At 46.3% G+C, this 230,686-nt stretch carries 210 protein-coding genes and 5 pseudogenes; 111 read left to right on the top strand and 104 right to left on the bottom strand.

All coding sequences use genetic code 11. From position 1 onward, the window contains the following. Window positions 1-131 precede the first annotated feature (131 nt). The 5 genes from QUA80_RS01065 to urtE all read left to right on the top strand — a co-directional run bounded on the left by QUA80_RS01065 (window position 132) and on the right by urtE (window position 5,051). A complete protein-coding gene (locus tag QUA80_RS01065) occupies window positions 132-1,286 on the top strand; it encodes an ABC transporter permease subunit (protein WP_333420658.1) in 1,155 nt (384 codons plus the stop codon). 27 nt (window positions 1,287-1,313) lie between these two features. Continuing rightward, the gene (urtC, locus tag QUA80_RS01060) at window positions 1,314-2,456 is read left to right on the top strand and encodes an urea ABC transporter permease subunit UrtC (RefSeq protein ID WP_333420555.1); all 1,143 of its coding nucleotides are present in this window, start codon (window positions 1,314-1,316) and stop codon (window positions 2,454-2,456) included. 185 nt (window positions 2,457-2,641) lie between these two features. Continuing rightward, the gene (locus tag QUA80_RS01055; RefSeq protein ID WP_333420553.1) at window positions 2,642-3,364 is read left to right on the top strand and encodes a TIGR00266 family protein; all 723 of its coding nucleotides are present in this window, start codon (window positions 2,642-2,644) and stop codon (window positions 3,362-3,364) included. Window positions 3,365-3,499: 135 nt separating this feature from the next. Next, window positions 3,500-4,246: an urea ABC transporter ATP-binding protein UrtD gene (gene urtD, locus QUA80_RS01050; protein ID WP_333420551.1), complete on the top strand. Its 747-nt coding sequence runs from the start codon at window positions 3,500-3,502 to the stop codon at window positions 4,244-4,246. Window positions 4,247-4,352: 106 nt separating this feature from the next. After that, on the top strand, window positions 4,353-5,051 hold the full coding sequence (urtE, locus tag QUA80_RS01045) for an urea ABC transporter ATP-binding subunit UrtE (protein ID WP_333420549.1): 699 nt from the start codon (window positions 4,353-4,355) through the stop codon (window positions 5,049-5,051). A 93-nt stretch (window positions 5,052-5,144) separates the two neighbouring features. Here urtE and QUA80_RS01040 read toward each other — a convergent pair whose 3' ends face one another. The 12 genes from QUA80_RS01040 to QUA80_RS00985 form a co-directional block, all read right to left on the bottom strand. Next, complete coding sequence (locus tag QUA80_RS01040) at window positions 5,145-5,276, bottom strand: hypothetical protein (RefSeq protein WP_333420547.1); 132 nt, start codon at window positions 5,274-5,276, stop codon at window positions 5,145-5,147. An 89-nt stretch (window positions 5,277-5,365) separates the two neighbouring features. Next, the gene (locus QUA80_RS01035; protein WP_333420545.1) at window positions 5,366-5,500 is read right to left on the bottom strand and encodes a hypothetical protein; all 135 of its coding nucleotides are present in this window, start codon (window positions 5,498-5,500) and stop codon (window positions 5,366-5,368) included. Continuing rightward, window positions 5,493-5,747: a hypothetical protein gene (locus QUA80_RS01030; protein ID WP_333420543.1), complete on the bottom strand. Its 255-nt coding sequence runs from the start codon at window positions 5,745-5,747 to the stop codon at window positions 5,493-5,495. Before QUA80_RS01030 ends, QUA80_RS01035 begins: the two co-directional genes overlap by 8 nt. A 16-nt stretch (window positions 5,748-5,763) precedes the next feature. Then, complete coding sequence (locus tag QUA80_RS01025; RefSeq protein ID WP_333420541.1) at window positions 5,764-6,486, bottom strand: pentapeptide repeat-containing protein; 723 nt, start codon at window positions 6,484-6,486, stop codon at window positions 5,764-5,766. Window positions 6,487-6,548: 62 nt separating this feature from the next. Then, the gene (locus QUA80_RS01020) at window positions 6,549-7,046 is read right to left on the bottom strand and encodes a chemotaxis protein CheW (RefSeq protein ID WP_333420539.1); all 498 of its coding nucleotides are present in this window, start codon (window positions 7,044-7,046) and stop codon (window positions 6,549-6,551) included. 240 nt (window positions 7,047-7,286) lie between these two features. Continuing rightward, on the bottom strand, window positions 7,287-10,115 hold the full coding sequence (locus QUA80_RS01015; RefSeq protein WP_333420537.1) for a hybrid sensor histidine kinase/response regulator: 2,829 nt from the start codon (window positions 10,113-10,115) through the stop codon (window positions 7,287-7,289). Window positions 10,116-10,402: 287 nt separating this feature from the next. Then, window positions 10,403-16,195 carry a PAS domain S-box protein gene (locus QUA80_RS01010; protein ID WP_333420535.1) on the bottom strand — a complete coding sequence of 1,931 codons (5,793 nt, stop codon included), beginning with the start codon at window positions 16,193-16,195 and terminating at the stop codon, window positions 10,403-10,405. A gap of 89 nt (window positions 16,196-16,284) precedes the next feature. Continuing rightward, complete coding sequence (locus tag QUA80_RS01005) at window positions 16,285-16,785, bottom strand: chemotaxis protein CheW (protein ID WP_333420533.1); 501 nt, start codon at window positions 16,783-16,785, stop codon at window positions 16,285-16,287. A 258-nt stretch (window positions 16,786-17,043) separates the two neighbouring features. Next, entirely contained in the window at window positions 17,044-17,409 is a 366-nt protein-coding gene (locus tag QUA80_RS01000) for a response regulator (RefSeq protein ID WP_333420531.1), read from the bottom strand. A 337-nt stretch (window positions 17,410-17,746) separates the two neighbouring features. Further along, the gene (locus QUA80_RS00995) at window positions 17,747-18,025 is read right to left on the bottom strand and encodes a hypothetical protein (protein ID WP_333420529.1); all 279 of its coding nucleotides are present in this window, start codon (window positions 18,023-18,025) and stop codon (window positions 17,747-17,749) included. 23 nt (window positions 18,026-18,048) lie between these two features. After that, complete coding sequence (locus QUA80_RS00990) at window positions 18,049-18,198, bottom strand: hypothetical protein (protein WP_333420527.1); 150 nt, start codon at window positions 18,196-18,198, stop codon at window positions 18,049-18,051. 330 nt (window positions 18,199-18,528) lie between these two features. Further along, window positions 18,529-18,771 (bottom strand): hypothetical protein, encoded by a 243-nt coding sequence (locus QUA80_RS00985; RefSeq protein ID WP_333420525.1) that lies wholly within the window; start codon window positions 18,769-18,771, stop codon window positions 18,529-18,531. Between the two features lie 1,022 nt (window positions 18,772-19,793). Between QUA80_RS00985 and QUA80_RS00980 the strand changes: the two genes are divergently transcribed. Both QUA80_RS00980 and QUA80_RS00975 read left to right on the top strand, forming a co-directional pair. Next, window positions 19,794-20,528, top strand: a complete 735-nt coding sequence (locus QUA80_RS00980) for a phosphoadenylyl-sulfate reductase (RefSeq protein ID WP_333420523.1) — start codon at window positions 19,794-19,796, stop codon at window positions 20,526-20,528. A gap of 204 nt (window positions 20,529-20,732) precedes the next feature. Further along, on the top strand, window positions 20,733-21,683 hold the full coding sequence (locus QUA80_RS00975) for a class II fructose-bisphosphate aldolase (protein ID WP_333420521.1): 951 nt from the start codon (window positions 20,733-20,735) through the stop codon (window positions 21,681-21,683). Between the two features lie 82 nt (window positions 21,684-21,765). On the opposite strand, the gene QUA80_RS00970 is transcribed toward QUA80_RS00975, so the two are convergent. Beyond that, complete coding sequence (locus tag QUA80_RS00970) at window positions 21,766-22,605, bottom strand: Uma2 family endonuclease (RefSeq protein ID WP_333420656.1); 840 nt, start codon at window positions 22,603-22,605, stop codon at window positions 21,766-21,768. 25 nt (window positions 22,606-22,630) lie between these two features. Between QUA80_RS00970 and QUA80_RS00965 the strand changes: the two genes are divergently transcribed. Both QUA80_RS00965 and QUA80_RS00960 read left to right on the top strand, forming a co-directional pair. Further along, window positions 22,631-22,789: a hypothetical protein gene (locus tag QUA80_RS00965; RefSeq protein ID WP_333420519.1), complete on the top strand. Its 159-nt coding sequence runs from the start codon at window positions 22,631-22,633 to the stop codon at window positions 22,787-22,789. A 65-nt stretch (window positions 22,790-22,854) separates the two neighbouring features. Beyond that, on the top strand, window positions 22,855-25,065 hold the full coding sequence (locus QUA80_RS00960) for a Tex family protein (protein ID WP_333420654.1): 2,211 nt from the start codon (window positions 22,855-22,857) through the stop codon (window positions 25,063-25,065). A 163-nt stretch (window positions 25,066-25,228) separates the two neighbouring features. Here QUA80_RS00960 and QUA80_RS00955 read toward each other — a convergent pair whose 3' ends face one another. Further along, a complete protein-coding gene (locus QUA80_RS00955) occupies window positions 25,229-26,371 on the bottom strand; it encodes an IS4 family transposase (RefSeq protein ID WP_333420518.1) in 1,143 nt (380 codons plus the stop codon). A 375-nt stretch (window positions 26,372-26,746) separates the two neighbouring features. Further along, window positions 26,747-27,196 carry a nucleoside-diphosphate kinase gene (ndk, locus tag QUA80_RS00950; RefSeq protein WP_333420516.1) on the bottom strand — a complete coding sequence of 150 codons (450 nt, stop codon included), beginning with the start codon at window positions 27,194-27,196 and terminating at the stop codon, window positions 26,747-26,749. A gap of 303 nt (window positions 27,197-27,499) precedes the next feature. On the opposite strand from ndk, the gene QUA80_RS00945 reads away from it, so the two are divergent. Next, entirely contained in the window at window positions 27,500-28,255 is a 756-nt protein-coding gene (locus QUA80_RS00945; RefSeq protein ID WP_333420514.1) for a hypothetical protein, read from the top strand. Window positions 28,256-28,259: 4 nt separating this feature from the next. On the opposite strand, the gene proB is transcribed toward QUA80_RS00945, so the two are convergent. From proB to QUA80_RS00900, 9 genes are all read right to left on the bottom strand, one after another. Then, a complete protein-coding gene (gene proB / locus QUA80_RS00940; RefSeq protein ID WP_333420513.1) occupies window positions 28,260-29,369 on the bottom strand; it encodes a glutamate 5-kinase in 1,110 nt (369 codons plus the stop codon). 266 nt (window positions 29,370-29,635) lie between these two features. Beyond that, a complete protein-coding gene (locus tag QUA80_RS00935) occupies window positions 29,636-30,157 on the bottom strand; it encodes a YqeG family HAD IIIA-type phosphatase (RefSeq protein ID WP_333420511.1) in 522 nt (173 codons plus the stop codon). A gap of 149 nt (window positions 30,158-30,306) precedes the next feature. Next, window positions 30,307-31,431 (bottom strand): endolytic transglycosylase MltG, encoded by a 1,125-nt coding sequence (gene mltG, locus QUA80_RS00930; RefSeq protein WP_333420509.1) that lies wholly within the window; start codon window positions 31,429-31,431, stop codon window positions 30,307-30,309. Between the two features lie 248 nt (window positions 31,432-31,679). Continuing rightward, window positions 31,680-32,261 carry a DUF3727 domain-containing protein gene (locus QUA80_RS00925; protein ID WP_333420507.1) on the bottom strand — a complete coding sequence of 194 codons (582 nt, stop codon included), beginning with the start codon at window positions 32,259-32,261 and terminating at the stop codon, window positions 31,680-31,682. A gap of 312 nt (window positions 32,262-32,573) precedes the next feature. Further along, window positions 32,574-33,032, bottom strand: coding sequence for a Holliday junction resolvase RuvX (gene ruvX / locus QUA80_RS00920; RefSeq protein WP_333420505.1), 459 nt, complete (start codon window positions 33,030-33,032; stop codon window positions 32,574-32,576). Window positions 33,033-33,302: 270 nt separating this feature from the next. Continuing rightward, window positions 33,303-34,628, bottom strand: a complete 1,326-nt coding sequence (locus QUA80_RS00915) for a GNAT family N-acetyltransferase (RefSeq protein ID WP_333420503.1) — start codon at window positions 34,626-34,628, stop codon at window positions 33,303-33,305. A gap of 192 nt (window positions 34,629-34,820) precedes the next feature. Continuing rightward, on the bottom strand, window positions 34,821-36,002 hold the full coding sequence (locus QUA80_RS00910) for a F420-0:Gamma-glutamyl ligase (protein WP_333420501.1): 1,182 nt from the start codon (window positions 36,000-36,002) through the stop codon (window positions 34,821-34,823). Between the two features lie 197 nt (window positions 36,003-36,199). Next, window positions 36,200-36,718 carry a GNAT family N-acetyltransferase gene (locus QUA80_RS00905; protein WP_333420499.1) on the bottom strand — a complete coding sequence of 173 codons (519 nt, stop codon included), beginning with the start codon at window positions 36,716-36,718 and terminating at the stop codon, window positions 36,200-36,202. Beyond that, the gene (locus QUA80_RS00900; protein ID WP_333051545.1) at window positions 36,702-37,001 is read right to left on the bottom strand and encodes a DUF1778 domain-containing protein; all 300 of its coding nucleotides are present in this window, start codon (window positions 36,999-37,001) and stop codon (window positions 36,702-36,704) included. The genes QUA80_RS00905 and QUA80_RS00900 overlap by 17 nt, the downstream gene beginning before the upstream one ends. Window positions 37,002-37,167: 166 nt before the next feature. On the opposite strand from QUA80_RS00900, the gene QUA80_RS00895 reads away from it, so the two are divergent. Next, entirely contained in the window at window positions 37,168-37,818 is a 651-nt protein-coding gene (locus QUA80_RS00895) for a hypothetical protein (RefSeq protein WP_333420497.1), read from the top strand. A gap of 104 nt (window positions 37,819-37,922) precedes the next feature. Here QUA80_RS00895 and QUA80_RS00890 read toward each other — a convergent pair whose 3' ends face one another. Both QUA80_RS00890 and QUA80_RS00885 read right to left on the bottom strand, forming a co-directional pair. Next, window positions 37,923-39,002, bottom strand: coding sequence for a flagellar assembly protein H (locus QUA80_RS00890; protein ID WP_333420495.1), 1,080 nt, complete (start codon window positions 39,000-39,002; stop codon window positions 37,923-37,925). 183 nt (window positions 39,003-39,185) lie between these two features. Then, a complete protein-coding gene (locus QUA80_RS00885) occupies window positions 39,186-39,926 on the bottom strand; it encodes an SIMPL domain-containing protein (RefSeq protein ID WP_333420493.1) in 741 nt (246 codons plus the stop codon). Window positions 39,927-40,064: 138 nt separating this feature from the next. Here QUA80_RS00885 and QUA80_RS00880 point away from each other — a divergent pair, with 138 nt between their 5' ends. The 3 genes from QUA80_RS00880 to QUA80_RS00870 all read left to right on the top strand — a co-directional run bounded on the left by QUA80_RS00880 (window position 40,065) and on the right by QUA80_RS00870 (window position 43,664). Further along, window positions 40,065-40,448, top strand: a complete 384-nt coding sequence (locus QUA80_RS00880; protein ID WP_333420491.1) for a YkvA family protein — start codon at window positions 40,065-40,067, stop codon at window positions 40,446-40,448. A gap of 209 nt (window positions 40,449-40,657) precedes the next feature. After that, window positions 40,658-43,024 carry a DNA helicase PcrA gene (pcrA, locus tag QUA80_RS00875; protein ID WP_333420489.1) on the top strand — a complete coding sequence of 789 codons (2,367 nt, stop codon included), beginning with the start codon at window positions 40,658-40,660 and terminating at the stop codon, window positions 43,022-43,024. A gap of 34 nt (window positions 43,025-43,058) precedes the next feature. After that, the gene (locus QUA80_RS00870) at window positions 43,059-43,664 is read left to right on the top strand and encodes a hypothetical protein (RefSeq protein ID WP_333420487.1); all 606 of its coding nucleotides are present in this window, start codon (window positions 43,059-43,061) and stop codon (window positions 43,662-43,664) included. Window positions 43,665-43,890: 226 nt separating this feature from the next. Here QUA80_RS00870 and QUA80_RS00865 read toward each other — a convergent pair whose 3' ends face one another. The 9 genes from QUA80_RS00865 to QUA80_RS00825 form a co-directional block, all read right to left on the bottom strand. After that, complete coding sequence (locus QUA80_RS00865) at window positions 43,891-44,091, bottom strand: hypothetical protein (RefSeq protein ID WP_015174854.1); 201 nt, start codon at window positions 44,089-44,091, stop codon at window positions 43,891-43,893. Continuing rightward, window positions 44,088-44,432 carry a hypothetical protein gene (locus QUA80_RS00860; RefSeq protein WP_015174853.1) on the bottom strand — a complete coding sequence of 115 codons (345 nt, stop codon included), beginning with the start codon at window positions 44,430-44,432 and terminating at the stop codon, window positions 44,088-44,090. Before QUA80_RS00860 ends, QUA80_RS00865 begins: the two co-directional genes overlap by 4 nt. A 95-nt stretch (window positions 44,433-44,527) precedes the next feature. Then, a complete protein-coding gene (locus QUA80_RS00855) occupies window positions 44,528-45,811 on the bottom strand; it encodes an FGGY-family carbohydrate kinase (protein ID WP_333420485.1) in 1,284 nt (427 codons plus the stop codon). Window positions 45,812-46,102: 291 nt separating this feature from the next. Then, window positions 46,103-46,327: a type II toxin-antitoxin system HicB family antitoxin gene (locus tag QUA80_RS00850; RefSeq protein WP_333420483.1), complete on the bottom strand. Its 225-nt coding sequence runs from the start codon at window positions 46,325-46,327 to the stop codon at window positions 46,103-46,105. Window positions 46,328-46,339: 12 nt separating this feature from the next. After that, complete coding sequence (locus tag QUA80_RS00845) at window positions 46,340-46,609, bottom strand: hypothetical protein (protein ID WP_333420481.1); 270 nt, start codon at window positions 46,607-46,609, stop codon at window positions 46,340-46,342. Between the two features lie 3 nt (window positions 46,610-46,612). Further along, entirely contained in the window at window positions 46,613-46,921 is a 309-nt protein-coding gene (locus tag QUA80_RS00840) for a type II toxin-antitoxin system RelE/ParE family toxin (RefSeq protein WP_333420480.1), read from the bottom strand. Between the two features lie 122 nt (window positions 46,922-47,043). Beyond that, entirely contained in the window at window positions 47,044-48,471 is a 1,428-nt protein-coding gene (locus QUA80_RS00835) for a serine/threonine-protein kinase (RefSeq protein ID WP_333420478.1), read from the bottom strand. Between the two features lie 195 nt (window positions 48,472-48,666). Continuing rightward, window positions 48,667-50,502, bottom strand: a complete 1,836-nt coding sequence (gene ilvB / locus QUA80_RS00830) for a biosynthetic-type acetolactate synthase large subunit (protein ID WP_333420476.1) — start codon at window positions 50,500-50,502, stop codon at window positions 48,667-48,669. Between the two features lie 745 nt (window positions 50,503-51,247). After that, window positions 51,248-52,546 carry an MFS transporter gene (locus QUA80_RS00825; RefSeq protein ID WP_333420474.1) on the bottom strand — a complete coding sequence of 433 codons (1,299 nt, stop codon included), beginning with the start codon at window positions 52,544-52,546 and terminating at the stop codon, window positions 51,248-51,250. Window positions 52,547-52,909: 363 nt separating this feature from the next. Between QUA80_RS00825 and QUA80_RS00820 the strand changes: the two genes are divergently transcribed. Then, window positions 52,910-53,248, top strand: coding sequence for a P-II family nitrogen regulator (locus QUA80_RS00820; protein WP_265234570.1), 339 nt, complete (start codon window positions 52,910-52,912; stop codon window positions 53,246-53,248). Window positions 53,249-53,388: 140 nt separating this feature from the next. Here QUA80_RS00820 and rdgB read toward each other — a convergent pair whose 3' ends face one another. The 6 genes from rdgB to accA form a co-directional block, all read right to left on the bottom strand. Continuing rightward, window positions 53,389-53,976 (bottom strand): RdgB/HAM1 family non-canonical purine NTP pyrophosphatase, encoded by a 588-nt coding sequence (gene rdgB / locus QUA80_RS00815; RefSeq protein ID WP_333420472.1) that lies wholly within the window; start codon window positions 53,974-53,976, stop codon window positions 53,389-53,391. Between the two features lie 171 nt (window positions 53,977-54,147). Further along, entirely contained in the window at window positions 54,148-54,756 is a 609-nt protein-coding gene (locus tag QUA80_RS00810; RefSeq protein WP_333420470.1) for a hypothetical protein, read from the bottom strand. Window positions 54,757-55,032: 276 nt separating this feature from the next. Beyond that, the gene (locus tag QUA80_RS00805; protein ID WP_333420468.1) at window positions 55,033-56,457 is read right to left on the bottom strand and encodes a phosphoglucomutase/phosphomannomutase family protein; all 1,425 of its coding nucleotides are present in this window, start codon (window positions 56,455-56,457) and stop codon (window positions 55,033-55,035) included. A 253-nt stretch (window positions 56,458-56,710) separates the two neighbouring features. Beyond that, window positions 56,711-57,445 carry a GTP cyclohydrolase I FolE gene (folE, locus tag QUA80_RS00800; RefSeq protein ID WP_333420466.1) on the bottom strand — a complete coding sequence of 245 codons (735 nt, stop codon included), beginning with the start codon at window positions 57,443-57,445 and terminating at the stop codon, window positions 56,711-56,713. Window positions 57,446-57,562: 117 nt separating this feature from the next. Continuing rightward, window positions 57,563-58,288, bottom strand: coding sequence for an SDR family oxidoreductase (locus tag QUA80_RS00795; protein WP_333420463.1), 726 nt, complete (start codon window positions 58,286-58,288; stop codon window positions 57,563-57,565). A gap of 249 nt (window positions 58,289-58,537) precedes the next feature. Continuing rightward, window positions 58,538-59,518 (bottom strand): acetyl-CoA carboxylase carboxyl transferase subunit alpha, encoded by a 981-nt coding sequence (accA, locus tag QUA80_RS00790; RefSeq protein WP_333236755.1) that lies wholly within the window; start codon window positions 59,516-59,518, stop codon window positions 58,538-58,540. 256 nt (window positions 59,519-59,774) lie between these two features. Between accA and QUA80_RS00785 the strand changes: the two genes are divergently transcribed. Continuing rightward, window positions 59,775-59,975 carry a hypothetical protein gene (locus QUA80_RS00785; protein WP_333420461.1) on the top strand — a complete coding sequence of 67 codons (201 nt, stop codon included), beginning with the start codon at window positions 59,775-59,777 and terminating at the stop codon, window positions 59,973-59,975. Between the two features lie 78 nt (window positions 59,976-60,053). Here QUA80_RS00785 and QUA80_RS00780 read toward each other — a convergent pair whose 3' ends face one another. Together QUA80_RS00780 and QUA80_RS00775 are read right to left on the bottom strand one after the other, a co-directional pair. Further along, on the bottom strand, window positions 60,054-61,076 hold the full coding sequence (locus QUA80_RS00780; protein WP_333420460.1) for a long-chain acyl-[acyl-carrier-protein] reductase: 1,023 nt from the start codon (window positions 61,074-61,076) through the stop codon (window positions 60,054-60,056). A gap of 156 nt (window positions 61,077-61,232) precedes the next feature. Beyond that, on the bottom strand, window positions 61,233-61,925 hold the full coding sequence (locus tag QUA80_RS00775; RefSeq protein ID WP_015174838.1) for an aldehyde oxygenase (deformylating): 693 nt from the start codon (window positions 61,923-61,925) through the stop codon (window positions 61,233-61,235). Between the two features lie 70 nt (window positions 61,926-61,995). On the opposite strand from QUA80_RS00775, the gene QUA80_RS00770 reads away from it, so the two are divergent. The 4 genes from QUA80_RS00770 to QUA80_RS00755 all read left to right on the top strand — a co-directional run bounded on the left by QUA80_RS00770 (window position 61,996) and on the right by QUA80_RS00755 (window position 63,736). Beyond that, window positions 61,996-62,187 (top strand): hypothetical protein, encoded by a 192-nt coding sequence (locus tag QUA80_RS00770; protein ID WP_333420457.1) that lies wholly within the window; start codon window positions 61,996-61,998, stop codon window positions 62,185-62,187. Between the two features lie 239 nt (window positions 62,188-62,426). Beyond that, window positions 62,427-63,245 carry a carbohydrate ABC transporter permease gene (locus QUA80_RS00765; protein ID WP_333420456.1) on the top strand — a complete coding sequence of 273 codons (819 nt, stop codon included), beginning with the start codon at window positions 62,427-62,429 and terminating at the stop codon, window positions 63,243-63,245. 34 nt (window positions 63,246-63,279) lie between these two features. After that, a complete protein-coding gene (locus QUA80_RS00760; protein WP_333420454.1) occupies window positions 63,280-63,408 on the top strand; it encodes a hypothetical protein in 129 nt (42 codons plus the stop codon). 79 nt (window positions 63,409-63,487) lie between these two features. After that, entirely contained in the window at window positions 63,488-63,736 is a 249-nt protein-coding gene (locus QUA80_RS00755) for a transporter suffix domain-containing protein (protein WP_333420452.1), read from the top strand. A 60-nt stretch (window positions 63,737-63,796) separates the two neighbouring features. Here QUA80_RS00755 and QUA80_RS00750 read toward each other — a convergent pair whose 3' ends face one another. Beyond that, window positions 63,797-64,825: a hypothetical protein gene (locus QUA80_RS00750; protein WP_333420450.1), complete on the bottom strand. Its 1,029-nt coding sequence runs from the start codon at window positions 64,823-64,825 to the stop codon at window positions 63,797-63,799. 349 nt (window positions 64,826-65,174) lie between these two features. On the opposite strand from QUA80_RS00750, the gene QUA80_RS00745 reads away from it, so the two are divergent. From QUA80_RS00745 to QUA80_RS00715, 7 genes and pseudogenes are all read left to right on the top strand, one after another. Then, on the top strand, window positions 65,175-65,591 hold the full coding sequence (locus QUA80_RS00745; RefSeq protein ID WP_333420448.1) for a XisH family protein: 417 nt from the start codon (window positions 65,175-65,177) through the stop codon (window positions 65,589-65,591). After that, entirely contained in the window at window positions 65,579-65,932 is a 354-nt protein-coding gene (locus tag QUA80_RS00740) for a XisI protein (RefSeq protein ID WP_333420446.1), read from the top strand. Before QUA80_RS00745 ends, QUA80_RS00740 begins: the two co-directional genes overlap by 13 nt. Next, on the top strand, window positions 65,925-66,059 hold the full coding sequence (locus QUA80_RS00735; RefSeq protein ID WP_333420664.1) for a hypothetical protein: 135 nt from the start codon (window positions 65,925-65,927) through the stop codon (window positions 66,057-66,059). The genes QUA80_RS00740 and QUA80_RS00735 overlap by 8 nt, the downstream gene beginning before the upstream one ends. Continuing rightward, a pseudogene (locus QUA80_RS00730) lies at window positions 66,026-66,223 on the top strand (DUF433 domain-containing protein). Before QUA80_RS00735 ends, QUA80_RS00730 begins: the two are co-directional and overlap by 34 nt. A gap of 133 nt (window positions 66,224-66,356) precedes the next feature. Beyond that, complete coding sequence (locus QUA80_RS00725) at window positions 66,357-68,324, top strand: pentapeptide repeat-containing protein (RefSeq protein WP_333420443.1); 1,968 nt, start codon at window positions 66,357-66,359, stop codon at window positions 68,322-68,324. 57 nt (window positions 68,325-68,381) lie between these two features. Then, window positions 68,382-68,921 (top strand): hypothetical protein, encoded by a 540-nt coding sequence (locus QUA80_RS00720; protein ID WP_333420441.1) that lies wholly within the window; start codon window positions 68,382-68,384, stop codon window positions 68,919-68,921. Window positions 68,922-68,942: 21 nt separating this feature from the next. Then, window positions 68,943-69,584, top strand: a complete 642-nt coding sequence (locus QUA80_RS00715; protein WP_333420440.1) for a hypothetical protein — start codon at window positions 68,943-68,945, stop codon at window positions 69,582-69,584. 157 nt (window positions 69,585-69,741) lie between these two features. Here the strand turns inward: QUA80_RS00715 and QUA80_RS00710 are convergent, their stop codons facing one another. From QUA80_RS00710 to treZ, 8 genes are all read right to left on the bottom strand, one after another. Beyond that, window positions 69,742-70,014 carry a hypothetical protein gene (locus QUA80_RS00710; RefSeq protein ID WP_333420438.1) on the bottom strand — a complete coding sequence of 91 codons (273 nt, stop codon included), beginning with the start codon at window positions 70,012-70,014 and terminating at the stop codon, window positions 69,742-69,744. Between the two features lie 466 nt (window positions 70,015-70,480). Further along, complete coding sequence (locus QUA80_RS00705) at window positions 70,481-73,684, bottom strand: efflux RND transporter permease subunit (RefSeq protein ID WP_333420436.1); 3,204 nt, start codon at window positions 73,682-73,684, stop codon at window positions 70,481-70,483. 193 nt (window positions 73,685-73,877) lie between these two features. Then, window positions 73,878-75,665: an efflux RND transporter periplasmic adaptor subunit gene (locus QUA80_RS00700; protein ID WP_333420434.1), complete on the bottom strand. Its 1,788-nt coding sequence runs from the start codon at window positions 75,663-75,665 to the stop codon at window positions 73,878-73,880. Between the two features lie 269 nt (window positions 75,666-75,934). Further along, window positions 75,935-76,543: a PadR family transcriptional regulator gene (locus QUA80_RS00695; protein ID WP_333420432.1), complete on the bottom strand. Its 609-nt coding sequence runs from the start codon at window positions 76,541-76,543 to the stop codon at window positions 75,935-75,937. A 622-nt stretch (window positions 76,544-77,165) separates the two neighbouring features. Further along, window positions 77,166-77,678 (bottom strand): DUF4112 domain-containing protein, encoded by a 513-nt coding sequence (locus QUA80_RS00690; RefSeq protein WP_333420430.1) that lies wholly within the window; start codon window positions 77,676-77,678, stop codon window positions 77,166-77,168. 338 nt (window positions 77,679-78,016) lie between these two features. Then, complete coding sequence (dnaK, locus tag QUA80_RS00685) at window positions 78,017-79,924, bottom strand: molecular chaperone DnaK (RefSeq protein ID WP_333420428.1); 1,908 nt, start codon at window positions 79,922-79,924, stop codon at window positions 78,017-78,019. Window positions 79,925-80,465: 541 nt separating this feature from the next. Continuing rightward, complete coding sequence (treY, locus tag QUA80_RS00680; RefSeq protein WP_333420427.1) at window positions 80,466-83,261, bottom strand: malto-oligosyltrehalose synthase; 2,796 nt, start codon at window positions 83,259-83,261, stop codon at window positions 80,466-80,468. Between the two features lie 241 nt (window positions 83,262-83,502). Further along, window positions 83,503-85,332 (bottom strand): malto-oligosyltrehalose trehalohydrolase, encoded by a 1,830-nt coding sequence (gene treZ / locus QUA80_RS00675; protein WP_333420425.1) that lies wholly within the window; start codon window positions 85,330-85,332, stop codon window positions 83,503-83,505. Between the two features lie 317 nt (window positions 85,333-85,649). Between treZ and QUA80_RS00670 the strand changes: the two genes are divergently transcribed. Further along, the gene (locus QUA80_RS00670) at window positions 85,650-87,710 is read left to right on the top strand and encodes an amylo-alpha-1,6-glucosidase (protein WP_333420423.1); all 2,061 of its coding nucleotides are present in this window, start codon (window positions 85,650-85,652) and stop codon (window positions 87,708-87,710) included. A gap of 35 nt (window positions 87,711-87,745) precedes the next feature. Continuing rightward, a complete protein-coding gene (locus QUA80_RS00665) occupies window positions 87,746-88,786 on the top strand; it encodes a glucokinase (protein ID WP_333420421.1) in 1,041 nt (346 codons plus the stop codon). 353 nt (window positions 88,787-89,139) lie between these two features. On the opposite strand, the gene QUA80_RS00660 is transcribed toward QUA80_RS00665, so the two are convergent. The 7 genes from QUA80_RS00660 to QUA80_RS00630 all read right to left on the bottom strand — a co-directional run bounded on the left by QUA80_RS00660 (window position 89,140) and on the right by QUA80_RS00630 (window position 97,318). Beyond that, window positions 89,140-89,727, bottom strand: coding sequence for an REP-associated tyrosine transposase (locus QUA80_RS00660; protein ID WP_333420419.1), 588 nt, complete (start codon window positions 89,725-89,727; stop codon window positions 89,140-89,142). Window positions 89,728-89,875: 148 nt separating this feature from the next. Beyond that, on the bottom strand, window positions 89,876-90,325 hold the full coding sequence (locus QUA80_RS00655; RefSeq protein WP_333420417.1) for an EVE domain-containing protein: 450 nt from the start codon (window positions 90,323-90,325) through the stop codon (window positions 89,876-89,878). A gap of 5 nt (window positions 90,326-90,330) precedes the next feature. Next, complete coding sequence (locus QUA80_RS00650; RefSeq protein ID WP_333420416.1) at window positions 90,331-90,813, bottom strand: SRPBCC family protein; 483 nt, start codon at window positions 90,811-90,813, stop codon at window positions 90,331-90,333. Between the two features lie 59 nt (window positions 90,814-90,872). After that, on the bottom strand, window positions 90,873-93,233 hold the full coding sequence (locus QUA80_RS00645) for an ATP-binding cassette domain-containing protein (RefSeq protein WP_333420414.1): 2,361 nt from the start codon (window positions 93,231-93,233) through the stop codon (window positions 90,873-90,875). 75 nt (window positions 93,234-93,308) lie between these two features. Further along, window positions 93,309-95,087: an ABC-ATPase domain-containing protein gene (locus tag QUA80_RS00640; protein ID WP_333420412.1), complete on the bottom strand. Its 1,779-nt coding sequence runs from the start codon at window positions 95,085-95,087 to the stop codon at window positions 93,309-93,311. A 258-nt stretch (window positions 95,088-95,345) separates the two neighbouring features. Further along, entirely contained in the window at window positions 95,346-96,383 is a 1,038-nt protein-coding gene (locus tag QUA80_RS00635) for a M20/M25/M40 family metallo-hydrolase (RefSeq protein ID WP_333420410.1), read from the bottom strand. 356 nt (window positions 96,384-96,739) lie between these two features. After that, the gene (locus tag QUA80_RS00630; protein WP_333420408.1) at window positions 96,740-97,318 is read right to left on the bottom strand and encodes a hypothetical protein; all 579 of its coding nucleotides are present in this window, start codon (window positions 97,316-97,318) and stop codon (window positions 96,740-96,742) included. A 343-nt stretch (window positions 97,319-97,661) separates the two neighbouring features. On the opposite strand from QUA80_RS00630, the gene QUA80_RS00625 reads away from it, so the two are divergent. The 3 genes from QUA80_RS00625 (at window position 97,662) to QUA80_RS00620 (ending at window position 101,733) form a co-directional block, all read left to right on the top strand. Further along, window positions 97,662-100,664 carry a PAS domain S-box protein gene (locus tag QUA80_RS00625; protein ID WP_333420406.1) on the top strand — a complete coding sequence of 1,001 codons (3,003 nt, stop codon included), beginning with the start codon at window positions 97,662-97,664 and terminating at the stop codon, window positions 100,662-100,664. Between the two features lie 91 nt (window positions 100,665-100,755). Then, window positions 100,756-100,905: a ribbon-helix-helix domain-containing protein gene (locus tag QUA80_RS33670; RefSeq protein ID WP_445302193.1), complete on the top strand. Its 150-nt coding sequence runs from the start codon at window positions 100,756-100,758 to the stop codon at window positions 100,903-100,905. A 48-nt stretch (window positions 100,906-100,953) separates the two neighbouring features. Continuing rightward, window positions 100,954-101,733: a DUF429 domain-containing protein gene (locus QUA80_RS00620; protein ID WP_333420404.1), complete on the top strand. Its 780-nt coding sequence runs from the start codon at window positions 100,954-100,956 to the stop codon at window positions 101,731-101,733. An 80-nt stretch (window positions 101,734-101,813) separates the two neighbouring features. On the opposite strand, the gene glgP is transcribed toward QUA80_RS00620, so the two are convergent. Then, window positions 101,814-104,372 carry an alpha-glucan family phosphorylase gene (gene glgP, locus QUA80_RS00615; protein ID WP_333420402.1) on the bottom strand — a complete coding sequence of 853 codons (2,559 nt, stop codon included), beginning with the start codon at window positions 104,370-104,372 and terminating at the stop codon, window positions 101,814-101,816. A 388-nt stretch (window positions 104,373-104,760) separates the two neighbouring features. Here glgP and QUA80_RS00610 point away from each other — a divergent pair, with 388 nt between their 5' ends. From QUA80_RS00610 to QUA80_RS00600, 3 genes are all read left to right on the top strand, one after another. Further along, window positions 104,761-105,111, top strand: coding sequence for a hypothetical protein (locus QUA80_RS00610; protein ID WP_333420400.1), 351 nt, complete (start codon window positions 104,761-104,763; stop codon window positions 105,109-105,111). Window positions 105,112-105,197: 86 nt separating this feature from the next. Further along, on the top strand, window positions 105,198-105,410 hold the full coding sequence (locus tag QUA80_RS00605) for a hypothetical protein (protein ID WP_333420398.1): 213 nt from the start codon (window positions 105,198-105,200) through the stop codon (window positions 105,408-105,410). Window positions 105,411-105,771: 361 nt separating this feature from the next. After that, window positions 105,772-108,951, top strand: coding sequence for a tetratricopeptide repeat protein (locus QUA80_RS00600; RefSeq protein WP_333420396.1), 3,180 nt, complete (start codon window positions 105,772-105,774; stop codon window positions 108,949-108,951). A 105-nt stretch (window positions 108,952-109,056) separates the two neighbouring features. Here the strand turns inward: QUA80_RS00600 and QUA80_RS00595 are convergent, their stop codons facing one another. From QUA80_RS00595 to QUA80_RS00580, 4 genes are all read right to left on the bottom strand, one after another. Further along, window positions 109,057-112,038: a cation-transporting P-type ATPase gene (locus QUA80_RS00595; RefSeq protein WP_333420394.1), complete on the bottom strand. Its 2,982-nt coding sequence runs from the start codon at window positions 112,036-112,038 to the stop codon at window positions 109,057-109,059. A 331-nt stretch (window positions 112,039-112,369) separates the two neighbouring features. Continuing rightward, entirely contained in the window at window positions 112,370-112,804 is a 435-nt protein-coding gene (locus QUA80_RS00590) for a hypothetical protein (RefSeq protein WP_333420392.1), read from the bottom strand. Window positions 112,805-112,811: 7 nt separating this feature from the next. After that, on the bottom strand, window positions 112,812-114,101 hold the full coding sequence (locus QUA80_RS00585) for an AAA family ATPase (protein WP_333420391.1): 1,290 nt from the start codon (window positions 114,099-114,101) through the stop codon (window positions 112,812-112,814). A gap of 267 nt (window positions 114,102-114,368) precedes the next feature. Beyond that, a complete protein-coding gene (locus tag QUA80_RS00580; RefSeq protein ID WP_333420389.1) occupies window positions 114,369-114,956 on the bottom strand; it encodes a hypothetical protein in 588 nt (195 codons plus the stop codon). Between the two features lie 85 nt (window positions 114,957-115,041). Between QUA80_RS00580 and QUA80_RS00575 the strand changes: the two genes are divergently transcribed. The 3 genes from QUA80_RS00575 to QUA80_RS00565 all read left to right on the top strand — a co-directional run bounded on the left by QUA80_RS00575 (window position 115,042) and on the right by QUA80_RS00565 (window position 118,937). After that, a complete protein-coding gene (locus QUA80_RS00575; protein ID WP_333420387.1) occupies window positions 115,042-115,215 on the top strand; it encodes a hypothetical protein in 174 nt (57 codons plus the stop codon). 29 nt (window positions 115,216-115,244) lie between these two features. Beyond that, a complete protein-coding gene (locus QUA80_RS00570; protein WP_333420385.1) occupies window positions 115,245-116,804 on the top strand; it encodes an NAD(P)/FAD-dependent oxidoreductase in 1,560 nt (519 codons plus the stop codon). 369 nt (window positions 116,805-117,173) lie between these two features. Beyond that, window positions 117,174-118,937, top strand: a complete 1,764-nt coding sequence (locus QUA80_RS00565; RefSeq protein ID WP_333420384.1) for an NFACT RNA binding domain-containing protein — start codon at window positions 117,174-117,176, stop codon at window positions 118,935-118,937. A 564-nt stretch (window positions 118,938-119,501) separates the two neighbouring features. Here the strand turns inward: QUA80_RS00565 and QUA80_RS00560 are convergent. Next, the gene (locus tag QUA80_RS00560) at window positions 119,502-121,595 is read right to left on the bottom strand and encodes an iron uptake porin (RefSeq protein WP_333420652.1); all 2,094 of its coding nucleotides are present in this window, start codon (window positions 121,593-121,595) and stop codon (window positions 119,502-119,504) included. A 299-nt stretch (window positions 121,596-121,894) separates the two neighbouring features. Between QUA80_RS00560 and QUA80_RS00555 the strand changes: the two genes are divergently transcribed. From QUA80_RS00555 to QUA80_RS00525, 7 genes are all read left to right on the top strand, one after another. After that, window positions 121,895-123,061, top strand: coding sequence for a glycosyltransferase (locus tag QUA80_RS00555; RefSeq protein ID WP_333420382.1), 1,167 nt, complete (start codon window positions 121,895-121,897; stop codon window positions 123,059-123,061). Window positions 123,062-123,354: 293 nt separating this feature from the next. Further along, on the top strand, window positions 123,355-124,086 hold the full coding sequence (locus QUA80_RS00550) for a sugar transferase (protein ID WP_333420380.1): 732 nt from the start codon (window positions 123,355-123,357) through the stop codon (window positions 124,084-124,086). A gap of 226 nt (window positions 124,087-124,312) precedes the next feature. Then, complete coding sequence (gene gmd, locus QUA80_RS00545) at window positions 124,313-125,344, top strand: GDP-mannose 4,6-dehydratase (protein ID WP_333420378.1); 1,032 nt, start codon at window positions 124,313-124,315, stop codon at window positions 125,342-125,344. Between the two features lie 408 nt (window positions 125,345-125,752). Next, complete coding sequence (locus QUA80_RS00540) at window positions 125,753-126,697, top strand: GDP-L-fucose synthase (RefSeq protein WP_333420376.1); 945 nt, start codon at window positions 125,753-125,755, stop codon at window positions 126,695-126,697. A 309-nt stretch (window positions 126,698-127,006) separates the two neighbouring features. Beyond that, complete coding sequence (locus QUA80_RS00535; RefSeq protein ID WP_333420374.1) at window positions 127,007-127,237, top strand: hypothetical protein; 231 nt, start codon at window positions 127,007-127,009, stop codon at window positions 127,235-127,237. A 208-nt stretch (window positions 127,238-127,445) separates the two neighbouring features. Further along, on the top strand, window positions 127,446-128,027 hold the full coding sequence (locus QUA80_RS00530; RefSeq protein ID WP_333420372.1) for a 5-formyltetrahydrofolate cyclo-ligase: 582 nt from the start codon (window positions 127,446-127,448) through the stop codon (window positions 128,025-128,027). A gap of 95 nt (window positions 128,028-128,122) precedes the next feature. Beyond that, the gene (locus tag QUA80_RS00525) at window positions 128,123-128,902 is read left to right on the top strand and encodes a fumarylacetoacetate hydrolase family protein (protein ID WP_333420370.1); all 780 of its coding nucleotides are present in this window, start codon (window positions 128,123-128,125) and stop codon (window positions 128,900-128,902) included. Window positions 128,903-128,968: 66 nt separating this feature from the next. Here the strand turns inward: QUA80_RS00525 and QUA80_RS00520 are convergent, their stop codons facing one another. Together QUA80_RS00520 and QUA80_RS00515 are read right to left on the bottom strand one after the other, a co-directional pair. Then, a complete protein-coding gene (locus QUA80_RS00520) occupies window positions 128,969-129,442 on the bottom strand; it encodes a Tic20 family protein (protein ID WP_333420368.1) in 474 nt (157 codons plus the stop codon). A gap of 142 nt (window positions 129,443-129,584) precedes the next feature. Further along, window positions 129,585-129,782, bottom strand: a complete 198-nt coding sequence (locus tag QUA80_RS00515) for a hypothetical protein (protein ID WP_333068560.1) — start codon at window positions 129,780-129,782, stop codon at window positions 129,585-129,587. Between the two features lie 168 nt (window positions 129,783-129,950). On the opposite strand from QUA80_RS00515, the gene glyA reads away from it, so the two are divergent. From glyA to QUA80_RS00475, 8 genes are all read left to right on the top strand, one after another. Further along, window positions 129,951-131,234 carry a serine hydroxymethyltransferase gene (gene glyA / locus QUA80_RS00510; protein ID WP_333420366.1) on the top strand — a complete coding sequence of 428 codons (1,284 nt, stop codon included), beginning with the start codon at window positions 129,951-129,953 and terminating at the stop codon, window positions 131,232-131,234. A gap of 454 nt (window positions 131,235-131,688) precedes the next feature. Beyond that, a complete protein-coding gene (locus tag QUA80_RS00505) occupies window positions 131,689-132,744 on the top strand; it encodes an MraY family glycosyltransferase (protein ID WP_333420364.1) in 1,056 nt (351 codons plus the stop codon). Beyond that, complete coding sequence (locus QUA80_RS00500; protein WP_333420362.1) at window positions 132,741-132,869, top strand: hypothetical protein; 129 nt, start codon at window positions 132,741-132,743, stop codon at window positions 132,867-132,869. The genes QUA80_RS00505 and QUA80_RS00500 overlap by 4 nt, the downstream gene beginning before the upstream one ends. Window positions 132,870-132,882: 13 nt before the next feature. Then, window positions 132,883-134,181, top strand: coding sequence for a competence/damage-inducible protein A (locus QUA80_RS00495; protein ID WP_333420361.1), 1,299 nt, complete (start codon window positions 132,883-132,885; stop codon window positions 134,179-134,181). 257 nt (window positions 134,182-134,438) lie between these two features. Next, window positions 134,439-134,576 (top strand): hypothetical protein, encoded by a 138-nt coding sequence (locus QUA80_RS00490; protein ID WP_333054680.1) that lies wholly within the window; start codon window positions 134,439-134,441, stop codon window positions 134,574-134,576. A gap of 112 nt (window positions 134,577-134,688) precedes the next feature. Further along, entirely contained in the window at window positions 134,689-135,129 is a 441-nt protein-coding gene (gene aroQ, locus QUA80_RS00485) for a type II 3-dehydroquinate dehydratase (RefSeq protein ID WP_333420359.1), read from the top strand. 167 nt (window positions 135,130-135,296) lie between these two features. Beyond that, window positions 135,297-136,445, top strand: coding sequence for an ADP-ribosylglycohydrolase family protein (locus QUA80_RS00480; RefSeq protein WP_333420357.1), 1,149 nt, complete (start codon window positions 135,297-135,299; stop codon window positions 136,443-136,445). Between the two features lie 434 nt (window positions 136,446-136,879). Beyond that, entirely contained in the window at window positions 136,880-139,432 is a 2,553-nt protein-coding gene (locus tag QUA80_RS00475) for an HDIG domain-containing metalloprotein (protein WP_333420355.1), read from the top strand. Between the two features lie 156 nt (window positions 139,433-139,588). Here QUA80_RS00475 and QUA80_RS00470 read toward each other — a convergent pair whose 3' ends face one another. Together QUA80_RS00470 and QUA80_RS00465 are read right to left on the bottom strand one after the other, a co-directional pair. Beyond that, on the bottom strand, window positions 139,589-139,714 hold the full coding sequence (locus tag QUA80_RS00470) for a hypothetical protein (protein WP_333420353.1): 126 nt from the start codon (window positions 139,712-139,714) through the stop codon (window positions 139,589-139,591). A 91-nt stretch (window positions 139,715-139,805) separates the two neighbouring features. Next, on the bottom strand, window positions 139,806-140,723 hold the full coding sequence (locus QUA80_RS00465) for a carbohydrate ABC transporter permease (protein ID WP_445302191.1): 918 nt from the start codon (window positions 140,721-140,723) through the stop codon (window positions 139,806-139,808). Between the two features lie 15 nt (window positions 140,724-140,738). On the opposite strand from QUA80_RS00465, the gene rpsF reads away from it, so the two are divergent. Continuing rightward, a complete protein-coding gene (gene rpsF / locus QUA80_RS00460; RefSeq protein ID WP_333335123.1) occupies window positions 140,739-141,074 on the top strand; it encodes a 30S ribosomal protein S6 in 336 nt (111 codons plus the stop codon). 159 nt (window positions 141,075-141,233) lie between these two features. Here the strand turns inward: rpsF and QUA80_RS00455 are convergent, their stop codons facing one another. Further along, window positions 141,234-141,980 carry a creatininase family protein gene (locus QUA80_RS00455; RefSeq protein WP_333420349.1) on the bottom strand — a complete coding sequence of 249 codons (747 nt, stop codon included), beginning with the start codon at window positions 141,978-141,980 and terminating at the stop codon, window positions 141,234-141,236. Window positions 141,981-142,244: 264 nt separating this feature from the next. On the opposite strand from QUA80_RS00455, the gene QUA80_RS00450 reads away from it, so the two are divergent. Further along, window positions 142,245-142,403 (top strand): hypothetical protein, encoded by a 159-nt coding sequence (locus tag QUA80_RS00450; protein WP_333236863.1) that lies wholly within the window; start codon window positions 142,245-142,247, stop codon window positions 142,401-142,403. A gap of 110 nt (window positions 142,404-142,513) precedes the next feature. Further along, on the top strand, window positions 142,514-143,254 hold the full coding sequence (locus tag QUA80_RS00445) for a response regulator transcription factor (protein ID WP_333420347.1): 741 nt from the start codon (window positions 142,514-142,516) through the stop codon (window positions 143,252-143,254). Between the two features lie 124 nt (window positions 143,255-143,378). Here the strand turns inward: QUA80_RS00445 and QUA80_RS00440 are convergent, their stop codons facing one another. The 4 genes from QUA80_RS00440 to QUA80_RS00425 all read right to left on the bottom strand — a co-directional run bounded on the left by QUA80_RS00440 (window position 143,379) and on the right by QUA80_RS00425 (window position 147,690). Next, window positions 143,379-143,564: a hypothetical protein gene (locus QUA80_RS00440; RefSeq protein ID WP_333420345.1), complete on the bottom strand. Its 186-nt coding sequence runs from the start codon at window positions 143,562-143,564 to the stop codon at window positions 143,379-143,381. After that, on the bottom strand, window positions 143,561-144,316 hold the full coding sequence (locus tag QUA80_RS00435) for a 4'-phosphopantetheinyl transferase superfamily protein (protein WP_333420343.1): 756 nt from the start codon (window positions 144,314-144,316) through the stop codon (window positions 143,561-143,563). The genes QUA80_RS00440 and QUA80_RS00435 overlap by 4 nt, the downstream gene beginning before the upstream one ends. A 247-nt stretch (window positions 144,317-144,563) precedes the next feature. Continuing rightward, window positions 144,564-145,877 carry a dihydroorotase gene (locus tag QUA80_RS00430; RefSeq protein ID WP_333420341.1) on the bottom strand — a complete coding sequence of 438 codons (1,314 nt, stop codon included), beginning with the start codon at window positions 145,875-145,877 and terminating at the stop codon, window positions 144,564-144,566. 451 nt (window positions 145,878-146,328) lie between these two features. After that, on the bottom strand, window positions 146,329-147,690 hold the full coding sequence (locus tag QUA80_RS00425; protein ID WP_333420339.1) for a histidine phosphatase family protein: 1,362 nt from the start codon (window positions 147,688-147,690) through the stop codon (window positions 146,329-146,331). Window positions 147,691-147,914: 224 nt separating this feature from the next. On the opposite strand from QUA80_RS00425, the gene QUA80_RS00420 reads away from it, so the two are divergent. The 7 genes from QUA80_RS00420 to QUA80_RS00390 all read left to right on the top strand — a co-directional run bounded on the left by QUA80_RS00420 (window position 147,915) and on the right by QUA80_RS00390 (window position 155,973). Next, window positions 147,915-149,504, top strand: a complete 1,590-nt coding sequence (locus QUA80_RS00420; RefSeq protein ID WP_333420337.1) for a CPBP family intramembrane glutamic endopeptidase — start codon at window positions 147,915-147,917, stop codon at window positions 149,502-149,504. Window positions 149,505-149,856: 352 nt separating this feature from the next. After that, window positions 149,857-150,069 (top strand): hypothetical protein, encoded by a 213-nt coding sequence (locus tag QUA80_RS00415; protein ID WP_333420335.1) that lies wholly within the window; start codon window positions 149,857-149,859, stop codon window positions 150,067-150,069. Between the two features lie 81 nt (window positions 150,070-150,150). Next, a complete protein-coding gene (locus tag QUA80_RS00410; protein WP_333420333.1) occupies window positions 150,151-150,498 on the top strand; it encodes an NINE protein in 348 nt (115 codons plus the stop codon). 144 nt (window positions 150,499-150,642) lie between these two features. Then, a complete protein-coding gene (locus QUA80_RS00405; protein ID WP_333420332.1) occupies window positions 150,643-151,347 on the top strand; it encodes a helix-hairpin-helix domain-containing protein in 705 nt (234 codons plus the stop codon). A gap of 7 nt (window positions 151,348-151,354) precedes the next feature. Then, a complete protein-coding gene (locus QUA80_RS00400; protein ID WP_333420330.1) occupies window positions 151,355-151,489 on the top strand; it encodes a hypothetical protein in 135 nt (44 codons plus the stop codon). A gap of 637 nt (window positions 151,490-152,126) precedes the next feature. After that, the gene (gene chlG / locus QUA80_RS00395; protein ID WP_333420328.1) at window positions 152,127-153,137 is read left to right on the top strand and encodes a chlorophyll synthase ChlG; all 1,011 of its coding nucleotides are present in this window, start codon (window positions 152,127-152,129) and stop codon (window positions 153,135-153,137) included. Between the two features lie 253 nt (window positions 153,138-153,390). After that, window positions 153,391-155,973, top strand: a complete 2,583-nt coding sequence (locus QUA80_RS00390; protein WP_333420326.1) for a penicillin-binding protein 1A — start codon at window positions 153,391-153,393, stop codon at window positions 155,971-155,973. 117 nt (window positions 155,974-156,090) lie between these two features. Here the strand turns inward: QUA80_RS00390 and QUA80_RS00385 are convergent, their stop codons facing one another. Next, window positions 156,091-157,431, bottom strand: coding sequence for a 16S rRNA (cytosine(967)-C(5))-methyltransferase (locus QUA80_RS00385; RefSeq protein ID WP_333420324.1), 1,341 nt, complete (start codon window positions 157,429-157,431; stop codon window positions 156,091-156,093). A gap of 150 nt (window positions 157,432-157,581) precedes the next feature. Here QUA80_RS00385 and QUA80_RS00380 point away from each other — a divergent pair, with 150 nt between their 5' ends. Beyond that, on the top strand, window positions 157,582-158,298 hold the full coding sequence (locus QUA80_RS00380) for a Uma2 family endonuclease (protein ID WP_333420322.1): 717 nt from the start codon (window positions 157,582-157,584) through the stop codon (window positions 158,296-158,298). Between the two features lie 131 nt (window positions 158,299-158,429). On the opposite strand, the gene QUA80_RS00375 is transcribed toward QUA80_RS00380, so the two are convergent. Then, a complete protein-coding gene (locus QUA80_RS00375; protein WP_333420320.1) occupies window positions 158,430-159,125 on the bottom strand; it encodes a Uma2 family endonuclease in 696 nt (231 codons plus the stop codon). Window positions 159,126-159,445: 320 nt separating this feature from the next. Then, window positions 159,446-159,613 (bottom strand): hypothetical protein, encoded by a 168-nt coding sequence (locus QUA80_RS00370; protein ID WP_333420318.1) that lies wholly within the window; start codon window positions 159,611-159,613, stop codon window positions 159,446-159,448. 55 nt (window positions 159,614-159,668) lie between these two features. Between QUA80_RS00370 and QUA80_RS00365 the strand changes: the two genes are divergently transcribed. Further along, window positions 159,669-160,025 (top strand): hypothetical protein, encoded by a 357-nt coding sequence (locus QUA80_RS00365; RefSeq protein WP_333420316.1) that lies wholly within the window; start codon window positions 159,669-159,671, stop codon window positions 160,023-160,025. Between the two features lie 205 nt (window positions 160,026-160,230). Continuing rightward, window positions 160,231-160,935, top strand: coding sequence for a hypothetical protein (locus QUA80_RS00360; RefSeq protein ID WP_333420314.1), 705 nt, complete (start codon window positions 160,231-160,233; stop codon window positions 160,933-160,935). A gap of 453 nt (window positions 160,936-161,388) precedes the next feature. Here QUA80_RS00360 and QUA80_RS00355 read toward each other — a convergent pair whose 3' ends face one another. After that, window positions 161,389-161,835 carry an NADAR family protein gene (locus QUA80_RS00355; protein ID WP_333420312.1) on the bottom strand — a complete coding sequence of 149 codons (447 nt, stop codon included), beginning with the start codon at window positions 161,833-161,835 and terminating at the stop codon, window positions 161,389-161,391. 42 nt (window positions 161,836-161,877) lie between these two features. Next, on the bottom strand, window positions 161,878-162,597 hold the full coding sequence (locus tag QUA80_RS00350; RefSeq protein ID WP_333420310.1) for a hypothetical protein: 720 nt from the start codon (window positions 162,595-162,597) through the stop codon (window positions 161,878-161,880). A gap of 120 nt (window positions 162,598-162,717) precedes the next feature. On the opposite strand from QUA80_RS00350, the gene QUA80_RS00345 reads away from it, so the two are divergent. From QUA80_RS00345 to QUA80_RS00310, 8 genes are all read left to right on the top strand, one after another. After that, complete coding sequence (locus QUA80_RS00345; RefSeq protein WP_333420308.1) at window positions 162,718-163,788, top strand: dipeptide epimerase; 1,071 nt, start codon at window positions 162,718-162,720, stop codon at window positions 163,786-163,788. A 31-nt stretch (window positions 163,789-163,819) separates the two neighbouring features. Next, the gene (locus tag QUA80_RS00340; protein ID WP_333420306.1) at window positions 163,820-164,581 is read left to right on the top strand and encodes a Uma2 family endonuclease; all 762 of its coding nucleotides are present in this window, start codon (window positions 163,820-163,822) and stop codon (window positions 164,579-164,581) included. Between the two features lie 88 nt (window positions 164,582-164,669). Beyond that, window positions 164,670-165,719, top strand: a complete 1,050-nt coding sequence (locus QUA80_RS00335; protein ID WP_333420304.1) for a DUF1611 domain-containing protein — start codon at window positions 164,670-164,672, stop codon at window positions 165,717-165,719. 43 nt (window positions 165,720-165,762) lie between these two features. Beyond that, a complete protein-coding gene (locus QUA80_RS00330; protein WP_333420302.1) occupies window positions 165,763-166,392 on the top strand; it encodes a restriction endonuclease subunit R in 630 nt (209 codons plus the stop codon). Continuing rightward, the gene (locus QUA80_RS00325; RefSeq protein WP_333420300.1) at window positions 166,392-166,862 is read left to right on the top strand and encodes a GNAT family N-acetyltransferase; all 471 of its coding nucleotides are present in this window, start codon (window positions 166,392-166,394) and stop codon (window positions 166,860-166,862) included. Before QUA80_RS00330 ends, QUA80_RS00325 begins: the two co-directional genes overlap by 1 nt. Before the next feature lie 915 nt (window positions 166,863-167,777). Then, window positions 167,778-167,975, top strand: coding sequence for a hypothetical protein (locus tag QUA80_RS00320; RefSeq protein ID WP_333420298.1), 198 nt, complete (start codon window positions 167,778-167,780; stop codon window positions 167,973-167,975). A 48-nt stretch (window positions 167,976-168,023) separates the two neighbouring features. After that, window positions 168,024-168,311, top strand: a complete 288-nt coding sequence (locus QUA80_RS00315) for an NfeD family protein (protein ID WP_333128351.1) — start codon at window positions 168,024-168,026, stop codon at window positions 168,309-168,311. Between the two features lie 94 nt (window positions 168,312-168,405). Continuing rightward, a complete protein-coding gene (locus tag QUA80_RS00310) occupies window positions 168,406-168,693 on the top strand; it encodes an NfeD family protein (protein ID WP_333420295.1) in 288 nt (95 codons plus the stop codon). A gap of 29 nt (window positions 168,694-168,722) precedes the next feature. Here QUA80_RS00310 and QUA80_RS00305 read toward each other — a convergent pair whose 3' ends face one another. Then, window positions 168,723-168,884, bottom strand: a complete 162-nt coding sequence (locus tag QUA80_RS00305) for a hypothetical protein (RefSeq protein ID WP_333420293.1) — start codon at window positions 168,882-168,884, stop codon at window positions 168,723-168,725. Then, window positions 168,868-169,566: pseudogene (locus QUA80_RS00300) on the bottom strand (Rpn family recombination-promoting nuclease/putative transposase); the annotation flags it as partial. The gene QUA80_RS00305 and the pseudogene QUA80_RS00300, both read right to left, overlap by 17 nt. A 111-nt stretch (window positions 169,567-169,677) precedes the next feature. On the opposite strand from QUA80_RS00300, the gene QUA80_RS00295 reads away from it, so the two are divergent. Beyond that, entirely contained in the window at window positions 169,678-169,947 is a 270-nt protein-coding gene (locus QUA80_RS00295; RefSeq protein WP_333420291.1) for an XRE family transcriptional regulator, read from the top strand. 50 nt (window positions 169,948-169,997) lie between these two features. Here the strand turns inward: QUA80_RS00295 and QUA80_RS00290 are convergent, their stop codons facing one another. Then, a complete protein-coding gene (locus tag QUA80_RS00290; RefSeq protein WP_333420648.1) occupies window positions 169,998-170,354 on the bottom strand; it encodes a response regulator in 357 nt (118 codons plus the stop codon). Window positions 170,355-170,463: 109 nt separating this feature from the next. Between QUA80_RS00290 and QUA80_RS00285 the strand changes: the two genes are divergently transcribed. The 5 genes from QUA80_RS00285 (at window position 170,464) to QUA80_RS00265 (ending at window position 174,943) form a co-directional block, all read left to right on the top strand. After that, window positions 170,464-171,996: a hypothetical protein gene (locus QUA80_RS00285; RefSeq protein ID WP_333420289.1), complete on the top strand. Its 1,533-nt coding sequence runs from the start codon at window positions 170,464-170,466 to the stop codon at window positions 171,994-171,996. A gap of 217 nt (window positions 171,997-172,213) precedes the next feature. Beyond that, entirely contained in the window at window positions 172,214-172,633 is a 420-nt protein-coding gene (locus QUA80_RS00280) for a XisH family protein (protein ID WP_333420287.1), read from the top strand. Further along, a complete protein-coding gene (locus tag QUA80_RS00275; RefSeq protein WP_333420285.1) occupies window positions 172,618-172,953 on the top strand; it encodes an element excision factor XisI family protein in 336 nt (111 codons plus the stop codon). Before QUA80_RS00280 ends, QUA80_RS00275 begins: the two co-directional genes overlap by 16 nt. Window positions 172,954-173,137: 184 nt before the next feature. Beyond that, window positions 173,138-174,016, top strand: a complete 879-nt coding sequence (gene glyQ, locus QUA80_RS00270; protein WP_333420283.1) for a glycine--tRNA ligase subunit alpha — start codon at window positions 173,138-173,140, stop codon at window positions 174,014-174,016. 159 nt (window positions 174,017-174,175) lie between these two features. Then, window positions 174,176-174,943, top strand: coding sequence for an ATP-binding cassette domain-containing protein (locus tag QUA80_RS00265; RefSeq protein ID WP_333420281.1), 768 nt, complete (start codon window positions 174,176-174,178; stop codon window positions 174,941-174,943). Window positions 174,944-175,158: 215 nt separating this feature from the next. On the opposite strand, the gene QUA80_RS00260 is transcribed toward QUA80_RS00265, so the two are convergent. From QUA80_RS00260 to QUA80_RS00250, 3 genes are all read right to left on the bottom strand, one after another. Continuing rightward, window positions 175,159-176,736, bottom strand: coding sequence for a DHA2 family efflux MFS transporter permease subunit (locus tag QUA80_RS00260; RefSeq protein ID WP_333420278.1), 1,578 nt, complete (start codon window positions 176,734-176,736; stop codon window positions 175,159-175,161). A gap of 347 nt (window positions 176,737-177,083) precedes the next feature. Beyond that, the gene (locus tag QUA80_RS00255; protein ID WP_333420276.1) at window positions 177,084-178,355 is read right to left on the bottom strand and encodes an MFS transporter; all 1,272 of its coding nucleotides are present in this window, start codon (window positions 178,353-178,355) and stop codon (window positions 177,084-177,086) included. A 301-nt stretch (window positions 178,356-178,656) separates the two neighbouring features. After that, the gene (locus QUA80_RS00250) at window positions 178,657-179,169 is read right to left on the bottom strand and encodes a DUF2808 domain-containing protein (protein ID WP_333420274.1); all 513 of its coding nucleotides are present in this window, start codon (window positions 179,167-179,169) and stop codon (window positions 178,657-178,659) included. A 623-nt stretch (window positions 179,170-179,792) separates the two neighbouring features. Between QUA80_RS00250 and QUA80_RS00245 the strand changes: the two genes are divergently transcribed. The 3 genes from QUA80_RS00245 (at window position 179,793) to QUA80_RS00235 (ending at window position 182,909) form a co-directional block, all read left to right on the top strand. Next, on the top strand, window positions 179,793-180,941 hold the full coding sequence (locus QUA80_RS00245; RefSeq protein WP_333420272.1) for a Re/Si-specific NAD(P)(+) transhydrogenase subunit alpha: 1,149 nt from the start codon (window positions 179,793-179,795) through the stop codon (window positions 180,939-180,941). Window positions 180,942-181,209: 268 nt separating this feature from the next. Further along, window positions 181,210-181,503 carry an NAD(P) transhydrogenase subunit alpha gene (locus QUA80_RS00240; protein ID WP_006633295.1) on the top strand — a complete coding sequence of 98 codons (294 nt, stop codon included), beginning with the start codon at window positions 181,210-181,212 and terminating at the stop codon, window positions 181,501-181,503. Continuing rightward, window positions 181,500-182,909: an NAD(P)(+) transhydrogenase (Re/Si-specific) subunit beta gene (locus QUA80_RS00235; RefSeq protein ID WP_333420270.1), complete on the top strand. Its 1,410-nt coding sequence runs from the start codon at window positions 181,500-181,502 to the stop codon at window positions 182,907-182,909. The genes QUA80_RS00240 and QUA80_RS00235 overlap by 4 nt, the downstream gene beginning before the upstream one ends. 153 nt (window positions 182,910-183,062) lie before the next feature. Here QUA80_RS00235 and QUA80_RS00230 read toward each other — a convergent pair whose 3' ends face one another. Then, entirely contained in the window at window positions 183,063-183,260 is a 198-nt protein-coding gene (locus QUA80_RS00230; RefSeq protein WP_333420268.1) for a type II toxin-antitoxin system HicB family antitoxin, read from the bottom strand. Window positions 183,261-183,521: 261 nt separating this feature from the next. Here QUA80_RS00230 and QUA80_RS00225 point away from each other — a divergent pair, with 261 nt between their 5' ends. After that, window positions 183,522-184,217 carry a hypothetical protein gene (locus QUA80_RS00225; RefSeq protein ID WP_333420266.1) on the top strand — a complete coding sequence of 232 codons (696 nt, stop codon included), beginning with the start codon at window positions 183,522-183,524 and terminating at the stop codon, window positions 184,215-184,217. Window positions 184,218-184,237: 20 nt separating this feature from the next. On the opposite strand, the gene QUA80_RS00220 is transcribed toward QUA80_RS00225, so the two are convergent. Beyond that, window positions 184,238-184,588 carry a hypothetical protein gene (locus QUA80_RS00220; RefSeq protein WP_333420264.1) on the bottom strand — a complete coding sequence of 117 codons (351 nt, stop codon included), beginning with the start codon at window positions 184,586-184,588 and terminating at the stop codon, window positions 184,238-184,240. Between the two features lie 463 nt (window positions 184,589-185,051). Between QUA80_RS00220 and QUA80_RS00215 the strand changes: the two genes are divergently transcribed. The 10 genes from QUA80_RS00215 (at window position 185,052) to QUA80_RS00170 (ending at window position 196,786) form a co-directional block, all read left to right on the top strand. After that, complete coding sequence (locus QUA80_RS00215; protein ID WP_333420262.1) at window positions 185,052-185,378, top strand: DUF433 domain-containing protein; 327 nt, start codon at window positions 185,052-185,054, stop codon at window positions 185,376-185,378. 56 nt (window positions 185,379-185,434) lie between these two features. After that, a complete protein-coding gene (locus QUA80_RS00210; protein WP_333420260.1) occupies window positions 185,435-185,755 on the top strand; it encodes a DUF433 domain-containing protein in 321 nt (106 codons plus the stop codon). A gap of 11 nt (window positions 185,756-185,766) precedes the next feature. Next, the gene (locus QUA80_RS00205; protein WP_333420258.1) at window positions 185,767-186,093 is read left to right on the top strand and encodes a DUF433 domain-containing protein; all 327 of its coding nucleotides are present in this window, start codon (window positions 185,767-185,769) and stop codon (window positions 186,091-186,093) included. Between the two features lie 3 nt (window positions 186,094-186,096). Next, a complete protein-coding gene (locus tag QUA80_RS00200; RefSeq protein WP_333128313.1) occupies window positions 186,097-186,438 on the top strand; it encodes a DUF5615 family PIN-like protein in 342 nt (113 codons plus the stop codon). Between the two features lie 101 nt (window positions 186,439-186,539). Then, the gene (locus tag QUA80_RS00195) at window positions 186,540-189,194 is read left to right on the top strand and encodes a protein-arginine deiminase family protein (RefSeq protein ID WP_333420256.1); all 2,655 of its coding nucleotides are present in this window, start codon (window positions 186,540-186,542) and stop codon (window positions 189,192-189,194) included. Window positions 189,195-189,207: 13 nt separating this feature from the next. Beyond that, complete coding sequence (locus QUA80_RS00190) at window positions 189,208-189,354, top strand: hypothetical protein (protein WP_333420254.1); 147 nt, start codon at window positions 189,208-189,210, stop codon at window positions 189,352-189,354. Between the two features lie 39 nt (window positions 189,355-189,393). After that, on the top strand, window positions 189,394-190,311 hold the full coding sequence (locus QUA80_RS00185; RefSeq protein WP_333420252.1) for a hypothetical protein: 918 nt from the start codon (window positions 189,394-189,396) through the stop codon (window positions 190,309-190,311). Between the two features lie 85 nt (window positions 190,312-190,396). Continuing rightward, a complete protein-coding gene (gene pruA, locus QUA80_RS00180) occupies window positions 190,397-193,372 on the top strand; it encodes an L-glutamate gamma-semialdehyde dehydrogenase (RefSeq protein WP_333420250.1) in 2,976 nt (991 codons plus the stop codon). Window positions 193,373-193,495: 123 nt separating this feature from the next. Further along, window positions 193,496-195,124: a glycosyltransferase family 39 protein gene (locus QUA80_RS00175; RefSeq protein ID WP_333420249.1), complete on the top strand. Its 1,629-nt coding sequence runs from the start codon at window positions 193,496-193,498 to the stop codon at window positions 195,122-195,124. 21 nt (window positions 195,125-195,145) lie between these two features. Further along, window positions 195,146-196,786 (top strand): glycosyltransferase family 39 protein, encoded by a 1,641-nt coding sequence (locus QUA80_RS00170; RefSeq protein ID WP_333420247.1) that lies wholly within the window; start codon window positions 195,146-195,148, stop codon window positions 196,784-196,786. An 886-nt stretch (window positions 196,787-197,672) separates the two neighbouring features. Here the strand turns inward: QUA80_RS00170 and QUA80_RS00165 are convergent. Beyond that, window positions 197,673-199,718, bottom strand: a complete 2,046-nt coding sequence (locus QUA80_RS00165; protein ID WP_333420244.1) for a S8 family serine peptidase — start codon at window positions 199,716-199,718, stop codon at window positions 197,673-197,675. A 383-nt stretch (window positions 199,719-200,101) separates the two neighbouring features. Between QUA80_RS00165 and QUA80_RS00160 the strand changes: the two genes are divergently transcribed. Then, the gene (locus tag QUA80_RS00160) at window positions 200,102-201,163 is read left to right on the top strand and encodes a UPF0104 family protein (protein ID WP_333420242.1); all 1,062 of its coding nucleotides are present in this window, start codon (window positions 200,102-200,104) and stop codon (window positions 201,161-201,163) included. Window positions 201,164-201,248: 85 nt separating this feature from the next. Here the strand turns inward: QUA80_RS00160 and QUA80_RS00155 are convergent, their stop codons facing one another. The 4 genes from QUA80_RS00155 to purM all read right to left on the bottom strand — a co-directional run bounded on the left by QUA80_RS00155 (window position 201,249) and on the right by purM (window position 205,649). Then, window positions 201,249-201,998, bottom strand: a complete 750-nt coding sequence (locus QUA80_RS00155; RefSeq protein ID WP_333420240.1) for an amino acid ABC transporter ATP-binding protein — start codon at window positions 201,996-201,998, stop codon at window positions 201,249-201,251. Then, window positions 201,964-203,433 (bottom strand): ABC transporter substrate-binding protein/permease, encoded by a 1,470-nt coding sequence (locus tag QUA80_RS00150; RefSeq protein WP_333420238.1) that lies wholly within the window; start codon window positions 203,431-203,433, stop codon window positions 201,964-201,966. Before QUA80_RS00150 ends, QUA80_RS00155 begins: the two co-directional genes overlap by 35 nt. Window positions 203,434-204,014: 581 nt before the next feature. After that, window positions 204,015-204,284, bottom strand: a complete 270-nt coding sequence (locus tag QUA80_RS00145) for a hypothetical protein (protein WP_333420236.1) — start codon at window positions 204,282-204,284, stop codon at window positions 204,015-204,017. Between the two features lie 336 nt (window positions 204,285-204,620). Then, window positions 204,621-205,649, bottom strand: a complete 1,029-nt coding sequence (purM, locus tag QUA80_RS00140; protein WP_333420234.1) for a phosphoribosylformylglycinamidine cyclo-ligase — start codon at window positions 205,647-205,649, stop codon at window positions 204,621-204,623. A 424-nt stretch (window positions 205,650-206,073) separates the two neighbouring features. Between purM and QUA80_RS00135 the strand changes: the two genes are divergently transcribed. The 4 genes and pseudogenes from QUA80_RS00135 to QUA80_RS00120 all read left to right on the top strand — a co-directional run bounded on the left by QUA80_RS00135 (window position 206,074) and on the right by QUA80_RS00120 (window position 211,487). Next, window positions 206,074-207,219: a septal ring lytic transglycosylase RlpA family protein gene (locus QUA80_RS00135; protein ID WP_333420232.1), complete on the top strand. Its 1,146-nt coding sequence runs from the start codon at window positions 206,074-206,076 to the stop codon at window positions 207,217-207,219. 196 nt (window positions 207,220-207,415) lie between these two features. Beyond that, entirely contained in the window at window positions 207,416-209,023 is a 1,608-nt protein-coding gene (locus tag QUA80_RS00130) for a bifunctional pantoate--beta-alanine ligase/(d)CMP kinase (protein WP_333420646.1), read from the top strand. Window positions 209,024-209,519: 496 nt separating this feature from the next. Continuing rightward, window positions 209,520-210,455: a polysaccharide deacetylase family protein gene (locus QUA80_RS00125; RefSeq protein WP_333420230.1), complete on the top strand. Its 936-nt coding sequence runs from the start codon at window positions 209,520-209,522 to the stop codon at window positions 210,453-210,455. Window positions 210,456-210,624: 169 nt separating this feature from the next. Beyond that, window positions 210,625-211,487, top strand: a pseudogene (locus QUA80_RS00120) (Uma2 family endonuclease). 21 nt (window positions 211,488-211,508) lie between these two features. On the opposite strand, the gene QUA80_RS00115 reads toward QUA80_RS00120, so the two are convergent. Beyond that, window positions 211,509-211,991 carry a GNAT family N-acetyltransferase gene (locus QUA80_RS00115; protein ID WP_333420228.1) on the bottom strand — a complete coding sequence of 161 codons (483 nt, stop codon included), beginning with the start codon at window positions 211,989-211,991 and terminating at the stop codon, window positions 211,509-211,511. A 187-nt stretch (window positions 211,992-212,178) separates the two neighbouring features. Next, complete coding sequence (locus QUA80_RS00110) at window positions 212,179-213,255, bottom strand: FAD-dependent oxidoreductase (RefSeq protein WP_333420226.1); 1,077 nt, start codon at window positions 213,253-213,255, stop codon at window positions 212,179-212,181. 352 nt (window positions 213,256-213,607) lie between these two features. Here QUA80_RS00110 and QUA80_RS00105 point away from each other — a divergent pair, with 352 nt between their 5' ends. Both QUA80_RS00105 and QUA80_RS00100 read left to right on the top strand, forming a co-directional pair. Next, window positions 213,608-214,453, top strand: coding sequence for a YaaW family protein (locus QUA80_RS00105; RefSeq protein ID WP_333420224.1), 846 nt, complete (start codon window positions 213,608-213,610; stop codon window positions 214,451-214,453). Between the two features lie 36 nt (window positions 214,454-214,489). Beyond that, window positions 214,490-216,034, top strand: a complete 1,545-nt coding sequence (locus tag QUA80_RS00100; RefSeq protein ID WP_333420222.1) for an O-antigen ligase family protein — start codon at window positions 214,490-214,492, stop codon at window positions 216,032-216,034. Window positions 216,035-216,233: 199 nt separating this feature from the next. On the opposite strand, the gene glmS is transcribed toward QUA80_RS00100, so the two are convergent. Next, window positions 216,234-218,156 carry a glutamine--fructose-6-phosphate transaminase (isomerizing) gene (gene glmS, locus QUA80_RS00095; RefSeq protein WP_333420220.1) on the bottom strand — a complete coding sequence of 641 codons (1,923 nt, stop codon included), beginning with the start codon at window positions 218,154-218,156 and terminating at the stop codon, window positions 216,234-216,236. A 159-nt stretch (window positions 218,157-218,315) separates the two neighbouring features. Further along, on the bottom strand, window positions 218,316-218,561 hold the full coding sequence (gene psaC / locus QUA80_RS00090; protein ID WP_015175986.1) for a photosystem I iron-sulfur center protein PsaC: 246 nt from the start codon (window positions 218,559-218,561) through the stop codon (window positions 218,316-218,318). A 525-nt stretch (window positions 218,562-219,086) separates the two neighbouring features. Between psaC and QUA80_RS00085 the strand changes: the two genes are divergently transcribed. Next, window positions 219,087-219,221 carry a hypothetical protein gene (locus tag QUA80_RS00085; RefSeq protein ID WP_333420219.1) on the top strand — a complete coding sequence of 45 codons (135 nt, stop codon included), beginning with the start codon at window positions 219,087-219,089 and terminating at the stop codon, window positions 219,219-219,221. A gap of 106 nt (window positions 219,222-219,327) precedes the next feature. Here the strand turns inward: QUA80_RS00085 and QUA80_RS00080 are convergent, their stop codons facing one another. From QUA80_RS00080 to QUA80_RS00055, 7 genes and pseudogenes are all read right to left on the bottom strand, one after another. Next, window positions 219,328-220,539: a chloride channel protein gene (locus QUA80_RS00080; protein ID WP_333420217.1), complete on the bottom strand. Its 1,212-nt coding sequence runs from the start codon at window positions 220,537-220,539 to the stop codon at window positions 219,328-219,330. 735 nt (window positions 220,540-221,274) lie between these two features. After that, window positions 221,275-222,180: a CoB--CoM heterodisulfide reductase iron-sulfur subunit B family protein gene (locus QUA80_RS00075; protein WP_333420215.1), complete on the bottom strand. Its 906-nt coding sequence runs from the start codon at window positions 222,178-222,180 to the stop codon at window positions 221,275-221,277. 293 nt (window positions 222,181-222,473) lie between these two features. Continuing rightward, window positions 222,474-222,803 carry a transposase gene (locus tag QUA80_RS00070; RefSeq protein WP_333420213.1) on the bottom strand — a complete coding sequence of 110 codons (330 nt, stop codon included), beginning with the start codon at window positions 222,801-222,803 and terminating at the stop codon, window positions 222,474-222,476. An 8-nt stretch (window positions 222,804-222,811) separates the two neighbouring features. Further along, the gene (locus QUA80_RS00065) at window positions 222,812-222,997 is read right to left on the bottom strand and encodes a hypothetical protein (protein WP_333420212.1); all 186 of its coding nucleotides are present in this window, start codon (window positions 222,995-222,997) and stop codon (window positions 222,812-222,814) included. Window positions 222,998-223,066: 69 nt separating this feature from the next. After that, window positions 223,067-223,285: a hypothetical protein gene (locus QUA80_RS33665; protein WP_445302190.1), complete on the bottom strand. Its 219-nt coding sequence runs from the start codon at window positions 223,283-223,285 to the stop codon at window positions 223,067-223,069. Next, a pseudogene (locus QUA80_RS33660) lies at window positions 223,286-223,411 on the bottom strand (helix-turn-helix domain-containing protein); the annotation flags it as partial. Between the two features lie 156 nt (window positions 223,412-223,567). Next, window positions 223,568-223,693 (bottom strand): hypothetical protein, encoded by a 126-nt coding sequence (locus QUA80_RS00055; protein WP_333420210.1) that lies wholly within the window; start codon window positions 223,691-223,693, stop codon window positions 223,568-223,570. Window positions 223,694-223,890: 197 nt separating this feature from the next. Between QUA80_RS00055 and QUA80_RS00050 the strand changes: the two genes are divergently transcribed. The 9 genes from QUA80_RS00050 (at window position 223,891) to QUA80_RS00010 (ending at window position 230,138) form a co-directional block, all read left to right on the top strand. Beyond that, window positions 223,891-224,109 (top strand): hypothetical protein, encoded by a 219-nt coding sequence (locus tag QUA80_RS00050; RefSeq protein ID WP_333420209.1) that lies wholly within the window; start codon window positions 223,891-223,893, stop codon window positions 224,107-224,109. A gap of 138 nt (window positions 224,110-224,247) precedes the next feature. Continuing rightward, window positions 224,248-224,826, top strand: coding sequence for a hypothetical protein (locus tag QUA80_RS00045; protein WP_333420207.1), 579 nt, complete (start codon window positions 224,248-224,250; stop codon window positions 224,824-224,826). Window positions 224,827-225,135: 309 nt separating this feature from the next. Beyond that, window positions 225,136-225,297, top strand: a complete 162-nt coding sequence (locus tag QUA80_RS00040) for a hypothetical protein (RefSeq protein WP_333420205.1) — start codon at window positions 225,136-225,138, stop codon at window positions 225,295-225,297. Window positions 225,298-225,428: 131 nt separating this feature from the next. Continuing rightward, a complete protein-coding gene (locus QUA80_RS00035; RefSeq protein WP_333420204.1) occupies window positions 225,429-225,758 on the top strand; it encodes a hypothetical protein in 330 nt (109 codons plus the stop codon). A 162-nt stretch (window positions 225,759-225,920) separates the two neighbouring features. Continuing rightward, window positions 225,921-226,094, top strand: a complete 174-nt coding sequence (locus tag QUA80_RS00030) for a hypothetical protein (RefSeq protein WP_333420202.1) — start codon at window positions 225,921-225,923, stop codon at window positions 226,092-226,094. A gap of 315 nt (window positions 226,095-226,409) precedes the next feature. Next, window positions 226,410-226,667 carry an acyl carrier protein gene (gene acpP / locus QUA80_RS00025; protein WP_333420201.1) on the top strand — a complete coding sequence of 86 codons (258 nt, stop codon included), beginning with the start codon at window positions 226,410-226,412 and terminating at the stop codon, window positions 226,665-226,667. A gap of 97 nt (window positions 226,668-226,764) precedes the next feature. Continuing rightward, the gene (fabF, locus tag QUA80_RS00020; protein WP_333420199.1) at window positions 226,765-228,018 is read left to right on the top strand and encodes a beta-ketoacyl-ACP synthase II; all 1,254 of its coding nucleotides are present in this window, start codon (window positions 226,765-226,767) and stop codon (window positions 228,016-228,018) included. Between the two features lie 108 nt (window positions 228,019-228,126). Beyond that, on the top strand, window positions 228,127-229,431 hold the full coding sequence (locus QUA80_RS00015; protein WP_333420197.1) for an AAA family ATPase: 1,305 nt from the start codon (window positions 228,127-228,129) through the stop codon (window positions 229,429-229,431). Continuing rightward, window positions 229,419-230,138 carry a DUF4276 family protein gene (locus tag QUA80_RS00010; protein ID WP_333420195.1) on the top strand — a complete coding sequence of 240 codons (720 nt, stop codon included), beginning with the start codon at window positions 229,419-229,421 and terminating at the stop codon, window positions 230,136-230,138. The genes QUA80_RS00015 and QUA80_RS00010 overlap by 13 nt, the downstream gene beginning before the upstream one ends. Window positions 230,139-230,272: 134 nt before the next feature. Here the strand turns inward: QUA80_RS00010 and QUA80_RS00005 are convergent. Next, window positions 230,273-230,686: pseudogene (locus tag QUA80_RS00005) on the bottom strand (photosystem II q(b) protein); the annotation flags it as partial.

The raw sequence follows: 230,686 nt of genomic DNA, 5'->3' as shown, positions 1-230,686 counted from the left end.
ATCGCTCCGTGCGCTGATGTCGCACCTTCCCCTCATACAAAAAATCGCGTCTTTAGGGTGTGCATTTCTCACATTACTTGTTACATAATTGCACCAAATATTATAGAAAAATAGGAGGATAAAAAGTGGCGATCGGCTTATTGGACGGTTTATTTAACGGCATTAGCATCGGCGCTGTTTTACTAATTGCCGCCCTGGGACTAGCGATTATTTTCGGGCTGATGGGCGTAATTAATATGGCTCACGGCGAGTTGATGATGCTGGGGGCTTATACAACTTTCGTGGTGCAAAATGTCTTCAAAGGTATGGGAGGATTTGCTTTTGAAACCTATATTTTATTTGCGATTCCCCTAGCTTTTTTAGTAGCTGCATTGGTAGGATTAATTCTCGAACGCGGAGTAATTCGCTATCTTTACGGGCGGCCCCTAGAAACTCTGCTGGCAACTTGGGGCGTAAGTTTAATTTTGCAGCAGTTTGTCCGCAGCGTGAGTTGGGTGTTGGTAATTGGGATTGCGGTGTTTTGTTTGCTGTTTTTTGGCGGTTTGCGAGTGCTGAAGCAGCGATCGGATTTCGATCGCATTCGCAGCAAAATTATCGCCATAATTTTGCCTTTATCTTTGGGTATTTCCTGGGCGGCGAGCGCGTTTTTAGGGCAAACTTACAAACTGGCAGTAACTCAACCTTGGTTTGGCGCTCAAAATGTGGACGTAACTGCACCTGCATGGTTGCGGGGCGGCATCCCGCTGGGCACTTTTCAGTTGCCCTACGCCCGAGTTTTTATTATTGTGCTGACAGGAATTTGTTTGGCGGGAATTTACCTATTTTTGCAAAAGTCTGTGTGGGGATTGCGGATTAGATCCGTGACACAAAATCGCAGCATGAGTGCGTGTTTGGGAATTCCTACCGAACAAGTAGACGCGCTGACTTTTGCTTTGGGTTCGGGGCTGGCAGGTGTCGCCGGGTGCGCGATTAGTTTGATCGGTTCCGTAGGGTCAAATACCGGACAAAATTATATAGTCGATACCTTTATGGTGGTGGTTGTGGGCGGTGTCGGCAAGATTGTGGGGAGTGTAGTTGCTGCGATCGCGATCGGCACTGCAAATTACCTGATCGGTTCTGGAACCCTAGCATTAATGTTCGCTCCTGTCAAGCCTTTAGCCGACTTCTTCACATTTTTCGCCACAACCAGCATGGCAAAAGTAATGGTATTCGCCTTAATTATGGCTTTTCTGCAAGTGAAGCCGGGAGGGATTTTCCCGCAAAAAGGGCGGACGGTAGAAAATTAAAAATTACAACTGCGAGTGTAGCGAAAAATGCAGAAAACAAATCAAAAACCCTGGCTAAAAGAAGCGGTAATTGTCAGCGCGATCGCCCTCACATTCATCTTACTCATCCCAGGAATACTCCCCGACGTTCGGCTCAATCAATTGGGGCGATTTTTAGCACTAGCAATTGTCGCCCTCGGCATAGACTTGATTTGGGGATACACGGGTTTGCTGAGTCTCGGACACGGTGTATTTTTTGCGATCGGCGGCTACGCCTTAGCCATGCACCTAAAACTGCAAATTCCCCCAACCGCCAGCAGTCAATTGCCAGAATTTATGAACCTCTACGGTGTTACCGAACTCCCCTGGTTTTGGCAACCATTTTATTCATTTCCTTTCTCAGTATTCGCAGTAGTTCTCATCCCCGCTATATTGGGCGCACTTTTGGGTTATTTAGTATTCCGAAATCGGATTCGAGGCGTTTACTTTTCAATTCTCACCCAAGCAGCAACCATTGTATTTTTCAACTTCTTTAACGGTCAGCAAAAACTGATTAACGGAACCAACGGACTCACCGACTTTAAAACCCTGTTCGGAGCCACAGTAAATGACCGAGATACTCAATATATTTTCTACATTCTCACCGTACTATTTCTAGCAGCAACGTATGCCCTCTGCCGGTGGCTCACCAGCGGGCGTTTCGGCCGCCTGCTAGTAGCAATTCGCGACGACGAAGTGCGCCTGCGTTTCTCAGGTTACAATCCCACAGGCTACAAAGTTTTAGTCTTTGCAATTTCCGCCGGTTTAGCCGGGATTGCAGGCGCATTATTTACCGTACAAACCGGAATTATTTCGCCAAAAGCAATGGATATTGCTTTTTCAATTGAAATGGTAATCTGGGTCGCGGTGGGAGGTCGCGCCACATTATCGGGAGCAATATTAGGAGCGCTGCTAGTCAACTTTGGCAAGAGTTTCTTGAGCGAACAATTCCCCGAAGTGTGGCTATTTTTCCAAGGCGCGCTATTCCTAATAGTAGTCACAGTGCTGCCCGACGGCTTAGTCGGATGGCTGCAACATCAAGGTTTCGGCCAAATCCGCAGGTTGTTCAGAAGACCGAAGTACGCATCTACTTACCCCAGCCTGGAACAAGACCCCCAAGTGCAGCGCGAAAAAGAAGAACTTGAACATTGAGTGCAAAAGGATCGTGTATATATAAGTAGGCGGACATAAATAAATGCCACCAGGCAGCCAGGAACGAAGCAATCGCAATAGACTGGGGAAAATCTGGGTTTCTCTATAAGGAGGCGCAATATATATGTCCACCTACTTATATATCTTTAGCAAACAGTTTCGTTTTTTAACTTGAGGGTAAACATATGGCAGATATTATTGACTACAAAATTTACGGCGACGATTTGCAACTCATCGAAATTGAATTAGACCCCAAAGAAGGCGTGAGGGCTGAAGCTGGAACCATGACATACATGGAAGGCGACATCCAAATGCAAACATCCACAGGCGGCGGCTTATTTCAAGGTTTCAAACGGATGCTGACAGGAGCGGGTTTTTTCATTACCACCTTTGTCAACGCCGGAAATCGCAAAGCCCGCGTCGCTTTTGCCGCCCCTTATCCGGGTAAAGTAATTCCCCTTGATTTAGGTCAACTTGGCGGTAAATTTTTGTGTCAAAAAGACTCATTTCTCTGTGCGGCCAACGGCATTGAAATTGAGGTAGCTTTCACCAAGCGGCTAGGTGCCGGTTTCTTTGGCGGAGAAGGTTTTATTCTGCAAAAATTGCAGGGTGACGGGCTAGCTTTTGTTCATGCGGGAGGAACAATAGTTGAGAAAAATTTGGGAGTTGGCGAAGTGTTGCGAGTAGATACCGGTTGTTTGGTAGCTTTTGCTCCCACAGTAGACTACGACATTCAATTTGTTGGCGGGTTTAAAAATGCTTTATTTGGAGGTGAAGGCTTGTTTTTGGCAAAGATGACGGGGCCTGGAAAAGTATACGTGCAAAGTTTGCCACTCTCGAAGTTAGCTGAACGAATTTTAGCTGCCACTCCACCTCCAATTTCGAGCAGTTCTAGCAGTTTTAGTTGAGAGTAAACGGCCAGCAACAAGTAGAAAATCCGGTGCCACGGCAGGGTAGAAAATCTGCTTAATCAGGGAGAAGCTTTGCGCTCCGCACCTACAAAAGATATGGGTTGTTGTCCATTAGTGAGTGAATTGTTAATTATGAATGGAAAAGTATTAGAAATAGAAAACTTGACTGTTAGTTTTGATGGTTTTAAAGCTATCAACGGTTTAAATTTCAGCATGGATGCGGGCGAACTGCGAGTTATCATTGGCCCCAACGGTGCGGGGAAAACAACTTTTCTGGATTCGATTACGGGGAAGGTGCAGCCGACAGAGGGCCGGGTGTTATTTAAGGGACAAAATTTACGCAAGTTGTCGGAAGATAGGATTTCGCGCTTGGGAATTGGCCGCAAGTTTCAGACGCCGCGAGTTTACTTGAATTTAACGCCGCGCGAAAATTTGGAATTGTCTTGCAGCCGCCATAAAAATGTTTTTTCGACTTTGTTCAAGCCTGCTTCTGCTGCTGAAAAACGCACGGTTTCCGGTTTGTTAGAAACAATTGGTTTAGTTGCTAAAGCTGATGTTTTGGCTGGTTTGCTTTCTCACGGGGAAAAGCAATGGTTGGAAATAGGAATGTTGGTGGCTCAATCTCCTGATTTGTTGTTGGTAGATGAACCTGTGGCGGGTTTGACGGATGAGGAAACGATGTTAACTGGAGAGTTGTTGATTTCGCTGGCCGAAAGTCATTCGGTGTTGGTAATTGAACACGATATGGAGTTTGTGCGGCAAATTGCGCGGCAGGTGACGGTGTTGCATCAGGGTTCGGTTTTGTGCGAGGGGACTATGGATGAGGTGCAAAATGACGAGCGAGTAATTGAGGTATATTTGGGCAAACCGGAAGAGTAAGAGGAAGGAAGACGGAAGACGGAAGATGGAAGACGGAAGACGGAAGACGGAAGACGTTATTTGTTAGTTGCTACCAATTTCTAGGCCCAATTACCAATTAAAAACTATGCTGCAAGTCTCTAATTTGAATGTTTATTACGGCGAAAGTCACATTTTGCGGGATGTCGATTTAAGCGTCATGGCGGGGCAAATGGTTTGCTTGATCGGCCGCAATGGTGTGGGCAAAACTACTATGCTAAAAACGATTATGGGGTTGCTGCAACCGCGCAGTGGCACTATTGCTTTTGGTGGAGAATCTATTGCTTCTAAGTTGACTCACCAGCGGGCTAGATTGGGAATTGGTTACGTACCTCAAGGGCGCGAAATTATTCCCCGTTTGACGGTGAAGGAAAATTTATTGTTAGGTTTGGAAGCGAAACCAACCAAAACCAAAAATCCTGAAGTTCCCGATGAAATTTTTGAGTTGTTTCCGGTTTTGAAAACTATGCTCGATCGCCTGGGAGGTGATTTGAGCGGGGGACAGCAGCAGCAGTTAGCTATTGCTAGGGCTTTGATGGGTGAGCCGCAGTTGCTGGTTTTGGATGAACCTACGGAAGGAATTCAACCGTCGATTATTTTAGATATTGAAGCTGCTGTGCGCCGCGTAGTTGCGACTAGGGGAATTTCTGTTTTGTTGGTGGAGCAACATTTGCATTTTGTGCGGCAAGCTGACTGGTATTATGCTATGCAAAAAGGCGGGATTGTGGCTTCTGGAAGCACTAGCGAGTTGAGCGATGAGGTGATTCAGAGGTTTTTGGCTGTTTGAATAGAATTGAAGGAAGGCACGACACTGATTTTGACGGTGACAGCGAGCGCCTCAAAGAGCAAGAAGGGCAAACGTTTAGATTTGAAAAATGGCTTATTCGTCTGGGTTCGCTTGGTATTTTGCGATCGCAGTTTGGATTTCCTCGGCGGAGACATTTGCTTGTTCTGATTTCGAGTAAATCAGGTGTAAAACAACTTGAGTCGGTGATTCAACTTGATAAATCAAGCGATAACCGCCGCTCTTACCAACTCGGGCATCACTGTTTTTAGCCCGGACTTTGTAAACGGTGTATTGAGTCCCTGTAATCTGGTTTCCTATGAAGTTTCCTTGGATAAGCTCATCAAGGACTGGCTGAATATCGGTTTGATTTGGCGATACTTTTTAGCGAGTCCTTTGAGGCGACGTTTGAACAGTACCGTGAATGTGACTTGGACTGACATATCAGACATTGATACCGTCCCAGAGTTCCGATACGGGAAAGGTTTGTCCCGCTTTGGCTTGGTGGAGGGAGGCTTTGAGATCGGCGAGGATTCGATCGTTGGAGTCGGTATCTGAGTCAAAATCTGAGTCGAAGTCTGGGGCGATCGCGGATTGTGTCCGACTGGTCAAAAATTCCAGAAATGCCAGCGTTTTCTCTAAAAGTGGCTCAGGAGTCCGTTCGATCGCTTCGAGAAGGCGTTGTTTAATCGGCGACATCAGACTACCTCTATTATTAATTATTTTTTCTGCCGTCGGGCATTGTGGTGCCGGCCATACTTGCTCGATCGATACTAGCGCCATCTATATTAGCATTGCGGAGGTTGGCATCGGAAAGATTGGCATCTCTCAAGTCGGAAAATCGCAAGTCTGCACCGTCTAAATTTGTCTTTGTCAAGTTAGCTTTTCTGAGGTTAGCATTGCTGATTCTCGCTCCTACTAATTCGGCTCCGCTTAAGTTTGTGCGAGCTAGATTGGTGTTGACAAAATCTGAGATCTCGAACCGACTACCGCTGAGGTTGGCATCTGATAAATCGGCTCCTGTAAGGATGGGGTTTTTTAAGTTAATGTTAACTAATTTTACGGCTCGGAGGTCGCAGCGGGAGCAGCTTTGAGTTAGCAGCAGCGTTTCGACGTTGGCGTTGATTTGGTCGATTTGTTGCTGGGAGAAATTTTCGGCAAATTCTGGGGAGACGTAGCCGAGGTTTTTGGGGTCGGCTGCTTTTGGTTGGGGTGTTTGTATTGGGGGTGTTTGGATTTGTTGGGGTGTTGGGATTGGTTGGGGTGTTTGTGGTTGGGGTGTTGGGATTGGTTGGGGTGTTGGGATTGGTTGGGGTGTTGGGATTGGTTGGGGTGTTTCTATTTGCCCGATCGCACTTAGTTGCAGCCCCACCTTCGGCAGTTCGAGAGTTGCTGCAAAAATTAGTAGGGCGATCGACATTATTGTGAGTTTTTTCATAAATAACTTTTTGTTTGCGAAAATACCATTTATATAGTATAATATATCGAAAACTACACACCCTACATTTCGCTAAATAAGTCAAAATTTAAATAAAAAAGATCGAAATTTAGATAAAAAACTTCGGAACCGTCAGGTGCGCGAATTAACTTTTCTATTACCGGAGGCAGTTGCTGTTGACGGTACAATTCGGGAATCTCGCAGAAGCTTTCTTCGGCAATTTCCAAAATTTTGGGCATATTAGGAATGGGAATCCCCAACCGATCGCTCTTATTTAAGCTGCAAATAATCAGGTATTTGCAGTCACCAATGCTCGGACTGCTGGGAAATATTTTAGATAAATTAATCAAGGTAATCAGTTCTTCTTGGTGTCGCACTAAACTTTGACCGTTATTTAAAAAACCGTAGGCATGAAAGTCTTTAATAACGCACTGCACCCTTTCAATAGGAACTGAATAGTAAATATTCCCCAGTTCAAAAGAAACAAGTTTTCTAGGAGGCGTTCTGGGAGTGCCTTGTTTCTTGCTGCGAAAGCGGCGATTGTAATTGGCGTGAGTCATTCTATTTTAGATTTTAGATTTTAGATTTTAGATTGAAGATTTTAATTTTTAGATTGAAGGATTTTAATTTTTAGATTGAAGATTGAAGATTGAAGATTTTAGGTTGAAGATTTTAAATTTTAGATTTTAGGTTGAAGATTGAAGATTGAAGATTTTAAATTTTAGGTTGAAGGTTGAAGGTTGAAAAATATTTGATTTGAGTAGGTTGGCATTCGGCACGTTACCGTTATTGGGGATTATTTAATTTTTGATTAATTTGGGGATGGCTTCTAAAAGTTGGGCTTCGCTGTAAGGTTTGGTGAAATATTGATTAGCACCTAATTCCATTGCCATTTGCCTGTGTTTTTCGCCGCTGCGGGAGGTCAGCATGGCTACGGCAATATTAGCAAACCGGTGGGTCGATCGTATCGATTGCAGTAACTCAAATCCATCCATCCGGGGCATTTCTATATCCACAATCGCCAAACTGCAATCGAGACCGTTTTGCAACTTTTCGAGGGCCTCCATGCCGTCTTTCGCCTGCACCACCCGGTAGCGAGCCCGAGTCAGCGTCATAGAAAGCAATTGACGAATAGTATAAGAATCGTCCACCACCAAAATCAGGGGTGATTGACTCGAACTCGGTGGTAAATGGGACCCTTTACCGGAAACAGGCGCTATCGAAGTATTTGCTGAAGATTGACCCACCAAATCGTCCACATCCAAAATTGTTACGACTCGGCCGTCCCCCAAAATCGTACTCCCCAAAACCCCGCGAGGCTTAGACAGAGGAGGTGGCAAGGGTTTTACCACAATTTCCTGCTGGCCGATCAACCGTTCCACGGCCACCGCCAGCATTCCTTCGCTAGAAGCCAAAACCAGCACCGGAATGTGGTCTTGGGTCAAAGGGTCAGGAGAGGGCGCATCCGGCCCCAAAATGCTGTATTCGAGTAAATCTTGGAGTCGCACCAAACGAATAAATTCCTCCCGCCACCACAGCATGGGCTGATTCCCAGCGGTGTGAACTTCCGAAGCTTTAATGTGGAGAATTTCTTCAACTGCATCCAGTGGCACCGCTATTTTATTGCGATCGGTCTTCACCATCAAGGCCTCAGTAATCGACAGCAGCAGCGGCAGTTTGAGGATAAAACTCGTACCCTTTCCCACGCGAGAGTCAACCTTTACAGTTCCGCGCACCGTCCGCAAATTAGCCCGTACCACGTCCAGGCCGACCCCCCGGCCTGAAAGGTTGCTCACTTCTTCAACTGTGCTGAAACCCGGCCAAAATAGAAAATCGTAGAGTTCGGCAATGGAAAATTCTTGAGCTTGTTCCTCCGTCGCCAGACCCTTATTCACAATTTTGCGGCGAATCATTTCCGGGTCAATGCCTTTCCCGTCATCGGCGACAGTAATAATAGTTTGGCCGCCTTGGTGGCGCGCTTCAATTTCAATTTGACCGCTTGGCGGCTTGCCTATTTCCTGCCGAACTTCGGGCATTTCGATGCCGTGGTCGAAAGCATTTCGCACTAGATGTACTAAGGGGTCGCGCAAGGCGTCGAGCAAACTTTCATCAATTTTTGTATCGCGTCCCAGCAGCAGCAGGTTGACATCTTTATCGTATGTGAGACACATATCCCTGAGCGCTCGTGGCAAGTGATCGACGGCTCGGCTGAAGCTAACTACTCGCAACTGCATGACGCGGCTGCGGAGTTGGTCGGTGATGCGGCGCAGTTGGTCGGTACTGCGCTCGAATTTCATCGCTAAGATGTCTAATTTGGTGGCGGATTGAGAAATTGCTTCGGCAGTTTCGATGACTTCTGCGGCTGTAGAGTGGAACTCTGTATAACGATCCATCTCTAAGAGATCGAAGTGAGAATTTGCCTGAGAGGATTTGCTGTTAGCAATAACTGGGAATTCTGTTTCTGGTGCTGAAAGTTTCCCGATTTCTGGGTGGGGGTTTGCCAGCTTCCAGTCTCCAAAACTCAGTCTGTCGTATTCTTCTCGCAACTGACCGCCGAATTGGTTTAAATCTACGATACTGCGGCGGATGCGCTTGACTTCGCCGCGCAGTTCGGATTCTTGAAGTTCCAAATTTGTACGGTTGATGACTAATTCTCCGACTAGATTCACTAATTCTGTCAAGCGTTCCAAGTCTACTCGGATTGTTGGCCTTTGCGGGTTGGGGAGTGGGGGACTGGAGGAGGGGGAAAAGGGTGGAGTGGGGGACTGGAGGAGTGGGGGAGTGGAAGAAAAAGGGGTTTCTGATGTTTCCGATTCTTCTGATTCCTGTTGGGGGGCGGGGGAGTTTTGGGCGATTTCGATCGCCTTTCCTTCGAGTAGCTGCTGGCGTGCGGTTTGCAAGTTTTGGGCGATCGTCCAACCCTCGGACTGCAACCGTTCTACAGTCAAGTCTGCAGAGTCGATCAAATCTCTGAGGGGTTCGGCAACTTTCCCAAAATCCGGCAATTGCAGCATTCCAGCCAAACCGGAGATTTGATAGTAAACCTGGTTGAGGGCGGTCACGCTTTTTGCCAAATCTGCCTCAGAAGCTTGGGAAAGCTCGGTTTCCAGGCGATCGAACACTGGCGGCAATTCATGTTCAAAAATCAATTTTAGGGTTTCCGGGGCCGCCGACTTGCTCATTACCGGAACTGGCGGTGGTGCTGGCGGGCCGTACTGACGCTCGAAATGAGCTTGGATTTGGGCGATCGTCTCCAAGTTTTCCTTTTGATCTGGAGTGCTGACATCCGAGTGGTGAATTGATTCGGCTGCAATCCTTTTGAGGGCATCCACCCCTTGCAGTAAAACCGTCACAGTTGTAGGTTCCAGGGCCGACAAGTCTGTGCGATCGCGCAAAATGACAAAACAGTCCTCCAGCCTGTGAGCCGCCGCTGACAGGTTGTGACAGCCCAACATCGAACCCGCACCTTTAATCGAGTGAGCCGCCCGAAACATTTCTTTAACTGCCGCTTCTCGCTCTTTCAACCCGGCAGCTTCCATCGCCAATAAGTTCGTCTCCATCGACTGGAGAAACTCTTGGGTTTCTGCGGTGAAAGCATCTATTAATTCGTTTAAGTCGTCATCATTCATATATATGAGTCTGTTGTCTGTTGGGAGTTTTTACACATAGCCTTTCTCAGCAATCATGAGGTGCACGCTCGATAAACGGGCATAGGGGATAGGGCATAGGGCATAGGGCATAGGGCATACCTCACCAAGATTGAGAACTGCTATATATGATGTCCGGTTAATTGACTGTAATTGTTGTAGGGGTCGGTACAGGATTATCTATAACTTCAGATTGAGGATAATCGTGAAACCTCCCAAACCCCAATGATAGTTCTTAGTGATTCGTATAACAGTTAACTGTCAACTGACTAACTGCGGAAATTCGCCACTGACTTTTGTAATTTACCAACTGAACCGGAGAGATCGTCCAAAGATGCTTTTACATCCGAACCCTTTTGTGCAGTTGTATTCGCAATCTCATTCACTTGCTGCATACTGTTAGAAATTTCCTCAGCCGAAACAGTTTGCTTCGCCGCCGCGCGGGTAATATTTTGCACCAAAGAATTCATTTCCCGGCTCACTTCAATGATAGCATTCAGGTGAGTCTTAGCTTCGCTGGCGAGCTTTGTACCTTCCACAACTTCTTGCGTTCCAGATTCCATTGCCTTCATGACACGGCTGATTTCTTCTTGAATTGTACCGACAATTTCAGATATTTCCTCAGTAGCGCCCGCCGATCTTTCTGCTAATTTCCGCACTTCTTCGGCAACAACTGCAAAACCTAAACCTTGTTCGCCGGCTCTGGCAGCCTCAATAGTAGCATTCAGAGCTAATAAATTAGTTTGCGAAGCAAGTTGAGAAATCGAAGTCACAATTTTCCCAATTTGTTGAGAAGACTCGCCCAAACGCTTCATCATTTTCGAGGTAGAGGCGATCGTCAACCTGAGCCCGTTAATGCCTTCGACAGCTCGATCGACAGCCATACCGCCGACTTCAGCCGTGTGAGAAGACTGCTGGGCAACTGCTTCGGCGCGCACCGAAACATCTCGCACGTCGCGGATCGAATTCACAATCAGCTCAATTTCCCGCATGATGGCAGATATTTTTGCTGCTTGAATTTCCGCCTGTTGGGTGAGTTGACTGGTGTTGTTCATCGACTCGCCGGTGGCAGATGTTACCTGTTCGGCTAAAGTTTGAATTCCCGTTACCACCTTCCGCAGAGAACTGATTAAGAAATTGAAAGAGTCGGCGACAGCACCTAAAACGTCGTTAGTAACTTCCGCCCTGACGGTCAAGTCGCCTTGAGCCGCGCCTTTAATTTCTTCCAACAATTTGAGGACTTGCTGCGTCAGAGAATCGGCTTCAGCTTTGCGTTCTGCGGCCAATTTTTCCAATCGTTCTTCTGCCTCTTTGCGCTCGGTAATGTCAAAGCGGATGGCGATATATTTGACTATGGTGCCGCTGGTATCAAAAATGGGGGATATTGTGGAATCTACCCAGTAAAACGAGCCATCTTTGCGCCGATTTTTGATTTCCCCTTTCCACGCCAAGCCGCGAGAAATTGTCACCCACATTTCTTGAAAAAATGATTTGGGATGGTAGCCGGAATTGACGATGCGGTGGTCGCGGTGCAGGAGTTCTCCCATGCTGTAACCAGATATTTGACTGAATCTGTCGTTGGCGTAGGTAATCAGGCCTTTGGGGTCAGTTTCGCTGACGATCGCAGATTCGTCGAGAGCATTTTGCCGCGTTTTGAGTTCTTGCAGCAACCGTTCCTGTGCCTCGGCCAACTGCTGCATTCGCTGCTGGGAAGCTCTTTCCTGGGTGACGTTGCGGCAAACTATTACGCCGCCTTTGAGTGCGCCCGTTTCGTCTTTGAGCGGCCGGCCGTTAATTTTGATCCACAGGCCCTCCGGCTTGCCTGGATGGCGGGTGAAAACCTCTACGTCGTCAGGGGATTCTCCTCGAATTGCCTTCATTAAGGGGATGTCGGCTGCGGGATAAGGAGTGACTCCATCGGGCAAAAATAAACCGTATTTTGCCGACCACTCGTCGGGGAGAGTATCTGTAGAACCCGTGCCGAAGATTTCTTGGGCGGCGGGATTGAACAACACAAAATTGCCTTTTTCGTCGGCAGCAATTATGCCGTCGCCAATGCTGTCTATTAGCAGTTGCAAGAGATTGCTTTGCTGCCGGAATTGCTCTTCGGAACTGGCTAATTGGGCTGTTGTTTGTTGCAGTTGCACCATCGCCTGTTTGCTTTGGGTAATGTCGCGAGCGACTGCATACATCAGCTTTTGTTCGGTTTCAGGTCGCACTTTCCACGACAGCCACTTGTAGGAACCGTCTTTGCAGCGGTAGCGATTTTCAAAGAACTGTACTTCGGCGCCATCGTATACTTTTCCCGCTTCGGCTGTAGTTTTTTCGCGATCGTCTGAATGGACGAAATTGATAAAAGGTTGGTTTTCCACTTCTTCTAGGGTGTAGCCGAGGGTTGTTTCCCAAGCGGGATTGAGGCGCTTGAATTTCCCTTCAAAATCTATAATACAAACCAAGTCTAGGGAAAGGGTAAAAAATCGATCGCGCTCTACTTCTGCTTTTTTGCGATCGGTAATTTCGATCGCCACACCGCCGACACCGATGGGTTTGCCGTCAGATCCTGGTAAAGGAAAGTAAGAAGCCAACCAATCCCGCACGATACCGGGCTGTTTGGAAGTTGAACAGGATACTTCGATATTCAAAACTGGTTGGTTGGTGGCGAGAATCTGCTGCAACATCGGCTCTAGGGTATCGGCCCTTTCGGGTACAACTTCCCTCAAGGTCTTGCCGAGGTGTTCGGCAACTGAGGCACCGGTGGTTCCCGCTAATTTGTCGTTGACTTGCACGAAGCGCAAATGCTCGTCAACAATAAACATTGAAGCCGGGGCGGCTGTGAAAAATGCGTCAAAGTGGGTTTGACGCAAAACTAATTCTCGTTCTAAGGCTTTGCGATCGCTGATGTCGCGAGCTTCGGGAATCAGCAGCACGACTTTGCCGCTGTCGTCTACGATCGGCTTGAGGGAGAAGTCCACAGTGATCGAAGTTCCCCCAGCCACGAGCACGTCGGCTTCGTAGCGGACTACCTCGCCGGCGGCGGCTTTTGCGAGCGCAGCTTGCACTTTTTGCTTGGCTTCTGGGGAAATTTGCCACCACAGATTATCTGCAAAGTGCGTGCCTACGAATTCTTCGCGCCTGAGTCCGGCGACGGCGAGGGCTGTTTGGTTGGCTTCCAAAACGGTGCCGTCTGGTTTGAGCAGCCCCACTAATTGGAACGATTGATCGAAAATGGCTCGGAACAGTCTTTCGCGATCGCGCAGCATTTCTTCTGCCCGTTTGCGATCGCTGATGTCGCGAGTAACTGTAGCTAGGCCCACTGGCGAGCCGGTTTCTGGGTTTTTGACGGTAAATAGGGTGAAATCAACGGGACAGTTTTCGCCGGTTTCAAAGTTCCTCAAGCGGAATTCGCCCTGCCAAAAACCGTCTCGCACAGTAGCCGGCAGGATTTGTTCTTTTAAGCTTTTAGCATCTTCTGGTGTTAGGAAGTCATATATAGTTTTGTTTTTGACTTCTTCAATATTTTGCAATCCTGCTAGTTTAATACCAGCCGCATTCAGGTACGTTGTGTCTCCCTCCAGGGTAGCCGTGCCAATAAAATCAGAGCTGCTTTCTACGATCGAAATTAATCTTTGCTTTTCGATTTCGGCTTGTTTCCGCTCCGTAATGTCGTTGTTGGTTTCTAAAATTGCTTTGGGTTTTCCCTGTTCGTCTCGCTGCAAATTCCAGCGACTGAATACAGTGATTTTGGTGTTGTAATTGGTGTTGTGAATTAGTTCTCCTTCCCAATAATCCTGCGCTTCTAACTGTACCCAGATATCTGCTAAAGGCTGGGAAAAAATGGTCTGCCATAGAGTATTGGTGAGTTTTCCCAAGGCTTCTTTTTTTGTCCAGCCGTACATCCGTTCGGCTCCTTGATTCCAATAATTAATCGTGCCGTCAATATCCCGAACGATTAAAGCGTCGCTCGCCAGGTCGAGCATTTGTAAGTTCTGCTCCAAGGCTTGTTCTACGCGCTTGCGTTCTTGAATATTTCGGGCGATCGTTGAGATAAATTCAACTTCTGAATTCTCGGATTTGTGGGCAACAATTACTTGAGAAACTGGTAGTTCTTCGCCGTCTAAACTCTGCCAAATTGTCTCGCCACTCCACGCCCCGTCCCGGCAAGCTGCGGGGATGCCGACGTTGATAATAGTGTCGATACTTTTGGGGGATAGCATGACGGAAATGTTGATTCCGGCTACATCTGCGTTTTCGCCAACTTTCAACATTTCTCTGGCGGCACGGTTGAGATAAATGGTCCGCTGTTGGGAGTCGGCGATTCCTACCCAGTCTGTTGTGGTTTCTAAAATTGCTTTGAACCGCAATAGTTCTTGTTCGGATTGGCGTTGCTCTGTGATGTCGCGCGCCAAGCCGAGCATTCCTAAAATGTTGCCTTCTGCGTCTTTGAGGGGTAATTTCAGGGTGTCGAAGCTGTGTACTTTGCCGTCGGCTAAGGTGGCTGAGCCGTTGGAGTCCGGTGCGAGGTGGTTGCCGGCCCGGAAGTTTTGGATTTGGTTCTGGGAATCGGTTTGGGTCTGGAAGCTGCCAAAGATTCGATCGACCGATATGCCGATTTCTGCGTCGTCTTTGCCGATAATTTCTGCTTGAGTTTTGCCGAAGACGGCGGCGAAACTTGCATTGACTAGGGTGTAGCGCGAGTTTCGATCTTTGACGAAGATGCAGTCTGGCGTAGCGTCAATGACTGTGCGCAGCAAGTTTTGGGAGGTTTCTGCTTTTGCTAGTGTCTGCAGCAGTTGTTCTTCGACTTGCAGGCGCTTGGTGATGTCTCTAATGGCGCAGACGAGAATTTTGCTGCCGCAGGCATCTACAAAGGTAGATTTTTTGGCGCTGAAAAAGCGGGTGTTTCCTGCTGCGTCTGTGATGGTTTCTAGGATTGCATTGTTGGTATTTGTTAAGAAAACTAATTCGTCTTTTTCTCTATACGTGTCTGCTTGCTCTTTGGGCAATAATTCGTCGTAGGATTTGCCAATTAGTTCTTCTCTGCTGCGACCTATGTATTGACAAAAAGCATCGTTTAATGTTACGTAGCGGTGCTGTTCGTCTTTGACGTAAATCGGGTCGGCGATGGTGTTGAGGACGTTGTTTAAGAATTGTTCTGAGGCTTTTAATTGCTCTTCGACTGCGGTGCGATCGCGAATTTCTTCTTGCAATTGTGCGTTAGTTTGCAGGATCTGCTCGGTTCTTTCATTTACTCGCTGTTCTAGTTCTGCGGTGAGATGCTGCAATGCCACTTCTGTCTGTTTGCGCTGGGTAATCTCGCGGCCTTCGGCGAGGATTTGAAATACTTCTCCTGTTTTATCGAACAGCGGCTTAAACGATACGTCAATTACTGTTAGCTGGTTGTTGGGGTCGGTGATTTCGTATTCTTCCCGAACAAACTTGCCGGTCGAGACTTGTTTGATGTTCGTTGTTAGGCGCTGCTGGTTGGTTGGGGATGATGCCCACCAAGGTGCCAGCCAAAATTTCTGCCCCAGCACTTCTGATGCTTGGACATCTCCCAATTCTAGCGCTGTCTGATTTGCTTCGATCACAGTACCGTCTGGCTCCAATAATGCGATCAGTTGAAAAGCTTGGTCGAAGATTGCCTGAAATCGCTGGGTACTTTCGCTGAGGGCTTGTTCTGTTTCTTTTTTAGAGTTAAGGATTTGGGTGGAACCTACTAAGAAGTCGTAGCGGTTGGACAAACTCAAAAAAGCGATCGCCGGAATTACAGTTATCCAATCGGACACGGTTTGCACCTCTGGGGAGTGTGGCAGTCCCAGGTATTCGGCGGCGTGGCCGCTGTGACCGAAAGCGCAACTCCAAAAGATGCCGGCTGTGACTGTGGCGAAGATGTCGAACCCGAATTGACGGTTTCGCCACAAACCTAAGGTGATCAGCCAGGCGATGGCAAAGTAACAGAAACAAATGATGCAATTAGCAACTCCAGCTATCAGCGATTGGGAGAAGTCAGGCAATGTCAGGGTGAAAGTCGTGGCGATCCAAGTATAGAGAAGTTCGATCATAAAATTAAGAATGGGCAAATAAGCAGGGGGCGATCGTCGGTTAAAATTATTGATGAAAGCGGTTGCTGATTTATCTGTATTCTGGATTTTTACCAGCGTTCGGAATGGGCGATCGCTTCTACATCTACAATCATTAGCAAGCGTCCTTGAGAATTGTACAGACCTTTTAAGAAAGGAGCTAGGTCGGGACTGACATCTAGTGCTGAGACGATGCGATCGGGATTGAGAGCTAAAACTCCTTCGACGCGGGAGACGGCCAATCCCATCCGCATTTTCGACAATCTCACGTCTCGCGGATCGAGCGCTTCCACCACTAAGATGCGACTGCTTGAGTGGTCGGTGTCAACCGGATCGAGTCCTGTAAACCGTCCGAAGTCTGCTGCTGCTAAGATTTCGCCGCGCAAGTTGGTTAATCCCAGCAAAAATGGCAGGGTGTTGGGAACGGGGGAAATAGGTTGTTCTTTGAGGGAAAGCACTTCTCGCACTGCGTCTAACTCTACGCCGAACAGACTGCTACCTTGACCGAATAGGAGAAATTGCTTGGTTCCACTTGCCTGAGTCGCCGCAGCGGGGGGAGCCATTATTTTCATTGCTGATTTTTAGTTTCTAGTGTAGCTGACAAATGAGGATGTTGCTTTGGGCAGAAAGCGGAGCGATCGCGAAAGTTTTTCAGCATCACTTGTTGGGCATCAAATGCTTGGGTGAAATAAATCCCGGATTTGGCAACGGTAAATCGCTATCATTAAAGGTAAAACTTGTAGGGAATTGTGAAACCCAATTCCTTCAAAAAAAAGGGGTGCTCGCTATTATGTTTTTCGGTGAAAGCTGCCGATCGCTTTATATTCTGTTTACGCTGAAAGCAGGCGCTGCACGATTTTGACGAGTTGCTGAGGTTGAAAGGGTTTGCCGAGGTAAGCGTCAGCGCCTAAATCGGTTCCCCAAGCTTTATCGATCTCGGTGTTTTTATGAGTACAAAATACTACTGGCAAGTATGCCGTTGCGCGATCGCCCCGCAATTCTCTGATCACTTCAAATCCATTCATTCGCGGCATCACTACATCTAAAACGACCAAAGCCGGAGGGGTTTTGCGGATCATGGCGATCGCTTCTTCGCCATCGCCTGCCCGGAGCACTTCAATTCCCGCATCTATAAGAATCCGGCAGATGATTTCCTGTTCGCTGGGCACGTCGTCCACTACTAAAACTTTTGACATAATTCCACACTTCCTTGCTGTTGTTGACAGCGACAATCTTTGTTCAGAAGCAGGCGCGCTCGACTGTTTGACTGCACCGCGAACAAATTAATATACTTACAAATACAATATAGCCGATCGCCTGGTCCAAGGGAAGAAGGAAGAACGATTTGGTTATCTAAGAGAGAAGCAAGAGAAAAAACGGCGATCCCTGTATCCGCGACTTCCGTGTCGTGAATTTTACTAATTGAGAATTGGAAATTCCCAATTCCCAATTCTCAAAACTAAAACTTCGATAATCACCCGTAAATTACCGCCTTTATTAGTAACCCCACAAGCGCTTGAGTAACCAGACCGCTCAAAGTCTAAATCTAGCAAATTTGAGCCTATCATTAAGTTGTTTAGCGACAGTTGTTTTAATCGATTCTGGCAATACTGGCTCGATAATTAGCAATTGATTTTCTGGAGCGTCAGGAACTAAATTTAACATTATTTGCAAGAGTTGAAAAATACGGCCGCTTGCCCAAGCTTGTGGCGAGCAAGCTACAGGATACTGCACGGGACGATCGCTCTCGCTGTTGCGATCGCAGCCGCAAAAAAGTTCGGAGGGACGCTCGTAGGGTTGGAGCAATGTCATGTCAAATAAGCCTTGAGCTACTTCTAGGGCTTGTTCGACACGGCGCCGTGCGATCGCAGTCCAATAGCTGTCAAAGCGTTGTTGTGCGGCCAGACTGAGCCTGTGTGATAGCCGATGGGATTGTAGGCGGGAGATAAGGACGACAGGGCGCGAATTCCCCAACCGCTAAACATATTTGGAGCTTGCAATCTTTAGTATCGAGCATTGTTAGTAAAACTGGGTTCCCATCTTTTCAAAAGTTTAATTTTTGTGATTTTTTTACCTTTAAATTTGATGTGAAATTTTGATATCAAGCGCCTACATTTAATGCTTCATTTTTGGCATAAAATCATTTTTTTATCCTACTGCTTGCTAACAGCTATATTTATGAAAAAAACTTAAAACATTTTAAAAAAAGCAAAAAAAATTAAACGAGTTAGACAAAATCATAAGAATATCTCCTAACCTAATATAGCAACCGCACCCGAAGGTTAGGAGATTATTAATTGCTGAAACAAAAGCTGTTATATAGCAACTTCGGTCTTCCTTCTTCTGTCTTGCTTATTTTTACCGTGAGCGAAGCCTTTGCCCCTTATTTCTGCTGCTCTACCACAGCTAAAATGATAATAGGATGGGAGCATCTCATATTTATAAAAATACTTCTTCTGGTTCCTTCCTTCTGCCTCTTTACTTTTGCCTGCTGCCTCAAAAATTAGATTTATAGCTTGGATGCTTTCATTGAGATGTTTCCAATAGCACTCAGACATAAACGGGTATTTTCGTTGCAAACAACCCGGTTTCTTGAGTGTTGTGCGTAAGTTTTGGAGTAAATCAGGCGTGGGTTTAATCTGTATTGGCGCAGCTATCTACTTTAGAGTTCTAATTCTTTCAAATGATGCGGATGACCTTTTTGGGAAAAGCGCTCTTTTAACATTTGTCAGTAAACAGCTTCCTTCATCGCCATTGAGCATTTTTTTAACGCTGAAGCGATCGACTGCGTGTTGTCCGCAAGCGCTGCGATCTAGTTCCATAGCAGGCTCGATTGCGGCGATAAATTCTTCCACATTTTTTATTAGAACTCAGGCTAAAATCTAATTTTTATAGGAGTTACGTAAGAAATCATTTTTTACACGATATGTAGTTGTAAGGTGCGCCTAGCGCACCCTACAGGTAGAGTCTGCGCGTAAGTCCTAAAGATGTAAGTTTAAACGGGTATGGCGATTATATTCTCGCGACCTCGAACGATTTCTAGGAAATTCGCGCAGCGCTGTTACTCTTGGTACTGATTGGAAGTTTTTCCAGTTGATAGATAGCACGATATCTATGGATAAGCCTGATTGTTTTATTGATGAGGAGAGTCAAAAATTAGGAATTTTAACAATGCCATGTAAAAAAATTTATTGTCTCTAATTTATAATTTGGGCGCAAATTCAATTGAGCGCGCGACAGTCCAATTTTACTCAGTAGAGGAGTGTTGGGTTCACGAAAATTTGGACAAGGGGGCGATCGCCATCCTCGATCTCGATTCTGGCCCAGCCGAAAAGACTGCTGCAAGATCCAGTCAATCGATTTTAGATTTTAGATTTTAGATTTTAGATTTGAAGAAAGCGCTTCCACTGATAAATCAGGGGGCTGGTGATGAGCAGTCGGAGCTTTTTTCTCGCTTCACGGATGAATCCGGAGGCCCTGGACGACATTGCTTGATTGTCGTCAAATTAGTCGGTGAGTGAGAGACGGCGAGCTGCTATAATAAAGGGTTAGAGGAAAAGAACACCGATAACGCGAAAATATGGTAGCCATCCAGAACAATCTCAACATTGCCGCCCTAGAAGCAGAATACAGTCAAAAAACACCGCGAGAAATTCTCAAATTTGCCCTAGAAAACTTTGAAAATATCTCAATTTCTTTCAGCGGTGCCGAGGACGTAGTTCTGATCGATATTGCCTCAAAGATTACCAAAAACTTCCGCGTTTTCACCCTAGATACAGGCAGATTGCACTCAGAAACCTATCAGTTTTTGGAGCAAGTCAGAAAACATTACGGCATTAAATTAGAAGTAATGTTTCCCGATGCCGGAGAAGTACAAGCCCTAGTAGACGAAAAGGGATTGTTTAGTTTTTATCAAGACGGTCACAAGGAATGCTGCGGCGTGCGGAAAGTCAAGCCGCTGCGCCGCAAATTAAATACTCTCGATGCTTGGATTACCGGTCAGCGCAAAGACCAAAGTCCCAGTACCCGCAACGGTATTCCGGTCATTGAAGTTGACAGTGCATTCTCAACTCCCGACCATGAATTAATTAAATTCAACCCCTTAGCAAACTGGTCTTCGGCAGAGGTTTGGGAATATATTCGCGCTTTGGAAGTGCCTTACAACAAGTTGCACGAACGCGGTTTTGTAAGCATTGGTTGCGAACCTTGTACCAAGCCGGTATTGCCGAACCAACACGAACGCGAAGGTCGCTGGTGGTGGGAAGAAGCGACCGTAAAAGAGTGCGGTTTGCACGCTGGTAACGCACAAACATAGTAAATCACTTAAGAAGTAAGGTGCGCTAGACTCACCAAACAAATAGTAGGGTGAGTCTAGCGCACCTTACCCAAGAATAGATGCACTTCACATAAATCCTAGCCGAAAAATTCGCAATAAAAATCAACACTACTTAAGCTGAGCTTGCTCTTGAACTTTGATAGAATGATTGACATTCAGAAAAGTTTTTAAACTAGGTACTGTATGCTCGCATCAACTAGCGAATTGCTAAACACGGCCTTGAGAAATGGTTATGCGATCGGCGCTTTTAACGTCTACAACCTCGAAGGAGTAAAAGCAGTCATCAATGCGGCCGAAGCGCTGCACAGTCCTGCTATACTGCAACTTCACCCCAGCGTCCTCCTATACGGAAAATCGCCTTTAGTCGCGCTTTCTATGGAAGCCGCAGGCAAATCTTTAGTGCCGATCGCAGTACACTTAGATCACTGTACTTCAGAAAAAGACATTCACCTCGCCCTAGCCGCCGGTATCAAATCAATTATGGCAGACGGTTCTTTTTTGCCCTACGAACAAAACTTAATATTTAGCCGGGAAATGACTAAATTATCCAACGCTAACGGTGCGGTAGTTGAAGCAGAAATCGGCAGAATTAGTGGCAGGGAAGAAGGTTTGACAATCGATGAGAAAGCCGCCAAAATGACCGATCCCGTAGCAGCAGTAGAGTTTATCAAAGAAACTAATGTGGATTTTTTAGCCGTAACAATTGGTAACGTTCACGGCAAATATTTGAGCGAACCGAAACTCGATTTTCCGCGCCTGGAAAAAATTCAGGCTGCTGTTTCAGTGCCGTTAGTGATGCACGGTGCTAGCGGTTTGCCAGACTCAATGATTCATCAATCTATTAAATTCGGAGTATCGAAATTTAATGTGAATACGGAAGTTCGCGAAGCTTATATGAACGTGTTAAAAAGTAACATTTCTGAAGCACATCCGGATTTGTTGGAAATAATGGAAAAAGCTATCGATTCCATGCGATTGGTCATTGCTGACAAACTGCAACTTTTCGGTTCTGTCGGCAAAGCTTATTTGCATCAATCTCTAGACGCGGATCGACTTGACCGCAAAGAGTACCAGCAAGAAACAAACAAGCGGCAACCTATCAAGTTTCGATCAAATGTTAAAGCCTGTGTATAGTCAGGCCTTAAGTCTTATGTTGAAGTAAAAAAAACTAAAGTCCTGACTGCGAACCAGTTTTTAGTCAGGACTTCACTCGTCTCTAACCGTTTAAAAATCGATCGGGATCGATGCCAGATTCCCGCAGCCGCCGAATTAAAGACTGCAATTTAGCTTCTGCTGACTCTGCCCGCTGCCGTTGCTGTTCCGCTTCAGTCAGAATCCAATTGCCATCAACATCATACCAGCGCAACCACAGTCGATCGATTCCCTGAAACTCCCCTTGCCACAAACCCAAGCCCAAACTTAGGTCAGCAATCCACACTCGCGACTCGGGCAATTCTAATTCTTGATAGTGTCCGCCCTTCAATTCAAACACTCGCAATTTGTTAGTATAGCGGCTGAAAACCGCATAAATAGGAACCCGCAAAATTTGCTCGTAAACCTCCCATTTTCTAGGCGGTTCCTCCTTCCTCTCCGCCTCCAAAACTTGCCCGTTACCCGCAGCATTTCCCGACTGAGGTGGCAACTTTTCCTCATCGGTATTGTCGCCTAAATCTTCTTTTTCCGTTCCCGGCGAAAGCAGTTCTACAATTACAAAAGGATTCACGCCTTCCTGCCAAGTAACATAACTCATCCGCAGTTCGGATCGATCGTAAAGTCGGGGAACTCCCACAACTCCAAACCAATCCGGCCGCTTGTGCCGCAGAGTATGATGCACGTCATAATAAAGGTTCATGTCGGTGCCGCTAAATATCTCAGAAGCCGGATAATTCCGAGGTCGAAACGTCAGGCTCAACAACTGCGGCTGCAAATCGTGAAATTCGTCAGGCAAACCAGGTTCCTCCGGGTCTTCGCTGGGTAAATCGTACATCGTCGGCAGGGTTTCTCTGGGCGATCGCGGCGGATCGGTTTGCGGCACAGGATATTTAAAAGGCAACATATAATATTGAGAAATCATTGCATTTATGCTAACATTACGGGAGCATCCCAATCAGGCTTTCACTGGAGTGCAAACCGGAGAGCTAGAAGCGAGATATATCGGCTTTGCTGTGCGGGGCGATCGCACTCCTAGAAAACGATTTCAACAAAATTGGGATGATTCCTTTTCTTCCTATCTTTTGTGAAGTTAATCTAAAATCTAAAATCTAAAATCTAAAATCTAAAATTGACCGATCCGAAATTCTGCACTATGCTCGATATTCCTCAACTGATTGCTCGAGAACTTTCCCTTAATCTGTCTCAAGTCAATAATGCTCTGGAACTTTTTGCCGAGGGAGCAACTATTCCGTTTATTGCCCGCTACCGCAAAGAACGCACGGATTTGCTGAATGAAATTCAGTTGCGGGACATTTCCGATCGCTTCACCTATCTGACGGAAATTGAAGAGCGCAAAAAGTCGATTTTAGAGACGATTAGCTCTCAGGGGAAACTGACTGAAGAATTGCAAGCTAAAATCGAATCTTGTTTGCAAAAAAACGAACTCGAAGACCTTTATCTGCCTTACAAACCGAAGCGGCGGACGCGAGCGACAATTGCTAGGGAAAAAGGTTTGGAACCGCTGGCAAATTTTATCCAATGTCTGAATTTACCGACGGCTAAACCAGCAGATTTTGAGGCGGAGGCAGCTAAATACATTTCGGAAGAAAAGGGAGTTAAAACAGCAGAAGAAGCTCTAAAAGGTGCTGCGGATATTTTGGCGGAAGCGGTTTCGGAAAAAGCAGAATTGCGGGCTTATTTGCGAGAGTTTTTAATGAAAACAGGAGTTTTTGTCTCGAAAATTAAAGAGGATTTCCCGGAAGGAAGCACTAAATTTGAAATGTACCGCAATTACCAAGTTGCAGCGAGAAGCGTTCAATCGCACAATATGTTAGCGCTGTTTCGGGGGGAAACGGAAGGGGTTTTAGATTTGGAACTGGCTTTTGATGAATCTGCAGTGATGGCTTATTTGGAAGCTCAGGAAATTAGAACTAGGATACCGGAAGTTAAAGAGTTTTATCGATCGACTTTGAAGGATGCCTTCAACCGACTGATGAAGACTTCGTTAATTACAGAAGTACGATCGCACAACAAAGCCGTCGCTGATATCGAGTCGATCGCCACTTTTGAAACCAACCTCCGCGAGTTGCTGCTGTCAGCGCCGGCGGGAATGAAACCGACACTAGCGATCGATCCGGGATTTCGCACGGGGTGCAAAGTTGCCGCCCTCGATGAAACCGGGCAATTTTTAGAATATCAAGCAATTTTTCCCCACCAAGCTGCTGCTCAGCGCCAGCAAGCTGGTAAAATTGTCAAGCATTTAATTGAAAAATATAAAATTGAATTAATCGCGATCGGCAACGGTACAGCTTCCCGCGAAACAGACGAATTTGTTTCGGAAGTTTTGGCAGAAATGGAAAGAAAACCGATTAAAGTCATGGTGAATGAATCCGGTGCATCGATTTATTCAGCAAGCGAGGTGGCGATCGCCGAATTTCCCGACCTCGACATCACCGTTCGCGGCGCAGTCAGCATCGGACGGCGCTTGCAAGACCCCCTCGCCGAACTCGTGAAAATCGACCCGAAATCAATAGGAGTCGGCCAATACCAGCACGACGTTGACCAAAAACTGCTCAAAAAGAAACTCGACGAAACAGTCGAAAGCTGCGTCAACTACGTCGGAGTTGACTTAAACACAGCCTCTAAAGAACTGCTGACATTTGTATCGGGAATGACGGCAACAGTTGCCAAAAATATCGTTAATTACCGCAACGAAAACGGCGCATTTAAAAATCGCCGCCAACTCCTGAAAGTTCCCAAACTCGGGCCCAAAGCTTTTGAACAAGCAGCGGGATTTCTCCGCATTCGCGGCGGCGAAAATCCCCTAGACAATACAGCAGTTCATCCCGAAAGTTATCCTGTAGTGCAGGCGATCGCCAAGGATTTAGACTTGCCGCTGACTGATACAACACAAATATCGGAAAAAATCAAGACGGTAAACATCAAGAAATATGTCACAGAAAAAGTGGGTGAACCCACACTCCGAGATATTATTTCCGAACTAGAAAAACCGGGAAGAGACCCGCGCGCCGAGTTTAAATATGCCACTTTCCAAGCAGGAATCAAAGAAATCTCCGATTTGCAAGTTGGGATGGAATTAGAAGGCATAATCACAAATGTAGCTAACTTTGGAGCCTTTGTTGATGTGGGAGTGCACCAAGATGGTTTGGTTCACATTTCTCAATTAGCCGATCGATTCGTGGAAGATCCGAAACAGATTGTTAAAGTCGGACAAGTTGTGAAAGTGCGGGTTTTGGAGGTGAATGAGAAGTTAAAGCGGGTTAGTTTGACGATGAAGCTGCAAGAAAAACCGCAACCGCAAAATGGCAATAGCGCGAGGCTTCCGGCCCCGCGCCGACGCTGAAACTAGGGCTAAAAGCTCGATTTTTAGGCAATCTCAGCGGGTTTAGGGGCTAAGGGCGATCGGCTACAATATCGTTTCCGGTGGCATGGGAATGATACTGAGGACACGGCACTGCCCTGTCTAAAGCTGCTGTTAATAAACGTCTGTCGGGGCGACAAGTCGCCTATAACGCTGATAGAATAAGCCTCATAGCTCTTATGCCTTGTTGATAATTAGGTAGTTTATGTGGAAACAAAGAAATTAATTCAACAACAACCTGCCAATTACTAAACATCGAATCGACCCATGATTCACCCCAGAGTCCAATATAAAAAGTGCTATGCCTAGCATATTTTCTGTGGCTTTCTGTTTTTCTGCCTAGATATTCTTGAACTTGCTTTGATTTAATATCTATCCCTTGAATGATACTCTTTAAGTATGATAGCGATAGCAAAATTAATAATTTACTCAATCGGTCGCCCGTTAAATTAGTCTTCTCTAGGTTATAGCCTCCGCCTTTAAAATCTCTAAACATTTCTTCAATTCCAAATCTTTTTGCTCCATCATCAACTGCTGTTTGTATATCGACCAAGCTTGTCAGAATATACCAAGGTTCTTTTGTGGTAACATTTCGATATTTACCCAGCCATTTACCAGCTAAATTAAACCCCGTAATGGGGGCAGTTTTTCTCATCGTTACTTCTTGATTGAAAAAGCTATTTCCTGGCTCTAATCCTAGCAGTTTCAGTTCAGCCCATAACTCCTCTTCAATCTTGATACAAACATTCTTTTTTAGTCGCAAACAGAAACCTACTTTCTTCTCTCTAAGCCAGTTGGCGAGGGTAACATTACAAAATTCACGATCTCCTAACACTATCAAGTTATAATCTGATAAGGCGGCGAATACTGGCGTTAATACGAATTGTTGGTTTTCTAATGTGCTGTTCCCTTGTTTGTCAAGCATTTTCCAATAAATAGGAATAGCTCTCTTTCGCCAAATCATGCTGACCATCAAAATATTATTTGATTGCCATTTGGTTCGGTCTATTGCTAAATATACAACCTTATTCGGTTTGACAGTACCTTTAATCCAACCAATTACCAGTGACAGCCAAATATCATCTAGAATCCATTTATCCTCTGATAAAAATCTCTGAACTTTTTTTCTTCTACTTTCAAATTTAATGGGTATGGCTAGTTTTGTCGCTATGCTTTCCAATGTGACTTCTTTAATCGATTGCACTACTTGAATCAATAAAATTGTCAATAAGTAATTAGAACGTGTCAGCTTTTCTGACAAATGGGCATGATAAAATTCTGGTATCATTTAATTGTTTTTGGGTAAGAAGCTTTCTTACCCTATCTTTTTTGAGTCTATTTGTCTAGGATTGCCTCAGAGTCTGTTTTTCAGGCAACCTGTCACCCCGTCAGAATAAACGTGGGATACGCTGTAATTTCAGAGGTGGGAGAACTAGATGAATTATAAAAATTTATTGGCTGACAAACAACTTGCCTTTAGTTCTGGACAGCATCTGAGCAATTAGTTAATATAATTAAATCAGAAAACGACGATTTATTACCCGCTGATTGCCAAATTCTTAAACATAAAACACTAAAACAAATATTTTAACTTGACTGTCTTAGCCTCAAACAAGGCTAAGTAAGATAATCTCCCGATTAATCAATCGGGAGAATCTCAAAACTACTCCACAATCCAAGGAGTTAAACAAGGCGTCCAAGAAGTCAATTCTTCTTCCTTGAACCAGAGACGAATTTCCTCATTGGCAGTTTCCACAGCATCAGAACCATGAATAATATTGCGGCCGACATTAACGGCCAAATCGCCGCGAATTGTCCCCGGTTCTGAATTCAGAGGATTTGTTGCGCCAATGATTTTTCTCGCCGACGCCACAACGCCGTCGCCTTCCCACACCATCGCCACCAGGGGCCCGGAAGTGATGAAGTCTACCAGTCCCGCAAAAAAGGGTCTTTCTTTGTGTACGCCATAATGCTGTTCGGCAAGTTCGCGACTCGCCGTCATCAGCTTCATACCAACTAGCGTAAACCCTTTGGCTTCAAAACGACCGATAATTTCGCCAACGAGTCCGCGCTGTACACCATCGGGCTTAATCGCTAAAAAAGTGCGTTCCAAGATTAACTCCTACAATTTTCTTAACTGATACAAAAAATAGATTAACCCAGAACGCACCCAAAGGCAATTCGCCCTGGAAATTTGTCATCTATACTCATTACCACACAAGTAAATCTCACTAAGAGTACCCTGACTCTCAACCCCGATTTAGTTGTGGAACACAATATGATGCAAATCACAATCGATCCTGACTACAAACACAACTAAACATGATATCAAATACAAAGATATTCCCTAAAAATCCTCGATAATAAAGCAAGGTGTGAAACCCCAGTTTAAATAACTTAGTGAGGGTGCGATGCTATGAAAGAAGTTGTAGAATTTATTCAAACACAAAAGCAAGAATTTGCACGCTTACCCTTATTTGCATTTCTAGCCAATCAAAATATTTACCTGAAACAAAGACTGATTTTTGCACCTATTCTGGCTCCTTTGGCTGTAGGGTTGAGCGATTTAAATAAATATGTAATCCGAGACTCTTCTAGTAACAACAAAGTTCAGGAGTTAATTAATAAATATACTTACAACCAAAACTATTACTGGCACGATTATCTAGAATTCCTAGAGGAAGTTGGCTTTAACCAATCAATGACTTATGGTGATTTTAGACTGCTTTGGGGTGAAGAAACTAAAAAAACGCGATCGCTGTGTTCAGCGATCGAACGCTACGCTTGGAAAGCCTCTCCCATTCAGAAACTGGTGTTAGTGGAAGTCCTCGAAGGAACGGCGACAGTTTTTTTTGAGGCGGCGCTAGCAGTGGTAATGGAATTACAGCAAATTATCCAAAAAGAATATGTTTATTTTGGAGGAGGTGATGTCGTTTTAGACAATTATCACCTTTTAAACACGCCAGAGGTGTTGCAAGTTTTAGCAGAGATCAAACTTACTAATCCGGAACGCCAAGAAGCTTTAGAATTAGCACACAATGTATTTGAATTGTTTACAGAAGCGATGAACGAGCTGTTCCTACACAGTCAAACAAATTCTTGCAATACTGTGCTGCAAGTATCCTCAATTTCTGCGTTCGCTCATTGCACGATCGAGTGTCTCGATATGTAGTAGTTTAAACAATCACTAAATTATCTCGGTGTACCGCCGTTTCTACACCCGCATAGCCTAAAATCTCAGCAATTTTATCGGACTTGCAGCCCTGGATTTTTCTCAATTCTAAACTGCTATAATTCACAAGTCCTCTAGCAATTTGCTTGCCCGCTGCGTCGCACAACTCCACGGAATCATCAGCTTGAAATTGTCCTTCTACTCGAGCAATACCCGCAGCTAAAAGCGATTTTCCGCCGTGGGAAATTGCCTTGACAGCACCCGCATCTAAGTATAGTTTTCCTGCTGGAATTAGCACGTTAGCTATCCAGTGTTTGCGAGCGTTTACAGGGCGCGGTTGAGGCTCGAATTGAGTGCCGATCGACTCTCCGTTGAGTATTTTCTCGATATTACCAGGAAAGCAGCCGTCAGTGATGACTGTCCGCACTCCCGATGCAGTTGCTATTCTCGCGGCTTCAATTTTTGTCACCATTCCGCCGGTTCCCCAACCGCTGCGGGAATCTCCTGTTTGCACCTGAAATTCTGTGAGCTGTGCCATACTTTGGACTAGGGCGATCGGCTGTGCGTCTGGATTGCTGCGCGGATCTGCCGAATACAGCCGATCGACATCTGTGAGCACAAACAACCAATCTGCTTCTACCAAACTCGCCACCAGCGCCGAAAGCGTATCGTTATCGCCAAATTTGAGCTCGTCTACCGCCACAGTATCGTTTTCATTGACGATCGGAATCACGCCCAATCTGAGCAGTTGCCCAAAAGTATTGTAAGCGTTAACATAACCGTTACGCTGCACTAAATCGCCCCTAGTGAGCAATACTTGAGCGATCGGCTGTTGCAGAGTAGTAAACAAATCATCGTACACCCGCATCAGCCGCCCTTGGCCCACAGCCGCCACAGCCTGTTTCATAGCAATGTTTCGCGGGCGTTCCGTCAAACCCAAGCGCGCGCAGCCAACCCCAACCGCACCCGAAGAAACCAAAACTACTCGATGGCCTTGCTGTCGTAAATTAGCTAAAATTTCGACTAATGCAGCAATAGTTGAAAGAGCTAAGTTTCCCGTAGTCGATCGAGTCAGAGTCGAAGTTCCAATTTTAACAACTATAGTTTTAGTCATTAGTCAGTAGTCATTAGTTATTAGTTATTAGTCAGTAGTCAGTAGTCAGTAGTTATTAGTTATTAGTGATAATATCATTTCCAGTAGACATCTCCAATAATTATTGTGGGACAGGCATCCTGCCTGTTCAAAGCTGGCTTTTCTGGAGATGTCTATTTAATTGTAACCAATACTGTAGGGGCGGCTTCACCACAATCTATAATTCACGTCCTGGATCTTTATAAGCCCGCCCTCCGCATTAATGACTGATGACTGATGACTAATGACTAATCTTTAATTTTCAGAGAAGCCCCCAAAGCTTGAGAAACCCAAACTTCAAAAGAGCGCACCGGATACTTCCGAAGCGCATAGCCAGCATCAACCATTGGTTCTACTAAAATAGTGAACATACCCAAACGATTGCCGGCCAAAACATCAGTAAAAAGTCGATCGCCCACCATAGCCACCTGTTCCACCGGCAAATTCATCGCCGTCACAGCAGTTCGCAACTTGCGGCGCGACGGTTTAGCAGCACCCGTAATGTAAGGTAGATTCAAAGACTCAGCAATGCGACCGATCCGATTTTGACTTAAATTATTGCTTGCCAACCATAGCGATACCACGGGTTTAATTTCTTTCACCCACAAGCTGAGTTCAGGAGAAGCATTTATTGCCGTAATGGGAACGAGAGTTTCGTCCACATCCAAAACTAATCCTTTAATCTGATATTTTTGCAGAATATCCGGCGTTAAATTCACGATCGAATTGCCTAGAACTAAGTCAGGCTGTAGTAGTTTACCCCAAGTCATAATGATTTTAGGTTTTAGATTTTAGAGTTTAGATTGAGAAATAATAAATTGGGAGTTAAAGATTCAAAAAGTAAAAAATCAAAAGTGAATAATTATGATTTTTCCTTTGTGACTTTTGACTTTTTACTTTTGTATGAGTTATTACCAATCTATGGAGTCGATCGCAACTGCTGGTCAACTTTAGCAATCGCAGCATCGTGTTCCGCCTGCGTGCGGCTAAAAATGTGAGTGCCGTCGTATCGAGCCATAAAATACAGGTATTCTGTATTTTCCGGATTCAGAGTCGCTTCCAGACTTGCTATTCCCGGAGATGCGATCGGAGTTGGGGGCAGCCCTACATTGATATAAGTATTGTAAGGAGAAGGCGTTTCCACCTGCTTGAAAGTCAAAGGCTTCTCCTTAGTTTGCCTAATGCCGAGGGCGTATTCAACTGTCGGGTCAGAACCCAAGGGCATACCCTTATTCAGACGGTTGTTGAATACCCCAGAAATACGATTGCGCTCGTCCGCCACCACGGCCTCTTTTTCCACAATACTCGCCAGCGTCACCCACTCTTTCAAATCCAGCTTAGTTTTCTTCTGATTCTTTTGATATATCGGCAAAGCCAACTCCTCGAAGCGACCGAGCATTTGCTTGATGACAGCTTCCGGGCTAATTGCATCCCCGTCTAGCTGATAAGTATCCGGGTACAAAAAACCTTCCAAATGAGGCAATCCGCTCGGCAGCCAAGGGTATTGAGCGTAAGGAATTTGACTCGCGGCCGCCATAAAGTCCTTAGCCGGGAAAAAACCTTGCGCTTCAAAATAAGCGCTCATTTGTTGCAGCGACCACCCTTCTGGAATCGTGAAACTCTGCTGTACGACTTCGCCCTTCCAAATTTTATCCGCAACTGCACTCAGAGGCTGAGTAGGCGACAGTTGGTAAGTTCCAGCTTGAAAACCTCCCTCGCGGTTTTGCAGAGTCAGCCAGCGGGCCCACATATTCCATGCCGAGCTCGATCGAATCAACCCCGCAGCCTCTAAATCCCGGCCGATTTTTTGACTGGGAGTACCCTCCGGGATTTGAATCGAAACAGCAGCATCCTCTGCCGGATTCCCCGATGAGGATGCGATTTGAGGCGGCGCCGAAGCCCAGCTCCACCAAGCCCAGCCCTGCCAAGCGCAAACCCCCCAAATTGCCGGGAGCAATGCCAGATAAAACAACCATTTAGAGACTTGCGGAGTACCTTTTCGGCTCTCGCGCGCGCTGCCTTTTGTCATTTGTTCTTTATTCATAGTCCGTTGTCCTCGATAAGTGGCGGTTAACTAGCGACTAATGACTGATGACCTGCGATTGATGACCGAAAAGTTACGGATACAAGCCCTTTAAAAGACCCAATTCACGCGGCCTAATTCACGCGGCCCGATCGCGAAGGCAGAAGCGGCCATCTCGAAAAAGTTCGATCGGGCAAGCAGTTTACTTTTTTATAAAATAGTAAAACATTCTGCTTTTTGCCGTCAGGTCTTCTGCCTGCAATTAATATTTAATCAAGGTCGTCAAAGAACTGGTCTTCCAGCATAGGCAACATCGGTTCCAGCCTTTGGAACTCTTCTTCTGAGAGCAATTCTGGCTTGCCGTCATCATTCATTCGAGCCAAGATAAAGAACGGGTCTAGAGGCGTATAAATGGCATATTCCTGTTCTTCGTGGTAAAAGCTGGTCAGCCACATCAGCTCCTCAAACTCCGAATCCTCATCGGGATCGTCGGCATCGGACGCCAAATCTTCGTCGGGAAATTCCGGCAATTCGCCAACGACAGTCAGCGTCACCGCCGTGCGCCGGAGTGTCAAGTTCTGCTCTTGCAGGACCACTTTAGCTGTATCAAAAATTTTGTCAATTTCGGTCTCGTCTTCTACAGGAATTGCTGCTTCGTCGGTATCGTCTCCCTGCCAGGTAAAAATTTCTACTGGCGAGTCAATTGGAAGCAGCAAAGCGTATTCTTGACCTTCTAGGTTCATAGAATATTCTATGTTGCAAGTCAGCGATCGCCCAACTTCATCCGTCAAGGTGACGGACTCTTGGTTGGAATTGCCATTCTCTTTTTTGCGGTATGGGGATGAGGACATCGCGTGTATCTTATTTTCCGTCAATAATTCAGTAACGTTTGCTTGACAATTGGGAATTTTCGTGGCGATATTATAGCTAAGTGGGCGATCGCCAGTCCACAAGCTTAAACCGCGAGACTCGCGGCTTTTTCCACAGGTGAGGAGTGCAGCGTTTAAATCTCAGTCGAGTCAGCAAGCGACACTGAGGACAAATCACGATTTTGTGCTTCTTCAGTACCGAGGGTACAGCAGAATTTTCTCCAGTTTGTCAAGGGTTACAGGTGTGCGTAGCAAACTTGCACAACCAGGATATCACGCCTCTGTTACAAGCTATCAAGGATTGGGAAGGGCGGAGATATTTTGCCTCCGTTCGTCTAGCCACTGCTGCAAAATCAGGGCCGCTGCTTTGCGATCGATCGCACCCTTATTTTGCGACGGCGAAATCCCTTGTGTTTTCATCAATTCCTCTGCCTCAACCGAAGTCAGGCGCTCGTCCACGTATTCTAGGGGGATCTCTAAGGCTCTGGCGATGCGATTGGCATATTTCTGCACCTGTCGGGCTTGGGCGCCCAATTCTCCGTTCAGGGAGTAGGGCAAGCCTGCAACCAAAATTTGCACTCTCCGCTCTCGGACGAGCTCTCTGAGATAAGCTACGTCTCGATCGAAGGACGATCGTACCAGTGTTGTAATGCCCGTAGCTATTAAACCCGTGCCGTCACACCCGGCGATGCCCACTCGTTTGAGACCGATATCCAATCCCAGTGCTGAAATCCATAATTTATTGTTGGACATTATCAATCAAGCAATTTTAGATTTTAGATTTTAGATTTTAGATTTACTGTTTTTTTGCGGAAATAATCTTTTTTAACAAACCGCGAAGACGCTAATAACGCGAAGGAATAAGAGAAGAAAGTAAGCAAAAAATAGGTAATCTTAAGTTGATATCAATCAAAAGCAGAAGGGATAGTTTGGGATTGGGGAAGAAAAAAAGAATTTTTTGGATGATTAATTCTATTTTTTTCGCCCTTCTACCTTTTACCTTCTGCTTTTAACTATTAAGTATTAACTTTTCTCTTGGGAGCCTTCGTCTAGAGGCAATTCGGGCAATTTTAGAGGCAAAATGCTGCTGATATCTGTTGCCGATGATTCGGAATGCTGAAAGTTCAAGGGGTTAACTTGATTCGTTTGGCTGTTTCCTGAGTCAGTCAAGAAGGGTTTGATCTCGGAGGATGCCGGCCCTGCTGCTGCTTCGCCAGCCATCGGGCCGAGCCAGGACATCCGGCCCGGTACGGGTTTGCGAGTTGGCTGGAAGCTTTGCAGCATTTCTGATAGCTGGAGTCCTTCGAGAGAGACCAACTTGGACTCGCGCAATTTGTGCCACACCGATCGCGACATCAGCAAACTGTGTTCCACGCGCACTGCTCCAAATTGCTCTAAATAAGCTTCCCGTTCCGGCTGATAGTCAGCGGAAGCCAGTTGCAGGCTTTGAACCGGGAAATCTTGAACGAGGCGCGCCATCTGGGACAGCAGTTCTGGGTAAAGCCAAGTGTAGGCCGGGTGTACAGTCAACTGGGCGACGTGCGGTTGCTGGCCGTTGCGGGATAGCTGCACCTGAAAATAGCCGATCGCGGCTTTGCGCTGCGGTTCAAACACGTAGCCGCTGACTACCTCGGTTTTGCCCAGCCACTGTCTGACACCTTCGACTAAAGCGCCGAAAAAACTGGTTTTGAAATCTTGAATGTGCCGGTCGAATACTTGGCGCACCAGGGGCGGCATAGACGCGGTATCCAGTTGGTAGAGCAACTGAGCGTCTGCGTTGCTGACGGGCAGCAGGTTGGGCAAATCTGGGGTCGAGTTGGCCATTTCTTGCAGGCGTTCTGGGGCGATCGTCCAGTAAGTCATCTGGGCCAAAGGCTGAAACCCGTTCTGCCGGTACAAAGCCAAGGAAGTTTTGTCGCCGACATTCACTTCCAGCAGCCACGTCCGCGCCTCCCAGACTGCTTCAAAGCAGTACCGCAGCAGCATGGAACCAATTCCTTTGCTGCGGGCTTCCGGGTCTACTCCGATGCGATCGATCCGCCAAGTGCTGCGGGTGCGGTTGAAAGGAGAAATCTGAATTATGCCCTTAACGCTCCCCTCTTCTTCGGCAACGTGGGCCCGGAACAGGGACTGACAAGGGTTGGGAAACAAGCTAAAAATCTTTAGCAGTCCGTACCAGCGGCGAATCTGCTGCAACTTTCTACCTAGTACCGCGTCGCAGCTTCCGCCCTTGCGGTTTTCTGGATCTTCGGCTGTTTCCGCGCACAGTTGTTCCATCACCTCGATGTCGCGATACTGAAACGGGCGAATCACAACCTGGTTTTGGTTTTGGGAGGGAAATGAAGTCATAGCATAAAAGTGGAGAATGGAAATTTTAAAATAAAAATTCAGAAAGGGGAAGAGTTAGGGTAGTTTTGAGTTTTAAATGGGTAAATTTTTGAGTTCAAAACTTATAACTTTTGATTCTTCTCCCTTTCTTGCTCGATCGAAAATTAAAAATTTCAAATCATCTTTTTGAATTTTTAATTTTCAGTTTTCAACTCAAGATTTTTGTGGCAGAGGTCGAATTATAACGACCGGTGTTCTCTCGTCAGCATTCCCGGCGGGGTTGCTTCGCAAGGCTTGCTCTAAAAATGTTACCGATAAATCGGAGGTCGCTGCTAATATCTTAACTGCTTTCAAGTCATTAGCGTCTACGATCGCCGCTGCAAGTCCGGTTTCTCGTTGAATTTCTTCTACAACTTTCTGGGGATTGTCCGGGCCGAGGACAATAAATTGGTCGAAGGGAGGCAAAGTCCCGGTAACGTCGTCGATCAGCCTGGCTTGTTCCCCTGCTAGTTGGTAAAAGACTCCCGGTTTGCCAAATATTTTAGCCGCAGCGCCGATCGCAAATGCCGCTACTACGCGCCAAGGGCCGACTACATCAACTAACGTCTGCATTCCGCAAGCCGTGGCCAAACTCGAAGTGGGCAAGAAAAACAAGCACACTCGCTTTGCCGCCCATCCTGGTTTGACTTCGCTGGGATGGCGGTAGCGTCCCTGCATCAAAGCTAGGGGAGTTTCTGCCAGGGCGACAATATCGCCTTTCTGGGCGCGCGGTAGCACGTACCGCTTGACAATTTCGACTGGATTGTCCAATTCCGCCAGTATGTGAGTGCGAATCGGCAAGACTTCTGCAACTCCGACATTTCTGGCGGTGGGTACGGTGTCCGAGTTGGGAAATTGCAGGGGAACTACTACGTTACGAACTTTGGGGATGCGGCCGCCCGGGCCGTAGGTGACGAAGTGTACTTGCACCCAAGCTGACTGCAATTTGGTTAAATCTTGCCCTTGAATGTCTACAGAAACTTTAATTTTTGTGTTTTTTTGGGCTTTAACAATATAGCCGAACCAGTAATCGTCTGCTCTGGCTGCTGCGTCTTTGTGACAAGGAATCACCTTTGTCTGGGAAGTAACGCCATCTAAACTTCCGTCTGACAGCAGTTTCACCTGTGCCCGCACTTCCGGCAACATGATCTCAAAGCGCTGTGTCAGGTTGCGGAACTCCATTTCCCCGACTAAAAGATAGCGGTTGGGTTCCGAGATGGCTAAGTGCCATTCTCCGGCTGTCAGTTCTAGTTTATTTGGACTCCCAGTCCGGCGATAGTTCAACTCTAGGCCCAATCCGCCCAATGCTAGCAGCGAACCGGCTGCTGCGATTCCTGTTGCTAAAGTCTCAATCACTCAAATCACCGCCAATAATATTTTGTGTTTACTGTAGTCGATCTCGGGTACTTTGAGCGCCGATCCGGTAGTAATTGGATTGTGTTCAGTTTCTTGGGGGCGATCGAGCTTATGCAAAATTACAGATAAGTGCGATCGCGCGTCTGCGGTGGCGGGGTTGGAGAGTGGGATTGGCGATCGGTTTTTAACAAAATCAACTAAATGTTAGAATTTTGACAAAGTTCTTCAACCGATTTCATTGGTAGATAAAGCTTCATCGGGTTTTGTTTGAACTTTTGAAAACCATATTTTTGATAGAAATTGGCTGCTGGCTCATCCAGAGCTTCTGCAATGACAGCTAGAGATGCAACTTGTGCAGTTGCCAAGAGTGCTTTTGTCAAAGCATCTATCAGAATCAACTCGCCGAGATGTTGACCTTGGTAAGTACGATCGACTGCCAAACGACCGAGCAATGTAGCAGGTAGAAGGGGATAGCGGGGCAGCTTTTTTGCAAAATATTCATTCAAATCTGCGAGTTCAATGGTGTATGCAGAAAGCGTATAATAGGCAATCACATCAGTGTTTGGAGACTCCACTAAAACGAATACGATTGCGACTTTCTTTTTGAGATCCTGAGAAGCTTGTTTACGGATGTAGTTGTCCAAACTATCTTGTCCACAACAAAAAAGCTCTCTGTGATGTCTGCTGCTATCTAAGAGTTCAATTGTGAGTACCATCGCCCATCACTTGTTTGTAGCGCAAGGCTGCTGCTTTGAGAGCTTGATTCGGCTGGGTTGGATTCAGGAGGGCATTTACGAAAGCCTCGCTGTCGTCAAGGTCAAGTTTCAGTCTTTGGTGCTGTTCAATAACTTTGGAAGCGACTGCTTGAACGCTGGCGATGACGAAATCTGTTAAGGTACGTCCTTCTAAGTCAGCGGCTTTTTGCCAAAGGGCTTTAATCTCTGGACTGATACGAGCCTCCAATCGGGCTGACGGTTCCGATTTAGTAGTTTTAGTCATACAAAATACGGTTGATATAATTTATCTATTATATACGGCACTTTGCCGTATGTCACGCTAAAAGTTAGGGAGCGATCGAGCTTATGTAAAATTACAGGTAAGTGCGATCGATCGGGCGTTTGTTTGTATGCGGTAAAATATCCGACGAATACACATACAGTGTTTTATGTTTATGGCACTTGCTAAAAAAGGCACGAGGCTAATCAAGGTTAATGATGTTGAATACCGCTGGGTTGTCCACCCAGACGATGAACCTGGTATGGCAATGGTTGTAGAGTGTGCGGACAATCCAGGACAGAGAATGATTACCTGGGTCGAGTACGGTAACATCATTTCACCTTGGTTGGTAAGGAGAGCTATCTTACACGCCCTCGATCGAGGTTGGTATCCACAACAAAAAGGGGCAGAGATAGTTTTTCGGCTGGAAGGGATCGTCTCAAGGGAGGATAATTGGACTGGAGTACCATCTGAGCATGAAGCAGCTTGGCAAGAGGTGTTTCATGCCTCTCAAGAGTCGCTCCATCTATCAGCACCGTGTCCTGTTTGTAGAGTTGCTGCTTTGTGTCGCTGGTATCAAATAGGAAAACCCATTAGGAAAGAAATTAAAGGGGTAAGATTCGTTGCAAGTGGTGGTTTATGGGAATGGTGTAGTAACTGTCATATCTTTCAACACTATTCTTGTTTAGTTCCACGTTGGTGGTCATGTGACTTAGATGTCGATAAAAAGAAGCTTACTGCTACACCTAAAGCGATTGAAGAAGCCATAAAAGCCAGAGATATATTTTATTCAGAATCTAGTGAAATTGCTAGTTTTTGACCCTGGAGGGGAGGTAATTGAGCGGTGGATCAATTTTGATTGAGGAAAATTGGACAGAATCCCCGACTGCTTTAAGAAGTCGGGTGTCTAACAGATTCCGTATTTTATATTGCCAATCTTGTTCTCAATTCATCTTCCGATAACTGAGGCAATTGTTCTACAAACAATGTCAATTCATCGACAGGCAATGCTAGTAAATTGGCAAGGGCGGTAGGCAGAATATCGCCCAATTCATTTTGGCGAATTCTCAAAACATTTTCTGCTAATAATCTCACCGCTTGTTGTTTTCCTGCTTCATCGACAGTTAGCATGGATATTGCCAGCAACAGCATCGTAAATTCCGCAGCGGGTAACTTTGATATTGGAGATAAGAAAACAGTCATTTTTGAGTTGATTTCTCCAAAGCGTACTTGCAGAAAATTTTCTAAAATTAAGCGCTGTTGTGCTTGTCTTCCTTGTTCAATTCCTTGTTGTTGTGCGGCTTCTAACTGTTCTCTAAAAAGTGATGGGATCGCCATAATTAACTCCCGCTCTTCTGGCTGTAACTCTTGTTGGGGCTCGGTTACTAAGTTTGACTGTAACTGATACAATAATTCTAGCGCGATAATCCGTAACGGATCGTCGGTTGCTAAAGAGCTCAACTCGCCGATCGCCCTTTGCTGCACTTTCCCTTTCCCTAAAATCCTCAACCACATGGTTTCGGGAGTTTCGGGCAATTGGTGAATCACCACAATTGCCGATTTCAGATGCCTGGGCAAAAAATAAATGCCCTCCATCCAATTCTCAGGCTTGGGTATCGCGCCAAAACCCTCCAGCAGTGGTTTCGATGCTGTAGGTGTCAAAATCCACAGTGTCGGCAACTTAGCATCATCATAGCGAGTATTTTCTCTTCTGGCTTGCCGCTCCAATTCACCTCGCAAATCCCATAACTTACTCATACAGCTAATGACTTCGCCGACAGTTATTGGATTGCGAAACGGTTCAAAAATTGCCGCCGTCTCAGCCATTTTTCCCAACAACCCTAAAGTTGCTGAGTATTCAGGAATTACAGTCATTGGAATGAAATAAACATCGATTTCTCGGACTTCGGCAGTAACATCATGCCCGATATTCACCGTCCCGATGGGAGACAGCAGTTCTGTTAACAAGTCTTTGGCAAAGCGATCGTGAATAAATCGCGTCATAAAAATTGCCGGTCATATTTTATGATAAAATTTTATCATCTTATCGTCGGATATTTAAGATTTTTTATCTAACAACCAGCAGACAAACATAAAAAAATAAAACACTCAGATACCCGGCTTTTTTAAGAAGTCGGGTATCTAACAGATATCGCATTTTACGTTCAATTAGAATGCAGCCCGCCATCAATACGCAATTTGCAAAGTCACAGAAGCTTCAATCTCCTGTTCCCCTCCCACCACAGGCGTTGCAGCGTCAGCAGCAGCAGCGCGAGCACCAGCCAATTGCCGGTACATAGGAGGCGGGGCGATCGCACCGTTGACTTGAATGCCCAGAATGTCTCCCCGCTTGAGGTTGAGGGCGCTCAAGACTGCATCCGCTTGCGATTGAGCATCTTGAGTTGCTTTGCGGAGTGCTTGTTTTCGAGCTTGTTCGATCGCACTGTCGGCGGCCACAAAGCTCACACCTTGAATTCGCGTTGCTCCCGCTTGCACTGCATCGTCGAGCAAAGTGCCAGCAGATTGAGTATTAAGGCGAAAACTGACGGTATTCGTAGCAATATACCCTGTTAGGCGCTGCTGGTTGTTTTCGTAGCTGTAAGTCGGGTTCAGGGTGATGCCGGTCGTTTCGAGTTTTTCCACTTGGCGCGATCGCAGCAATGCTACCACAGCGGACGATCGCCTCGCCGCTTCCTGCTGCACCTCGGCCGCCGTTTTCCCCTGCACCTCAACCCCCAAAGCAACTTGAGTTTGGGTTGTCGGAATTGCTTCGACACCCCGCCCAGTGACACTCAGCGTTCTCATCCGCTGTTCTTGAGCAGCCGCCGGATCTAATCCCGCGAAACTGACGAGAGTTAAGGTTAAACACAACGCTGTTACCAGACTGCGGAAATTAATGCGATCGCCACGTTGCAAATTTGAATTCATAAACTTGATTCTCCTCACATACAACAGATGCTATACTTTACCTTCCCACTGAACTTGCTAAATATCCGGCTTGTTACATTTTTAGCAACTAAAAAAGTATTAGTCATCAGTCATTAGTCATCAGTCGTTAGTCATGATATGCAATCGTTAAAACAAGCTGCCCGCCGACTAAAAAAAGAGACTTACGCGGTTTATTTAGCCAGTACAGACCAGAGAGTACCTTGGTACGCCAGAATTTTAGCAGGTCTTACGGTTGCCTACGCTTTTAGCCCGATCGACTTAATTCCTGACTTCATACCGATTCTCGGTTATTTGGACGATTTAATAATTGTACCTGTGGGAATTTGGCTGGTACTGAAGATGATTCCGCCACAGGTTTTAGCCGAGTGTCGCCAAAAAGCAGCCGCCCAAATACAGCGAGGAAAACCGATAAATCGTGCTGCCGCTGCGGTGATTATTGCCGTCTGGATTGGCTTGGGAATATTAGCTGCAATGTGGCTGAAAAAAATATTTAAAACTTAAAAAAAATTATCTATCTAGTTATTGTGTCGGGTACGCAATTCGCAACTTACCTTAAACAACTCGCTTGACCCAAAAATATTTAAATTTTAAAAAATCACCATTCTAGTTATAATATAGGGTGCGCCTTGCGCGCCTTACCTTAAAAAAACTCGCGGTATTGCATACCAAGTATTATTTACCCCTTAAAAAATTAAACTAACTTTCTAGCTATGACTCAAACCACTGATTTCCTCAGCCACCTCAACCCATCTCAGCGCCAAGCAGTCGCCCATTATAACGGGCCGCTGTTAGTAGTAGCGGGCGCTGGTTCCGGCAAAACCAGAGCTCTAACTTACCGAGTTGCTAACTTAGTTCGCACCCATCGAGTCGATCCTGAAAATATTCTGGCGGTGACATTTACAAATAAAGCCGCCAGGGAGATGAAAGAAAGAATTGAGAAATTGCTGGCAACTCAGCAAGCTGAAGCGGAATATGGCAAACCTTTGGTAGACTTAGCCCCGGATGTGCAAACCAAATTGCGATCGCAAATTTACCAAAGAATTACCAAACACATTTGGATGGGGACTTTTCACTCTTTGTGCGGCCGCATTCTCCGCTACGATATTGAAAAATACCAAGACGAAAAAGGCCGCCAGTGGAAGAAAAACTTTTCGATTTTTGATGAGTCAGATGCTCAAAGTCTCGTCAAACAAATTGTCACAAAAACCCTGAACCTCGACGACAAGAAATTTGACCCGCGCAAAGTCCGCTATGTCATCAGCAACGCTAAAAATCAAGGCTTGTCGCCTCAAGAATACCAAGCAGCAGAACCGGATTATCGAGGTCGCGTGATTGCCGATGTTTACAGTCGCTACCAAGACGCTTTAGCAGCCAACAATGCCCTAGATTTTGACGATTTAATCCTCGTTCCCGTTAAACTTTTGAGCCAAAACGAGCAAGTATTAAGTTACTGGCATCAAAAGTTTTGCCATATTTTAGTTGACGAATACCAAGATACCAACCGCACTCAATACGATTTGATTCGGATGTTGGTGACAAATAACGCCGACCCGAAAAACTTCGATAAATGGCAAAACCGCTCGATTTTTGTCGTGGGCGATGTCGATCAGTCAATTTACAGCTTTCGGATGGCAGATTATACCATATTGCTGGAATTTCAAGAGGATTTTGGAGATGGTTTGTCCGACGAGAAAACTCGGACAATGGTAAAATTAGAGGAAAATTATCGATCGCGCGAAAACATCCTGCAAGTCGCGAACCACTTGATCGAACACAATACCGAACGGATCGAGAAAATTCTGCGCCCCACTCGCGAACCGGGAGCTCCGATTGTTGTCTGGCGCGCCGACAACGAATTAGAAGAAGCGGAATTTGTAGCAGGTCAAATTCATTCCTTGAAGCGCCAAAACTCCGAATACGAAAACGGCAGTAACTTTGCGATTCTCTACCGCACAAACGCTCAATCTCGATCCTTTGAAGAAGCGTTAATGCGTTTAGACATTCCTTACAATATTGTCGGCGGGCTGAAGTTTTACGATCGCAAAGAAATCAAAGATATCCTAGCATACCTGCGGGCGCTTGCCAATCCCGACGATAGCGTCAGCCTCAAACGCATCATCAATACTCCCCGGCGCGGCATTGGGGATACCACATTTTCCAAAATTGAAGACGCTGCAACTCAGTTAGGGATTCCGTTGTGGGAAATCCTCAGCGATGAATCTTCTGTCAATACTCTAGCAGGGCGATCGGCAAAAGCTATTATTAAGTTTGCCGAAATGATTGGTCGCTGGCAATCGCAAGTTGAAACCCTGCCGGCTTCGCAAATTGTCCAAGGAATTATCCAAGATTCAGGCTACATTGAAGATTTGAAAAATCAAGGAACCGAGGAAGCAGAAAATCGCATAGAAAACGTCATAGAATTGTACAATGCAGTGCTGCAATTTGAAGAACAAAACGAAGAACCGACGCTGACATCATTTTTAGCAAAAGCATCTTTAGCATCCGATTTAGATGACTTGCAGGAAGAAGATTCCCGCGTATCGCTGATGACGCTGCACTCCGCAAAAGGGCTAGAATTTCCCGTAGTATTTCTAGTCGGAATGGAACAGGGTTTATTTCCCAATTTCCGCAGTTTGGACGACCCGAAAGCGATTGAAGAAGAACGACGTTTGTGCTACGTCGGCATCACTCGCGCCCAGGAATTGCTATTTCTCACCCACACTCGCGAACGCCGCCTCTGGGGAGGTTTCCGGGAACACTGCACCCCTTCGCTATTCTTAGGGGAATTGCCGACACATTTGCTGGCTGGAAGTGGGAAGAAAACTAAAGCGGGGAAAACGGCTGCATCTCAAGGAAAAACTAATAATTCAGCAGCCAATTCCGGCAGTTCTCAAGCGGGAAACAACGTACAATCGGCGGATTGGCAAACCGGCGATAAAGTTTTTCATCATGCTTTTGGAGTTGGAGAAATTACCCACGTTTTAGGGGCGGGCGATAAAACTAATCTGGCAATTAAATTTTCGGGTTTGGGCAGAAAAATCATCGATCCGAGAACAGCTAAGTTGCAGCGAGTGTAATAGAAAAGCAGAAATAAAAACAACATCAGATTTTATGCCTTACAGTCAATTTACAACGATCGGCAAAGTTAAAGAAGCCTTCAATCTCACAGCAGTCGAAGGAATCAGATTTCTGCCGGAAATCGAGCCGATCGCACCCGCGACAGCCTTGCAGACCCTGCTAGAGACAAATTTGCCTTGGGCGATCGCTACTAGCACAGAAAAAGCCCGTTCTGAAGCTATTATCAACCCTGTATTGCTGGAAGTCCGCAATATTCTGAACCAACAAATCAGCGTGTTTTCGGGTGAAGAATTTAATGTCGATCCTGCTGTTGGACTTACAGGAGTTTGCGATTTTCTCATCAGCCGTTCCCCCGAACAATTAGACATTGAAGCCCCAGCAATTGTGATGGTAGAAGCTAAAAAAGGAGATTTGAAAGTAGGTTTGGGTCAATGTATTGCTGAAATGGTGGCGGCCCAGAGGTTTAATGAAGCGAAAGGGATCTCGATATCAGCCATCTACGGCAGCGTTTCCAGCGGCACAGCTTGGCGGTTTCTCAAGCTGGAAGGGCAAATAGTGACGATCGATCTTACCGATTATCCGCTACCTCCCGTAGATAAAATATTGGGATTTTTAGTCTGGATGGTGCGCCAAAATTAGCATATATCAAATCTGCATTCAAAATCCGCGATCGGAGTCGGCGGTTAAAACCCCTACTAAACAAACGAAGTCCCAGGAGAGGGGGACTCAAAAGAAATGATTCAAGGCTATCCCGCAGAGAATGGCCCCTCGATCGATCTTATCTCACATCTTGCACCATTCTCAAGAACAGGCCGGAAAGCCTGTTCATAAAAGACTTATTAACAATGATGCAACATCTCATATCTTATTCGACTACCTGAGATTCCACACGCCTGTATTTACCCGCCAAACGTTCTCGACGCTGGCGGCGGTTATCAGCTTCAAATATGGCGATTAATTCATCCAGGTTTAGAGTCAAAGCGTCAAGCTGTTGGCAGACTTCACGCATCTTTTCAACGTGTCGTTTTCTGGTTTCAGCGTCGGGGATTCTAGGTTGTTGATTCATGGCAAATTCCAATCCATTTTGATTTCTCGGATAGTTGCTTCTGAGGCCTCGACAGCCGCCTCTGTTTGTTCTATCGTTCTATACAGAAAGTTTAACGTATCTGCAGTCGCAGCGGGTTGAGATTCTGCCACCTGCTGCAAAAGCCTGTACAAACGATTGTAAGGGTTTCTCAACCTTTCCTTAACATTATCCAGGGATTCTAGTTCGGGGAGTGTCGCTTCTGTCTCGCCAAACTGCTGCATTAAAATGTATTCTGTGGCGGTTGTTTCGTTGAGGATTTCCACTAGCCGCCGCTGCAATGTGAAAATTGTGTTCAGTATGTCATCAGGTAGCTTTGCCATTGTCCTTAATTTTTAGGATAACAACTTAACACAATATATCAGAATGTTTGCTTCCTCTCATTTTAGTTTTAATCGACTGCGATATCAGTCCAAATTTACCCCCTTTCAATTTGCGTTCCATGCTTCGCCAATAACGCACTTCCATAAGCAGCCGCAGTATGAATTGGCGTTACTACAGGCACTTTTAAATAACGCTTTCTCATCGCACTCCAAACCGAATTTTTTGCCCCGCCGCCAGCAGTATAAACTTTTGTCAAAGCAGTTGCACCCAATTCTTGCAATAATTGATATCCCCGCGCTTCAATTCGCGCTATGCTTTCTAGCAAACCGTGCAGAAATTCCACTGAATCAGTGGGACGCGGTTCGAGTCGGGGCGGTAAATTCGGGTCATTAATCGGAAAGCGATCGCCCTTTTTCAACAATGGATAATAATCCAGCAAACTCTCTTGTTCTGGATCGATCTGTGTGCTATAATTCTCCAACTCAACATCAGTAAAAAAGTGTCGCAGCACCGCACCTCCGGTATTAGAAGCACCTCCAACTAACCACAAATCGCCTAATTTGTGACTGTAAATTCCGTATCTAGAATCATCTACGCGGGTATGACTTAACAGTTTGACTGCTAAAGTAGAACCGAGAGAAGTTACTGCTTCCCCTGGTAAATTGACACCGCTTGCTAAAAATGCTGCAATGCTATCGGTTGTGCCAGCACAAACAAGACAATCGCGGGGAAAACCGAAGCGATCGCCCACTTGAGCTCTCACTTCCCCCACAGGCGTGCCCGGTGCGACAACTTTAGGCAATTCAGGCGTTGCAGCGCCCGCAATTCCCTCTATCAGCCAATTCGGATAGCACAAAGTATCAACATCGAAACCGAGTTTCAAAGCATTGTGATAGTCGCTAATTCCCAATTTTCCGTGCAGCATCCATGCCAGCCAGTCAGCTTGATGCAGGAAAACCGTAGGGGCGGTGCCCCCGTGCCCGCCCTCCTGCCACCACAGGAGTTTGGCCAAACTGGATGTAGCGCTTAATACTGTGTGGTTATCCGGCGCGATCGCCCGCAACCTCTCTGTCACCGCTGCACCGCGCGCATCATTGTATAAAATGGGTTCGCATACTGGTATACCGTCGGTATTGCACAGCATGACAGTGGAGGATGTGCCGTCAAGGGCGATCGCCCTTACCTGATTGCGGATTGCTGGGGGAATTTGCTCGATCGAATCCCACAGCGCATTTTCCCACACCGAGGGCAATTCAGGCTGCTGTTGACCGTTGTTAGCAAAAGTATATTCTGTCTCACAATGTATTGTACCGTGGGAGTCTATGACAGTCGATCGGGCGCCAGTCGTGCCGAAATCTATTCCCAAATAAAGATTCATTTGCCACTCCCGCGAATTTTCCTATTTTCAGCTAAAAAGTTTATTGGCATCAAATACTTATGTTTGATTTTATGTCCGGTCAATTACTATTAATAAAAAACGTTTGTAGTGAGGAATGCAAGTCCTCGGATTTATTGCGCTGCTTGTTTTGCGCCTAAATCAGCTTCTATTTGTGCTTTATGAAATATTTTGCCCTACTACCGTGCTTCTACATATAGCGGTTCTCAGAAAGATGAGGTACGTAGTTGGGATGCGAGCCCTCTTATTTTAAGTGGTTATACAAGCTGTCAATCATACCTCATCTTTTTGAGAAAGGCTATAGTCACAAAGCGTAGTTGGTTGGGGAATCGGTAAACCTTCCTCTCGCAATCCTTCTAAGTGAAATTCGATTGCTTCTTTAATTTGCTGCTGCACTTCTGCAAGCGTAGCGCCTGTGGCTGCACATCCGGGTAAATCTGGTGGATATGCTGAATAGTTATTGGGTGTTTTTTCGATCGCAATGGCATAACGCATCATTTTATCTCGAATTTAGGGTAGATCCTCTTTGAGGAGTTGAGCTTTGACATCCTCTAGGCTAATGCCTTTTCCTTGTCGAAATTGCTGGCGAGATTTCCTGACTCTTTCTTTAAATAGGGGATGATTTTCTAAGTCGTAATCAAAGGCATCATCTTCATCGGAAAAACCTCGCAATACGCCAATTGGTTTTCCTTCTTTCAAGATGATGATGTCTTCTACTTCTGCCAGCTCGATGTATTTTGAGACATCTGTTTGTAAGTCGATCAAAGTAACTGTTTTCATTATCTATTCCTCCGTTGATTCTGTAGTTTTTCCTTCACGTAACAGCCATTGGGCCGCTTGTGATTTAGGAACAATTGCAATAATTTCTAGAACATTCTCCCGAACGTCATAGAAAATACGAATTTCATCAACCCGCAGCCGATATTGCGGTTTATCCATCTCCCGCAACCGTTTAATTCTGCTTTTACTTTCTTGGGTAGGGTTGTGTAGGAGATGGGTTTCAATGGCATCGATTACTTTGCTGCGATCGATAGGTCTGAGAATTTTTATGTCGGCTAAAGATTCAGTTGAAAATTCTATTTCATAGGGCATATCTAAGCTGTATATATTTTAATAGGATTGATGCCTTACTGTTCGCTAATTAACCCTATATTCGTAAAAAAGGTTCGAGAATAAATACTTGACAAATGGCTGAAATCGCTATAGGTTACAGCTTACAGCTCTTGATGCGAAAGAAGAGAGAACCAGACAACCAACCCCAACCACCCCAACACCCCAACAACCCAACCAAATCCTTCTCCCCCCCACGCAAACACACGCGCACACGACGGGAGGTGCCCCCGTGGTGCTTCCATATTAAAGGTTAAATCATCGTACTCCAACCAACCTTTCCTCCCCTTTCTCCTCTTTCTCCAACCGACACGATCGCCTAGCTTGCATTCAGTGTCATAATCAACTTTACCGCCTATTTCTAACCAGATTTTTTTCTGGACGCTAAAGCCAAAGTGACCCTGACTGTATTTTACCCACAATTTGTCGATCGTCCGCAAATCATCGCCAGGAAAATTCTCGATCGAGTTCGTATCGAACCAACCTTCCTTCTCCCGTCTAGCAGCTTTTAACATCACCTTGAATGTTTCCCTATCCGCCTCTTTCCACTCCCCTGTTGCCAATAAATCCCGGAGACGAGTATAGTCAACACCCTGCGCTGATTTAAGCGAGTCTGGTGGCGGTGCCGATGGAGGTGTTTGAGCTGATAATTGAGGCGATCGAGTACCAAGATCCTGCAAAACTTCAGTAGCAGATTGATAACGTTTCTTAATAGCAGGCTGTATCATTTTATCTAAAATCTGACCCAGTTCCGAACTGACAGATGTTTTTAAGTGTTCTCGCCACACCCACTCAAACTCGCTATCATCGCATAAATCAATCGGTTCAACCTGAGTTAACAGACACAGACAAGTCACACCCAGACTATAAATATCACTCGCATGAATAGCTTTGCCGTTGGCTTGTTCTGGTGCCGTATATCCAGCCGTCCCGATCCTCGTTCCCGTTACCGCTAGAGCCGTTTGTGTCGCATATTTCGCAGCTCCAAAGTCAACTAAAACCAGTTGCCTATCTTGCCTAAGAATAATATTTTCTGGCTTGATATCCCGGTGAATTACTTGGCGGGAATGAATGAACTCGAATACTGGCAATAAATTATTAAGCAAGTCGCGAATCTGCGTTTCGCTAAAATATCCCTTAGATTCTAGTGCTTCGGCTAAATTTTCACCGTCGATGAATTCTTGGACTAAATACTGCCGTCCATCTTGACTAAAATATGCTAATAAGTCGGGAATTTGAGAATGTTTACCCAACTGTTCTAGGCGTACTGCTTCAAGCTCAAATAACTCAGCAGCTTTCTGGATACTAGAAGTGCCTTGAACTTGGGGGTAGAATTGTTTAATAACGCAGGGAGGTTTAGATGGTTTATACTCGTCAACAGCTAGAAAAGTGCGCCCAAATCCCCCTTGTCCAATAATTTTTTGGGCTCCGTAGCGATCGCCCAATAGCAGTTTATTCCCACAATTTTGACATAACTTTGTATAGCCAGACGGGTTTTGGAATAGGCAATCAGGGTTTAGACACTGGCTCATAAAATATGCTTAGAGATTACAGATTAAAGCTCTCGATGCGATGCCAGCGGAGATGGTTTTAAATGTGAAACAGCAAAGCCGAGTAAGGACACGGCCTTGCCTTTCATCGTGTCAACTTAACCGGAAAAACCGCTTAACCCGAAGGATCGGCAGGGGTTTAAACCCCTGCCAGACAAGACCTTGCCGTGTCCCTAGTTAAACTTTTGTCCCGCACTCAGGACAAAACTTATTGGTCGAAACATTCTTCGCGCCGCAACTCGGACAATAAATCAACTCTGCTGATTGCAACTTGCTGCGTTCTGGCAAACCGACCATTTGAGCGTTGCTCTTACCTGGAACTACCATCGGATAGCAGTTTTCGTCCCTCGTCACCTTCACGTTCATCAGCACCGGGCCGTCGTGAGCGAGCATTTGCCCGATCGCATCTTTGAGTTCCTCCGGCCGCGAAACCTGCATCCCCTTCACCCCGTAAGCTTCAGCCAGCATCACAAAATCCGGCATCCCTACAGTCATGTTCGACGACGAATAACGCTCGCCGTAGAACGCCTGCTGCCACTGCCGCACCATGCCTTGCCAGCCGTTATTTACAATCACAATCTTGACATTAATGCCGTATTGTGCTAAAGTTCCGAGCTCTTGAATATTCATTTGCACGCTAGCATCGCCAGCAATACAAATCACTTGCTCGTTGGGTAGGGCCATTTTCGCGCCCATCGCCGCCGGCACCCCGTAACCCATCGTGCCCAAACCAGCGCTCGAAATCCAGCGGCGCGGCCCGTTGTTCAAGAATTGAGCCGACCACATTTGATGTTGACCGACATCGGTTGTGTAGTAAGCATCCGGCGCTTGAGTACCCAACTGAGAAATCACCTCTTGCGGAGACAAAATGTCTGGGTAATGAGGCACAACTAACGGATATTCCTGTTTCCACCGATCGATCCTGTGCAGCCATTCCGCAGTCTGTCCGGCCTTCCCCGAAACTCCAGTCTCCCGACAGCGGCGCAGCAAATCGATCAAAACTTGGCGGACATCTCCGACAATCGGCACGTCAGGGCCGCGAGTTTTGCCCACTTCGGCGGGGTCGATATCGATGTGAATCACCTTAGCGCGCGCGGCAAACTCGTCTAATTTGCCCGTCACGCGATCGTCAAACCTCGCCCCGACAGCAATCAGCAAATCGCACTCGGTAACGGCAAAATTAGCGTAAGCAGTGCCGTGCATCCCCAGCATTTTTACCGACAAAGGATGGTTTTCGTCAAAGGAACCTTTGCCCATCAGCGTTGTCGTGACCGGCAATTGGAAAAGTTCGGCGAGTTCCTTAATTTCCTCGTGGGCCCCCGCCGCGATCGCCCCGCCGCCCACATAAAGCAAAGGACGCTTTGCTTCCTTCACCAAATGAATCGCTTGATTAATTTGCCGGGGATTTCCCTTCACCGTCGGCCGATAGCCCGGAATTCTCACAGCTCCGGGTTCCACGGGCAGATAGTCAAATTCTTCTAAACCCACATCCTTGGGCACGTCAATCAACACCGGCCCGGGCCGCCCTGTACTGGCGATGTGGAAAGCTTCTGCCACAGTTCGCGCCATATCTCTCGGGTCGCGCACTACATAAGAATGCTTGACAATTGGCAGGGTAATGCCGTAAATATCTGTTTCCTGAAACGCATCAGTGCCGATCGCCGCACGGGGTACCTGCCCAGTAATAATTACCATCGGGATCGAATCCATGTGGGCCGTCGCAATCCCCGTCACTAAATTAGTTGCGCCGGGCCCGGAAGTTGCGAAACAAACCCCAACTTGTCCGGTAGCGCGGGCGTACCCGTCGGCCGCGTGAGCCGCCCCTTGCTCGTGGCGCACCAGAATGTGTTTGATAGCGCCGGTTTCTTCAGCGCGGTAGAGTTCGTCGTAAAGCGGCAGAATTGCGCCGCCGGGATAACCAAAAATATGCTTGACGCCGTGGCGGATCAAGCTGTCAATCAGAGCAAATCCACCAGTTGCACGCCTGATGGTCACTTTAGTTTTTAGTTGCACAGAATTTCCTTCCTTAAACTAATTATGATTTTTAATGAAAGCTTTGATACTACTTTAATCTCAATTAATGAAACTATGAAAATTTAAGCGGTAAGATTTTGCAAAAGATTTCGCGATCGCAGAGGGTTCGCCCGATCGAGAAATTGTGGAACAGCAGAGGAAGAAAAGAAACAGAGGAAATCGCGGCTTCTATGCCGGTTTACCGCTATATGACGCTTGTACAGCATTCGTCATGCGGCATTCGACAAGAAAAACAATCGTTTGAGCAATTAAGAACGTCCTCACCATCAGGGCGATTGCTATGTTAGAGATCGATCGCGAAAAGAAAGCCCTTTTCCTTCTTACCATTGGTGTCAACACTCGCCTAAAACCCTTGATAAATCTTGTTTGTACGCGAGCCTCGATCCCCCTCCCATTCCCGTTCTTAAGGGAAACTAAAGAGAATGCTTCGGTTCCCCCCCAACTCTCAGGGGATCTGGACAATCATCGTCAATCGATTTTAGATTTTAGATTTTAGATTTTAGCATTGACTTGCGCGAGATAAATTCGGGGACTCCTTTATCGGATACAGGTTTTTTCTTTCTGGGTCCTGAGTCTGCTTTCGGAATGAATCCGGCGGCTTGTATCCTCGATGCTTTCGGTCAAACAGTAGATCGGTACTACATTTGACGTTAAGTTGACACCCATCCCCTGTTCCTTCTTCCTTCTTCCCTGTTCCTTCTTCCCTGTTCCTTCTTTGCAAAGTTTACAGAACATCCTGCAAGACTTTGCGAGTATGTTTCCAAGCGGCCATGCCCATCACCGAGACCAAAAAGCCCAAACTCAGCAACACGATCCGCAAGCCGACATCATCCGAGCCGACTGCTTTGCTGACAGCATCAGTCAGCGGGCCAGTAATCGCTAAAGGCAGGCTCAGAGCAATATTAATCGCATTGTTTTCAAATCCAAAGACTTTGCCCCGCATAGATTCTGGAGTTTTTTCTTGAATCAGAGCCTGCATCGGGCCGTTAATTAAGGCAGCACCAAAACCGAACAGAGCACTCAATCCGAATCCCACCCACAACAGTCGAGTAAAAGCAAACATTGCTAATACAAAACCCATCATCAAGAAACCGATTAAAGGCAGAGGTTTGTGGTGGAAGCGACTGCCCCAGTGTCCCAAAAAGGCTGCGCCGAAGACCATTCCAACTCCCGCAGCAGCCAGCAAAAAGCCAAATTGAGTTTCTTTGAGACCTATTTTGCCTGAAAGCGCGATCGCCAGTACCTGAAGCGCGGCAAACACGGAATACAAAATCGTCAACTGCACCATCGCGTTGCTGACAAGATGATTGTGTTTCAAATAGCGCAAACCTTCTTTGAGGTCTTGCCAAGGATGGACGTTTTTGCCACTGCCGCCGGCATGACTTTCTTTGATCCGCATGGCATAGATCAAACTTGCTGATATCAGGTACAACCCGCCCAGCAAAAACTCTTGAGAAGCTGCTCCGAAGCTGTGTTTGACCCAACTAAACAGCGGTTCGCCGATCGTCATCCCGACAATAATCCCGCCCATTGTGGACGAGGCGAACAGCGCATTTGCCGACATCAGTCCCTCTCGTCCCACAGCCAGGGGGATTGCAGCCTGCTCTGCCGGAGCAAAAAATTGCGTTACGGTAGAGATCAAAAACGTCATCGCCAACAAAACGGCAAAAGCTTTGGGCAAAAACGGCAAAGCTATGATCAGCAAGGCTCGAATCGTGTTGCAGCCGATGAGCATTTGCTTTTTGGAAAAGCGGTCTACGACGATACCGGCGGCCGAACCAAATACGATTGCCGGCAGCGTGTAGGCAATCATCACCGCTGACAGCATAGAATTTTCCGAATGCTGCCAAGAAACAGGCCAGGGTCGGTAGTCGCCTGTTTTCAGCAGAATAATCAGCAAGACGTAAAAGATTTTATCCGCCACTTGGGCCAATAACTGACCCGTCCACAAGGCGAGGAAGGGGCGATTTCTCAGTAGGGCATCAAGCCCGCTGCGGTCAGGGGGAGGGCTGGCTGGGTGCATAGGAATAGTTTAACTGACCGCCTCTGGCAATTATAGTTTTCAGCAATACGTGCAAATCTCACATAGCAAAGCGGAACCTCGGACAACTGCTGTCTCCTGCGTTCTTTTTCTGTTGTAGCAGATGGCGGGGCAGGGCTGCTGCTGCTGCTGCTGCTGTCTTCTTAACTCTACCGCGATCTACCGGAGCCGAGAACCCCCACTCCGGGAAAATCCGAGAAGATTGTTAAAGGTTGGCGTGCATTTCATCGCGAGTACAACATAGGGTAATATATTTGACAAAATACTTGCTGTTGGCAGCGACATTAAAAGATGTCACGCCGATTAAGTAATATAACGAAAGTAGTAATGTTAGGAGTGAGAAAGTTGAAAAAGGTTGAAGCTATTATTCGCCCCTTTAAACTAGACGAAGTGAAAATCGCGCTCGTCAATGCTGGTATTGTGGGGATGACTGTTTCTGAAGTTAGAGGTTTTGGCCGTCAGAAGGGCATGACAGAACGCTATCGCGGTTCGGAGTACACCGTTGAGTTTTTGCAAAAGCTCAAGGTCGAGATTGTTGTCGAAAACGATCAGGTTGACATGGTGGTTGATAAAATTATCGCTGCTTCCCGCACGGGCGAGATTGGCGACGGCAAGATTTTCATCTCTCCTGTAGAACAAATTATTCGGATTCGGACTGGGGAAAAAAACCAGGAAGCAATCTAAGATACTGGGGCATTGGGCATTGGGCATTGGTCATTGGTAACTGGTCATTGCCAAGGAAAAACCTCTTTCCTGTTTAGTTCTGATACCTAAGTGTCAATATCCAATGCCACAGTTACCCCCGGTTTTAGCTTTTTTCCCGATTATGGGTTGACAAGGTTCGCCATTTGTGGTAAGAGAGCATGGAAGGCTCGACCGCGATGAGAGTGCGATCGCTTGATATCCGGTGTCATTTCGGCAAAAGTTTGTTGCTGTGCGGGTACGTAGAAAATGGGGTCATATCCGAAACCTCCGGTACCGCGAGGAGCGTGCAGAATTTCGCCGCGGCAAATTCCTTCTACTTGCAAGGCAATTGTACCGTCGGGACGGGCGATCGCGATCGCGCAAACAAATTGTGCTTCGCGGTTTTGTTCGCTTCCCAATTCTTTGAGGAGTCGAGAGATTCTGTCAGCATCAGTTTTCCCGTAGCGCGCGGAATAAATCCCAGGTTGACCGTCGAGTGCATCTACCATTAAACCAGAATCATCCGCGATCGACCATTGGCCGGTTGCTTGTGCCACTTCAGACGCCTTCAAGCAAGCATTAGCAATAAAAGTTTCGCCTGTTTCCTCGATTTCCAACTCTTCCGGTTTGAGTTGCAATTCCCATCCCAACTCCTGAAGATAAACTTGCATTTCCTTGAGTTTACCCGGATTGCCCGTAGCTACAACTAGCAATTTGCGATCGGTCATTCGATTTTAGATTTTAGATTTTAGATTTTAGATTGACTTGCGCGAGATAAATTCGGGGGATGCAAGGATTTTAGATTTTAGATTTTGGATTGATTCCACGGATAAATCACGTGGCGGGTACCACCTTTGAAATTCTTGGTCATTATTTCTCTTAAAACTTACGGCTCCATATTAACAAACATATTGGGAAAAGGGTTGCAACAAAATTCCCAAAATCTTATCAACATCTTGAATATAGTATTCAATCGGATCGATATAAACAGTAGTTTCCTCCAAAATCAAGAATTTCCAGTTAGTTCCCGTCGTCACCGCGCCGTAAATGCGATCGACCTCACTGCCTTGGTTTTGATTGAAACATTGAGCCGCTACCATTGCAGCCGCGCATTGACCCAAACCGCCAATAATATCTTCCTTTTTTGCCTCAAAAATTGTTATAACCGGAGCACTGATGAACAATTGTTCTGGAGAACCGCTAATAATATAATCGCAAAATCCTTGCAAACCTCTTTCTGGATCGACAGTAAAATCCTTACCGGAAAAAAGAGAAACTCGTTTGTTTAACAATCGCCGAACTTCGGCTAAAATCGGGGCAATCAAAAATTCTGAGCGAGCTTTTTCTGTGGAAATAAAAGTTGCTAGCGGTACATAATCAATCAGGATTGTTGTTAAAATTTCTGAGGGTGAAACTGGTTTTGTCTCGGCAAATAAATTGCGACTTTCATCTAAGGTTAATCCAAAATCTTTTTTGACTCTCGCAAGGCTGAAATCGCTGTATGCCATCTTGTTTTATCCTAATATATATATCTGATATAGCAATAGTATTTCCTTGGTGAGTAAATTTTTTTTTACGAACCGCGAAGACGCGAAGGAAGAGAAGAGAAGAGAAGAGAAGAGAAGAGAAAGAGTTCACAATTGATGGAGGATTGCTATGGCAATACGATTTTATTTATCAAGAAGATTTTTTTACCGCAGAGGACGCAGAGGGCACGGAGAAAGAGAGATTTGATATCAAGTCATCCGCGTTTATCTGCGTTTATCTGCGGTTGAAAACTCCAATCAATTATGCGCCCAATTTTTAGCCCAGTTTAAGTTTTGCATCACTTCTTTCAAAGTTGCCGCTTCGGAATACAGCCGCAACACGGGTTCGGTTCCGCTAAACCGAATTAACAACCAGCTTCCGTCGGCTAAACGGAATTTATATCCGTCAACTTTGTTGCAATCTACAACTGCTTTGCCGGCGATTTCTGTTAAGGGTTGATTTTGCAGCAGCGACAGCAAACGCGACCTTTCTTCCATGTTTGCTAAGTGCAAGTCGATTCTGTCATAAGCTGAAGTAAAGCTGGTTTCTTGTTGCAGCCGGCTGTAAATTTCGCTTAAGTCTTCCCCGGATTTGACAACTGCTTCTAACAAGTACAGCGCTGACAGCAAAGCATCTCGTTCGGGAATGTGCGTACCGTAACCAATTCCTCCCGATTCTTCGCCGCCGACTAAGACTTGGGTGGTTAACATTCGATCGGCTATATACTTGTAACCGATCGGCGTTTCAAATAACGGCAAGTTGTACAGCTTGGCAATTTTGGGAATTATGTCTGAACCGCTGACTGTTTTGATGACTTCCCCGGTCAAGCCGCGCCGTGAAGCTAAATGTTCGATTAATACGGGAATTAGGATTTGCGAACTGAGAAAGTTGCCGCTAGAGTCAACGGCTGCAATTCGATCGCTATCTCCGTCAAATACAAATCCGATCGACAAACCAGAACTTTTTCGCTGGTGAGTTCGCATCACGCGGAATAACTGCGACAGGTAGCGGGGCAAAGGTTCGGGTGCACCGCCTCCAAACAGCGGATCTCGATCGCTGTTGACTTCGTGTACTGTTTCTTCTAAAATTTGAGCTAATCCTCCTGCTGCGGCACCGTGCATTACATCTACAAATACTGTAATTTTGCCGCTGGCGATCGCTTCTTTAATCGCCTCAATATCTACCATTTCCCGCAAGGTTTTGCAGTAAGCCGGCCAAGGATTGAAATTCTCTAATTTGCCGGGAGTTGCTGAAAGTGCCGCCGGATTTTCTAGTTTTGCTTCTATCTGTTGAGTAACTTCGGGCGACACTGAACCGCCAAATCCGCCCTTGACTTTTAACCCTAAATATGCACCGGGATTGTGGCTGGCGGTCAGGACGATCGCACCCAAAGCATTTAATTGTTTGGCAGCTAAACTGAAAGCCGGAGTGGGGGCGTAAGATTCGCTCAGCAGCACGTCAAATCCTGCGTTTTGGATGGCAGCAGCCGCTGTTTTGGCAAATTCTTCAGCCAAAAATCGGCGGTCGTGACCGACAATTACGGTACCGCTGCTGCCATCGCTGCCGCCGGTTTGTGCGAGAACTTGTGCCGCTAAGGGAGCGACTAACGCTACGCGATCGAATGTAAAATCGTCAGCAATGATGCCGCGCCAGCCATCTGTTCCGAATTTAATGGGATTCATTAGTCACAAGCCATGAGTCACCCGTCTATTTTATGGGTTTATCAGTCGATCGTCATCTGATTTTAGATTTTAGATTTTAGATTTTAGATTATGGAATTGCTTGCACAGCTTTTACTCTGGCTGTTGACTGTTGAGAGTTGGCTGCCGTTAGCTTTGCTTGATAATAGATTGTGTTGGGTTGCGTCCCTCAACCCAACCTACTAATTACTGTTAACTACCAACTGCCAACTGCCAACTGCCAACTCTCAACTGACTAAAAGAATGCAGGTTGGTGGCGGATCAAATTCAGGAATTCTTCGCGAGTTTTCTGTTCTTCTTGAAACACGCCCAACATGGCACTCGTAACCGTCCAAGCACCGGGTTTTTGCACGCCCCGCATCGTCATGCACATATGGCTGGCTTCCATGACTACAGCTACGCCCTTCGGTTCCAATATTGTCTGAACTGCTTCGGCAATTTGACGTGTCAAACGTTCCTGCACCTGCAACCGACGGCTGTACATCTCGGCTATTCTGGCTAATTTGCTCAGTCCCACTACTTTTTGGTTGGGAATGTAAGCTACGTGAACTCTTCCCATAAACGGCAGCATATGGTGTTCGCACATACTGAATACGCTGATGTCTCGCACCAGTACCATTTCGTTGTGACCTTCGTCAAAGATAGCGCCGTTGAGGAGTTCTTCGAGGGATTGAGTGTACCCGCTGGTGAGAAACCGCATTGCTTCTGCTACCCGCTTTGGGGTTTTGAGCAATCCTTCGCGTTCGGGATCTTCTCCTACTCCCAGCAGCAGGGTGCGAACGGCGGCCATCATTTCTTCCTGGCCTACTTCTGAGGGTACGGGTACGCTGGATTCGTGACCGTTGGAGGAATTGCGATCCGGTCGAGTGGGGATGCGCGGGGAGTTGTTCTCTGCGGTTTCTGAAAGTTTCATGCTGTCAGTCGAGATTGAGTTCGAGCCATTGGAATTGGTGGAAGATGCAATTGTCATAAAAAGTTGGTGTGAGGGTGAATCGATTTTCGATTTTCGATTTTCGATAGGGGGATATAGCGAGAGATTCAAAGATTGTTGAATTCGATAAAAATCCAGCAGTCTCAAATCTCTTGTTCACAAAACTCCTGCGTTGGACATGAGGGTGATTTCTTCAATTACTGCACTTGCTGGCAACTGAACTGCGTGCAGAATTGATTGGGCGACGATTTCTGGGGTTAACATGGCGGTGCGATCGAAATCGGCGTCCACGGTGTCTGTGTCCCACATGGGAGTATTGACAGAACCCGGACAGATTGCTGTTACGCGAATTCCGCGAGCCCGTTCTTCGGCGGCTAAGGTTTTAGACAAAGCCATGAGACCGAATTTACTGACGCAGTAGGCTCCCCAGTTGGGGAAGGTTTGGCTGCCGGCGATCGAGGAAACGTTGATGATGATTCCCGATCCGCGATCGCGCATGGACGGCAAAACTCCTAGAATGCACTGCCAAACGCTAGTAAGATTGAGGTCTAGAACGCTCTGCCAGTCGGCTAGGGGGGTTTCCATCAATGAGCGGGTGTAGCCCATACCAGCGCTGTTGACCAGGATATCTATAGGGCCGAATTGAGCTGCGATCGCGCTGATGCTGCTTTGCACTTGCTCAATTTTTGCCAAGTCTGAGGGATAAGCTTCTGCTTTCACTCCGACTTCTCGGGCTGCTGCGGCAACGGCTTCTAAGTTTTCTGACTCTCGGCTAACTAAAGCCAAATTTATGCCCTCGGCGGCGAACGCTAGAGCCGTCGCTTTGCCAATACCGCTGCTGGCTCCGGTAATCAGAGCCTGCTTTGTTGTTGGATGGTTCATTCAGTGTCCTAATACTTTCGCTCGGCAACTCCCTCAAGCGTTGCAGCCTTCTTCGGCAAATTAGAAAGCTGTCGGCAGCGGGCGATCGCAGTTAATTATGAGATCAACATTAAGAACTGTTAAGCCGGTGTCACCTGAAAAATTATAACACTGCTGACTGATTCGCTGAATAGTGACTGGTGAGTTATCAGTTATGAGTTGGAAGTTAAGAGATGTTCACTCATAACCGATAACTTTGAATCGATCGGCTCAAGCAGAAATTTCTGTGAATACACCGATGTGGCGAAACTTTTGATACCGGAGCTGGCGCCGCTGCTGACTCGTAAGCTGGGTGAGTTCTGCTAAGTTTTCCAACAAAGCTTGTTTGAGTATGGAAGCGGCTTTGAGGGGATTCGAGTGAGCGCCGCCGATCGGCTCTGGTACTATTTGATCGAGAACGCCGAGGTTTTTCAAATCCCAGGAAGTGATTTTCAGGGCTTCGGCGGCCAAGTTAGCTTTGCCAGCGTCTTTCCAGAGAATGGCCGCACAAGCTTCGGGAGTAGCGACGGTGTAGACGGAATGTTCCAGCATCAACAGCCGCTCGCCGACACCGATACCCAAGGCGCCGCCGGAACCGCCTTCACCGATGACGGTGCAAATAATGGGAACGTCGAGGCGAAACATTTCTCGGAGGTTGCAGGCGATCGCCTCTCCCTGTCCGAGCTGTTCGGCTTCTAAGCCCGCCCAAGCTCCCGGAGTGTCGATAAACGTGAAAATTGGCATTCCGAAGCGATCGGCGTGTTCCATCAACCGCAGGGCTTTCCGGTAGCCGCCGGGAGCTGCCATACCGAAGTTGCGGGCGATATTGTCTTTAGTGTCGCGCCCTTTTTGATGGCCGATGATGACTGTGGGACGCCCGTCTATGCGGGCAATTCCGCCGACGAGGGCCGGGTCGTCTCCGCCGCGCCGATCGCCGTGAAGCTCGATCCACTCGTCGCTAATTGCCTGAATGTAATCGAGGGTGCTGGGGCGGCGCGGGTGACGGGCCAGTTGCAGCCGCTGCATGGGGGACAAGCTGCTGAAAATCTCTTGTCGCAGTTGGGTCGAACGCGCTTCGAGTTTGCGAATTTCGTCTGTGACATCGACGCTGTTTTCTTCGGCGAGTTGGCGAATCTGGTGAATTCGGGTTTCTAGTTCGGCCAGAGGCTTTTCAAAATCTAAGAGTAGTGGTTTGCGGTCGGGGTTTGCCACGCTGATAATTTCTATAAGGTTTTAAGGTTTTGTCGATCGACTATTTCCCGATCCTACCCTGTCAGGGGATGCTGAAAAAGAGGGGAAGTTTTGAATTTTGAATTTTGAATTTTGCTTTGCTTAGTAACCTGGTTGACAACCAGAGGCTTGAGCCTCGTTTTTTGCTACACTATTTTTGCTTGCTTCTGATGTTTGCGCGCGTATTACTCCGCGCCGCTCGGCTCCGGACAGGCACAAAATACCTAACGCTGAACTGTTGGCAAGTCCAATCAGCGACACCCGGGCGATCGACCTCACCTCTACGGAAGCTTTAACAGCCCTGTCTGTATTAGCTGTTGTCGCCGACCATCAAATATCAGAAAAAAGACAAACTTTTGTCGCGAATCCCCCGGGCTGGTTGAGAACTACACACAACTTTTGTTTTCGTCGTGCGATCGGGCATAATGTTAACTGTTAACTGTTAACTCTCTAAAAAAAGTTACTGGTTATTATCAGAAAAACTTTCTTCAATAACCAATAACCGCAAAAAATCACATCAAAATGACATTAAAGGTCGGAAACCGTGTTTAACTGAAATCTCGCCGATTTGCTCCATTTTTTCGACAGTAATTTGATTCCGTCCCCAAGAAAAATTGGTATACAATTTTTCAAATTCCAGCAGCATTGATTCGGCAAAACAGGCAAACAACTGTCTGCCCGGCACATCCATATTGACAATCTTCATAATTTTCCACTCAATATCGAGGGAATGCTCCACAATGCCGCCATTGAGTACGTAAATTTCCGGATGCTGAACCTGAGTTGCCAAATTTTTCGGATAGCCACCGTCAATCAATAAACAGGGTTGCTTCAAGGTCTTAGGGTCAATTTCTACTCCCTTTGGCATACTGGCTACCCAGACAACTATATCCGCTTGGGGCAGGGCTTCTTCCAAATCCATGATTTTGCCTCGCCCCAATTCCGATTGCAAATCTTGTAATCGTTCTTTGTCGCGGGCAATGAGCAACAATTCTGCTACATTTGTTTTAACATTGAGCCAGCGACACACCGCACTGCCTATATCCCCAGTAGCACCGCAAACCGCTACAGTGGCTTTTGAAAGTTCAATTCCCAATTTTGGGGCTGCTTCTTCTACTTGGCGGCAGAGGATGTAAGCTGTGTGAGTGTTACCAGTGGTGAAGCGTTCAAACTCCAACTTGAGATTGCGAATTTGCTTAATTTGCTGCAAATTGAAAGTCTCAAAAATGATCGAAGAAAAGCCGCCTAAAGCAGTGATGTTAATCCCGTTTTTTTGAGCGTGTGCCATCGCATTAAGGATTTTGCGAGTGGCTGCTTTAATCCGGCGAGTGGCTAGCATTTCTGGCAGAAAACAGGACTCGACATAGCGCCCTTCTATTTTTTGTCCAGTGATGCTTGTTACCGTGATATGATCAACTATTTGGGGCGGTGCGCTGCACCAAAAATCGAGACCTTGATCGCCATATTCTGGATAGCCCAGCTCGTTAGCTACTGATTGGGCGTGTTCTAAGCTGGTTAAGTGACCGATTAGACCAAACATTAAGTTGTCAAATGAAGGAAGATTGAAGATTGAAGATTGAAGATTGAAAATGGAAGAGGGAAGATGGGAAGATTAAAAATTTATATTTTAAAATGAGGTATCCCATTTTTAATTTTTAATTTTTAATTTTTTTCCCATTCCTTATGTCCGAATTAACTAGGCTGCTAAGCCTTGTGCTGACATCCGCATGATATCGCGGTTGTTAAAGCCTATGTTGCCTAGAGCTTCGCCGTAGGCAATCATAAAGTCTTCGATTAAAGCATCTTTTTCCATTCCTAAAACGCGGGCATCGTCTGCGACAGCGTTTAGCAGCTTCCAGATGATGGGCAGGTTTTGGCGGTTGGCGGCTTCTAGTTCGGCTTTGGATTCCTCAAAGTGAGCTTGCAGCCAGACTTCCCCAAAGTTGAGGTGGCTGTATTCTTCTTTGACTACGCCTTCGGTGATTTTGCGGGCAAAGTCATCGGCGACGGGGATGTAGATGTTGTAAGCTGCGATCGCAAAACACTCAATAATTAGCGATTGAATCAACAAGCAAGTTACAATCTGACCTTGGGCCGCAGCCGTTTGGAAGTTTCTGTGCAGTTCCGAAAAGAACTCTTTGGCAAATGCCATGTCGGGCGTGACTTTAAGATTCCGGCCACAAGCTTGGAACCCTTTCATGTGGCGGTTCTCCATCTTGGACAAGCCAACTAACTCTGCTTTTTTGTCAGCCAACAGTTCGGCCAGTGTCAGGTAATTGTCGTGAGCTTCTTGTTCGCCTTCAATCACAATGGCGTTGATGCGGCTGTAAGCATCTTTGTAAGTTTCGGTTTGAAAGTCAATTGTTGGGCTGGCCTCAAGCTGGGGCATAGATATGTAGTCTCCTTATATAAGCTTGTGGGATGTTTGGAAACCCCTTTAAAATTAGGGGTCAGTGACAGTGCACTTTACCTTTTTTGAACGCACCCCATCTAAATCAGAGATTATAGCTGAGGGTTCTTTCGACAAAGAAATTTTCTTTGACGTTCCGGGAAAAACTGGCGTCCTCAGTGTGTTTGGCAGACTTTTGCCGTCGAACACTCCAGAAAGACTATCGCTAGAATGCTATCTATTTACTAATTACTTGAATTAGTCGTTAGTCGATCTTTTGCCCGGAAATAGATGATAGAAATACGGTCTATGTCTCCCCCTTTCTGGGTTTTAGGGTTTTATAGTACCAAATCTATCTATAACATTATATCCTAATCACAACTTCCTCCCTAGGTACTCCTTCTTTCCCTCTACGACTATTATGTTGTTGTATGGGAATCTGGGAGGCGATCGGGTTGGAGAACCTCACAGGCTTATTATTTTAGGTTAATTCAGAAATTTATGGGTAAATCCTTTGACAGGCCTCAAGCGCTGGAATTGCTGAGTTTTATTTTGTTGCTGGCGGGTGCTGCGCTGGTGCTGCTGCCGCTGGCTGCTGTATTTTTGGTTTCTATATCACCATCTGGTGTTGGTGTCAAGACCACAGGCCTGACTTTTGCAAACTATCAGGAGGCTTGGCGACGGGGCAATTTTTTGTTGGCATTTCTTAATTCTACTCTAGTGGCGATCGCAGTAACTGCTTTTCAGGTTGTGACTTCTGCTTTGGCCGGTTACGCCTTGGCCAGACTCAAGTTTCGCGGGCGACAGGCGATTGTGTTGGGGGTTTTGGCGACGCTGGTAATTCCGTTTCAGCTTTTGGTGATTCCCATTTTCTTGGTGTTGAAGTGGGGCCACCTGCTGAATACTTACGGGGCGCTGATTTTGCCGACGGCGGCTAACGGTTTTGGGATTTTTCTGCTGCGACAGTATTTTATGACTGTTCCGGTGGAGTTGGAGGAGGCGGCAATGCTGGATGGGGCTAACCGCTGGCAGGTTTTGTGGCAGGTGATGTTACCTTTGGCGAGGCCAGCTTTGGTGACGCTGTTTTTGTTTACGTTTATCGGAGAGTGGAACGATTTGTTTAAGCCGCTGGTATTTACGACGCGGCCCGAGTTGCGGACTGTGCAGTTGGTTTTGGCTGAGTTTCAGGAACAGTTTACTAGCAGTTGGCAGTTGTTGATGGCGGCGGTGGTGATTGGGAGTGTGCCGGTGGTGTTGCTGTTTTTGGCCGGTCAGCGGCAGTTTATTCGGGGGATTGCGGCGACGGGGATTAAGAATTGAGGTGGAGATGCTTGGTAATTAAGTTTATAGTCAGATGTTGAACCATTCTCGCTTCACAGGCATCTTGCCTGTGAAGCGAGAATATTTAGTATTTGTGGAACAGGCATCTTGCCTGTTGCTGACATTGGTAAAAAATGTGAATTTGGAGTCACTCTGCGAGTGAAATCGCTACTATACAAACGAAGTTAACTTTAACTAGACTAAGATATAAAGGGGATATTAAAGCTGTATTATGTGAATCTATGCAGAAGCTCGGTTTGTTTTTATTTATCGTATCTTTTGTACCGTGGTTAGTAGTCTTATTTATTGTACCCTTCCTGCCGCTGGACATTACGCAAAAAACTACTTTATCTGTCGTTTTGGCTGTTGGGGCAGAAGTTTGTTTTTGGCTGAGTGTGGTTATATTGGGAAAAGAAGTAGTTACTAAATATCGGCGTTATTTGCATCCCCGCTATCTTTGGAAAAAAATCAGAAATTTTCACCGCCGATGAACAGGAATACACGCCGATAATAAGCCGGTAGGTTGGCATTTATCCGCAGTCAATGTTGAGCTACTCGCTGAAAATTTGCAAGCGAACAGAGCGTTCTCCGTCTCCGAAATCCACTTCAATCTTTTCTCCCGAAAGAGTGTCCAAGCATCCCAAAAGCAACCGCAAATTGGGTGTGCTGGCTCCTGTATCCACGTACAATCTATCTGCCAAACTGCCTAAACGCTTCCAAATTGTGTAAAGTTTGACTACTGTTTGTTCTAGCTGTGCAGCTTGTTTTACAACGTCGGCGGTGGTTCCCAAACAGCCTACTCGCAAAGATTCTTCTAAGGCCATTTCCATGTCTAAATGAGACTGATTGAGAGCTTGTACTTGGGCGGCGGCGTCGAGATATTTTGATAAGTTCTTGGCGTCGGATGTTAGCTGTTTGACAGTATCTACGTCGGGATTTTCTGCTACTTCTTTTTGAATTTCACTTTGGTGAGATGGGGAGAGTTTCTCCATTTCTTTGACTAAAGGAGCGAGGTAGCGGGAAGGTAGAGAACCTGTAGATGCTTTTTCTTTGACTTCTTCTGGCAATAAATCTGAGTTCATTGCCATCCATTCGTCGGATAGTTGTTTGACTTCGCGGCGGGTGATGCGATCGCCACTTGCTGCGGCATCTGTTACCATTTGCTGCACTTCGGGTGATGCTTTGGCGGTTTCTACAAAGGCTCTTTTGCTGAAGTTTCTAATGGAATTTGGGTCTAAATCTCCTTGCTGGATCAGAGTGTCGGCACTATTAGCTAATTCTATCAAAGAATAGGCTTGACTTTTGCCAATTTCTCTTTCTTTGAGCCAGTTCAAAAACCCTGTGCCGCGTCCTTCGCCGCCTTTTTTTTCCCTGTCTCTAACTGTTCGGAGAATGCGTCCCCGCCAAATGTCGGTTTGCAAGTCGAAGCGATCGCACACTTTCCAGGCATTGTCAACCTGATTTTCAAAATCAAAGTCGGGTATTTGTTCGTCTTCTGGGTCTGGCAATTGGAAATTGATATCGGTAAAGCCGTTGAGGGCTTCTGCAAGTTCTGCGGGATTTAGGGGGACTTCAGCCATTAGGAAAAATTTGTGTAGTGAAATAGCCGGTTTAATTGGTAACTTGCACGGATTTACAGTTTAGACGCTATATGTAGCGGTAAAGTAGGCAAGATTTACCTACTAATAGAGCTTTTGTGCAAGTCATATCATTATTGCACGATGGAGGGCGATCGGGCGAAAAGATACCCAAAATGACTCCGGACACGCCCCTGATCGGACTTGAGGGGAGTGCTGGCTGTGAGGGGATTGAGTTAAAGTGAATTAGGATATTATAAGATGGGATTACCTACTGTACTCGATCGCCAAGTTTGGGAATATGCTCGCCAGCCTGACTGTAATTTAAGTAGCTGAAAACTCAAGTTAATTTATGCCTGCTAAAGATATCTACCACAACGCAGTTAAAAATGCTTTACTAAAAGACGGTTGGACAATTACGGCAGATCCATACTTTATTAAATATGAGGATGCTGAGTTATATGCGGATTTAGCAGCAGAAAAGCCGATCGCAGCACAACGTCAGGGACAAAAGATAGTTGTTGAAATTAAGAGCTTTGTTGGGCGATCGCTAATGTATGATTTTCACGGCGCACTCGGTCAATATATGGTTTACAGAAATCTGATCCAACTCACAGAGCCAGAATACAAGCTCTATTTAGCAATTGACGATCTTGTCTACAAAAACTTTTTTCAACGCAAGTCGATACAAGTAATTACTAATGAAAATAAGCTGTTATTAATGGTGGTTGAGATGGAAAAGGAGGAAATTGTGCAATGGATAAACTAAAATACTATCGGAGTACGATTGAAAAAATATTGACTGAATATTATGAACTCGGCGTCAAGGGAGGGAGTGCGCTAGATGAATTAGAGACGGACAGCCGCCTTGCATTTGACGAAAAACGAGATCAATATCTGTGGTTTCGCTCTGGTTGGGAGGAAAAAAAACGGATCTGCCACATTACGATGTATCTTCGTATTAAAGATGGCAAAATTTGGGTTGAAGAAGATTGGACGGATTTGTGTGTAGTTGATGATTTACTGGCAGCAGGAATTCCTAAAAGCGATATTGTTTTAGGGTTTCACGCTCCTTATAAACGGAAATTTACGGAGTTTGCGGTTGGTTGATGCAATAAGTGCGATCGCCCGAGAGGATAAGCTGCGGGGCGATCGCTATTTTCTGATGCTCAAATTGAGAACTGTAGTTAAAGGGAAAGTGCCATGTCAGAACAACACATCGCTAATATCATTATGACCGAACCGGGTAAATGAGGTGGTAAACCTTGTATTCGAGGCATGAGAATTATAGTTTATGATGTGTTGGAATATCTCGCTTCTGGCATGAGTTATGAAGAAATCCTAGATGAGTTTCCCTATCTGACGCAACAGGATATTTGGGCTTTTTTGAGTTTTTCTTAAATAGTTATCATATTATGTTTCGGTAATCGCTAATAATGATTCTGTAGTAAGAGCGTAAGGCTCGCGAGCTAGAAGCTCGCACTGTAGTCGTCATTAATTGACTGGACATAATATTATCTCCCTGCGTGAAATCATGCCCAAAGACTTTTCCGGTAAAAATCTCCGAGGTCACAACTTCAAAGGTCAAAATCTCACAGGTGCAAAATTCATCGGTGCAGACATCCGAGGCGCAAATTTCACAAATGCCATCCTCAGAGAAGCTGACTTCACCCGTGCCACAGCAGGACTGCAACGTCGCTGGACAATGTTTATAGTAACTATATCGCTATTTCTATCAGTAACATCTGGATTGATGTCAGGCTTTGCTAGTTTGTGGGTAGCAATTTTTTTCACTCCAAATAACATCAAACAGTACACCATTATTCCCGGTGTGGTTGTGTTGATAGTTTTGGCAATCTTCTTTATAGTTACTATCCGCCAAGGTCTAGGCGGAGGGGCAGCGGCAGGGGCAGCGGCAGCCGCAGGAGCAGTGGCAGCAGCAGCGACAGGGACAGGGGCAGCGACAGCGGCATTGGCAAGGGCAGTGACAGGGACAGGGGCAGTGGCAGGGTCAGCGGCAGCGGCAGTGGCAGGGGCAGGGGCAGCGGCAGTGGCAGGGGCAGGGGCAGGGGCAGGGGCAGCAGCAGTGGCAGGGGCAGGGGCAGTCGCAGCGGTAGTGGCAGGGGCAGGGGGAGTGGCAGTGGTAGGGGTAGTGGCAGTGGTAGCGGCAGCAGCAGCAGCAGGGACAGGGGCAGTAGCAGCGGCAGGGGCAGGGGGAGTGGCAGTGGCAGGGGCAGTGGCAGTGGCAGTAGCAGTAGCAGTGGCAGTGGCAGGACTAGGTATTCACGTGGCTTGGCGTGCCCTGGCTGGGGATGAGAAACAAGCCTTGATTCGCACCGTCGCCATTGCCTTTGCCGCTACAGGCGGCACTAGCTTTCGCAATGCCGATCTAACTGATGCCAATTTCACTGAGGCAACTCTCAAAAGTACAGATTTTAGAACAGCCAATCTTACTCGTACTTGCTTCCGCAATACAGAAAAACTCGATCGCGCGCGCGTCGGTAATTCGATATTAGCTGATACCCCCATCCGAGAATTACTCATCACTGGTAACGGCTACAAAAAATCCTATGTCGGTGCGGATCTCCAAGGAGCAAACCTGACAGGCGTTAATCTCAACAAGGCTAATCTCAAGCAGGCTAATCTCAGCGAAGCAACTTTGCATCAAGCTAATTTGGAATCGGCAAACCTCACTGAAACTCAAGCCTTGGCAACAGATTTTACAGCAGCGTGTTTTACAGGTGCTTGTTTGGAAGCTTGGAACATTGACGCTAATACAAAGCTCGATCGCGTTGACTGTCGGTTTGTTTATCTTCTAGAATATCCCCAACCGGGAACTGGCGATCGCGAACGCCGCCCTCACCACATCAACAAGTGTTTTGAACCGGGGGATTTCGAGAAACTCTATAAAAAGATTATGGAAACCGTGCAAATCCTCCTCAAAGATGGGATTAACCCAGAAGCTTTTGTCGCCGCTTTTCAGAAGTTAATGCGAGAATTTCCAGACATTACACCCGAGTCAATTCAAGGAGTTGATAAAAAAGACAATGATGTTTTACTGACTCTCAAAGTTCCCGAAGGAACGGATAAGGGTAAAGTTGAGCAAATTTGGGACGAAGTTTATCAAGCAAGGCTGGAAGCTCAAAGACAAGCCGAGCGATTAAAAGCTCAAGATGAAATTATTGAAATAGAAAGACATAACTACCGTGTCTTTCAAGACTTTGTGAAAGGAGTGTTTAGTCAATACTTAGTAAATCCTTCAACCGTGCCTCAGCCCTCTAACCTTATAATTAACAATCACAATCAATCTACAGCAGAGAATAAAGTCGCCAGCGATAACATAGACCAAAGTCGCAAAGCTGAAATTTCAGGTGGTACGGTTAACGCTATCGGTGCCGGCTCGTTAAGTTTAGGAGATAATGACGGTACAACAGCCAACACGATCGAGGAGTTGCCCTATCCAGCCGTTAGCGCAGCCCTCGAAGAGGAGCGTCCTTCCTGACAAAGTGAGTAATGCTATAATTTTAATCAAACTCTGGTAACAGCGGAAATCAAAGCGATGAGTGTATCAGTAGGTTCAGAAAAACCGGAATTCAAAGAATTACTGCTGCAATTGCAAGCTGCCATTGCGAATGAAAACACAGAATTGTCAATCCAAAGTATAGAAAATTCCGAAAATGGAGTAATTGCAATCTTTGTCAATGCTCTGACAGATGATAAGCAAGCTATAATTTATCACGAGTTAAAGAAAAACTACGAACTACTGTTAAAGGCTATTGAAGATAAATATCAAGCCCAATTGCGCTCCAAAGATTGCGAGATTGCTATGTACCGTCAAGAGATAGCTATTTCCGAAGCAGTTTCTAAAAGTTTAACACAACTTGAAACCGATGCTCATTCCAGTCAGGAAGATGAGTCGATAGCCGAATCAGAGGATGTGGAGTCACTAAGGGCGATCGCCCAAAAATACAAGGCAGAATTAAAATATAAAGATGAGGAAATCGCTTTATATCGCCAGCAAATAGCTGAAATGAGAGAACTAACAGAGATGTTAGCTAAACAACCGCTGTCGATTAATATTATTCAGGAGGATAAGTAAGCATAAACTCTGAGCCAAACCATGCAAAGTGACGAAAGTCTTACTCGAATTATCCAGGCCTATGAGCAAATTATCAAAAATTTAGAAGCCAAGCACAAATCTGAACTGCAAGCTAAAGATAGAGAAATAGAATTTTACCGTCAGAAAAGTTCGGAGCTAAATGAACTTATAAAGTTGTTGGCTAGGCGACCTATTAATGTTAAGATTACTAATGAAGTTAAATCTACATCAGAGAGTAAAGCTATGAGTGATCAAATCGACCAAAGTCGCAAAATAGAAATTACAGGCGGAACCATTAACGCTAGCGGTGCAGGAGCGTTAAGTTTAGGTGATATCAGCGGTACAGTTGCCAATACAATTAATCAATTATCTGATTCTGCTAAACCAGATGAACCGGGAATCAAAGAATTACTGACTGAGTTAAAAACAGCGATCGAAGCTGAAACTAATTTATCTGATGATGATAAAGCTGAAGCCTTGGAACAGGTAAAAACTTTGGCAGAAGTAGGGAAAAATCCCCAAGAAAGTACAATGCAAAAGGCGGGGAAAACGGCAATGAAAATTTTGAAAGGGACTATTGCTGGTTTACCTAGTGCGGCGACGTTGGTGGAAGCTTGCAGTAAATTGTTGCCCGCGATCGCCCAACTCTTACTTCTACCTTAAAATTATTCATAAATTCAGACAGAACTTACACACTGCGGCCAAAGAAACCGGGTTTTTTCGCAAATCTGCGCGTTTCAACGAAGTATTCTCCAAAAAACCCGGTTTCTGACCACGCGCGTGTAAATCCTAAGCTAATCACTCAGAATGACAGCGCAGCTTACCGTCCAGATTTTCTCGGCGGTGTACCATCAGTCGATCGCTTCCGACGGATCAGCACGCTCATCACCTGCTTCGGATTTGCCGTGCGCTGTAGGGGACTCCAATCGCCCACTTCGGCAAATCCCAGCCGATACAAAGTCAGTATGGTTTCCCTGACACCCGATTGCGAACCGACAACCGTTAACAGCACGACTTCCTGTTCCGATACTGCTGCTGAGTCGTCATTTGGGCGATCGGATCTGTTGTCGTCAGGCACGAATTCCTGTGACATAATATGTTCTCCTGGTTTTGGGTTTTCTAGAAAAACCCAAAAACCCAGCCGCCCCGCTTCTCAACACATAGCAGGGCGGCTACAGAAAATGTTATGATTTCCCGTTAGCCTCCAGACTGCTCGTACCAGTTTGGCGGTTATGCTGTCCATTGCTGTTAGCGCAGCTTTGGGCAGTGCAACTAGATTTTCGGGCGACGCGGGCTGCCTCCTCTACAAGCAAGCAACCTCTCACTTCAAAGCGTAGCCGCAGAGGGGGGCCGCCGTCAATCGATTTTAGATTTTAGATTTTAGATTTTAGATTTGGGATTTTGGATTTGGGATTTTAGATTTTAGATTTTGGATTTTGGATTGAAGAATTGAGCCCCGGACTAATCTGGGGACTTTGGGGGTTTTGATGCGGGATTGGCGGGTTTTGGGCGATCGCACCAACGAGACTCGCAAAACGATCGCCTTTCCAACTTACCAACTACAACGGGGATACTTTATCGCGTTCAACCTCATCGCGGGTAGCAATTTTCCCGTCCAAATTTGCGTCATCGTGTGGCGGATGTTGCGATCGATCGCGCTTCTTAAAGCGATCGCGAGCCGAGACAACCACCACATACAGAACCGGCACTATAAACAAACTCAAGACAGTAGAAACAACCATCCCCCCGGCGATCGCATTTCCTAGCGATCGGCGGCTGGCTGCACCCGCACCCTCCGGGTTAACCAGAGGAGAAATACCCAAAATGAATGATAAAGAAGTCATCAAAATCGGTCGCAAACGCTCTTGAGAAGCCTCCACTGCCGCCTTAGCAATTGAATATCCCTGCTCCCGTAACTGGTTCGCAAACTCCACGATTAAAATCGCATTTTTACTAGCCAATCCAATCAACATCACCAAACCAATCTGGCAATAAACATCATTCGCCAAACCGCGCACTGACTGAGCTAAAAGAGCACCTAAAATCGCCAGAGGTACCGATAGCAAAATAATGAAAGGATCGACATAATTTTCGTACTGCGCCGCCAACACCAAGAACACAAAAATCAGCCCCAAACCGAAAATAATTGGTGCTTGACCGCCCGACTCAATTTCTTCTAAAGAACTCCCCGACCATTCATAGCCAAAACCCGAGGGCAAAACTTCAGCCGACACCTTGTCCATCGATTTTAGCGCCTGTCCAGAACTCGCTCCCGGAGCCGGAGAGCCAGTAATTTCAATTGACCTATACAAATTGTAGTGGTTAACAGTTTGTGCCCCCACCACTGGAGTAATCTTCACCAAATTGCTCAAAGGAATCATTTCATTCTTTCCAGAACGCACATACAATTTCCCAATATCTTCAGGGTTATCACGAAACTGTTTGTCCGCCTGAACATACACCCGATAATTGCGCTGCTGCAGGTTAAAATCGTTCACATACTGAGCACCCAGAGCCGTTTGTAGCGTACTGAAAACATCATTGATGGGGATATCTAGAGCCTTAGCTCGATTGCGGTCAACCTCCACAATTAACTGAGGCGTATTCGCAGCAAACGTACTAAATACCGCCTGCAATCCCGGTGTCTGATTTGCCTGCTTCAAAATGCCGCCCATAGTCTGGACTAAGGCATCTAAACCGCTGTTACCTTTGCGGTCTTGCAATTGAAATTGGAAACCCCCAAATTGACCTAAACCTTGAATAGCCGGCGGATTCACCGGGAAAATTCTAGCTTCGGGAATCGAGAAAAACTTACCCCCCAACTTACCAATAATCGCTTGTACAGTTTGATCTTGTCCGTGACGTTCTTCCCAGGATTTAAGTGTAGTAAATATAATGCCTTGATTAGAAGTGCTACCGCTAAAACCAAATCCACCCACGGAAAAAGTCCCGACAACTTCAGGAAGTTTGAGGATTTCTGCTTCTACTTGGTCCATTACTTTCTGAGTGTATTGCAGCGAAACACCTTGGGGTCCTTGAATAATAGTCATAAAATAGCCCTGGTCTTCTTCCGGGATAAATGCTGTGGGTACTGATAAATAAAGCCAAGCAGTTACTCCCAGAGAACCGATAAACACGAGGGTGACAATAGTCTTAATTCCAGTTAGAAATATTAAGGATTGCCGATATTGCCGCTGTACCCAATTAAGAACTCCATTAAACCGATCGAAAACCCAACCCAGCGGACCTCCAAACTTCTGACCTCGACGCAGTAATATAGCTGCAAGTGAGGGCGTCAGAGTAATAGCCATAAAGGTAGAAAGCAGGACTGAAAAAGCAATAGTCAGCGCAAATTGTTTGTAAAGCGCTCCCGTAGTTCCGGGGAAAAATGCCACTGGCACGAACACTGCCATCAACACTAAAGAAGTCGCAATTACAGCGCTAAAAAGCTCCCGCATAGACTCAAAAGCCGCTTGGCGGGCGTTCATACCTTGCCGGATCAGGCGGTCAATATTTTCTACTACAATGATAGCGTCATCCACCACTAATCCAGTCGCTAATGTCAGACCAAACAGAGATAAACTGTTAATAGTAAATCCGAAAACTTTGATAAAGGCAAACGTCCCTATCAAAGAAATGGGAATTGTGATGGTAGGAATAATAGTTGTGCGCCAGTCTTGCAAGAAAACAAAAATCACTATCACCACTAGCAAGACTGCTTCAAATAATGTCTTGACTACTTCTGCCATCGACTCTTCTACAAACAAAGTCGTGTCCAGCGCCACTCTATGTACCAACCCCGGAGGGAAAGCAACCGCTAGTTTTTCCATTTCTGTTTTGACGGCATGGGCAACATTCAAAGCATTACTTCCGGGCAGTTGGTAAATCCCTAAACCTACTGCATCATTGCCTCGAAATCGCAGAAATGAGCTGTAATTCTCTGCCCCTAGTTCGGCTCTCCCCACATCTTTTAATTTAACTAACGTTCCATTTGTCTCTGTTTTGAGGACGAGTTCTTCAAATTCTGCTGGTTCTTTGAGGCGACTTTCAGCACGCAAGTCAATTTGATACATTTGTCCCTGTGGAGCAGGTTCTTGACCAACTCTCCCAGCACCAACTTGCAAGTTTTGTTCGTTGAGAGCGCTCGTTACATCTTGCATTGTGAGACGGCGAGCTGCTAATTTATTGGGGTCTATCCATAAACGCATTGCATAGCGTCTTTCCCCAAAAATTCGCACGTCGCCCACACCTTTTACCCGTTTTAAGGCATCTGCTAAATATAGGTCAGCATAGTTGCTTAAAAATATGGTGTCGTATTCTTTATTTTCTGTAAATAAGCCGATCGCTAATAGGAGACTTGTAGATTGTTTTGTAATTGTAACTCCTGTGCGTTGTACGGCATCTGGTAGTTGTGGCTGAGCAACTGCAACTCGATTTTGAATATCGACGGCAGCAATGTCTTTGTTGCGCGATGAATCAAAGGTAGCTGTAATGGTGCTGGTGCCATCGTTACTGCTACTGGAAGTTAGATATTTTAGTCCTTCAACGCCGTTTATTTGCCTTTCTAGGATGTTGGTAACTGCATTTTCGACAATTTCAGCACTCGCCCCGCTATAGTTGGCTGTGACGTTGATTTGGGTGGGGCTGATGTCGGGGAAGCGCTCGATCGGCAGCGTCGGAATGCTAATTGCGCCTACCAAGATAATAATTAAGGCGCAGACGCTAGCAAAGACTGGTCGTTTAATAAAGAAATCTGCAAACATTATTTGGGTAATGGGTAGTTGTTAGTTGATAATTCCTAATTCCTAATTCCTAATTGCTAATTGCACTTTAGTCAAAAATTCAAATTACCCGTTTTTAATAGCTGAGCAATTAAGTAGTTTAATGTCAGGTACGTAGTTGCGCTTGGGCGCTCTTAATTCACCTGTTAAGAGCGCCCAAGCGCAACTACATACCTTATTTTTTGCTTTCTAATGGTAATTTTTCCCCTGCTCCTTTCCCTGCCTCTTGAGCCATAATCGGAGCGCCGTCAGTCAGGTTAAGGATGCCTGCAGTAACAATTTTTTCGCCTGCTTGCAAACCTTCGATAACTTGATAATTATTCCCCTCAATGGCTCCCAATTTCACGGATTTTTGCCGCGCTACTAAAGGTGGCATCCCTGGTTTTGGCTGTTCCGGCTTTTGAGCTGTAAAGACAAAAGTTTCCCCACCTAAGCGAGTGACTGCTGTTACTGGAACTAAAATTCCGGGTTTCTGTTTCCAGATGACTTTAGCTTTTACAAACTGGAGATTAAGCAGTTCGCCGCTGGGGTTGGGAAATGTGGCTTTAGCTAAAATTGTTTGGGAATTGGCGCTGACGTTCGGGGAGATAAAACTGATTTGACCTTGGGCGATCGCCTTACCTTGAGCGTCGAGCATTTGTACTGGCAGCCCTAAGCGTAATTGAGGCTGCCGTTCCAAAGGAATTGATAACCGCAAGTCTAGCAATTGGTTCTCAGTCAGGGTGGCAATGGCGTTACCTTTTTGCAAGTTATCACCTACTTTCACTGGTATGTCGCCGATGACTCCCGCGAAGGGCGCGATGACAGCAGTTTCTTGCAGTTGTACTTCAAAGCGGCGCACTTGAGCGGCGGCCTCGGCAACTTGCGCTTCAGCTTGATCGAGCTGTTCTTGGCGAGTGCCGTTGGCTAACTGGGCTAATCTGCTCTTGGCTTGTGCGACTTCTGCTTCGGCTTTGGCTATTTCCTCTGGGCGCGAACCGTTTTGCAGTTGCCGCAAAGCTTGCCGCTGCTGTTGCAAAGCTGCTGTCCGGCGCTCGATCTCGGCTTGTCTGTTTTTTTGCCGCTGCTCGAACCGCCTTTGAGCTTCTCGGAGGTTGGCTTTGGCGGTGCCTGCTTTTTGGGTGTATTCCTCGAGGGTGTTGGCGGATTCTGCGCCTTCTCGCGCCAATGCCTGATATCTGGAAAGCTGCTGGCTGGCTAACTTTGCTTCGGCTGTGCTTGCTTCTATTTGCGCTCTGGCTTGGGCGATGTCTTCTAAGAGGCTACCTGTTTGGGCGTCGGCGAGGTCGGCTTCAGCTTGGGAAACGCGGGCTTGGGCTTGACCAATTTCTTCTGGTCGAGAGCCCGATCGCAGTTGGGCTAGGTTGGCTTGGGCTTGGGCGACTTGGGCTTGAGCTTGGGCGATTTCTTCGGGCCTGGTTCCTGCTTGCAATTCTGCTAAGTGGGATTGAGCGCGAATCAGGTTGGCTTGGGATTGCCTCAAATCAGCTTGGGCGCTGTCGCTTTTCATGCGGGCGATGACTTGCCCTTGGTTTATGAAGTCCCCGGATTTGACAAAAATCTCCGTGACTAGCCCTTCTGCTTCGGGTTTGATTTCTACCGAACGCTTGGCTTCTAAGCTGCTGACAAATTCCGAGGTATCTTGGACTGAACTGGTTTCTACGGCTGCCAGCTTGACTGGTATGCCTTGGGGTTGGGCTGCTGCTGCAGGTTGCTGTGCGCGATTCTGACCCGATTGCCACGAGTACCAGCCGAAACCTGCTGCGCCTGCGGCGATCGCGAGCGCGGCAATTAGGGGCCAGCGCGATCGCGGTTTAGCCACAGGTTCGGGGCGATCGGCAACGGGGGCCAAATCCTGCGGTCGATCGCTGTCTGCATCTGCATCGGTTGGGTGAAGTTCCGGTGTGGCAGATTTTTGCTCTTCAGCTTCAACCACGGATTCTGGGGATTTAGAATAACTCATTGGCAGCACCACTTAGATTTTTTTTTTAACGTCTGACTGACTGAGACTTTGGCGGAATCTTTCATCCCCGGGCGTCCTGAAAAAAAGGGGGAATCAGGACAAGCGCTTTGAAACAGGATGGAATCTGGAAAGTCTCTTTTTAATGAGGTTGGGGTATGTGCAGGGCTTTAGTCCGATGGCAGTGAGCCAAGCCTGGGGCTGATTATTTTTAGGAAAGCTTCTTGTTATCTCTCAAAAGTTACGATGGCAGGAAGGATTACACATCCTTCTTATGACTCACCTGAGTGGGTGAGTTGGAAGGATTTTCCCTGGGATTCGCCGGATTCAGCGGAGGTTGGGGAGTCACGCACTCCGGCGATCGCGCTTTTTTCCTTGGCTAGTTGCTCGGTTAACCACTTTATCTCTGACGCCAGCACTGACTTGCAGCGATCGCGAGAGGCGAATTGATAGTCGTCAGTTAGTGGATATTCGCTTTTGAGGCTTTCGATGTAGTCTTGCCGGGTGTAACAGGCTCGCAAGCGGTGTTCCAACAATTTCAGCCGTTCTGCGGGTTCTAAGTCGCCAAAAAAGAAAAACTTGATTTGGAACCGGGAACCGCTGTTAACCCAGCTTTCTTGAGGGTGTTCGAGCATTTTTTCCCTCCATAGTTCGCGCCCTTTGGCGGTAATTCCGTATATCTTGCGCGGACAGCCCGCATCTCCGGCTTCTTCGGCTATTACCGAAATCTCCCCTCGCTCTTCCAAGCGCTTCAGCAGCGGGTAAATCGCTCCGTAGTTAACGCTGATGCAACTGCTCATAAACAGCTCCAGTTGTTGCTTTAGCCGATAGCCGTGCAGGGGTTGCAACTGTAGCAGCCCAAGGGCTGATAATTCAAGCATTTATATCAATTTGATATTATAGTCTGGATTATATAACTATATCTGACTCAAGGGCGATCTGGTCAATAGCTAGTTTGAAAGAAAATTTCAATCTCAACGCACATTTAATATTTTTTGTCAATGCCCTTAAGATATATCTTTTAGGTTCGAGAAAGGGCGATCGGTTTGTATTATAGAACACATTTGAGAGAGAAAAAGAGTGCTGATTTACCTCAATCTCGGTCAGAGGAACGGTAGCATCTCACTTTTGACACCAACCAGTGAGATGCTGCCTAGTCTTTGATGTCTCCGAAGTGCTTTAATAGACTCTGCTCAATAGCTGCGATTTCTGTCGCATATCTCTTTTGGGTAAAAGCACCAGAACTTTTCTTGGCATGGGTTGGTTGAATTTTAAAACCATGAGAAATTTTAGTATTCCTTGAGAACTTTTCGGATCACCTAACAGTTTTTTCCTAGCTCGCAGTTAGAAATTATTTGTCAAGTATAAATTATCCTAAATCCAGATGTTTTTACTGGCCACTCATCCTACTAAAACTTAATTGTTTAAGTACAATTCAGAGCAGATGAGTTCCTCTGAAACTGACACATCTAAAGTGATTTATCTTTAGCCTCAAACCCAAACTCAACGCCCGGTAATTACTTGAAATAGCCACCCAAAAAGCATCACGCTTAAGAAAATCACGCCTCCGACAATTAACATCAGACCCAACAGCAAAGCAGCCACAAATAGCCAATCGGCTTTTTTGCCTTGTTCGGGAGAACCTAAATGAGCATCCAGCAATTCTATATTTTTGACATTAGCTTTCCAAGCAACATCCAACAAGTCTCCGGCCACAGGTACTGTACCGGCAACTGTATCAAATACGATATTAGCTGCCATTTGTACTAAAGTCTCTTGAGGCACTCCCATTTGAGCGGATTTGAAGACAACATATCCTGCAAAAATTGAACTGATTAAATCGCCGCCACCGGGTATCAGTCCCAATATCGGATCGAGTCCGATGCGGTATTTTGTGCCGGGAATTGGAATTGAATTGTCTAGTAAATGGCTGATCCGGCGGAGTCGGCGCAAGGATGCTACATGAGATGGGCTGGGAGTATTTGGGGAGGGATTTTGTATAGGATAACGTGACATTTGATTGCTCTCGATTGCGATATTATATCGTTTCCGGTTGCATCGGAATGATACCGAAGACACGGCGCAGTGCCGTGTCCCTACCCCGATTATTGTAGGGACACGGCACTGCGCCGTGTCCTGACTGTCGGTAATATTAATTCCGATGCTACCGGAGTTGATATTACTGCTAGTTTATGATATTTACTGAAGCATATTCAAGTTTTTTCACTATACTTCAAGCAGATTTTTACTGATTTTGGGCGATCGGCTTTGGTTTGTTTTTGAATGCACAGAAACCCGGTTTCTGTTCAAAACCGGGTTTCTTGCTTCTAGCTGCGGGCTTTTAATTTAGCCTGCTATTTGTTGCCTTCAGTGAAATCGGCGTCAATCACGTCGTCGCCGCCGCCAGTGGGGCCGCCGTCTCCGTAGCCGCCGGGGCCACCGGGGCCGTCAGTCGGGCCGCCTGCTTGCTGGTACAGGTTGCTGCTGACAGCGTAGAATGCTTGCTGCAATTCTGTTGTCAAGGTTTTGATGCGATCGTCATCTTCACTGTTGATCGCATCGCGCAAGTCTTTGATCAACCCTTCAACCTTAGTCTTGTCAGCAGCAGGAACCTTGTCTCCAAGTTCTGCCAACTGCTTCTCAATTTGATAGGCCAAAGAATCAGCTTGGTTTTTGCGATCGATCCTTTCGCGACGTTCCTTGTCAGCAGCCGCATTCGCCTCGGCTTCCTTGACCATTTTTTCGACTTCATTGCTGGGCAAAGTAGAAGCACCAGTAATGCTAATCGATTGCTCCTTGCCAGTACCTTTATCCTTAGCAGCTACATTCAAAATACCGTTAGCATCGATATCGAAAGTAACTTCAATTTGAGGTACGCCACGGGGGGCAGGTGGAACTCCATCTAAGCGGAAGGTTCCCAAATCCTTGTTGTCATTCGCCATTTCTCGTTCGCCTTGCAAAACGTGAATTTCCACGTTTGTTTGGCCGTCTACAGCCGTCGAGAAAGTTTCCGACTTCTTAGTAGGAATAGTGGTGTTGCGGGGAATAATTTTGGTCATTACGCCGCCCAAGGTTTCGACGCCGAGAGATAGCGGAGTAACGTCGAGCAAGAGGATGTCTTTGACTTCGCCTGCGAGTACGCCGGCTTGAATTGCTGCACCGACTGCTACCACTTCATCCGGGTTTACCGTTTGGTTGGGTTCTTTGCCGAGGATTTTTTTGACCAGTTCTTGCACGGCAGGAATGCGTGTAGAACCGCCAACTAAGACAACTTCATTAATTGCAGATTTGTCTAATTTAGCGTCGCGGATCGCATTTTCTACGGGGATGCGAGAGCGATCGATCAAATCCGAGCACAGTTCTTCAAACTTGCCCCGCGTCAAAGTCGTGTCCAAGTGTTTTGGCCCGTCTTGAGTCGCGGTAATAAACGGCAGGTTGATTTCTGCTTGGGTAACGCTCGAAAGCTCAATCTTGGCTTTTTCAGCAGCTTCCGTCAGGCGTTGCAGTGCTTGTTTGTCTTTGCGGAGGTCAATTCCTTCGGCTCTTTGGAATTCGTTAGCGATGTAATCGACGATTTTTTTGTCGAAGTCGTCACCGCCGAGGTGAGTGTCTCCAGAAGTTGCTAGCACTTCAAATACGCCGTCGCCCACTTCTAGAATAGATACGTCGAAAGTACCGCCACCTAAGTCAAATACGAGGATGGTTTCGTTGCTCTTTTTATCTAATCCGTAAGCTAAAGCGGCCGCTGTAGGTTCGTTAATAATCCGCAGCACTTCAATCCCGGCAATTTTACCAGCGTCTTTCGTAGCTTGGCGCTGGGAGTCGTTGAAGTAAGCGGGAACAGTAATTACCGCTTGGGTGACAGTTTCGCCGAGGTATTTGCTGGCGTCTTCTACCAGTTTGCGGAGAACTTGTGCAGAAATTTCTTCTGGGGCAAATTGCTTGCCGCGGGCGGGACAGTCTAGTTTGAGGCTGTTGCCGACTTTGAGGACTTTGTAGGAAACTTCAGTGGTTTCATGGGCTACTTCATCAACCCGACGCCCGATAAACCGTTTTACTGAGTAAAAGGTGTTTTCGGCGTTCATCACGGCTTGACGCTTGGCGATTTGTCCGACAAGTTGATCGCCATTTTTAGCATATGCTACTACAGAAGGTGTGGTGCGACCCCCTTCGGCGTTGGCTATGACGGTGGGTTTGCCGCCTTCCATAACTGCGACGCAGGAGTTTGTCGTACCTAAGTCAATTCCAACTACTTTTCCCATAGGGGTGTTCCGGCTCCAATCTCTACAAAATTTTGGTTTTCTATCTGTGTGATAGTCTGGTTATTCAGGACTGCGATTTCACCTGGGAGGTGTACGGATAGTGAGTCCTGCTTTAATACAGTCTTCGATAGGGTGCTTATCTCTATACTGCGGGCGGTTAGACCGGGGGATGAAGGCGTGTTTACCGAACCTTTTGAGGGACGGTTGCATTCACGAGCCTTGCGCCGCTACAGTTGTTGACTGCTTTTCTTTACTCTTCCTAATGTACGGGGTACGATCGATTCGGGTATTGTGGCAAACCGTATACGTTGTGTTGTATTTGCCGTCTTTGTTGTATGAATTTTGTTTGGTTGGTAGGGGCGATCGGTTTTTTGACTTCAAAAAATCTGGTTTAATATCAATTGTGAAAAGGGACACGGCATTGCCGTGTCCCTTTCGGTTTACTTCCAGGCTGTGGCTGGGAATCAATATGTAGAGGGAGAGCCTCAAGTCCGCTTCGTGGGAATTTCGGATAATTATTGAATTTTCCAGCTTTAAATTGCTATTCTTTACCGATCAGCAGAGCTGCGGGAAAGTAACTCAGAGCATCACCAATTGCCAAAGTACCGTTACTTTCTACCGCCTGATTTGTAATCGCATCTTTCCAAACCGACGGCATTTGCTCGGACAATTTCAAATTAGTATCTTTCCAGACTTGTTTGCCGATCGGCATTTCTTCCGGTTTGACAATTCCCGTCAAAAACCGGGGAGCAATGACAATAGCGGTAGTCTCTCCAAAGCTTCTGGCAAAGGCAACAATATTATCTTTAAACGTGCCAACTGCTTGCAGGGGCAGATAATCGCCTGATTGAAAAACTTGCAAGTATTTTTTTCTCGCTTCTAGCGCTCTTGCAGTCAAAAACAACTTAATTCTAGCGTCTTCTCGCGTCGCAATCAAATCTTCCACCAGTTGCAAAATATCTGTCTGAGCTTGCTCTTTAATTTCCCGCAAAACCTCGATTCTGCGCTCAAAATCTACGGGACGGCGGTTATCGGGATCGACGTGGCTTAAATCCCAGAATTCCGTCCCTTGATAAATGTCGGGAACGCCCGGAGCCGCGATTTTCAGCAGAGTTTGAGATAAAGAATTGAAAATTCCGTAATTAGCTACTTTTTTCCAGAAAGGTGTAAATTTGTTGAGAAACTGATTTTGTTCAGAAGGTTCGAGAACGCTATCGACAAAGGTCATAAAACCAGCTTCGTAGTCGTTATCCGGTCTCAGCCAAGCCGTATAAACTTTGGCTTCGCGGACAGCTTTAATGACATAATCTTTCAGGCGATCGACATAATCAGTGTTTTCAATTCCTTCAAAGGGAAAACTGCCTAGCAGAGTTTGGTACAGGAAGTATTCGTCATTAGTATCGGGAACCATTCGATTCACAAAGTTGACTTTCTTAGAAGAGTTTACCTCTCTCCAAGACCTGACTTGCTGTTCCCATTCATCGGGAATTTCTGACAAAACGTTGATTCTGGCTCGCACATCTTCGCCGCGTTTGGTATCGTGGGTAGCTGTAGCATTCATTTTGTGCGGCCAAGCTGCTTGCTGCTGTTGGTTGAACTCGTGAAAATCTACTAGCGAAACGCCGAACTGACTGGGGTTTCCTCCGACTTCGTTGAGGGATAAAAGCCGATAGTAGACGTATAAAAGCGTGTCTTCAATGCCTTTTGCCATTAATGGGCCTGTCAACTGCTGGAGTTTCATGACAAAGTGCCGGCGCTGCTCTTTTTGTTCGGTTGTTAGGGTTTCTTCTTCTTCCAGCAAGAGCACTGTTTCGATAAATTTAAGTTCTTTCAGGAGTCGCGGTACTTGTTCTTTGGCGTGGGCGATCGCATATTTTACGTAAGTGCGATCGGACTCTCTCAAGCCGTCTTGGTTGATGTAAGTTCGGTAGACTGGAAAAATCGTCAAAACAGCCGCTAACGCTTTTTCCAAACCGGGACGAGTAAAGTCGTTGCCCTGTCTGGATTGACCCGAGATATTTTTCAAAAGTTGAGCCAGATTGTCTACATCTCCAGCCAGATTTTTCTCAACAATCAGTCCTTTTTTATCTAAAAATAACTGTTGGTAGGGAACGTTCAAGCGAGTAAACCTCTGATATATTTCGCTAAATTGCTGTTCGCGATCGCACCGACAAAAAACGCCGTTTACGTAGTTCAAAAAGTCGTAGCCGCTAGTTCCCTGAATCGGCCAATATGACGGCAAATCTTCTTCGTGTTCCAGAATTTTTTCAACAGTAATGTAAGTGTCTCCTGCCCTTTCCCGCAGCCGTTTCAAATATTCTGTGGGGTCATACAGTCCGTCGATGTGGTCGATTCTCAGTCCGGTAAACTTTCCATCTGCAACCAGGTCGAATATCAGCTCGTGGTTTTTGTGAAAAACTTTAATCTCTTCAACTTTTACCGAAATAAGTTCGTTGACTGTAAAAAACCGTCGGTAGTTAATTTCTTCTGCCCCCACTTTCCAGAATGACAGACGGTAAAACTGCTCGGAAAGCAAATCGTCCAGCAAATTAAAACTTTCGGCATTGCCTTTTTCTCCGTTAAAAAACTTGATATTTTCATCGATAAATTCCTGCACCAGGGGATTTTGATTGTAGAGTTCCCACAGCAGTCCTTTGACAAAAGCTATCTGATCGTATCTGGCTTTACCTTTAGTTTCTGAAGAGGTATTTTTAATCAAATAAAGAATTCCCAAAAACTTGATAAAATCTGGATGGCGTCTGCCTAATTCCCTGGCTAAATGCCCCAAATTATGGCTGATAAATTTAGCATAAGATTCAATTTTAACTGGCAATTGTAAGCTATAATAATTGATAGTTAGCCCAATTTCGCTGTATTTGAGTTGAATCTCGCCATTTTCAAGACACTCTCCATAAAAATTGCCCAGCAGCGGAGCCAGCACTCGACCCCTGAGATGTTCGTAAGCGTGATTCCATTCAATATCGAAGTAATCGAAATAGTCGGAATCCGGGCCGTGTTCCAATACGTCTAACAGCAGCAAGTTTTGAGTGTCGTAAGCCATGTGGTTGGGGACAATATCTTGCAGCCATCCCATATTCCGTTTATTGATTTCGTATGCGAGCGCTTCAAAGTTTTCTGATGTTCCTAATTCAGGATTGAGCTGATTTGAGTCCACGACATCGTATCCGTGAGAGCTGCCTTTTCTGGCTTTAAATATCGGTGAAGCGTAAATGTCGGTAATTCCTAAATCTTCTAGATAGTTGAGAATTTGTTTGGCTGCTTCAAAGTTAAAACCTCCATGAAATTGAATCCGATAAGTTGTTGTGGGAATTCTCATCTTAATTTTACTCCTAAGTAGTTAGTTGGTGCGATTTGTTGTGTTAAATTAGAAAGAGTAGGTTGGGTGGAGAACGAACTCTCGGTTTCACTCCGCCCAACGTCATCAACTGGAGATTTTAGTGAGATTTGATATTTGAAATTTGAGATTTTTGCTCCCATCTAAAATCTCAAATCGCCCATCTAAAATCAGTTGTTGTGTTGAGCGGGAGCGAACCCTACGCTTCGCTCCGCCCAACCTACTATTTCTGTATTATTTCGTAGAGTGCGAAACTCTGGGGTTTAACTGTCAATTCTTGCTGTGAATTTATCTTTTCAGGCAAGCTAGAACCTGAACCCATCCATTTTTCATCAGCAGAGTCTAAAATTTTGTTCCAGTTGCCTTGGGGAAGTGCAGCCGTAAAAGCTACGTCTTGCCTGTTGAAGTTTAGAATGCAGAATATCTGGCTGTCATCTGTCCAGCGACGTAGAAATAAGATTTTTTCCGCTTCAATGCTGGACACTTCGAGATTGTTTTTGTCGAGTTTTTTAAGGGCAGGTATTGTCCGCCGCAGTTGAATCAGATGTTGGTGCCATTCCCAGAGGATTTTGTGTTTGCCTTCTGTTTGTTTTTCCCAGTTTAACTTGCACTTATCGAAACTCTCAGGACTTTGGGGGTCTTGAAACTCGCCTCTGCCTTCAAAGATTTTAAATTCTTGTTGTTTGTCTTTGCGGATAGCTTCAATTAAGTTAGCATCTGAGTGGGATACAAAGTACAAAAACGGGGCTTCTTCTCCGTATTCTTCTCCCATAAAAAAGAAGGGAATGTAGGGAGAAATTAAGACTGTGCCGGCGGCGAGTTTCAATCCTTCAAAGTCAACTATTTTCGAGAGTCTGTCTCCCAAAATCCGGTTGCCGATTTGATCGTGAGTTTGGGAAAATACCAGAAATTTATGACCGGGTTCATCCTTGACTGAATTGCCGTGTCTCCGCTTTCTGTGGGGGGCGTACTGGCCCGAGTAAACAAAGCTTTCTTTGAAGGCTTTTTCTAAGTGTTCGCACTTGCCGAAATCTTGGTAGTATCGGTCGTCTTCTCCGGTTAGCAAGGCGTGGAGTGCGTGGTGGAAGTCATCGCACCATTGGGCGTCTAGTCCGAAGCCGCCGAGTTCTTTGGGACGTATAGTGCGGACATCGTTTAAGTCACTTTCGGCTATTAAGTAAAGCTGCCTTCCTACCTCTTGAGAAATTTCGGCGGTGGCATCAGAAAGTTCTTGCAAAAATGGTCTTGCACCTACTTCAAATATTGCTTGAATTGCGTCTAGTCTTAGAGCGTCGATGTGATAGTCTCGAAACCAGTAGAGGGCGTTTTCAAGAAAATAGTTGCGCACGCCGTCGCTGTAGGCGTCGTCGAAGTTTAGGGGGTCTCCCCAAATCGAGCCGTATTTTGATGTAAAGTAAGGGCCAAATTCGCGGAGGTAGTTTCCTTCGGGACCGAGGTGGTTGTAAACTACATCTAGAATTACTGAGATACCGTGTTCGTGGCAGGCGTTGACAAGTTTTTTGAAGCCTTCGGGGCCGCCGTAGGAGTTTTGGACGGCGTAGGGATATACGCCGTCGTATCCCCAGTTTCGCTCGCCGGGGAATTGGGCTACTGGCATTATTTCGATGGCGTTGATTCCCAATTCTTTAAGTTGTTTGAGTTGGGGAATTATTGCTTCAAATGTTCCGGCTTGGGTGAATGTGCCGACGTGCAGTTCGTAGATAATCATTTCGGGTAGCGGCACGCCTTGCCAACTTGTATCAGTCCAAGTAAAAATATTTTGATCTATTACTTGCGACGGAGCGTGTACTCCTTGGGGTTGATATTTTGAGGCTGGGTCTGGTCGGTCAGTTTTTCCTTCGATTTGGTAGGTGTAAAGGGTTCCTGGTTCGATGTCTGTAGCTGTGGTTTCCCAATAACCTTCTGCGGATGGTTGCATGGGTATCAGGCGTTTTTTTGGGGAAACTATTTGGACAGCTATTTGTTGGATTGTGGGCGCCCAAACGGTAAATTTACATTGGTTGTTGCCGAGATAATTTGCTCCTATCTTCACTTTGAGTTGTTCTCCTTATAAAATAGGTTGGTAGTTCGATCGCCCGACGCGCTATCAAATCCTTTGCCCTTAACGTTCAGCGCCTGTTTAGACGGTAATATTACTTAATATAAGAAACAACTAACTTTAGATAGAGCCATCAAAGGCTAGAATTGTGTATTGGGCAAAAGTAGCGGTTGGTTATGTCTAAATTAGAACATGAATCTGCACGAAGGCGATCGCCAAATTAGCTGGCGGCAGGGGTTAATCTTTCTTGTTGATATCATGTCGAAAATCTACCTCAAGGTAGATCAAAAATCAGCCGGAGTGTGAACTTTATGACTATTGCTTTTGGACGGGAAATCTGCTGCAATCTCGACTCGGCGGAGTCTCGCGAGTGGTTGGTCACAAACGGGATCGGCGGTTACGCTAGCGGGACGATCGCCAATCTCCTCACCCGCCGCTATCACGGCCTGCTGGTAGCCGCCCTCAAACCCCCGCTGGGGCGCACTTTGATGCTCGCCAAGCTAGACGAGACGGCTGTGTATCGCGATCGCCCCTATCCGCTTTATACAAACCGCTGGGCCGACGCGACGATGGAACCCCACGGCTACAAATACGTCGAAAGCTTTCACCTAGAAGGCACTACACCTGTTTGGAGGTTTGCTCTCGCCGACGCTATCCTGGAAAAGCGGATTTGGATGCAGCAAGGTGCTAACACAACATATATTCAATACCGCCTGCACCGCGCCTCACAACCGATCGCCCTCGCTGTCAAAGCCCTAGTCAACTACCGCGACTACCACCACACGACGAGCGCCGGCGACTGGCAGATGAGCTTAGAAACCTTGGAAAGCGGGGTTTGCGTGACTCCATTTCCCAAGGCTGCACCCCTGTACCTGCTGACAGATGCCACACCAGAGGCCAAATTTCGAGTCTCTGCGCCCTTATACAATTGGCATTACGGATTGGATCTAGCAGCCGAAAAGCGCCGCGGATTGGATTGCTGCGAGGATCACTTGCACGCGGCGACTTTTCACATGACGATCGCACCGGGAAGTTCTCTCACATTGATAGCGAGCACCGAGAAAAATACCGAACTCAACGGCGGTACAGCTTTAGAAAGGCGTCGCACTTATGACCGACAACTGCTGCAAAACTGGTCAAAGGTGAGCGAATCTCCCGACTGGATCGATCGCTTAGTGCTCGCCGCCGACCAATTTATCGTCAGCCGCCCGCTACCGGAGGAACCCGAAGGCAAAACGATCATCGCCGGATATCCCTGGTTCAGCGACTGGGGGCGCGACACGACGATCGCCCTGCCAGGTCTCACAATCTGTACCGGGCGATGGGAAATTGCGCGATCGATTTTGCGGACATTTGCTCGGTATGTCGATCGGGGGATGCTGCCGAACCGCTTTCCGGATGCGGGCGGCGCACCGGAATACAACACCGCAGACGCCACTCTGTGGTACTTTGAGGCAATTCGCGCTTATATCGATGCCACGGGGGACGATCGACTTTTGAGCGAACTCTGGCCTACTTTACGTGAGATTGTTGATTGGCACGTAAGGGGAACTCGGTATAACATCCGCGTCGATCCCGATGACGGTTTAATCTACGCGGGCGAGAAGGGAGTGCAACTGACTTGGATGGACGCGAAAATCGGCGATTGGGTGGTGACGCCCCGGATTGGTAAGCCGATCGAACTCAGCGCGCTTTGGTACAATGCTGTACAAGCTATGGCAAGTTTTGCTCGAAAACTGGGCAAGCCTCACAATGAATACCAGCAATTGGGCGATCGAACAGCAGCCGGATTTCCTCGCTTCTGGAACGCCTCAACCGGTTACTGTTACGACGTTCTCGACGGCCCAGACGGACACGATAGTTCCCTGCGGCCCAACCAAATATTCGCCGTATCCTTGCCCCTAGACTCGATTCCTCCTCACTGGGCCAACTCCTTGTCAGCGGGGATGCACAAGCAAACCCGGTATACACCGTTACTGACGCCCATCCAGCAGCGGGGCGTGGTGGACGCCTGCGCTGAAGGGCTTCTGACTTCTGTCGGCCTCCGCAGCCTCTCGCCGCAGCACCCCCAGTATCGCGGCGCATACGGAGGCGACCAATTGCAGCGCGACGGCGCCTACCACCAGGGCACAGTTTGGGGCTGGCTGATTGGCCCGTTTGTCTTGGCGCACTTGCACGTATACAAAAACCCAGCACAAGCGATCGAATTCCTCGAACCCATGGCACATCATATAAGAGCCTGCGGGGTTGGCAGTCTGAGCGAAATTTTTGAGGGCGACGCCCCCCACTCGCCGCGGGGCTGCACGGCTCAAGCTTGGACTGTGGCTGAGGTGCTGCGGGCTTGGTTGGCAATTAATACTGTGGGTGTTTAAATGGGGAATGTTATGTTGGGTTGAATAGGAGGTTTATGACATTATTATTAGCGGGCGATATTGGCGGAACTAAGACAATTTTGCGCTTGGTGGAAAGGAATGTTAACGGTGAAATGAACGCTCTTTACGAGTTTCGCTATCCGAGCGGAGAGTTCCCTGATTTAGTACCGATGGTGCGGCAGTTTTTGACGGAAGCTGCTACTAAGTTGAATTTGACACCACAACCTGAAAAAGCTTGTTTTGCGATCGCAGGCCCGGTGGTTAACAATACTGCAAAACTGACTAATTTGCCTTGGATGCTAGAAGCGAAGCGTCTGGAACAAGAATTAGGAATATCCCGCGTCAGTTTAATTAATGATTTTGTTGCGGTTGGCTACGGCGTTTGGGGTTTGGACGATCGAGATTTGCACACTTTGCAAGTAGGAAAACCCCGCGAATACGATCCAATTGCTGTGATTGGTGCGGGTACTGGTTTGGGAAATTGTTTTGCAATTCCCGAGGCAAATGGCATCAGAGTTTTTTCTTCGGAAGGGGGACACGGTGACTTTGCACCTCGCTCGGAGTTGGAGTTTGAATTGCTGAAATATTTGTTAGCAAAACACGACATTCAAAGAATATCGATCGAGCGTGTAGTTTCGGGACAAGGGATTGTTTCAATTTACCAGTTTTTGCGGGACAGAAAGTTCGCTCCTGAATCGCCGGAGGTAGGGGAAGTTATCAGAAAATGGGAGTCAGAAATCGGTAAAAGCGAGAAGACTGTCGATCCGGGGGCGACAATTGCACAGGCGGCACTCAAAAAGTGCGATCGGCTTTCGGAACAAACAATGCAAATGTTTGTAGAAGCTTACGGTGCGGTGGCGGGAAATATGGCTGTATCACTTTTACCTTACGGCGGTTTGTACGTAGCTGGCGGCATCGCTGCTAAAATTTTGCCGCTGATTCAAGAAGGGGGTTTTATGCGAGCTTTTACGCACAAAGGCCGGATGGATTCCCTGTTAGAAATGATGCCTGTTCGATTGGTTTTGAATCCCAATGTAGGGTTAATTGGAGCCGCAGTTTGTGCGGCCGGTCTTTAGGATAATTTTAAATAGTTTGGGCGGGCTAGAAGCCCACCCCACAAGAATTTTTGTGGCACAGGCATCTTGCCTGTGCAAATATTTGGGGCGGGCAAGATGCCCACCCCACAAGAATCTTTGTGGCACAGGCATCTTGCCTGTGCAAATATTTGGGGCGAGCTAGAAGCCCACCCCACAAGAATCTTTGTGGCACAGGCATCTTGCCTGTGAAACCTTTGTGGCACAGGCATCTTGCCTGTGAAATCCTTGTGGCACAGGCATCTTGCCTGTGAAATCCTTGTGGCACAGGCATCTTGCCTGTGACTGAAGCTTGGGCGGGCAAGATGCCCACCCCACAAGAAATTCAGCAGAAGCTAAACTTCATACATTTGCCAGAAAAAAGGATATTCCTCTGGAGTCACTGAAAGACCAGCTTTGACAGGATTTTGCCTAATATATTCCCAAAAAACCTGAAATTCTCGTTCATCTCTGACAATATGGTCATGTCGCTCATCCTGCCAAACAGTACCAATATGCTTCATCACCTTGGGAATTTGTTTAGAACTGTAGCTTTTAATACTGTGCAGAATGCTGCTGAGCGACCAGAATTTATAATCCGACTTTGCTAAAGGCTGCATTAGCATATGCACACGATCTGGCATTACAACTAAGCAAAAGATTTGATACCTTTGCCTATCAAAAAACTTGCAAGCATTGACGACAACTTGCCTCGCAGCCGGAGTTAATTCCAGCTTTTCCCAAGTATTAAAAGTGATGAAATAGACCGCTCCTTCTAACTCCCAATGAGGTAAATTTCTGTAAGTAACTTTTAATTGAGCATCTCTGACTTTAATTTGCAGACTAGAAGCCTGTCCCACAAAAAGCTGATATTGACCTGTGGGGCGGGCATCTTCCCCGCCCAGATCCTGATTGCTGGCCTCACTCAAATTTCCGCGAATCATTATGACTAAGCACAACCGCAACTTAATCTAAAATAGCCTTCATCAGGCAAGATGCCAATACCCTTACAGCTCATTTTCCTAAAGTCTTTAAATTTTTGTGGGGTGGGCATCTTGCCCGCCCCAAATATGCAGGTTAAATTGCCACAGTTTATCTCATATTCAAAATCTTCTGGGCAGCAGCTTCAGACACCGGCATCACCGATAACCGATTGCCTTTCCTCACCAGCAAAATCTCATCAGCACTAAACTTTTGTTTCAGTTCATCCAAAGATATTAACTTAGCAAACTCCTCAACAAACTCTACTTTCACAGTTTGCCAGCGAGGAGCATCAAACTGCGATTTAGCATCATAATATTCGCTATTAACATCGAACTGAGTTGGGTCAGCAATTCCAGTTTCAACGACGCGCACCAACCCGACAATTCCCGGAATTTTAGTATTAGAATGGTAAAAAAATACTAAATCTCCCCGAATCATTTCTCGCAGGAAATTGCGCGCTTGATAGTTGCGAACGCCATCCCAAGTACAAGTGCGATCGCCCTTCAAATCCGCAATACTGTAAACATCTGGTTCCGACTTCATTAGCCAATAATTCATACAATCTATTCGCTTGGGTTAGCCAAATATTCTTGAATATTATCTAAACACTGCTGCATAGCTTTTTGCATAAAAACCTGAACTAGCAACCACCCAAGCGGATAGAATACCGGAGAAGTCAGCATAAAATAAAACTCCCAATCAATCCGAGTTCCCTTTGCTGTAGGAGTGAAATTCCAATCTCCGCCACCAGACTCAATGAGTAGAGAAATCGGAAACTTAAACCCTCTAACCAGTCGGTAGGTTTGTCTTTCTGGCTTTTTGAAAGTAATGATTTCTTCATCAATAACCGAAGTGTCGGAATTTTCTATCCGCCGCACGCCGCCTTCACGCATCTCTCCACCATCTGCCATCTCAGCTTTAATAATTGCTGGAATTGGGCCATATCCGCGAAAGACTTTGGGCAGATTTGACAGGGACGTAACAAAATCAAAGACTACTTCAGGCGATGCAGCGATTTCTACTAATGCGTTGGTTTTAACTAACACTTATCTCTCCTACGATCTGATTTTATAATAAACTATGAGTGAAAAAGGCGTAATTTTAATTATAAAATATCCTTCCGCTTCTGCAACCACAGAGTCAACATCAAATAAACGAAAATATGCACGCACAAAATACCCCAATTTAAACTCAAATTTTCCCAGGTTGGATCGTAAACAGGAGTAGGCTCAAACGGCTGAGGAAGCGTACTCCCGTCCGGTAATGTAGTAGGCGCGGGAACCATCCCATTCACATTAACTAAAGAGCCGTAAGCACCCACAGACCAGCGGCTTAACATCAGCCAAGAAAACTTGCTCGCCGCACCTTCCATCTTAAACAAAACTCCCGAAAAAATAATCTGAGGCAGCAATAATAGAGGCAAAGCGCTGTTAGCTTGAGAGCCATTTTTAACAATCGCGGAAACGAATAATCCGAGACTTATGCAGCTCATCAAAGTTAGGAATGTGGTAATACTTGCTCCCACAGGCCAGGAAATAAAACTCGGTTCGGGGGATTTAAACGCACTCAGAATAACTCCTACCATTAACAGCGTTTGCAATACTGCCAAACCAGAAAGTATGAAAAACTTTGAACCCAAATAAGCAAACAATCCTAAATTAACCAAACGTTCGCGCAGATAAATAGCAGATTCTTTGACAATTTCTTGCAGAGAAGTTGCCAGTCCTACCCAAATCGCCGCACAGGTAAATACAAACAAAACTCGCAACGCCAAAGGTGCTAAAGTTGCCTCTGGTGCTCCAATTAACGGGTCTTTATCTCTGACGGCTAGCCGCAGCAAACTAATGCCTATCGGCGCTGTCAAAAGAGCCAAACTCAAGTTAACTAAGTCGCGGGAAATAAGCTGAAAATAGCGCTGGGCGAGCAAAACCAGTTGTTTTACAAAAGATTGAGATTTGGGGACAGAAGGTGAGGAAGGCGTTTTTGCATTAGCGTTGCCTGTGCTGAAGTGGTTGACAATATAGCGCTGATAGTAGAGAGATTTATTAAACTTTTCTGCCCAGCTTTGAACGTTGGTTTCTCCTGTTTCTAATTCGTTGTAAATGTCTGCAAAATCGCCAGTTTTGACATCGAAAAAATCGAGGGCTTCCCTAGGCGGGCCGAAGTAACAAAGGCGTCCGCCGCGACCCATAAAAACGATCCGATCGCACATCGTGATATTTGCCGTCGCGTGAGTCACCAGAATCACCGTCCGGCCTTGATTTGCCAACTTTCGCAGCAGTTGCATCATCTTCTTATCCAAACCCGGATCGAGTCCTGAAGTAGGTTCGTCTAAAAAGAAAAGTTTCGGGTCTGCTAACAGTTCGACTCCAATACTGACCCGCTTCCGCTGTCCGCCGCTAAGCTGTTTTACTAAAGCCTTGCGGCGGTGAGTCATTTCAATATCTTCTAAAGTTTTTGCGACTACCTGCTTGACATCTGTATCGGGAGGTAAGCGCAGTTTAGCTGCATAACTCAAGACTTCTTCTACCGTTAAATCTGCGTGCACAATATCATCTTGAGGCACGTAACCGATTTGATTGCGGTAAATATTGAAGTTTTGGCGCAGGTTGTCGCCGTTGAGAAACACAGCGCCGTTAGTAGTTTTTTCGATGCCTAAAAGCGTCCGCATTAAAGTAGATTTACCCGCACCGCTACCGCCGACTAAAGCCACAAACTGCCCCGGTTCGATCGCCAAAGTAATGTTATCCAAACGCTTCGGAATCACCAGACTGTCAGCATCCAAACGAATTTGATGGCCGGAGTCTTGCATCTGCAACTCACCGCTGCGGTAAGTTAGAGTAAACGGGCCGATCCGAATTGCATCTCCCTCGGACAACTGTACAGAATTTGTCACTCGCTGACCGTTAACAAAAACGCCGTTAACGCTGTAGTCTCGCAAAATATAATTACCGCGACTGTCTTGGTCGATTGTAGCGTGGCGTCTAGAAACAAGCGGCGCATCTAATTGCAGCGAAGCGTTTGGATCGCGGCCCAACAAAACCGATCGATTCTTAAGAGGAATTGACTGCTTGCTAGGGACAGCAACCTGATTCGCCAGCGGATTAAAATAAGTCAGCAAAACTTGATTTTGAGGATCGAGACCGATTTTAATTTCTGTACCGTCTTTCAGACAATAACCGTCATTGGGAGTGATGCGAGTGCGATCGACAAATAAGCCATTAGTGCTGGGCCGCTGCCCGTCACCGTCGTAAATCCAGTAATTATCCCCAATTTGGCGCAAAACACTGTGAACGCCGGAAACTGCGCGCCAAGCTTCGGGAATGACTAAATCAGCACGAGTGCGATCGCGCCCCAATACGTGCTGCTGCTGTTTTAACTCTAACTGTAAAACCTCCCCTTGATTGCTTAATACTATATACGGGCGATCGCTTAAAGCAGTCAGTTGTCCGATATTGCCTGTCATACTTCAATCGCGGTTTTTGCACTCACTTTTGTCAGCATATCAAAAGTAGGACAACAATACTTATATTAAGCAAGTCTACTTAGCAACAACGGACAAACTGCGAAGCCGATTAATTGCCGCCGCCAATTCAAACCCTCGAAACATGGCAAAATCGCCTTCAGGAAAAGGCGATAAAATATCCATCCCCCGCGCGTCAATATCTGCCATCACCAAATCTATGATTTCTGACAAAGTGCGTTTTCCGTCCATGTATTGCTGCTTAGCATAAACCATTGCCGCAGCGATCGCCCTTAACTGTCCGGTGTCCACAATTTGCTCAACTGCACCCAAATCAATCTCCTCTGTTCCGAAAGCCAATTCATCAACATCTCGCGCCTTCACCCGCACATCTCGCCGTCCCCGACTCGGATCTAAACTAGCAGGAACCGGCACTCTTTGAGAGATATTACCAAAATTTTCTCCCCCTTCAGCAGCGCGGCTAATCGAGTAACTTTTAGCAATTTCTTTAGCTTTTTCTGTCACGTGATCTGCTTGAAAATTTTCCATTGCAATCACAGTATCCGCCACATCAAAATAATCGCCGCTTCCCCCCATGACTAAAATAGTCGATACGCCATAATCCGCATACAATTGTCTAACTTTATCAATAAACGGTGTAATCGGTTCCTTATCCTTAGCGATGAGTTCTTGCATTCGGCGATCGCGAATCATGAAATTCGTCGCCGCCGTATCCTCATCCACCAATAAAACAGGCATTCTCCCCACTTCCAAAGCCTCAATAATATTAGCAGCTTGCGACGTGCTGCCGCTCGCATTTTCAGTATAAAATTGTGCAGTATCTCTACCTTGCGGCAAGTGGTTAATAAAAGGCGAAATATCAACTCCCGCCACACTTCTGCCATCTTCCGCCCTAATTTTAACCGCCGCCGGATTAGTAACCACAAATTCCCGACCGTCTCCCGGAATTCGGTTGTAAACTCCCAACTCTATCGCCCTGAGTAAAGTTGATTTGCCGTGATAGCCGCCCCCAACAATCAAAGTAATGCCAGCGGGAATACCCATACCGGAAATCAAACCGCGATTCGGACAATTAAACTCAACTTTTAACGACGGCGGCGACTGAAAAGCCACAGCATTATTTAACAAAGGACTGTTGTCAACACCGCTGCGGCGGGGCAAAATAGAACCGTCAGCCACAAACGCAACTAATCCTTTTTCAGCTAACTGTTCCCGCAGCCAGTCAGCATCTTCTACAGTTTCAACGTGACGGCGACATTCCGCAGCATTTAAGTTAGCATACTTCAGAGATTTGCTGACAATTTCCGGGATATCTTCGCACAGCATTTCAGCAGCTTGTCGCCCTAAGATACTGCGCCCTCCCGCTGGAAGTCCGACGATAAATCGCAGTTCTACCCCCCCTAATTCCCCCCCTTGGTAAGGGAGGGATATAGAGATTTTCTCCCCCCCTTGGTAAGGGGTGTTTGGGGGGGTAATAAACGCAGAAGTTCGCTCTAAAACTTCTTGTCCGAAGCGAGTCACTGCAATCAAACCACTTTTTCCTGTGCCGCGCTTGCTGCTGATGCTGTGTGCTGCTTTGTCAAACTGGCGAGTTAGGTAATCTCGCAAGGCTATTTCTCGACTGCGAGAGTTGAAAAGTTCGCGGGGAATTTGAGCAATGTTTGGCGGAACTCTGACTCTAAATTTACTGGGAGAAGCAAACGGATCTCCCTGCACGTAATCAATAATTAATCTGAAATCTGAAAAGTCGTAACTACCTTGAATGTCTTTGTAGGCTTTGTACCCTCGATTGTCGAGTTGCAGTAAATGCCGTTGCAGGCTTTCTTTATTATTCATTTATTATTAGTTATTTGTTATTAGTTATTTAGCTGGTTTTAGCTGGTTCCCAGGTTCTGCCTGGGAACCGATTTCACTCTTGCTATGCCTCGCTTTATTTGTGATTTATCTGGTTTTAGCTGGTTCCCAGGTTCTGCCTGGGAACCGATTTCACTCTTGCTATGCCTCGCTTGCTTGGCGTGGGAAAATTGGAGGCAGAGTCTCCGGATATGCGTTACCAGGCAGAGCCTGGTAACGAGTAGAATTACCGATTACCCATTACCTAATTTCCAATAATTTAGCCGTGGCATTAACAACAATTTGAGCAGAACCGGCGAAAAAAGGTCGATCGATAGTTGCTAATGTATCGCTAGATTGGTGATAGTGGGGCGATCGCAAATTTGCAGTATCCGTTACCAACACAGCACCAATTCCTTTATACCAAAAAGGGGCGTGGTCGCTCCGCAAAACATCGGGAGTCAGCAACCCTTTCAGGGGAACCGGCAGCGCCACCACCGCAGGTAAATCAGCTTTTGCCGACTCCGCAAAACTTTTCAACAGCAGCGGATGTTCCGCATCGCCAATCACAGCGATAAACTCGCCTTTATCCGGAGATTTTACCCCCGATGCTTCTAGAAAAGGTTGCGCTGTCAATCCTTCGGGATATTGCTGGCATCCGGGCGTGCGGCAGGCATAACCTACCATATCCAGGACGATCGCTCCCTGCAAATTTTTTAACCGCGCGTCGCTACCAGTGAATGCTAAACTGCCTAAAAGTCCGATTTCTTCCCTGTCGAAAAAAGCTACTTGCAGTGTCCGAGGTGTGGGGCGAGAACCCAGCAATCTTGCTACTTCTAAAACTACAGCAACTCCCGTCGCATTGTCGTCAGCCCCGGGCGAGTTTGGTACAGTATCGTAGTGGGCTGCCACTAAAATTGCACCGGCGTTTGAGTCAGTGCCTTTTCTCTCAGCGAACACGTTGATTCCTCGATCGAACTGCTGCAACTCTGCGGAAAATCCTAATGTTTGCAGTTGTTTGGAAATGTAGTCTCTAGTAAAAGAGCGAGATCGTTCTCCCTCGCGTTCTCCTGCTAAAGTCTCGACGTGTTTCCACAACCGGGACGGGTCAATTTCGGGCTGATAAACTGCATTTTTTTCAGCAGGAAGCGGTAAGGGAGAAGGGTTTTGGGAAGTGTGGATATTGCGGTCGAGCGAAACTGCGGGTACACCCGACAACCGCTGCCACGAGTCAGAATGCCAACCCACAGCCACCACCGCAACCAAAATAAATAGCGCTATCCAAATCAATTGTTTCATCAGTAAGTCTATTTGAGATTTTAGACAGGGCTTACGCACTCCTCACTCTCATCAACGGTTTTTTTTAGCAGGAGAGAGGGTTGCAGCGAAGTCTTTTCGTACAACCCGGTTTATCTGTCTAGGACTGTTAGATTTTAGATTTTATCTTGATACCCGAGTTCAAAATCAAACTGTTTCCAAAAATGAAACTCAAAACTCTTAATATTAGCTGCGGTAGAGGCAGCTTTGTGTGTATTTTTTACCTAAGAAACCAGGTACAAATATTTGAATATCGCCGTCAAATGGGTTTTGCTTATTCGAGTATTCGACGGCGATATTCACCTTAGTAATTTACCTTTAACATTCACAACTCAAAACTACTTTTTTTCCCACTCAATCTCCTTGTTCTCCAAGATCAAGCCACTGCTGCTGGTAAAAGCATAAGGAATAGTTTTTGCAGAAAATTCAACGATTTGAGTTGGTTGTTGATACCACTCGGAATAACTCGGATTGAGTTGGTCGTACAGTGCTTTTAAAGCTTGGATTTCTGCCTCTAGCTGCGCTGCTGCTTGATTGATTCTGCGAGCTTGTGCTTGCAAGCGTTTTTCCCCGGTTTGAACGTGGTTTTCTACTTCGTGCCAGTGCTGTACGGCCAGCAATTTTTCTAGTTCACCTTGTTGGTAATTGAGTACAGCCTGTTTTTGTTGCAGTTGCTTTTCAATAATTTTAGTTTCTCGGTCAATCTCCTGGATTTGCTGCAACCACTGCTCCCCAAAAGCAGCAGTTTGCTGGTGGAACTCGGCAATGGCTTCAGGAGTATTATTCTTCGGAAAACTGACTGCCACTCGGCACTCTGAGCGCTGTAAGCCAAGTTTTTCCCGCGCCTCTTGCAGGGTGGCAACTTCTGATTCCAGCGCGCGGACTTCTTTTTGGAGTTCTGGGATGGTCTGACTCATGGGTTCAATTAGTGGACCTCTGCATCGATTTTAAGCTAATTGTTTATTTTTATAACAAATCCCGGTCGCCTTCTTGCGGGAATTATCTAATTTTAGCGCGCTGCCACCCGGTGTCTAGGCATAATGGCGCATAATTTGTGGCACAATGGCTGATGCCGCAGTTTAAATTAAGATTAAAATTATAATTAGTGGCGAACATAAAATCTGAATGGGTGGGCATTTAATTTACAAAATCAACATAAATTAAGGTGCGATAGTTTTTTTATCATTCCTGAAAGTATGCTTAGTTCTTTGACATTTTTTACCCAATCAAGAATCTATTTAAACTTACGCAGCGGAGCAAATGAAAATCATCTATAGATTAATGTTGGGATATTTAGCTGCTGCTATCTTTAGTGGGGAAGGCTGCATCAATGCAAAAAAAATGGCGGCAACTGTAGGGGAGGGAGACGGCAATCGGGCTGTAGAGACAATTTTGGTAGCGCCTCAGAAACTTAGCTATTTGCGATCGGCATCTCGCCCTCCTGCGCCTGCAAGCGCCAACTTATTTTTGGATAAATTATCCCACATAGAATCAGTAAATTTACCGAGCGAAAATTTTATACAATCTGATGAAACTACCGGAAAAAAGCGTACTTTCAGGTTAAAAATAATCTGTTCTTATCTGGTTTTTATTTTTGTAGTAATCTCCTTATCGATCGGAACGAATACAGTAAATATTTTATCCCAGGCGATCGCGTTAATCAAAGCGAAGTTTGAAACAGGGAATGACAAGCTACCAGAAGCCGAAACAGTGTTGCATCCAAAAGAAGAGGATATTTGGAATACTATTGCCAACATGACCCAAGATTTGCAGCAAACTGCCGAATATGCCCTCGATATTTGCGAGGAAATGAACGTCTCGATAATTGCCACCACCCCGGGCGGTCATATCCTGTCGTTAAACCAAGCTACCTGTCAACTTTTAGGATACTCTCAAAAAGAGTTGTTAGGCAAACCAGTAGCGGAACTTTTTAAGACAACTGAATCACCTGAGTCCGGGTTAGAATTAGCAAATTTAACAGCCGAAAGTTCTGTCCGCAACGTCGAAAAAGTCTACCTTTCCAAACAGGGAAAAAAAATAATTGTAAAGCTTTCTATTTCAACTATTCGCGACAGCAAAGGCGAAGTCCGTGGCAAGTTGTACGTATCACAAGATATTACGTACAGAAAGCGGGCTGAAAGAAATTTTCGGCGCAGTGAAAAAAAGTTTCGGCAACTGATAGAAACTGTTAATGCTGCTGCATTAATATATCACCGCAGACAGTTGCGCTATGTCAATTCTCACACAGAAGCTGTGACTGGATATACTCGCGAAGAATTGCTGGGGTTGGATTTATATGATTTAATTCATCCTGATTTTCGAGAAACAGTTAAAAAATGGGGTAAATCCAGCCAGCCGCGCTCAAGTGCAGGCTCAAGATATGAAGTGAGAATTCTCACGAAAACCGGAGAAACACGCTGGATAGAAGCAACTGTACATCTTATAAAATTTGAGAGAAAACGGTCAATATTAGTCACAGCGTTTGATATCAGCGATCGCAAATTAGCCGAGTTAGAATTAGAAACATCTCTTTCGTTGCTTCAAGCAACCATTGAATCTACTGCTGACGGCATTCTCGCGGTTGACGGCGGAGGAAAAGTTCTCAGCTTTAACCGCAAGTTTGCCGAAATGTTCGAGTTGCCGGATTTCCTGCTAGATTCGAGAGATAACAACCAATTTTTGGGGTTCGGAATCAACCAGTTAAAATACCCGGAAATATTTCTCAGCATTGGTAAAGAATTGTCCGATTTTCCCGCAGCAGAAAGTGTCGATATCATCGAGTTTAAAAATGGCAGAATTTTGGAGCGTTACTCGATACCCCAGCGCACGGGAGGCAAAATTACTGGTCGAGTATTCAGCTTTCGAGATGTAACAGAACGCCTGCAATCCGAAGAAAAACTCCGCAAAAGCGAAGAACGCTTTCACCTGCTGACGCGGGCGACAAATGATGCGGTATGGGATTTTGAATTATTAAAAAATGAGTATTGGTTGAGTAAAGAGTTTGAAAAACTTTTTGGATACAAACTCAATGAAACTCAGACGATAGAATTAGAATCATGGTGGCTAAATATTCATCCAGAAGAACGGGAAAGAGTGAAGTCAAGCTTCAACGAAACAATGAATTCAGACGCTCAATGTTGGTCGGAGGAATACAGCTTTCGCCATGCAGACGGGGGATATGTTTTTGTACTAGATCGCGGACACATCATCCGCAATGCAAGCGGCAAAGCAGTGCGGGCGATCGGCACAATGATGGACATTACTCAGCGCAAGCAAGCTGAAGAAATTATTCGCTATCAAGCTGTTTACGACCAACTGACAGGTTTACCGAACCGGATTCTTTTTAACGAGCGGCTGGTGGTGTCATTAAAACAAGCTAAAAAAACAAAAAAAATGCTAGCGGTGATGTTTTTAGACTTGGACAGATTCAAAAAGATTAACGATACACTAGGTCACGCTGCGGGCGATCGCCTGTTAGAAGGTTTTGCCGGACGCATCACCGATACTTTGCGATCGACTGATACGGTAGCCCGCTGGGGAGGCGACGAATTTACCGTACTGCTTCCCGAGATCAATTGCTTAGAAGATGCAGTTAAAACAGCTCAAAGAATACTCGACAATTTAAAGCCAGCATTTCAACTAGAAGGACAGCCGTTTCATGTTAGCAGCAGCATCGGCATTGCCGTTTATCCAAACGACGGCGAAGATGCCGATGCTTTAGTCAAAAATGCCGATGCCGCCTTGTACCGTGCTAAAGAAATGGGAAGAAATAACTATCAGTTATATACTTCAAAAATTAATCCCCAAAGCAGCCAGTTGCTGACAGTAGAAAACAGGCTGTACGAGGATATAGAACAAGGAAAATTTGAGTTTTTCTACCAGCCAAAAGTCAACGTAACTATTTGGAAAATGCCGGGTATGGAAGCCCTGCTGCGCTCGCATTCTCCAGAATTAGGTTTAGTTGCTCCCGCTACATTTATTCCCATCCCTGAAGAGAACGGACTAATTGTACCTATTAGCCAAGGGGTACTAGAAACTGCAAGCACTCAGAATCAAGCTTGGCAGGATGCTTGGCAACCAGATTTGGGGATAGCCGCCAACTTTCCGGCCAGGCAGTTCCAGCAATTTAATTTATACCAAACCGGGGTTAGCTGTCCCCTCTATCAGGGGAGAAAAAAACTCCCAGCGAGCTCGTTATTTTTCCCCCAGTACGATTGTCAGCTTCCCCCGATCGTCGCGCGCATACAAAGTGCAGCACAATAGCATCATTGTGCTGCACTTTCGCCAAAATTGTCTAAAATACTCGATCGTGGAGATCGGCTTAAATAAACAACAATTAACTTCTTAACCTCTAATCGCTAAACGCATATCAACTTTTATAACAGAAGGAATCTATGACATACTGCAAAAGTGGGCAAATGAGCAAAGCCGTTCAATCACCGGCTTGTCAGCATTCATTTTGGAACAAGCTGGCAGAGAACTCCAAAAACAAATACCACAATAGTCCCCGCCATCTGATGATAAACCAAATAAAATTTGAGCCAGGTTAGCAATGAAATTTATCGGCATAGACTTAGGTTGGAGCTCAGGAGCAAGCGGCTTGTGCTGCTTAAATTGGGAAAACAATCAATTACAATTAATAGAGTGCGATCGCCAACAATCCCCTAACGACATTCTCACCTGGCTCGACACCCAAGTCTCCCCAACCGAACCAGCCATCATCGCCGTAGACGCGCCCACAATCATCCCCAATCCTACGGGAATGCGCCTCGCGGACAAACTCACGCACAAACACTTCGCGCGCTACCACGCAGGCTGCTATCCCGCCAACCTTTCCCGCCCCTTCGCCCAAAAAACCGTAGAATTCGGCCTCAGTTTAGAAGCCAGAGGATTTCTCCACGCACCGATAATAGAATCTCAAAAACTAGGCAGATATCAAATAGAAGTCTATCCCCATCCAGCCACAATAAACTTATTTAAATTAGACAAAATCATCAAATACAAAAAAGGAAAACTGGCAGAACGTCAACTAGAATTGATGAAACTCTGCCAGTATATTGTAGATATTTTACCGAGCCTTGAACCCTCTCTAAATCTGTCTTGTGGCACAGGCATCTTGCCTGTAAGCTGCGGCACAGGCATCTTGCCTGTGAGCGGTTCAAAACTCCCCGAAATCCCCACCAGTATTGCCACACTCAAAGCCTTAGAAGACCAGCTAGATGCCTTGCTGTGCGCTTATATAGGTGCTCACTGGTGGTACTGGGGAATAGAGAGGAATTTGGTATTGGGCGATCGCACAAACGGCTACATAGTCATTCCCCAACCTCGATAAGGAGAAAGGCAGGATCGCAGCTTTGGGCAAACAGGGCATTGGGCATTGGGCATGACAACAAACGGTCAACAGCCAACTGACTAATGCGCCCAGAGAATCACGCCAGCTTCATAAGGACTGCTGAGATTGTCGTGCTTCGGCAAAACCCGCAACGACAAACCTTGCAAGCCGCTAGAAGTATAAGTAATATCAGCCGTATAAAGGCTAGCATTCTGAGAATCTTCTCCCAAATATTCCATTACCACCGGCACGCCACCGACAATATCTCCGTTAGCATCAACCGAACCTTGATAAAGTTCAACTTGCACGTCCGCAGGCGTTAATCCCATCAGATTGATGCGAGATTTAACAGCGATCGACTGATGAACCTTAACTTCTTTATCCTGAGAAATATCAACAGCCTCAATCTTTATATCCTTCCACTTCGCCAGAACGTGCTTCTTCCAATGAGACAACTCCTTGGCGGGAGCGCAATTATCCGAAGTCATGGTGTGGAAGCGATCGCTCACCGGGAAATATGCCCGCCGCGCATAATCCTTCACCATGCGAGCAGTATTGAAGAAAGGACAGTTCAAGCGAATCGAATCCTTCATTTTCTCCGTCCAACCGCGGGGAATGCCATCAGCATCCCGGTTGTAAAACAGCGGTACAACTTCCTTTTCCATCAAGTCGTACAAAGCATTCGCCTCGACCTCATCCTGATACTTAGTATCTTCGTAAAACTCCCCATGTCCGATCGGCCAACCGGTACGAACATAATCAGCCTCATCCCACCAGCCGTCGAGGATGCTGAGATTCGGCAAACCGTTCATCGAAGCCTTCATCCCCGAAGTACCCGAAGCCTCCCGGGGCCGGCGCGGCGTATTCAGCCACACATCGCAGCCCGACACCATCATCCGAGCCACGTTAATGTCGTAGTTCGGCAAAAACACCATTGAGCTCATCGTTTCGTGTTCGCGGATGAAGTGAACGATATCCCGAATCAATTCCTTACCCGGAATATCCATCGGGTGAGCCTTCCCAGCAATTACAAACTGCACGGGGCGGTTTTTGTCCCGCATGATCCGCATAATTCGATCGACATCGCGCAAAAACAGCGTCGCCCGCTTGTAAGTAGCAAAGCGGCGGGCAAACCCGATCGTCAGCACCTTCGGATTGAGAGCCTCCCGCGCGTGTTCGATTTCCGTTTGGGCCGCACCGCGCTCGCGCAAAGTCTTTTGCAGCCACTCCCGTGCGAACACCACCAACTCCGATCGACAGCGTTCGTGATTGCGCCACAGTTCCTCATCAGGAATCGACGAAAGCCTGTCCCAGAGACGATCGTCCTTGCGAGTCATTTCCCACTCCGGGCCGAGGTATCGATCGTACAACTCCTGAGTAGACTTCGCCACACAACTGCGAGCGTGCACCCCGTTGGTAATCGAAGTAATCGGCACCTCATCCACGGGCAAACCCGGCCACAAACCCTGAAACATCGGGCGCGACACCACACCGTGCAAAGCCGCCACCCCGTTGACAAAACTCGACATTTTAATTGCCAAAATTGCCATATTCAGAGGTGCGGACAAATCGCCAGTATTCTCCCGGCCCAATCCCAAAAACTCATCTTGCGACAAGCCAAACTTCTTGGGATACTCACTCAGATAGTGCATCACCATATCCGGCTCGAACAAGTCAAACCCAGCAGGTACCGGCGTGTGAGTCGTAAACATACTGCTCGAAACCACCACCTGTTCCGCTTCCTCGAAACTCAGGTGATATTCCTCCATCAGCATCCGAATGCGTTCCAAAGCCATGAAAGCCGCGTGACCTTCATTCATGTGGTAAGCAGTGACTGTCAGCCCCAATGCCTTGAGCATTTTCACGCCGCCGATGCCCAGCATGATTTCTTGGTGCATCCGCAGAGTTTTATCACCGCCATACAGTTGGTCAGTAATATCTTGGTCGTAACGACTGTTAGGTTCAATATTTGTATCCATCAGGTACAAAGGAACCGTTCCCACTTGCACCCGCCAAATCCGGGCATACACCTTGCGGCCGGGATAGTCCACCTCAATCCGCAATTCCGAACCGTCGGGATTGCGTTCTGGGTGCAGCGGCATATTGTAGAAATCATTGAGCGGATAGCGTTCTTGCTGCCAGCCGTCGGCGTTAAGATACTGCGAAAAATAACCTTCTTGATAGAGCAGGCCGACACCGACTAAGGGCAAGCCCAAATCACTAGCTGATTTGAGGTGGTCGCCTGCGAGCACGCCCAAACCGCCCGAATAGATCGGTAGGGCTTTAACTAAGCCGAATTCCATCGAAAAGTAAGCGTAGCATTCTTGCTGCTCGGTGCCGCGCTGTTTGCGATACCAGGCGCGATTTTTGAGATAATCGTCTAACTGCTGGGCTGCTCGGTTCATCTGGGCAATGAAGCCTTCGTCTTCTGCCATTTCTTGCAGCCGCTCTTGAGATATGGTTCCGAGCATCAGCACCGGGTTTTGGTTGCTGGAGTCCCACAGGTCTCGATCGAGGCGGCGGAAAAGGTCTTTGGTATCGACGTTCCAATCCCAGTGCAAGTTATAGGCAAGTTTGCGTAGAGGTTCGAGAATTGCTGGTAGCGAGGGCGAAACGTTAAATGTGCGAATTGGCTGCATAGACAAAGCCTTTATGTTGGGGTAGCGATATTTTCCTCTGTCTTTAGCCGCAAGTCGGTTATTCTGCACACTATTTTAAGTTTTAACAAGCGGGGGCGAGCGCTCCTCAAGTCGATCGACTATCCGTAAAAGACACGGCAGTAACGTGTCCCCAGCACAGGTAAGCTTTTAACTGCGGTCGCCCTCTGCAAATGCCGATCGCCCCTAAAACGGCTTTTCGCACTTCCCGATGAGATTTCTCAATGCCTGTGACCTGCGGGAACGAATATAACCCAGTCCTGGAGGCATCCGGGCCGGTGAAACCCGGTTTTTTATCGAATCTTTCGTAAAAAAACCCGGTTTCTCAACAATCGCGGGTAAGTCCTATAACCGTGGCTATCAACAAGCTTTGAATTATTTTGGCATCACGCAACTGCTGTCGGGTACCCGCAGCTATGCTGATGAGGATTTTGAGGTCGATCGCGCGCGCATGACTGGGCCAGAGATCGAAAGCTTGGCGGTGTGTCTGATTCTGGGTCTCGGGGCGAATCTCAAAGGAAGTGCGATCGCCTGCTACCTCAACATTCTGAGAAAAGCCAATTCTCCGATTGTTGGCAACGATCGCCATTCTGGGGCGATGTCCGAATTTTACCGAATGCTGAGCATTATGCGATCGCGCGTTTTGTCAACCGCCAGGATGCGGACGATCGGCGGAGGGCTTTGTGTCGGCTTATTCCGGGGGGTGTGTTTGAAGTTGTGATGTGCGATCGTACCTAATCAATATACCTCTCCAATAATTATTGTGGAACAGGCCGGAAAGCCTGTTCAAGACTGGCTTTTCTGGAGATGTCTAATAAACACAATGGTATTCCCATCAGCGCTTTTCGACTGATAGATATTGTTAAAGGTCAAGCTGAGGTGAAATTGAGGCCGCCTATCGTGAGTCGGGGGCAATTGCGGGGGGTTGTGGGAGTCGCAAAAGACAGGCAATTTGTCGTGGATGAAATGCAATTTGATGTGCAGAAAAAGACCATGACAATTGCAGCAACTCCGTATTGAGTTTGTCGGGGGCCAGAAACCGGGTTTTTTACAAAAATATTTCGTTAGAGCATCGCAGATTCGATAAAAACCCGATTTCTTTGGTCGGAGTGCGTCCAGTTGTAGGTTGGGTTGAGGAATGAAACCCAACTTGTTAGCCTCAGAGAGTTGGGCGGAGTGAAACGGAGGGTTCGCTCTCGCTCAACCCAACCTACGAATAATTAGTCCAGTTGCTGAATAATATGAATTGACATAACAGCGGCTTGGTTATTTAATTGTAATTATTTTGATAATATCAAAACAGTCAAAAATAGCAAGTAAAAGTAGAATTCGCCTCAGTCAAAATTCAGATGCCTATTCTATTAATCGTCAGTGGTGAATCATGAAAAGAATGAAACGAATTATTAGCAGTGTTTTGGTTTTGGGTGTGTTTTTGACTCCTCTGACTGTGCCGGTGATGGTTCAACCGAGTTGGGCGCAAAGTCAAAATTCACAGCTTGAAAAATTAAAGCAACTCATAGAGCAAGCAAGGCAACAGCAACCGCGACAGGCAATAGAAACATGGCAGCAGGTTTTAGCCATTGCACGACAATTTAAAGAGAGACAACATGAAGCTCTAGCACTCAATAATATTGGTGCAATCTACGACAGTATAGGACAAGTGCAAGAAGCATTGAAATACTACAAACAAGCTTTATCAATTTGGTGGGAAGTAGGCGACCTCAACTCGGAAGCTATTACTTTGAATAATATTGGTGAAGTTTACAAAAGCATTGGACAACCGCAAGAAGCATTGAAATACTTGAAGCAAGCTTTCGCAATTTTGTGGGCAGTAAACTATCGGGCGATTGAAGCTCGTACTTTGACTAATATTGGTACAGTGTACGAAACGATCTCGCAACCGCAATCAGCGTTGAAATATTTTAACCAAGCTTTACCAATCTGGCGGCAAATAGGCGATCGCAACGGCGAAGCTGTTACTTTGAGTAATATTGGTGGAACATACCACAGTATTGGACAACCGCAATCAGCATTGAAATACTATAACCAAGCTTTACCAATTAGGCGGAAAATGGGCGATCGCGCGGGGGAAGCTACTATTTTGAATAATATGGGTTTAGTGTACCACAGTATTGGACAGCCACAAGAAGCACTAAAATACTATAACCAAATTTTACCAATTAGGCAGTTAGTGGGCGATCGCAAGGGGGAAGCTACTACTTTGACTAATATTGGTGGAGTATACAGCACCATTGGACAACCGCAATCAGCATTAAAATACTATAACCGATCTTTACCTATTTGGCAGAAGCTGGGCGATCGCAATGGGGAAGCTCGTACTTTGAATAATATAGGTGGAGTGTACCTCAGCATTGGACAACCAGAAGAAGCATTAAAATACTATAACCAAGCTTTACCAATTCTGCAGGAAGTGGGCGATCGGATGATAGAAGCTCGTACTTTGAATAATATAGGTGGAGTGTACGCCAACATTGGACAACCGCAATCAGCATTGAAATACTATAACCAAGCTTTACCAATTCTGCAGGAAGTGGGCGATCGGATGATAGAAGCTACTACATTGAATAATATAGGTGGAGTGTACCTCAGCATTGGACAACCGCAATCAGCATTGAAATACTATAACCAAGCTTTACCAATTAAACGGGAAGTGGACGATCGTGCGGGGGAAGCTACTACTTTGAATAATATTGGTGCAGTATACGCCAACATTGGACAACCACAAGAAGCATTAAAATACTATAACCAAGCCGTACCACTTCTGCTGCAAGTTGGCGATCGCAATGGGGAAGCTACTACATTGAATAATATAGGTAGAGTGTACTTCAGAATTGGACAACCGCAATCAGCATTGAAATACTATAACCAAGCTTTACCAATTAAACGGGAAGTGGACGATCGTGCGGGGGAAGCTACTACTTTGAATAATATTGGTGGAGTGTACCACAGTATTGGACAACCAGAAGAAGCATTAAAATACTATAACCAAGCTTTACTAATTAAACGGGAAGTGGGCGATCGGATGATGGAAGCTACTATTTTGAGTAATATTGGTGCCGTTTATCAAGATACGATGCAACCAACTCAAGCGATCGAAAATTTTCAGCAATCTGTCCAAATTACCTTAAAAATACGAAAGGGTTTACAGCAAGAAAATCGCCAAAAGTTTTTAGAAGGTGAAAGAGGAAACGCCATTGCACTTGTTGACATCCTCATCGACCAAAACCAAGCCGATCGCGCTTTTCAATGGGTCAACATCGCCACCACCGCCGATCTCGCCGACTACACCCGCCTCATCAACGCCCAAGTATCCAACCTCCAAGCACAAAAAGCCATTGACGAATGGAATCAAAAAAATCAACAACTCCAAACGCTTCGCCGCCAACTCGAAGACAATTTCTCCGAAAATCTCTCCCGACAAATGCGAGAATTAGAAACAGAAGTCAACCGCCAAGCCGAAGCAATCTCCCGCCAATTCCCAGAAGTCGCCGAACTATTTGAAACCACACCCAAAGACATCGCCCAACTGAAAGCAAATATCGCGCCAGATACCGCTGTCATTCAACCCGTCTTGCTGACAAATATCTCAGGTGTCCCCAATACCGTCGCCCTATTTGTCTTGACAAAAGACAGTTTAAGTGTTAAAAAAGTTCCGATCGACCCCGCAGAATTCGACAATCTCCTCACTCAATACCGCAAAGAAGTGCAAGATATTGGCGAAACAAACTTCACCGTAACAGGCAGCAAACTCTACGAAATCCTGATCCGTCCGATCGAAGACCAAATTAAAGCTATTTCCCCCAAACAATTGAGCATCATCGCCACGGGAAAACTGCGCTACATCCCCTTTGAAACCCTGTATGACAAACAAACAAATGAATTCCTCATCCAGAAATATCCCGTCAACTATCTCACCCGCATTTCCACAAGGGCAATTCCCGATTCAACTTCAAAAGGTGGAGTCTTAGCATTAGGAAATCCAGTCCCCCGCCCGCCCCAAAATCTACCCGGTTCCGAAGAAGAAGTGAGAAATATCGCTCAATTATTGTCAGGAAGTTCCGCTTATACTGGCAATGACGCCACCCTCGATCGATTCAAAACTCAAGCACCCCGCTTTCCCTTTTTGCACCTCGCAACTCACGGCTGTTTCCAATCGGGAGGCTGTCAAAATTTGGGCATGGAGGAAAACACGCTGCTGTTTGCTGACAGTCAATTCAATATTCGCGATGCCGCCTTATTAGGATTGCAAAACACCAGACTCATCACTTTAAGTGCTTGTGAAACTGCCATACAAGCGAATTCCAACGGTGAAGAAATATCGGGCATGGCTTATATATTCGAGCGGGCGGGCGCGCAAGCTGTGATGGCGAGTTTGTGGAGTGTAGATGATGCCGCTACTAAAGATTTGATGGTTGACTTTTATCAAAATATCAATACAGGGATGAGTAAAAATGAAGCATTGCGGCAAGCTAAGTTGAGTCAAATCCAGCGGCATCCGTTTTATTGGTCGCCGTTTATTTTAATTGGCGATGCGCGGTAGTTACTAACAGGCGGAACAGTTAACCCGATCGCATTTCCAGATGTATCTGTATCCGTAAATGCGATCGTCAGCAATTAGGAGTAGCAAGTGTTCGCAAAATTCAACCTAATTACCTTTCTGCCTCTGCTTCGGAATCAATTTCCCAGGAAACACGAATTTTCGTAGTTCTTCTGCTCCTAAAATGATGGGCGGACACACCAGCAATAGCAGCCATTGCCAGGGTGTTAAAGGTGCTGTCGAAAAAATGCGACTCAAAAATTCGTTATCGATCACGATCGCCACTAAAATCCATTCAATGGCAATTCCGAGCCAGATTTGTGGATTAGAAAAGAATCCCAGCCGCAGAATCGATCCGCGTTCCGATCGACAGGCAAAGACATTGCCCGTTTGACAAGCCACAACCGATGCCAGAGTCATAGTGATGGCTTGAGTATAGATGGCGATCGTAGCGGCATCTGCTGAATGAGACAGAATGCTTGGCGTTGCCGCTTGTAATTCTGCCAAGTCATAACCGTAACTCCACCACACCACAAAAAATGCTGCCATCGCTAGGGCAGCTTCCAGCAATCCCAAGAAGCCATAGGCCCGCAACAGCAGAGAGCGATCGAGAAGCGGTTGCGATTTTTTCCGGGGAGGCTGCTGCATGGTTCCGGCTTCTGCCCGTTCTGCGCCCAATGCCAATGCAGGGACTATATCAGTTCCTAAATCAATGGCAAGAATCTGCATGATCACCAGTGCAGGAGGAATCTTCAACGTCACCATGAACAGAAAAGGTACTAATTCCGGCAGGTTTGATGCCAGGATGTAGGTCATAAATTTGCGGATGTTTTGATGCACGGCTCGCCCCTCCTCAACCGCGACGACGATCGTCGCAAAGTTGTCATCGGTGAGGACAATATCGGCGGCTTCTCGTGCCACATCGGTGCCATTCATCCCCATCGCGATGCCAATATGGGCAGCCCTTAATGCTGGAGCATCATTGACTCCATCCCCCGTCACCGCAACTACTTCCCCGATCGTTTTATAGGCTTCCACCAGTCGCAGCTTGTGCTCGGGAGACATCCGAGCAAACACTAGCCCCGATCGATATTTCAGAATTTGTTGCAATTGAGCATCCGACAGATGCCCCATGCCTTCACCCGTTACCACCCGTACAGAATCGGTCACTAATCCAATTTTGCGGGCGATCGCCTCAGCAGTCAGTCCATAGTCACCCGTCACCATCGTCACCTTAATTCCTGCCTGATGGCACTGAGCAAGAGCGTCTGTGACCTCTGGACGGGGCGGGTCAAACATCGCCACCAGACCAATAAAAATCAAGTTTTGCTCTAAGTCTTGCGATCGCAAATCCAACATTTCACTCCCCCCACGGCGAGCCGCCACCCCCAAAACCCGAAAGCCCTGCTGGGCTAACTCATCGTTGGCCGCAACTATTTCATGCGAGTCGGATTGAGTGAGTTCGGAGAGAGTTCCATTCCGCAAGATAGATGTGCAGTGTCGCAACACTTCCAGCGGTGCCCCCTTGGTAAAAGCCAGGTTCGGCAAATCGCTATTCCATAGCGCGGACGATCGCCAGTCCAACACCACCGTCATCATCCGGCGACGAGAATCAAAAGGCACCTCCCGCAAGCGGGGAAGCTGTTTTTGCAAAGTTTCCAGATTCAATCCTGCTTTGGCAGCAGCCACCAGCAGAGCCGCTTCCGTTGGATCGCCAATTTCTTGCCAACGGCTAGGCGCTCTCAGGTGAATCAGCCGTGCATTCGAGCAAAGTGCCGCCCCCGCAAGCAACAAATTGACTTTCCAGGATGCTGCAAAATTCGCGGGAATCTGAACCTCACCAGCCGCAGGATCGTATCCAGCGCCCGTCACTTCAATCAGAGTCGGCGTCATCGACAGATGGGATTTCTGATTGCCGTTAAGAGGTGGTGAGACAGCCGACTCTTGGCTGGCAGGATTTAGGCTGTTCTCTGAAGGTTGCCAGGGAAGCCAGAGATAATGCACCGTCATTTCGTTTTTAGTCAGCGTTCCGGTTTTGTCGGTGCAGATCACCGTTGTAGCGCTCAGGGTTTCCACAGCCGAAAGACGACGCACCAAAGCATTACGGCGCACCATGCGCCGCACCCCGATCGCCAATGACAAAGTAACCGTCGGCAGTAATCCCTCTGGCACCAGCGCCACAATGATCCCGATCGCAAAAATAAAGCTCTCTTTGAGCTCCATCCCCACCAGCAGGTATGTCAGCAGAAATACCAGAACTCCCATACCGAGGGCGATCGCAGTGATGATCCGCACAATATCAGCAACCTGCACTTCCAACGTGCTGGGTTCCCGTTTCACAACGGCAGTGAGATGGGCTACGTGACCAAACTCGGTTTGTGCTCCCGTGGCATACACCACAGCCACGCCCCTTCCTGACGAAACCGTCGAGCCTGCCAGCACCAAATTTGGGATTTCCGCCAGATTGACCTTTTCTTGCAAGGGATGTTCGCCCGCTGGTATCGTTTTGCCAGCCCGGATGGATGCAGCTTCGCGCACCCGCACCGGATGAGCGTTACGGGCAACAGGAAGCGATTCGCCAGTCATTACAGAAATATCCAGATACAGGCTTTCGGCAGAAACTAACCGAGCATCCGCAGAGATGCGATCGCCCTCTTCCAATTGCATCACATCTCCACGCACCAGTTCCCGTGCCGGAATCTGCTTTAGTTCCCCATTCCGATACACTTTCACCTGCATCGGCAACACGTTCTTTAAAGCCGCTAATGCTTGCTCTGCTTGAAACTCTTGCCAAAAACTGAATACAGCATTAATCCCGATCACCGCCCAGATTGCCCAACCTAATTGAGGGGTTCCCGAAATGAATGCCAAAATCCCTGCCACCCACAGCAGCAGGGCCATAAAGTGCCTTAACTGATCGGTAAATCTCAGCCACAGAGGTCGATGAGCCGGTTCTGGCAACTCATTCGTACCAAATTTTACGAGTCGATCGAAAGCTTCGTCATCAGACAACCCGTTCTCGCTGATTTCAAAGGATTGATATACATCTTCAGGCGATAGGGTCCAAATTGGTTGATGCGGTACTGCCATACATCCCCACCCTAGAAATAGGTAATGCAATCATTTTTGGCATATTTTCCGACGGATTTGTGTAAACTTAATTTTTCTTACAAAATCCATCTTATTGAGCCGAGAGGGCAATATTTTATTTTTCCCAGATGTCTATTTACTATTTAATAAAGTTCTTTTTATGCGGTTTATTAAATTCCATATTTTCAGTCTTATTGCACTATCTGTATGGTTAGTATTTAATTTAGTTAAATTTATAAAAATTTATTTAAAAATTTTTATTTTAAAATGTGGAATGAGCCATGATTGACTATCTTAATAAACAGCATAACAGCCCATAGAAAAAACTGGTTTATCTTATACAAGTGCTTAAATCATACTCATCTTGAATATTTTTGACTCGGAAACTAGCATTAAACTTTTTTTTTAACTGACTTTGTATGTGCTGTATATTTGTTGTTTGTTTAGGCACGCGAGTAGACACAACAAAACATAGCTTCTTGATTTTTTGGGGATTTCCCGAAAGTAATCGGATAGTTGATTCTATTTGTGCAACTGCGTGGCCAATATCGCTCCCCTTCAACTCCACATATATTTCTACTTCATCAGAAGGCATAAGGGCGTAGTCGCAGCGCAAAGTCTCGTTGTCACTGATAACGCAGCCATCAACATTAATTTTTAATATTTTGTCTTGATTCGGGTTGAGGAAAGTTATTTTACTTTTGTTCTCCTGTAAGACAATTTTTGTGTCATATCTATACTCTTCACATTCTGGAAGACTTTTCATATACAATTCAAACTAAGTTCAGAAGTTGCTCGAATTCAATAGCTAGGTCATCAGAAACAGAATCAATCACTTTTGCATCTATTAATCCAGTCTCAGGACACACAATACTACTGCATTTTCCATCCATTAAAACATAGGCTGCAAGATCCGAAATATCTAGTGATTTATATCTAGACACAATTTTTTCTAATTGACGCTGCACATCTCCGCTGGATTCCTGATAAAGGAGACCAGCCTGGAGTAAATTATTAAATGCTGTTAAGACATAGGGACTATGAGTAGTGATGAAGAATTGAATTTGCTCCTTGCGACAATTAAATACAGTAGCGATCAACTCGACAACATTACGCTGTGCGCTGGGAAATAAATGCGCTTCTGGCTCCTCAATATACACTGTCTGCCCGATACCCGATGAAGTTAGAAAAGGTAGTGCAGCTAGCATGATTGTCAGAGGCAATGTTTCCTGTTGACCTGAAGATGAGTTTGCAATACTAATTCGTCTTCCATCTGCCACTTCCAGAAAGTCTTTCCCTTTTTCGTGTACGTGCTTCCCACATAGACAATTCTCTATTAGCGTGTCTATTTCCTCTTGTATATCTTTGGCATTTGTTTCTGCAAGCCTACTTCTAGATACTATAGCGGAACGTTTTATATTTTCATATGTTGAACCAAACTCTCTTAGAAATGGATCGAGCACGTTATTACTCGACAGAAAAGAAAAGATGTTATTCTGAAGATTAGCAAAAAAAGAGCGACCAGCAGGAATAAACAACTGACTAAATGCTGCCTCTCGACTGATAGATTTTACTAAAGATTCTACAAATAAATCTCTCAAAACCTGGTTGATTACATATAGCCGATCGAAACTCTCATACTTAGGATTTTCTTCAGAATATTGAGCTATTATTTTTTTTAATAAATTGCGTAGCTCTGTAAATTCCTGCTTGAATAATTCTGAATAGCGGAGAACGATCTTGCTTTTAGTTTCTTTCTTTCTACTAACTTCTATAAAAATGTTTGCAATCTCATACCTGATAAGAAAATCTTGTTTTCCCCAAGAATCGGGAGGAAAATATTCATCAAACTTCTTAGAATAGTTGGAATCTAGATTGCGTTTGGTCTGCTCGTTCTCTACAACAGATAAAATTTCCCAGACGAAGTTTTTAAAATAGAAAAGAAGTTTCGCGCAAACACTTTTACCACTGGCTTGGGGGCCAATCAGTATATTTATGCGCTTGATCTCAATCTCCAAATCTGTGATACCAGCAAAGTTTTTAACTGTTAATTTTTCAGCCATAACTGGAACTCAAGCAGCGTAAGGGGTTCTACTATATTTTAACATTCTACTTTGACCTTCTGCGGTTTAGCTTTTGCTAGATATGTTTTTTAGAGCGACAGCCTTATCCTACGGCACCAAGATACCAGAAATTGGCTGGTTGAGTGCGACATAGCCTTCTGGATTATGCAGGAAATCTCGACTGTATTTGGGGTCAACTATCCCCTGGGAATTCGCCAATACGGGGCTGCTATCAAAAACAGTTACTCGATCGCCTCCTCAATTCCTCTAAACTCTCCCCCACAAAGCCAATCCGCCGCCCCTTCCCCTAGCGGCAATTATCTCATCTTCTACCAAAAAATATGCAAAAAATGCCTGCTTCCCCACACTCAAACTAAAAAATTCCGCCTCCCGGGCTTCTCCACCGCGAATAAATCCTTGATACACAGTTTTACCCAACAATTTCACCGTGATTCTGGTAAAATCAAAAGCTAAAATATTTTTATTAACCAAAAACTTAGTCGGCCCGGAAAGAGTTAGTCTGATCGCCCCAACCTGCACCGAATTCTCCACCCTGCCGGTTTCGCTATTCTCTGCCCCTTCAGCAACAGGTTCTGCAGAATAAGCAATTTGAATTTTCGCAATCCACTCAGGGATGTAACGTCCCGCGCCTAACACAATTCCCGCTTTTTGTCGAGTCTTTTTCGTGCCGGTGATAAAGCACAAGCGCCAATTGCCGATTAATTGCTCGAAAGAATAGCGAATTTTATTTTGTTTCGCGCTTTTCTCAGCTTCTAGGAGGGCGGCGACTACAGCGGCGGGAGATGGTTTAGTATTCGATTTAGCGGCTTGTTCGAGAATAGATATATTTTCCATTTAACTAACAATAACAGGAATTTACTAGGCTTGATGCAAAATTTTAAGGGACAGGCAAGATGCCTGTTCCACCAGCAGAGAGATTGTGGGGCAGGCATTTTGCCTGCCTCTGATGGGCAACAGGCAAGATGCCTGTTCCACCACCAGAGAGATTGTGGGGCAGGCATTTTGCCTGCCTCTGATGGGCAACAGGCAAGATGCCTGTTCCACCAGCAGAGAGATTGTCGCGCAGGCATCTTGCCTGCGGCCGAGTGATTGATAATATTAGCTGATGTAGCGGAGAAAAACATGGTTGCGATCGCCCCCACAGACACAGAAATCATCGTCATCGGCAGCGGGATCGGCGGCTTGACTTGCGCTGCAATGCTTGCCCGCTATGGCTTTGATGTTGTGGTTTGCGAAAGCCATTCGATCGCGGGCGGGGCCGCACACGGTTTTGAACGCGGCGGATTTAGGTTCGACTCCGGGCCCTCCCTGTACTCAGGATTATCCTACAGCCCGTCTGCGAATCCGCTGCGGCAAGTTTTGGATGCGATCGGCGAAAAACTCCCCTGCATCACCTACGATACCTGGGGTTGCTGTTTGCCAGAAGGCGATTTCGACACATCCGTCGGTGCGAGTCAATTTGGCGAAGTGCTCGCACAACTGCGCGGCGCGGCAGCAGTCGCCGAATGGCAGCAACTCCAGCGCGTCATGGAACCCTACGCCAAAGCTGCCACAGCCTTGCCCTCCCTGGCTTTGCGCTTCGATTTGGGCAGTGTTTTTACCCTCGGCCAATTTGCGCCGGCTTTCCTGCAAAGTGCTGGCGACGCGATCGCACTTGCAGGCCCTTTCAGCAAAATTATGGACAAAAATGTCAAAGATCCGTTTGTCCGAAATTGGCTGAATTTGTTGTGTTTCCTGCTGTCTGGACTTCCCGCCGACGGAACGATCGCAGCCGAAGTCGCTTTCATGTTCGCCGACTGGTACCGCCCCAATGCAGTTTTGGACTATCCGATCGGCGGTAGTGCAGCTTTGGTAAATGCCCTGGTACGAGGTTTAGAGCGCCACGGAGGGCAGTTGCTGCTAAATTCCCACGTTGCAGAAGTTTTGGTGGAAAACAACCGGGCTGCGGGCGTGCGGCTGCGATCGGGCAAAATTATTCGATCGCACAAAGCCGTCGTCTCCAACGCTTCCGTTTGGGATACCCTGAAACTGTTGCCTGAAACCTCTGTCCCGCAAAGGTTTCGGCAACAGCGGCAGGCGACGCCCGAGTGCGACAGCTTCATGCACCTGCATCTGGGAATTGATGCTGCCGGAGTGCGATCGGACTTGGCTTGTCACTACATCTTCGTCAAAGACTGGGAAATGGGCGTTTCCGCCCCTCAGAACGTCGTCCTCGTCTCGATTCCCTCCCTGCTCGACCCCCACCTCGCGCCTCCGGGAAAACACGTCATTCACGCATATACGCCCGGAAACGAGCCTTACGATTTGTGGCAAAAGCTCGATAGAACCAGCGAAGAGTACAAGCTGCAAAAACAAGCGCGCGCCGAGGTAATGTGGGAAGCCTTAGAGAGAATTGTGCCCGATATTCGATCGCGCTGCGAAGTCACCTTAGTTGGGACACCCCTAACCCACCAACGGTTTTTGCGCCGCCATCGCGGTTCCTACGGGCCCGCAATTCGGGCGGGTAGCGGCTTGTTTCCCGGGCCGAGAACGCCTTTAGCGGGGCTGTTTTGCTGCGGAGATTCGACGTTTCCGGGAATTGGTTTGCCGGCTGTTGCTGCTAGCGGGGCGATCGCAGCCAATACGATCGCACCTGTGCACGAGCATTTGGAAATGCTGCGGGATATTGGTCTAAAAAATTAGACTTATTGCCTAATTTTTTCAATGATTGGGCAACCGCAAATTAACCCTGATTAACGCAGATATTTTCCTGATTGTTTGGGAATGAATGCAATTGGAGTCGAGTAGAGATAATCATTAATTAATTAGGTTTGTAGTGAGGAATCCAATTCCTCTGTATTTTATGAGGAATTTAATTTCTCACTACAAACACCTGATTGTTGTCTCCTGTATTTGCCGCCCTTGGCGATGGCACATTCTGATGCCCGGATTTTCAATCACCGGATTTTTAACAGATTTTAAAATTTGGTTGCAAAACTTTGATACAATCGGTCAAATGCGACCTAAATCTGTCAGCATAGAAATAGATAGTTCGATCGCAAAGAGGCCACCGTGCAACCCGTAGACTTTACAACTTTAACCGCAGCTTGCAGCGAACTGCGAGCCCAATGGCTGCCAGCGCGCTTAGAACAAGTCTACCAGCGCGATCGATTTACCGTGTCCCTAGCCCTCCGCACCATGAAAGGGCGCGGCTGGATCGACCTTTCCTGGCATCCTGTGGCCGCCCGCATCTGCGTCGGCGACCCCCCGCCCCGCATTCCCGATACCTTCACATTCAGCGAACAACTGCGGCACCAACTCAGCGGTTTAGCCTTAGTTTCCATCGCCCCCGTTGCATCCTGGGAAAGAGTCATCGACTTGCAATTCGCCAAACGCCCCGGAGAACCAGCCCTCTGGCACCTCTGGGCCGAAATCATGGGGAAGTACAGCAACGTCATCCTCACTGCCCAAGACAATCTCGTTGTCACCTGCGCCCACCAAGTCAGCGCCAAACAGTCCACCGTCCGTCCCATCCAAACCGGGCAACCCTACGAAATGCCCCCGTCTTTGACCGATGCAGTGCCGAGTCTGAGCGAATCTCAAAACCGCTGGCAATCGCGAATTAGCCTGGTTCCCGGTCAATTACACCGCAATCTGTTGAAGAATTACCGAGGGTTGAGTAAAGCCTTAATTTTTTCAATGATTCGATCGGCTTCTTTAGACCCCGAACAATCCACCGACAGCCTCAATCCCGACGAATGGCAGCAACTATTCCAGCGCTGGCTGTACTGGCTGCAATGCCTAGAAAACTCCAAATTTCACCCGAGTTTTACCCCCGAAGGCTACACCGTCATCGATTGGCCCCCACCAGAAAATAACGGTGTAGGGGCGGTTCCCCCGTGCCCGCCCTCTGATTCCTCCATCTCTTCGGTTCAAGAATTACTTAACAGCTACTACACAGGCGAAATCAATCAAGAAGTATTCGCCCAAGTGCGGCATCAGCTTACCCAAAAACTCAACAACGTCCTCGCAAAACTGCGCCTCAAAGCCAACACATTTAAAGAACGTTTACAGCAATCCGCAGACGCCGACATCCACAAATCCCAAGCCGACTTGCTGATGGCAAATTTGCAGCATTGGGAACCGGGAATGAAATCAATTTCTCTCCCCGACTTTGAAACCGAAAAACCAGTTATCATTCCCCTAAACCCGGAAAAAAACGCCGTTCAAAACGCTCAAGCCCTCTACAAAAAACACCAAAAACTTAAAAGAGCTCGCATAGCAGTAGAACCTTTATTAGCCGCCGTACAGGAAGAAATCGACTATTTAGAACAAGTTGAAGCCGCACTTTCGGTATTGGAAACCTACCGCAACACCCAAGATTTGCAAACCCTCGCCGAAATCCGCGAAGAACTGATCCAGCAAAAATATCTGGATGTACCAGATTACCGCAGTACCGACAAAAATGCTGCGATCGAATTTCACCGCTACCAAACTCCCAGCGGCTTTGAATTGTTAATCGGGCGCAACAACCGCCAAAACGACCAACTCACTTTTCGCACCGCCAACGACTACGACTTGTGGTTCCACACCCTAGAGATTCCCGGAAGCCACGCTTTGCTGCGTCTCAAACCCGGTACTGTGGCTGAAGAAACTGATTTGCAATTTGCCGCAGACATGACTGCTTATTACAGTCGCGCCCGCCACAGCGAACAAGTCCCCGTGGTTTATACAGAACCGAAATATGTATACAAGCCGAAAGGCGCAAAACCTGGTATGGTTGTATACAAGCAGGAGCGGATTGTCTGGGGTAGACCGCAGCAAGCTCCGGCATGATTATATAAAGTGATAAAAGGCGATCGGCAATCGGAACCAGGTTTTTAGACAAAATAACAGGCTTGGCAGCGATCGTTCCAGGCAGAAACCGGGTTTTTGAATCCAGGTTGGATTATACAAAGTGACCGAAAAGCGATCGCCCCTGAAAATTAAAATTAGCTGTAATGTAAAGTTTTATTACAAATAATTAAGTATTATTGTTATAATACCGCTTAAGAGAGATGATATTTGTTTTAGAACCCTTTGCAAAGAAACGTGCAACTTGGGTTTCCTCACTGTGAGAAAAACACTGTGGGAACACAACGGATTTAACTATTTGTGCAGACCAGCTTTTGCTAAAGCTGGTCGTTTCTGTTGAAACATTAAACCCAAGCCCGGAGAATTTTAGATTTTAGATTTTAGATTAAAATCTAAAATCTAGGACTTACGCACGGGTGGTCAGAAACCGGGTTTTGATGGCGAAAATACTGTATCCCGACCTTTAAAACTGGTAAAAACCCGGTTTCTTTGGTATTTGTGCGTCCAGGACTAAAATCTAAAATCTAAAATCCCCAAGGGCTGCTTCTAGAAAGTAAACGTCGTTCTGATCACCCCAATCACCAAATCAGAATTATCCTTATTGTGGTCGGGAGCAGTCAGCCAAATCACACCAGGAGTGACAGAAATATTGTCGCTCAACTTAAACTGATAGAAACCTTCAACGTGCAGCGAAGTATCCTTATCTTCCGGCAAAGTCCGATTAGTAGAACTCGTCACCCGCGGCTCCATACCTACCAGAATCCCCGCCACATTTCCTTCTTTCAACAAATCGGGAAAAGCCAAAGTAACTGCCCAGTTCCAGATTTTTTGATCCCCCCGCTGCACAGAACCGGTAGGAGTAGCCAAGTTCGATAAAATGCGCTGGTTGGTGTAACCCGCCCAACCGCCAATTGCAAATCTCCGGTTCAACCGCCACGAAGCTTGCGCGCCGTAGGAATTGCTAGAAACTGGCAGATTGCTATCGCTGTCGAGCCCGAAGGAACCGAGACGCACCGGGAAATTAGAAGCGTTGCTGCCGGTACCGGTAACGAAGTTGTAGGAATTAACGTAAGTTAAACCTAAAGCCATGTTGTCGTTCGGTTTGAAAGTCAACTGAGCCAAACCGCCGTAAGAACCGTTGAACAAACCGTTACCCCGCGTCGGGTTCGCGGCGTTGCCGGCCAAATATCCCAAACTCAGCTCGAGTTTTTCCCCAAACTGATGCCGCAGAGCGATGCCAGAACCGCCAGTCAAATAGTAAATCGGGTTGCGAGTACCGAAGTTAGAAAGAGCACCGCTGCCGCCGTCTCCGTCAAAGTAAGGGTTGACTGTGTTGGTAAAATCGTCAGCCGCGCCGGCGTTGGCTTCTAGAATTACAGTAGTGCTTTTGCCTAGAGGGAATTGGTAAAGCAGCGCATCTAAACCTACAGTATTGCTAGCCTCGCCAAAAGGCCCGGCATTAAACCGCAATTCCCCTTCAGCGGTTTTCGTATTATTAGTAGAAAACGAACCCAGATTCAAAACTTGCAGTCGAGTTCTCAGCAAATCTTCTCCAGAAAAACTGGTGTCAAAATTGAGACGAACCCTGCTGCCAAAAGCCGTCGTTTTATCAGCTTCGCGACCTTCGGCATCCTCTCCTCCGGCGATACCCGTCAAAGCAAATATTACTTCGCCGTTGAGTTTAGTTGTAGTTGAAAACTGATTTGCTTCTAATTCAGAGGCGCGCGCTTCCAAAACATCGACTCTGCCGCGCAAAGTTGCCAATTCCGCCGCAAATTCTTCTTGCAACCTTTGCACAGAAGCCAAATCTTCTCGCGTCGCCAGATTTCTCGAACCGCCTTGAATCAGTTCGCTAACTTTATCCAAACACGCATTTAAACCGGCTGCAAACTCGTAGCGAGTCATCGCGCGGTTGCCTCGGAAAGTGCCGTCAGGATAGCCAGCTATACAACCGTAGCGCTCGACTAGGGATTGCAAAGCTTGAAAAGCCCAATCGGTGGGTCGAACGTCGGAAAGTTGCGAAACAGAAGTTACTTGACCGGCCGGATCTTCGCTGCTGCTGTCTTCTGCGCTGTATTGGTTGATTTGTTCTAAAAGATTCGACTGTGCTTGAGGTTGGGCACTTGGATCGGTCGATTGGGAAATTTGTTCGGGTTGCGCGATCGGTTTTTCTGCGTTTAAATTAGCGGGTGCAACGGCGGGTTGCGTTTCGCTTAAGTTTGCGGGGGCGACTGCGGGGATTTGCTCCGGGACAGGTTGTTGGGCACTTAAGTTTGCGGGCGCGACTGCGGGTTTGGTTTCGCTTAAATCTGCTGCAACTGCGTTTTCGGGTGCTTTTGCTTGTTCGGCAACTGGGGGGATCGGCTCGTTAGCCAAGCCCTCGTAGAGGTTCGCAGTTTCTTTCTCATCAATAGTCTCAACAGTCAAGTTGCTGGCTAGTGGGGCTGGTTCGGCTGTAACCGCTGCCGTCTCAGACTTGGCAGCCTCGGTTGCAGCAGCGGGTAATTGCAATTGATGAGCTTGACCTGTCGCGGCAATTTCTACAGGTTGCTCTGCTGCTAGCGCCGTCGCAGATACGACTAAAGTTGCTGCCAATACAGCGGGACTAACTAAAAGTCCCTTCCACAAAAATTTCGACATTTTTTCCTCACACCACATTGAGCCGATCGCCCGTTCCGCAGGTTTAGGGGCTGGCAAATCACCTTCAGTATTCCGCCTAATAGTATTTCTTGTCAACAATTGGAGGAATCGTTGTCGCAGATTGCGGTTTGGCTGTCTCTGATTTCACAGCACCGCCGTTGATTTCACAAATCCTTGGTTCGATCTAGATATCTACGTAGAAACCCGGTTGATGGCTCGAAGGTGCGTCAGCGATCCCTCAGTAAGATTAATATTGACAGAACTGGCGCTAACACATCGTTCGATCGGCTACATAACAAGTGAAAAAACTCAAATACGCCCTAGTTCACGAATGGTTGACGCCCTTAGCTACTGGCGGTTCAGAACTCGTAGTGCAGGAAATCCTCAAACACGTAGACGAGGCAGATGTCTATGCCCTCATCGACTTTGAATCGACCAATCCCGAAAGCTATCTTTTCGGGCGGCAGATTGGCACAACATTTTTGCAGCACTTTCCCGCAGCCCGCAGCGGCGTCCAAAAATATTTGCCTTTGCTGCCGATCGCGATCGAACAACTAGATTTGCGACAATACGACATCATCCTCTCATCGTCCCACGCCGTCGCCAAAGGCATCCTCACCAGTCCTCAGCAATTGCACGTCTGCTACTGTCACACACCCATGCGCTACGCTTGGGACTTAACTTTTGACTATTTGCGCAGCAGCAAAGCCGGACGGGGCATCCCGGGCCTGCTGACGCGATATTTGTTGCACCGACTGCGGCAGTGGGACGTAATTTCTGCCAACCGCGTCGATTATTTCATCGCCAACTCCCAACACACGGCGCGCCGAATTTGGCGGTGCTATCGGCGGCGGGCCCGGGTGATTTATCCGCCCGTAAATATCGATAGATTTTCCTTGATGCGACAAAAAAAAGATTTTTACGTCACAGTTTGCCGGTTGGTAAGTTACAAAAACGTTAGCGCGATCGTCCAAGCATTCAATCAACTCGGGCATACTCTAATTGTCATCGGCACCGGGCCAGAATTAGAAATGATTCGGCTTCTCGCCAAACCTAACGTGCAAGTGCTCGGCTGGCAGCCGGCCGAAATAGTTGAAAAGTATATGGCAGAGGCGAAAGCCTTTGTCTATGCTGCTTGCGAAGATTTTGGCATAGCTTTGGTAGAGGCTCAAGCTTGCGGAACGCCGGTAATTGCCTATGCAGCAGGGGGCGCTTTGGAGACAGTGCTCGACATTCGCCAACACCCAGAGACAGGGACTGGTTTATTTTTTTCCTCCCAAACCCCAGCAGCATTAGTCGAAGCTGTCAAGGAATTTGAGCAGTTGCAAGGCAAATTTGAGCCAGAAATCTCCAGGTTGCGCGCTCAACAGTTTGCCCCGGAAGTCTTTGGGCAGCGCTATCTAGCTTTTGTGGGACGCTGCTATCAGGAATTTCAATCCTGCGATTTTACCAAGTCTGGGACTTGAAGGTGGCAGAGCCCGAGAGCCCGAGAGTGAGGAAGTCGGAAAATTTTCCTTCTGCCTTTTGCATAAGTGCCTTCAGAAGCACTCTGCATAAGTGCCTTGTGCCCTCTTCCTTCTGCTTTGAGAAGCCCTGTTTCTTATTCCTTCTGCCTTCAGAAGCCTTCAACTTCCCTTGCATTGTGCCTTTTGAAGCCTTCTGAATGCAGAAAATTGAGTATTGGAAACATAATTCAGAGAACAAAGCGTCTTGAGGCTTTATGATCAGGACTGTGTGTGGTGTGAAGTGAAGGAGTAAGATGACTGCCGACAGCCAACTAATCTCCGGCAAGGTAATTCGAGCGATCGCGAGACGCGGTTTTGGGCCTGTCCTGCAAGGAGATAGACGCATAAGTCGTTCTCTACAGAGCCTCGACGGAGAATTTTTCAAGCGGTTATTTGACATCCTGTTTTCCTTATCGGTTCTGATCCTGTTTGCTCCGGTTTACCTGCTTTTGGCTCTCTCTATTGCCTTAAGCTCGTCCGGGCCTATTTTTTACGTACAGGAACGAGTAGGCAAAAACCGTAAAATGTTTTATTGCCTTAAATTCAGAACGATGGTGGAAAATGCGGACGACATATTGCTGGAAATCATGGAAAAATCTCCGCATTTGCGTCAAGAGTTTGAGGACAATTTCAAGCTGAAACAAGACCCTCGGATTACCTGGATTGGAAGATTTTTACGAATGACCAGTTTAGACGAGTTTCCCCAGTTTTGGAATGTTTTAAAAGGAGATATGAGTGTCGTCGGACCGAGACCTTTAGTTGAAGAAGAACTGCCGAGATACGGCCGTCACATCAACAAAATTCTTACCATCAGGCCTGGAATTACAGGCTTGTGGCAAGTGTCCGGTCGCAACGACATTCCCTATCCCCGCCGAGTCCAAATCGACCTCTATTACGCTAATGACAAAAACCTGTGGATGGATATGTGGATTGTTTTCAAAACAATTGGAGTTGTGATTTTTCCCAAAAATAACGGCGCATACTAATTTTTGTCCGCAGTCAGCAATCGGTAGTTAGTTTTGTTTGTTACTGACCACTGATGCTGACTACTGACAGCAAGCGGCAAACTATTTACCAAAACGAAACAGTTTCTTGATGCCGCTTGAAGAATTGTGAGTTAACGTAGAGCTTGAGAATACCACCGGCAGGCAACAAGAGCCTCTGCCCGGAAATTCCGAAGTGAATTAACACAGCCTGTCAAAGGAAAATCAGATGACGCAACGCAAGCGAGCGCTAATAACAGGTATTACAGGTCAAGACGGCTCCTACTTGAGCGAATTACTGTTAGAGAAAGGATATGAAGTTCACGGCATTATCCGCCGCAGTTCTAGTTTTAATACCGATCGAATTGACCACATCTATGTCGATCCTCACAGCGAGGGGGCGCGCCTGTTTTTACACTACGGCGACTTGACAGACGGCACCACTCTCCGCCGCATCTTGGAAGAAGTTCAGCCGGTAGAAATTTATAACTTAGGCGCTCAATCTCACGTTCGAGTCAGTTTTGACTCGCCGGAATATACGGTTGACACAGTAGGAATGGGAGTATTGCGCCTGCTAGAAGCAATTCGGGACTATCAGCGCCGCACCGGCATAGAAGTGCGGTTCTATCAAGCAGGTTCTTCGGAAATGTTTGGTTTGGTGCAGGAAGTTCCGCAGAAGGAAACAACTCCTTTTTATCCCAGAAGTCCTTACGCCTGCGCCAAAGTTTACGGTCACTGGCAAACAGTAAATTATCGCGAATCTTACGGACTTTTTGCCTGCAACGGCATCTTGTTCAATCACGAATCTCCCCGCCGCGGCGAAACTTTTGTAACTCGCAAAATTACTCGCGCCTTGGCCAGAATAGTCGCAGGCAAGCAGAAAAAACTTTACTTGGGCAATCTCGATGCCAAGCGCGACTGGGGCTATGCTAAAGACTACGTGCGGGCGATGTGGCTGATGCTGCAACAAGACAAGCCTGACGATTATGTCATTGCTACTAACGAGACCCATTCCATTAAGGAATTTCTCGATTTGGCTTTTACTTACGTCAATTTAGATTGGCAAAAATATGTGGAGTTTGACGAACGCTACTTGCGTCCTGCAGAAGTCGAACTGTTAATTGGCGATTCGACTAAGGCGCGCCAGCAATTAAATTGGGAACCTTCTGTAACTTTTCAGGAGTTAGTACATTTAATGGTAGATGCTGACATGAAAGCTTTAGACCAGCAAGGTCGGGGTTCGGGCAACGGATTTGATTGAGCCGCTAAACAAAGCGGTCACTGGGAACAGTTTGTAGGGGTAGTACCCCGTGTCTACCCCCATTGGCGAAAGGCTGCCTCGCGCCGGGGATTGCCCCTACACAGAGTTCACAACTGATGAGAGGATTGTTGAAGCTATTAGCCCGCGATGGCATTCAAAGAACCAGCTTAATTGCTCGCAAAATTTTCGGCTGTGCGGGCTAAAAAAAACATTAAAATGATAGTTGAGGAGTCGCGGCTCCCAGATCTAACTTTCGGGTGTGCACGGAGCAAATTGTTCCTATCAGCAGCAGCTAAAACAGATTTGCGGGTAACCTCGTCCTGTAGCTGAAAGCTTTTTTGGCTAAAGCAACAATTTTAGAATTGAAATTGTCGATCGACCCTTATTCAAAATCCCGAGGCTAAAATTATGACAAGCTTGGATTTAGGCAGCAAACGCATTCTAGTCACGGGCGGCGCCGGTTTCTTGGGCCGTCAGGTAATCGACCAGTTAGTGAAAGCAGGGGCCGATGCTGATAAAATTTCGGTGACTAGATCGATCGACTGCGACCTCCGCGTTATGGAAAACTGCAAGCGCGCTGCCGACAAACAAGATATCATCATTCACCTCGCCGCCCACGTCGGCGGCATCGGTTTAAACCAACTCAAACCCGCTGAATTATTTTACGACAATTTGATGATGGGCGCGCAACTAATCCACGCCGCCTACGAAGCAGGAGTCGAAAAATTTGTCTGCGTCGGAACGATTTGCGCTTATCCCAACTTGACCCCAGTTCCTTTTAAAGAAGATGACCTCTGGAACGGCTATCCAGAGATAACTAACGCACCTTACGGAATTGCCAAAAAAGCCTTATTAGTGCAACTGCAATCCTACCGCCAGCAGTACGGATTCAACGGTATCTACTTGCTACCAGTCAATTTATACGGCCCGGAAGATAACTTTGACCCGAAAAGTTCCCACGTCATCCCCGCATTAATTCGCAAAGTCCACGAAGCGCAACAAAGGGGAGACAAAACACTGTCAGTTTGGGGCGACGGCAGCCCTAGCCGCGAGTTTTTGTATTCCACAGATGCCGCCCGGGGAATTGTGATGGCGACGCAAGATTACAGTGAACCTGACCCGGTTAATTTGGGAACGAATAGCGAAGTTAAAATTCGCGATTTAGTGGAAACGATTTGCGAATTGATGGGATTTGAAGGAGAAATTGTTTGGGAAACAGACAAACCTAACGGTCAGCCGCGCCGCTGTTTGGATACCCAAAGGGCTAAGGAAAAGTTTGGTTTTGTTGCGGAAATTAAGTTTAAGGAAGGGTTGAAAAATACGATTGAGTGGTATCGACAACACGCCGCGTAAGTGTGAAAAACCCGGTTTCTTCAAGAAACCGGTTTTTTTGAGAATAATACTAAATGCGGGTTAGAAACCTCATTAGATAATAGTCGGCAGTTGCAACCTATCCTACACAAACCAATCCGCCTTCTGGCACTAATAAATTATACAAGTTAGGGTGATAATTCACTGACAATAGTCGGCAGTTGAAACCGCTATTACACTTACCTCTTGTTCTCCCAGAGGGGAACTAAGAAATCATACCAATCGACCGGCACCAGGGGCAGGTTCTCAGGTTCAAATTACTTTGGCAGTAGGTTGAGTGTTCAAAATATTATGGTTTCTTGCGAATTAGCCTGGGCAGTGTTTAATGTCGTAACAGTACCGAAGTTTTACAATCTGACAAAAAAGGTCTTTCCCGGTTTTGAAGAATTGCCAGCAGATGTTCAGGGAGGAGTGGTAAGTTTGGTGTTCGATCGCCGCACGAGTAGGGGGGGAAACCGCCGGGAAATGCGTGCAATTCGGGATTTATTGCCGAAAAAAGATGTACGTGGAATTGCTGAATAAATCCGGTAAATGAAACCGATTTGGGTGGGTAGAAGCATTTAACAAGGTATAGCCAGACGCCGGGATGCGGAAGCAAATTTAATCGAGGAAAGTGCTTAAATTGACAAGTTCCGAAGACATCGCCGAATAAAATCAACTGGTAAGCTGCGCCTTACCTTACATAAGTAGGTTTAAGTCACGCCTATTGAATACGGATTTAATATGAAATATGAATACGGCTGAACCTTCATTAACTAAAACTGAATTAAGACGATCGCTCCTCAACACCCGCAAATCCCTATCAGCACAAGAATGGAGACAAAAGAGCGATCGCCTCTGCAATCATCTCCAAAACTCGCCCCTATTCACCCAAGCAAAAACAATCCTCGCCTACTTCAGTTGTCGCCAAGAACCAGATTTAAGTCCCCTATTTGTAACTCCCCGCAAATGGGGATTTCCCCGCTGTGTCGGCAAAGAGCTATCCTGGCACATCTGGCAGCCCGGAGATGCTTTACATACTGGAGCTTACGGTATACTCGAACCCCTGCCGGATGCTCCGAAAATAGACTGCTCAGAAGTAGATTTAATGCTCGTACCCGCAGTAGGCTGCGATGTTCGCGGCTATCGCTTGGGCTACGGCGGCGGCTATTACGATCGAATGCTCAGTTTAGCTGAGTGGGAATCAAAAGTTACGATCGGCATTATCTTTGAATTTGCCTCGATCCCCCAGCTACCAGTTGACTCCTGGGACAAACCGCTGCACGGAATTTGCACGGAAAGCGGGTTAAAAATAATACAGCAAAAATCTTAAACGGGCATAAACAAATTAATTTTCCGCAATTATGCCTATATCCTCTTAATCTAGAATCTAGAATCTAGAATCTAAAACCTAAAATCTAAAATACTATGGCCCAGCGCTACGTTCGAGTTAAAACAACACAAGGACACATCCATTACGGTTTACTGCAACTGGGCCACAGCGTTCAAGTATTTGATGCACCGCCCTGGTTACAAGGACAACCAACCGATTTGGAACTTTCACCAGATACTTACCAAATTCTCGCCCCGTGCTCTCCCTCAAAAATTGTAGCCGTAGGCAAAAATTATGTCGATCACGCCGCCGAGATGGGAACCCCAGTACCCGAAGAACCCCTGCTGTTTTTCAAACCTCCGAGTGCTGTCATCCCAGCAGGTGCAGCGATTCGCTATCCGCAGCAGTCGGAAAGGGTAGATTACGAGGGAGAATTGGCCCTGGTAATTGGCGAACATAGTAGCAACTGCACTCCCGAACAAGCACACAGCAAAATTTGGGGCTATACGATCGCCAATGACGTAACAGCTAGAGATTTGCAAAAGCGGGACAACCAGTGGGCCAGGGCCAAAGGGTTCGATACTTTTTGTCCCTTGGGGCCTTGGATTGTTCGCGAACTGAGTCCGGCTGCACAATTGCAGACTTTTGTCAATGAGAGCGAGCGACCGGTACAGTCATCCCAGATCGATCGCATGGTATTTTCGCCAGACTTTCTCGTCTCCTACATCAGTCAAGTAATGACCCTAATTCCAGGCGATGTGATACTGACTGGAACGCCGCAAGGGGTAGGGCCGCTACAAATAGGCGATCGAGTCCGCATCGAAATTGAAGGCATCGGCAGTCTTGAAAATACAGTAGTTATTAGAAATGGGTAATGGGTAATGGGTAATTGGTAATTATCTCCAACAACTGTCAACTGTCAACTGCCAACTGCCAACTGACTAACGAACCTGCATATAAACAGCATCCGAAAGCGGAGGAATCTCTGCATAGCGTCCCAAAAGCGACTGCACGACTGCATAGACAAATGCAGCCAAAGCGCCCAAAAACACCATGTTATACAGAGTTTCCGCAATAAATGCGACTTGCAAGCCTTTAGAAAAAATCGGCAAAACCAGACCGCACAGCATCAAAACAATGTCTAAAAGAATCGCCTGCATCGCATTAAAACGAATGAAGTGACTGATGTTTTCGTTTCTAACTACTCCTAAATACAGGGCAAAGAAGATAATCAAGCTAGCAAATGGCAACCTATAAAGTTCCATCAAAGGAGCTAGCGGTATAAACAACAGTTGCAGGACAGGAAACTGTCTAAACAGAAACGCGCCAAAGGTAAGCCCGTCAATCAACGGGAGCAAATAAGGCAAAGAAGCAAAAATCCGGTCTGGAACAGTTGTAGATCCGCGCCAAGTCATAATGAACTCTCCTGAGTCGATCGATTAACTATGAATTCCATTAAACTCAGGATAACGCAGCAGCAGGGTTTGTGTTTCGACTCTGCCGGAACTTGCTTTTCACTCAGCGGGGAGCAGCCTCAACAACCAACGGCAGGCTTTCTTATTTAATATTGGCAATGACGAAGCCCATTTGACACTCGTACCGATCGGGCAAATTTTCCGTAGGTTTAGCAACTCGATGACCGCAGCGAAGCTCTCCACCGTTCCAGCGCGGTTGGCCGGTGCGATCGGCCAGCAAACAACTTTGGCAAACACACTGAGGGGCAAGCATCTGATTTTCCATTAAAATGACTAACATTTGATACCTCCGGCAGGTTTCACACCAGTAATTTCATTGTATGTCAGCAGTTAGGGACAAACGGCTTAACCTGAACACAACGTAATATTTATGTCAATGGTGCGAAATCCGTAGTACGGTATAAGATCCTCAATTCCCAATCCCAAAACTGTCAAGAGGTTGATTATTGTGACGGACACTAACTTAGAATTCCTTTCCAAAACCGATCCGCTAATTGCCGATTTAATCGGGCAAGAGCTCCAGCGGCAGCGAGACCACCTAGAACTCATCGCCAGCGAAAACTTTACCTCAAGCGCGGTAATGGCAGCTCAAGGCTCAGTGCTGACAAATAAATACGCCGAAGGACTGCCAGCGAAACGCTACTACGGCGGCTGCGAATTTATTGACGGCATCGAGCAAATCGCGATCGACCGGGCCAAACAGCTATTTGGAGCCGCTCACGCCAACGTCCAACCCCACTCCGGCGCTCAAGCCAACTTTGCAGTGTTTTTGAGCCTGCTGGAACCAGGAGACGGAATTATGGGCATGGATTTGTCCCACGGCGGACACTTGACCCACGGTTCGCCGGTCAACGTATCCGGCAAATGGTTCAAAGCTTTTCACTACGGCGTCAGCCAAGAAACAGAACAGCTCGACTACGACGAAATTTTGGCACTGGCAAAAGAAAACCGACCGAAATTGCTAATTTGCGGCTATTCAGCATATTCGCGAATTATCGACTTTGAGAAGTTTAGAGCGATCGCCGACGAAATCGGAGCCTACCTGCTCGCCGACATCGCCCACATCGCCGGGTTGGTCGCCACAGGGCACCACCCCAACCCCCTCCCCCACTGTCACGCCGTCACCACCACCACTCACAAAACCCTGCGGGGCCCCCGCGGTGGCTTGATTATGACCAATGACCCGGAATTAGGCAAAAAGTTCGACAAAGCTGTTTTCCCGGGCACTCAAGGTGGCCCCTTAGAACACGTGATTGCGGGCAAAGCAGTAGCTTTCGGCGAAGCATTAAAGCCTGAATTTAAAACTTATTCCGGTCAAGTAATTGAAAATGCGCGCGCTTTAGCGGAACGGTTGCAGCAGCGGGGTTTAAAACTCGTTTCCGGCGGCACGGACAATCACTTAATGCTAGTTGATTTGCGATCGGTAAACATGACAGGCAAGCAAGCAGACCAATTAGTCAGCGGTGTGAATATTACTGCTAATAAAAATACCGTGCCTTTCGATCCGGCATCGCCCTTTGTCACCAGCGGTTTGAGACTCGGTTCGCCGGCGATGACCACCAGGGGAATGGGAACAGCAGAATTTACCGAGATTGGCAATATTATTGCCGATCGACTGCTAAATCCAGATGATGAAAGCGTCGCCGCCGACTGCCTGCGTCGAGTAGCGGTACTGTGCGATCGCTTCCCCTTATATCCCCACTTGTACTTGAAAGTGCCGGCATTAGCTTAATTTTCCTGATCGGCAATGGGGAATTGGTAGTTGGAAGTGTACGGGTAAAAGGGTAAAAGAGCAGGAAAAGATTGAGAGTTGCCTGTAGCGATATTGACAAGCGGTTTTCACCAAAAATATCGATCGCCAAGACGGTTTTTAGTAAAGATATTTGTCGGGCGGGGCTGGTTTGAATAACGGTATTTGTAGGTTGCCAAGGATACCGATCAACTGGGCCCGCTCGCCAAATATCCAATTTTTTGCTCGCGAAAGAGTCGATATTTCAAATCGTTAATTCGAGAGTTATGAATGAAAAACCTGACAATTCGCCCCAGGGCAACTGCCATTGCGGCAAATCTCCGACTCCCAAACCCCCAGTCGCTCTTCAAGATGTTTCCTTGTTATAAGCCATCTGAAATGTAGTAGACTCTGCCTGACAGACTAATTGCCCCGCACTATTTAAAATTGATTTCAGATGCCGTACCAGTATCTGTACCACGTAGTAGCTTTTCTGATTTCTGCGATCGTCGTCCTCTGGAGTACGCCAATAGTCAAAAAAATTGGTCTCAAAAGCGGGCGAGTCGATCGGCCAGGCGAGCGAAAAGTCCACAAGCGCCCGATGGTGCGCTTGGGAGGAGTTTCCATCTTTCTCGGCACTCTCAGTGCCCTCTTATTTGTCTGGCTTTCAGGAGGCTTCATTGATGCTAGCGGTCAAGTTCTCAACCCCAAAGACGAATACGAAATTTGGGGAGTCACCCTCGGCGGCATCGGATTCTTCCTCATCGGTTTAGCAGACGACTTATTTTCCCTGTCGGCCTTAAAACGCTTGCTCATGCAAATTGGCGTATCCAGCATCGCTTGGATGGCAGGGGTAAAAATTGAGTTTCTCACAGTTCCCTCCCTGGGACTGACAGATATTGGCTGGCTGAGCTTGCCAATTACCGTGATTTGGCTCGTCGGCATGGCCAACGCCATCAACTGGATTGACGGTTTGGACGGTTTAGCTGCGGGAGTTTCAGGGATTGCAGCAGTTGTGATGCTGATTGTCAGTCTGTCGATGCACCAACCAGCCGCGGCCCTAATTGCAGCGGCTTTAGCTGGCGGGGCCTTGGGATTTCTGCGCTACAACTTCAATCCGGCTCAAATCTTTATGGGAGATGGCGGGGCTTATTTTATCGGGTTTACTCTCGCTGGAGTGGGAGTAATTGGGTTGGTTAAAACTACGGCTGTTACTTCTGTGTTGCTGCCATATTTAATTTTAGCTGTACCGATTTTAGATATGTCGGCCGTGATTCTCGATCGACTTCGCAACGGCAAGTCACCGTTTATTGCTGACAAGCGCCACCTCCACCACCGACTTCTACAAGCCGGACTATCCCATCGATTTGCGGTTTTATTTATTTACTCGCTGACACTGTGGGTGGGAAGTTTAGCCCTAGCTTTTTCGCTTCCGAGCGGCGTAATTTACGCTATGGGTGCGACAAGTTTGCTGGGATATGCTAGCTGGAAAGTTTGGAGACACGCTAGGTGAAGGAAGAAGGAAGAAGGAAGAAGGAAGAAGGAAGAAAAATAATTTCTAATGCCCAATTCCCAATTACCAATGCCCAATTCCCAATTGCCAATGCCCAATTCCCCAATCTAAAATCCAAAATCTAAAATCTAAAATTGAATGGTTGCTGAAATTATTTGTGTTGGCACTGAATTGTTGTTAGGGGATATTCTTAATAGCAATGCCCAGTTTTTAGCCAAAGAATTAGCGAGTCTGGGAATACCTCACTACTATCAAACAGTAGTGGGGGACAATCCAAAACGTATCAAACAAGTTTTAGAAATCGCCGTGGGCCGATCGCAGCTTTTGCTCTTCACCGGAGGTCTCGGCCCCACACCAGACGACCTCACAGTCGAAACGATCGCCGATTTTTTTGGGGTTCCCTTAATAGAAAAGCCGGAAATTATCGCAGATATCGAATACAAATTCGCCCAGCGGGGACGTACTATGAGTCCCAGCAACCGGAAACAAGCTTTAATTCCAGAAAGTGCGGACATTCTACCGAATCGCAGCGGTTCTGCACCGGGGATTATTTGGCAGCCGATTCCCAACGTGACACTAATGACATTTCCCGGCGTACCGGCGGAAATGCACTTGATGTGGCGAGAAACTGCCGTTCCTTACCTGAAAAACGGCGGCTGGTGCAGCGCAACTATTTACAGCCGCACATTAAAATTTTGGGGCATTGCTGAGTCGGCATTGGCCGAAAAAGTAGATAGTTTTCTCAATTTAACTAATCCTACTGTGGCTCCCTACGCCAATCACGGCGAAGTCAAACTGCGGATTTCGGCCCGCGCGGAGTCGTCCGTGGCTGCTTCAAACTTGATTGAGCCGATCGAACAACAGTTGCGGCAAATTGCCGGCTTAGACTGTTACGGTGCTGATAGCGATACCCTCGCTTCGACTGCGGGCCAATTGTTGCTCGATGCGGGGCAAACTCTCAGCGTGGCTGAATCCTGCACCGGAGGAGGATTGGGGGCGATGCTGACTGGTGTTCCCGGCAGTTCTTGCTACTTTTTAGGCGGGATTATTTCTTACGACAATCGGGTTAAGGAAGGATTATTAGGTGTTAATCGGCAAGATTTAGCCGAATTTGGGGCAGTCAGCCACCAAGTGGCAAAACACATGGCTGCGGGAGTTCGCGATCGGCTCAATACCGATTGGGGATTGAGCATTACAGGCATCGCCGGGCCTGGAGGCGGCACAGATGCTAAACCTGTCGGACTGGTTTATGTCGGTTTAGCGGACCCCCACGGCGACGCAGAAAGTTTTGAATACCGCTTTGGCGATGCCCGAGGCCGCGATTGGATTCGGCATCTGAGTAGCTGTACGGCGCTCGATCGGCTCCGGCGTAAATTATTGTTGGCAAAATCGTATAAAATATCCCACGATTTGTCAATTGTCAACAGTCAGCCGTAAGCTTAAGCTTTATTTAACACTCTATACTCCGAGATAATTCCGCAATTTTCCCCTTGCCTCTTGATTATCTGTAAAGATTCGTTATGATAAGAAGATAAGACTGATTGGCCAATATACTGACTCTCTCCATTGCTCAAAACAACCAGCAAGCGAGAAAGCAAGTTTGACCTTTGGTTTCAAAGTCGTGCTTGCTTATTTTCAGGTATTTAGCCGTCGGTTTAGCAATCTAGACTATAAAAAAAGGAGCTATCCGTTCAATGGAAGACATTGAAAAGGTGCTGGAACAAATTAAAGAATGGGTTCGCAAGCTGATAGAAGGATTGCTGAATCCAGAAGCTCAACCGGAACTCGAACCGATTCGTATTCCTGTCAACCAACCGAGAAATCGCCGATAGTCGGCACTGGGTTGCAAGTTTGAGCTTTGAGCTTTGAGCTTTGAGGTTGCAGACTGGTTCTAAATCCCATGTCAAAAATCTCAAAATTTTTGTTGCGCTGGAAATTTTAAAATTGTTAAATATCCTGGTACTTCACGGCCCGAATCTGAATCTATTGGGTCAGCGAGAACCTGGAGTTTACGGTTCTGCGACTTTAAATGATATCAACAAGTTGCTAGAACGAGAAGCGCAAGCCCTCCAGGTGAAAGTCTCAATTCAGCAGTCGAATCATGAAGGGGTATTGGTGGATGCCATTCACTCGATGTTAGGGCAGCACCAAGGCTTATTGATTAATGCTGGAGCTTACACTCATACGAGTGTGGCAATTAGAGACGCGATCGCCGCGGTGAATATCCCTGCGGTAGAAGTTCATCTGAGCAATATTTACCGGCGGGAAGCTTTTCGGCACCACTCGTTTATCGCAGCGGTGGCGATCGGGCAAATCAGCGGTTTTGGCCCGGAAAGTTACCTGCTGGGGCTGCAAGCTCTAGTTAGTTACCTGATTAAAAATTAAAAATTTACCGATTGTAGCGATCGGATGAGGGCAGGTTTTAGATCGAAAACCAGCCCTTATATGTTTGGGTCTAAGTCCAATTAATTACAAAACTTGCGTAAAAAAGGATACCAGAAAAAATTATAAATTATAAATTACCAATTACTAACAACTTGAGTTAAATTCAAATGCGGCATTCCCTGTTGAGCAAGTTTCAAGGAACCATCCTGGGGGCAGTTTTAGGAGACTCTATAGGCCTGCAGTACCAAAGGCAACTCGTGGGTATTCTCCCCCAAACAGAAGACTTGGAGCCGATTTTACCGCTGACTAAACACCAACAACTGACCGTAAGTGGCGCAACATTGGCGTTGAATTCTGTCAACAGTAACGTCCCAAGTGGCAAAGACTCATCCGCATCCGGGAGACTTGCGGTAGCGTGCGCTCAAAGTTTAATTCGGTGTAGCGGTTTAGATTTAAAAGATTGGCGCGATACTTGGGAAGCATTTGCCAAGTCGGAAACCTACCATCGGGGAAGCGCTGAGTTTGAAAGCATCCTTAACCCTTGTGAAGCTGCTGTGGCGGCGCTGCCTGCGGCGATGTTTTTTCACGAAAATAAAGCCAAGCTGCATGAAAAAATCATGCTGGCGATAGAGGTTTGGTCCAACGAAAACAACCCAGAATGGGAAACAGCAATTTTAGCAGTGGAATATGCGATCGCCCGAGCTCTCAAAGAAAAACTTGACCCCGCCACAGCGATCGAGCAAACAATTGCCTACGTCAAAACAGATAATGCCTTAACAGAGCTGCTGCTGCAAGTACAAATACTACTAGAAAAGGGAGCCGATTTAGAAACAGCCGCAACTCACCTGTGCAAAAGCGCCACAGCTTTGCGAGAAAGACAGGGCGAGGGCAAGAAAAAATTACAAACCGAGTCAATTGTCAACCCTGGAAATTTCATTCCCATTGCCCTAGCTTTCTACTGCTTCTTGAACACCCCAGAAGACTTACGCTTGTCAGTGGTGCGGGCGGCCCGCACCGGCATCACCGGACAACTTACCTGCGCTTTGACGGGAGCTTTGTCGGGAGCGTACAACGGTGCTGCTGCGATTCCTGTAGAATGGCGACAAGTATCTTCGGCAGCAGTTAAATCGCTGCCGAAGGCCGAAGGCCGAGAACCCTCAGTCTGGGAAATTGGCAGCGATGCAACAATTGTGGAGTTAGCAAATAATCTGTTTGCTGTTTGGGCGGGAGTTTACAGGCCCGATGCCAGCCTGGACTCCGCAGCGCTCGCCCGAGCGGTAGCTGCACCTTATGTCATTAGACCTCGTAAAATATAAAGTTTTGAGCTTTTAACGGTAAGGGGAAACCAGAAATTAGCATTTACCAATTAACAAGTCAAAAGCGCAACTGGAAGGAGACCGACAATTAAATATTAAAAACTCAAAAATTAAACCGGACGCGCCTGCCCCAATAAACCGGGTTTCTAAGAGAAGATGGGGTTAGGCAACGAGAGATATACGGAGCAATTTGGTTTTTAGCCCTACGCGAGTCCTGTTAAAGATGGACGAGGGAAGGAAAGAAGCAGCAGAAGCTTGAGAACACTGCTTGCGTTGTTGGCTACAGTCAGGAAACCCAACTGCTGGCGACAGTCAGGCAAAGTAGCCTGGAGGGTTGAATATTCAGCCACGGTAGTTCGGATAAACTCAATCAAGATGCACCGTCAGAATTTCTGACAAAGCTGCTGGATAACAGTGATATATCTTCGACACAAATGAATACGCTCTCCTCATTGATGCGGCAGATTGAGCAGCTAGGGGCTGCGCGCTCACTGCGCCAACACATTGCTAAAGTGCAAAATGGTGGCAGCAAAGCATATACTTCACGCGCTGGCGGGTCTCTCCTGAGCCGTTTGTCGCTCCAGAAATGGGATCTGCCCGAGACTTTTACTAGATTTAGAAGTAAAACCTCAAAATCAAGCCTCAAAAATCAAGCTCGTTCTCCTATGTTGGCGCTGGTCGCGGTAGTTTCCCTAAGCAGCACTCTGGGCCACCGCTTCTACAACCAGCCGAAATTGGATGTGGGGACGAAAGCTCCTCAGACGATTAAGGCTCCTGCTAGTGCTAGCATCCCCGATTACAAAACTACTGAAGAACAGCGGAAAGCAGCGCGGATCGGGGCTGTAGCGATATTAATGCTGGATTCTGCGGTCGATCGACAAATTTATCGAGAATTGCAACAATTTTTGCAACAGGGAACCGAGCTGCGGGAGGCGGTAGGCCCATTTCCGTTTGCGAGTCCCTCGGTACTCTCAAATGCGACTCAGGTTTACTTGCGGGGCTGTCCGGAGTGGGAGTGGCGATCGATTTTGGCGCAAGTGGGGGACAACAGTGCAACTTCCGAGCGGTTGAGTTTGGATTCCCCCGCAAGTGCTACGCAGACGGAGAACAAGTCTCAGCAAGATGCTATCGCTCAACTGCAAGCTTACAGCCGATCGGTCAGGGCAGCAGACTTTCAAAGCCTGACAGACAGTATTTCCTCTGCTCGCCGGCGCTATCTCAATGCTGTGGATGGTCTGGGAAAACCCTCGGTTGTGGGGATACCACAGATTTACGATACTTCGCTGTTTGATTTGTCGGATGCAGCTTGGCAGAAAACCCAAACCGGTATGAGTCGGGCGGCAAAAAGGATGGTGGCTCAAGGTATCCCGCAGGGCTTGCCAAAAGAGATTTTGAAAGAAGCTGTGAGGCTGCAAGTGGCCGATGAAGTGCCGTTAGAGTCCCAAGCTTTGGCGGTAGAGGGTTTAACAGCGATTTTGCAGCCAAATCTGGTGAGAAATCCCGAGGAAACCAAACAGCTAGCTGAATTAGCGGCGCAAAAGGTGAAACCGGTGATGATCGCAGTAGAGCAGGGCGAGATAATTGTTGCAGAAGGAAAAGAGATCTCGCAGGAAGATTTCGTGTTGCTGGACTATTTTGGTTTGAGCCGGCGGGGGGTGAATTGGCTGGGGCTGACGGGTTTTGTTTGTTTAGTCGGAGGGGCAATTGCGATCGTACTGCTGGTGGAAAGGCACTACCGCTTGCGCCGGAGAGATCATTTGCTATTGCTGCTGCTGACTTTGAGCGCCCCGGTGCTGGTGAGTTTGGGGCTGCCTTGGACGAGTTTGCCCGCGATCGGGATTTTAGCGGGCGGCTTCTACGGTTCGGCGGTGGGAGTGACTGTGGTGGGGCTGCTGTCGGCGCTGCTGCCCGTTGGCTTAAACGTGGAGTTGATTCATTTGGTGGCTAGCGGGGCGGGGGGATTGCTGGGTGCTTTTATGGCGGGGCGGCTGCGATCGCGCGAGGAATTGGCTCTTTTGGGCGTGGCTGTCGGCTTGACTCAGGGCACGGTTTATCTGGTGGGGACTTTGATTGCCAGCGCGGCTGCCGGTGCGATTTGGTACGTCGTGCTCGGTACTGTGGGCGCGCAAAGTTTGGCCGGTTTGGCTTGGAGCGTTGTGGCGATCGGCATCAGCCCTTATTTGGAACACGTTTTTGACTTGATTACGCCGATCCGGCTGGCGGAACTTGCCAATCCCAACCGCCCGCTGCTGAAGAAGTTGGCTGCCGAGGCTCCGGGGACTTTTCAGCACACGCTGTTTGTGGCGAGTTTGGCGGAGGCTGCGGCCCGGGAGCTCGGCTGCAATGTTGAGCTGGTCAGGACTGGCACACTATACCACGATATTGGCAAAATGCACGACCCGCTCGGATTTTGTGAAAATCAAATGGGCGGGGCCAACAAACACGATGAAATTAATGACCCTTGGACGAGTGCGGAGATTATTAAAAAGCACGTTACCGAGGGGTTGGTGATGGCGCGGAAGCATCGATTGCCGAAGGCGATCCAGGCGTTTATTCCCGAACACCAAGGTACAATGTTGATTGCTTATTTCTACCACCAAGCGCAGCAAATTGCTGCAAAAGAATCAGAAGATTTAAAGAGGGCTTTGCCAGATGCGGGTAATTCAAAGTTAACAATCGCAAGTCGCCAAGTGAGGGAGGAGGATTTTCGCTACGACGGGCCGATTCCGCAGTCGCGGGAAACGGGGATTCTGATGCTGGCGGATTCTTGCGAGGCTGCTTTGCGATCGCTCAAGGATGCTACTCATGAAGAGGCTTTGAATATGGTTAATCGGATTTTGAGGGCTCGCTGGCAGGATAATCAGTTGATTGATTCGGGTTTGACTCGGGAGGATATGTCTCTAATCGCGGAGATTTTTGTGCGGGTTTGGGAACAGTTCAATCACAAACGGATTGCTTATCCTAGTGCAGTTTTCACTCCCAGGTAGGAGGAAATTTTTAGTTAGGAAAAATAGGATAGTATTTCAGTTGTGAATGAGATTTCCTTGCGATTAGCCCCGAAAATAGTCATGCACTTCAGAATTGTCGCTGACAATTACCACAGGTTGTTTGATTCCTAAAAATTCTGAATAGTTGCTATCTATTTAGTCTGCTAGATGCGATCGCAATTTTTGCCAGTCTTCGGCATCGATCGCATTTGCAAAAGCGATGATAGTATCTACGACCGCAGTGCAGTCAACGATCCAGCGGATTTCTGGCAGTTCCTGCATAACAAATAAATTTTGTGAGTTGTCAGTTCCAAAGATTTGAATTTTCAACCGCAGATGAACGCGGAGCGACGCCGATTTTTTTGTGTTGATTCTATCCCTTGACTCCGGCGGCGGTTTCTGTCGGCACAATGTATTTTTGCAAAAGCAAAAAGAGTCCTAAAACGGGAACAATAGAAATAATGGAACCCGCCGCAACTAAACGCCAATCCAAAGAAAATGTCCCGGCTAAATTGGCTACGCCTAAAGGTAACGTGTAATATTCCGGCCTGTCCAAAACTAGCAGCGGCCACAGAAAGTCGCTCCAAGAACCGATAAATACAAAAATTCCTAAAGTAACTAAAGCCGGCTTAATTGCCGGAATCATGACGTGCCACCAAATGCCTAATTCTGTACAGCCGTCGATGCGGGCGGCTTCTTCGAGTTCTTTGGGAACTGCTAGGAAGGCTTGCCGCAATAAAAATATGCCGAAGGCTGAGGCTAGTCCGGGAAAGATTACGCCTAAGTAACTATTTTTTAGTCCTAGTTGTACTGTCAATACGTACAGGGGAATCATGACTATTTGGAAGGGAATCATGATTGTGGAAACGATCGCGATTAAGATGGCTTCGCGACCGCGAAAGTTGAGTCTGGCTAAGGGGTAAGCGGCGAGGGCGCAAAAGAAAACGTTGATGCTAACTGTGAGGCCGGCAATCAGGCTGCTGTTGAACAAGTAGCGGCCGAAGGGGTTGGTTTGCCAAACTTTGATGAAGTTTTCGAGGGTTGGCTGTTGCGGCAACAGTTGCGGGGGAAATTGAAAGATGTTTTCGGTGGGGGATTTGAGGGAGGTACTGAGCAGCCACAGCAGGGGAAAGAGCGTTAAAAGTGCGATCGCGCTCATGATGCTGTACGTCCACAGGGTACTCCACTGCGAAGGAGTGCGGTTTGGGGAATTTGATTTTTTAGTTTTGAGATTGTTCATTGTTGGGATATGATGATAAGTCCTTGCTTCGTGAGAAGCCTTGTTGTCCATAAGGGGATTATTGCCATGAAACCGTTTATTTACGAAACTATGTACATTCTGCGCCCTGATTTGGGTGAGGAAATGACAGACCAGGCGATCGCGAAATATCAAACAATTTTGCGCGATCAAGGTGCTGAAAATATCGAAACTCAGCACCGCGGCAAGCGCCGTTTGGCTTACGAAATCGGCAAGCACCGGGACGGAGTATACGTTCAAATGAACTATACAGCTCCGGGCGCTGCAATCTTTACCCTGGAGCGCGCGATGCGTCTGAGCGAGGAAGTGATTCGCTATTTGACGATCAAGCAGGATGTGCCAGATGCACCTGAAGCGGAAGCGGAAGCGGAAGCGGCAGCCTAAAACGAGTTTTTTGACTCGTTACTGAAATCTTGCACCAGTCTCAATAACAGGCTTTCGGGCCTGTTCCACAAACAAGAGTGAGTTTTGTTTGATTGTGGGGCAGGCAGGAGAGCCTGCCCGTCAAAGGCCGATTGACAATGGTGCAACGCCAAAAAAACGTTAATCTGAATTCAAAAACTCCAAATAATTATTAGTGAGTTCTTTGACTGCTAACTCGTAAAACTGCTGACCGTGTTTGGGGGTTGCTAAGGACGGATTTGAACCCATTCTGCCGTCGGGAAATCGGCGGCGGAAATCAGCAGCACCGTAAATTTTGTGTCCGGAACCAACTTCTTCCGAAAGCGGAGCTTGCTTGATTGCTTCGGGATAAAGGTACTGGGTTAAGGCGACTTCGCTGGGGGTGGCGTGGGAGCCTTCTTGGTTTCCGTACAATTCTTTTGCGAGTTTGTAGACTGAACCGCACATGAACCAGTTGCCAATTTGACACTGGATTCGATCGGCATTTGGTAGATTCAAGTCCGACAAATGCGCGTAAGTCTCGGAAAATGCTGCTTTCATAGTGGCAATGTTGCCACCGTGACCGTTAATGAAGAAATATTTCTCAAATCCCGCTTTTGCCAAAGATGTGATATAGTCTCTGATTGCGAGTATCAGCGTCTGCGGTCGCAGGCTGATAGTGCCCGGAAAGCTGGTGTGGTGCAACGCCATCCCTACATTAATGGTCGGGCAGACTAAGGCATTGGCTGCTTCGCCGACACCGCGGGCGATGGCATTGGCAGCAATAGCGTCAGTGCCGATCAAGCCGGTGGGCCCGTGCTGTTCGGTGGAGCCGATCGGGATAATTATGCCTTGGGAACTCTCTAGATAAGCTTCTACCTCGGGCCAGGTACTCAAATGCAGCAACATTATAGGCAGTCTACAGAATTTTTACTTGCTATCGTCGATCGTAGCCGGCAGGCGCAGAAAAAGGACTTTGGGTAAACTTATTATTGTATTCTTAAACAAAGCTCTAAATTGCGATCGCAACTTTACAGTTATATTACTTAACGTTAATAATTTAACCGCTTGATTACCAAAACTTTACCTTTTAATAACCTTTTAAGAGTAGTATAACAAGCATCTCCCTATAGATTGGGTGTTACCTGGTCAATTAACAGCGGGCAATGTTTTATGAAATTAACACCAACCCCTAAAAATGACCAGCCTTCTGACGCCTGGACGCAGGCAGACAGCGCGGTTCCGGCAACTGCTCTACGGCTGTATTCCTTGCACGAGCAAGTAGCAAAGGTCGAGCGCGTGTCTGTGGGATGGACTGGCGAAGGATTCTAAGCGATCGAACAAATGGCGATCGTACAAGCGATCGCAGCGCGAGAGTACCTCAGCTACTGAAGAAGGTACTTCGCGCTAGCCACATACAAACATCACTCCCACTGATATTTATGTCTTCTGCTGAATTAAGCGAAAGTCCTTCAAGGTTGGCTGTTGGACAAGCCGGCCGCATCTTGTTATTGGAAGGTGAAGATCTGTTGCGGGAAATGCTAGCTTTAGCCCTTAAAGAACAGGGCTACGAGGTGGTGGTTACTAGCGACGGGCGCAACGCTCTGCCTTCTGTACAGGCTTCTTCGTCATACCACGGTGAATTTGCCTTCAACCTATTAATTATGGATTCAATTAACGGTTTGGATTTGTGTCGAATGTTACGGCATCAAGGAAATCCCGTCCCTATTTTGATTATCGGTGCTAGAGGAAGTGCCAACAATTGCGCTTTTTACCTAGAAGCCGGATCGGATGATTATCTGACTAAGCCTTTTGGAATGCGGGAGTTTATCGCTCGATGTCGGGCGCTGATGCGGCGCCAGCGCCTCGGTCAGTTGCGGCAACCGATGATGCTGCAATATAAGAGTATAACTCTTTATCCTGAAGAGTGCCGCGTGTTGGTTCGCGGTCTGGAAGTGAAATTTTCTCCTAAACAGTTTCGCTTACTAGAACTATTTATGAGTAATCCCCGGCGAGTTTGGTCTCGCGATCAGTTGCTGGAAAAAATTTGGGGTCAAGATTTTATTGGAGACAGCAAAACAGTTGACGTGCACATCCGCTGGCTGCGCGAAAAGTTGGAAATAGATCCGGGTCAACCGGAATATATCATTACGGTACGCGGGTTCGGCTATCGATTTGGTTAAATTTTTAAATCAGTTATAGGGTGGCAAATTGCAGTCGAATAGACGTAGGGACACAACAATGTTGTGTCCTTATTTGTATGTGTAGGGTGCGGAATACAATAGCTTGGAGGTGCAACCAGTAGAGCTATTCCAGCGACCGTTGCCGTTCTCTTTTACCCGCTCGCGATCGGCATAAACTCACATCTTGCACCATTGTCAGCAACAGGCTTTCGGGCCCGTTCCGCGAGAAAATTTCTCTTTGTGGAACGGGCCGGAAAGCCTGTTCATAAAAAGCTGATTGAGAATGGTGCAACATCTCAGTATAAATCACAATTCCCCCGTCCACTCCCAACAATGAAGTTTCGAGCAATCTCCTGCAACCGCAACAGCCGCCACCATATCTGAACAGGGAATTAATTCTATTAAAGACCATCTCGATGCTTCTTCGGGGTTTTCTTCAACATTTAACAGCGCTGCAGGTTCTCCTGGTGCGAGGCTGACATCAAACTGATTCAGGGGAATAGAAAGTCCTTTCCCCACTGCTTTGATATAGGCTTCTTTGCGAGTCCAGCAGGTAAAAAAAGCGCGGGATTGGAGATGTTTTGGGAGCAAACGCAGCACAGAGTGTTCTAAGGGTGAAAAAAACTTTTCAGCAATTTCCAGGCAAGAAAAGTTGGGATTTATGCTTTCAATATCGACACCAATATCTCGATTTTTGGTAATCGCAATTAAAGCTATGTTTCCTGAGTGAGACAAATTGAAACGGAGGGTATTTCCACCTTGGGCGGCGATCAGAGAGGGTTTGCCGTAGGGATTGTAGTCGAAGCGGAAAATGTGAGCATGTATGTTAAGATAGCGGCTCAGAATCGCTCTCAGCGCGCCGCGACTCACAATAAATTGCGATCGACCTTTGGGAAACACAAAACGATCGGCTTTTGTCCGCTCGTCTGCTGAGAGAGTCTCTTGTAAACTCTGCAAGCAAGATTCTGTTTGAACAAGAGACACGCGCCAAACATGAATTTCGCCGAGATCCAATGTCAGGTTTTGCGGTGGGGAATTCCACGAATCAACAGCAGCAATCATGTATTTATAGCCTTTTTCAGATAGATGAGGTACAAGTTTAGATTTTAGATTTTAGATTTTAGATTTTAGATTGGGGGATTGAGGAATTTTTAATTAATTAGTAAATACCTCATCTTTATGAGAAGCGCTATATCTTCTCTTATGAGTCACCTCATGCAGCAGCCCCAGAAACAGGCATCTTGCCTGTTCTACTTTTAGAAACAGGCAAGATGCCTGTTCTACAACAGATGAATTTCAATCCCAAGGGTCAATAAATCCAGCTTTGCACAACTTTTCCTGCTAATTGCCGTCCCAACCAAGGCGTATTTGCCGATCGCGACTTCAGACTAGGCCCGTCAACAGTCCAACTCATTTGCGGGTCGAACAAAATCAACTCAGCAGAGACTCCCGGTGCAACCGTGGCGGGGGTTTGCCCGATACAAACGGCCGGCCTGGCACTCAAAACTCGCCACAGTTCTAAAGCCGAAAATTCGCCAGTTTCTACCAGCCCGTGCCACAGTAAAGGCAAAGCTAATTCCAAGCCGATCGCCCCGGGCGGACTATCAGCAAAAGCCACAGTTTTCTCCTCATAAGTATGCGGCTTGTGGTCGATCGCGATCGCATCAATTACGCCATTTTTCACACCTTGAATCAGCGCTAATTGGTCGCTGAGATTGCCCAACGGCGGTTCTAGGCGTAAATTCGGATCGTAGGCGAACAAAGCAGTCAGAGCATTTTTTCCGCCGGAATCTTTAGAGTTTCCTGAAATTGCCCCGACATTCAACAGCAAGTGCATCCAAGCCACACTCGCAGTCACCGGCAAACCCCGCGCCTTCGCATCCCGAATCAATTCCACGCTGCGCGCCGTTGAAACGCGCATAATGTGTACCGGAGTGCCCGCAGATGCCACCAACTCCAGGATTGCCGCCAAAGCCGAAGTTTCCGCACTCGCCGGAATTCCCGGTAAACCCAAGCGCACCGACACCGCACCCTCCCGCACCGCGCCCTTTCCTGCCAAAGTTCGATCGCACGGCCACAAAGCCACAGACTTGCCCAAAGGCTTGATATACTCCAGCAAACGCCTCACCAGAGCCGGATTAGACAGCGGCAAACCGTCGGCAAAACCCACCACCGCAGAGGAGGCCAGCTCGCCCAACTCCGCCATCTGCTGCCCTTTAACGCCCGCTGTCAGCGCGCCCCAAAAATACAAGCGGGGCAGCCCGGGCGGCAAATTGCCGATGTGTTGCTGCAACAAAGCTAAACCGGCCAAATTGTCAACAGGCGGCGAGGTATCCGGCAAAATCGCCACTCGCGTAAAACCCCCAGCCGCGGCAGCCTGCATCAAAGATTCCAGCGTTTCCCTATCCTCAAAACCCGGTTCTCCGCTGTGACTGTAGATATCAGTTAACCCCGGCCCCAAAATCAGTCCCCGGCAATCCCGCACTTCCGTGTCAGGGGGAAACTCAGCAATTTTTTCCTCAACTGTTTTGATATCACCTTCAGCAATCAGAATATCAGCGATGCGATCGCTCCCTGAAACTGGATCTAGCACTCGTACATTTTGTAGCAGTTCGCGGCTCATAACTTAAGATTCAAATATATGGAAGAAGGAAGTTCGGCAACGGATTCGCTCCACGGATGTAACGGATGGATGGAAGATGGAAGCGCTTCGAGGTGCGTTACGCGAAGCCGCGCGCAAGCGCTAGGACATGAAGGAAGAAGTAAGAAGGAAGAAGCAATCGACCGCATTAGTTTCAGGAGTTAAGAACTTCCCAAACGTCGGGCGCGGTTGCTATAAAAATTCAAACATTTTTTAGGCGGGTACTCGTAGCGGTGGGCAGTGGTGTTAACTCAGGCCTAAAAGCTTTGATAAATTTCGCTTTGACACGAGTCTCGATCCCCCTAAATCCCACTTAAGAAGGGGGACTTTGAGAAGGCTCCTGTCCCCCCCTTAAGAAGGGGGGATCGAAGGCCTAATCGTCAAACTGCAGACCGGTAATAGGTCTACGGGTTCGCGCCGAGCAATTTACTAATTACAGTGCTCCGGCTGCTGTTTGGTCAAAAACGCCGCCGCTCAAATGAGTTGTGACATTCATTGCTTGTAAGACCGGCAAACCATCGGGGCCGTGGGGATAATCAATCACGCTAACGGCTCCGTTTCCTTGTTTGAATTTCCAGAAATGTTCTGGTTCCAAACCGAATAAATGGCAGAGAATAGCTTTGTTAATGGCATCGTGAGCAACGACAATCCCAGTACCGGAAACAGATTGTACGATTTCTCGCCAAGCTGCGATCGCCCGCGTCCAAACTTGCTGCAAATTCTCTCCTTCGGGCATTTGCACTTTTTCAGGATATGTTTTCCATTCCTGTAGCAAACCCGGATAGGATTGTTCTATTTCTGATTCAAATTTTCCTTCCCAAAGTCCGTGGCTGATTTCCCTTAGTTCATCGCGGAGTTCTAGTTTCAAACCGCCGTGATATTGGAGAATAATTTCCGCAGTTTCTTTCGGGCGCAGCATGGAACTGGCGATCGCAAAATCTAATTTTACGTCCTTGAGAAATTCTGCTGCTCGCCTGGATTGTTCGCGGCCGTTACCGTTGAGAGGTACATCTATTTGCCCTTGAAATTTACCTGCTTTATTCCAGTCGGTTTCGCCGTGACGTACCAGCAACAAGCGCGGGCCTTGGTGTCCGTCCCTCGGTTTGGGAAAGATTTCCCCGGTATGAGAAGTTAAATTCAGCGATTCTAATTGAACTGCTACTTTCTTGTTTGGCTCTCCGAGTTCGTCGTTAGTCACAGGGGAAGTTCCAAAATTAATGACGCTAATTCCGCAATTTGACTGTTGAATTGATTGATAGTAATCCGGGGTAATTTCTGACGCGGTGGCGATGAGAGCGCGGTTGATTCCGTTGTGACCTACTACTAAAATTGTGCCGCTCTGGTGGCGCGATAAAAGTTCTTGCCAAAAATGACGGGCGTTAGCAAAAATTGCCAATACGGGAAAGTGTTCAATTTCTCCGTCAGCAGATGGCAGTTTCATGGAAAATTTGTCGGGCTGTCTTTGCCACTGCTGATATGCTTCGGGGAATTTGTCGATCGCGTCTTGGCGAAGCATTCCTTCCCACAGAGGCAAATCGATTTCCATCAAATTATCAGTTGGCTGGAGTTGTGGCGGATTTGTCAAGCGCGACAGGATGATTTCCGCTGTTTCTTTGGCTCGTTGCAGGGGACTGGTATAGGCGGCATCAAAGGCGATACTGCTGAGTGTGTCGCCTACTTGCAGGGCGGCGCTGCGGCCTGCTTCTGTCAAAATTGATTTATCGAGGCGGCCTTGGATGCGGCGTTCTTGATTGTATGTGCTTTTGCCGTGACGGACTAAGATAATGCGAGTCATTCGATTTTAGATTTTAGATTTTAGATTTTAGATTTAGCCTGCTACCCCGCAGCGGGCGGGCAGTGCGCGCCTTACCCATTTGTGGCGTAAGTCTTGTTGAGGCGAGTCAAAAAGATGAGCCAGTGAAATTTTACCAGTTGTCGGGATACTCTCGGTCTGCAACGACCTATGATTGAAGACGGAAAAGATTTAGCCACAGATTCGTGCGGGACGGAAAAGCAGGAATGACACTGAAGCGGGTGATTTTAGGTATTTTAACGGCGATCGCGATCGCCGTGGTCGGTTTATCTTTACTTGCTAGTTGGAATCAGCCGCAAATTCAAAGCAGGCTGGAACTCTACCAGACAAATTTGCTGCTGCACGCCTCGGAGTGGCAAGGAGAAAATAATCAGAGTGCTAATTTAAGTTCGGCGCGCACCAATATTGTCGGTGCAGATCCTTTAAATACGGCTTTGACGCAATATCAAGAAGCGCGAGACTCGACTCGCAAAACTCTCGAAACAACTCAATCACAATTTAAATTAATTCAGTCTGCCATTGCCTCCAAGTCTGATAATACTACTGTGAATTCGGATCGAAACAATGCTTTGTCAGAGTCGATAAAGCAACAGTCAGTGCTGCTAAACGAACTTGACTTGCGCCTGGGAATTTTGCAGGCAAGCAGCGGTAAAACTGAGGCTGCTCTGCAAACTTGGAAAAATTTAGTCGATCGCTACAAAACTAAAATTGATGACGGTGCTTCGGCGGTAACTGCTCAAGTTTTAACGGGAATTTGGAGCAATCCCGCTCAACTGCTACCGGATGCCGAGCCGCGCATTCAAAAGTCTTTGGATGGCTGGTTTCGCTATCGCGCTCTCGCTCAACTTTACAAGCTGCAAGAACGTTCTAAAGACCTGGTGGCGCTGCAAGCAGCAGAGCAAGCAACTGCCGAGCAAGCTGTAGAAAAGTTGGCAATTATAGTTGGCGTTCCGGCGATCGCACTTTGTATTGGTACGGTTTTGCTGGTTGGTTTGACCGTGCAGTGGCTGTTGCAGCGGAACCAGTTAGATACAGCAGGTTCGGGCCCGGTGCTGGCACGAAATGCGAGCTTGACTTGGGATGTGCCTTGGGACGGCGAGATTGTTTGGCAGGTACTTGTGGTCGGCTTTTTCTTTGTCGGGCAAATCTTGATTCCGTTGTTGTTGGGGGTTTCTCAGCCTGTTTTAAAACTCAATCCTGCTACTTTTGACCCGCGCGAAAAGGCTTTTTATGTCTTTGCTACTTATTTGTTGCTGTCGGCTGGCGGGCTTTCGGTACTGTATTTTTCTGTCAAGTCTTTTTTGCCTTTGCCTGAAGGTTGGTTTCGGATTAATTGGCGGGGAAATTGGTTTTTGTGGGGATTTGGTGGCTATTTTGTTGCTTTGCCTTTGGTAGTTTTGGTGTCGCTGCTCAATCAGCAATTGTGGCAGGGACAAGGTGGCAGCAATCCGATTTTGCCGATCGTTCTCGAAGGTAGGGACAACGTGGCTTTGATGGTGTTTTTCGGCACTGCTGCGATCGCGGCTCCGGTTTTTGAGGAAATCGTGTTTCGGGGCTTTCTGCTGCCTTCTCTGACTCGCTATTTGCCTGTTTGGGGGGCGATCGCAGCTTCGGCTTTCTTGTTTGCCGTGGCTCACTTGAGTGTTTCTGAGATTCTGCCTTTGGCGACTTTGGGTGCGGTTTTGGGGTTTGTGTACACGCGATCGCGCAATCTCCTTGCTCCTATGCTTCTCCACAGTCTTTGGAACAGCGGTACTCTCCTGAGTCTGTTTCTTTTGGGCGGCGGCGCGAGTTAATTCGGGCGGTTGTTAATAATTGTGAATTAACCGGGTTTTTTTGAGAGTTTTCGTGCGGGCGATCGACAAATGCAAAAACAGCAGTAGGGTGCTCGGTGCGCCCCTAATATCTAGTTCGGTAAAATAATCCGAATTCCAGTAGGGGCTGGTTCACCCTCATCTTTAATATCAGCAACAGATCCAGATCGACCCGCCCCGGTCTCTTACTTTAGCGGAAAAACTTGGTTTAACATGGAAGTAATATCTTGTCGGCTGATGATTGAGAGACTGGCCCGGGCGATCGCACCAAGCGGAAGTTGACAATCCGGCTAATTTATAGCTAAATTTTAATTTAGGATGAGGCTTAAACCCAATGAGCAATTTCAACAGCCGCAAGTTAGAGGGAACGCCGAGTTGGATGCGTTTGGCACCCTACGCAGCCTTAGGCATTTTAATATTTTCTCTCAATTCAGGCAGCGAACTCAATTATTTCTTGAGAGGCTACTTGGTCATTCTACAGGCTCAAGTCGGTATAGTTTTGCTGTATTTTGCGATGTCTAAGTTTCGCAAAAATCCCAATAAATGAGTAAAAATTAGCAAGATTACTTATGTCGGTCGTTAAAGGTCGATCGCGGAAGTTAAAATAAAAAACTGGGGAAATGGAAAAATGGTAAAAGATAAAACTGTAGCCGTTGTGTTAGCTTTCTTTGTAGGAGGTTTCGGAGTTCACAAATTTTATTTGGGCAACAACTTAGCAGGGGTATTATACTTGCTATTTTCTTGGACATTAATTCCCTCAGTGATCGCATTTTTCGATTTTATCGGCCTGCTGCTGATGTCGGAACAAGCTTTTCAAATACAGTACAATGGCGGCACGTTGCCGTCTGGGTATGCCCTCAGAGCGGCAAAAGATGTAACCGGGGCGATCGGCGAATTGAAAAAACTTTACGATATGGGCGCAATTACCGCCGAAGAATATGAAGAAAAACGCCAAAAACTGCTGCGAGAATTGTAAGCAAGACTAGCTCCACGGTGACAAAAAAATCGGTTTATTCGTAAAGTCCAGGTTGCCCAAGCCAATATTTTGGTAGAAATCTGGTTGTTGCGACCGAGCGCATCTTAGTAAGTAAAATAAAGCATTTTTAAGGATAGAAATAAAGTGTCTCAAGATTTATACTGGCTGCGTCAAACTCCAAATTGGGTGTGGTATGCTTTTATTCCCTACTTCGGCGGATTGGCGATCGCCTATGCAGGTCAAAAGTCAAATATTCGCAGTTGGATGGGATGGGGTATTGGCATTACTTTAGCAGCACTCGCGGTATCTTCTTCAGCTAATTTGGGTACGATCGTTTGGATCGCTCAAATTGTCACTGCTTTTAGTTTGAAAAAGCGCTATCTCATCAAAACCGCACCCAGAGGTTTACTGGTTCCTGCAACTGCGACGAATGCCGAAGAACTGGCAAATGTGCGCGGCAAAATAGATATTAACGAGTGTACCAAAGACGATATGGTCAGAATCTTGGGTTTGCCGATCGTCTACGCTAACGATATTGAATCTTTGCAAAACGAAGGCTACATTTTTACACACGCCGAAGAGTTATCAGAAATAGCCGGAATTCCCGAAAGTCACGTCAGACGCATCGCGCCGATGATTTGCTTCAGCTACAACTATCAAAAAGAATTGCAGTTTACTTGGAAACGGTTAAATATTCTTTCCCCCGAAGAGTTAATCGCCAGCGGTTTAGATCGGGTTGTTGCCGAAAAAATAGTTAGAGAAAGGCAGAGAAAAGGCGCTTACAAATCAGTCCTCGAAGTCAAGCGGCGGACTGGATTGCCTTTTGATTCCTACCGCCATATTTGTTAATTTGCAGTTGTTAGCACGAACAGCTTATGACCGCAAAAAATTAGAAGTTGACGGACAAAAATTGTATGATACAGATTACCTGAGATCGATGGAAACCCCGGTGGAAAAGTTGCGGGTTCGCGATGATTCAAACATCGACTGAGAAAATCTGATTGCAGAAATAGAATAGGACTAATCTCAAATCCGCTAGCATCGGAATTAATATTACCCACAGCCAGGAAACGGCGCCGTGCCCTTGGACTAAAATTAATCCGGGTAGTCCCAGGGCACGGCGCCGTTTCCTCCATATCATGTATGAGTTCCACCGGGAACGATCTCAGGCAAGCGTGTCACACTCGAATCGAATTGTAGGCTGCGTCAGACGAAGTTAAGAAATGACGATCGAGGGTTTCCGGTTCCGGGGCACCTTACTAAGGTGCGTAAGTCCTGCAGAAGACATATTGAGTTTCTGCCGCCGGTTTGGGTCAGATGAGATGATTCAAGGGTAGCAGGGCAAAAAACTCGATCGCCTCCTGGTAATTGACATTAAATGCAACTGCTGGCAAAAATCCCCCTCAGCAGGGGGGTCCAGCGAAATTATTAAAACAAGTCTCGACTCTTGACATTTACATCATAATGATATTAAGATGCCCTGGTAAAATCGGTATTGCCCCCCCAGCATCAACTCCAAGCCAGGGCAAGTTTTCAAGACGATGCCTTAAATATCAGTGGTATCCTATCAGAATTATTATTGAAATCCAGAACGACACAATCGTAGCAGTACCGCTAACATCAAACTTATGTCTGACTCTCCTCCATCCCAAATCTCCCCAGAAGCCGCACCGGAAAGTGCTGCTACCGAAAACCGCACCGCCAAAACTCGGCAAATGTTGGGCATGAAAGGGGCCGCTAGCGGGGAAACATCCATCTGGAAAATTCGCCTGCAACTGATGAAACCGATTACCTGGATTCCCTTAATTTGGGGCGTGGTGTGCGGCGCGGCGTCTTCTGGAAACTATGTTTGGAACCTAGAGAATTTCTTAATTGCAGCAGCTTGTATGTTGATGTCAGGGCCGTTGCTGACCGGGTACACTCAAACTTTGAACGATTTTTACGATCGCGACATCGACGCCATTAACGAGCCCTACCGTCCGATTCCCTCCGGGATGATCTCGATTCCCCAAGTAGTAACGCAAATTTTGGTATTATTAGCCGCAGGCTTTGCGGTGGCTTATGCTCTAGACTTGTGGGCGGGTCATGAATTCCCCACAATGACTGTTTTGACTCTCGTCGGCGTGTTTCTAGCTTACATCTACTCTGCGCCACCGCTGAAACTCAAGCAGAATGGCTGGTTGGGAAATTATGCCCTGGGTGCCAGTTACATTGCCCTGCCTTGGTGGGCTGGTCAAGCTTTGTTTGGTACACTAGATCCGACCATTATGATTTTGACCCTGTTTTACAGTTTGGCAGGGCTGGGAATTGCGATCGTCAATGATTTCAAAAGTGTCGAAGGCGATCGGCAATTAGGGTTAAAATCTTTGCCAGTGATGTTTGGCATCGACACCGCAGCTTGGATTTGCGTGTTGACGATCGACATATTTCAAGCTGGGATTGCAGGCTACCTGATCAGCATCCACCAAAACCTTTACGCGGTAATTCTCCTGCTGCTGATAATTCCCCAAATCACTTTTCAGGATATGTACTTTTTGCGCAATCCCCTGGAAAATGATGTTAAATATCAGGCAAGTGCTCAGCCTTTCCTGGTTTTGGGTATGCTGGTAGCAGCCTTGGCACTCGGTAATGCGAGTTAAGCAGAGTTGTAAGCTTTGAGTTGTGAGGTTTGAGTTAAAGAGTTTTTAATTCAAAAAATCTAATTCAATTCAAAAAAAAATACCAAACTCCGCAGGGTTAAGAAAAGTTTTGAATTTTGAGCGGTGAATTAAAGAGTTTTTAATTCAAAAAATCGAATTCAAGGCAGCGTGTTAGTGAAGAAAAAATGTCGAATTAAAAATTAAAAATTGAAGAAAGGTAGCTTTTAAAATTTTTAATTTTTAATCGGACTTGATGAGGTTTGAAGGTCTGAACGTGGCAGAATTTTTCTCAAATATTAAAGATAAATTGAGCAAAGTCACTAACGCAATAAGCGGTAATTCCGATCGAGAACTGCCGAAGGCTGCGAATGGCAATAAGCTCAACTCGCCGGAATCGGAGGCGGAATTTTATACACGGACAAGGGATGAGCGATCGGAGTATGTGGTATCAGAAGATGCTGCACCTCTAGAAGAGTCAGAATATTTAGAGTCAGAATATTTAGAGTCAGAATATTTAGAGTCAGAATATTTAGAGTCAGAATATTTAGAGCCAGAATACGCTCGATATCCAATAGTCAAGCGCGATTGGGAAGGGTTGAAGCGCTTAATTGCTTGGTTGGAAATTGAACCTCAAGTTACCAGCTTGCAAACCAAGGGAAAAGAATTGTTGCGGCCGGGATTAAGTTTGCTGGGAACTAAATTACCCCAAAAATCGGATAGTAGCGAATTGCCGGAAAATAGCGAATCGCCCAAAACCAAACTGCAGAGACATACGGAACTACAGGAAATTAGCGCACCGCAGGAAAAAATTAAAAAACTGATATCCCGCCCCCCTAGATTTTGGATAAGTTTAGGTGTGGCCAGTATAGGCGGGGGCGCTCTAGTCTACTGTTTATGGATTTTGTACACCTTAGACAAAGGTTTGCCGGATGTTAACGATTTGTCAGCGTTTAACCGCGACGGAACGCTGACAATTAAGGCAGCAGATAATACGATTTTGTTGCAGTCGGGACCTGCAACTAGAGATAAGCTGAAACTTAAAGAAATTCCCGAACAGTTGGTTAAAGCTTTTATTGCCATAGAAGACCGCCGTTTTTACAAACATCGCGGGGTGGATTATCAAGGTATTGTGCGGTCTATTGTTTCTAATTTGATAGAAAGAGATGTAGTGCAGGGTGGCAGTACAATTACGCAACAATTGGCTCGCGTTGTTTTTCTCAATCAGGAAAGAAGTATTAAGCGGAAAGTCCGGGAAGCTCTTTTAGCTCAGAAAATAGAGCGAGAGTTGAGTAAAGACCAAGTTTTAGAACGGTATTTAAATCTAGTTTATTTGGGTTCGGATGCTTACGGTGTGGCCGATGCGGCTTGGGTTTTCTTCAGCAAAACAGTCGATAAATTAACATTGGCAGAAATGGCAACTTTGGCGGGTTTGCCGCCGGCACCGAGCGAATATTCGCCTTTGGTTAATCCCGATATTGCTAAGAAACGCCGCAATCTTGTGCTGCAACAAATGCAGGAAGCGAAGGTAATTACAGAGGCTCAGGCGAAGGAGGCGATGGCGGAACCTATTGCAGTTAAACCAAGTGCGCCGAAGCGATTTAAAGTAGTCGCGCCTTATTTTGCTAGTTACATTCGGAAGGAATTGCCGCGCTATGTTTCTAAGGATGCTTTGGAAGCTGGCGGTTTGACTGTTGAGACGACGGTGGATTTGAAGTGGCAGAAAATAGCGGAAGAAGTTGTTAAAAATGCGATCGAAGTTGACGGCCGCCGTCAGGGTTTTGAACAGGCGGCTTTAGTTTCTATGGACACTAAAACTGGGGAAGTTAAAGCCCTGGTGGGCGGCGGGAATTTTAAGGAAAGTCAGTTTAATCGTGCTACGCAGGCTTTGCGGCAGCCCGGATCGACGTTTAAAGGGTTGGTTTATGCTGCAGCAATGGCGGCTGGTTTTTCTCCCTATGACGGTTACGAAGACGAACCAATTATTATCGACGGCTATCAACCGAATAATTATGGCAAAAAATTTAGCGGTTGGCGATCGATGTCTGATGCTTTGACACGTTCGGTGAATGTCGTAGCTGTAAAGGTGTTGATGGATGTCGGGTTTGAACCGACGATCAAATTAGCCCGCGATATGGGAATTAAGTCTAAATTGAGTCCGATTTATTCCCTGGCTTTGGGTTCTTCGGAGGTGAATTTGCTGGAGTTAACCAATGCTTACGGTACACTAGCATCGCAAGGTAATTTTATTGAAGCCCACGGAATTAATCGGGTGATTAATCAGCGGGGAGATGTGATTTATCAGGCTAATTTTAAACCGAAGCGGGTTTTGGATAAGGATAGTGCTGCGATTACTACTTGGATGTTGGAGGGCGTTGTGCAAGACGGTACGGGGGGGCCTGCTGCTTTAAACGATCGCGCTGTAGCAGGCAAAACTGGTACTTCCGAAAACGTGCGGGATTTGTGGTTTATTGGTTACATTCCGCAGGTAGTGACTGGGGTTTGGCTGGGGAATGATGACAATTATCCGACGTGGGGAACTAGCGGTACGGCGGCCTACAATTGGCGCGATTTTATGAGTCAAGCCGTTAAGGGAATGCCGGTTGAGAAGTTTCCGAAGTTGCCGGAGTTGGAGGGCCGCAAAGGCAGTATTAAGGCTAAACCGGTGCAGCCTAATAGGATTATTCGGGGGATGATTGTGAATGAGGATGGGGCGATCGTACCTTACAATCCTAATCCTGAACCCAAGTATTACCCACCGCAAGAGCCTGCTTATCAAGAACCGGCTTATCAAGAGCCGGCTTATGAAGAGCCTGCTTATCAAGAACCGGGATATTAAGCGGGTTTTACCAACAATTGCCACCAGTAGGGGCGGGTTTCACCAACAATAATCGCCTAAAAGCAATAATCTCATAAACCCGCCCACACTCCGGGGGGTAAATCACAATCTACAAATCTAATCTTGCTTTAGCCTCACCATAAAAAAGCCGTCCATGTGATGTCTGTGCGGCCAAACTTTTACCCATCCTTCGGGTGATGGCTGTACGGGTAAATCAATTGTTGGCGGTTCTATTTGCCAGTGAGGATTGCTGTTTAAGAACGATCGAATAACTGTTTCATTTTCCAAGGGATGAATTGTGCAAGTTGCATAAACTAATACGCCGCCGGGCTTGACAAATGTCGCTGCATTTGCTAACAGTTCCGATTGCAGTTGAGATTGTTGTTGAATGTTTTCGGGCGTGTGGCGCCAGCGGGCGTCGGCGCGGCGGTGGAGGGTTCCGAGCCCGGAACAAGGTGCGTCTAGTAAAACTCTGTCTGCGAGGTTAACAAACTCTGGGAAATGGCGGCTGTCTCCGGTATGAATTTTAATGGATTTCATCTGGAGTCTGTCGGCATTTTCTTTAAGTTTTTTGAGTCTGCTGGCGGTTTTGTCGCAGGCATGAATTGTGCCTGTATCCTGCATTAATTCGGCGCTGTGGGTGGTTTTTCCCCCTGGCGCGGCGCAGGCGTCGATGATAGTTTCCCCTGGCTGGGGCCCTAGTAAATGGGTGACTAATTGAGCGCTGCTGTCTTGGATTGTCCACCAACCTTCGCTGTATCCGGGGAGGTTTTGAATTGCGCCGATGCTGCCATTTAGTCTTAATGCTTGGGGCAAGTTGGGGAGTCTGCTAGTTGAGATTTTGTGGGATTTGAAGGCAGCTTCGATTTGGCAGATCGAGCTTTTTAAGGGATTGATTCTCAGGTCAATTGTGGGGGATTGGTTGAACCATTCACAGAGTTGTTCAGTTTCGGTTTCCCCTATTTGTTCGATCCACATTTTTACCAGCCATTCGGGGAAGCTGTGCATAATTCCTAGGCGTTCAACGGTTGATTTATAATTACTAACTGTTAATGGGTTTAAGTCGTTATCTGTTAAACGGATGTATTGGCGCAACAAACCGTTGACAAAACTGCTGAGTCCTGAAAAGCCGTTTTCTTTTGCTAGTTGAACGGTGGTATTGACGGCTGCCGAGGGGGGAATCTGGTTGAGATATTCGAGTTGATATAAGCCTAAATGTAGGATGGTGCGGAGTTCGGGCGGTTGTTGGGAGGATTTCTTTGTGGCTAGTTTGTCGATGATGAAGTCGATCGATCGCATTCTCCTGACGCTACCGTAAACTAATTCTGTGACTAAACGCCGATCGAGGGCGTTGAGTTGAGAATTGCCGAAAGCGCGATCGAGTGCGGCATCTGCGAATGCACCTCGGCGGTGGACTTCGCGGAGTGCGAGAAAGGCTATTTGGCGGGGATTTTGCATAGCTGGTTAGTGATAAAAATACTCGGCGATTGGAAATCGTGTCTACACAAACAAAGTCCGCCTTCGCGGACTATAATTTAAATAACTGCTTATTTATTTTACCATTTCCTGTTTAGAGTTTCTGTACGCTTCATTGTAAGGTAATATTTTATGAATCAAACATCTGTAAAAAATACAAAAAATCTAGAGCAACAAACTCCTTCGGAAGATGCAGAAAAGATGCTGCCGCTGGAAAATGGCGATCGGCTTTCGCAGCCTGAATTTCACGATCGCTATCTCGCCATGCCGCACGTTAAGAAAGCTGAACTAATAGAAGGAGTTGTGTATATGCCATCGCCAGTACGTTTTGAACCTCATGCTGAACCTCACAGTAACATTATTGGCTGGCTGTGGAATTATCGGATTGCTACTCCCGGTGTTCGGCTGGGCGACAATGCAACGGTACTTTTAGATGGCGATAATGAACCGCAGCCAGACGCTTTGCTGCGAATTGAAAATGGGGGAAATTCGCGCATTACTGATGATGATTACGTGCAAGGTGCGCCGGAATTGATTGTTGAAATAGCGGCTAGTACCGCGTCTTACGATTTGCACGATCAGAAAAAGGCTTATCGGCGAAATGGGGTGCAGGAGTATATTGTTTGGCAGATTAACAAAAAACGTTTGTATTGGTTTAGGCTAGATAAAGGTAAGTATGTTTCTATTCAACCTGATGAGAATGGTGTTGTACACAGTGTAGTTTTTCCAGGTTTGCGGTTGGCTGTGGCTGCTTTGTTGGAGGGTGATTTAGCGCAGGTGATGAGGGTGTTGCAGGAGGGAATTAATTCGGCTGAACATGGCGAGTTTGTTAAGTTTCTCGGCGGTTGAAACGGCGTCTTGTCAAACACAACCCGCCTCAACCAAATAAACGGGGTTTTTGGCTGTTTTTGCGCTGTAACGGGTCTTCTGGGCAAATAACCCGGTTTCTGACCACCCCTGCGTCCAAAACTATAAAAGTTTCAAACTTCCTCTGGATTTATCCCCATTTCTCGCAATTTTTCTGATAGGCGATCGGCTTTTTGCTGTACTAACTCTTTCTGCTGTCGTTCTTGTTCGATTTGTTGCTGCGCTTGTTCCATTTGTCTTGACAACTCCACATAAGACAAAAACTTTAGTCCGTCGGGACGATAAATTTCTAAATCTCCCGATACAGTTTCAAAACGGATTTCCAAACGCGGACTTACCCAACCCTCCATTGATTCAATATAGTTGAGTTGTCCGTCAGTTCGCAGCCAACCTATTAACTCATTATCCTCTGGATCGTAGACATAATATTCTTCTACTCCATAATTATCGTAGAACTTAAACAGCTTAAACATTTCTCCCAGTCGGTTTCCAGGCGAAAGGATTTCAAAGACCACTTGCGGCGCAATATTATTTTCAAGCCACTGTTTGTATGAACCTCTGTCACCTTTGGGTCGGCCAAAGACTACCATAGTATCAGGTGCTTGGCGAATTTTGTTATCTCCTTCGACGGGATACCACAGCAAATCACCTGCTACAAAAACATTTTCGTTGTCTTTGAATAAGGCATCTATTCCGCCTTGAATTTTTACTATTAATTGGAACTGTTTGGTATTGTCAGACATGGGTTTTCCGTCGCTGTCTGGGTAGATGATTTCTGGCAAAGTTTCAGTGGGAATTGTTGTTGTCATGGGGATGACTCCATTGCTACTAGCATCAATTTATATTTTATACCTATTTTAACAAAACCCGGCGGTTGAAACCGCATCTACACAGATTAAACCCGCCTGCGCGGGTTGAAGATGACATTGGGTGAAACGGCGGTTGAAACCGCATCTACACAGACAAAACCCGCCTGCGCGAGTTGAATTTCCTTTCTTCAGTCCGCGTAGGCGGACTTTGTTTGTGTAGCCACGATTTCCACTGGGGTCTCAATTGTATAGTTGCGATTTTCAATCGCCAGGTTCTCTGATTCTGGTTTTGTTGAAACCAACGGTTATAATAAATTGCGTTATTCTATCGCAAGTTCTAGCAAAACTCGTCTGTCGCCCTTTGTTTCCTTATAGCGGACAGCCGCATTCAGCAGGCGGATCGGAATTTGGAATTGTTCGTAAGTAGCTTGGGGACGCCGATCGCATAATAGGCTACTCTGTTCGTTCCGAAAACGCAGAGGCTTCAATCAGCTACCGATCCGTGCAGGCCTATTAGTACGAGAATAAACAATGGAATTTAGGGTGGAAAATTTTAACGGAAGAACGATCGCTATTTTTGATCGAGAATTACCACCTCGGAGCTATCTCCTAGCAACTTTTCTTGAAGAAGCTCGGTCTACGAAAGGACAAATATACCTAGAAATTATTGAGAAAATTGAATGTAGCAAAAATATCAGGGATGTAAAAGTAACTGAAGTGACTGGCGATTGTATAGATGCTGAACTTTATACCGACCGTATAGTAATTACAGAACTATGGCCCACAGGTGGACAAGATGCAGAACCAGAAAGCACGGAGATCCTTTTGACAGAAGCAAAAAGGCTACTGCTGGAGTGGCAATCAATTTTGAATCTATGGTGTGAACAGCAGGCACAATAAATAATTAATCAGCAGATTAACTGGTTCCCGAGCTCTGCCTGGGAATCGATATCACTCTTGCTCTGCCTCGCAAGTCTCAGACTGGGGGGAGACAGAGCCTCCAAATCTACGTCCCCAGGCCGAGCCTAGGAACAAGAAAAAATCTAAAAAATATTCCTTAAGATTTGTTACAATACACAAAACTTCATACTTTCCCCAACACTGGATGACCTTTTTCAACGCCTCCGAACCCCTAATCCGCAGCAAACAGGAACATCTCGACGTACAAGACCGCGAAGGCCTGTTACAACTCCGCTGGCAAATTGGAAATATTACTCTTTTCTCAGGATTTTATACCCGCATCGACCAAACTTTTTTGCTGTGGGGTTTGGTGACAGGGGGGATTTTTTTTACGGCTCAGTTTGTCCCGATCAGTTGGAGCTTTCAGGCGATTCTGTGGTCAACTTTGACTCTAATTGGCACTGCGGGAATGGCTGTTTTGACTTTGTTTTGGGTAAAAGTCGAGCGAGTTAGCTGGATTCTTTACTGTTGGGCGATTTTGATGATAACTGGTTTGGTGCTGACCGATTGCAGTATTTTTGCCGGTTGGGGAGGTTTGTTGCTGCACCTTTGCGATTTGTGGTTGGGGTTGAGCGCGATCGGCTATTTTTGTACGGGACTCGGTTTGCGATCGCGCACTTTTCTTCTGATTGGACTAACTCATTTATTTAGCATCCCTCTATTAATTTTTGTTGCACCTTGGCAATATCTAACCACAGGCACAATTATGGCTGGCTGTTTGTTGTTATTGTCCGAATTGCAGTGGGATATGCGATCGCCGATCGACAATGCTTTGCTAAGCGAAGAACAGAAAGAATTTAACCGAATTCAACAGCAACTGCGACTGAGTGGCGCGATGTTATGCAAATAAATCAAAAATGTAAAGAATTCTGTACAACAGCTAACACTTTCCACAAATCGCACACAATAGAAAGATACAGCATAAATAAAAAACAAACTTTAACCAGAACAGGTGTTTTGCTGTTTGACCTGTGAATCGCCAACCTCAGGAGAACGGTGTCCGGGAGGCGGCTGGCAAACAATGCTGTACTTGCGACGCTCAAGGTTAATTCCGGTTAAGAGTAGTTGTTAAAACAAAAAAAGTGGTGCAGGGTTTTTACCGTTTCCCCTGCTTCGCAGTCTCTGAGGAGAGGCTAAACCCTCTACTAGAACAGCCTGAGGAGATTGGCACATGTTTTGACAGTTGCTCAGACCGATTTTTAAGTTCAGTGTTTAAGAAAATCGAGGAAATGCTCGCTGAGGAGCATTGCAGGACTTAGGATTAAATAAGTCCTGCTTTAGTTTGGGAAATTTAAGTTCTGTTTTACTCTGACGTGCGTTTTCGCAATACTTCCCTTACTTCCATTAAAATCTGGCCCAACATATTTTTGCCGCTGCCATCTTTCCCGCAACCCCAATAGTAATCAATAGGAGAATTTTCCACTATTTCCTCATCGCCAGTAGCGAGTAAAATTTCTCTAATTTCGGCATGAGTTTCAAATTTGCGGAGTACGGCTTTTCTCATGATATCATCTTTTACTTGTTCCCAATCTTTGCGGAGGGGACGAGAGCGATCGCGCCCCATTTTTGCGGCATCTTTCGGCGTTTTTGCTTGGCGAATTTGGTCACAATGAGCCGTTTTGGGAAACTTTTGTGCTTGAAAATAATGCTCGCTAGTCGGCCAATATTCTCCGTCTAACTCGAATCCATGACTGGAAAAATTAGAAAAACAGCCGTATTCGCTGCCAGTGGTGTAGAAGTAGATAGCCATAAAGTCTGCGATTTCTATTTCGTTAATAATCTTGGTTTATCGTCAGTTTTCCCTCTCTGGATTATCCACTATCTTCAACCGCAAATCAATAATTTCAAGATAGGAACCGATGTAAGACAGCAGAGCGTAGATGAATACGATTACCCCTACCATTTCCAAAATTTCCTCAGCAGAAGCCATCAAACCGTAGATCAAGTTTCGCTGACCTGCCACATCTGCATAATAGCCGCAAACCATTTCCATGCCCAGTGCTCCACCGACATATATACTGCCTGCTAGTAAAAACAAGTCCCTTGTTTTCCGGGGTAGGTGCTGGAGAAACTTCAGATAAGCCAGCCCAGTAAGCACAACAAAAATCGCCCCCGGAATTACCCAAATGAAGTAAAAAATTCCCCCTAAATTCAGTGCCTTTCGCAAATCGTTAATAATTAATATTTCGTGCAAGCTCAAAATTTCATCTAAAGAGAAAAATACAAAGATGAATCCCAGCGCTTTCCAGTGCCTAAAATATCGATCGCCCTGCTTCCTCTTAGCAACAGCAATAATACCTAGCAAAATCCCGCAAAACAGCAAAGTAAATGACGAGTACCACGAAGGATAATTTATTTCTGCGTCTAAATCAAACAAACTTATCCAGCGTTCGCGATTGTTAAAAACGTATCGCAAAACTTTTACAGTGCAACCAGCAATAGCAAAGAATAGCACCCAAAGGCTGAGAGAGTAGGCAACTCTCTTCGGCGAAACAGAAATAATGAATTGCATCAAGTTTTTGATAAACTAGAACAAGCAAAATCAAACTATAAAGTAAAAAGTTAAAAATGGGAAGAGCAGCGCAATCCGCAACCTCCGATTTTTAGCTACAAAAATCACCGATCGCTGACAATGCACGTTCAAATTGAAAGCTTGACTGTCCGCAAGCGGTTTGCCCTTACTATCAGCCGCGGTACAACAGCCCAAAGTACGAATTTATGGGTAAAATTAGCACACGAAGGAATCGAAGGTTGGGGAGAAGCATCGCCCTTTTCCACAGGTTCTAGGCCCCAAACTACCGAAATTCTGCTAGCGGCATTGCAGGAAGCTGCACCGCTGCTAGAAAAGTTTACTCCCTTCGATGGACAAAAAATCGAACAAGTATTAACCGAGGTCAACTTACCCTCAGCCGCCCGCGCCGGCATCGACATGGCAATGCACGACTGGCTGGGCAAAAAAGCAGGCTTGCCGCTGTGGAAAATGTGGGGATTAGATCGATCGCGCATCGTCCCCACCTCCGTCACAATCGGCATTAATTCGCCGAGGAGTGCGAGAGAAAGAGTGCGCGATTGGTTTGGCACAGATCCAGCAAGCATCAAATACCGCGCCGTTAAGGTTAAATTAGGAAATCCCGCAGGAATCGAAGCGGACAAAGCTATGTTAATAGCAGTGCTAGACGAAGCACCAGCTAACATTCAAATCAGTGTAGATGCTAACGGCGGTTGGAGTTTAAACAGCGCGATCGAAATGTGTCGCTGGCTGGAAAAATACCCGATAAATTATGTAGAACAGCCCCTTTCACCCGTCGCCGATATGGATGAATTTTCAGAACTGTACCGTCAATCGCCCTTGCCAATTTTTGCTGATGAAAGTTGCTTTAATAGTTCTGATATACCCAAGTTAGCGCACTGTGTCCACGGCATCAATATCAAAATGATGAAGTCAGGCGGATTGACCGAAGCAATGCGGATGATTCACACAGCAAAAGCCTGCAATTTGCAAGTAATGTTCGGCTGCTATTCAGATAGCGCGATCGCAAATACAGCAGCAGCACAACTTTCGCCCCTAGCTGACTATTTGGATTTGGACAGTCACTTAAATTTATTAGACGATCCTTTCACCGGTGCGATCGTCGAAAATGGGTGTTTGCTGCCAAACGAGCGATCGGGATTGGGAGTGAGGCGAATTGAGATTGTAGAATAGAAGTATCGCTAAAAACACATCGGGAGATAGTATGATACCAGTAGAATCAATAGGAGAGCAAATTAATAGAGAAGCCAAGCTTTTCTTTGAAAAACACAAGCCGCCGACTGATTTAATTTTTGATGATGGTGCAGAAATGGAAAGCAACCGCCACCGTATAGCTATGAACGTTTTAATCCGTTCGGTAGAACTAGGTTTAGCTCACCGGAACGATTTTTTTGTCGGTGGCAATATGTTTATTTATTACAGCGTTAAACAAGTTCGCAATCAGGATTTCCGAGGCCCGGATTTTTTCGCTGTGTTGGGTGTTGACGGCGATACTTCCCGACAAGGTTGGGTAGTTTGGAATGAAAACGGACGTTACCCGGATGTGATTTTGGAACTGCTGTCGCCATCAACGGCTAATGAGGATACAGGCAAAAAAAAGGATATTTACGAGCAGGTTTTTAGAACTCCTGATTACTTTGTTTTCGATCCTTTTGATCCGAATTCTTTGCGGGGATGGCATTTAGATAATAATCAACGCTATCAGCCGTTAGTACCCGACGAGCGGGGCTGGCTGTGGTGCGAAACGTTAGGTTTTTGGTTGGGTACTTGGGAAGGAATTGTCGATCGAGAAACAGCGACTTGGGTGCGTTTTTTCGATGAATCTGGCAATTTAGTTTTGTTGCCGGAGGAAGCAGCTCAACAGCAAGCGGAACAGGAACGCCAGCGAGCCTCGCGACTAGAGGCCAGATTGCGAGAATTGGGAGAAGATCCCAACGATCTTACCCTGAACCCAAATCACAGCTAACACCCAATCGATTTTAGATTTTAGATTTTAGATTTTAGATTTTAAAGAGAATCTAAAATCTAAAATTGCCCGTCTCAAAAATGAACCAATGACTAAAAACTATCCGATCAAAAATGGCCAAGTTGCTATCTTGCTGCACGAGGGAATTCTCGGCGCTTCCGGCAAAACAGGTTTAGCGTTTTTGCGCTACAGCGAAGCACAAATTGTATCAGTAATAGACCGCCAATGTGCCGGACAATCTTTACCTGAATTAACGGGCATTCCTCAACAAGTACCGATAGTTGCTTCCGTTGCAGAAGCACTGCAATTTGCGCCGGATATTCTGCTAATTGGTATCGCTCCTTCCGGCGGTGTTTTGCCTGCAGAATGGCTGCCAGAAATTAATCAAGCGGTAGCAGCAGGTTTGTCAGTTGTCAACGGTTTGCACGCGAAACTTGCACCTTTGATAACAGTTCCGTTAACCGAAAATCAATGGATTTGGGACGTGCGTCAGGAACCGAAATCTGTGGGTGCGATCGCCTCTGCTGCCGCCGCTAAATTAAGCTGCCGCCGCGTATTAACTGTCGGCACAGATATGAGCGTTGGCAAAATGTCAACCAGTTTGGAACTCAATCGCACTTGCTTGCAGCGGGGTTTGCGTTCCAAATTTTTGGCAACCGGTCAAACGGGTTTAATGATTGGAAATGAAGGTCTTCCTTTGGATGCAGTGCGAGTTGATTTTGCCGCTGGTGCTGTCGAACAAATGGCGATAAAATTGGGTTCTGAATGCGATATTCTGCACGTAGAAGGGCAAGGTTCGCTATTGCATCCGGGTTCGACGGCGACTCTGCCGCTGCTGCGGGGTTCGCAGCCAACTCACTTAATTTTAGCGCACCGAGCCGGACAAACTAGCATTCGCAATCACCCGCACGTATCGATTCCCAAATTATCAAAAGTGGTTGAATTGTACGAAATAGTTGCCGCTGCTGCCGGTGCTTTTGCAGGGGGAAAAGTGAGCGCGATCGCCCTCAACACTCATCACTTAAATGAGGCAGATGCGCTGTTAGCAATAGCTGAAGTTCAAGCAGAAACGGGATTGCCTTGTACCGATCCGGTGCGGTTGGGCGCGGAGGTTTTGTTGGAGGCGATCGACAGTTGATATGCTACAATAAATTACAACTAGCAAATTGCTACAGAAAAGTATGACACAATCACTTCAAGCAAAAACACTGACACTGCGTGATGTCAAAACAAAATTTAACTTGCAACTTGCAGAAGACGAGCAATTTTTCGCAGAGTGGATTGACGATTTACCAGAAATTACTGATGAAGAAAAGCGATATCTAGACAAAATAAAAGCTGGCTATACTAACAGTGCTGAGTACCCCATGATAGAAGATACCGTAAAAATGGTGGTACTGGCTCCCTTGCTATTTTTAGCAGATTTTTACCTGACTCCCTTTCACATAGAGTCAGAAAAATCGGTGGAACTGGTTACAGTGGATGAAGATATACTTGTCAAAGGAAGCATTGATATTCTGCTTTTAATGGAATCTTTTTGGGTTGTGGCAATCGAAGCCAAGCGAGCTCAATACTCCCTTGAGGCAGGACTTCCCCAACTACTTTTTTATATGGTGAGTAACCCCAATCCAGACAGACCAACTTTTGGGCTTCTGACAAATGGCAGCAACTTCAGATTCATTAAATTGATTAAACAAGACACTCCGCAGTACGCTTTATCTTATGAGTTCGTAATCGATCGCGCCCAGGACTTTTACGAGGTATTCCGCATTTTTAAACGAATTGCTGCTGTAGTTACCAACTATAACTAATGACTGAAACTTCTTTTTCCTTACCGTCTGAATGCGCCATCCGCCCGGCCTGCGATCGAGACATCAAATCAATTAGAATGTTAGTGTGGAGCGCCAAACTCGATCCAACTCAGTTGCGCTGGGAGCAATTCTGGGTCATCGAATGCGAGGGAAAATTGGCAGCTTGCGGACAGTTGCGGAACTTTGCGGGCGCGCAAGAATTGGGCAGTTTGGTGGTGGCGAAAGATTGGCGCGATCGAGGTTTGGGAAGCTACCTCACAAAATATTTAATTCAACAAGCTACAGAACCGCTATATTTAGAATGTTTGGGAAAGCGACTCGCATCATTTTATACTCGCTTTGGCTTCGTAGAAGTTTCCGTACAAGAATTGCCGCAGTCGCTTAAATTCAAGTTCGGTTTGTCTCAATTAGCTAAAACTTTATTCAAAATTCCTGTAACAATTATGCACTATCAAGCAGGTTGTCTATAATTATGACTTTTATGAATTTAAGATTCTGAATTTATGAATGGATTTTAAGTTCGACCTGTTCAATAATTGGATAACAGGGTGCGATCGACCTGCATCGATCAAAAACTCCTACCGCCTCCTGATATCTGGGTCATATCAAATCTGTTAGCATCGGCATTATTGATATATCTCTTCTCGACCCCTGCGTAAATGGGCGTCAATTCGTTGTCCGGGGCGGCCCGATAAATTCTCTTTTTTTTACCGCAGATGAGGGCAGATAAACACAGATTAACGCAGATGAATTAGATCGATTCTGGTGGCACGATCCGTGATTGTTGACTCTTGACTGGATTTTACGCCCGACGATGCTACTGGATTTGATATCAATCTCGATCGCCTATTTTCTATGCCTAAATAGGTAGGTACAAATCAACATCGCATGGGGAGGGCGGGTTAGTGCCCAACTTTACTTGCTTGTATCACAGATCCGCTTACAGACCCCTAATGGCGCACAGGGTGTCAGACACCTGGTTTTTAGCGGTTTGGTGCGTAAGTGACGGACTAGATATTTATGGATATTCCGGATTGGGCGATCGAGACTGCGTAAATTCATAATTCACAGTTCGCGGTAGTCCACTTTGGTAAATTGGCACAGCTACAAGTCTGATTTCTAGGCAAAAACCTTTGCAAAATCGTTGTTTGCGGCTTGACCAGTGTCCTGTGCCAGTACCAGACTCGGAAAGTGGACTGGCGATCGCCCCACAGACATTGGACTCCTGGCAAATTAGTAAGTGTAAAGCAAGTGAGTCACAACCCAATCAAAACATAAAACCCAAAAATAAAACATCTTCACAGCAGCAGTAATGCGGAATCAGCCAATCTCTAATGTAGCTAACAACATCTACCCGTCAGGCAAATCCCACCAACTGCTCAACCATGAAATCCTTAATTCAATACCTCGGAATTATCGGAATTACTGGATTTAGATTCCCCGCAACCGCTTCTCAAACCCCCTTAACATTTCAAAAATTATTTGCCTTTTATCCCGATAGAACGACGGAAGACAAGAACAATGAAATATCAAGGGAATCAATCAATCTCAAGCGAGCAAATGCAGCCTTTCAAATAGCATAAACACACAATTACACATCCATATATTTTAACACAACAGGAGTAAATATCATGTTCAACGTAGTAAAAGCTTTCGGATCGATTTTCTCCACCCAAGGATACAGCACAGCTAACAATATGCTCATCAGAAATTACGTCAACACGAATTTTAACTACTTCAACGAAGAAGCTGTCGTCGATGAATCGATTTACCCGAATCAAACAGGTCGCGTCCGCTTCCAAGGTAGCTGGTGGCCCGCACGGTGCGATCGCCAAATCACTCTCACACCGGGAGACACGGTTTATGTCATCGGCGTTGACAACATCACTCTGTTAGTTTCCCTCGCTCCTGCAGACTAAATCAGAGCATGAACAACCAGGAAATGCAACCTTTCAAATAGCATCAATAGGCGATTAAACTTCGATATATTTTAACACAAAAGGAGTCAGGAAAATGTTTAACGTAGTAAAAGCTTTCGGTTCTATTTTTTCTCTTCACACCTACAGCACAGAAAACAATCTCTTAATGGATAACTACATCAACACCAATTTTAACTACTTCAACGAAGAAGCTGTCGTCGATGAATCGATTTACCCGAATGAAACAGGTCGCGTCCGCTTCCAAGGTAGCTGGTGGCCCGCACGGTGCGATCGCCAAATCACTCTCACACCGGGAGACACGGTTTATGTCATCGGCGTTGACAACATCACTCTGTTAGTTTCCCTGGCTCCTGCAGACTAAACTAAAAAGTAATCTCAACTTTTTCACTGTCAGAACCCCGACTTCTTGAATAAGTCGGGGTTCTGACTGTTCTGTTTTTTAGTGGCAATTTGGCGATCGCTTCCACTCAACATCTGACGCCAGACAGCAATATCTGCCTCTGTTGATTTGCCAGTAGAAATATGGCAGATGGGGCTACAATAAAATGGCATTTTTCAGAGCTTGTTTGTTGAGGCGATCGCCGATTTGAGATTCGCTACTTTCTCGGGTGACTGCTGCTTTTTCTGATGCCTTAGCCGGCGGTAGCGGTTCGAGCAGTTTGGCTTGAGCTTCCTGAATTGAAGGGTAATTTTCAGCCCAGGATGAAATCGCTTCTGAAAGGACATCGATCTCATCTGATAATGGTTCAATTAGCTGCGCTAGTTCGGTTAATTGTTCGGCCCCGAAGAGCGATCGCTGCTGAGTTAATAGTTCGATAAATGAGTCGATATTTTGTTCGGGGAGTGACATCGATTCCCGTTGGATTTTGTTAATTGTATGCCGAAGAAATTCGAGAGACAAATCTAATAATTGCGCGATCGTCTCTAAATTTATCCCCAACCCTATCGTGCGACGAATGGCTTGTAACTTCGCCTGCCGCTCACCTTGTTCGAGTCCTTCTTCTAAGCCTTCTTGCTTGACTTCCTGGTAAAATCGAGTTTGTCTGAGTTCGCTTAAATTTAACATGGCGGCAATTTCCTCGCGGCTTTTCTGGGGGAGTTTGTAGACGATAATTGTTTCGATGAGGTTAATTAAATCGCGTAGAACGGTTGGATCGGACAACTGTTGTCGGGCCATTGCGATCGACTGCCGTGCTTGTTCTGCTGCTGTCTCTGCTGGCTCGATTACCAGTTTAACAACTTTGACTCAAGCGCGATCGATCTGCGGCTTCTGGCAATTCATCTTTCATGAGTTGTCGATGCGAATCGAAGATGGGTACCATACCATGCCAAGAGAGGAACAACCATGACACAAGAACCGATTTTTGAAGAAAGCAGTGGCAACGTATTCGCTGACCTCGGTCTGAAGGATGCAGAGGAACTTTTTATGCGAGGCAAAATAGGGATTCAAGTAATCCGTATCCTGAAACAACGCAACTTGAAACAACGCGAAGTTAGTCAACTTCTTGGCATTTCACAGCCTGAAGTATCTCATTTAATGAACGGAGAGTTTCAACGATTGGGCGAGGGAAAACTACTGCTTTTCCTCAAGCGACTCGATACGGAAATTACCTGACATCTTCGCCCTCGTAATGGGGAAATCAATCTGCTGAAACTGTGATATTGCTATAGGGGTTGATGAAAGCGGATGGTAATGTCGTTCGTGATTGTATCCGCACCTTCGTAAATGCGATCGCGCAAGCGTGCGCGGCTAGGGCGATCGCGTTCATCAATGGCAGACTTCAACCGCAACAACGCCCGAATCTTCGCCAGCAGATATTTCCGTTTAATTGGCTTGCAAATAAAATCATCTGCCCCACAATTTAGCCTATAAACTAAGCTGGGACTATCGCAATCTGTCATCAGCACAATAGGCATAAAAGATAACTTCTGATTCTGACGCACTTGTGCAGTCACCTCATATCCATCTAGATATGGCATGATTGCATCCAGCAGCACTAAATCGAAGCGCTTTTTCTTAATTTGTGCTATGCTGCATTTGAATTGTTAGGCTGTGTGGTATTGAAGCAGACAACCTGCTGAATCAACCTCATAATTTAAACAGGATTATTTACTCTCTAGAGATCCCAGTATGGAACTTAAAAAGCAGTTTACTTTTTTAGGGTTATTTAAGAAGTTTCACGAAGAAGATACTCAGCCGATAGAAATCAATGACGCTAATATATATTGCTATGTAAACGGCAATGTTTTGTGTGAAATTAACTCCCAAGTAAATCAACACATTAATGACAAAATATCTGATGAATTTGTCCCCATTTCTAAGTTAAAAGGTGAGACAATAAAGCCAGCAGATATTATGCAATTCAGGAAACTCGATCGACTTGAAACAGAGATAGAGATGGTTCAACAACCATATGATGGTGATTACGAGATTGAAGGCAAAACAGTTGAAGGATGGAAAATAAAGGCGATTATTGCTGATGCCAACTTTCCAGTCACGTTTGGGGTTGACAACTCTAAAAATATGGAGCAACAGGGTAAATCTCAAGTTAGACTTAGGGACTTGGACATTGATTACAATTTAGATTCCTTAGAAGAGGGAGGAACCGAAGAAATTGCGTATGGTCTTGCAAATATAGAAGTAATAGACAATTTCAAAGCTAAAATAGGAAACCTTGAAGCTGAAGTGTGTATTGAGTCCGTTTCAACTAGAGAAAGAGAAAGCAGCAATAAAAGTGGTATCTTAAGCGCAGAGATGACACTCAGAAATATTCGTGAAAATGAACAAGATTCCTATGAAAATTATTGTGCTTGGCTCATATCTCTTCTTTCACTTGCATCGGGGCATTGCGTTGATAAAATATATAGAATTAAGGCCGTGAGGTCTGAGCATTTTCAGATAAAAAGTGAATACTGGTCAGGGAGAAAACTACGTAGTGAAGCAAGAGGAATAGCTGTTATACAATCACCTGATTTATATCTATTCATTCAGCAGTGTGCTAAAAAATTGACACGGGAAACCTTCAGCGATAAAGGTGTAGGTTTAGCCTTAACCTGGTACATTGATACATTTGTTAGCCCTAGGGCTGAAGTTAATTTCTTACTTTTATGTACGGTTTTAGAATCATTAAAGGAAGCATATTTTATCAAGGATAGTAAGAAGAAGCTTCTTCCTAAGAATATTTCCCAAAAAATCAGAAAAAAGATTTTAGACGTTGTATCTGACTGCCAGAAAGAAATTGATAACCCAGACGTTCTTGAAAAGTATAATATTTTTTCTAGTCAAGTTAGAGAGTCTTGTGAGAGTGGTTCATACAATAAAATAAAAAAAGATTTACGAACTAGCCTCCAGGAAATGTTTAAGACTTATAGTGTGCCATATGAAGACTTATTTCCAGGATTAGAGTTCATAAAAATAAGAAACGACATTGTTCATAAAGGATTTAAGAAAGTGGATGTACCTCTTGAACTTTACAAGTTGTCAAACCTAGTTGTGCGGGTATTTCTTGCAATTCTAGAGTATCATGGTAATTATATGGAGTATATAAAAATTGAGATAGATGATCCATTGGGACGAAGTAAACACGGATTGATTTGCAGGTCTTTTCCTTTTATTGCCTCTGAGGATAACACAGAGTCGAACTCGATCGATACTTGCTCCTAGAACCTTGGGTGCGCTTAGCCAAAGCTCATGCTTACAAACACTTACAGACAGCAGCATGAGTTATGTACCAGCCTCTCTGCGTCGCGTCGTGACTCAACGCGCCGGAGAACCATATTAAGGAATGAAATGATTCTCTAAATTTTTGTTCCTCATCAAGCTGTGGCAAATTGTATCAAATTATGCTAAAATATAACTATAAATCAAGCTTTCATAACTAATGTCTAGACGCGATAATTTACATTTATCCCTGCGCCATACTCTCGAAAAAGATGGGTGGACAATTACGGATGACCCGTTAATCTTAGTGTTAGAACAAACGATATTGAAACCTGATTTAGGAGCAGAAAAGTTTTTCGCAGCAGAAAAAGAAGAACGGAAAATAGCTGTGGAAATCAAAGACTTCGACTCTCCTTCAGTAATTAATGAACTGGAAAAAACGATGGGACAGATTCAGCTTTACCAATGGGCATTGGAGGAGCAAGATCCCAAACGGGAGTTATTTCTAGCGATCGCCCAAACCATCTATATTCGACACTTCCAAAAACCTATTTTTCAGCTAGCCGTTCAACGGAATAGAATTAACTTATTAGTTTACGAACCACAGCAGGAGGCTATTGTTCAATGGATCGCTCACTAAATTATGCAGATATCCTGAAACAAACGCTACAAGAAGCAACACGATCGCAACCTCGCTTACAAGCGATTCAGCTTTATCCTGTCTGCGATACGGATTCAGGTCATTTCCTGATTCTCGCTACAGGCTGGGATAAGCAACGCTGGATCGACACGATTCTGTTTCACGCTCGCTTAGTCGATCGCCATGTCATCATTGAAGAAGATAACTTTGAGGAAGGGTTAACTGCTGCACTGATTGTCGCAGGTATCCAACCAGAGCATATTATGACTGGTCTTGATTATCAAAGTAGTGCTAGCCCAGTCGTGTTTCAGGCGGTGTAGCGATCGCCATTACAGAGAGAGCGATCGCCATAACTCGATCGATACAAGATACCTGAAAAAAAAACTTAAATATCTACCGATACTTTCGGCATCTCTTGTCTAATTTCGGCAGGGTTTATTTCAAAAAACCCTGCCTTGAGTATGCTTAAATAAGTTTAGACACCTACTAACCAGATTTAAACCAGTGAACTTTCAATCAATCATTGCCACCTTAAACAAATTCTGGAGCGATCGAGGCTGCCTGATCGCCCAATCCTACGACACAGAAAAAGGTGCAGGAACCATGAATCCCCACACCTTTCTCAGAGCAATCGGCCCCGAACCTTGGTCAGTCGCCTACATCGAACCCTGTCGCCGCCCCACCGACGGACGCTACGGCGAAAATCCCAACCGCTTCCAACATTACTATCAATATCAAGTTTTAATTAAACCCTCTCCTCCCAACATCCAAGACATCTATTTAGACTCCCTCATAGCATTAGGAGTTAGCCCAGAAGACCACGACATTCGTTTCGTAGAAGACAACTGGGAATCGCCCACCCTCGGAGCTTGGGGCGTCGGCTGGGAAGTCTGGCTCGACGGTATGGAAATCACCCAATTTACCTACTTTCAGCAGTGCGGTAGCATTGACTGTCGCCCCGTCTCCATTGAAATTACCTACGGACTAGAACGCCTAGCAATGTATCTCCAAGAAGTCGATGCCATGACGAAAATTCAGTGGAAAGATGGCATAACTTACGGCGATGTTCACCTGCAAGGAGAAATAGAACAGTGTACTTATAACTTTGAAGCTTCCAATCCGGAATTGCTGTTTACTCTATTTGGATTGTACGAGCAAGAAGCCGAACAACTGACAAAAAAAGGATTGGTTTTGCCGAGTCTTGATTATGTGTTAAAATGTTCTCACACTTTTAATTTGCTCGACGCTAGAGGTGTGATTTCTGTAACGGAAAGAACTCGGTATATTACCAAAATTCGCAATTTGGCGCGGCGAGTTGCTCAGCTTTATTTGGAACAGCGCGAAAAGCTGGGTTTTCCTTTAGAAAAAGCTGTAAAAGTTTGAGTTGGAGTTGGATTGTGAGGGGGGCATCTTGCCTGCCTTAAGAACGGGCAAGATGTCAGTTCCATAAAGAGTGAGTTGGATTGGGGAGTGGGCATCTTGTCTGCCTTAAGAACGGGCTCTCCGGCCCGTTCCACGAAGGTCATATTTTTAATTAATTAAATGCCTAATTATTCAGACAATAATACAGAAACAAATCCTCAACTGCGAATTGACGGTGTAAGCTTGAAAACACCGATCGCCTCAAGTTATTTGTTGGAAAATATATCGTTTCAGGTACACAAGGGATCTCGCGTGGCAATTGTTGGCCCTTCAGGTGCCGGCAAAACAACGCTGTTGCGGTTGCTAAATCGGCTCAGCAGTCCCACCAGCGGCTCGATTTATCTGGAAAATACAGAATATCGCCAAATACCTGCGATCGAACTCCGCAAACAAATCACCCTCATCCTGCAAGAATCCAAGCTTTTGGGAATGTCGGTGCGAGAAGCATTGGCTTATCCTTTGAAGCTGCGGGGCGTGACTGCATCAAACATTGCAGAGAGAATTAGCGGGGCGATCGAACAACTGCACATACCCCAAGAATGGCTAGATCGCAGCGAATTCCAGCTTTCCACAGGCCAAAAACAGCTCGTGGCGATCGCCCGCGGCATCATCCTGCAACCAAAAATCTTGCTTTTAGACGAGCCAACATCCGCCCTAGACGCAGGAAAAGCCGCCCACCTTTTGCAAGTATTGACACAGCTAACAAACGGCCAAACCACAATTATAATGGTAAACCACCAATTAGAATTAGCCGAGCAATTTAGCACGCGAATTCTGCATTTACAGCGCGGAAAGCTCATCGAAGATTTGCCCTCCCATCAAATAAATTGGGGGCAACTGCGGCAAAATTTAATCCAAGCAGAAGCAGAAGCTCAACAAGAATGGTGAATCAGCTAAAAAACATTTATAGCAGAAGGAAGAAGGAAGAAGGAAGAAGGAAGAAGGAAGAAGGAAGAAGCAGTAATACCAATGGTTTCAGCGATTAAGAATGTCCTAACCGTCTTGGCGGTTGCTATAGTTGGCATTTTGAAAACTCTTAAAATTCTTGTGGGGTGGGCATCCTGCCCGCCCCAAAGATGCAGCGCACTCCGCGCCATACATCATCAATGAGCTCCCCCAGCACCCGCACCCGCTTTCACCTTTTTAAAACCCAAAATAGCAATCCCGCTTAACAGCAAAGCAATTCCCACAAAATAAAAACAATCATTAAAAGCCATTACATAAGCTTCACGGCGGACAATATTATCAATTGCTTTAATTGCCTGGTCTTTTGCCACGCTTAAATCTGCACCGCGACTCACAAAATACTGAGTCATTTGATTAATTCGCTCCTGCGTTGCCGGATTGTACAAAGAAACAGATTCCCCCAATCGATTCGAGTGAAATTGCTCGCGTTGCGTCACCAAAGTTGCTAGCGCCGCAATCCCCATCGAACCTCCCATATTTCGCATCATATTAAACAAACCAGAAGCCGAACCAGCCTCGTGTTTCTCCATACCAGCAGTGGCAATAGTTGACAGCGGCACCATAATTAAAGGCTGTCCCAATGCCCTAACTAATTGCGACCAACGCAACTGATCGATACCCGTATCGTGAGTCATGCTGGCATTCATAAAACAACTCACCGCAAACAAACTCACGCCGATACCAATCATCACCCGCATATCGATTCGCTGCATCAATTTCGGCACGATCGGCACGATGAATAACTGCGGCACCCCGGCCCACATAATCACCTCGCCAATTTGCATGGCATTGTACTGCTGAATCTGACCTAAATACAGCGGCAAAATGTACACCGAACCGTACAATCCCACCCCCAAGGAAATATTCACAATACTAGCTAAACCGAAATTGCGGCGAGTCAGCAAGCGCAAGTTAATAAACGGTCGTTTGCGAGTTAGTTCAATCCAGAAAAAAGCGCTGAGAAATATTGCTGCAATTATGCTTAAACGGACAATAAAATCAGAACTAAACCAGTCCTTGCGGCTGCCTTCTTCTAACACGACTTGCAGAGAACCCAAGCCGATCGCCATCGAGATAATTCCCCACCAGTCGCCCTCTTTTAGCAGTTCGAGTTTCAGCGGTGCGGGGGCGACGGCGTACCACACAGCAGCTAGCAGCAGCAGCCCGGGAATTAAATTTAAATAAAAGACATATTGCCAGCCGTAATTCTCAGTCAGCCACCCTCCCAATGTCGGCCCGATGGATGGTGCAAAAGTAGCTGTCAGTGCAAACATCGCCATGCCGATTGGCTGCTTTTTGGGCGGCAAATTGGTCAGCAAAAATGTAAAAGCCATCGGAATTAAAATGCCGCCCGTCAATCCCTGCAAAGCCCGAAACACAATCATTGAATTCAAATCCCACGCCCAAGCGCAGCACATGGAAAAGAATACAAAGAAAGCCGCATTTACCAAGATGTAGCGACGGACAGAAAACACCTGCGACAGCCAACCCGTAATCGGAATTACTACAATTTCTGCGACTAGATACGCGGTGGAAATCCAAGAACCTTCTTCTAAAGTTGCGCCTAAAGCTGCTTGAATATCTCTGAGTGATGCGTTGGTGATTTGGATGTCCAAAACTGCCATGAAAGCGCCGAGAATTGTTCCCATGACGCCGATCCAGGTTTTTAAGGGAACGCGATCGCTCTGCTGTGGTATTGCACTTGTATTTGCCATTGGTTTAACCTCTGGTTGCGTAATTAATTTGGATTTTTTTAACCGCAGAGGGCGCAGAGGGCGCAGAGAAAGAGAAGAGAGAATTTTACAAATAGTTGAGGATTGCTAGAGTTACAGTCATTCGATTTTAGATTTTAGATTTTAGATTTTGGATTTTGGATTTTGGATTTTGGATTTTGGAGGCGACCCCACGGATAAATTTGGGGGCTTGAGGATTTTAGATTTGAGATGCTTTCGATTGATTCCACGGATAAATCACGTGGCGGGTACCACCTTTGAAATTTTTGTCAGATATTAGCTTTGGGAATGTTGTTTAATGTTGGCATTTTTGCCGATCCGCTAAATCGCTAGTGCGAAATTAAACCCATTTTTTGATACAGTGGTCGGACTATGTTTTTTAAAGCTGGCAACTGTTTGGTAAAAACTACCGAGCCTAAAATACAAATTATACCTCCAATGATGACTGTATTGGGAGCGCCGATATAATTTGCCAATCCGCCGGCAACTAAATTCCCAAACGGTGTCACTCCAAAAAATGCCATGGTGTATATGCTCATCACTCTTCCGCGTTTGTCGTCTTCCACAATTGTTTGCAAAAATGTGTTTCCTCCTGCAAATTGGATAATGAAACCAAACCCCACAAACAACATCATGATTAATGACAGCCACAAGAAGTGGGACACAGCAAAACCTATCAGTCCGAATCCCATAATTGCGGGTGAAATTGCAATCCATTTGCCGAGGCCAACTACACTTTTGCGCGAAATCAAATAAATCGCTCCCCCAAAGGCTCCGACTCCCGAAGCAGCCATCAAAAAGCCCAGAGTTTGGGCGTCGCCGTGCAGGATTTTGGTGGCAAAAATTGGGACTAAAACTGTGTGCGACATTCCGGCAAAACTGACTAATGATAATAGCAGTAAAATTGCTCGAATCGGGGTAAACCCGAAGGCATAAACGAATCCTTCTTTTAATCTTTGTAAGGGTTTGGTATTAGTTGCTGCAATTTTACGGGGTTCGATCTGCATCGCTAATAAGCCTGCAATTACAGCGAGGTAGCTGAGTCCGTCAATGAGAAAACAATAACTTGGACCGACTGTCGCTATCAGCAAACCTGCCATTGCTGGGCCGATTAGTCTGGCTGCGTTGAACATCGAAGCATTAATGGCGATCGCATTTGCTAAATCTTCTTTCTTTTCTACGAGTTCGGGTACAAAAGCTTGCCGTGCCGGCGCGTCAAAGGCATTAATTGCGCCTTGAAAGAAACTCAGTACCAGGATCTGCCAAATGTTCACGACTCCTGTTAGCGCTAAAAATGCTAGCGCTAAGGATTGAACCATTGCTAATATTTGAGTGGCAATTATGACTCGGTGGCGGTTCCAGCGATCGATTAAAACTCCTGCAAAAGGCAGTAAAATTAATGTGGGGATTTGACTTGTAAATCCCACTAAGCCCAGCATCCAAGGTGAATCGCTCAAATTGTAGACAAGCCAAACAGTAGCGACTTGCGTCATCCAATTGCCAATTAGGGAGATGCCTTGTCCTGCAAAAAACAGGCGATAATTTCTCGATCGCAGCGCTGGAGGAAGTTTTATTGTTTTGATTTTTGCTAGTAGATTCATGCGACAGTACGGCTAGAGCAATCCTATTTGATTGGTAAACATTTTTTAGGGGTAGCGCCCCTGTACCTACCCCTAATTAGCGAAGGGCAACCATCGGGGGACTGCCCCTAGAATCATTATTACGAATCATTGAGAATTGCGATATGAGCCGGAGGTTCTATTTTACAACTCCCGAAAACCCGGATTTGAGTATTGTTAAATTTTTCTACGCAAGAAAACGATCGCAACAGTTAAATTTTTCTGTTGCGATCGCTTGACTGACGAAAAATTATTTCCCCGAACTCAAACCCGAACTCTTCCCTCAACTAATGCTCAACAGCCAAGTACCGAGATAACGCAGCAAGGGAACGTCCCCAGGGGTGCGGATGCGGACGTTGAAATGGTACATTCCGCCCGGAGATGGGTTTCTGACGTTGGAGAGTACAACCTCAACATTGTTGCCGGCGGCAATTGGTTCTGCGGGATAAATTTCTATGAAACGATTTTCTTTGTCCCAAATTACTTCTTGCAATGGGATTGTTTTGTCTTTGACGCGCACTTTAATGTCTTTTTGGTCGAATTCGCCTTTGTAGTAGTCTGGATAGGATATGTTGAGTTGGGCGATCGCCAAACTTACTTTTTTGGAAGGAATTCGCAGCCGATATCTATCGCCGCTCATCCCCGCTTTGCCGTAATCCAAGCGATAGTTTAATTGGTTGGCGCGCTCGGGGCCTCCGAAAATCGTGAATCCCGGCATGGACTGGGCTAAACTGATGGCGGGCAACCCAGCCACCAAGCAACCTGTAACCGCTAGTGCTGAAAATAATCGTCGCATAACAACTCCTCTAATTAAACTCTTGGTGAACCTTCAATATCGATCGCCCGAAAGTTGCGATCGTGCCTACAATATATCGAATCTCTCAGCAATTTGATGAGGGCGAGCCGATTTTAGATTTTAGATTTTAGATTTTAGATTTTAGATTTTAGATTTTAGATTTACTCCCGTCTGCTTTGAAAATGAATCTGGGGGCCGGTTAGAACCCGAGGCTTGTCTTTGCCTCCATCCTAAGTCTGCGAAACGCTGAATCTGGGAACCTCGGAACAAATTGCTCGATCGTCAATTATTTTTTGCGTAATACTGATAACTGACATTTAAACTACAAATTTAGGCAACATAAAATTATATCATAATCGGCGGCAAACTTAACTATTTAGCGAATTTGAATGTATAAGATAAGTTAAAGATACGGCTCGTATTTGGGCGATCGGCTTTAGTATCAACGAGAGAACTTTAGGGCAACGGCTACTCCCATGTAAAGCAAGGCATCGGGCGATTAAAAATCGCACTTCAAGAAACTTGCCGAGGCAGGTAAAGTCTCGTGTAGACGAGGTTTCAAACGCCATGTCTGTGTAGGCGCGGTTTCAACCGTCCTGGGAAAGCTTAAATAAGGAGAGTGTATGAAATTAGCGATCGCAAAAGAAATAGAAGCAGGGGAACGCCGGGTGGCTTTAGTACCCGACGCTGTGGCCCGATTAGTCAAACAAGGCGTCGAAGTTTGGCTGGAAGCCGGTGCGGGGGCAAAATCCTTTTTCTCGGATCTTGCTTACGAAGAAGCGGGAGCTCAGGTTGTCGCCGATACCGCGACGCTGTGGGGCAAAGCCGATGTCGTGGTGAAAATTGGGGAATTGCAAGAATCAGAAGTTCATCAACTCCGGGAAGGAAGTGTTTTCATCGGATTTTTGAATCCTCTGGGAAATCCGGCTTTAGTGCAGCGTTTAGCCGATCGCAAAGTAACGGCATTCAGCATGGAAATGATCCCGCGCACCAGCCGAGCTCAAAGCATGGATGCGCTGTCATCTCAGGCTAACGTCGCCGGTTACAAAGCGGTACTGATCGCAGCCGCTGCTTTGCCGAAATATTTTCCGATGCTGACAACGGCGGCGGGTACGATTCGCCCCGCGAAAGTATTGGTAATGGGTGCGGGCGTTGCTGGCTTGCAGGCGATCGCCACTGCGCGCCGTTTGGGCGCTGTCGTGGAAGCATTTGACATCCGCCCGGAAACAAAAGAACAAGTGCAAAGCTTGGGCGCTAAATTTCTTGATGTCGAACTCAAGGAAGAAACAGTAGCAGCAGGGGGCTATGCAAAAGAATTATCGGAAGCGGCTAAAGAATACAGCCGCCAAGTGCTCACCCAACACGTCAGCGCTTCCGATGCAGTGATTACAACTGCTCAAGTTCCCGGCAGAAAAGCACCTATTTTAGTTACTAGAGAAATGGTTTCTCAAATGAAGCCCGGATCGGTAATTGTTGACCTCGCGGCCGAACAAGGCGGCAATTGCGAATGTTCTGAAGCGGGGAAAGATGTTGAATGGAACGGCGTTAATGTCATCGGCCCGATTAATTTGCCCTCGTCGCTGCCGATACACGCTAGCGAAACTTACTCGAAGAATATCTCGGCTTTAGTTCAGTTGATGCTGAAAGATAAGGAACTCAATTTGAATTTTGAAGACGATATCATTGCTGGTGCTTGTGTCGCCCGCGATGGCGAGATTAGTAACCAGCGAGTTCGCGATGCTTTGACGGCTGAGGCTTCAGCCGTCAGTTAGATTCTGTCGTTATGAGGCAAAGTCCGGCAAGGGTTGAAACCCCTGCCTCAAAGCTTAAGTCCTCGCTATGAGGACTGAAGAACTGATTAAATATCTCCAGAAAAGCCTTTTTTGAACAGGCTTTCCGACCGGTTCCACAAGAATTATTGGAGATGTCTATTAGTCCTCATAGCGAGGACTTTGGCTATAAGCCAGGGAATTCATTCCCTGACGGACTGGCGGATGCAACCGGGAACGAGTTATTTCCAATTACCAATTACCAATTGTTATGGCAGAAGGATTGATTGCAGGTTTAGTGGTGTTTACTCTAGCGTCGTTTGTGGGATTTGAAGTAATTAATAAAGTCCCGCCGACGCTGCACACACCTTTGATGTCGGGATCGAATGCGATTTCGGGAATTGCGGTTTTAGGTGCAATTCTGATTTCTGGCCAAGGTAATGTGACTGTTACTTCGATTTTGGGGACGATCGCGATCGCCCTGGCCACAATTAACGTTGTCGGCGGTTTCTTAGTAACCGATCGAATGCTGCAAATGTTCAAGAAAAAAGAGGTTAAAGCGTGAGCGATTTTCTGCCCAGCGGCATTCAACTAGGTTATTTAGTTGCCGCATCTTTGTTTATTGTCGGTTTGAAACAGTTGGGTTCCCCTGCAACCGCGCGTCAAGGCAATGTGTTAGCTGCGATCGGGATGTTAATTGCGATCGTCGGTACGTTGCTGGAAAAGCAAGTCATCAGCTACGAATTGATTGCTGTCGGAATTATCGTCGGTTCCATTTTGGGAACAATTATGGCGAAAACCGTGGCGATGACGGATATGCCGCAGATGGTGGGTTTGCTTAACGGTTTCGGGGGCGCGGCTTCTGCACTCGTTGCTGTGGGCGAATTCTGGCGCTATCTCAGCATCCCCCAATCGCCAACTCCCGACGCGACAATCACGATCCTTTTGGGTGTGCTCATTGGCGGAATTACTTTCACTGGTAGCCTTGTGGCGTTTGCGAAACTGCAAGAGTTGCTACCGGGTGCGCCCATGACGTTTCCGCTGCAACAGCCGTTTAATGCCATGCTGGCGATCGCACTTTTAGCCGGCAGCGGTTATATGCTGACGAATCCCGAAAATGTGCCGGTATTCCTCGGTTTGGTGGCGATTTCCAATATTCTGGGAATCATGTTTGTGCTGCCGATTGGGGGCGGTGATATGCCCGTGGTGGTGTCGCTGCTTAACTCTTATTCGGGGATTGCGGCGAGTGTGGCTGGGTTCATTTTGATGAACAATATGCTGATTATCGCCGGTGCATTGGTGGGCGCGTCGGGGATTATTTTGACGCAAATCATGTGCAAGGGGATGAATCGATCGCTTTCTAGCGTGCTGTTTAGCGCCTTTGGTAGCGGTGGCGGTAGTGCTGCGGGTGCTGCTGGGGCTGCTGGTGCGATCGACAAAACTGTTCGCAGCATCAATCTCGAAGAAAGTGCGATGATGTTGGGTTATGCGCGATCGGTTGTAATCATTCCCGGCTACGGAATGGCTGTAGCGCAAGCACAGCACGCTGTGCGCGAGTTAGCCGACGGTTTGGAAAAAATGGGTGTTGACGTGAAATACGCGATTCACCCGGTGGCTGGGCGGATGCCGGGGCACATGAATGTGCTGTTGGCGGAAGCAAACGTGCCTTATCCGCAGTTGTACGATATGGACGATATCAATCCGCAGTTTGACGAGACGGATGTGGCGTTGGTAATCGGGGCGAATGATGTGGTGAATCCGGCAGCGCGCCACGATACGGCGAGTCCGATTTACGGGATGCCGATTTTGGAGGTTGATAAGGCTAAACATACGATCGTAATCAAGCGCGGGATGAATGCTGGTTTTTCCGGTGTTGACAACGAGTTGTTCTACAAGGATAAGACGATGATGTTGTTTGGTAGCGCTAAGGATGTGGTTGCCAAATTGGTTTCTGAGGTGAAGCAGTTGTAGGATTTTTTAACCGCAGATTAAGGCGGATGAACGCGGATTAACGCAGATAATTAAACCCGGTTTCTTCGAGAAACCGGGTTTTTGTTTGGATTTAGTTTTGATATTAATATTATTCAGTCGGCGGAGGCTGACTTCGTTTGTATACTCGGGATTTCAATCGCCCAGTATCAACCGATTCTTTACTTCAGAAGGATCTGCTGTCTCAAAAAATAGTTCTAGCGCCTCGATCGGATTCCGTCGCGCTTCTTCTATATTGTCACCTTGGCTGGCAATATCGAGTTCCGGGCAAAGGAATATATAGCGGTCGCCTTCTCGTTCAATAATTGCTGTAAACTGTTGTGTTGACTTCATAATTTGAAGTGGCGGACTGCTAAGCTCAAACAATTATAGTTTTACTTGATATTCTATCATATCTTTTGCTCTTCGGTGGAGACGGGCGATCGCCCTATACAATGCTAGCTTGGTTTAAATAGTCACGGGCGATCGGTGCTAGTCAAATATACCTGCGAACGGAGATTTTTTAAATATAATGAAATCCTAAAGAATTAATAGAACTGCCAAAATTGTACTAACCTTAGAGCTAAAGTCAATTAAATTTAAAAATTTTCAACTATGTCAGATCAACCTTTTAACATCCGCCAACTAAACGGTCTAGATTATGACGAAGCAGAACCACTCCTGGAAGATTATCAGGACACGCTAATCGAGCTATTTGTCAATTCTCCCGAAGGAGAAGAATACTGTAAAACTTATCCAGACGTTGGATTTTGGATCTCGCAGTTCATTTATTACGGTTTCGGCTATGAAGGTTTTACGCTGCCTCGCATGAAAGTGGAAGATGTGGCAACTGTAGTCGAAGAGTTGTTTCCCAGGAAAGTGAGTTTGCTTTCGCCGGAAGAAGGTGAAAATGCTATCCCGGAATTATTGGCGTTCTGGCAATTTTTGAAGCGAGAATTTAAACTGCGAAATGCCACTTCAATTATCAAATACCTGCGGGATATCGAGCCGGAATTTAAGGAGATTATGGAAGATTCCTCTAAATTTGGATTTGCCAAATCCTTTGTAACTCTCGGTCTGCAAGCAGGGTTTGATATGAGTACCGGGGAAGGTCTAACACAATTTCAGGAGATATATAATGCTAGCATTGCTCCTATAATTGCAGCTAAAAACTCCGATACATCGGGATTTTCCAGCAAACCGATAAGTGGTAGTGCTGTCAATGAATCTAAGGCAAGTAAAGAAAAACAAAAAAAAGCCAAAAATACGGCTGCTGAATCGAGAAAACGCAACCGCACTAAGAAAAAATGAGGTTTAGCAAGTATCTATCCTCACTTCACCCTTCTTCTGATTCTTCTCAGCATCCTGTTAGCTTCTTCCCTCCCGCGAAACTTCCAAACTAATAAATAACACATCAAACAAAACCCGTAAATTCCTAACACGATCGCACTTTCTTCCGGTGAGTTGGTAGTTCTATCGAACTTCCCGCTATTGGGACTTGCTTGGATGTTGTTAGTTCGATCGATCGTGCGATCGCCCGCTTGCAAGTTAAAATTGTGTTGTTCGGTCGCATTACTATTTTTAAATGTGCGATCTATTTCTTGAAATGACTTCGCCTGTTCGCAGCTTGTTAAGGATAATCCAATAAGGATAAAAATTAGGAAATAACAGGGCGATTTCACGATTTTTACTTCCATTTATAGAGAAAGCGACTAAATGAATATAGGACTGACTCGTGGGAAGGCAGAAACCGGGTTTTTTGGGAAATACTTCATACACAGCGACCGATTCCGTGAAAAACGCGGTTTCTTTGGTCTGAGTGCGTAATTCCTGCGAATAATTTCTACAATAGCGGTGTATGATTTTCTCGATCGCACATTAATACGATCGTACCATTTTTTTCAAGTCGCAGCTACGGGTAAGGAATCAGTATTGCCGAGATGTGCTAACAAAACGGGCGATCGCGATCACGCTGATTCAAGCGCTATAATCTAGCTAATAGATTGCATTCAAATTCTGTTGGTTAATTGCAGATATTTGTCAGGATACGGCAGTGCCGTATCCCTACCCGAATTGTTTGTAGGGACAGGACACTGCGGTGTACTCTAACCTGGATGTTATTCAATCTCAATTAGATAGCAAACAATGACACTGAAAGAATTAGAAAAAAAACTACTTGCCTTAACTCCCAGTGAAAAAAGTCAGGCAATACAGCTATTGGTCGAAAGTTTAAGCAATACTTGGCAAGGAATAGAAAAAACTCAGGGCGTGTGCGGTGGCGATGCGAGAATTGCCAAAACTCGCATACCTATTTGGTCGATGGTAAATTATCGCATTCTGGGTGCAAATGATGTGCGAATTTTGCAAGATTTTCCTCATTTGAGTGCAGCAGATTTGGCGAATGCTTGGGCTTATGCTGAGGCACACCCAGAGGAAATTCAAGCTGCGATCGCTAGAAATGAGGAACCCTAAAACATGGCGCGAATTTGCTAGAATCTAACTAATATCAAATCCGAGCGATCGCACTTATGACTGTACAAGAATTAGAAACTCAAGTCTTAACCTTAAATGCGGTTGATAAAGCTCAACTAATCAGCATCCTAACTCAAACTTTAACCAACGGTTCTCTAGGCATTAAAAAAACTCCTGGTGTGTGCGGAGGCGATGCTTGTATCGGCAATACTCGCATACCAGTTTGGTCACTGGTGTGCGATCGACGTTTAGGTGCTTCCGATGGTACAATTATACAATCATTTCCCGATTTAACCGCTGCTGATTTGGTAAATGCCTGGGCTTATGCCGATGCTTACCCAGAAGAAATTGAACAAGCAATTATAGAAAATGATTGAGATAGCAAACTATGACACTGAAAGAATTAGAAAAACAACTCCTTGCCTTAACTCCCGCTGAAAAAACTCAGGCAATACAGCTATTAGTCCAAAGTTTAAGCAATACTTGGCAAGGAATCGAAAAAACTCCCGGCGTGTGTGGTGGTAGGGCTTGTATTGCGGGGACTCGTATCCCTGTTTGGGTAATGGTTGAAGCTCGTAGTATAGGATATAGTGAAGCCGATTTGCTAGAAAATTATCCCACTATTAGTGCGGCGGATCTGGCAAATACCTGGGCTTATGCTGATGCCTATCCTGATGAAATTGAACAGGCAATCCGAGAAAATGAGGAAGCCTAAAACATGGCGCGTTTATATTCAGATGAGCAATACCCAATAGCTGTTGTCAGAATTCTGCGAACTCTCGGTCACGATGTTTTAACAGTTCAAGAAGCAGGAAATGCTGGACTTAAAATTCCTGACGATCGAGTGTTAGAATTTGCAACGAGTGATTCTCGATCGGTGTTAACACTCAATCGGCAAGATTTCATCCGACTGCATCGCATCCAACCTAATCATTCTGGTATTATTACCTGCACTAACGATCGCAACTGGGAAAGGTTGGCATCACGTATTGATGAAGCTATTTTTGCTGAAGAAACATTGACTGGCAAATTGATTCGGGTAATACGTCCCCAAAGCTGAAAAAAAGCCCCTCGCCCTTCCCGACCTCACAACCTTACAATTAAATCCCCCATTGCTCCCAAGATTAGGTAAAATTATTGGCGTGTCTGAGGATAAACTATATGCGCTGGGTTCGATATATTGCGATCGCCATTATCAATGGTTTCGGTGTCGTCATCGGTATTATTTGGGTTGCAGTCCCCACAACAGTGGCTCAACCTTCCCTAAACTACCAACTCGCACTCTCTGGGCAACAGCCAGACGGCGAAACTCCGCAATCCCTTTCGGAACTCTACAAATTGCGCGATCGGCTCAAAGTACAATTAGATAACCTTGCCAAAACTTCCGACAGCGCCCCGTTTCCTGCAGAACTTTGGAAATCAGCAATCCACCGCCAGCAATCCCAAACTCTGACGCAGCAACTCCAAGACGTTCAAAGTCAGATTCAAATAGAAGAAAGAGCCAAATATAATTGGGACGATGCTGCTAAATTAGCCGCCCAAGCAGTCGAAATTGGACGCACTTCTAATCCTTCTTCTGTTACTTGGGAACAGTCCCAGCGCCTGTGGCAGTTGGCTATCAATACGCTGCGACTCATTCCTCACGATTCTTTTTTGGCCGATGGGGCGATCGACAAAACCATCGAATATCAAGGAAACCTCAGTGTCGCAACCTATGAAATGCAAGTTGCACGTTCTGTAGAGAAAATTAGAGCCGAGGAAGAAGAGATAAGAGAGCGAGCCCGCCAAGAGCAAGAGAAAAAAGAATTTGCTCGTCGAGAAATAGAGAGAAAAGAGCAAGAGAAAAAAGACAGGGCTAGAAAAGAACTTGAAAGGCAAGAATTTGAAAGGCAAGAGTTAGCCAGACAAGAACTTGAAAGGCAAGAATTAGCCAGAAAAGAACTTGAAAGACAAGAATTTGAAAGGCAAGAGTTAGCCAGAAAAGAACTTGAAAGGCAAGAATTAGCCAGGAAAGAACTTGAAAGACAAGAACTTGAAAGGCAAGAATTAGCCAGGAAAGAACTTGAAAGACAAGAACTTGAAAGGCAAGAATTAGCCAGAAAAGAACTTGAAAGACAAGAACTTGAAAGGCAAGAATTAGCCAGAAAAGAACTTGAAAGACAAGAGTTAGAGAGAAATCAGCAAGCAACTTCTCAACCAACTCCTGAATCAACTGCAACACCAACTCCCGCCCCAGTTACACCCGCTGCGTCCCCGCCGAACTTTTTCTTTGCGGGAGATACCAACAGAGATGGCCAAATTAACGAGCAAGACGAAGCGGGAAAAGAACAATGGTCTTTGTCCAAGGGCGCGCTAATTTTATTTAACGATCGCAATAACGATCGCGGCAAGATACCGACTTGGAAACAAACCAAAGTTAACGCTCCCCGCCGTGCAGCGATGCTTTCTCAAGTTAACTTAACACTGTCTGAAAACTTCAAAACCTCTCAATTATTTATCACTGCTGACAGCATTGCTAGCCCTCACATCAGCGTTTTTCAGAAGACTGGCGACGGATGGAAACCTGTAGATATATCCGGCGCTCAACCTCTAGTTTTCAGCACGGATATTGTTTTAGGTGTGGAAGCAAAACAATTTGCCGATCGCAATTGGAACGGGACTGTAAATCTCAAAGCGACTGCCATAAACAACGGTCAAGAAATCGCCTCCACAACAATCCAAATGGGCGTTAGTCCTTGGATGATAGCGCCAAATACAGCACCAGTAACCGAAGTTCAAGTCAGCGACAGAGGCTCGGTAAACAGCGAATTTATCTCGCAATTAAAAGAAGCAGTAGAACCCACGGGCGCTCAAGTAAAAATTCTCCAGGGCGATCGCACTTGGATGCAAGATACCCAGAAAAATGGATACGTTCAACTTCCCGAAAAATCTGAAATACGCCAGTTTAATGTAGCCATAAAAAGCAATAGCGACCCAGACAAAAACCCGCCTGTTAAATTAACTCAAGACCGGGATTTGAAAGTATTTAACATTGGCAATCCTCGCTCTTTAGACCCCGTAACTCAGTGGTCTGACGGATACGGCAATTTGCAGGTGACGCCGCCGATTCCCGGATACCCAATGGGTCGAGTTTATTACGGGAATTCGGGAAATGCTGGTTTTAATCCAGAGTTACTTGATTTTATTCAAGCTCAGAGAATTCAAGGGCCGCCAGTAGATATTGATACTTCTTGGCTTTTGACTCGCCAAGTCGATGAAATTATCAATTTTATTCCCGCTCAAACTCCCGGACAATATGTAATGGCGATCGCCAGTCCCGAAGCCGGAGTTAAGCTGTTGGAAGAATTGGAGGGAAGAGGTTACGGCGATGTTACTATTAATCGCGGTTTGAGCACTCAAACAACAGTCAGCGCCGCCTTGCAAAATCGCGCTTTAATTCAACACAATCTCTATTTGCAACAGCAGAAACTTAATCCGATTGTAGAGAAGTTGAAAAGAGAGTTTTTACTCGGAGACGACCAAATTATTCAAGTTCCGGTGATGTTTGGCTACAGCGGTTATGCTTGGTGGCCGAATATGGTTAATTCGGTGCCAGTTAACGGCAAGTTGTTAGTTTCAAATCCTCGCGGGGCAATGATTGACGGTGTAGATTACACTCAAGAAAGATTGCGCCAACTGCTGCTTCCTGCTGGCGTCAGCGTTAGTTTTCTGGATGACAGATATTATCAAGAATTGAAAGGAAACGTGCAGTCGGCGACGAATACTGTGAGGAAGCCAGAAGACCGGCCTTTTTGGCAGTCTTTGCCTAATAATTGAGTCCGGTAGTAATTTGCGATCGCAATTTGTACTCAATATTTACGGAAAATTGGTAAATTGCGATCGCCCCTGCCGACAGATTTCTCTATCGACGCGGACGGCAATTTGTCAAGGGCCTTGCGGTAGCTGTTCAGTGCAGGCGATCGCACCAGTAACGTAAAATGTCTAAAAGCGGTCTTTCTAATATAAATTTAGCCCCATGAGCGACGAACAGGAAAAAAAACAAATTTTGACTCAGCAGCCGGAAACAATTTCTCCTACCAGCGATGAGATCGATCGCACTGAAATTGCCAGCGCCGATTCCACTTCCGAACCCGCAGAAACTCCGGTTGAAATTGCCGCGCCCGAAGATATTTCAACCGCAATGGATGAAGCAGAAACAATTCCAATTGCCCCCGATATCGCGCCGGAAACAACTCAACCTGCAAGTTATCCGCCTCCCATAATTCAAACGGCAAGTCCCGAGCCGCAACCAGCTCGAAAGTGGCAAATTTTGGCAGTTTTTCTCAGCGGAATGTTAGTCGGTTCCGTACTGAGTCTCGGCAGTTTGCTAGCGTGGAGAATGTATCAGGAAAGAGCGAACATTCAAATCAGACTGCCCGCTGACGTACCCCTTCCCCAAAGCCCTCCGCCTGTCCCAGCAGCGCCCGCCAACCGCCTGCCCGGAGTTCCCCCAGCACCCGGCCCGGCACGGCCACCAGCAACCGCCCCGTCGCCCAATCCCACTCAAATACCCTCCCTGTCAGGGGTTCCGCAACTTGCTTCGCCGTCGCCGTCCCCGTCGCCGCTGCCTTCTCCTTCACCCGCTGCGGTTGAAACCCCTGTAACTGAGCGAGTAAACTTTCAACCTGGTACTACGGGAACTACTCTAAACAGTAGTTTGCGAGCCAACATATCCAAGCGCTACTTACTGGAGTGCAATAGCGGCCAAAGCATGACAGTAAATGTTCAAGAAGGTCAAGTTAGTGCAGAAATTATTGCTCCTAACGGTGAAAAACTGGGTACTGCAAATAGTACCAGTCAGTGGCAAGGTCAACTAGCCAGCAGCGGCGATTATACTATTGAAATTTCCGGCGACCGAAAAGCAAACTACGGTGTTAGAATTGAAGTCAAATAGCAAGTATAATTGTATCAGGGGGTAGTTACAAAATACATAAACCCGCCCTGGTTGCCAATTACAAATTACCCATTACTAATTACCAATGGTCGCACAAGTATTTCCAAGCATCTATGAAGCAAAAACTCAAGAAATTGCCAAAGAAATCCTGCGGGCAACTCAAGAGAAAAAGCGATCGTTTTTTGGCCAACTGCAAGACCAAATGCGCTGGGACGACAAACTGATGGATTGGGCGATGGCTAGCCCTGGATTGCGGGTGCAGTTGTTTCGATTTATTGACTGTTTGCCCGCCCTCCGCAGCAGGCCGGAAATTGCCCGCCACTTGCAAGAATACCTGACTGCCCAAGAGGTAGAATTGCCCGAAGCATTAAAAAAATTGCTCAACTTTGCTAGCCCTGATTCGGTTCCGGGTCAATTGGCGGCGACGACGGTTGCGCCTGCTGTGGAAACTTTGGCGCACAAGTATATTTCTGGGGAAAATATCAAGCAGGTAATTAAAACTTTAGAGCGACTTCGCAAAGATAAAATGGGTTTTACAGTTGACCTTTTGGGGGAAGCTGTCATTACTGAAGCGGAGGCGCAAATTTATCTTAACCGCTATTTGGAATTGATGGAGGAACTCGCGAATGCAGCGAAGAATTGGTCGCAGGTAGATGCAATTGACAAAGCTGATGATGAAACTTTGCCGCGAGTGCAAGTATCCGTAAAATTAACGGCTTTTTATTCTCAGTTTGACCCGTTGGATGCTAAAGGTAGCGAGGAGAAAGTAAGCGAGAGAATTCGCCTGTTACTGCGCCGCGCGAAGGAGTTGGGCGCGGCGGTTCATTTCGATATGGAACAGTATGCTTACAAGAGTTTAACTCTGAGCATTCTCAAAAACTTATTGTTAGAAGAAGAGTTTCGCAGTCGCACGGATATTGGAATTACACTGCAAGCCTATTTGCGCGACAGTTTCCAAGATTTGCAAAACCTGATTTCCTGGGCAAAAAAACGCGGAAATCCGGTAACAGTGCGGCTGGTAAAAGGCGCTTACTGGGATCAGGAAACTATCAAAGCGATGCAGAAAGATTGGCCGCAGCCGGTCTACAATGACAAAGTTGCTACCGACGCAAATTTCGAGCAGATGACGCAGTTGCTGCTAGAAAATCACGAATATTTGTATGCAGCTATTGGCAGTCATAATGTGCGATCGCAAGCCAGGGCGATCGCCATTGCCGAGACTCTCAACATACCGCGCCGCCGCTTTGAAATGCAAGTGCTGTACGGCATGGGCGACAAATTGGCTAAGCTTTTGGTCGATCGGGGTTATCGCGTCCGAGTCTACTGCCCCTACGGCGATTTGCTGCCGGGAATGGCTTATTTGATCCGCCGTTTGCTGGAAAATACCGCCAACAGTTCTTTCATCCGGCAAAGTTCCGAAGAAATGCCGATCGAACAATTGTTAGCCGCACCAGTTGCCAGTGGCAATGACCAGCTAGTTTACAGCAAAGTATTTCCCAACGTTGCCGATACCGACTACGCCAATACCAAACTGCGCCAACAATCAGAAACAGCCATCAAATCAGTGCGCGCCCAGTTAGGTAAAACCTATTTACCCCTAATCGATGGCGAGTACCAAAATACTGAAGTAACAGTTAACTCTCTCAACCCTTCCAATCCCGCAGAAGTAGTCGGCAAAATCGGATTGCTTTCCCAAGAACAGGCAAAACAAGCCCTTGAAGCAGCAAAATCAGCCTCCACCAGTTGGAGAAAAACCCCGGTCAGACAGCGCGCCGGCGTCCTCCGCAAAGCAGCAGAATTGATGGAACAGCGGCGGCACGAACTGTCAGCTTGGATGGTGTTTGAAGTCGGCAAACCTGTCAGAGAATGCGATGCCGAAGTCTCCGAAGCTATTGATTTTTGCCGCTACTATGCCGACGAAATGGAACGGTTGGAACAAGGAAAAAATTACGACGTAGCCGGAGAAACCAACCGCTACACCTATGGGCCGCGCGGCATTTCTTTAATCATTTCACCTTGGAATTTCCCCCTCGCAATTCCCGTCGGCATGACAGTTGCATCCCTAGTTGCTGGAAATTGTACTTTGCTCAAACCTGCGGAAGTTTCCTCAGTAATTGCAGCAAAAATCACCGAAATTTTGCTAGAAGCTGGCATTCCCAAAGGCGTATTTCAATACGTGCCTTGCAAAGGTTCAACCGTCGGCGCTTACATGGTGAAACACCCCGACGTTCACATGATTGCTTTCACCGGTTCTCAGGAAGTTGGCTGTCAGATTTATGCCGATGCTGCGATTTTGCAGCCGGGGCAAAAACACCTGAAACGAGTAATTGCTGAAATGGGCGGCAAGAATGCAATTATTGTCGATGAAAGTGCGGATTTAGACCAAGCAGTTGCAGGCGTAGTTTATTCGGCATTTGGCTACAGCGGCCAAAAATGTTCCGCTTGTTCGCGAGTAATTGTGGTCGAATCGGTGTACGATAATTTTGTAGCAAGATTGGTAGAAGCAACGCGATCGCTCAATGTCGGCCCAGCAGAAAATCCCGGCACTCAAGTCGGCCCCGTGATCGATGCAAATGCCCATTCGCGCATCCGCGAATACATCGAAAAAGGTCGCGCTGAAGCTAAAATAGCTTTAGAAATGCCGGCACCGGAAACCGGTTATTTTGTCGGCCCAGTCATTGTTACGGAAGTATCGCCGACAGCAACTCTCGCCCAAGAAGAAATTTTCGGCCCGGTTTTGTCGGTGATTCGGGCAAAAAATTTCAGCGAAGCGATTGTTATTGCTAACGGCACGAATTTTGCTTTAACCGGTGGATTGTATTCTCGCACGCCTTCGCATATCGATCGAGCCGCATCCGATTTTGAAGTGGGAAACCTGTACATCAATCGCGGAATTACCGGCGCTGTGGTATCGCGGCAACCCTTCGGAGGATTCAAACTTTCCGGAGTTGGTTCTAAAGCTGGCGGCCCGGATTATTTGCTGCAATTCCTCGAACCCCGCACCATAACCGAAAATATTCAGCGACAGGGTTTTGCGCCGATTGAAGGAGTGGATGATTAATCGTTCCTTTATTGGCAGTGAGGACTTCAGTCCTCTCTCTGGCTGTTAAGTTGGTAAGGTGCGCCTAGCGCACCTTACAATGGGGTAACAGAAAAAAATTCTGCGATATTAGCTAGTTATAAAATGGAATCTACTAAAGATCGCGATCGGCAAAATTCTCAAAACCCTTCACTTAACAAGTGGCTGCGATTGTTAATTATAGTTGTATTAGTCATAGGTATATTTTTTCGTTTCGCAAATCTCGAAAATAAAGTTTACTGGATAGACGAAGCTTACACATCCCTGCGGATTTCTGGCTATACAGAAGCTGAATTTATTCAGCAAGTAGTTGACGGTGAAATTCGGGACATTAAATATTTACAAAAATATCAACGGATCAATTCAGAAAAAACTGTTTTAGATACCGTAAAAGGATTGGCATTAGAAGAACCTCAACTTGCTCCCCTGTATTTTATAGCAACGAGATTTTGGGTGCAGGTGTTCGGCGATTCAGTGGCTGTAACTAGAAGTATGTCAGCGGTTTTTAGCGCGCTGGCATTACCTTGTATGTATTGGCTGTGCTTAGAATTATTTGAGTCGCCGCTGACAGCTTGGTTGGCAGTTGCAATATTAGCTGTATCGCCTTTTCAGATAGTTTACGCTCAGGAAGCTCGACCTTACAGCTTGCTGGTAATGATAATTTTACTGTCAAGCGCAGCCTTGCTGAGAGGAATGCGGCTAAAAACTAATAGCAGTTGGGCAATTTATGCAGTAACAGTTGCTCTGGGATGTTATTCTCACCTCTTATTTGCACTGGTTGCAGTCGGACATGGAGTTTATGTAACAATTATTGAAAAATTGCGGTTTAACAAGACTGTAATTTGCTATTTGCTAGCATCAGTTGCCGGATTTATTGCTTTGTCTCCTTGGACTATAGTTTTTTTAAACAATTCGGGCAATGCCAGTCAGAAAACAGCATGGCAATCTATAGAAAGGCCTATTTTAGACTTGGTAAGAAACTGGTTTTTGAACGTTAACCGTCAATTTTTTGATGTGGGCTTTTACTCTGATTTCTCGCGAATATATTGGATATTTAGTCTGCCAGTTGTTTTGATGGTTTTAATAATTGTTGGGTATTCTTTTTATTTCCTTTTAAATCAGACAGAAATGCGTCTTTGGTTGTTTGTTGTGACATTGACGTGCGTGACAGTAGTATTATTTTTACCAGCAGATTTAATTGGAGGAGGGATTCGCTCTATCAACACTCGCTACATGATTCCCTGTTATTTAGGAATACAGATATCTGTTGCTTACCTGCTAGCTGAAAAAATTACATATCCGACAGGGACAGTCCCATTGTACAAGATGTGGAGGCTGGCTCTAGCTGCTTTGCTTTCTATTGGAATTATATCCTGTAGCATTTATTTGCGATCGGACTCTTGGTGGAATAAAGACCGATCGTATCTTAACATCCCGATCGCCCGCACAGTCAACTCAGCTTCTCGACCATTAATGATAACCGACTTGTGGGTGTACAGTGTAGATACGATCGGAAATTTGTTAACTCTGAGTTACTTAATAGATGCAAAAGCTAAATTTTTAGTATTGCCGCCGAATGTTGTTAAAATACCCCCCAATTTTCAGGAAATCTTTTTTTACAAAATTTACCCTGAATTAAAAACAAAAATAACGACAAATAGTAGGTATAAGTTAGAGCCGCTATACAGTCAAAAAAACGGAGATGTCTGGCTAGAAACATTAACAGTTAAGTAAATAAATATATAGTTGGAAAAAATGAGTTTTAAAACTGTCCCTAAATGGTTAATTTTTCTGGCTGTTATTGTATTAGTAATTGGCATTTTGTTCCGGTTCGCCAATCTCGATCGCAAATTTTACTGGATTGACGAAACATATACTTCTTTGAGAGTTTCTGGCTACACCGAAGCCGAAATCATCAAACAAATTTCCTACCAAAAAATAACCTCGCCCTCGGATTTACAAAAATACCAGCAGATAAATTCCGAAAAAACTTTAAGCGATACCCTGAATTCTTTAGCAACAGAAGACCCCCAACACCCGCCGCTGTATTACGTACTAGCGCGATATTGGGCGCAGTGGTTCGGCAGTTCCGTTGCCGCAATGAGAAGTTTGGCCGCCGTGATTAGCCTGCTAGTATTTCCCGCAATTTATTGGCTGGCTTGGGAGTTATTTGAATCTTCAGCAGTGGCGTGGATGGCCATGGCACTTTTCGCAAGTTCTCCCTATCACATCTTGTTTGCCCAAGAAGCGAGACAGTACAGTTTGTGGACGGTAACTACTATTTTATCCAGTGCAGCCTTGCTGCGAGCAATGCGCCCTGACGAAAATCAAAATCCTCTCGCCCTCGTTCTTTCCTGGGCGCTTTACGCAGTCACAGCAACACTGGGATTTTACACCCAGTTGTTATTTGTCTGCGTCGCCGCAGCCCACGCAATCTACGTCGCAGTCATTGCCAACTGGCGCGATGTGAAAACATTTATTGCTTATTATATAGCAGCTTTTATCGCTTTAATCGCCTTCATGCCTTCCCTCGTAAATACTGTAGAAAACTTCAATCAAGTTAGAAGCACAACAGTATGGTCAGAACAGACCAATCTCTTAAGATTAGTCAGCAGGTGGGTGGGTTCCCTCACCATAGCCTTTTTTGATATAGGGATTGATGGAACTGCCAACGCCACACAGCTAGCCTTGCTAATTCCAGTTGGTATCATGATTCTAGCTTTAGTCGGCTATGCCCTTTATTTTCTGTGCCGACATACACCAAAGCGAGTGTGGTTATTGATATTATTATTAATTGCAACAACTGGTTTGTTTTTAGCAGTACCTGATATAATGAAAGGTGGAAGGCGATCGGCAAATCCGCGATATTTAGTTCCTTGTTATGTGGGAATTCAGCTAGCAGTGGCTTACCTGCTGTCTGCAAAAGTTAGTAACAATTTGGATAACTTCAAACAGCAAAAACTGTGGAAAATAGTTATAGTTGCAGTGTTTTCCGCAGGTATTATATCCGGTGGAGTTAGTTCTCAAGCAGACAGTTGGTGGAATAAAGGCAGCGGTTGGTTGCGCGCCCAGTTGGAAGTAGCTGGGACTGTCAATCAAGCGACCAATCCCCTAATTATCAGCGATACCAATATCGCATATATCATGCCTTTAAGTTATCACCTAGAACCAAAAGTCAAACTGCTAATAGAACCGCGCTGTTACACTTCTTGCTACAAAAATCGAGAATTGGCACAGAAAAAACCGCAATCCCCGCAAATTCCAGACGGTTTCAGCGAGTTGTTTTTATACAGACCTTCCTCAACTTTGCGATCGGCAATTCAGCAACAAAACTATCAAATAGAGGGGGCTGACGCTAATGTTGAGCTTAATCTCTGGAGAATTACCAAAAAATAACCTAAAAAATTCAGGCAAAAAAATGTCTTATTCACCGAGACATACTGCCCAGAAAAGTGGTTTTTGGAAGTAGGTCGCAACTATAGTTCAATAGGGTTTATTTTCGCGTTAAGCTAGAAGTTAAGAAGCAAAAAGTAACATTAAAAATCAAAAATCACAGTCACTGAAACCTCGAATATTCGCAAACTGCTGTGCGATCGAGACTTAGGGCCGATCCCTCACCTAGAAAAGTGCCTAAATGATTTACACTTGTCTGCGATCGCCAGTGGAGAGAAATTCAAGGTAGAACCTTACGATATAGAACTCAAAAGCTGCCCCACTAAGAAGCATCCCAACGACCAAAAACCCCTCGTCACGCAGTCAGTGTTAATGAAAATCCCCCTGACTGGGAAAGTTGAAGACAAAATGCACCTATATCCGATCGCAAATGCAGAACCAAATCGACTTCAAAATTATCGGCTGGAGTGCCTTAGAACGCCGCCAATACGACATTCAGGGCATCCCCTTAAAGCAGCCGCCAAAATAGACGGCAGATGAATTACGAGTTGGTATTCGATGACCAAACTACGGCTGCATCACCCTGTGCCGCCAATTTGACTTAACTTGCGCCGCCAATTTTTAATTTGGCTTGTAGGGGCGGGTTTCACCAACAATATTTAGGTTAATTAACAATCTATAAAACCCGCCCGTATCCCACGGTAAACCCCTTGTACATTTTTCGCATTCAATACAAATCAATGTTGATGTAGATTGTTAGTTGTGTGGGGGCGGGTTTATGTAGATTGTTAGTAGCAATTCGATATTGTTGGTGAAACCCGCTCTTACGAAATCTGGTAACAGTATGTCAAGCCAATTACCAATTACCAATTACCAATTACCAATTAATTCAAACCGCTCGATTGGCAGTTTCCGCAAGAATCCTCTTAATTTGAGCAGGAGTCAGGTTCGGATTAGCCTGTAACATCAAAGCTATCACCCCAGCTACCTGCGGCACCGCCATGGAAGTACCCGCAAAATATCGATAGGGAATCCCCGGTTGAGAAAGCGTTACAGTTGAATAAACGTCACCAGAATCTGCCCTGCCACCGTCGCCGCCCCCAGCAACAAAGTAATTAATTGTCTCCGCACCCGCCCGGTTAGAATAATCTGCAAACAGGCCATTTCGGGTAACACCACCGACCGCAATTCCTACCTCATTGGCAAACCGAGCCGGATAATCTACTTGTGGGCGAGCATCATTTCCTGCCGCCGAAATCACGATCGCACCTTGAGCTTCAGCGGCTCGAATCGCATTCAATTCTTGTTCATTTAACTGTAGGCCGCCCAAACTCACATTAATTATTTTAGCTCCATTTGCCACCGCATAATTAATCGCATTAATTTCATCCCTAATTTTCCCTACTCCCGCACTATCGAGTATTTTCACAGGCATAATCTTCGCAGTCGGAGCCGTTCCAGTAATCCCCACCCCATCTTTTTTGGCAGCAACTAAACCAGAGATATGAGTCCCGTGATTGTTATCATCCATCGGGTCATTATCGTTATTGACAAAATCCCATCCTCGGAAATCGTCAACAAAGCCATTGCCATCATCATCAACCCCGTTGCTAGCTTTATTGCGACCGATCGCATCAACACCGGTTTCCCCCGCATTGCTCCAAATATTCCCCGTCAAATCAGGGTGATTGTAGTCCACTCCGCTGTCGATAACTGCCACCACAATTCCGTCTCCAGTCAAGCCCTTCGCCCAAACTTCTGGAGCTTTAATTAAATCTCTGCCCCACTCGTCGCCGCCCAAATCGGGAACATCAGGAAAAGTTGCAGTACCTTGAGCTTTAGCAACTGCCGCCGCTGCATTCACCAAACCGAACCCAAAACGAGAGTCAAAACCCTGCAAGTTGCTCGGATTGTTAGGAGAAACAGTTGCCTGGGTTGCAGACAGATTTAGGGTAAAATTGGTACTGCCTTGGTATTGATAAACTCGGACAAAGTAAGTTCCTGCTGCCAAAGCGTTGAGGTCGATCGCTTCCGGCGATAAATCAGGTTGTTGAGAAGAAGCAATAATATCGGTAAAGTCAATAGAATTGTCGCCGTTAATATCTTTAATCACAGCAACGTCAACATCGGCCGTCAAACTGCTGACACTTAATTTAAAGTCGCTAGTTGCAGGCAAAGTAAAGCGGTAAAGGCCGTCTGGCCGGGCGTTGCTAACCGAGTCTGCGATCGTTTGAGTGCCGCCCAAAACGCCTAAATCGCGAGCTCGATCGAGTTGGTTGCCGAATACCGTAGTTGCAGAGATGAATGTACCGGCGAGGTCTTGTGGAGATGCGTTGGCTACCAAGCCTAAAATAGCATTGGATTGGCGAATTTTAATTAATGTATTGGAAATACCGGGGGCGATCGATATTTCTTCGAGAATCAAGTCAGCTTCGGTAAGATTGTCAGTCAGTCCGATCGAATCCACAAAACTGTTAAAGTCAGTAATAACGTCTGCAGCAGCCGGATCGGAGACTGCGGAGTCGCTGCGGAGGACAAAGGTATCTGGGCCCAAACCCCCTGTCAGCGTATCTTTGCCCCCATCGCCGACTAAAACGTCGCTGCCGTCACCGCCGTTGAGGGCGTCTCCTCCCTTACCTCCCTGCAAAGTATCGCTGCCGGCCTCGCCCAACAGGATGTCGCTGCTGACACCGCCGTTTAGCAAATCGTTGTCCGCACCCCCGAACAGGGTATCGGAATTGCCACCGCCGAGAATGCGATCGTTACCATTATCGCCGCTAATTATTTCGGCATCCGACGAACCGACTATAAAATCGTTGCCGCCGAGGGCAAAAAATCCGTTAGGATAAGAAGTCAAAAAGCCCGGAGTCAAGGCGAAACTATTGGGGCTATCATCTAAAAGATAGGAAAGACCGTCTGGGCTCGGGCCGGGCATAGAAATGTACTCCTAGCGAGGTATATCGATCTAAATTTTAGATTTTAAATTTAAGTTTGTGGTTAAAAACGCCCTAAATAGTCTGTAAGACGCGCATTACGCACAGTCTGTAGAGGCCTGCACAGGTTAGGTTAAAGTGAGATATTGCACCATTCTCAATTACTTGTTTAGGAACAGGCTTTTCGGCCTGTTCCACAAAAATGTTGAGTTATTGTGGAACGGGCCGGAGAGCCCGTTCTTGACAATTGTGAAACATCTCATGTCAAACAGATTTATTCGGTCATATCATGCCGTAAATTAACCACAATTCCGCCTGAGTCCCTCTAAAACATAAAATCTAAAACAGTATAACTTAATCCCAAATTCAAAATCGGGATCGGAAAATGGGAAAACCACACTTGCATCGAATTCAGAATTTTTTGAAGATCGCGAAGTCGCATTTAAAGCCTTATTTGCGCTATGTGATTTTGGGCGGGACGTTTTTATTTATTGCCAAAGCTTTTTTAACTCACTGGCGAGAAGTCGCGAATATCCAAATTCGAGCCGAAACTTTTCCGTTGCTGGCGATCGCCCTCGGCGTCACTTTACTTTCTCTAATTTTTGTCGGCTGGGTGTGGATGTTGATTTTGCGGGAATTCCGCCAACCTGTAACTGCCGCCTGGGCGATTCAAGTTTTTCTCAAAACTAATATTGCCAAGTATTTACCGGGGAATATTTGGCATTTTTGGGGTCGAATATTGGATGCGAAAAAAGCGGGTATTTTTCCGAAAGCTGCTACTCTCAGCGTGTTGCTGGAACCGCTGCTGATGGCTTCTGCTGGCGTGCTGATTGGGTTGATTTGTTTTGACAAATTCAATTGGTTGTTGCGGCTTGTCGGTTGTGCTGTTATTTTAACGGCGATTCATCCCCGAATTTTAAATCCTATCGTCCTATTGGTAGAGCGGTTGAAGTTATCCAAGAACAATGAAGAAAATTCAAAGGCTGGGGAGGCGGCAGGCGAAGCACTGAATTTTCGTGCAGAGTCTACCTCCAATCTAGCTAAAAAAACATCGAATGTCAAGTCCCGCCGCCACATTAATTTGCCAATAAAACGCTACCCTTTAGTGCCGTTAATCGGACAAATGTGTTTTATCGGATTGCGGGGCTGCGGATTTTTGCTAACTGTAACTGCTTTAACTCCGGTGAACTTTAGCAATATTCCCAACTTGTTAGGTGCTTTTTGTTTAGCGTTTGTTGTCGGTTTAGTCCTACCGGGAGCACCGGGGGGAATGGGAGTATTTGAAGCAACGGCGATCGCCCTGCTGTCCGATCGCTTTTCTACGGGTATAATTCTGAGTGCGGTGGCTTTGTATCGGATAATTAGCATTCTGGCGGATGTTTCCGGTGCTGTTTTGGCAAAGCTCGATCGCCAGCGCGATCGGCACAGTAAAAAAAGGCGAATTTAATTGTTTCAGCATAAGTCCCGGCTGAGAATGTTAGATTATGTGCGATCGAACAACAAACCTGTTTGATTGGGGATGCGATATCAGATTAAAGCATTTTTTCCAGAAATTGCTTGGCGCGATCGCTCTTCGGGTTGCTAAAAAACTCCTGCGGCGGCACATCTTCCGCCACCTTTCCCCCATCCAAAAACAATATCCGGTGGGCGACTTCCCGCGCAAAACCCATCTCGTGAGTTACAATCGCCATTGTAATTCCCGTTTTCGTCAAAGCTTTCATCACGTCTAACACTTCTTTAACCATTTCTGGATCGAGTGCAGAAGTCGGTTCGTCCATCAACAAAATCTCCGGTTCCATAGCCAAACAGCGCGCGATCGCCACTCGCTGTTTTTGTCCCCCCGAAAGCTTAGAAGGATAAACTTCCGCCTTATCTGACAAACCCACTTTTTCCAACAATTCCAATCCCTTTTGACGCGCTTCATCCTTAGCAACCTGCTTCACCTTTACAGGTGCATACGTCACATTTTGCAGCACAGTCATGTGCGGGAACAAGTGGAAATGCTGAAAAACCATCCCCACTTTCTGGCGAATTTTCAGAATATCTGCTTTCGGCGCAGTAATATCCACTCCGTCAATGTATATATGTCCAGAAATCGGAATTTCCAGTAAATTCAAACACCGCAAAAAAGTAGACTTGCCGCACCCCGAAGGGCCGATAATGGCAATCACTTCTCCTTGATGAATTTCAGTAGTTATCTCCCGCAAAACCTTCAGATTGCCAAAAGATTTATACAGGCGATCGACTTTAACTGCTAGTTTGGAGTCTGCGTTCGAGTACATTTGCCCCCCAAGTTAAACTAAGCACCATCAGATAATAAATTGCGCCGACAAATATCAAAGGTTCAAAGTAAATATACTTTTCAGCTCCTACAATTGTACCGCGCCGCAGCAAATCTTCTACACCAATTACTGAAACTAAAGCTGAATCTTTGAGCAAAGCAATACTTTCATTTACCAATGCAGGCAAAATATTTTTTAATGCTTGCGGCAAGATAATATCGCCCATCATCAGTTTGTAAGGAACGCCAAGAGATTCTGCGGCTTCTTTTTGACCTTTATCTACGGCTTGAATTCCGGCGCGGATTGTCTCGGAAATATAAGCCCCTGAATTGAGGAAAAAAGTAATGACGCCAGCTTGCAGCGCAGATATATCATACCCCGTAAGCTGCGGCGTTGCAAAATAAACTAAAGTCAACTGCAAAATTAGCGGCGTTCCTCTAAAAATTGAAGTGTAGGCAGTGCCGAACCAGGCCAGCGGTTTAATGCTGGAAATTTTGAATAGAGACAGCACGATTCCCCAGATAAATCCGAGAAATGCCGACAGCAAGGTAAAAGTTAGCGTTACCCCAATGCCGGACAAAATATAAGGCAAACTCGGCAAGATTTTGCCAAAATCCAACCCGAACTTGGAGGCTACCGCAGGCTGATTTGCTGGATCTGTTTCTTGCGGAATTGGTCGAGAAAACCACTTAGTAGCTAGTTCCTTAATTTGACCGCTGTCCTTCATTTGCTTGAGGACTCGGTTGAATTCTGGAACTAATCTCGAACCTTTGCCAAAGGCGATCGCCGAACCGCTTTCTTCAGTATTGGGAATTGTGTTAAATTCCAAGTCCGGGTTCGCTGCTGCATAACCCGTAGCGACAGTATCCTCGATTACTCCCGCCGCGAGGCGGTTCGATTTAATTTCTTGAATGATGTCAGGAATCCTATTGAGAGGAGTCAGTTGCACCCCGGCCATTTTTTTCACAGCTTCCTGCTGAATGCTTCCGAGTTGAACGCCTACTTTTTTCCCGGCTAAATCTTCAGCTTTGGTCAAATTGCTGCCTTTATTAGCTACAATTGTATTTTGAGCTTCGTAGTAAAGGTCAGAAAAATCAACATTTTTTTTCCTTTCTGCTGTGGGAGTCATTCCAGCCATCACAAAATCGGCTCTTCCCGCCTGCAAAGCCGGAATTAAGCCGTTAAAATCCATGCCCGTTACTTTCAGTTCGTAGCCCAATTCTTTAGTAATATATTTGGCAATATCGATGTCAAAACCGATGATTTCGTTGCCGCTAACAGCCGTATCTTTAAATTCATAGGGCGGGTAGTCTGGGGAAGTCGCCAGTGTTAAAGTCTTGTTGGTTTGGGCGTAACTGGCGCTAGCAATTAAGCAAAAGGCGATCGCGATCGCGATCGCCGCCGCCAGCATTGATTTTAATTTTAAACGTTTCATATCGAAAATTGTCCTCAAAAATCCCCTCACCAACAAAACATACCACAAATCGGAATCAAGTCATCCTTGTAAAGAAATATCTAATCCTGGACTAACGGGTTGCCAGACACCGAGTTTGACAGACCAAAAAACTGCATAATTCGCCTGTATTAATGCTAAATAACAGGTTATAAATTTATTGATGCTGTCAGCAGTAATAAAGATATATAAGATATATAATTGTGCTGCTAACTTATATTGAAAAAATGGTTGATTGGAAAAATTTTAACATTATAGAAAGAAAAGCTCGTCCGCAAAACTCCCACCTATGTTTTACCGTTGTCTTTGTTGTGAACGGTATTTGTAATGATATAAAGTCCCGGCGTAACGCTGATAAAATCGCTGACTAGGATGCAGCACAGAGCTTCTACCTCCACAGAAGTAGCATTGTCTTTGTTTTCTTTAATATAGTTGGTCGCTCAATTGTTGATTGACGGTAATTCCCGTTTCTCCGGGAGTGTTGTAAATAGCGGGGTTGAACGCTTCAAACCGAGAAGCTGCGCCTTGGGCTGCACTATCAAAATAAGGGTTGATTAAAGGAGCTACATCATCAGAAGTAAGTTTTTTGCCCCAATTTGAACATTAGTGCCGATCTCGATGAGGAACTGATAGCTGAGTTGATCGAGGGTGATTTGAGAGCCGCCATCCCCGTCAAAGTTGGTGCGAGTCATGGGAGTGCAGGTAGGGCGATCGTACCCAGGGTTGTTTGTTGCTTGCAACCGCGTTCTCAAACCATCAGTTCCAGTAAAGCGAGTATCGAAATTCAACCGCACCCGATCGCCCGAGTTGTCAGTAGTTTTGTCTTCACCCACAGCTTATTTAACAGCCTGTTCAACTTTTGGGCGATTGACCAAAACCACAAACCTAATGCCTCTATTAAAAGTCATGAATGTAAATTCAAGTTAGTGAAGGTATTATTCACTAAACCGAGTTTATGAAAATTTTGTTAAAAAAGTTAGCTATCAAAAAAGAAACTATTACCTATTGACTTTTTTTGAATTCTTGTGGTATATTTTAAATAATGGAAGTGGTGGCAAAAATTAAATTTTTGCCACCACTTCCATTATTTAATTGTAGTTTATTGAAAGCTTGGAGTCAAGCTTTTAACCCCAAAAAAAAAGGATTTTTTTTGATTCATTCAACTAAAATTAATCGACTACCCTTATCAATTCTCCCTTGCCGTCAATCACTTCACCGATCGCCCAAGCACCAATTCCCTGAGATTCAAACCATTTAACAGCGTGTTCTACTTCCCTGGGAGCGACCAACAGCACAAACCCAATCCCCATATTAAAAGTATTGAACATATCTGCTGTGGCAACTTTGCCTGCTTCAGCAATCCACTGGAAAATCGGCAAATTTGGCCAGCTATTGCTGTCAATTTTCACAGATTGATTTGCTCCCAAACAGCGGGGCAAATTTTCCGGCAAACCGCCGCCCGTAATGTGAGCCATGCCGTGAATTTCTAGACCGCTGTTAATTGCTTCGAGGACTGGTTTAACATAAATTTTAGTCGGAGTTAGCAGCACTTCTCCTAAACTTTTGCCGCCTAACTGTTCGGGTTGGGAATGCCAGTCAAAACCGCAATCGCCCGCAATTTTTCTCACCAAACTAAAACCGTTGCTGTGCACGCCCGAACTTGCCAGCCCCACAGCCACATCTCCCACCTGCACCCGCGAACCGTCCAACAATTTGCTCTTTTCGACAATTCCCACGCAAAACCCCGCCAAATCGTACTCTCCCGCTTGGTAAAAACCGGGCATTTCTGCCGTTTCCCCTCCGAGCAAAGCACAGCCCGCTTGCTTGCAACCGTCCGCTATCCCCGCCACCACCGCAGCTAATTGTTCGGGATTTAACTTTCCCGTCGCTAAATAGTCGAGAAAAAAGAGGGGTTCGGCCCCGGATGTCAGCACGTCGTTGACGCACATAGCCACCAAGTCGATACCTACCGTATCGTGCCGATCGAGATTGTGGGCCAATTTCAACTTAGTCCCAACGCCGTCAGTACCCGAAACCATCACCGGCTCTTTTAAACCCTCCGGAACGCTGAAAAAACCGCTAAACCCGCCGAATCCGCCCAAAACTCCCGATCGGTGCGTACTCTTGACCATACTCCCGATCCGCGAGACAAAAGCTCTGCCCGCTTCAACGTCCACACCTGCTTCTCGATAATCCATAAGTCTGCCTGCATCGATTTCCAGTTTTTAGTTTATGCCCATAACAGTTGACAAACAGCTTTTTTCACACTAGCCATTCGGCAGCCGACGAAACACTCTAAATTTTTGTAAATTTTTGTAAACTTTTCTGGAATTGCTGAAACGGCTGTAAGCACTCGAACTCAAGCATTATCTGAGACCGATATCCGTCAAGATTCGCTCGATTTTTGGTAAATTTCGTGCTGTGAGCGATCCCCAACCGTAAAAGTTTGTGGTAGTCTGTTGCAGTTCGTGAACAAAACACAAATTGCGGATCGAGTATGAGTTGTCAAGTGTTAGGGAAGTTTCCGCCAATTTTTTTCGCGGCTGAAGCATTAAAGCAAAAACGCACCCCGATACTTTGCTTTGACTCACGGGGGAATGGCGAAGGGCAAGAGAGAAATCCTTGACGCCCCCGGCTAAACGGCAAATCCTCCAATCTCGGTTGGCAATGGCTATTCACAAAAATGGACGTATGAAGGAAAAATTTGTTGGTGGTCTGCTCGCTGTCCTGTTAGTTCCTGTAGTAGGAACGGCATCCTCTTGTCACGCACAAGCAACAGATGTCGTCAATCAAAACTCTCAGGTTTCCAAGCAAGTAATTGCCACCCAATCGTCCCCGCAGTTAAACGCTACTCGGGTCGAAGCACAAAAAGTCGGACAGTATCAGTATCAAGCAAGAGCTGAAATTGCCCGAGACTCGATCGCCAAAATTCAGCCCCACGACTTAGGCGGGCGACAAGCAGCGACAGTCTACGTGCGAAACATTCCAGTCATCACCTTTCTGAACGCGAATCCGGAAACAAACACGCCTTTGGGAGAAACTGGCGACAGCCAAGCCGATGCTGGCAGTCCGTCGAAAGTAGCGGGCGCGAGAGAAACTCCAAAAGTCGGCAACATTGCCAGCAACTCCAACAACCAAGAACCCGATCCAGTGTGGCGGGCATCAAGCTTGGCAGCAAGACTCAACCAGCTAGCCCGCAGCAACATCGATCCGAACAGCATTACCGTTAAGTGGGAAAAAGGCGATCGCTACATTATTCAGGCAAACGGCGAGGACTTGGTAAACATCAACGCCGAAACAATCCTCCCCGACACCACCAGCGACTTTAGCCGAGACGCCCTGCAAGCAACCAATCGCCTCCGCCGGCTTCTGGGCAACGCCCCACCCCTGCAAGAAGTCGCAGGCCAACCCCAACCAAAACCCCCCGTGCTGTCTATGGGCCCAGTTCAAGTGCGCCTCAGCGGCTGGGCTTCCTGGTACGGCCCGGGATTTGACGGCAACCTCAGCGCCAGCGGCGAGCGTTTCAACCAAAATGATTTGACCGCAGCCCACCGCCATTTGCCCTTTGGAACTAGAGTCATGGTGAGAAATCTCGACAACGGCCGCACTGTGGTCGTCCGCATTAACGACCGGGGCCCCTATGTGGGCGATCGGCTCATAGACTTGTCCGCCGGCGCCGCCAGCGTACTGGGAATGATTAGCAGTGGCGTTGCGAGAGTGGAAATCGAAGTGATCGAACCGCAGCAGCAAACAAAAGTTGAACGCTGAACGGTACTCTAAGGCAGAATACAAAAGTTATCCGAACTTTAGAAGGCAGAAAGTAGAATAAAACTCACATCTTGCATCATTACTTTGTGGAAGAGGCCCGAAAGCCTGTTAATCAAGGATGGTGCGAGATGTCAAGCCAAAAAATTATGACAAAAAAATTCTGCCTTCTGCCGAAGGCCTTCAGGAGATTCTACCGGTGCGCCTGTTTACTACCATTGCAGCACTTCGCTGCTACTTAAATTCGCAAAAGTCTGCTGCACCTCATTTGACAGTCGGTTTGGTGCCGACTATGGGAGCTTTGCACGCAGGACATCTGAGCTTGATCCAGCGGGCAAGGCAAGAAAATGCGATCGTCCTGGTCAGTATTTTTGTCAACCCGCTGCAATTTGGGCCAACAGAAGATTTTCAAGATTATCCTCGGAATTTCGAGCAAGACCGGTGGCTGTGCCAACAAGCTGGGGTTGACGCCATATTTGCTCCCTCAGCAACCGAAATGTTTGGCAGCCAAGCGGTCGATTCCCTACGGGATAGCTTCGCCGCGCGTACAGAAACAGAGAAAACCGCCCAAAAACAGATTCACCTTTCATCCTTAACTCAAGTAGTCCCGCCACCGGCGATGACATCGGTTTTGTGCGGCAAGGCAAGGCCCGGTCATTTTCAGGGCGTCGCGGTAATTGTTACTAAACTGTTGAGTTTGGTGCAGCCGACAAAAGCTTATTTCGGTCAGAAAGATGCCCAGCAGCTAGCAATTATCAGGAAGCTGGCTGTTGATTTTAACTGGCCTGTAGAGATTGTCGCTTGTCCGATCGTCCGCGAAGAGTCGGGACTGGCAATGAGTTCTCGCAATCAGTATTTAACAGCAGAGCAAAAACAGCAAGCCTCCGTACTCTACCGCGCGCTGCAACAAGCCTCGGAAACTTTTGCTTCAAACCGCAGCGCCGCAGCCGCACTCGCTGCGGTGCGCGCAGAAGTGGCAGGAGAACCCGCAGTAAAGATCGAATACGCCGAAGTCGTCCATCCCGACACTCTGACGCCGTTGCAGGTTGTTGAAACTGCGGGACTTTTAGCCGTGGCAGCCAGAGTCGGCTCTACTCGCTTGATTGACAATATAATTCTCAGGAATCGCCGACCAATTGTGGCGATCGACGGCCCGGCGGGAGCTGGCAAATCTACCGTCACTCGCCAAGCAGCAACAGCTTTGGGCCTGTTTTATCTAGATACCGGCGCGATGTATCGGGCGCTGACTTGGCTGGCATTGAAAACAGGCACACCGATTTCCGACGAATGCGCGATTGCCGAATTAGTCAGCTCCAGCTATTTGGAATACAACCTCGATCCGGCATCTTTGATGCTGAAGGTTAATGGCGAAGACGTAACCGAGGCAATTCGCAGTTTGGAAGTGACATCCCGCGTCTCGGAAATGGCGGCAATTCCCGCCGTGCGGCAGTTTTTGGTCGAGGAACAGCGGCGCTGCGGCACAAAAGGCGGAATTGTGGCAGAAGGCCGCGATATCGGCACTAACGTGTTTCCCGATGCGGAACTAAAGATTTTTTTGACTGCTTCGGTACAAGAGCGATCGCGCAGGCGGCTGTTACAACTTAAAGACACCGATCGGGCTAATATTAGCTTGGCCCAATTGGAGCAAGACATCGCCCTGCGGGACGAAAAGGACAGCACCCGCGAGGTTGCACCTTTGCGCAAAGCCGCCGATGCTGTGGAAATTCAAACAGACAATCTGACTGTTGCTGAAGTTATCGATCTGATTGTCGGCTTGTACAAAGAGAGAATCGGCCCTAAAAGTTAATTTGAGGAGGCTCCGGGCGGGCGATCGCCCTCATATCAAATCCGGTTAAACTCACATCTTGTACCATTCTCGCTCGCGCAGGCTTTCAGGTCTATCCCACAAAGACTCAATTTTCTTGCGGCCAGGGCTCTTCTAGCCGGCCCTTGAAAGGCTTATTAACAATAGTGCAACATCTCCACGTTAAACCAACTTGCCGTGTCAGGTAGGGACGCGGGCCGATGCGGGCTGAGTCCCTAAGAATATCGTGCCATTAATCCGATTTGAGCGCCGTTCCCCCGGCTGGGGAAAAAGTTCAACCATCCAGCGTTTTCATGGGTTAGGAAATTTCTGGCACACAAATCTTAAATTTTTTTATCCTGACGGACTTCCCGCGATCGGTTATTTCCAGTAGCATTTTTACGAACTGTCCAATTTAAGATTATCCTCTTAAGTGGATTAACTTGATATCAACATAAAATCTCAAATTAACTGTGCAAGGTGTGAAGGAGAGAATGACGTGACAAAATTGAAACTGCTGTGGAGGCGGCGCAAAACTTTAATCGTTGCTTTTATGGCCGCCACAGGAAGTTTTTTGCTGGGTGTGACGCTGCCGATTAACTTGCGGGCCAATCAGCCATTGGAACCGATTCAGGCGCAAGTCTTGGCAGTATCCCAGTCGCAAGAACAACAGCCGGTCTCCAATATTAATCAGTTTTCCAAGGCGATCGCCAATCGAGTAGAATTTTCCCAAAAAGCTCTAGCCCAAGTGCAGGCAATCCGCTTTCAATCAGCCGTACCGTCGCAGTTTAAAGGTACAACCATTCGTGAGGCAAAACTCGACTCCCAGCACAAGGCGATCGCCCTGACATTTGACGACGGCCCCTGGCCGACAACAACTACACAAATCCTAGATATTCTCAAGGAAAACAATATTAAGGCTACATTTTTCTGGGTAGGAAGATACCTGCAATCTTATCCCGAAATTGGCAAACAGGTTGCAGCAGCAGGTCACGCGATCGGCAACCACACTTGGAACCACGAATACCTTAAGTATAACGAATACGGTGCCGCTCGCGAGATCGATCGAACTTCATCCTTAATAGAGGACTTGACCGGCATCCAAACATCGATGTTCCGCCCGCCAGGAGGCATTTTAAATAATGGATTGGTAGCTTACGCTCAAAAGAAAAATTATGCAGTTGTGATGTGGTCTGCTGATTCTTTTGATTGGCGCACTCTTACGGAATCTTTGATGGACAACGTGATGAGGCAGGCAAATTCCGGCGGCATCGTGTTGATGCACGACGGCGGCGGCAATCGAGCGAGAACAGTAAAAGCTTTGCCTGATATTATTGCTCGATTGAGAAAGGAAGGGTACAGTTTCGTAACAGTTCCCGAGTTATTGCAGATGCAAGAACAACAGTTAAAACACCAGGAAACAGCACAAAAATAAAAATTTGGCAAAGTGGGAATTTCTACCATTTTGCCATTCTTTTGTATGGAGATGGCTCTATTTTTCAGAACGAGGGCTATCTTCAACCAGACAAATCGATCGACAATCGCTATGCTGTAACAGAAACAGAGCATCAGTCCGATCGCCAGTCGATCGCGTACCAGCGACGATCCAAAGTCTCAGTCCGACAGGGTTGCCCCCGCCTTCCCCGACCGCACCCAACTCCCCGAATCCGACGGCACGTTTGTGAAGAACTTTCCAGAACATCCGCAGACTGTTGTGCTCGCAGACTCCCTAGAAAGCACGCTGCAAAAGCTTCACCCGGACAGACAATATGCGTGCGATCGGGCTCGATAGTGGCATTTACTGGCGCGAAACTGACCCACCCGAACGCGGAGCCGAAGCCCCTGACTGGTTCTACGTCCCCAACGTTCCGCCTCTGTTAGACGGAGAAATTCGCCGCTCTTACCTGCTGTGGCGCGAGTATATGGTGCCAATAATTGCGATCGAATTAGCCAGTGGGGATGGTTCCGAAGAACGCGACAACACCCCCTTATCTCGTTTGCCAGAAGGTATTACTCAGAAACCAGGGAAGTTTTGGGTATACGAACAGATTATCGCATCCCCCACTACGCCATCTGCACAATTAAAACCAGCCAACTGGAAGTCTACAACTGGGTGAACGCCCGCTATTGCCTGTTGGAACGGAACGATCGCGGACATTACCCGATCGACCGCATGGGAGTAGAGTTAGGCGTATGGTTCGGCAGCTATCAAAATCAGACACAACGGTGGTTGCGCTGGTGGGAGAACGAAGGGAATTTGTTGCTGACGGGGAGCGAGCAAGCTCGACTCGAACGCCTCCACACCGAACAGGAACGCCAGCGGGCTGAAGCTGAGCGTCAACGAGCCGATCGCGTGGAGCAAACACAACGAGATGCCATTCCCCAACGACTGGCAATCGGTTTGACTGTCGAACAAGTTGCCCAGGCGCTTTCTCTGTCGGTGAAAGAGGTGCAGCGATTGGGATAAAGCTCTGCTTCTTTGTCCTTGCTACTGCAACAACTTCTGCATAAATACACGACATGGACTATCGTTGTATCTCTCAATTGGATAAAAGCCAAGCTTCCTATAAAGTTTGAGTGCCTCTGGTTGTCGCTCTTCGTTTGCTAAGTCAAGCCTAATCTTCCGATAACCTGCCGCGAGTGCGAAATCAAAGAGTATTTGAGCCATTTTCCAGCCTAACCCCTGTCCTCGATACTCTTTGAGAAACCACATCCGCTTAAGTTCGCAGATTTCATCATCGAGTTTTCGGATTGCTCCAGTGCCTACAAGCTGCTCACCATCAACCAATACCAAAAACATGCCGTTATTGTCGAAATAGTGCGATCGTACATTGTCAATATCAGACATCGAATCATAGCCCCTCAACTCATCCTCGGTTAGTACGCCAGGCAAAATTTCTAGACATACCGCAATGACTACTTGCTTGGCTTGTTCAATTTGATGTTGCTTGATTGGTTTAATCTCAACCACTTGCTTTGCTTTAAATTGTCACTACATAACCCAACCTAACATTAGTAGGACTTACGCATAAATATCAAAAAAACCGGGTTTTTCACGAGTGTTAAAATCTCAAACACAATATTTCCGTAAAAAACCAGGTTTCTGCGTAAGTTTTAATCAGCTTAACTTTTCTGTGTCTACAAACAGAACCTTACTTTTAGCCATATTGCCAATTTAGGCTGGAATCTAAGGGCAAATTTTGCAACTGAGAATTCACCCAATTAGCCGCCGCCAAACCCGATCGCAAAGCACCCTCTATTTGACCTTCGCCGCACAAATCCCCCGCGCAAACCAGCGGCAAATTCCCTCCAGCAGGCAAAGAAGAAACAGGCAAAGGATTTCGACAAAAAGCATAGCGCCAGCGGTGAACCTGCAACCATTCCGGCTGTTTGAGCCAAGGGATTAAATATTCAGAAGTGCGATCGAGCAATTCCTGGCCGACAGTTTCCAAATCAGCAGCTTCTAAATAGCGTTCGGCAAAATTTGCGCTGCTGTGAACCACAAACACCGGCTGCGGAGGATCGAGCCGTTTGCTGCTGTCCAAACCAACCCAAGCTAAATCAGAATTATTGGGAAAAGAAACAGATTTCCACTGCGGATGTAGATTGTTCAAATCTTGCTGTTTTGCCGCAGGATAGCCAGCCATAACCGTAATGCAAGGGTCGTACTCCAGAGAACGCAATTTGTCAATTAAATTAGATTTAAAACCAATTTCAGAATTCAAAAACATTAAAGCTTGAGGAGCAGGAATTGCCACAACCACAGCCTTAGCAATCAATTCTTGAGGCGTCTGTAAATTGTCATCAGTAACTTCTAGGGAAAGATGCCACATTTGGTTATCTGTAGTAGAAATAGCTTGTACGCGGCGGCCAAACCAAATTTCTACACCCTCCGCCAGATACTTACCGATAGAATTCATACCCGCAGGTGCGACATAACAACAACTAGCAATAGCAGAAAGTTTCCCCTGTCTGAATTCCCAGACACGATCGGTCCAGAGTTTGAGGATGTGGCGATCGACCAAAGCCTCAATTAACCCCTGCACCGCATCCCCCTGGGGTTCCAGATACCGCGCCCCGTGATCGGCCCTAGTGCCCTGTACGCGCCGGGTTGCAACACGTCCCCCCGCACCGCGAGATTTCTCAACAACCGCCACAGAATAACCAGCTTGACGCAACCGTTGAGCGCAACTGAGCCCCGCCATACCCGCACCAATCACCGCAACATCGAACATAATTAGTCATTACTCTGTAGTCACCAGTCATTAGACATCTCCAAAAACTCTTGTGCAGTAGGCATCCTGCCTGCCCAAGACCAGCTTTTTACTAAATGTCCAGTTATCAGCTTAAAGGCTGCGGGGAAGTTTCAGTGCAATATTTCAGTTTGCGGCCAAACCCTGAGAACCCTAGCTTGTGGGGCGTCCCGCCATCGCCCTGCACCAAGTAGTAGAATAAAGGACAGCACGAATCCACGATCGAGACCAGATCAAAAAAAGCCACCGTAGGTAAATCCTAAATCCTCATGCTTGTCAATCAGCAGCAATCTAAAATCTAAAATCTAAAATCGAATAGGGGAGGGCAACAGTCTTGGACGAACTCAGAGCAGCACTAGAATTGACAACAGAAGAAGAATTGCAGCAACTAACAGAACTTCTGTTCAGCCGCAAGTTTAACCCTTTAGATTACGTGCAAACCCCCGCACCGATAGATGTACAAAGTCGCGATCGCGAAGCGTGGCTCGACGCCGTAGAACAGCGGTTTCGCTATCTTGCAGCCGACGGGTTGACGGTACTCAGAGGGCGAACCCAACAAGTAACTTACAGACAAGCACTAATTCAAGTTTGTCGCTATCTCAAAATCCCTTATCCCAGACAGTTGTCAACCACCGACTTAGAGGCAGAAGTATTTCTGCACTTAATGGGCCGCGCGTGGAAGGGTTTACCTGCAGATGAACAGCAAGCCCTGACAGTGCGCGTACAGCGAGCGATCGTTGATTCTAAACTCTCAGAACCCCTGCCAATTTCTGCAGAAAAAGACCCGTTAGGTTTACTGTTCAAAGGCGGCAGCGCTTTAGCTGTTAGTTCGATCTTAAAACCAATGCTGCTCAAACTAATGGCCAATCAATTTGCGCTGCATTTTGCCACCTATCAAATGGCAAAACAAGGAGTGCTTGCAGGCACTGCAACCGCAGCAACCCAGTTTCAAAATTATGTGGCTATTCAGACGGCGCGGCGCGGTATGGCGGTGAGTGCGGCTCGTTACGGTGCGACGCGGAGCATATTTTCCTTGCTCGGCCCGGTGATGTGGACTTGGTTTTTCGCGGATTTGGGTTGGCGATCGATTTCCACGAACTACGGCCGGATTATCCCGACCATTTTTGCCTTAGCTCAAATTCGATTAACGCGATCGGAATGCGTTTGGGAACTAGCTTAACGATTGTAGATTGTAGATTTGAGATTGGGAGTGTGGGTGAATATCAAAAATTGGTTGAAATTAGCGGCAAAACTGACAGCCAAATATCTCAAGTCTCGCCTTCAAAAACATCCAGATCCCCGCCTGCAAATCCCTTGGAATTTCGCCCAAGTGGGGATGCTGATTTTTCCCTTAATTCCGATTTTAGGAGCTTTAGGTTTATTCCTGGGATTGGCCGGTACTTGCAAGCAAAAGTTCCGTCAAATTAGTCGCCGCCCGCTGAATCGAGGATTCGCAATTCTGAGCGCCCTGCTCGTCATCACAGCCGTTTTTGCCCACAACCGCATTGAGGCTTTTATAGGATTGTACAATTTCTTGCCGTTCTTTATATTGTTTGCCACTTTCAGCAGTTTAATTAAAACTCTGCCTCAATTGCGACAATTATCTTGGACGATCGTAATTAGTTCAATTCCGGTCATAATTTTAGGTCTGGGACAGCAATTTTTAGGTTGGAGCGGCATCGATCTATTGCAGCCTGTTTTTGGCTGGGTGCTCGAACCCAAAGGCAATCCCCCGGGTCGCATGGCTTCTGTATTTATGTACGCTAATATTTTAGCTTGCTATTTGACAATTGCTTTTATTTTAGGACTGGGACTGTGGATGGAAGAACGGTTCAGGAACGAGCAAGCTAAGGGATTTAACGGATTTAACAGCTCGATTTTGAGGGAAGAGGAAAGAAGAAAAAAGGAAACACTTAATGAACCGCTGATTCCCGATAATTACAGATTCCTATTTTTAAGTTTGGCAGCGATCGTCCAGGCTCTTGCTTTGATTTTTACTAATTCTCGCAATGCTTGGGGACTGGCAGTTTTGGCAGTTTTGGCTTTTGGATTTTATGCGGGTTATAAAAAAATATTAGCTGCGGTTTTTAGTGTGGCTAGCACAGTTTTTTTGTCTGCCTTTGGCCCCGAACCTTTACGGCAGTATTTGCGAAGAATTATCCCGGCTTTTTTCTGGGCTAGACTCACCGACGAGATGTTCCCAAATCGGCCGACAGCTACTTTGAGAAAAACTCAGTGGGAATTTGCTTGGTCGATGACTCAGCAGCGTCCTTGGACTGGTTGGGGATTGCGAAATTTTACGCCTCTCTATCAAGCTCAGATGCAAGAATGGCTCGGTCATCCCCACAGTTTGATACTGATGTTGACTGGGGAAACGGGCATACCCGCAACGCTTTTGTTGTTTGGTTTAGTTGGTTGGGTTTTGGCTAGGGCTGTTTTGCTGCTAGCGAATTGGCCGCTTTTTTCTGTGGATATCAAACACGAGCAAATAGCAACACAGGAGGTAGCGGAAAATGTTTTAGCGATCGATCAAAACTCAAAGTTTAGTATTACAAATCAGGTGGATTGTCAAGATTCAAGAGCGACCGATCGCCTAATTTTTTTCAGTTATTTATTAGCCTTCGCAGCCTGTACGCTTTTTAATACTGTAGACGTGACGCTGTTTGATTTCCGACTCAATACTACAAGCTGGTTGCTGTTAGCGGCGATTTGGGGTGTATGCGAAGCTTCAGTTCCATTGTCCAAAAAAGAGGCACTCTAAAAGAGTTTGACACAGATAAACGGATGATACTAAATCTTGGTTATTCACCCCCTTGATGATTCGGCAGTTAAAACCGCTTCTTGTCAAACGAATTATGTCTCCGCAGGCTAAACTATAAAGGGGGTATTTAAGTTGGATTTGGTAGAATTCCTATAATTAATCCGTGTATCCGTGTCAAACTCTCTTAGAGTGCCGTAGCTCATTCCACCGTCACCGACTTCGCCAAATTGCGAGGCTGATCCACATCCAAACCCCGACGCGCTGCAATGTGATAAGCCAACAATTGCAGCGGAATCACTGTCACAATCGGCGACAACAATTCATCCACCAAAGGCACCGGCAAAACGTGGTCAAAAATATCGGCTTCCGCCATACCTTGCTTGGGCGTAACGCCAATTAAACCCGCGTCGCGGGCCTTCGCTTCCTGAGCGTTGGAAAGCACTTTTTCGTAGACGCTTCCGGGCATGGCGATCGCCACTACAGGCACTTTCGCGTCCAAAAGGGCGATCGGGCCGTGTTTCATCTCTCCCGCCGGATATCCTTCGGCGTGGATGTAGCTAATTTCCTTCAGTTTCAGCGCCCCTTCTAACGCAATCGGAAAGTTAATTCCCCGCCCCAAAAAGATAAAATCTTGGGTGTCTGTAAACTGGTGGGACAATTCCTCCACATACTGTTCTTGAATCTCCAAAAACTTCTCAATTTCTGCCGGCAACTGGCGCAAACCAGTAATAATTTCTGCCAATCTCTCAGTGCTGATTGTTTGCCGCTGGTGCGCCAAATCCAAAGCTAAGAAATAGAATGCCATCAACTGAGTCACAAAAGTTTTAGTTGCAGCAACGCCGACTTCTATACCGGCGTGGGTATTGATGACGTGCGGCATCATGTGGGCGATCGAACTTTCAGTCCTGTTAGTAATGCCTAACATTCTCGCCCGAAATTTATCGGTAAAACCAGCGCGGCGCTGCTGTTCCATCCCCAAAGCAGCCAGCGTGTCCGCCGTTTCTCCCGACTGTGTTACCCCAATAGTTAAAGTATTTGCTGTCAGCGGTGCGGGCGCATAGCGGTACTCAGAAGCGTACTGCACCGCTGTGGGAATATTAGCTAATTGTTCCAACAAATATTTGCCAATTAGCGAGGCGTGCCAGCTCGTTCCGCAGGCGAGAATTGAAATTTGTTCGACATCGGCATAAAGCTCGTCGGGCAAGTTGAGATTGATCGGAGAGCGCGGATTTTCCGGCTGCCAATCGCTGTCTAAATAAGCCTCCAAACAAGCTCTGACTACGGCTGGCTGTTCGTAAATCTCCTTGTGCATGAAGTGTTTGAAGCCTTGTTTTTCGACTAAAACCGGACTCCAACCTAGGATGCGCGGGATCTTTTTCAGCCTTTCTCCTGCAAAGCTGTAAACTTCGACTCCCATCGGAGTTAGCCTTGCCAATTCGCCATTTTCTAAGGACAACACAGTGCGGGTGTGAGATACTAGGGCCGGCGTGTCGGAAGCGCAGAAAAATTCACCTGCACCAAAGCCAATCACCAAAGGAGCTTGCTGTCTGGCGACAATTATTTCGTCGGGAAAATCGGCGCAAATAACGGCGATCGCAAAGGCTCCTTCTAACCGATTTACCACCTTGGCAACGACTTCCAAAAACGACAAATCAGCAATTTTCTCTGGTTTTTTCTCTTTTCCTTCTTCCTTCTCGCTTTTTATTTCGGCAAATAAATCAGCTATTAAATGAGGAATAACTTCAGTATCGGTATCCGAGACAAATTTATGTCCTTTTGCTTTCAATTCTTTCCGCAAATCGCGATAATTTTCGACAATTCCATTTTGAACTACCGCAATTCGCCCGCTATTATCCATGTGAGGGTGAGCGTTATATTCCTCTGGTTTGCCGTGAGTTGCCCAGCGGGTGTGTCCGATACCGACGGGAGCCGGAGAGTCTATCTCTGCTAGCTTTTCCCGGAGGTTGTGCAATTTGCCCTTGGCTCGGATGCAGGTAATTTCTCCTTCCGAGATGGTAGCGAGGCCCGCTGAATCGTAGCCCCGGTATTCTAGTTTCTCCAATCCTGCTAGCAAAATCTCGCTTGCTGCTTGCGTGCCGATATAGCCAACGATTCCGCACATTTAACGTACTACTCCTGCTTAGCGATCGCAATAAAACTCACGTTTTATCATTTTTACCTTCTTCCGGCCCCAGAATGCAGATTCCGCGACAAAAAAGAGGGGGCAATGTAATCGCCCCCTCTCTTGTGCCCGTAATTCGATCGGCGTGCCGATCGGTATTTAGTAGGCTAAACCCATACTGCGAGTGGTTTCTGCTCCCAGGTAAACCCGGATGCTCAGAAAATCGGTCGGGCAAGCAGTTTCGCACCGCTTGCAGCCTACACAGTCTTCGGTGCGGGGAGACGAGGCAATCTGAGCTGCTTTGCAGCCATCCCAGGGCACCATCTCCAAAACGTCAGTCGGACAAGCGCGGACGCATTGAGTGCAGCCGATGCAAGTATCGTAAATTTTGACTGAATGAGACATTGAATATAGGCTCCCAACGAGTCACTAAAAATTTGCTGCCTCTGCGAGTGAACAGATTTGACGGCGAGGTGACACCGCTATAGCCTGCACAGAGAATTAAAGGTTAGTCTACCGCAGTGCCTGGAAGCACTTCGCGAAAAAGCGACAAAACTTCACAGTTATTCACCCTGGGAGTCTGATAGAACCCTTTTGGGATCTATTCATTCCCCAACCGTTTGAGCACCAGCCTGATGAAATACAAATTGAGTTTCGCAGTAGCATCGATCGGAGTCTGCTCAAAGTTCACAGGCGAAACTCTTACAGCATTACATCGAAGCGTTTGACCGTTCAATCACCAGCCCGAGTTGCCACCACGACAACTCCAGTTTTCCCCTCCAACGCCATTGTTTTGGCTTTCGTTGGTTTCGGTGCCACTTTAAACCGGATCTTAGTCATCATCTGGGGATAGAGTTTTTACTTTCTCTGCGATGAGTTTATGCGGGTGATACCCCTTGCCCTTGCACAACGGTAATCTTCGGAATATTGATGAGCCCGAGTGCGAAAGTAATCGAGGTTGTGGCTCAACATTTCAATCCAGCCACAGTCATCCGACACTCTGGCTTCTGTGCAATGGATAAAAAACGGCAAGCTGACTGCTATCAAGGGCCAGATGTAGTTTGATGCCATTGGTGCATTTGTAATGGCAGAAGCATCGAGACTCGATACTCGCAAATTGCAGGTATTTTTCACGGCTACACGGAGCTATTAGAGGAATTCTAGCCGTTTGTTAATCGACTTTACGCTGTGAGGTAATGAAGGGAGATCGGGGAGCCAAGAAGAAACCGACGAGACTAGCGAAGAGAATCGGTGTAAAAGTGCTAAACCCTGTCAATTTGGCGAGTAGCAGAGTTGTACTAATTGGAGTTCTAGTAACTGTTGAATTCAGAGCAGCCATTACACAAATCATTGCCAAAGTCTCGTTGGATGCGGGATTAACGATCGCTATTGCTTTTCCTAAACAGGCTCCTATAAAAAACAGCGGGATGATAATTCCCCCCCGCCAGCCTCCATTTACGGTGGTACTAATGGCAAACACCTTAGCAATAACTAAAGTTAAGACAACTCCCAAAGAAAAGTTTCCCTCAACAATTTTTTCAATTTGATGTTCGCCAAAGAAACGAGTGAGCGGAAATAAAGCTGATAAAACACCAAGTCCTAGCCCAGCTAAAGTAGTGCGTACATAGATTGGACTGGGTATCGAATCAAACAAGCGACCTACACTGCGAAATACAGCGATAAAAAACCACCCCATAATTGCACCTAGGATTCCATAAGCAATTGCTGCGCCAAAGTCATAAAGGCTGTGCACGTTGTATTGAGGAAAATGCCAGGTAGGGCCAATTCCTAGCTGGGTAATTGCTACAAAGATGGTGTAACTTGCACAACTTGCCACGACCGCAGGCAATATTGCTTCAAAATACTCCACAACATTCTGATGGTGCAGGATTTCTAAAGCAAAAAAAGTACCGCCCAAAGGAGCGCCGAACAAAACTGTAAAACCAGATGCCATGCCAGCAATACTCAAAGTTCGCAGTGCCTCTCCGCGCAATTGAAAGCGATCGGCCAACCACGTACCAATTGAACCTGTTACTTGCACCATAGGTGCTTCTGGACCAGCACTGCCTCCACTTGCAATACTGATTAGCGACGACAGAATCATCGAAGGATTCTCGTTCATTGGTAATCGCCCACCATTGAGATGAATATTGTCAATAATCAACCCTATTTCGCCAGGATTTCCCAGCCAATGAATGAGCAAACCGACGAGCAAACCAGCAAGTGGCATGATGATTAGTAGAGAAAATCCACTAAAATATTCAAATCCCAGCATTATGTAAGACAAAAATATCCAATAACTTGCAGCAAACAAACCACAAATGATTCCTAGCATTGCCCATATCAATACCGAACGTGTGAGATTTACTGGGTTTCGTTTCATTGCTTATTCCTTGTCCCTAACTAGGCAGTTAGGAAGTCTTAAAAAACTATTTTGTGTAATTGTATACAATTTCTGTTGTCTGCATATTAACCTACCACCCCCACACTTGCTTTTGAGTGTAGATCCGGGCTATCGAATGCGAACAGAGCAATCGCAGTTTAACAAGGGCTGGCAACGGAACTGAGGCATAGGTTATCAGTGGTCTAACCGCCGTGCAACGCCGTCCGCTGAAGCCCTCGCCCTTAGACCGCTTCATCTGTTGGTGGTGTCAATAGCTTAAAAAACCAATTTGGGATCTCTGATGAGGAGCTAAGATCGGAAATAAATGGCACAGTCGAGCAACTTAACCGACAAAGAGTGATAACTCCACAGCGCCATTGCTGCCCCACAAGAAGAAGACTAGACCACCTTTGGGGACAAAACGACAAATTTAGTCCTGGACGCACCGGGGCTGGTGAAACCGGGTTTTTTTAGGAAAAAACAGAGGTTGTGACCCGCAGATTCGGTAAAAAACCCGGTTTCTTTGGTATGTGTGCGTCCAGGACTGAAATTGTGGACGGTATCTTCTATCAATTCAAGAGTGTACGATCGCGATCGAGCAGCCCGCTAGCACTCGGGTATAATTCCGAGCTAACGGGATTGGATATTAGAAAAAACCAAAGTCCTTGCTACAAACCTGGATTTGATATGATAAATGACTAAAGTCCTTACTAAAAAGCGGTGCAAATCGATCGGCTAAAAGCCTAATTTTTCTAATACGGGCTTAGTGGAAACAATATGTCGATCGAGTCCTAGTTTTTTCGGTTCCACACCCAAAGCCAAAGCCACCAACTGCGGTAAATGCAGCACCGGCAAACCCAATTTGCGCCCGATTACTTTTTCCACCTCCGGCTGTCGCGAATCCAAATTCAAGTGACACAGCGGACAAGGCGTTACCATACAATCAGCCCCATTGTCAAGAGCATCTTGAATGTGTTTGCCTGCCATCCCAAAAGATTGGTTAGTAGCATAACTCGCCAACGGCCAGCCACAGCACTGCGTCCGCCCTCGATAGTAAACCGGAGTTGCCCCGATCGCCCGAAATACATTTTCCATCGATTCCGGTTGGTGCGGGTCATCGTAAAGCAGCTTATCCTGAGCTCGCAGCAGGTAGCATCCGTAAAAAGACGCGCACTTCAAACCGGAAAGCTTGCGGGTGACTCGCTTCTGCACCTCCTCGATCCCGTAATCGGCAACGATCGCCCACAGCAGATGTTTCACCTCGGTACTGCCTTGATAAGGCGAACAGCCTTGTTTTTTGAGTAAACCGTTGACTTGTTCTATGTAGTTGGGATCGGTTTTTTGGCAATCCTTGAGGCGATCGTCCACGTGACCGATTACCCCTTGACAAGTGCTGCAATGCGTCAGTAAAGGCAGATTCAATTCCTCAGCCAAAGCAATATTGCGGGCGTTGACAGTATCTTCCAGCAACTGCGAATCTTCCTTGAAAGTGCCAGAACCGCAGCAGGAAGCTTTTTTGAGTTCCACCAGTTCGATGCCCAAAGCTTGAGTCAGGGCTTGGGTAGACAGGTAAAGTTCGCGGGCGGCCCCTTGGGCGACGCAACCGGGAAAATAAGCATATTTGAGATTTGGGGATGGCATAATTGTTTCTGCTGAGGAGACAAGGCAAGGGACAACAAAGGAGGGCGATCGAAGTTGGGATGCTTCCTGCTTCGTTTACCCTCTCCATATCCTTACCTAGTTTTAGACAATTATTATCGATGAGGACGCAGTTTTCAGGTTGGTGGCGGGGCGATCGCCCTAATCTGCTTAACCCTCTTTTGGAAAAATTGCATCGCTGATGGTTCCTCTAGACACTGGAAGCGATCGCACCGTCAAAGTTGTGTATCTGCGATCGCTGGGGCAAGCAAAAATGAGTTACCAATACCAATTTCCTAAATCCCTGCTACAGATAGAGCCTCTAAAATAAATTCCCATCTCGTCAAAGAAGCAATAACTTCCAACGTCAACTTATTTAACTCTTTTTGCACCGCAGCTCTCAACTCTTCTATTTGGTCAAATCTCAACCATTTCAATTCTTCTTTTACATATCCCCACAGTCTTTCTATTGGGTTTACTTCCGGACTGTAGGCGGGTTGAAATAGTAAGATAACGTTCTCTGGTATACTGAGATTTAAAGAGTTATGAAACCCTTCATCCATTACTTGAATTAGATGTAAATCCTCCGGGTACTCACTAGCAAATAACTCTAAAAATTTATCCAAAGCACACGCTAATCTAAATGAGTAAACTCATAAAAAAAACTTGCTCCTGTTAGCGGCTCTACTGCACCATACAACCACAAATAAGTAAACTTCCATTCTACTTTTTCTTGCGGTTTTATGCCGTAAGCTGTTAGCTTTATTCTTTGAATTGTATGCAACCCCATCCGACTTTCGTCTTGACTCCAATACCGCACTTTTTTCCATTGTTTGAAAAAGCTCTGACTTTGACTGACACTGGCTTTAATTAAGATTGGCAGTTTGTTTTAAAACTCTTCTACTGCTCCTATTTTCTGCTTTTTACTCACCGGACGGGGAACTTTTAATTTGCCTTTAAGGCGATATCTTGCCCATGGATGCACTGTCAGATATGCCACGGGAATGTCACAACAGCTTGTCAACCATTGATGTACTTCTTTGTAGCTACTGAATCCTTCTACTTGGTTTAACTCTTCTGATAATTTCTCTACAGTTTCCGGAGTCATTATTCTGGGCAGACCCGGCCGAGGTTTCTGGCATAATAATTGTTCTATTCCCCCAGTTCGGTAGCTAGACAACCATCTTTGTATTGTGGTACGATGCTTACCGTGCGCCGCACCGCAGCCGACAATACACTATCACTGTTTTGGTTTTGAGCCAATACAGAATCAGCAGTTTTTCGTGTCGCACAGCATCTTTTTATCGGCACAGAAAAATTTTCAGTTCTGCTGCGGTTTATCGAATTACAATCTTGACACAGGACTGACATTTTTTTGACCTCTATTTGGCTACTCAATTGCCAAATGCACTTCTACTAACTGTAGCACTATTTTAGAAAATTGGTATAAGTTTGTCAGTTCGGAATGGCGAAGGGCGATCGCACTAGCATAAGTAATTGTTAGGCGATCGACCATAACACATCGTTACAGCCGACCCATTAGAGTGTTATGATTCAAGAGTAAATAATCCAAGGTGGCTGAACAAAACCGTTAGCTTGCTGGGTTATGGGTGGGACTGTACTTCAATGCTGTCGGTAGTTGCAAAATCATCTGGTTCCAGACATAGCGGTAGTTTATGATACTGCTTTTCATCTCAGCCAAGATGTCAAATCATGCAGTCTGGCGAAGCACAAATCCCCCAAACCGTCACAATTTACAAAGCTCCTCAAAAATATCGAGGGCAAAAGTTACTGGAGGAGGGGTTTCAACCCACTGATTTCTCCTACAGCTCTCCCTACATTGATGGGAGTTGCTACTTTGCTAGTTCAAATGACAGAAGTATTGCCTATGAGTTCAATCAAAACTTCAAGAAGGCGTTTTTGAAGTTTTGAAAGATGGGCAAGCTACGATCGAGATTTCAAAATGCTTGTTGAGTATCGCTATGATAAAAATGACTATTATGAGCGGATTGAGGTAGTCCTTACTGGTCGATACTTACTAAACATAAATGATTTGGAGGCAATTCAATAATGTTAAACTCAATAATGTTCAACTGGCAACAGTTAGCCCAGATCGAAGAACTCAAAGAATATTTTGAAACTGATTTCCACGGATTTAGTCAGCGGATTGAGTATTATATTAATGAAATGCAGAAAATCGAAGCAAAAGAGCTTGATAAACTCGCAATTTTACGAGTTATTGAAGTTACCAACGGTTGCACTCAATGGGGATTTAGAAGAAAAGATGAGGGATGCTTATCAGTTGAAATGACCCGTGAATGTATGAAGAAAGTGATTGGATTTATTCAAGATAAAAAAATAGATTTTCCAAGTGGAGAGTCTATTAATTTTACTTCGTCGATTGAACAATTGATTGATGAGGGACGTGAGCTTTACCAAGATGCTTTCAAAAAAAATATTCCCGATAAAGACAAAGAATATTATGCCTATTCGACGGCTCAGTTCTTAGTATACGGTCGACCACGTTTGAATGCAGCACTTCAATTAGTAAAACAGGAGTTTGAATCTCTGTTTACAACGTACTATATCGAAAAAGGTCGCAATTATATTGCCCCATATATTGAGGCGCTTCTTCCTGAAAATCTATGAAATAAGGGGAATAATCCACAATTGATAGACAAAGTGAAATCTCCGATCTTGTAAGTATAGTTGATGTTAAGCTGTCTAACAATTCGCTTGGAGCCGACTGGCGAAAGTCACTGGTGTAGGTGCAATGCTTTTGGCAACCGCTCAAGCACACCCTTAGGCAGAACAGATCGCCCTTGTTAAATTTGTCGTTTTTCCGCCGAGATTAAGCAAGCAAAGATGGTTGGCTCTGTTGTTGAGTCCATAGAAGTTATTGGCGATCGCCAAACATAAGTAATTGTGAAGCGATCGGTGTATAACATATCATTGGATATGACAAAAAGTGATATTTTCGTGTTGAGATCGAGGCGATCGTTTGCCGCTCTATTCAGTCGTTATGTGTTACTGCGAATACGGAAGGAATATGAAGAAGGTTTTTATCGCAGGCGCATCCGCGAAACTCGGGCAGTACATGGTGCAGCCGGCGCTGGATAGGAGCTAAGAGGCGGTTGGTGTTTGTCGGGAACGCAGCGCAGGCAAACTTTACGGGTTCAAGGGGCCTATCACAGTCTTTCCGGGTGCGACGAACGACCCCTCGGTCACCAAGAAGCCAGTCGAAGGGTGTGATGGGATGCTCACCGTGCTGGTATCTTGGGGGTATACCAGCACTCGTCGGGAACGGCGCAGGCTGTCCTCGACCACGCACGCCCGGCGGCGCGCCTCATATTCTCCTGCGGCTGGCACATTACCCGGGACGGCAAAGACCTGTACTGGCGGACTTTCAAATCGGTCGTGAAGGCTGTCGGATGGCTCGCGCGACTGCTTCGCGTCAGCGACCTCGACGACCAACCAGGTGGAGGCGTGCAGGCGGGTGTTTGCGAGCAACACCCGCCTGCGCGGAAGCAACCTGGAAGAAGGGGAGAGCCAATCCCTACCCATATGAAGCGGGGATGTAGGGAGTCCCGTCTTCGCCAGCAACATCACGCGCCGCCTGGACTTTGCCCTCTTTATGGTCGCGGCCTTTGAGAACGGCGAACTAATCCGCCAGACCTCGGCGATAGTCGGCGGCAGAACGCCATCGGCGCTCGCAATCAAGACGGAAGCTAGAGATTGAGAAAATGAATTCTCAAGAAGCACATAACAAGCCGTTCCAGCGGACACGCCTGACGGTGCGTCGCTTAACTCCATCGTTATACAGATGCGATACTTCCATTGAGTCCGTGAAGCCGAGCTCAGTGCGATCGCAAGTAGGAAAGCAAGACGGATCGAATGCGTTTGGGCGTTGCTGTTGAGAATTTCTAGAGGACAAGCAGTCACTAGGGCACGATACTCTTGCAGGTAGTCATTCAATCAGTGCGGGACGCAAAAATTGCTTTGCAACACTATTCGTAGCGCTAAGGTACGGTATGCACCGCCACATAGAGTTTAGGCATCCAGGACTATTCAAATAGCGATCGCCACCCCACAACAGTCTTTAATTTAACACCAATGGCCCACGGCCCCATTGCCTCCACAGAGGGTCAGTTGGAAAAGCGGCAACCCTTTTTCCTGAAGATCCCCCTTTCGGATAAGATTAGATACGCAGCAACCAATGAGGACACGATGTTATGAGCCAAGACGACATTTTTACTAGAGTCCAGAAAATTGTGAAAGAGCAACTGGAAGTCGAGAATCTGAGCGATATCAAGCCCGAATCCAACTTTGCTAACGATTTAGCAGCAGATTCCTTAGATACAGTAGAGCTGGTAATGGCGTTGGAAGAAGAGTTTGATATTGAAATTCCCGACGAAGCAGCCGAAGGAATTACTACGGTTCAAGCTTGTGTAGATTACATCAACAAGGAACTTGCAGCTCCAAAAGCATAAAATACCTGTCTTTTCCCCTAAGAGGAGAGAAGTTAGAAAACTGGAAACTCCTCTTTTGTTCTGCGTTCTGGGTGTTTAATTTTTTGAAACTGAAATCATGACAAATTTAGAGCGTAAGCGCGTTGTTATCACGGGTCTCGGCGCGATTACACCGATCGGCAATACCTTGTCCGAGTATTGGGACGGGTTGGTTGCCGGGAAGAATGGTATAGGCCCGATCACCTTATTCGACCCGTCGCGGCACGACAGCCGCTTTGCCGGAGAGGTGAAGGGTTACGACCCACACGACTATTTAGAGCGCAAGGAAGCAAAGCGGATGGATCGCTTTGCTCAATTTGGAGTGTCAGCGAGCAAACAGGCTCTTGCTGATGCGAAGTTGGAGATTAATGACCTGAACGCAGAACAGGTGGGTGTCATTCTTGGCACTGGCATTGGTGGCTTAAAGGTTTTGGAAGATCAGCAAGAGATCTATCTGACTCGCGGCCCCGATCGGTGCAGCCCGTTTATGATTCCCATGATGATTGCGAATATGGCCGCGGGCCTGACAGCAATTCAAACGGGCGCTAAGGGGCCAAACTCTTGTACGGTGACTGCCTGCGCTGCCGGGTCAAATGCGGTGGGCGATGCGTTTCGCCTAGTTCAGGGGGGTTACGCGCAAGCGATGATTTGCGGCGGTACGGAAGCTGCGGTGACACCTTTGTGTGTGGCTGGTTTTGCTGCGGCCAGGGCGCTTTCGACTCGCAATGATGACCCGACTCATGCTTGCCGTCCGTTCGATCGCGATCGTGATGGTTTTGTCGTCGGCGAAGGTGCTGGCATTCTGATTTTAGAAGAAATGGAACACGCTCTGGCGCGCGGCGCGAAGATTTACGCAGAAATCGTCGGCTACGGTTTAACCTGCGATGCGTATCACATGACTTCTCCGGTACCGGGGGGGGACGGTGCGTCGCGGGCGATGGCTTTAGCGCTCAAGGATGGGGGTTTGACGCCGGATATGGTGAGCTATATCAACGCTCACGGCACGAGCACGCTTCCCAACGATTCTACGGAAACCAAGGCGATTAAGAAGGTTTTGGGAGATCGCGCTTACAAAGTAGCAATTAGTTCTACCAAGTCAATGACGGGTCATCTTTTGGGCGGTTCTGGGGGAATTGAGGCGGTGGCGACGGTAATGTCGATCGCCAATGACAAAGTCCCGCCGACAATTAATCTGGAAAATCCCGATCCTGAGTGCGATTTAGACTATGTTCCTCATACAAGCCGCGATTTAAAAGTGGATGTGGCGCTGTCTAATTCCTTTGGATTTGGCGGGCACAACGTGACGCTGGCATTCAAGAAGTTTGTTCAGTAACAGGTAATCCGAAAGTCGAGAGTTAAAAGGTAAAAAAATATTTTTTTACCTTTGTAGGGTAGGCATCTTGCCTGCCCTAACTTTCTCAAGTATCACCGGAGCGATCGTATGAATCAACCCATTATTCGATTTTTGACAACCAAGAATTATAAAAATCTGCACTTAGATCCATCTGTAAATTTAAACAACCTTAATATATTTATCGGCTCAAACGGTTCAGGCAAAAGCAATTTCATCAGTTGTTTGAATTTTTTAAAAGATTGCCTAATAGCTATTCCCGACTCAAATCGGGACATGAGTAGTTTTGAGGATGCTGTTGCTAAAATTGGTGGCGGTAGAATTTTAGATGTCAATATTGAAAGTCCAGCAAAGGTTAGTATAGCTTGCTGTTTTTCGCAAATTAACCAAACTGGTAATCCTCAAAAAGACAGCGCAATTCTTGATTTCAAACTTTATACCGATCGACAAAACGTAAGGGCGAGTATCTCTGAAGAATATCTGTATGACGGAGAAGATTTGCAGGAAAATTACAGCAGGCAACCTTTCTATTACTATAAATTGCATAACAGAGAATTAGGGCAAGGAGTTTTATCTGTTTACAAGTCTCCCGGTCAAGTGTCAACTCAGTTTGAACCTTTAGATAACATTCCTACAAATTCTTTTGGTTTGTTGACAATTCCGACACTGCTTGAAAATAGTAAATTAGCACCAGAAAATACACCTGTTTACAAAATTAGAAGAGAATTAATTGAATTTATTTCAAAATGGCAATTTTATAATGCCAATAACATGAATTTGAATTTAATTAGAACCGAAGAGCCTAAAATAGGTGGAAGTGATATTTACCTATCTGCATCTGGAGATAATCTGGCCTTAGTTTTGGATAATTTAAGCCAAAAAAATATCGACTTTGAAGATAGCCTGAACGAGGCGATGAAATCGATATTACCAAAAACTCGTCGCATTAGACCTGTACGTTCTGGTCGCCTATCTCTCACTGTAGAATGGTATTTTGAAGATATCAAAGAAGTATTTTACCTTAATGAAATGTCAGATGGAACTGTGAGGATGCTTTGTTGGGCAACTATATTACATTCTCCACTTCTTCCTTCTTTGATAGTTATGGATGAACCGGAATTAGGATTGCACGTATCGTGGATGCCAATTTTAGCTGAGTGGATTAAAAAAGCTGCCACCAGAACTCAGATAATTATTACCACACATAGTCCCGACCTTTTAGATCACTTTACCGATCGTTTAGAGAATGTTCTTTGTTTTTATCCGGAAAACAGAACGTATTTCTCAGTCAAATCTCTTTCAAAAGAACTGCTGAAGCCAAAACTTGAAGAGGGATGGCAATTGGGCGACTTATACCGTGTTGGCGATCCAAGTATTGGAGGATGGCCGTGGTAGTGTGGGTTTTCTCTGGTGGCGGTGAGGCTGAGGTTAGAGGATTCTTTCCTTTTTTAGAAAAAACTTTTCCGGGCTGTAGATTTGAACGAAAAACACCAGTTCGTCAAAAACCCGGCCCTAAAGCTAATAAAGCAGGTAGTTATGGAAGAACAGGTCAAAGCTTAATCGAGCAAATAAAGCAAGAATTACCGATCGCCTTAAAAGCGGAAGCAAATAAATGCGACTTGATTTTAGTTTTTGACGATTTGGATTGCCGCGATTCTCAGACACAAAAATCAAAAATATTGGCAGAGTTATCAAAAATACCAGAATGTGCTGACATCGAAAAATTTGTTGGGTTTGCCGCGCCGGAAATCGAAGCTTGGATTATTGCTGATTGGAATAATTCAATAGCTAAACATTCAGATTTTAGAAGCAGACATAAACGTATGTGTTGGTGGCTGAGTACAGAAAAAAAAGTTTCTTTTGAGAATCCCGAATCATTTAGTGAATACGATCCTCAAAGAGATTGCTGTCGAGAAAAACTATCAGAAGCTTTAATTGAGTCAAGTGTTCAAGATGAGATCGATCGCGATAAAGCACGCTTTTCTAAAGGAGATCATACTCCTTTGCTATTGAGGGAAATCGATCCAAATGAAGTCCAGAAAAAATGTCCCTTATTTCGCGAACTCTATAACTATCTCAATAATTTTTGTCGTTGTCCATAAAGGGTCAGATAAAAATTTATTGAGGTAAACTGTAAGCCAACTTTTGCCAAGCATTAGTAGTGTTAAATTAGATTTTCCCCAAACAAAAAGCGCCCCTATTACTAGGAGCGCTTTTTGTAATCTGGGACTAAAACTTAGCCATTGATAGAAGGAGCAACCAAAGCTACAGGAGTAGTTTCAGCAGCAGCCAAGTCGAGCGGGAAGTTGTGAGCGTTGCGCTCGTGCATTACTTCCATACCCAAGTTAGCGCGGTTGATGACATCAGCCCAAGTATTGATGACGCGACCTTGAGAGTCGATAATCGATTGGTTGAAGTTGAAACCGTTCAAGTTGAACGCCATCGTGGAGATACCCAAAGCGGTAAACCAGATGCCGACTACTGGCCATGCACCTAACAAGAAGTGCAAGGAACGGCTGTTGTTGAAGGAAGCGTATTGGAAAATCAAACGACCGAAGTAGCCGTGGGCTGCGACGATGTTGTAGGTTTCTTCTTCTTGACCGAATTTGTAACCGTAGTTCAAAGATTCGGTTTCGGTGGTTTCGCGAAC

This window comes from Microcoleus sp. F4-D5 (genome assembly GCF_036704885.1).
Lineage (GTDB): Bacteria > Cyanobacteriota > Cyanobacteriia > Cyanobacteriales > Microcoleaceae > Microcoleus.
Note: the sequence above shows the minus strand (reverse complement) of the source record. Positions and strands in the feature narration are given on the sequence as shown.

Excerpts from the sequence above, each read along its gene's own strand:
- urtC (WP_333420555.1), top strand. The coding sequence starts at position 1,314 with ATGCAGAAAACAAATCAAAAACCCTGGCTAAAAGAAGCGGTAATTGTC.
- QUA80_RS01055 (WP_333420553.1), top strand. The coding sequence starts at position 2,642 with ATGGCAGATATTATTGACTACAAAATTTACGGCGACGATTTGCAACTC.
- urtD (WP_333420551.1), top strand. The coding sequence starts at position 3,500 with ATGAATGGAAAAGTATTAGAAATAGAAAACTTGACTGTTAGTTTTGAT.
- urtE (WP_333420549.1), top strand. The coding sequence starts at position 4,353 with ATGCTGCAAGTCTCTAATTTGAATGTTTATTACGGCGAAAGTCACATT.
- QUA80_RS01035 (WP_333420545.1), bottom strand. The coding sequence starts at position 5,500 with ATGTCTGATATGTCAGTCCAAGTCACATTCACGGTACTGTTCAAACGT.
- QUA80_RS01030 (WP_333420543.1), bottom strand. The coding sequence starts at position 5,747 with ATGTCGCCGATTAAACAACGCCTTCTCGAAGCGATCGAACGGACTCCT.
- QUA80_RS01025 (WP_333420541.1), bottom strand. The coding sequence starts at position 6,486 with ATGAAAAAACTCACAATAATGTCGATCGCCCTACTAATTTTTGCAGCA.
- QUA80_RS01020 (WP_333420539.1), bottom strand. The coding sequence starts at position 7,046 with ATGACTCACGCCAATTACAATCGCCGCTTTCGCAGCAAGAAACAAGGC.
- QUA80_RS01015 (WP_333420537.1), bottom strand. The coding sequence starts at position 10,115 with ATGAATGATGACGACTTAAACGAATTAATAGATGCTTTCACCGCAGAA.
- QUA80_RS01010 (WP_333420535.1), bottom strand. The coding sequence starts at position 16,195 with ATGATCGAACTTCTCTATACTTGGATCGCCACGACTTTCACCCTGACA.
- QUA80_RS01005 (WP_333420533.1), bottom strand. The coding sequence starts at position 16,785 with ATGAAAATAATGGCTCCCCCCGCTGCGGCGACTCAGGCAAGTGGAACC.
- QUA80_RS01000 (WP_333420531.1), bottom strand. The coding sequence starts at position 17,409 with ATGTCAAAAGTTTTAGTAGTGGACGACGTGCCCAGCGAACAGGAAATC.
- QUA80_RS00995 (WP_333420529.1), bottom strand. The coding sequence starts at position 18,025 with ATGACATTGCTCCAACCCTACGAGCGTCCCTCCGAACTTTTTTGCGGC.
- QUA80_RS00990 (WP_333420527.1), bottom strand. The coding sequence starts at position 18,198 with ATGTTTAGCGGTTGGGGAATTCGCGCCCTGTCGTCCTTATCTCCCGCC.
- QUA80_RS00985 (WP_333420525.1), bottom strand. The coding sequence starts at position 18,771 with ATGTCTGAGTGCTATTGGAAACATCTCAATGAAAGCATCCAAGCTATA.
- QUA80_RS00980 (WP_333420523.1), top strand. The coding sequence starts at position 19,794 with ATGGTAGCCATCCAGAACAATCTCAACATTGCCGCCCTAGAAGCAGAA.
- QUA80_RS00975 (WP_333420521.1), top strand. The coding sequence starts at position 20,733 with ATGCTCGCATCAACTAGCGAATTGCTAAACACGGCCTTGAGAAATGGT.
- QUA80_RS00970 (WP_333420656.1), bottom strand. The coding sequence starts at position 22,605 with ATGTTGCCTTTTAAATATCCTGTGCCGCAAACCGATCCGCCGCGATCG.
- QUA80_RS00965 (WP_333420519.1), top strand. The coding sequence starts at position 22,631 with ATGCTAACATTACGGGAGCATCCCAATCAGGCTTTCACTGGAGTGCAA.
- QUA80_RS00960 (WP_333420654.1), top strand. The coding sequence starts at position 22,855 with ATGCTCGATATTCCTCAACTGATTGCTCGAGAACTTTCCCTTAATCTG.
- QUA80_RS00955 (WP_333420518.1), bottom strand. The coding sequence starts at position 26,371 with ATGATACCAGAATTTTATCATGCCCATTTGTCAGAAAAGCTGACACGT.
- QUA80_RS00945 (WP_333420514.1), top strand. The coding sequence starts at position 27,500 with ATGAAAGAAGTTGTAGAATTTATTCAAACACAAAAGCAAGAATTTGCA.
- proB (WP_333420513.1), bottom strand. The coding sequence starts at position 29,369 with ATGACTAAAACTATAGTTGTTAAAATTGGAACTTCGACTCTGACTCGA.
- QUA80_RS00935 (WP_333420511.1), bottom strand. The coding sequence starts at position 30,157 with ATGACTTGGGGTAAACTACTACAGCCTGACTTAGTTCTAGGCAATTCG.
- mltG (WP_333420509.1), bottom strand. The coding sequence starts at position 31,431 with ATGAATAAAGAACAAATGACAAAAGGCAGCGCGCGCGAGAGCCGAAAA.
- QUA80_RS00925 (WP_333420507.1), bottom strand. The coding sequence starts at position 32,261 with ATGTCCTCATCCCCATACCGCAAAAAAGAGAATGGCAATTCCAACCAA.
- ruvX (WP_333420505.1), bottom strand. The coding sequence starts at position 33,032 with ATGTCCAACAATAAATTATGGATTTCAGCACTGGGATTGGATATCGGT.
- QUA80_RS00915 (WP_333420503.1), bottom strand. The coding sequence starts at position 34,628 with ATGACTTCATTTCCCTCCCAAAACCAAAACCAGGTTGTGATTCGCCCG.
- QUA80_RS00905 (WP_333420499.1), bottom strand. The coding sequence starts at position 36,718 with ATGGTACTCACAATTGAACTCTTAGATAGCAGCAGACATCACAGAGAG.
- QUA80_RS00900 (WP_333051545.1), bottom strand. The coding sequence starts at position 37,001 with ATGACTAAAACTACTAAATCGGAACCGTCAGCCCGATTGGAGGCTCGT.
- QUA80_RS00895 (WP_333420497.1), top strand. The coding sequence starts at position 37,168 with ATGTTTATGGCACTTGCTAAAAAAGGCACGAGGCTAATCAAGGTTAAT.
- QUA80_RS00890 (WP_333420495.1), bottom strand. The coding sequence starts at position 39,002 with ATGACGCGATTTATTCACGATCGCTTTGCCAAAGACTTGTTAACAGAA.
- QUA80_RS00885 (WP_333420493.1), bottom strand. The coding sequence starts at position 39,926 with ATGAATTCAAATTTGCAACGTGGCGATCGCATTAATTTCCGCAGTCTG.
- QUA80_RS00880 (WP_333420491.1), top strand. The coding sequence starts at position 40,065 with ATGCAATCGTTAAAACAAGCTGCCCGCCGACTAAAAAAAGAGACTTAC.
- pcrA (WP_333420489.1), top strand. The coding sequence starts at position 40,658 with ATGACTCAAACCACTGATTTCCTCAGCCACCTCAACCCATCTCAGCGC.
- QUA80_RS00870 (WP_333420487.1), top strand. The coding sequence starts at position 43,059 with ATGCCTTACAGTCAATTTACAACGATCGGCAAAGTTAAAGAAGCCTTC.
- QUA80_RS00865 (WP_015174854.1), bottom strand. The coding sequence starts at position 44,091 with ATGAATCAACAACCTAGAATCCCCGACGCTGAAACCAGAAAACGACAC.
- QUA80_RS00860 (WP_015174853.1), bottom strand. The coding sequence starts at position 44,432 with ATGGCAAAGCTACCTGATGACATACTGAACACAATTTTCACATTGCAG.
- QUA80_RS00855 (WP_333420485.1), bottom strand. The coding sequence starts at position 45,811 with ATGAATCTTTATTTGGGAATAGATTTCGGCACGACTGGCGCCCGATCG.
- QUA80_RS00850 (WP_333420483.1), bottom strand. The coding sequence starts at position 46,327 with ATGATGCGTTATGCCATTGCGATCGAAAAAACACCCAATAACTATTCA.
- QUA80_RS00845 (WP_333420481.1), bottom strand. The coding sequence starts at position 46,609 with ATGAAAACAGTTACTTTGATCGACTTACAAACAGATGTCTCAAAATAC.
- QUA80_RS00840 (WP_333420480.1), bottom strand. The coding sequence starts at position 46,921 with ATGCCCTATGAAATAGAATTTTCAACTGAATCTTTAGCCGACATAAAA.
- QUA80_RS00835 (WP_333420478.1), bottom strand. The coding sequence starts at position 48,471 with ATGAGCCAGTGTCTAAACCCTGATTGCCTATTCCAAAACCCGTCTGGC.
- QUA80_RS00825 (WP_333420474.1), bottom strand. The coding sequence starts at position 52,546 with ATGCACCCAGCCAGCCCTCCCCCTGACCGCAGCGGGCTTGATGCCCTA.
- rdgB (WP_333420472.1), bottom strand. The coding sequence starts at position 53,976 with ATGACCGATCGCAAATTGCTAGTTGTAGCTACGGGCAATCCGGGTAAA.
- QUA80_RS00810 (WP_333420470.1), bottom strand. The coding sequence starts at position 54,756 with ATGGCATACAGCGATTTCAGCCTTGCGAGAGTCAAAAAAGATTTTGGA.
- QUA80_RS00805 (WP_333420468.1), bottom strand. The coding sequence starts at position 56,457 with ATGAATCCCATTAAATTCGGAACAGATGGCTGGCGCGGCATCATTGCT.
- folE (WP_333420466.1), bottom strand. The coding sequence starts at position 57,445 with ATGACAATTGCATCTTCCACCAATTCCAATGGCTCGAACTCAATCTCG.
- QUA80_RS00795 (WP_333420463.1), bottom strand. The coding sequence starts at position 58,288 with ATGAACCATCCAACAACAAAGCAGGCTCTGATTACCGGAGCCAGCAGC.
- QUA80_RS00780 (WP_333420460.1), bottom strand. The coding sequence starts at position 61,076 with ATGTTTGGTCTAATCGGTCACTTAACCAGCTTAGAACACGCCCAATCA.
- QUA80_RS00775 (WP_015174838.1), bottom strand. The coding sequence starts at position 61,925 with ATGCCCCAGCTTGAGGCCAGCCCAACAATTGACTTTCAAACCGAAACT.
- QUA80_RS00765 (WP_333420456.1), top strand. The coding sequence starts at position 62,427 with ATGGGTAAATCCTTTGACAGGCCTCAAGCGCTGGAATTGCTGAGTTTT.
- QUA80_RS00760 (WP_333420454.1), top strand. The coding sequence starts at position 63,280 with ATGTTGAACCATTCTCGCTTCACAGGCATCTTGCCTGTGAAGCGAGAA.
- QUA80_RS00755 (WP_333420452.1), top strand. The coding sequence starts at position 63,488 with ATGCAGAAGCTCGGTTTGTTTTTATTTATCGTATCTTTTGTACCGTGG.
- QUA80_RS00750 (WP_333420450.1), bottom strand. The coding sequence starts at position 64,825 with ATGGCTGAAGTCCCCCTAAATCCCGCAGAACTTGCAGAAGCCCTCAAC.
- QUA80_RS00745 (WP_333420448.1), top strand. The coding sequence starts at position 65,175 with ATGCCTGCTAAAGATATCTACCACAACGCAGTTAAAAATGCTTTACTA.
- QUA80_RS00740 (WP_333420446.1), top strand. The coding sequence starts at position 65,579 with ATGGATAAACTAAAATACTATCGGAGTACGATTGAAAAAATATTGACT.
- QUA80_RS00725 (WP_333420443.1), top strand. The coding sequence starts at position 66,357 with ATGCCCAAAGACTTTTCCGGTAAAAATCTCCGAGGTCACAACTTCAAA.
- QUA80_RS00720 (WP_333420441.1), top strand. The coding sequence starts at position 68,382 with ATGAGTGTATCAGTAGGTTCAGAAAAACCGGAATTCAAAGAATTACTG.
- QUA80_RS00715 (WP_333420440.1), top strand. The coding sequence starts at position 68,943 with ATGCAAAGTGACGAAAGTCTTACTCGAATTATCCAGGCCTATGAGCAA.
- QUA80_RS00710 (WP_333420438.1), bottom strand. The coding sequence starts at position 70,014 with ATGTCACAGGAATTCGTGCCTGACGACAACAGATCCGATCGCCCAAAT.
- QUA80_RS00705 (WP_333420436.1), bottom strand. The coding sequence starts at position 73,684 with ATGTTTGCAGATTTCTTTATTAAACGACCAGTCTTTGCTAGCGTCTGC.
- QUA80_RS00700 (WP_333420434.1), bottom strand. The coding sequence starts at position 75,665 with ATGAGTTATTCTAAATCCCCAGAATCCGTGGTTGAAGCTGAAGAGCAA.
- QUA80_RS00695 (WP_333420432.1), bottom strand. The coding sequence starts at position 76,543 with ATGCTTGAATTATCAGCCCTTGGGCTGCTACAGTTGCAACCCCTGCAC.
- QUA80_RS00690 (WP_333420430.1), bottom strand. The coding sequence starts at position 77,678 with ATGTCACGTTATCCTATACAAAATCCCTCCCCAAATACTCCCAGCCCA.
- dnaK (WP_333420428.1), bottom strand. The coding sequence starts at position 79,924 with ATGGGAAAAGTAGTTGGAATTGACTTAGGTACGACAAACTCCTGCGTC.
- treY (WP_333420427.1), bottom strand. The coding sequence starts at position 83,261 with ATGAGAATTCCCACAACAACTTATCGGATTCAATTTCATGGAGGTTTT.
- QUA80_RS00670 (WP_333420423.1), top strand. The coding sequence starts at position 85,650 with ATGACTATTGCTTTTGGACGGGAAATCTGCTGCAATCTCGACTCGGCG.
- QUA80_RS00665 (WP_333420421.1), top strand. The coding sequence starts at position 87,746 with ATGACATTATTATTAGCGGGCGATATTGGCGGAACTAAGACAATTTTG.
- QUA80_RS00660 (WP_333420419.1), bottom strand. The coding sequence starts at position 89,727 with ATGATTCGCGGAAATTTGAGTGAGGCCAGCAATCAGGATCTGGGCGGG.
- QUA80_RS00655 (WP_333420417.1), bottom strand. The coding sequence starts at position 90,325 with ATGAATTATTGGCTAATGAAGTCGGAACCAGATGTTTACAGTATTGCG.
- QUA80_RS00645 (WP_333420414.1), bottom strand. The coding sequence starts at position 93,233 with ATGACAGGCAATATCGGACAACTGACTGCTTTAAGCGATCGCCCGTAT.
- QUA80_RS00640 (WP_333420412.1), bottom strand. The coding sequence starts at position 95,087 with ATGAATAATAAAGAAAGCCTGCAACGGCATTTACTGCAACTCGACAAT.
- QUA80_RS00635 (WP_333420410.1), bottom strand. The coding sequence starts at position 96,383 with ATGAAACAATTGATTTGGATAGCGCTATTTATTTTGGTTGCGGTGGTG.
- QUA80_RS00630 (WP_333420408.1), bottom strand. The coding sequence starts at position 97,318 with ATGAGTCAGACCATCCCAGAACTCCAAAAAGAAGTCCGCGCGCTGGAA.
- QUA80_RS00625 (WP_333420406.1), top strand. The coding sequence starts at position 97,662 with ATGAAAATCATCTATAGATTAATGTTGGGATATTTAGCTGCTGCTATC.
- QUA80_RS00620 (WP_333420404.1), top strand. The coding sequence starts at position 100,954 with ATGAAATTTATCGGCATAGACTTAGGTTGGAGCTCAGGAGCAAGCGGC.
- glgP (WP_333420402.1), bottom strand. The coding sequence starts at position 104,372 with ATGCAGCCAATTCGCACATTTAACGTTTCGCCCTCGCTACCAGCAATT.
- QUA80_RS00605 (WP_333420398.1), top strand. The coding sequence starts at position 105,198 with ATGTCTAATAAACACAATGGTATTCCCATCAGCGCTTTTCGACTGATA.
- QUA80_RS00600 (WP_333420396.1), top strand. The coding sequence starts at position 105,772 with ATGAAAAGAATGAAACGAATTATTAGCAGTGTTTTGGTTTTGGGTGTG.
- QUA80_RS00595 (WP_333420394.1), bottom strand. The coding sequence starts at position 112,038 with ATGGCAGTACCGCATCAACCAATTTGGACCCTATCGCCTGAAGATGTA.
- QUA80_RS00590 (WP_333420392.1), bottom strand. The coding sequence starts at position 112,804 with ATGAAAAGTCTTCCAGAATGTGAAGAGTATAGATATGACACAAAAATT.
- QUA80_RS00585 (WP_333420391.1), bottom strand. The coding sequence starts at position 114,101 with ATGGCTGAAAAATTAACAGTTAAAAACTTTGCTGGTATCACAGATTTG.
- QUA80_RS00580 (WP_333420389.1), bottom strand. The coding sequence starts at position 114,956 with ATGGAAAATATATCTATTCTCGAACAAGCCGCTAAATCGAATACTAAA.
- QUA80_RS00570 (WP_333420385.1), top strand. The coding sequence starts at position 115,245 with ATGGTTGCGATCGCCCCCACAGACACAGAAATCATCGTCATCGGCAGC.
- QUA80_RS00560 (WP_333420652.1), bottom strand. The coding sequence starts at position 121,595 with ATGTCGAAATTTTTGTGGAAGGGACTTTTAGTTAGTCCCGCTGTATTG.
- QUA80_RS00550 (WP_333420380.1), top strand. The coding sequence starts at position 123,355 with ATGACTGCCGACAGCCAACTAATCTCCGGCAAGGTAATTCGAGCGATC.
- gmd (WP_333420378.1), top strand. The coding sequence starts at position 124,313 with ATGACGCAACGCAAGCGAGCGCTAATAACAGGTATTACAGGTCAAGAC.
- QUA80_RS00540 (WP_333420376.1), top strand. The coding sequence starts at position 125,753 with ATGACAAGCTTGGATTTAGGCAGCAAACGCATTCTAGTCACGGGCGGC.
- QUA80_RS00535 (WP_333420374.1), top strand. The coding sequence starts at position 127,007 with ATGGTTTCTTGCGAATTAGCCTGGGCAGTGTTTAATGTCGTAACAGTA.
- QUA80_RS00530 (WP_333420372.1), top strand. The coding sequence starts at position 127,446 with ATGAATACGGCTGAACCTTCATTAACTAAAACTGAATTAAGACGATCG.
- QUA80_RS00525 (WP_333420370.1), top strand. The coding sequence starts at position 128,123 with ATGGCCCAGCGCTACGTTCGAGTTAAAACAACACAAGGACACATCCAT.
- QUA80_RS00520 (WP_333420368.1), bottom strand. The coding sequence starts at position 129,442 with ATGACTTGGCGCGGATCTACAACTGTTCCAGACCGGATTTTTGCTTCT.
- QUA80_RS00515 (WP_333068560.1), bottom strand. The coding sequence starts at position 129,782 with ATGTTAGTCATTTTAATGGAAAATCAGATGCTTGCCCCTCAGTGTGTT.
- QUA80_RS00505 (WP_333420364.1), top strand. The coding sequence starts at position 131,689 with ATGCCGTACCAGTATCTGTACCACGTAGTAGCTTTTCTGATTTCTGCG.
- QUA80_RS00495 (WP_333420361.1), top strand. The coding sequence starts at position 132,883 with ATGGTTGCTGAAATTATTTGTGTTGGCACTGAATTGTTGTTAGGGGAT.
- QUA80_RS00490 (WP_333054680.1), top strand. The coding sequence starts at position 134,439 with ATGGAAGACATTGAAAAGGTGCTGGAACAAATTAAAGAATGGGTTCGC.
- QUA80_RS00480 (WP_333420357.1), top strand. The coding sequence starts at position 135,297 with ATGCGGCATTCCCTGTTGAGCAAGTTTCAAGGAACCATCCTGGGGGCA.
- QUA80_RS00475 (WP_333420355.1), top strand. The coding sequence starts at position 136,880 with ATGAATACGCTCTCCTCATTGATGCGGCAGATTGAGCAGCTAGGGGCT.
- QUA80_RS00470 (WP_333420353.1), bottom strand. The coding sequence starts at position 139,714 with ATGCAGGAACTGCCAGAAATCCGCTGGATCGTTGACTGCACTGCGGTC.
- QUA80_RS00465 (WP_445302191.1), bottom strand. The coding sequence starts at position 140,723 with ATGGACAACAAGGCTTCTCACGAAGCAAGGACTTATCATCATATCCCA.
- rpsF (WP_333335123.1), top strand. The coding sequence starts at position 140,739 with ATGAAACCGTTTATTTACGAAACTATGTACATTCTGCGCCCTGATTTG.
- QUA80_RS00455 (WP_333420349.1), bottom strand. The coding sequence starts at position 141,980 with ATGTTGCTGCATTTGAGTACCTGGCCCGAGGTAGAAGCTTATCTAGAG.
- QUA80_RS00450 (WP_333236863.1), top strand. The coding sequence starts at position 142,245 with ATGAAATTAACACCAACCCCTAAAAATGACCAGCCTTCTGACGCCTGG.
- QUA80_RS00445 (WP_333420347.1), top strand. The coding sequence starts at position 142,514 with ATGTCTTCTGCTGAATTAAGCGAAAGTCCTTCAAGGTTGGCTGTTGGA.
- QUA80_RS00435 (WP_333420343.1), bottom strand. The coding sequence starts at position 144,316 with ATGATTGCTGCTGTTGATTCGTGGAATTCCCCACCGCAAAACCTGACA.
- QUA80_RS00430 (WP_333420341.1), bottom strand. The coding sequence starts at position 145,877 with ATGAGCCGCGAACTGCTACAAAATGTACGAGTGCTAGATCCAGTTTCA.
- QUA80_RS00425 (WP_333420339.1), bottom strand. The coding sequence starts at position 147,690 with ATGACTCGCATTATCTTAGTCCGTCACGGCAAAAGCACATACAATCAA.
- QUA80_RS00420 (WP_333420337.1), top strand. The coding sequence starts at position 147,915 with ATGACACTGAAGCGGGTGATTTTAGGTATTTTAACGGCGATCGCGATC.
- QUA80_RS00415 (WP_333420335.1), top strand. The coding sequence starts at position 149,857 with ATGAGCAATTTCAACAGCCGCAAGTTAGAGGGAACGCCGAGTTGGATG.
- QUA80_RS00410 (WP_333420333.1), top strand. The coding sequence starts at position 150,151 with ATGGTAAAAGATAAAACTGTAGCCGTTGTGTTAGCTTTCTTTGTAGGA.
- chlG (WP_333420328.1), top strand. The coding sequence starts at position 152,127 with ATGTCTGACTCTCCTCCATCCCAAATCTCCCCAGAAGCCGCACCGGAA.
- QUA80_RS00390 (WP_333420326.1), top strand. The coding sequence starts at position 153,391 with ATGAGGTTTGAAGGTCTGAACGTGGCAGAATTTTTCTCAAATATTAAA.
- QUA80_RS00385 (WP_333420324.1), bottom strand. The coding sequence starts at position 157,431 with ATGCAAAATCCCCGCCAAATAGCCTTTCTCGCACTCCGCGAAGTCCAC.
- QUA80_RS00380 (WP_333420322.1), top strand. The coding sequence starts at position 157,582 with ATGAATCAAACATCTGTAAAAAATACAAAAAATCTAGAGCAACAAACT.
- QUA80_RS00375 (WP_333420320.1), bottom strand. The coding sequence starts at position 159,125 with ATGACAACAACAATTCCCACTGAAACTTTGCCAGAAATCATCTACCCA.
- QUA80_RS00360 (WP_333420314.1), top strand. The coding sequence starts at position 160,231 with ATGACCTTTTTCAACGCCTCCGAACCCCTAATCCGCAGCAAACAGGAA.
- QUA80_RS00355 (WP_333420312.1), bottom strand. The coding sequence starts at position 161,835 with ATGGCTATCTACTTCTACACCACTGGCAGCGAATACGGCTGTTTTTCT.
- QUA80_RS00350 (WP_333420310.1), bottom strand. The coding sequence starts at position 162,597 with ATGCAATTCATTATTTCTGTTTCGCCGAAGAGAGTTGCCTACTCTCTC.
- QUA80_RS00345 (WP_333420308.1), top strand. The coding sequence starts at position 162,718 with ATGCACGTTCAAATTGAAAGCTTGACTGTCCGCAAGCGGTTTGCCCTT.
- QUA80_RS00340 (WP_333420306.1), top strand. The coding sequence starts at position 163,820 with ATGATACCAGTAGAATCAATAGGAGAGCAAATTAATAGAGAAGCCAAG.
- QUA80_RS00335 (WP_333420304.1), top strand. The coding sequence starts at position 164,670 with ATGACTAAAAACTATCCGATCAAAAATGGCCAAGTTGCTATCTTGCTG.
- QUA80_RS00330 (WP_333420302.1), top strand. The coding sequence starts at position 165,763 with ATGACACAATCACTTCAAGCAAAAACACTGACACTGCGTGATGTCAAA.
- QUA80_RS00325 (WP_333420300.1), top strand. The coding sequence starts at position 166,392 with ATGACTGAAACTTCTTTTTCCTTACCGTCTGAATGCGCCATCCGCCCG.
- QUA80_RS00320 (WP_333420298.1), top strand. The coding sequence starts at position 167,778 with ATGAAATCCTTAATTCAATACCTCGGAATTATCGGAATTACTGGATTT.
- QUA80_RS00315 (WP_333128351.1), top strand. The coding sequence starts at position 168,024 with ATGTTCAACGTAGTAAAAGCTTTCGGATCGATTTTCTCCACCCAAGGA.
- QUA80_RS00310 (WP_333420295.1), top strand. The coding sequence starts at position 168,406 with ATGTTTAACGTAGTAAAAGCTTTCGGTTCTATTTTTTCTCTTCACACC.
- QUA80_RS00305 (WP_333420293.1), bottom strand. The coding sequence starts at position 168,884 with ATGCCATTTTATTGTAGCCCCATCTGCCATATTTCTACTGGCAAATCA.
- QUA80_RS00295 (WP_333420291.1), top strand. The coding sequence starts at position 169,678 with ATGACACAAGAACCGATTTTTGAAGAAAGCAGTGGCAACGTATTCGCT.
- QUA80_RS00285 (WP_333420289.1), top strand. The coding sequence starts at position 170,464 with ATGGAACTTAAAAAGCAGTTTACTTTTTTAGGGTTATTTAAGAAGTTT.
- QUA80_RS00280 (WP_333420287.1), top strand. The coding sequence starts at position 172,214 with ATGTCTAGACGCGATAATTTACATTTATCCCTGCGCCATACTCTCGAA.
- QUA80_RS00275 (WP_333420285.1), top strand. The coding sequence starts at position 172,618 with ATGGATCGCTCACTAAATTATGCAGATATCCTGAAACAAACGCTACAA.
- QUA80_RS00265 (WP_333420281.1), top strand. The coding sequence starts at position 174,176 with ATGCCTAATTATTCAGACAATAATACAGAAACAAATCCTCAACTGCGA.
- QUA80_RS00260 (WP_333420278.1), bottom strand. The coding sequence starts at position 176,736 with ATGGCAAATACAAGTGCAATACCACAGCAGAGCGATCGCGTTCCCTTA.
- QUA80_RS00255 (WP_333420276.1), bottom strand. The coding sequence starts at position 178,355 with ATGAATCTACTAGCAAAAATCAAAACAATAAAACTTCCTCCAGCGCTG.
- QUA80_RS00250 (WP_333420274.1), bottom strand. The coding sequence starts at position 179,169 with ATGCGACGATTATTTTCAGCACTAGCGGTTACAGGTTGCTTGGTGGCT.
- QUA80_RS00245 (WP_333420272.1), top strand. The coding sequence starts at position 179,793 with ATGAAATTAGCGATCGCAAAAGAAATAGAAGCAGGGGAACGCCGGGTG.
- QUA80_RS00240 (WP_006633295.1), top strand. The coding sequence starts at position 181,210 with ATGGCAGAAGGATTGATTGCAGGTTTAGTGGTGTTTACTCTAGCGTCG.
- QUA80_RS00230 (WP_333420268.1), bottom strand. The coding sequence starts at position 183,260 with ATGAAGTCAACACAACAGTTTACAGCAATTATTGAACGAGAAGGCGAC.
- QUA80_RS00225 (WP_333420266.1), top strand. The coding sequence starts at position 183,522 with ATGTCAGATCAACCTTTTAACATCCGCCAACTAAACGGTCTAGATTAT.
- QUA80_RS00215 (WP_333420262.1), top strand. The coding sequence starts at position 185,052 with ATGACACTGAAAGAATTAGAAAAAAAACTACTTGCCTTAACTCCCAGT.
- QUA80_RS00210 (WP_333420260.1), top strand. The coding sequence starts at position 185,435 with ATGACTGTACAAGAATTAGAAACTCAAGTCTTAACCTTAAATGCGGTT.
- QUA80_RS00205 (WP_333420258.1), top strand. The coding sequence starts at position 185,767 with ATGACACTGAAAGAATTAGAAAAACAACTCCTTGCCTTAACTCCCGCT.
- QUA80_RS00200 (WP_333128313.1), top strand. The coding sequence starts at position 186,097 with ATGGCGCGTTTATATTCAGATGAGCAATACCCAATAGCTGTTGTCAGA.
- QUA80_RS00195 (WP_333420256.1), top strand. The coding sequence starts at position 186,540 with ATGCGCTGGGTTCGATATATTGCGATCGCCATTATCAATGGTTTCGGT.
- QUA80_RS00185 (WP_333420252.1), top strand. The coding sequence starts at position 189,394 with ATGAGCGACGAACAGGAAAAAAAACAAATTTTGACTCAGCAGCCGGAA.
- pruA (WP_333420250.1), top strand. The coding sequence starts at position 190,397 with ATGGTCGCACAAGTATTTCCAAGCATCTATGAAGCAAAAACTCAAGAA.
- QUA80_RS00175 (WP_333420249.1), top strand. The coding sequence starts at position 193,496 with ATGGAATCTACTAAAGATCGCGATCGGCAAAATTCTCAAAACCCTTCA.
- QUA80_RS00170 (WP_333420247.1), top strand. The coding sequence starts at position 195,146 with ATGAGTTTTAAAACTGTCCCTAAATGGTTAATTTTTCTGGCTGTTATT.
- QUA80_RS00165 (WP_333420244.1), bottom strand. The coding sequence starts at position 199,718 with ATGCCCGGCCCGAGCCCAGACGGTCTTTCCTATCTTTTAGATGATAGC.
- QUA80_RS00160 (WP_333420242.1), top strand. The coding sequence starts at position 200,102 with ATGGGAAAACCACACTTGCATCGAATTCAGAATTTTTTGAAGATCGCG.
- QUA80_RS00155 (WP_333420240.1), bottom strand. The coding sequence starts at position 201,998 with ATGTACTCGAACGCAGACTCCAAACTAGCAGTTAAAGTCGATCGCCTG.
- QUA80_RS00150 (WP_333420238.1), bottom strand. The coding sequence starts at position 203,433 with ATGAAACGTTTAAAATTAAAATCAATGCTGGCGGCGGCGATCGCGATC.
- purM (WP_333420234.1), bottom strand. The coding sequence starts at position 205,649 with ATGGATTATCGAGAAGCAGGTGTGGACGTTGAAGCGGGCAGAGCTTTT.
- QUA80_RS00110 (WP_333420226.1), bottom strand. The coding sequence starts at position 213,255 with ATGTTCGATGTTGCGGTGATTGGTGCGGGTATGGCGGGGCTCAGTTGC.
- glmS (WP_333420220.1), bottom strand. The coding sequence starts at position 218,156 with ATGTGCGGAATCGTTGGCTATATCGGCACGCAAGCAGCAAGCGAGATT.
- psaC (WP_015175986.1), bottom strand. The coding sequence starts at position 218,561 with ATGTCTCATTCAGTCAAAATTTACGATACTTGCATCGGCTGCACTCAA.
- QUA80_RS00085 (WP_333420219.1), top strand. The coding sequence starts at position 219,087 with ATGAGCCCGAGTGCGAAAGTAATCGAGGTTGTGGCTCAACATTTCAAT.
- QUA80_RS00080 (WP_333420217.1), bottom strand. The coding sequence starts at position 220,539 with ATGAAACGAAACCCAGTAAATCTCACACGTTCGGTATTGATATGGGCA.
- QUA80_RS00075 (WP_333420215.1), bottom strand. The coding sequence starts at position 222,180 with ATGCCATCCCCAAATCTCAAATATGCTTATTTTCCCGGTTGCGTCGCC.
- QUA80_RS33665 (WP_445302190.1), bottom strand. The coding sequence starts at position 223,285 with ATGACTCCGGAAACTGTAGAGAAATTATCAGAAGAGTTAAACCAAGTA.
- QUA80_RS00055 (WP_333420210.1), bottom strand. The coding sequence starts at position 223,693 with ATGGTCGATCGCCTAACAATTACTTATGCTAGTGCGATCGCCCTTCGC.
- QUA80_RS00050 (WP_333420209.1), top strand. The coding sequence starts at position 223,891 with ATGCAGTCTGGCGAAGCACAAATCCCCCAAACCGTCACAATTTACAAA.
- QUA80_RS00045 (WP_333420207.1), top strand. The coding sequence starts at position 224,248 with ATGTTAAACTCAATAATGTTCAACTGGCAACAGTTAGCCCAGATCGAA.
- QUA80_RS00040 (WP_333420205.1), top strand. The coding sequence starts at position 225,136 with ATGACAAAAAGTGATATTTTCGTGTTGAGATCGAGGCGATCGTTTGCC.
- QUA80_RS00035 (WP_333420204.1), top strand. The coding sequence starts at position 225,429 with ATGGGATGCTCACCGTGCTGGTATCTTGGGGGTATACCAGCACTCGTC.
- QUA80_RS00030 (WP_333420202.1), top strand. The coding sequence starts at position 225,921 with ATGAATTCTCAAGAAGCACATAACAAGCCGTTCCAGCGGACACGCCTG.
- acpP (WP_333420201.1), top strand. The coding sequence starts at position 226,410 with ATGAGCCAAGACGACATTTTTACTAGAGTCCAGAAAATTGTGAAAGAG.
- fabF (WP_333420199.1), top strand. The coding sequence starts at position 226,765 with ATGACAAATTTAGAGCGTAAGCGCGTTGTTATCACGGGTCTCGGCGCG.
- QUA80_RS00015 (WP_333420197.1), top strand. The coding sequence starts at position 228,127 with ATGAATCAACCCATTATTCGATTTTTGACAACCAAGAATTATAAAAAT.
- QUA80_RS00010 (WP_333420195.1), top strand. The coding sequence starts at position 229,419 with ATGGCCGTGGTAGTGTGGGTTTTCTCTGGTGGCGGTGAGGCTGAGGTT.